This window comes from Corynebacterium coyleae (assembly GCF_030408635.1).
Lineage (GTDB): Bacteria > Actinomycetota > Actinomycetes > Mycobacteriales > Mycobacteriaceae > Corynebacterium > Corynebacterium coyleae.
In genome coordinates this window covers 792872-1017418 of sequence record NZ_CP047198.1, presented here as the reverse complement: position 1 = coordinate 1017418, position 224547 = coordinate 792872, and the positions used below count along the sequence as shown (strand labels likewise).

Here is a 224547-nt window from a genome sequence, read left to right as displayed (position 1 = left end):
GGCAAGGACGTCTTCATCGACCTCATCTGCTACCGCCTGCGCGGCCACAACGAGGCTGATGACCCGACCGTGACCCAGCCGGTCATGTACGAGCGCATCAACAACCACCCGTCGGTGCGTACCCGCTACACCCAGGACCTCATCGGCCGTGGCGACATCACCCAGGAAGACGCAGAGAAGGCCGCACAGGACTTCCACGACCAGCTCGACGCCGTCTTCACCGACGTGAAGTCCGAAAAGGGCCAGCCGAGCGAGCAGACCGGTATCACCGATTCCCAGAAGCTCACCCGCGGCCTGGACACGAACATCTCCGAAGAGCAGTTCAAGCGCCTCGCAGACGCGTACGCCAACCTGCCGGAGGACTTCACCCCGAACAAGCGTCTCAAGTCCGTCCTGTCCAAGCGCGGCGGCTCGTTCACCGACGGCGACATCGACTGGGGCTGGGGCGAACTGCTCGCCTTCGGTTCCCTGGCTGAGCAGGGCAAGTTCGTCCGCCTCGCCGGTGAGGACTGCCAGCGCGGTACCTTTACCCAGCGTCACGCAGTGCTGTACAACCCTGACAACGCCGAGCCGTTCAACCCGCTCGACCACAACGCGCAGGAAGCCGGCAACGGCGGCCAGTTCCAGGTCTACAACTCCGCACTGACCGAGTACGCAGGCATGGGCTTCGAGTACGGCTACACCCTTGGCAACAAGGACGCCGTCGTCGCTTGGGAAGCACAGTTCGGCGACTTTGCCAACGGCGCCCAGACGATTATCGACGAATACCTGTCCTCCTCCGAGACCAAGTGGGGCGAAGTGTCCTCCCTGATCTCCCTGCTGCCGCACGGCTACGAGGGCCAGGGTCCGGACCACTCCTCCGCACGCATCGAGCGCTACCTGCAGCTCGTCGCCGAAGGCTCCATGACCATCGCCCAGCCGTCCACTCCGGCTAACCACTTCCACCTGCTGCGTCGCCAGGCTCTCGGCGAGATGAAGCGTCCGCTGGTCGTCTTCACCCCGAAGTCCATGCTGCGCAACAAGGCAGCAGTGTCCCAGCCGTCTGACTTCATCGAGGTCAACCGCTTCCAGTCCGTCATCGACGACCCGAACTTCGTCGAGCGTGGCAACAAGAAGATCGCCGACACTGACAAGGTGAAGACCATCATGCTGTGCTCCGGCAAGATCTACTGGGAGCTGGACAAGAAGCGTCAGAAGGACGGCCGCGACGACATTGCGATCGTCCGCGTGGAGATGCTCCACCCGATCCCGTTCAACCGCCTGTCGGATGCGTTCAAGAACTACCCGAACGCCAAGGAGATCCGCTGGGTTCAGGACGAGCCGGCAAACCAGGGCGCATGGCCGTTCTACAACGAGCACCTGCGCACCCTGATCCCGGACATGCCGGAAATGGTCCGCGTGTCCCGCCGTGCACAGTCCACCACCGCAACCGGTGTGGCCAAGGTGCACCAGCAGGAAGAAAAGCAGCTGCTTGAGGAAGCATTCGCTGACTAACCTGCACACCTAAAAACTCCGGCCCGGCTTGTGAAAAGCCGGGCCGGAGTTTTTGCTATGTGGTTATTTGGACGCAGAGTCCGGGTCGATCACATCCTCCGGGTCTGCCGGGGTGTCCTGGTGGACGTCGATTTGGGCGTATTCGATCATCCACTCCGCAATCGCATCCTCCACCGTGGCACCCTTGTCCACTTCTTCCGCCATCTCCTCGAGACGGTCAGTGGACAGCACGCGGGTGATGAAGTTCAGGCGGTTGATCTCACCGCGGTCGAAGGTGCCTTTATGGAACACCGGGATGACGTTTTGCGACAGTTCGCTCTCTCCGCACGCTTGGGCGGGTGACGGGTCGACGGTGCGCATATCCCCCGGCATGGCGGCGACAGCGGCCCCATAGACCTCGTCGGTATATGCGCCATCGGTAACATCGCCGCCCGCTAGCTCCTTGGCGGCCTTCGGGTCCGACTCTTCGAGCAGACGCCCAGTGCACGTGACGACGAAGTCAATCGGCTGCTCACGCAACACCTCAAGCGTCGGCGCGTCATCCAGCCCCGTCACTGAGGTCACGCTCGTCGGCCGACCTTGTCCTTTGAGGACGCGGCTGTAAATCTCCCCCAGCACGATCTGTTCGTTGGAGGCGCCGTCGATAGCAATGGCGATGTCAGCCTTCTCCGGGCGCGCCTGGGTGTAAATGTTGTCCTCTGACGCGCAGCTAGAAAGCGCAACCGCGGCTGTGCACATGGCTGCGGCTGCAACGAACTGGTGGTGTGTCTTCATGGTCTGCTACTCACCGATGACGTTGTCAGAGCCGGGAGTGCGACCGCCGGCTTGTGCGATCATGTCGCGGGCCTGCGGCGCAGCATCCGGCTCACACAGCACGTCGTAGCGGCCAGCCACGATGGTGGTTGCAGACGCGAAGTCGCGCTTGCCACCGGTAAATGCGTACGCCACTGCGGAGGCCACAGCACCGAAGATCGCACCGATGACAATGGCCCACACGAACATGCTCAGGCCAGCGCCCGGAACAGAGATCAACGAGAGCAGCAGGCCGAAGAACAGGCCCATCCACAGACCAGACAGCGCACCGGTGCCCAGTACCTTCGGCCAGGTGAGTCGGCCAGTGATTTTCTCTACCTGCATCAGGTCTACGCCGACGATGGAAAGTTTCTCTACAGGGAATTCTCTGTCGGACAAGTTGTCCACTGCGCGTTGAGCCTCGGCGTAGGTGGTGAAGCTGCCAACTGGCCAGCCGGTAGGCACTTCTGTTGCGCCGAGAGCCTTGTTCAACGACGGGTTCATGGGTTGAGTCATGTTGCGTAGTGTATCGGGATTCCAAAATCACCCAGGAACGGCCGTATAATTCGGTGGCAATGGCTACTGAACATCAGATTTTGGAAAGCGATGTCCACGAGGCGCTTTCGCGCGTTGAGGATCCGGAGATCGGCAAACCGATCACGGAGCTCGACATGGTGGAATCGGTCACCATCGACGGCAACGATGTTGCGGTCGGTATTTATCTCACGATCGCGGGCTGCCCCATGCGCGACACCATCGAGTCGAATGTACGCGCCGTGGTCGAGGAGCTCGACGGGGTTGGCAACGTGAGCGTCACGCTGCACACCATGAGCGACGAGCAGCGCCGAGCGCTTGCCCAGAAACTTCGTGGCGAGCAGACCGGCCCGGCTATCCCGTTCGCAGATCCGGATACGCGCACGCGCGTTATCGCGGTGGCTTCCGGCAAGGGTGGCGTGGGTAAGTCGTCGATGACGGTCAACCTGGCTACCGCGATGGCAGCCCAGGGCCTGACGGTGGGCATTGTGGATGCTGATATCTACGGCCACTCCGTGCCAGGCTTGATGGGTTCTGAGGAGCAGGGCCCCACGCTTGTCGACGAAATGATCATGCCCCCTATCGCCCACGGCGTCCGTCACATCTCGGTGGGACAGTTCGTAGAAGGCAACGCCCCTATCGTGTGGCGTGGTCCGATGCTCACCCGTGCGATCCAGCAGTTCTTGGGTGACGTGTACTGGGGCGACCTGGACGTGCTGTTTATGGATTTGCCGCCGGGAACGGGTGATGTTGCGATCACCGTCGCACAGTTGGTGCCAAACGCGGAGCTGCTGATCATCACCACCCCTCAGGCTGCGGCAGCCGAAGTCGCGGAGCGCGCCGGCACGATTGCCCAGCAGACTGATCAGAAGATCGCCGGCGTGATCGAAAACATGTCGGGCATGACCATGCCGGACGGCACGGTACTCAACATCTTCGGCGAGGGCGGCGGCGAGCACGTCGCCGAGCGCCTGACCCAGCTGACCGATTCCGATGTGAAACTACTCGGCTCCGTGCCACTGGACCCGAAGCTGCGTGAACACGGCGATACTGGCACCCCGGTTGTCATCTCCGATCCGGAGTCGCCGGCGGCCAAGGCGGTGCTTGAGATCGTCGACAAGCTAAAGGTGCGCCCGAACTCACTGGCAGGCAAGAGCCTGAACCCGCAGGTTAAATAACGTCCTCCCAGGAGAACCCTTTGCGCTCCGGCTGCGTACCGCGCGGCTCGGGGCGCATTTGTTGTTGCGGCGGCGCCTGTGGTGGTGTCTTCGGCGCTGGAGGCTCGCTGGGGTCGTCGTCTTCGAACAACACCTTCGCCATCGCACGCTTCGGCCCCATCGCCGCATAGCGCGAGACAGTATCGATCGGCTTCTTAAACTCCTCGAACTCCCCCAGTTCACCATTGAGTTCCGCCTTGGCGTTGTTGATCGCTTTCTTGGCCGCATAGATCGCGGCGCGCACATCCTCGACGACAGAAGGCAGGCGTTCGGGCCCGATCACGATCAACCCGATGATCAGGATGAAGAAAATCTCGCCCCAACCGATGCTAGAAAACACCTAACTCACCTTACTCACGGTGCGTCAGCGAGCGAATCACAGACTCCACTCGGCTCCGGATCCCCTTGGGGGTTTCGGGGGTGTCGGTCACGTCTTCGTCGCAAAGCATCGCCAGTCGCTCCACAAGCGACGCCGGGGCGTGCATGTCGGAGGAATTACACACCTGCAGACGCTGCGACGTCCCCCGCTGCGCCTGAACTTCCTCACAACACTCCCCACACAACCGCAGGTGCCGCTCGGCGCGCACGGTGGCAGCCTTGGACAACTCGCCGTCCACATAGGCGGCAATCGCCTCCGGATTGAGATGATCGGTGGAGTTAAACCTGGTCACGGCGCCGACTCCTTCCCTGCTACCGGGCGCGGATAAGTTCCTTCGCGGCGGCGCTGTGGAGGGCTTGCTTCTCCAACGACTCGCGCATCTGCGCGCGACCACGGTGGATACGCGATCGTACAGTACCCATCTTCACTCCGAGGGTTTCAGCGATCTCCTCGTAGCTCATCCCCACCACATCACACAGGACCACGGCCACGCGGAACTCCGGCTTCAGATCGTCCAACGCCTTCTGCAACGCAGGGTCCAGGTTGGTCACGGAGTACGCATCTTCCGGGGTCATGTCGGTGCCGGGCACGCGCTCGTAATCCTCGGGCAGGGCCTCCATGCGGATCTTGGCGCGACGACGAACCATATCCAAAAACAGGTTCGTGGTGATGCGGTGCAGCCACCCCTCGAATGTTCCAGGCTGGTACTGCTTCACGTTGCGGAACACACGCATGAACGTCTCTTGCGTAAGATCTTCCGCGTCGTGCTGATTACCGGAGAGGCGAAACGCCAGGCGGTAGACACTGTCGGCATGTTCTTTCACCAGTTCAGACCAGGTCGGCATTGCTGCCTGGCCTGCGTCAAACGCTGCGGTACCGGTGAGTGGAACGTCAGTGCTCATGCGCAACAGTTTCGCAGACTCACTGCCCCAAAGCCAGCCAACCAGTTAACAGAATCCTGTGAACGCAACACGGCTATGATGTGGCGTGTGAGTGAGACCGCATTTACCCAGATGAACTCGTACCTCGCCGCCCGTTCCACCGAAGGCGGCCACCTTTCCAACCAGGTTGCGGAAGCTTTGCGCGCAGCGCGCGAGGACGCTGCCGAAAACGGCACCCCGGCACCCAGCCCGGTGGTCGGCGACCTGTTGACGGTGCTCGCGGCGGCAACCCCGAACGCATCCCAGGGTGCGGTTGCGGTGACCCCGGCCGCCGGTGTTGTGGGCTTGCACCTGCTCGCAGGCCTGCCGGAGAAGGCCACCATGACCTGCATCGAGCCGGAAGCCGCACTGCAGGCCGGCGCGAAGGAAGCGGTGCGCAACGCAGGGTTTAGCCCGTCGCGTGTGCGTTTCCTCACCGCACGTCCCCTCGAAGTGATGGGGCGCTTGGCTAACGACGCCTACCAGATCGTCTACGCAGACGTCTCCCCCGTCGAACTGCGCCCGCTCATCGAGGCCGCCTGGCCGTTGCTGGCCCCGGGCGGCACGTTGGTGCTTGCAGGTTCGCTTCTCGACGGCACCGTGGCCGACCCCACCCGCCGCGACCGCGAAACAGAGGCCGCCCGTGAGGCGGATGAGTTCGTCGATACGCTGACTGCCGAGCGAGGCGCCGCGGTGGCGCGTCTGCCGCTTGACGGCGGCCTGACGCTGATCACCAAAATCGGCTAAACAACTTCGCTCTTACCGACGACCACAACACCCCCGTCGGACACCGTGAACCGCTCGCGGTCGCGCTCCGTGTTCACACCGACCGTCTCCCCATCGGAGACGTAAACGTTCTTGTCCAGGATGCAGTGGCGCACCACCGCGCCCTTGCCCACGCGCACACCCGGCATGAGCACAGAGCCCTCCACCGTCGCGCCTTCTTCGATGCGCACGTCGGTGGACAGCACCGAGTTACGCACCGTCGCACCGGAAATGATCGAGCCGGACGCCACAATGGACTCCTGCGCAATACCACCGAGGACGAACTTTGCCGGGGGCAGGTTGTCGTCGTCAGTCGCGTGGATCGGCCACGCCTTGTTGTACAGGTTGAACACCGGGTGCGAGGAAATCAGATCCATGTGGGCCTCGTAGAACGAATCAATCGTGCCCACATCGCGCCAGTAGCCGCGGTCACGATCGGTTGCGCCCGGCACGCCGTTGATGGAGAAGTCGTACACATTCGCCTCGCCCTGCGCGACGAAGTACGGGATGATGTCGCCGCCCATGTCGTGGCTGGAATCCTCGTTCTGCTCGTCCTCCAGCAGCGCCTGGATTAGCGCCTCGGTAGAGAAGCAATAGTTGCCCATCGATGCGAACGTCATCTCCGGATCGTCCGGGGTACCCGGTGGGTCGGCCGGCTTTTCCAAAAACTCGGTGATCGTGCCGTCATCGTCGGCCTGGATGCAACCGAACGCGCTCGCCTCCGCACGCGGCACGCGAATGCCTGCCACGGTGGCAGCCTTACCCGAAGCGATGTGATCTTCAACCATCTGCGACGGATCCATCCGGTAGACGTGGTCCGCGCCAAAGACCAAGACGTAGTCAGGCATGTCGTCGTAAATGAGATTCAGCGACTGCACAATCGCATCCGCCGACCCGTTGTACCAACGCTTCCCGCGACGCTGCTGCGCCGGCACCGACGCAATGTACTGCTGCGTTGGCCCAGAAATGTTCCACGCCGTAGCCACATGGCGGTCCAGAGAGTGCGACTTGTACTGCGTCAACACCGCAATGCGCATATAGCCGGCGTTGACCAAATTCGACAACACAAAATCGATCAAACGGTAGTTGCCGCCGAACGGAACGGCGGGTTTGGCACGGTCAGCCGTCAGGGGAAACAGGCGCTTGCCTTCCCCGCCGGCCAGGACAATGGCGAGAACTCGAGGCTGGCTTTTCATAACCGCAAGGCTAATGCCAATTCCAGGCTCGTGCAGGGATTCCGCAACGTCAGTAGGCTCGGCGGACATGAAGGTAGGAATGCTCACGCGCGAATACCCGCCGGAGGTCTACGGCGGCGCCGGGGTGCACGTCACAGAACTCACGCGGTTCATGCGCGAATTCGCCGACGTCGACGTCCACTGCATGGGCGCCCCACGCGACGCCGCAGGTGTATACGTCCACGGCGTCGACCCCGCACTCGAAGGGGCCAATAGCGCGATCAAAACCCTGTCCACAGGCCTGCGCATGGCCGATGCCGCAGCCGGGCTCGACGTGGTGCACTCGCACACGTGGTACGCAGGCCTCGGCGGCCACCTCGCCGGGCTGCTCCACGAGATCCCCCACGTGGTCACCGCCCACTCGCTGGAGCCGGACCGCCCGTGGAAGCGCGAGCAGCTCGGCGGCGGCTACAACGTGTCGTCCTGGTCGGAGAAAAACGCGATGGAAAACGCCGACGCGGTCATCGCCGTATCTGCCGGAATGAAAGATGCCATTTTGCGCGCCTACCCGCGTATCGACGACTCCCGCGTCCACGTCGTCCTCAACGGCATCGACCCCGCCAACTGGTACCCGGACACCGGCACCATCGCCGACGAACTCGGCATCGACACCACACGCCCAGTCGTCGCGTTTGTCGGGCGCATCACCCGCCAAAAAGGTGTCGCCCACCTGCTCAAAGCAGCGCAGCTTTTCGACGACGACGTCCAGCTCATCCTCTGCGCCGGCGCCCCCGACACCGAGGAGATTGCTGCTGAGACGCGTGGGCTCGTCGAAAAGCTACAAGCGCAGCGTGACGGCGTGTTCTGGGTTCAAGACATGCTGCCCGCCGAAAAAGTACGCCAGGTCTACACCATCGCCGACGTCTTCGTCTGCCCATCCGTCTACGAACCGCTGGGCATCGTGAACCTGGAGGCCATGGCGTGCGGCACCGCAGTGGTAGCCTCGCGCGTCGGCGGCATCCCCGAAGTCGTCGTCGACGGCGAAACCGGCGTGCTTGTGGACTACACGCCCGACGACACCACCGACTTCGAACAACTCCTCGCCGAGGCGGTCAACGCTGTCGCCGGCGACAAAGCACGCGCCGCCGCCATGGGCAGCGCCGGACTCACCCGAGCCAAAGAATCCTTCTCCTGGCGCACAATCGCGAAACAAACCGTAGACATCTACAAGGGGTTGATCTGATGACGGTCTACCGTCCCGAACTACACGTCACCGCAGAACGCGGCATTCTCGAAGGCCCAGCCGGCGTATTCCGCATCGGCAGCCGCGAGAACCGCCTGTGGCACATGTTCTACCAGTACCGCCCAACCCCCGACGCCCCGAGCCGCTGGGGCCACGAAGTCAGCGAAGACGACGCATTCAACTGGCTCGACTGCAACGACGTCATCGTCCCCACCGGCGACGAAACCAACATCCGTGCAGGGTCCGTCACCTCCGCGGGCGACGGCGTCAACCTGTACTTCTCCTCCGAAACCCCGGCAGGAAACACCATCCAGATCGCCCACGTTGCGCACGTGGACAGGCTTTACGACGACCTCGACGCCGACGACGCTGACGCTGACGACACTGACGTCTCCGATGCCGCCGAGCGCACCGGCACCGCCGTCGACGACACCGCCGGCGACACCAATTTCCGCTCGCCTTGCGTCGTACCCGCCTGGGACACGGAAGCCGACCGCGACCAAGGCCACGACGGCTGGCTCATGCTCGCCGTGACCGGGCCTGTCACCGACCCCAAGCCGGTCGTCCTCACCTCCCCCGACGGCCGAGACTGGGAGCTGCAAGGCCCGCTCGAGTTCAATGGCGAGACGGGCATCACCCTCGATGCCTCCCTCGTTGCCCCACGCATCGTGCGCCTGCGCGACGAAGTCGACGGCGAAATCCGCGACGTCCTGTTCATCACCCTCGAACGCGACGGCAAAGACACCGCCGTCTACGCCGTGGGCCGGCTGCGGGGCAACGTCTTCGACATCACCACGCCGTTTACGCTTCTCGACTACGGCCACGACTTCACTCGCCCACGCAACACCAACTACCCGCTGGACGAAACCACTGCGGAAAACCGCTACGAGCGCGCCTACCTGCTCGGGTTCATGACCAACACCGACCGCGCCGGCGACCCCACCCTCGAACCCAACTGGGCCACCGAAGGCTGGGCCAACGCCCTCACCCTCCCGCGCCGCGCCACCCTGCAAGGTGGGCGCCTCTTCCAGGTGCCCGCACCAGGCCTGCCAGACGCCGTCAGCGCCACCGACCGCGCCCGCATGTGGGCCGGCCTGTGCGAAATCCCGGCCGGATCCCAGGTCACCCTCGAGGTGCTCGACGGCAACAACGAACCGGCTGCGGTGATCACTCATAACGGCGAGCAGCTCACACTCGACCGCCGCGACGGCTCCCCCGCAACCGCACCGCTTCACGACGACGACGAAGACAACGTCACCGTCATCGTCGACGGCTGCACCCTCGAGGTCTACGCCGGCGGCGGCAGCGTTGTCATGTCGTCGCGCATCTGGCCCGAAGGCGGCTGCAACGGCATCCGCAGCCGCGCCACCGGCGAAGCATCCATCAGCGGCGAGTGGCGCCGCGGATACCCCGCACGTTTCTAAGCCAGCCGGCACGTGAGTCGGCGCATGAGCCGGCACATGAGCTAGGCACAGCAAGAAGGCCCGCATCACGCGGGCCTTCTCCGTTTCTTTAGCGCAGCGTGAGCGAAGCGCCGGCGCGCTACTTCTTGCGCAGGCGGATCAGCTGGGCGCGGGCGGTGACCTCCATCTGCTCCGGGAGGTCCTCGAGTCGCGCGTGCAGCACGTCCTTATCCAGGTGACGCGCCGACGGGCTCATACCCACCTGCGCGGCGATCGCGTCACGGCCCAGATTCATCGGGAACGAAATCAACTCCGGATCGGCCACCGGGGTCAGCCACTGCGCCGACTGCTCGATCAGTCGCGCCACCTTGCCGTCCTCCACCCCGAGGATGCCGAGCGGCTCGCGCAGCTCATCGAGGTGGCCTTGGTCGGCGACGAGGATGACGGCCTCGCCGTCGTCGCTAAGCACACGCGCAAACTCCGCAGGATTCCGCGGCGCGAACACCACGGTCACCACATCAACCGCTCCCGTGCGGATAGGCAGCTGCTCCCACACATCCGCCACAATCGCACCCAAACGCGGATGCGCCTTAGCCAAATGCTTCGCAGCAGGCACCGAAATATCCAACCCCACGCCACGCGCGCCATCAATTAGGTCCAGCGTGTGCGCGAGGTAGTAGCCGGTTCCGGCACCGGCCTCCAGAATCACCGGATCCCGATCGCCCGCGGAATGCTCCACAACATCCGCCACACGATCCGACACCGCCTCCACAAACGGCGCGAAATGGCCATTCGACAGGAACGTTTCGCGGGAGTTAATCATCTCCAGCGAATCGCCCTCATGATTCAGCCCGCGCCCCGACGCGAGCGTGACATAACCCTGCTTGGCTACGTCATAAGAATGCCCCGATTCGGAGACGAGACGACCAAAATCGTCCTCGCCCCGAAGCGGGGTCAGGTCTACCGGGTCCGCGAGTACATCCACGATCTCGTTGAGCATGTGGTGATACTACCGCGTTTGACCGGAACTACTCTCCAGCAGCCTCCGTGAGCAAGCGGCCAAGTTCGCCAGCCTCTTCCTTGCTCAGTTCAATGACGAGGCGTCCGCCACCGTCAGACGGGATACGCATGACGATCTTGCGCGACTCCTCCACCGCTTCCATCGGGCCACTACCGGTACGCGGCTTCATTGCTGCCATCGTCAACACTCCTTATTGCTTTGTTTCCGAAACGTGTTCTTCCGGAGATTCTACCCGTGTTTCCGGCGCAAGGTTGCCGCCCGCCAACTGTTCGATGAGCGCATCGACCTGATCCATGCGGTAACCGCGGTGCACAACCTCGAGCTGAATGTCGCCGAAGTTGCCTTCTTCCACCGCGCGGCGGTTGGCTTCCTTCACCTCTTCTGTTGGTGGCATGGGCGGCAGGGCCTCGCCGCGGCCGAAGACGGTGGCGAACAGTTTCAGGCCAATGATGCTCAGCAGTGCGAGCACCAGGATGAGGATGATCCAGGAAAGCATGCGGGTTAGTTTAGCTGTCGGCCCAGGCGGGGCGCTCGCTGACCTCGACGGGGAATTTTCCCGCGCGCGCGAGAATCGTCTTTGCGACGACATCAGCCATCCCGGCAAGTTCATACAGCGGCCTATTGCGGTGGGTGCGGGGGCTCAGTTGCGCTTGCTGGATGGCTTTTGGGCCGTGGGCGCGGGCGACGTCGATGAGCAAGCCCGCTTCCACGCCGTAGCCTGCGACGAATGGCAGCGAAAGCGCGGTTGAGCGCCGGATGGCGTATTCGCCGGCGAGCGGCTGGTCCACGGCGATCTCCGGGAAGAGGGCGCGCAGGAGGGGTTTCGCGGTCAGTTCGGTCACGCGACCGCCGGCGCCTTCGCGGGTGTAGGAGGCTTTGACGAGGTGGACGGTGTCGTCGATAAATCGCTCGGCGAGCGCGTCGACCCACCAGGGTTCGAGTGAGGTCACGTCGGCGTCGACGAAGACCACCACGTCGCCGCATGCGGCTTTCACGCCGCGCCACAGCGCCTCGCCCTTGCCGGGCCAGGGTGTGCGTGGGTCGACGTCGCGCCAGTTCACCACGGTTGCCCCGGCTGCGGCGGCGCGCTCGGCGGTGCGATCGGTGGAGTCTGAGTCGATGACGATGACTTCGTCCGCTGACGAAGCCACACACTTTTCGACGACCCCACCCACCGTCGCCTCCTCATCCAGCGCAGGAATCACCACACTGATTCGTACATCGGTGCGCATGCCGGCGAGCGTGTCGGCACTCACGCGAGCCCCCGCACAGTGGCAAGCGGTGCCGCGGTGCCCTGGATCGCCTCGATCATGCGGATGACGTCGATGGTCGCCTCGACCTCATGGACGCGAAACGCCGCCACCCCGCGCGCGGCCGCCCACGCGGTTGCTGCGAGGGTGCCGGGCACGCGCTGGGTGATGTCGGCACCGTTGAGGCCACGCCCGACGGTCTCGCCTACGAAATCCTTGTTGGACAGGGCCATGAGGACGGGCCAGCCGGTGGCGACGATTTCGTCGATACGCCGCAGGATCTCCAGCCCGTGGTAGGTGTTCTTGCCAAAGTCGTGCGTGGGGTCAATGAAGATCGCCTCCTCCGGCACGCCGAGGGAGACGGCGCGCTCGGCCAGCGCGGTGGTTTCGGCGATCACGTCGGCGACCACATCGTCGTAATGCACGCGGTGCGGACGGGTGCGCGGCGTGACCCCACCGGTGTGCGAGCAGACGTAACCCACGCGGTGCGCGCCGGCGACCTCAACCAGCTCAGGGTCGAAACCGGCCCACGTGTCGTTGATCAGGTCCGCACCGGCGGCAATCGCCTCTTCGGCCACCGCGGCGCGCCAGGTGTCCACGCTCACCGTCACGTCCGGGTGGCGTTCACGCACTCCGGCGATAAGCGGCACGACGCGATCGATCTCCTCGGCAACAGACACGTCGTCGCCCGGCCCCGCCTTCACACCACCGATATCGATGATGCTGGCGCCGGCGGCAACGGCGTCGTCGGCACGCAATAATGCTTTCTCAATCGCGAACGTCGCACCCTTGTCGTAGAACGAGTCGGGCGTGCGATTCACGATCGCCATGACCTCACTCATCACGCAGACGCTGATCCGTCATCACCTTGTGGGCCTCCACAATGTGCGCCACGGCCTCCTCCACGGAATCAGTCACCAGATACAACTTCTCATCCCCCGGCGAGATCAACCCACGGCCAAGCAACTGCTGCTCGATCCACTCAACCAGCCCAGACCAAAACTCCGTGCCCATGAGCACGATCGGGAAGTTGGTCACCTTGCCGGTCTGCACCATGCACAGCACCTCAAAGACCTCGTCCATCGTGCCGAAACCGCCGGGCAGCGAAATAAACGCCTGCGAGTACTTCAAAAACATCGTCTTGCGGGCGAAGAAGTACCGGAAGTTCAGCCCCAGATCCACCCAGTCGTTCAGGCCCTGCTCAAACGGCAACTCGATGCCCAAACCGACCGACAAACCATCCGCGTTGTGAGCACCCCGGTTCGGCCCCTCCATCAAACCCGGACCGCCACCGGTGATCACGGCGTAGCCCGCCTCCACGAGCGCGCGACCAACCTCGTAGGACAACTGGTACTCAGGCGTGCCCTCGCCAAGACGTGCGGAGCCAAACACCGTCACAGCCTTCGGCAACTCCGACAACGCATCAAACCCAGCCACAAACTCCGACTGGATCCGCATCACACGCCACGGATCCTGGTGCTTCCAGTACCCATCAGACTGCCCCATGGACTCCAACAAACGCTGATCATAGGTCGTGGCCTGCTCAGCCTCATTGCGCAGCGCCATCGGCCCACGCAGCTTCCGGTCGCGGTCCGGGCGGGGGAAATTCAACGGAGCCATATCTCTTACTCGCTTTCAGCACTCAGGTAATCGAGCAACTGCGCCGCCACCTGACGAATCTCATCGACCGGGCACTGCTCGTCCTTCTTATGGGCAAACCCCGGATCGCCAGGCCCAAAGTTCACCGCAGGAACACCCAGGCTAGAAAAGCGCGCCACATCCGTCCACCCAAACTTGGCGCGGAAGTTCCCGCCCACCGCCTTGACCAACCCGGCCGCGACCGGGTCCCCCAGGCCAGGCAACGCCCCCGGCGCGACGTCGTCGTAAATAAGCTCGAGGCCCTCCTCCAGCGCGAGTGTCTCTTCCAAGTGCGCCTTCGCGTCCTCGACGCTGCGATCCGGCGCGTAGCGGAAATTCACGATCAGTCGCGCGTGATCCGGGATCGTATTCGTCGCCACGAAGCCCTCCAGCCCGACGACGTTTAAGCCCTCGCGGTACTCGCAGTCGTCGATAAGCACAGTGCGCGGCTCATACGCCGCGATCCGAGTGAGCACACCCGCAAGATCATGCGCCGCATTATGGCCAAGCCAAGAGCGCGCCGAATGCGCACGCGTGCCATGCGCATCCACAAACACGCGGATCGTGCCCTGACAACCAGCCTCAATGATCGCACCCGACGGCTCACCCAACAACGCAATATCGCCCTGCAGCAACTCCGGATGATCACGCTCAAGGTGATACAGGCCGTTGTATTCCTGCGCCACCTCCTCGCCCTCATAAGCGATCAGCGTCAAATCATGCGCCGCCTTCCCCGGCTGCGCCAACGTGGCAAACGCATGCAAATAACACGCCAAACCCGACTTCATATCCACCGAGCCACAGCCGTGCAAAATACCGTCCGCGAGCCGATGCGGCGTGTTATCAGCCAACGGCACCGTATCAATATGGCCCGCCAACACGACCCGCGAATCCAACCCGAAACTCGTACGCGCCACCACGGTATTACCGAAGCGCTGCACCTCTGCATGCTCAAGGCCACGCAACGCAGCCTCAATGGCGTCCGCGATCGCCTCCTCATGGTGCGACGGCGACTCAATATCCACCAACGCAGCCGACAAAACAACAGGGTCCGCAAAAAGATCTAAGGAAGTCACACCGCGATCCTACGTTTACAATGACGGCCATGTCTTTGGGAGCACACGGCCTCGGAATCGCCAACATCGCCATAGACGGCACAGTGCTCGACACCTGGTACCCCACCCCCAAGCTCACACTTAACGACGACCACCCCACCACCACCCAACGCACCTCCGCCCACAACCTCTCCCCGGAGTTCCTGCGCCTCATCGGCGCCGACCGCGACCGACTCGTCGAAACCGTGCCCGTACGCACCACCATCGCCGACCTCGACGCCCCACCCATCGACGCCCACGACGTCTACCTCCGCCTCCACCTGCTGTCCCACCGCCTCGTCGAACCACTCACCATCAACCTCGACGGCGCCCTCGACCACCTCACCCCCGTCGCCTGGACCAACAAAGGCCCCTGCCTCCCCAACAACTTCGAAACCGTACGCACCAACCTCCGCGCCCGCGGCCCCATCCACGTCTACGGCATCGACCGTCTCCCCCGCATGGTCGACTACGTCGTCCCCACCGGCGTCACCATCACCGAAGCCGAACGCGTCCGCCTCGGCGCCCACCTCGCCGAAGGCACCACCGTCGTCCGCGAAGGCTACATCTCCTACAACGCCGGCACCCTCGGCCCCGCACGCATCGAAGGCACCATCTCCTCCGCAGTCGCCGTCGGCGCCAACACCACCCTCGCCCGCAGCACCGCCCTCATCGCCACCCCCACCAACAACAACGCCCTCGCCCGCCAACCCATGCGCATCGGCGCCAACTGCCACCTCCACCCCACCGCCAGCATCAACGGCATCACCCTCGGCAACAACTGCGACATCGGCGCCGGCATCACCCTCGAACCCCACACCCGAATCTTCGACCCCGCCACCGGAGAAGATTTTCCCGCGGGAAAACTCACCGGCCGCGACAACCTGCGCATCCAACACGAGCCCTACACCACCGCCCCCGTGCTGCGCCCGGCAGAAACCACGCGCACGTAACACACGCATATAAACCGGAAAAGAATGCACTTCACTGCATGTCGAGGTTTAAGGTGTTCGACATGTCAACCCCCGTTTCCCCCGTCGCCGATTCCACCGCGCTCGCACGCGGCCTGAAAACGCGCCACCTCACCATGATGGGCCTCGGCTCAGCCATCGGTGCCGGACTCTTCCTTGGCACCGGCGTTGGCATCGCAGCCGCAGGCCCCGCCGTCATCCTCGCCTACGTCGTCGCAGGCTTCATCACCGTGTGCTTCATGCAGATGCTCGCGGAAATGGTCGCCGCACGCCCGTCGTCGGGCACGTTCTCCACCTACGCCGAGCAAGCCTTCGGCCGCTGGGCCGGCTTCGCCATCGGCTGGCTGTACTGGTTCATGATGATCATGATCATGGCCGTCGAAATCACCGGCGCGTCCGCGATCGTCGCCCAATGGTTCGCCATCTCCCCGTGGATCCCCGCGCTGATCGCCATTGGGTTTTTCACCGTAATCAATTTCGCCGCGGTGAAAAACTTCGGCGAGTTCGAATTCTGGTTCGCCCTGATCAAGGTCGTTGTGATCGTGGCGTTCCTGTGCATCGGTGTGGCCCTGTGGCTCGGTGTGCTGCCCACCGGCGGGTTCGTAGGCCTGTCGAATATCAGCGAGGTCGGCTTCATGCCCAACGGCTGGGCTGGTGTGGCCACCGCGTTGCTCGCGGTCGCCTTCGCGTTCGGCGGCATTGAACTGGTCACCGTCGCCGCCGCCGAATCCGAAAACCCCGAAGCCGGCGTCCACTCCGCGATCCGCTCCATCATCTGGCGCATCTCCATCTTCTACATCGGCTCCGTGCTCCTGATCGTGCTGCTGTTGCCTTTCGACGAAATCGGCGGCGCGGACTCCGCAGCCGACTCCCCGTTCACTGCAGTGCTCGAAATGGCAAACATCCCGGGCGCCGTCGGCATCATGGAGGCCGTCATCGTCGTCGCCCTGCTGTCCGCCTGCAACACGCAGATCTACGGTTCGTCGCGCTTCATGCAAAACCTTGCAGTGCGTGGCGACGCCCCCGAGATCTTCGCTAAAACCGACCCCCGCGGCGTGCCCGTCCGTGCCGTGATCGTGTCCGTGTTCTTCGGCTTCGTCGCCGTTGCCCTGCAGTACTGGAACCCGCCCGGGCTGCTCGCCTTCCTCCTCAACGCAGTCGGTGGCTGCCTGATCGTGCTGTGGATCGTCGTCGCCCTGTCGTTCGTCCGCCTGCACCCGAAGCTCGAAGCAAGCGGCGAAATCACCGACGTACGTATGTGGGCCCCCAACGTCCTGCCCTGGGTCATGATCGCGCTCGCCGGCGGAGTCATCCTGCTCATGCTCGCCGACCCCGACGGGCGATTCCAAATGTTCGCCGTCGCCGTCGTTGTCGGTGTCGTTTCCCTCGCGGGAATTTTGTGGACCCGCACCGCAGGAAAGACCGCTGCAGGACAGAACGTGAAGAAGGAAGAGGTGCGGTAATGGGGTCGTCGACAAGCAATAGCGAGCTCGGCACCGGGCTGAAGTCCCGCCACCTGACACTCATGGGGCTCGGCACTGCCGTGGGTGCGGGCCTGTTCCTCGGCGTCGGCGTCGGCATTCGTGCCGCCGGCCCCGCGATTCTGGTCGCATACGCCATCGCCGGACTCATCGTCATCGCCGTGATGCGCATGCTCGGCGAAATGGCCGCCGCCCACCCATCATCGGGCTCATTCGCCACCTACGGACGCATGGCGTACGGCCACTGGGCAGGATTCCTCCTCGGCTGGCTGTATTACTTCCTGCTGATCATGGCGTGTGGTGCCGAACTCACCGGCGCCTCCGCAATGATGGCCTCCTGGTTCGACGTACCCCAATGGGTGCCCGGGCTCATCGTCGTCGTCGTACTCACCGCCGTAAACCTCGCACAGGTCAAAGGCTTCGGCGAGTTCGAGTACTGGTTCGCCATGATCAAAATCGCCGTCATCGTCGGCTTCCTCATCATCGGCGTTCTCCTCTGGCTGGGCGTGCTGCCCGCCAGCGACTTCGTCGGCTTCGACAACGTGCGCGAATCCGGCTTCGCCCCCAACGGTGTCGCCGGCATCGCCGCAGGCCTCCTCGCCGTGGCATTCGCATTCGGCGGCATCGAAGTAGTCACCATCGCAGCCGCCGAATCCGAAGACCCCGCCGACAACGTCAAACGCGCCGTCAACTCCATCATCTGGCGCATCGCGATCTTCTACCTCGGCTCCGTCGCCGTGATCACCCTGCTGCTGCCATACGCAACCATCGACGGCGCCGACTCCGCCGCAGACTCCCCCTTCACCGCCGTGCTCGAAATGGCAAACATCCCAGGCGCCGCAGCCTTCATGGAAGTCGTCATCGTGCTCGCACTACTCTCCGCATTCAACGCGCAGCTCTACGGCACCTCCCGCCTCGGCTACCAACAAGCGCTCGAAGGCGACGCTCCGAAATGGATGGCGAAAACCAACGCCAACAACGTGCCCATGAACTCCGTGCTCGTCTCCGTGGTGTTCGCGTTTCTCGCCGTCGGCCTGCAATGGTGGAACCCGCCAGGAATGATCGACTTCATCATGTCCGCAACCGGCGGCTGCCTCATCGTCACCTGGATCATGATCACCTTAAGCTTCATCAAACTCCACCCACGCATCAGCGAATCCGCCGTCCGCGTCCACGGCGCCACCTGGGTGCCATGGGTCACGCTCACCGCCCTCGTCGGTTTGACGGTGCTCATGCTTTTCGACGACGCCGCCCGCTCCCAAGTCATCTCCGTCACCATCCTCTCCCTCGCCCTGGTCGGCTTGTCGCTACTGACCAAGAAACGCGGTGTCGTAAGGTAGTCGCCATGACTACCCCCACGACTGCAATTGCACGCGGAATCGCGACCATCACCCACGACGGCACCGTTCTCGACGTCTGGTACCCCGCCCCCAAGGTTGACGAGGCGGTGACGGAAACAGGCACTCGTCGATTAGAAGAGCCCGACGCCCGCTTCACCAACCTCGTCGGCCCCGACGAGGCCCGCGGCGTCGCCCGCGTCGCAGTCGAAACCACCATCGCCGACCTCAGCGCACCGGCCATCGACGCATACGACGTCTACCTGCGCCTCCACCTACTGTCCCACCGCCTCATCCGCCCACACGGCGCCAACATGGACGGCGTGTTCGGCCTCCTGTCCAACGTCGTCTGGACCAACTACGGCCCCTGCGCCGTCGCCGACTTCCAAATGACCCGCGCACGCCTCGCCGAAAACGGCCCCGTCGTCGTTTTCTCCGTGGACAAATTCCCACGCATGGTCGACTACGTTGTGCCGAGCGGCGTGCGCATCGGCGACGCCGACCGCATCCGCCTCGGCGCCCACCTCGCGGAAGGTACCACCGTGATGCACGAAGGCTTTGTGAACTTCAACGCCGGCACCCTCGGCGCATCCATGGTCGAAGGCCGCATCTCCGCAGGCGTCGTCGTTGGCGACGGAACCGACATCGGCGGCGGCGCCTCCATCATGGGCACCCTGTCCGGCGGCGGCAAAGAAATCATCTCGCTTGGCGAACGCTGCCTCCTCGGCGCCAACGCCGGCGTGGGCATCTCGCTTGGCGACGACTGCATCGTCGAAGCCGGCCTCTACGTCACCGCCGGCACAAAGGTCGTCCTCACCGCACCCGTCGCCGAAGCCCTGGGCAAGGAAGCCGGCGCCGAAGTGAAGGCTCTCGAACTCTCCGGCGCGAACGGCCTGCAATTCCGTCGCAACTCCGTCACCGGCTCCGTCGAAGCCGTCCCTGCAAAGGGCATCGAACTCAACGAGGCCCTCCATGCCAACTAACCCCTGGTTCCCACCCGCCAACGACACTCTCACCGACGGCGAGTTGACGCTCCTGCCGTGGTCGCGCGTGAAAACCGTTCCGGGCGTGCGCGACGACCTGTTCGCTGCGTCGGTTGACCCACGGATGGTTGAGTGGACCACGGTGCCGTCGCCGTACACCGTCGAGATGGCCGAGGCGTTCCTCGGCGACTCAGGTGACGGGTGTGCACGGTGGGCGCTTGTCGTCGATGACCGGTACTGCGGCAGCATCGAGCTGCGCCTCGACGATTCCGGTGGTGCCGATTTTGGTTACAACACTGCCCCGTGGGCGCGCGGGCGTGGCCTGATGACTCGTGCCGTGCGCCTGGTGACCGATCACGCTTTCGCCGAGGGGGCTCCCCTGCTTATTATTCGGGCGCTGCCGGGCAATGCTGCTTCGCGCCATGTCGCGGAAGTTAACGGTTTCGCCTTTTCCGGCGAGCGCGACGGCCACGTGGAGTATGTCAAGCATGCCGAATAGCCCGCTCGCTGGCGGGTTATTGGCTAGTTAAAGAGTTGTTGCATGGCTCCGGGCGGATGCTTTTCGACAACCGACCCTCCCGGCGATACCCACACCGGTATCCCATCGCGTATCTGTATCCGCCCGTAGCGGTTTTCACGCGGGTCATCGTCGTTGCGCCCGTTATGGAACCGGCATAACGGCACTAAGTTGGCAAGGTTGGTCTCCCCGCCGTGCCGCCAGGCCTGGATGTGGTGCATGTCGCAGTTGTCAGCTCCATGCCGGCAATCCGGCACCGGACACGTTGGCGACATCATGGATGCCAACGCGCGTTGCTTCCCATTGGCAAACCGCTGGGTGCGATACAAGTTGACTGCACCCTCGGTCGGGTGAAACGCCGCGACTTCCAGCTCGTCGCCGACATGCTGCGCGAGAAACTCCGCACCCGTCATCGTGGTGCCATCCGTCAAGGTCAAGGTGACCTCGTCACCGGCACCGGATTGGATCCGCGTCCATTCGGGAAGCGGCACCATAACAATCGGCCGTGGCACTGCATGCGGCACCCCACCGCCCTCGCCACGCAAGATACCCATAAGCGCATCAGCCATCTGGCCGGCTGGTGGCAGTTCCGTATCGATCAACCCACGCAGCGTGTGCTCAATATCAGCAATATTGCGCGCCGAATGCGTCAAGTGCAGCGTGGCCATACCCTCACGCGCCTTAGAAAAACGCACTTGCTTTTCAGGTGCGGGTTTCTTCGCATCAATAACCCGATCGGCATAGCGCGACAGCGCATCAAAGCGGCCCTCGAACTGCAACAAGGTAAAACGCAACCGCCAACGCTTCGCCGCATCTTCAACCACGGCAAGTTTGCGTTCAATCAAGCACAACTGATCCAAGGGAGTATCGGCTGCCATCAGGCGGGCGTCGGATTGTTTCCGCGTGAATTTTGTTGCCCCGTAGTAGACGTCGTGTACGCGTGACCATTCTCGGATGCGCGACGGGTTCAGCCCGGCAGCGAGGGCTGTGTCGCGGTCGAAGTCGGCGATGTCCGTAAGCCGGAAGCCGAGAAGGTCTACAAATGCCATGCATCACACGCTACGAAGCGATAAACCACCGCACAAGACCCACCACGAAAATGTGGATAACTCCAACACCAAATTCCACAAACCGCTGGTTAGGTCGTTTTTGGTGTTTTCGGTTTTCCGAAGGTCCAGACCTTGTTGATGACAAAGTTCACCGGCATCGCGATCAGTGTGGAGATGGCTTGGGCCCAGTAGGATTTGGTGCGCAGGCCGGTGGAGTCGTCGAAGATGTGGTCCGGCAGGCCAACTGGCGTGGTGGGGTTCATCAAAAGCGTCATGCATGTCAGTGACACCGCGAACGCGAGCGCGCCGGTGGCCAAGAAGGGGAAGAACCCGCGCAGCCAGGAGCGCGCGTGCACCCCACGGAATGTCCAGGAGCGGTTGAGCTGGTAGTTCCACGTGTTGGCCAGGAGGAACGCCAGGGTGGACATGAGGTGGTACCAGCGGATGTTCCAACGGGTGGAGCCGAGTTGCATGAACACGTCGTTGGCGTGCAGATCAAAGCCGTTCTCTAGGGCTTTGTTGGCCAGGTAGAACACGACGAAGTTGACGAGCACGCCGGAGCCACCGACGATGCCGAAGCGCAAAAATTGGCGCAGCCCGGCAACGAGGCGTACGGCAGTGCTGCCGCTTTCGGGCGCGGCAGCGTGTTGGTCGCCGGCGGCCGGCGACGGATGAGTGGGGTTAGTCAACGGTGTTTCCTAGGCGGGCGACTGCCGCTTCGATGCGCTCGTCGGGTGCGGTGAGCGAGATGCGCACGTGTTGGGCGCCGGCGGGGCCGTAGAAGTCGCCGGGGGCGCCGAGGATGCCGTGGTCGGCGAACCAGTTGAGGAGTTCGCGGGAATCCATGCCGTCGTGGTGGACCCAGAGGTAGAGGCCGGCATCGGAGTCGTCGATAGTAAGACCTGCGTTTTGGAGGGCCTTCATGAGTACAAGCCGTCGCGCGGCGTAGGTGGAGCGCTGCATTTGTTCGTGCAGGTCGTCGCCGAGGGCGGCCACCATGGCGGCTTGGATTGGGCCGGGCACGATGAGACCCGAGTGCTTGCGGATAAGCAGAAGTTCTTGCACTAGGGCCTCGTCGCCGGAGATGGTGCCGGCGCGATACGACGCCAGGTTGGACGTCTTGGACAGCGAATGCAGGGCGAGCAGGCCAGTGTTGTCGCCGTCGGTGACGGACGGGTGCAGGATGGATACCGGTTCGGCGGACCAGCCGAGGTAGAGGTAGCACTCGTCGGAGGCGATGATTGCGCCGGTTTCGCGGGAGAATTCCACCCAGGCGCGCATCTGCTCGACGCCAAGGACTGCGCCGGTTGGGTTCGACGGCGAGTTGATGAAGACGAAGGCGGCGTCGCGGGGTGCGGTGGCGGGGTCGTCGCAACGAATAACTTCGCAGCCTGCCATCAGCGCGCCGACTTCGTAGGTGGGGTACGCGACCTCGGGGATCACAACTTTCTCGCCGCGCAGGCCCAACAATGTGGGCAGCCACGCGACGGCTTCTTTGAGCCCGATCACGGGCAGCACGGAGCGTTCGGTCAACCCTGCGATGCCGAAGCGGCGGGCGTGGGAGGCCACGATCGTTTCGCGCAGTTCCGGCGTACCCGCGGTTTGCGGGTAGCCGGGCGTTGCGGCAGCTTCGGACAGCGCGAGTTGGATGGATGGGGCGACTGGGTCGACGGGGCCGCCGACGGAAAGGTCGATCAGGCCGTCCTCATGGGATGCGGCGTGCTTGCGCACGTCGGCGATGGTGTCCCATGGGAAGTCGGGCAGCTGTGATCCGAGTGGGGTGCGTGCCACGGTTTAGTCCTGGTTCTGCGGCGGCAGTGCTGCGACGAAGGGGTGGTCGAAGTCCTGTGGGCCGGTCTTGGCGGCGCCGCCTGGCGAGCCGAGTTCGTCGAAGAAGCCGACGTTGGCGTCGTAGTATTCGCTCCACTCGTCGGGGGTGTCGTCTTCGTAGAAGATGGCTTCGACGGGGCAGGCAGGTTCGCAGGCGCCACAGTCGACGCATTCGTCGGGGTGGATGTAGAGCATGCGCTTGCCCTCGTAGATGCAGTCAACGGGGCATTCTTCGACGCAGCCGCGGTCCATGACGTCGACGCACGGTTGAGCAATCACGTAAGTCATGGGAAACAGTATGTCACTTCGCCTTGAGTAGTGGCCAAACGCCTCCCGCTAGCCCCGCGATAAGGAGTGCGAGGGTCCACCCGGTTGGCGGGAGGATGACCATGGAGGCGAACAGTGCTGCTGCCCAGACGGCAAGCGGAACAATCATGCTTTTCGACGACCACAGCCGCGCCGTCTTCGCCAACACCGCATTAAACACCGCTGCGATGATGACCCAGAACCAGTTCAGGTACGCCACTTCCAGGATGAGCGAGCCGAGGGCGCCGACGCTCAGCCAGGTGATGCCGGCGATGGCTTCCCCGCGTGAAAATTCGGTTCGGATGACGGGGTGGCTCATTTGGGGATTCCGGATAGGACGTGGGTGGCGTCGTCGTGAAGTGGCGTGCCTGCGCCGAGTTGGAAGTGTTCGACGCGTTGGATGGGCTGGGTGATGAGGTTGGACAGGGCGTAGTAGACGACGGGACCTTGGGCGATGGCGGCGTGGGGGTTGACGTCGGTGGTGCGGCCGTCGGCGATCCAGAGTTGGGTGGCGTGGGCACGCATGGCGGCGATTTTGGCGCTGTAGGCGTGGTCGTCAAGGGAGACGGCGATGTCGGAGGTGGCGACTCCGTCGAGTTCGCCGGGTTGGGCAAGGCGCCAGCCGTCGGGGGCGGTCTCGGGCGTAAGCGCTGCGGTTTCTTCGGCGAGGCGCACGGCCCACAGGATGCGCGAGATAGCGACGCGTTCGGCGGCGGTGTGGGTGATTTCGTGGGCGCGGATGTGGTCCGGGTGGCCGTAGCCGCCGTCGGGGCCGTAGGTGATGACAAGGTGGGGGCGCTCCGCTTCGAAGATTGCGGCAAGTTCGGCTACTGCGGCGTCGCCGGAGTTGACAAAGGCGCGCGGGTTGCGGCTTGCGGGCGAGCCGGCCATGCCGGAGTCGCGGAAGCGGCCGGCTCCGCCGAGGAAGGTGCCGCGCGCGCCGATGGCGGCCAACGACTCGCGTAGTTCGCCGATGCGGAATCCGCCTAGCTGGTCGGCTTCGTCGACGACGAGGTGCTGGTACGGCTCGCCGATAACTTCGCCTTCTTCGCCGAGTGTGCAGGTGACGACGAGGACGTCGGCGCCACGTCGGGTCAGATCGGCGATGACGCCTGCGGTGGTGATGGCTTCGTCGTCAGGGTGGGCGTGGACGGCCACTACTCGGTAGCCGGTGAGGTCGCGCGTTGTCATGGTTTCTCCTTCGGTGTCGGGCCTACTGTATCGGCCAGTTGCCAGCGGGCGGCGTCGCTGATACCCCCGGGCCAGGTGGAGACGCCTGGGATGGCGACGCCACCGGAGGATGCTGCGATGCGTGTTTCGTTGAGGATGGGCACCCATACGGCGTCGCGCTCTTCGGCTTCGGCCACGGCTGCTCGGGCCTCGGTCGCACTCATGGTCCCGTCCAGGATTCGCCCGGCGAGCGCTTCGTTGCCCACGGAGCACAGGCCGGAGAGGTTGCCAGCACGCGAAGTTTTGGACGGACACGCCATACGGCTGGCGAGCGTCGTCATGGATGCGGAGTTGCGCTGCCACACCACTGCCAGGTCAACTTCCGACGACGGCAGGCTGCGCCCGGCGAGCGTCGTCGCGTCGGTAGAGGTGAGTTTTGCAGGGATGCCGGCGCCGTTGAGGATGTCGACAAGGGTGCGCGCCACCGCGGCCGCCGCCGGGTCCATCGCATCCGCCCCGACGCGGATGGGCACGGTGCGCGCTCGTAGCGCTGCGGTGTCCTTCTCCCCCGGCGTGAACGCATGCTCTGCTACGGCCAGGTTGGTGCTGCGGCCGGCGGCGATGTGGGCGAGCAGGGGGACGTCGATAAGCGATCGCACTTGCTCGCGCATTGCTTGGTCGAGCCCGCTTGTCGCGGAGATGACGACGCCAAGCACGCGTGACGACGACCCCTCGCGCACCTCTACTCCAGGCACCCGGCGAAAGACCTCTTGCGTGGTTTCCTGCGGCGTGACGTCGACGAACGCGAGCTGGCCGGAGCGCAACTGGTCGGCGGTTTGTGTTGTATCGCGCGCGGCGGTCAGCGTCAAAATGTCCACGCTTGCTGGCTCAGTACCCCAAAACCTGTCGTTTCTATTCAGCACTACCGTGCCGCGGGCCCGGCCGACATCTGCCATGAGGAAACGCCCGGCAGACGCAGGGACCATGTTGCGCAGTGCGAACGGGAAATCGCTGGCGTCAGCGGCGAACAGGTGCGACGGCAGCAGGTAGGCAAAGAGCTCCTCGCGGTTAGCCACGGGGCGCTCAAAGTCCACATCGACGACCTTGCCGCCTTGACCAGAAATGCGGATCGCCTGAATTGCCCGGTAGGCCGCAGGGTTGACGGTGCCGGCGGTGGTCACCATCCCGCGCCACAGGTAGGCAAAGTCGGATCCGGTAATCGGGGTGCCGTCAGACCACTGCGCCTCCGGTGCGATGACGTAGCGCACGGTTTGGGCCGCGGGCGAGGTCGGCAGTGTTGAAACCCCCACCAGCAGGTCCCTGTTCGGGCTCGTGCCCACATATGCGCTAGGCAGGGTGAGGTCTGCGATGGCACGCACCGTCGCGGAATCGTCCGCAATGAGGTGCGGGTTGAAGCCTCCTCGTACAGGGTCGACACCCACTTGCACCTGGGTGCGGTCGCTGCGGCGCGGGTTGTCGTCGGAAGGTGTCGTCGATACGCCAGATGTTTCGCTTTGGGCGGACTCCGGCTCGACGAGCGGCGGCGGGCCCGGGTTCGCCGAGCACGACGCGACGAGGCAAAGCGCGGAAAGCGCCGCCGCAGCACGGGTGGCTGGGCGGCGCGATCGAGGAGGCTGCATGAAGAACAGGCTAGCTGTTCTTCTGCTTCGCACGGGAGCGGGCACGGCCACGCTCGGTAGCGTTCAGGATGAGCTTGCGCACACGCATCGCCTCAGGGGCAACCTCAACACATTCGTCCTCGTCACAGAACTCGATGGCCTCATCCAGGGAGAGGGTGCGGGCCTTCTGCAGCGTGACAGTCGCATCCGCGGTGGCGGAGCGCATATTGGTCAGCTTCTTTTCCTTGGTGATGTTGACGTCCATGTCCTCGTCGCGCGAGTTCGCACCAACGACCATGCCTTCGTAGGTCTCGGCACCCGGCTCGACGAAGAAATCGCCGCGGTCTGCAAGCTGCTGCAGGGCGTACGCGGTGACCTGGCCGGAACGGTCGGCGACGAGCGAACCGGTTGGGCGGCCCTTGATCTCGCCGGCCCACGGACGGTGCTCGATCGAGTAGGAGTTGGCAATACCGGCACCACGGGTCTCAGTCAGGAAGGTCGTACGGAAGCCGATCAGGCCACGGGACGGGACGTCGAACTCCATGCGGACCCAATCGCCGGAACCCGCGTTGGACATTGCGGTCATCTGACCCTTGCGGTTTGCCATGAGCTGGGTGACGGCACCCTGGTGCTCCGACGGGACGTCGATGATCATGTGGTCGTACGGCTCGTAGGTCTTGCCGTCGATCTCCTTGGTCACTACCTGCGGCTTGCCAACGGTGAGCTCGAAGCCTTCGCGACGCATCGTCTCAATCAGCACGGTCAGCGCCATCTCGCCACGGCCCTGAACCTCCCACGCGTCCGGACGCTCGGTCGGCAGCACCTTGATGGAGACGTTACCGATGAGCTCCTGATCCAGACGAGCCTTGACCATGCGGGCGGTGAGCTTGTCGCCACCGTTACGGCCAGCCATCGGCGAGGTGTTCACGCCGATGGTCATGGAAATTGCCGGATCGTCGATGGCGATGCGCGGCAGCGGCTCGACGTGCTCCGGATCGCACAGCGTGTCACCGATCATGATGTTCTCCACACCGGAGACAGCGGCAATGTCACCTGCGACAACGTCGCCTTCAGCCGGAACACGGTCGAGGCCCTCGGTGACGAGCAGCTCAGCGATCTTGACGTTCTTAACCTGCTGGTTGCCGTCCTCGTCGTAGTGGACCCATGCGACCTGCTGGCCCTTCTTTACCGAGCCCTTGAACACACGGATCAAGCCGATGCGGCCCAGGAAGGAGGAGGAGTCCAGGTTGGTCACCTGTGCCTGGAACGGAGCGTCGATCTCAGCGGACGGCTCCGGCAGGACGTCGTAAATGACGTCGAACAGCGGCTGTAGGTCCTCGTTGTCCGGCAGGTTGCCGTTGCCCGGGTTTTCCAGGGACGCGCGGCCTGCACGGCCTGAGGTGTACAGCACCGGCAGCTCGAGGAGGTTCTCAGCAGCCTCTGCAGCCTCCGGGTCCTCCAGGCCAGCGCCGAGTTCGAGCAGGAGGTCCTGTGCTTCCTCCACGACTTCGTCGATACGTGCATCCGGACGGTCGGTCTTGTTCACGCAGATGATGACCGGCTTCTTCGCTTCGAGGGCCTTGCCCAGGACGAATCGGGTTTGCGGAAGCGGGCCTTCGGAAGCATCGATCAGCAGCACGACACCATCAACCATGGACAGGCCGCGCTCGACCTCGCCGCCGAAGTCGGCGTGGCCCGGGGTATCGATGACGTTGATGACCAAGTCCGCACCGTCTTTACCCTTGCCGGCGCGACGGATGGCGGTGTTCTTGGCCAAAATGGTGATGCCACGCTCGGACTCGAGCTCGCCGGAGTCCATCACGCGGTCGCCATGCTCGCCGTGGTCGCCGAAGACGCCGGACTGCTCCAGCATGGCGTTGACCAGGGTGGTTTTGCCGTGGTCAACGTGGGCGACGATAGCTACGTTGCGAAATTCAGGGTGCGACACTCAACAGATCCTTTTACATTGTCGGAAATAACGGTTACACGATACTCCCCAGCTAAGTTGAGCGCACCTCTCCGCTACCCCTCCAACGTGGCGCGGAGCTCTGCAAACGCGTCATTAAAAAACTGTTCGGCCGTTCCAGTAGTAATGACAGCACCTTCAGTCCCTCGCGCGGAGAGCTCGACGGTGGTGGTGCCATCGCCGTTATCTGCGGCATCGATAGCCAGCGGCGCCTGGTAGTCCTTATTCAAATACACACCGATAAGACGGAACTTCAGTGCACTGCCGACGTTGACAGCCAGTTCGCTGGCGGTTTTGTCCTTGACGTTGAACTTGTCCAGTCCGGACAGCCGCTGCTCAATCTCCTCAAGGGACAGGTTGGTGGTGAACGTCTGGGCATCCATTGTGATCAGTCCTTTCAGTGTTGGGGACAACGGATCTCACGTTCTCACGGGTCTTAAATGTGCCCGTGCTCACAAGGGTAAACAGATAAAACTGGGAGAACACCGAAAGTTTCTGGACAATTCCCCCTACAAAATCAACGGTTTCCACTTGACGCTGTTACTTATGTGACTAATGTTGCTTGAGTTAATGTCCGTGGCCCCTATGTAATAAAGGACAGCCGTGCGCACTCCCCGATCTTTTGCACGCTCCGCCGTCGCGGCGGTTTGCGCTGCCGGCATGCTGGTAGCCGGTGTCGTCGATACGCAAATGGCTCATGCCAAATCATCGAACCCGCTCGATAGCCTTGGCCGCCCCACCCCCGAGACCGCCGCCCGAGTCCACGCGTTCGCGGACCAACCACAGGTGCCGGAACAGGTAGGCAACGCACTTCGCACCGCAGTGAACTTCTTCGCTGGCACCGGCGAGCTCGGCGGCCCTCCACTGCCAGAGGACGCCCCGGCCTTCACGCAGTTCGCCTGGCCGACGGCCTCCGGGCACTGCATGGGCAAGGGGCTGCACTCGACCGCGTCCGCAATTGCGGTACCGGGACCGACCAAAACACCAGCGCCAGGCGCAGGCGCGGGGCAAACCACGTTTGTGTTCACCGCACTGGGCACCCCGGCCGCCGCCAAGGACCAGGGGCTCATGAAGGTGTACTGGGTTAACCTCAACACTTTTCGCACCGGCGTAACGCCTTTAGATAACAACGGGATAAACCCAACAGGACCGTCCACCCTGTCCGCCACCGCAAACACAGGCAAGGGCCGCGTCCTCGCAGTCGTCGACGGTGCAGTACGCACCACCGACAAGACCTGCGCATTTGCCCCGACCGCCGCTTCGATCAACGTGAGGTAACCGATGACCGTCGACCTACACCCGGTAAAGCAAGAGACCTTTGACACGTCCGCGAACATCAACACAGACCCAAAGGGATTCCTGCGCGAGGTAGACACGTACCAGGTCACCGACTTTGGCCTCTACATGGCACGCGGGGCGAATCACCCCGAGTTCGGCTACCTAGAAAGCTGGCTGCTGCCGGAACTCGGCCTGCGGGTAAACATCTTCCACTACCGCGAGGGCGCAGAGCGCGATCAGGACTTCTACTTCGACATCGCCGACATTGACGTTGATGGCGATATCTGGCGCACACGCGACCTGTACGTCGACATTGTGTCGCTGACAGGCAACCCGATCGACGTGCTTGATATCGACGAACTCGCAGCCGCGACGTCTGCAGGCTTGATCACTGCCGAGGAGGCAGAGAAGGCCATGGACGTCACCCTCAACGCCGTTGAGGGCATTACTCGGCACGGCGACGATGCCATGGAGTGGCTGCGCGCCCTGGGTATTGAACTGACGTGGGCGGACGAAGTCGAGTTAACTCCTGTGGCATAACACCCCAATTCCCGTACTGCACCCCACCTGCACCCCGCAGGTGGGGTCGTTTTATGCGAATAACATTCACGATCCGTGAAGAAGCTGAGAAAGCGTTGCGATGGCTACAGATGCCTATCAGCGTGCAGAAACACCCATTCCTGCCATAGCCCTGTGAGGCAGCGTGCATTTCGCCGTAAATTACTTTTCACAAACACTGTGAACTGCCTAACACTTCATGTAAGTTTTTGTGCAACCTGATTACGTCGTGTTCACCTGAGCTTCAAGTTTTGGTGGGCCCAATCGTGGTGCAGGGGTCGTCGAAATACCCATTTCGTCGTACCGCCCAAACACGGGCAACCGTCGCAAAGTTCTCTGCGTACGGACGATCACTGAAAGGACCCAGACCATGAGCAAACGCCTCCGTGTCGCCGCTCTCGCCGGACTCTCCTCCCTGTCCCTCGTCCTCGCCTCCTGCTCCTCGGATGGCGGAACCGAAGAGACCACCGCAAACCAGGCCGGACAGGACTCCGCGAACTCCAAGGAAGCTGACAACTCGGGCGAGCAGCTCGAAGTCAACGCTGCCGGTGACTACAACCCGCTCGAGCGCGACCAGATCCAGGATGGCGGCGAGCTCACTCTCGCGATTACCGAAATTGCTGAGCAGCAGAACGTGTTCCACGCGAACATGACGTCCTACACGGACACCATCTGGAGCAAGTACAACCCGCAGCTCACGCTTTTCGACGGCGACGGCACCTATCACCCGAACCCGGCTTATCTGACCGACGTGAAGGATGAGACCGTCGACGGCAAGACCGTGGTCACCTACACCATCAACCCGGACGCCGTGTACAACGACGGCACCCCGCTTGACTGGACCGCCTTCGAGAACACCTTCAAGTTCAACAACGGCTCCAACCCGGATGTCCAGGTCAACTCCACCGACGGCTACGAGCTCATCGAGTCCGTCGAGCGCGGCGAGGACGACAAGCAGGCCGTTGTCACCTTCAAGCAGGCATACCCGTGGTGGGAGGGCCTCTTCGGCACCCTCGTGCCGCCGCAGGTCAAGGACGCGGACACGTTCATGAACGCTTACCTGAAGAAGGTCAACCCGGAGTGGGGCGCTGGCCCGTTCAAGGTTGAGAACGTTGACTTCGAAGGCGGCACCGCCTCCTTCGTCCCGAACGAGAACTGGTGGGGCGAGAAGCCGAAGCTGGACAAGATCACCTACCGCCAGATGGAAGACCAGGCATCCCTGAACGCCTTCCGCGCAGGCGAGATCGACGCAACCGGCGTTTCTTCCCGTGACCGTCTGGCAACGGCGAAGGAGATGGGCGACTCCATCGAGATCCGCACCGCCCTGAACCCGGCGAACTACCTGATGACGATCAACTCCACCGCCCCGGGCCTGGACGACATCAAGGTCCGCGAGGCCATCATGCGCGGTGTTGACCGCGAGCAGCTCGCCGCGATCCGCTTCCAGGGCCTCGGCTACACCGAGGATCTGCCAGGTTCGTTCAACCTGTACCAGACCCAGCCGGGCTACGAGGACAACTTCGGCGAGGTCATCCAGTACGACCCGGAGAAGGCCAAGGAGCTGCTCAAGGACGCAGGCTACGACGAGTCCAACCCGCTGTCCGTGCGCTACGTCACCCTGGGTGACTCCCCGATGATCCAGGCGACCACCACTGCCCTGCAGGCAATGCTGCGCAACATTGGCATCGACGTCCAGGTTGAGGAGCGTCCGAGCTCCGACTTCTCCAAGGTCGTCTCCGAGCGCGACTTCGACCTGTTCATGTCCGGCTTCCGCTCCTCCGACCCGTTCGGTGTGGCGTACTTCGGCCAGATCTACAAGTCCGATTCCGAGCTGAACAAGTCCGGCACCGGCACCCCGGAGATGGACAAGAAGATTGAGGAACTGCAGCAGCTCCCGGATGCTGACGAGCAGATCAAGCGCGCAAACGAGCTTGAGAAGGAAGCCCTGGCTCAGTACGGCATCATGCCGTACGCCAACGGCCCGGCCATCGTCGCCGTGAAGAAGGGCCTGGCAAACTTCGGTGCTAACTCCTTTGCGATCCTCCCGATCGAGAACGTGGGCTGGGCGAAGTAACCGTAACGGTTCGACGCACGTGAAATCCACGAACTGAGTGCGAGCCCGCCCAGCATTCCCACGCTGGGCGGGCTTCCAATCTTTCTCAATAACTCCCCCGTCCGCCCACCACGGAACTGAGAGACACTATGTTTCGATACCTGATCCGGAAGACGCTGAGCTGGGGCTTGATTGTTTTTCTTGCCACCAACCTCACGTTTTTTCTCGCCAGCTTTTTCCTCGATCCCCGCGCCAACTACTTTGGCCGCCGACCACCTCTGCCAGAAGAGCAGATCGATGCACTGCTCGATCCGTTGAACTTGAACCCAAACACACCAATCTTCGAGCGTTGGTGGACGTGGCTTACTGGCGTCCTGACGCGTTGGGACTGGGGTAAATCCCCGATCGGCGACTCCGTCAATGAACAAGTCTCCTACCGCATCTGGGTCTCCGCGCAGCTGACCCTGTTTGCCACCCTGCTGTCGATCCTCCTCGGTGTCGCCCTCGGTGTGTACACTGCGTCGCGCCAGTACAAGCGCGCCGACCGCATGTGGCAGGGCATCTCGATCATCACGATGAACATTCACGTGGTCGTCGCCTCGATCGCCGTGGTGTGGTTCGGTCTGAAGGTCAACGAGTGGACCGGCAAGCGCGTCTTCTACGTCACCGGTGCTTCCAACCCGGGCGTTGAAGGGTTCTTCCCGAAGATGGTCGACTACGCCCAACACCTCGTGCTCCCCACCTTGTCACTGTTGATCATTTCGTATGCGGGCTATCACTTCATGCAGAGAACACTGCTGTTGGATAACTTGAACGCCGATTACGTCCGCACCGCCCGCGCGAAGGGCCTAACCAAGGCGCAAGCAGTGCGCAAACACGCGCTGCGAACCTCGCTAATTCCGGTTGCTACCTCGGTGGCGTTCTCGGTGCCCGGCATCTTCACCGGTGCCGTGATGACGGAGCGCATCTTCGCGTGGCAAGGCATGGGCCAGTACTTCATCCAAACGATTGCGCGTAACGACGTCCACGGTGTCGTCGTTGTGGCCGCATTCGGTGCCGCAATGACCGCAGTGTCCGCTATCTTGGCCGACCTCATCGTTGTTGCCCTCGACCCGCGCGTGCGCGTGAGCTAAGGAGATCACAGCCATGACAAACAAGCCACCACGCGGTACGTCCCGCAAGCTCAGTGACCCCCGCGCCCACGCCACCTCGAGCGAGCTGGCGCTGCACGCCGCAATGCCGGTCAACGACATGACCGCCATCTCTGAGACCGGCCGCCAGGCCGACGGCGTGATGAGTAAAGACAAGAACACGCGCCCGATCCAGCCGAAGCAGGGCGACAGCGTCGAAGATCAGCAGACGATGCGCGCGACTCGTAAGTCGAAGATTTATCTGCGCCGCTTCATGCGTAACAAGGCCGCGGTTGTCGGCCTGGTGATTTTCTTCCTGATGGTACTGCTCGCGCTCTTTGGCAAGTTCATGACGCCGTGGAGCTACGACGACCCGGACTTCATGAACCTGTCCGTCGCGCCCTCCGCTGAACACTGGTTTGGCACTACTGACTCCGGCAACGACCTGTTTGCACAGGTGGTGCACGGCCTCGGTCGCTCGTTGTCTATTGCGGTACCGGCATCGATTGCCACCACGGTGATCTCCGCGATTGTCGGTGCAGGTGCTGCCCTGTTTGGCGGAAGCTTGGAGAAGATTGTGCTGGCAGTGATCCACTTCCTGCTGGCTGTGCCGACGTTCCTCATCATCGCCCTGCTGGTATCCGGCTCGGGCGGCGACTGGAAGGTGCTCACCGTCGTGCTCATCGCGTTTGGCTGGATGTACTCAGCACGTGTGATTTGGTCCTTGTCGTTGTCCATCCGCGAAAACGACTATGTGCGTGCCGCCAAGTTCATGGGCGTGTCCAACTCCAAGACAATCGTGCGCCACATCATCCCGAACGTCGCGTCGCTGCTGATTATCCAGCTGATGTTGGGCATCGTGTCCACGATCATGTCTGAGACCGCCCTGTCGTTCTTGGGCCTCGGTGTGAAGCTGCCGGACGTGTCCCTGGGTACGTTGTTGCAGTCTGGTACCGCAACCCTGGTGACCGCTCCGTGGCAGTTCTACTTCCCTGCCCTCGTCCTGACCTTGCTCACCGTGTCCATGGCGTTCATCGCCGATGGTCTGCGTGACGCACTCGACCCGAACTCGAACTCTGGAGGTTCTGCAGCATGACAACCAGCATCAACAACTCGGGTTCCCCGGTGCTTTCGGTACGCGACCTCAACGTGTCGTTCCCGTCGGAGGCCGGCGTGGTCCGCGCGGTGCGAGGCGTGGATTTCGATCTCCTCCCAGGCCGTACCCTCGGCATCGTGGGCGAATCAGGTTCCGGCAAGTCCGTCACCTCTCTCGCTGTCATGGGCCTGTTGCCGGATTACGCCAAGGTCACCGGTTCTGTGATGTTTGAGGGCGAGGAGCTCCTGGGCAAGTCGGATGCCGCCATGTCGAAGATTCGTGGCAACGGCATCGGCATGATCTTCCAGGATCCGCTGTCCGCTCTGACTCCGGTGTACGACATCGGCACGCAGTTGGTGGAAGCCATCCAGGCGCACACGAACATCTCTAAGTCGAAGGCGATGGACCGTGCTGCAGAGTTGCTCGATCTGGTGGGTATCCCCGAGCCGAAGAAGCGGCTGCGTTCCTTCCCGCACGAGTTCTCGGGCGGCATGCGTCAGCGTGTGGTGATCGCAATTGCGATTGCGAACAACCCGAAGGTGCTTATTGCCGACGAGCCCACCACAGCCCTCGACGTGACCATCCAGGCTCAGATTCTGGACGTGATCAAGACGGCGCAGCGTGAGACCGGCGCTGCCTGCATCATGATTACCCACGACATGGGTGTGGTGGCAGGCACCGCCGATGACGTGCTGGTGATGTACGGCGGACGTCCGGTCGAGCGCGCCGAAGTCCACCAACTGTTCGGCAACCCGAAGATGCCGTACTCGGTGGGCTTGCTGGGCTCTACCCCGCGCGTGGATCAGCCGTCTAGCGAGCCACTGACGTTTATCGACGGCAACCCACCGATGCTCATCGACGTCGCCGACCGCTGCCAGTTCGCACCCCGCTGCCCCATCGCCACCGAGGCCTGCCTGACGCAGGAGCCGCCGCTGGTGCCGAACAAGGGCGACGAGAACCACATGGTTGCGTGCGTGCGCCACGATGAGATTGAAAACGGCACTCTCGACGGTAAGCCGTTGTTCCCCGCACCTGTCCTGCCGGAGAACAAGTTCGCGGGCATCCCGCGCGAGGAGCGCGAAGTCACCCTCGAGGTAGAGAACCTTTACCGTGCGTTCCCACTGACCAAGGGCGCGCTGGTGAAGCGCCGCATCGGCACCGTGGAGGCTGTGAAGAACATCTCCTTCGATGTTCGCGCCGGTGAGTGCATGGCCATTGTGGGTGAGTCCGGTTCCGGTAAGACCACGACCCTGCTGGAGATCATGGGCCTGGATCCACAGGGTGATTCCCGCATCGTGATCTGTGGCAAGGACGCGGCGAAGATGAGTGCGTCGGATCGTCGTCAGGCACGCCGCAATATTCAGATGGTGTTCCAGGATCCGATGAGCTCGCTGAACCCGCGTATGACGGTCAAGGAGATCATCCAAGAGCCGTTGGATGCGTTGGGCTACGAGGGCGACAAGGATGCCCGTATCTCCGAGCTCATGCGCACGGTGGGTCTGGATGAGAAGCAGTTGGACCGCTTCCCTGGCCACTTCTCTGGTGGTCAGCGTCAGCGCATCGGCTTGGCTCGTGCGTTGGCGACGAACCCTGCGGTGATTGTGCTCGACGAGCCAGTGTCAGCCCTCGACGTGTCCATCCAAGCCGGCGTGATTAACCTGCTGGATTCGCTCAAGCGCAAGCTTGGCCTGTCCTACCTGTTCGTCGCACACGATCTGTCGGTGGTGCGCCACCTGTCGGATCGTGTGGCCGTGATGTACAAGGGCGACTTTGTGGAGTTCGGCGAGACCGACGACGTCTTCGACAACCCGCAGCACCCGTACACGAAGGCGCTGCTGTCGGCGATTCCGATCCCTGATCCGGATGCGGAGCGCTCCCGCGTGCGTACGGTGTACAAGCCGGCGGAGGAGGCTATCTCCTAACCGTCACATCGACGGGCAGCGTCGGAAGTCGTGCTTCCTGCGCTGCCCACATCCCCCACCAGGGGGCGTAGCCCGGGTCCCTGCGCAGGGCCCGGGTTTTTCGCATCTTTAGGTCGGCGGTCACGCGGATGGTGTTGACGGTTCCACGCGCCCGGGCGGCGCGTATCGACGACTCCGTGACCGCCCCAACACCTTCCACCACAAGATCCTCTGCGGGGTCGAGCGGCACCCACTCGGCGCGCTCGTGGTTGATCCAGTCCCAGCGCCAAAACCCTGGCCTGGCAGGGTGCAGCACATCGCGGGCGACCATCGCGGCACCTTCTTCGAGGCCGTACCAACCGGGGTAAAAATCGTCGAGGTGCACCACCCGGATACCGAGCGCGTCGCCGATCTGGTTGGCCAGGGTGGTCTTGCCGGAGCCAGATGGGCCATCGATGAGCAGGGTGTATGTCATCGCACTGACCACACTGGACGCAGGTCGCCTGTGAGCCACGCGATGCCAAGTGCGACAAGTGCCACCCCAAGGCACACAACCATGACGCCCCAGTCGCGGCTGCGCAGTTTGGATTCTCGGGCCCAGGAACGCTTCGTCGGTCCGCCAAAACCGCGCGCCTCCATTGCGGTGGCGAGTTTTCCGGCACGGCGCAGCGACATCACCAACAGCCCGAATGACAAGGTGAACCAGTATTTGATCTTGCCTTGGTCCGCGATACCGCGGGCGCGACGCGATCGGCGCATGGCGTCGAGGTCGTCGCGAAGCAGTGTGAGCATGCGAAGGGCCGCGACAGTACCGATGACAAAGCGTTCGGGGAGGCGCAGGACCTGGGAGAGGCCGTCGCCAAGGTCAGTCGGGTCGACATCGGCGGACAACAGCACCACCGGCAGCGCGATGGCAAGCACGCGCAACACCATCGCACCGGCAAGAGAGACGGAGAGTTCCGTGACGTGAATCAAACCCCAGTTCAGGTAAGTCTCCCCGCCCGCCTGTCCGTAGAGCGCCATCGGGATACCGGCCAGGGGCGCGACGATGAGGATCGGCAATGCGCGTTTGAAAAAGCGTCCGTAGCCAAGCCCGCATAGCGGCACCATGAGCAGCGTAAACGCGAGCACCACGGTTGCGGAAACCCAGTCCACGGTGAACATCAACGGGGTTGTCAGTAGCGCCAGGCCAAGGATCCGGGTCACGGGGTTGATGTTTGCCAGCAGGTTCATGGCTGACCCTCCCCTGCCGTGATGTGTTCGGTGTGGTCTCCAAGCGATGCGATAAACGCTTCGTCGTGGGTAATCGAGATGACCGTGACGCCCTTGCCCGTGAGTTCGCGGATCAGGCCGACGAGTTCGACGAAGGTGCGATCGTCCTGGCCGAAGGTCGGCTCGTCCAAAATAAGCAACTTCGGAGCGTTGACCAGCGCGGTTGCCACCGAAAGTCGGCGTTTCTCCCCGCCAGAGAGTGTGAACGGGTTGGCGTCGACGAGGTGGGTCAGGCGCAAACGCTGCAGCAGATCATCGATGCGTTCCTGCGGCGCACCAGACAGCGCCATTTCCTCGCGCACGGTGGCAGTGACAAATTGGTGTTCCGGTTCCTGGAAGACGTACCCGATGCGTTGCGCCAGATCTGCCGAGGACCAGTCAATCGACGGCTTGGCTAGCCCCTGGCGGATAGTTTCCGAGTACTCCACCCGCCCTTGCTTCGGCGGTGTTAGCCCGGCAAGTACCTGCACGAGCGTAGTTTTTCCCGAGCCGTTTTCACCGGTGACCACAGTGGAGAACCCCTCAGGCGCAAGCACCGTGCGCGGCGGGCCGAAGCGGGTGAGCAAGTTCTGCGTCGCAACCGCAGCCGGCGTGCCAGCGGGAACCTGCTTCGCCGGCGGCAACGAAGGCACCTGCGGTAGCTCTTCTTCGGTAATGCGGCGAAAACCGTCCGCATCCAAGCGGTAGTAGGTGTCCACCACGTGCGACCAGTGCTTCGGGCGGTGCTCCACCACGATCAGGGTCGCGCCGGTGCGTGTGCAGACACGGTCGACGGCGTTGATGACCTCGTCGCGGCCACGCGGGTCGAGGTTCGCCGTCGGCTCGTCGAGCACCAAAATATCGGCCCCCATCGCCAACACCCCGGCCAGTGCAAGGCGTTGCTTCTGTCCACCGGACAGGCGTGATGTGGGGTGATCGAGCGGCAGGTCCAGGCCCACGGCCTCCAGGGAGGCCTCCACGCGGCGCCATATCTCGTCGCGCGGCATCCCGAGGTTCTCCGCGCCGAAAGCGACATCGTCACCGACACGCGACAAAATCGTTTGCGATTCTGGATCCTGCAGCACCATGCCTACCGTGCCGTTGACCTCAAGGGAGCCGGTGCGGCTGCCGTCCTCGGAGTCGTCGATAAGTTTCGCGATGACCGCGAGCAACGTGGACTTGCCGGAACCAGAGTCGCCGGAGATGAGGATGCGCTCGCCGCGCTCGACGTCGAGATCAACGCCAGTAAACGCAGGTTGGGGACGCGTGGCGTGCTGGTACGTCAACCCTCGAGCACGAATCGCCAGCGTCATTTACGCAGCCTGGTTGAAACGCTCACGGCCTGCGCCGAAGCGGTCCAGCGCACCGGTCTTCGCGAGTGCCTTGACCAGGTAGTGGCACAGCACGCCGCCAAGGATCGCGCCGGAGATGACCATGCAGGTCAGGTAGATGATGTTGAACTGCAGGCTCATCGCCAGGTTCGCCGACAGGAACAGCTCGAGGATGAACGCGCCGACAGCGGAGCCGATACCGGCCAAGATTGCCACCGTCAGATCGAAGCGACGGTACGCGAAGAGCAGGAAGATCAGCCCTGCGCCAAGACCCTGTGCAAGGCCCGAGTAGAGCGTCTCAATGCCCCACTGGCTGCCGATCAACGCTGAAACCGACGCCGCGATGACCTCGACGAACACGGCTGCGCCAGGCTTGCGGATGATCAGCCCGCCAAGCACTCCGCCGGTGAACCAGATACCGGTGACCAGGCCACCAAGGCCCGGCGTCAACGTATCCAGCGCCTTAAACCCTGCGTAGCCAACGCTGTTCCACACCCAAAACAGCAGACCACACGCCACACCGAGGACGGCGGCGGTGACAATATCGATTACACGCCAAGAATTGTTTTTAACAGGCACAGTCATGTGCTTTCCTTCCTATCGCCGGCATTACCCGGATCAGGTTCAACGGTCCGCCCGAAGGCATCTCAGCTGCGAATGCAGCACCCGTGTGTGTTCAGTTCTCGGAGGCGATGCTACAACACGCCCCAGACATGCTTATCGACGACGTCCCGCATCGGCGCGGTGGCGTCGTCGATAAGCAATTATGCTCCTAGCCGCGCCCCAACTCGATGTGGAGACCCGGCACGGAATCGATCAGGTTGCGGGTGTAATCCGCCTGCGGGTCGGCGAAGATCGCATCCGCCGGCCCCTGCTCCACAACCTTGCCCTGGCGCATCACCACAATGTCGTCTGCGGTCTCGCGGACCACAGCCAAGTCATGGGTGATGAACAGGTAGGACAGGTTCATATCGGCCTGCAGGCCCTTGAGCAACTGCAGAATCTGGTCTTGCACGAGCACGTCGAGGGCCGAGACCGCCTCGTCGAGGACGATGACCTCTGGGCCCAACGCCATCGCACGTGCAATCGCGATGCGCTGACGCTGACCGCCAGAGAGCTCGTTCGGGTAGCGACGCATCGCGGACCTCGGCATCTGCACCATGTCCAGCAGCTCCGCCACGCGAGCGTCGCGCTCCTTACGCGAGCCCACCTTGTGCAGGCGCAACGGCTCCTCGATGCAGCGGTAGATCGAGTACATCGGGTCGAGCGAACCGTACGGGTTCTGGAACACCACCTGCATCTTGCGACGCAGTTTGAACAGTTCCTTGCGGTTTAACTCCGAGATGTCGCGGCCCTCGAAGTACACGGTGCCGCTGGTCGGCTCAAGCAGGCTTAGCGCCATGTTGGCCACAGTGGACTTGCCGGAGCCAGACTCACCCACCAGCGCAAGCGTGGTGCCGCGGCGAAGATCGAAGGACACCTCATCGACCGCGCGCAGTGTCTTCTTCGCACCCTTTTGGCCACGGACGTCGAACTCCTTGACCAGGTTATCCACCCGGATGACCACGTCCTCCGGCTTGGTCTCGGCCACCGTGACGTCTTCATCCTTCAGCGCAGCGTGCGTACGCGCGGCTGCCAGCGACGGAGCCGCGTTAACCAGCCTGCGGGTGTACGGGTGCTTCGGGTTGCGCAAAATATCCAGGCTCGGTCCGCGCTCAACCACACGACCGCGGTGCATAACCAGCAGGTGGTCAGCGCGCTCTGCTGCAAGCCCCAGATCGTGGGTGATAAACAGCAGCGCGGTCTGGGATTCCTGGGTGAGCATCTCAAGGTGGTCCAGGATGCGCTTCTGCACGGTCACATCGAGGGCAGACGTGGGCTCGTCGGCAATGAGCAGCTCCGGGTTCGCAGCCAAGCCCATCGCGATGAGTGCGCGCTGGCGCATGCCACCGGAAAACTCGTGCGGGAACTGGCCCGCACGACGCTCCGCGTCCGGCAGGCCTGCATGCTCAAGCAACTCGATGACGCGCTGGTGGCGCTCGGAGCCTTCGACGATGTTGTTCGCCTTCAGCGACTCCTCCACCTGGGTACCGATACGCCACACCGGGTTCAGGTTAGACATCGGATCCTGCGGAACCAGACCAATCCTGTTGCCGCGAATCTTCTGCCAGCCCTTCTCATCGAGATTGGTCAGTTCCTCGCCGCGCAGCTTGATCGAGCCGCCAGTGACCTTGCCGGTGCCAGGCAGCAGGCCGAGCACCGCCATGGCAGAGGTGGACTTGCCCGAACCGGACTCGCCCACGATCGCGACCTTCTGGCCCGGGTAGATCGTCATATCGAAGTCACGCACAGCCTCAACCACACCCGTGGAGGACTCGAACGTGATGCGGAGGTCGGTCACCTCAAGCAGCGGCTCGGGCGCGCCAGTCTTGTTGTCTTTACCGATTGCGGTGGTCATCGCTTCCTCGCCTTCGGATCAAGGGCGTCGCGCACAACGTCGCCCATCATGATGAAGCTCAGCACCGTCAGTGCGAGCGCAATTGCCGGGTAGAACAGCACCATCGGCTGAGTGCGTAGCGACGCCTGCGCAGCCGAAATATCGCCACCCCACGACACCACCGTGGACGGCAGACCGATGCCCAGGAAGGACAGGGTCGCTTCGGCCACGATGAACTGGCCGAGCGCAACCGTGGCGTACACGATCACGGGCGCCGCGGCGTTCGGCAGGATGTGGGAGGTGATGATCTTCCAGTCGCTCGCCCCCACCGCGCGGGCGGCGGTGACGAACTCGTCGTTCTTAATCCCCATCACTGCACCGCGGGTGATGCGGGCGATCTGAGTCCAGCCGAACATGGACAGCGCGAATACCACCATCCAGATCGAGCGCTTGTTCTGGAACATGGACATGACGACGATCGCGGCCAGCACGAGCGGCACCGCGAAGAAGATGTCAGTCAGACGCGATAGCAGTGTGTCCCAGATGCCGCCGAAGTAACCGGCGATCGCACCGATGAGGCCACCAAGCACGGTCACGATCAGTGTGGTCAGCACGCCGACCGTAACCGATGCGCGAGCACCGTACATCATGCGCGAGTAAATATCGCAGCCTTGACGGTCAAAGCCGAAGATGTGCCCGTCCGTCGGCCCGTTCAGCGAGCGCGACAGCATGCACTCGCGCGGATCGACGCTGGTGAACAGACCAGGGAACACAGCGACGGTGACGGCAAGCAGGATCAATACTGCAGAGAACCAGAACAGCGGCCTGCGACGCAGGTAGTTCCAAGCTTCAGCCCACTGGCTGGTGGGTGTACCGGCATCCGGCACAGCATCAACTGCGCCGAGGCCAGTCTCATCGGTCTCTGCGACGTAGTATTCCTGACCGCGCAGCACCCCAGCATTGGCCATCGTGCGATCAGCCGACATTTCAGGTTGTGGAATGGAATTAGTCATAGCGGATCCTTGGGTCGAGTACTGCGTAAAGCAGGTCAACGATGAGGTTGGCAACGATGTAGATAATCACCAGCACAGTGGTGATCGACACGACGGTCGCGGGCTCGCCCTTAATGATCGACTGGTAGATCGTGCCACCGATACCGTTAATGCCGAAGATACCTTCGGTCACAATCGCGCCACCCATCAGCGCACCAAGGTCAGCGCCAAGGAAAGTCACGACCGGGATCATGGAATTGCGAAGCACGTGGCGAGTCATCACGGTACCGTCGCTCAGACCCTTAGCTCGCGCGGTACGGACGTAGTCTGCGCGAAGGTTTTCGCTCACGGACTGACGCGTCAGCCTGATCACATACGCGCACGACAGCGCACCAAGCACGATCGCAGGCATGAGCAACGCTTCAAATGACTCATTGCGCCCCACCGTTGCAGGCAACAGTCCCCACTTCACGCCGAAGAGGTACTGCATGACAAAGCCGATCACGAACGACGGGACGGCGATGACGATCAGCGATGCGACGAGAATCGTGGAGTCGAAGACACCGCCGCGGCGCACACCGGCGATCACGCCGAAGATGATGCCGAACACAGCCTCAAACGCCAGCGCCATCAAACCGAGCTTGATGGTCACCGGGAACGCGTTAGCCATCACCGACGCGACGGGCTGGCCGGAGAAGGTCTTGCCAAAATCGCCCATGAAAATGCCCTTGATGTAGAGCAGGTATTGGACGATAAATGGTTTATCAAGGTTGTATTCCGCTTCGATGCGGGCGCGGGCGGCCTCGGACAGGCCGCGGTCTCCGCCAAGCGCCTGTACGGGGTCGCCCGGCATGAGGAACACGAGGGCGTAAAGCAACAGAGTGGCCCCGAAGAAGACGGGGATCATTTGGAGCAGCCGCCGCCCGATATAACGCAGCATGGTTCCGGGCTCTCCTTTTCCATGTGAGTCGGGACGAAAACCAATTTTGAGTGTGAAACGAGTAATGACCCGCCGCAAAATGCGAACGGGCCACTTTGCGTGGTTGCTTAGGTTACCACCTAGTTTTTGGTGATCTGATGCAGCACCGGAAGTGAGCGCCAGGAGAACGCGACGTTCTCTACGTTTTCGGAGTAGCCACCTGCAACGTTGGAGTACCACAGCGGGATCGCTGGCAGATCCTCAAACAGAACCTTCTGCACCTCGTTGTACTTTTCAGCAGCAGCTTCCGGAGAAGCTGCGGTTGCTGCTTCTTCCAGCAGTGCGTCGACTGCCGGGTTGGAGTAACGCGCATAGTTCGAGGAAGCGCCCGTGCCGTACAGCGGGATCAGGAAGTTACCCAGCGACGGGTAGTCAGCGCTCCAGCCGGTACGGAATGCGCCCTTGACGGCGTCGTTGTCCATATCGTCGAGCATGGACTTGAAGTCCGGGTAGGCGTTGCCCACTGCCTCGATGCCGATGGCGTTGCGGATGGAGTTCGCAACAGCATCGACCCATGCCTGGTGGCCACCATCGGAGTTGTAGGAGATCTCCAGGTCACCGGTGTACGGGTTGATCTTGTCGGCTTCCTCCCACAGGCGCTTTGCCTCCTCCGGGTCGTACTTGAGCACGTCGACGCCCTCAAGGTTGTCGGAGTGGCCCGGGATCACCGGTGCAGCAAAGTCGGTCGCCGGGGTGCGGGTGCCGTCGAAAATGGTCTTGGTGATCTGCTCGCGGTCGATCGCCTTAGAGATTGCCTGGCGACGAAGCTTGCCTTCCTCGCCGCCGAAGTGCTCTTCGTTCTCGTTGATGGTGATCGACTGGAATGCAGCTGCTGGCTGGTTCACAGCGCGCTCGCCAAGCTCGTCTTCGAAGTTGGCCAGTGCAGAATCCGGCACAGCATCGAGCACGTCGAGATTTCCGGAGAGCAGGTCGGCATAGGCCGCGTCCTGCTGGGCGTAGAAGATGAAGTTCACGCCGTCGTTCTGCGCCTTGCGATCACCCTGGTACTCCTCGTTCGGCACCACGATGGCGTCCTGGTTGTGGTTCCACTCCAGCAGCTTGTAAGGGCCGTTCGAGATCGGGTTTTCGCCGTACGCTTCCATGTCGTCGAACGCAGACGGGTGAAGCGGCGAGAATGCCGTGTAGCCGAGGCGCTGCGGGAAGTCAGCCTCCGGCTGCTCGAGCTCGATGGTGAAGGTCTTGTCGTCGATAACCTCCAGGCCCTCGAGCGGCTTTCCGTCCTCGTAGCCCTTGATCGGCTCGAAGAAGTACGCGTTCATCTGGGAGTTCTCGACTGCGTAGTTCCACGCGTCGACGAAGTCCTTCGCCGTCACCGGGGTACCATCGGCCCACTTCGTGTCCTTCAGCGTGACACGGTAGGTCTTCTCACCCTCGAGATCGATGGACTCTGCGAGCTCGTTGTGGCTTTCGCCGTCCTTGTCGTAGTAGGTCAAACCTGCGTACAGGACATCGACGATGCGGCCGCCGCCAGTCTCATTCGTATCTGCGGGCAGCAACGGACGCTGTGGCTCGGAACCGTTGGTCAGAACGTAGTTTCCAGCTCCGTCGGCAGAATTGTCGGCGGAGCCACCACATGCGGCAAGGCCGAGCGCCAGTGCGCCGGCGCCGAGGGCGGCAACTGCTTTCTTGATATGCACCTTGACTCCTTGTGTCTTTTCATGTTTTCGCATGTTGTGCTGTCAAACACTCAGCGTGCTCTAAGGAGTCCACCACAATAAACGTAACCTCCCATAATCCGGCCGCCCCGCGCGTGCGGTCCAAGGGACCGAAAAATAGAAACTGCGCCGCCACAACCCAGGGGGGATGTGGACGGCGCGGTCGTTGCCGTTGTCGCGAATCTAATTCGCCAACAGCGGGGTGTTACTTCTTGGTGATCTGGTAGTAGAGCGGCACCTGGTTCCAGCCGAAGACAACGTTGTCAACGTCCTCGGAGTAGCCACCGGTCAGGTTCGAGTACCACAGCGGGATTGCTGGCAGATCCTTCAGCAGGATCTCCTGCGCCGCGTTGAGGTCCTTCACGGCTGCTTCCTGGTCTGCTGCACCGTTGGCCTTCTTCAGCAGGTCGTCGAACTCAGCGTTGGAGTAGTCGCCGTCGTTCGAGCCTGCGCCGGTGCCGTACAACGGGCCAAGGAAGTTGCTCAGCAGCGGGTAGTCTGCCTGCCAGCCGGTACGGAATGCGCCTTCGATGGTGCGGTTGGTCACGTCATCGCGCAGGGACTTGAAGTCCGGGTACGCGTTGCCCACTGCCTCGATGCCGAGGGTGTTGCGGATGGAGTTCGCAACAGCATCGACCCATGCCTGGTGGCCACCGTCAGCGTTGTAGGAGATGGTGAACTCGCCGGTGAACGGTGCGATTGCGTCGGCTTCAGCCCACAGACGCTTCGCCTCCTCCGGGTCGTACTTCAGTACCTCAACACCGTTGAGGCTGTCGGAGTGGCCCGGCAGCACCGGGGAGGTGAAGTCCGTGGCCGGGGTGCGGGTGCCGTCGAAAATCGTTGCCGTGATCTCCTCGCGGTTGATCGCACGCGAGATTGCTTGACGACGAAGCGCACCCTCCTCACCGCTGAAGTGGTCGGCCTTCTCACCGATCGTCATGGACTGGAAGATCGCTGCTGGCTGGTTCACTGCACGGTCGCCGAGCTCGTCTTCGAAGGTGGCGAATGCAGAGTCCGGGATGGCGTCGAGGACGTCCAGGTTGCCGGAGAGCAGGTCGGCGTAGGCGGCGTCCTGCTGCGCGTAGAAGACGTAGTCCAGGCCGTCGTTCTGGGCCTTGCGCGGGCCGTCGTACTCAGCGTTCGGGACAACAACTGCGTTCTGGTTGTGGTTCCACTCGGACAGCGTGTACGGGCCATTGGAGATCGGCTTCTCACCGTACGCCTCGATGTCGTCGTATGCGGACGGGTGCATCGGGAAGAACGCCGTGTAGCCAAGGCGGCTCGGGAAGTCAGACTCCGGCTGGGCCAGCTCGATAGTGAAGGTCTTGTCGTCGACAACTTCGAGGCCCTCGAGCTTCTTGCCCTCCTCGAAGCCCTTGATCGGTTCGAGGTGGTACGCGCCGAGCAGCGAGTTTTCTACCGTGTAGTTCCATGCGTCGACGAAGTCCTTGGCGGTCACTGTGGTGCCGTCGGACCACTTCGCGTCCTTCAGGGTGACGCGGTAGCCTGCGTCGCCTTCCGGCTCGATGGACTCGGCGATATCGTTTTGCACTTCGCCGTCGCCGTCGTAATAGACCAGGCCTGCGAAGATCTGGTCGATGATGCGGCCGCCACCGGTCTCGTTGATGTTGCCCGGTACGAGCGGGTTCTGCGGCTCCGAGCCGTTGACAAGAACGTAGTTGTCGCCACCGCTGGTGGTGCCTTCAGCGCCACCATCTGCAGAATCGTTTGAGTCACCGCAGGCGACCAGACCGAACGTCAGGGCACCGGCGCCAAGAATCGCCGCTGTCTTCTTCAGTTGCATGTGTTCTCCTTCGACCAAGTATGGAGCCAAGGAATGTCCTGTGGCTCACAATTTGGATGTCCATGTATTTCACCACACTTGACGGTCGCCCGTGGGGAGTTTCACAAATATCTTTTGAAACGCTGTGAGCATCGTGTGTCAGGAGGTACGTGCAATACACTCGAGGCCCGTGGCGTTTGCGTCGCAAAGCAGTTGCACCTGTATGAAAGGACCCTCATGGCCGGTGGCCTCCTCGCACTTCTCGACGATGTCGCACTGATCGCACGACAAGCCGCGGCAAGTGTCGACGATGTCGCCACCTTGACCGCAAAAACATCCACGAAAGCAGCCGGGGTTGTAATCGACGATGCCGCGGTCACCCCGCAATACGTCTCCGGTGTTACTCCGGCGCGTGAGCTTCCGATGATCTGGCGCATCACCAAAGGATCCCTGCGCAACAAGCTGCTGTTTATTCTGCCGGTCGCACTGCTGCTCAACGCGATTGCACCGTGGGCGTTGGTCCCGATCCTCATGCTTGGCGGCGCATACCTGTGCTTTGAGGGCGCGGAGAAGATCGCCCATAAGCTTTCCTCCGACGCCGAGGAGCAGCAAGAACAAGCGGTCAATAGAACAGAGCAGGACGAGGATTCTCTGGTCAACAGCGCGATCCGCACGGACTTGATCCTTTCCGCGGAGATCATGATCATCGCGTTGGACGAGGTCAAGGACCAGTCAATTTGGATGGAGGCCGCAGTACTGCTCGCGGTTGGCATTTTCATCACGTTTGCCGTCTACGGCGCTGTGGCACTACTGGTGAAGATCGATGACATCGGCCACGGCATGATCAAGCGTGGCAACGCACCGAAAACCGGTCACGCACTGGTGAAAGGCATGCCGTACGTGCTTAGCACCATCGGCGTTATCGGCACTGTTGCGATGCTCTGGGTCGGCGGTCACCTCATTGTTCGTGGCCTCGATGAGGTCTTCGGCATTGACTGGCCACACCACATCATCGAAAAGGGTCAGGAACTCGTCGGTGGCGGTGTGCTTGGCTGGTTCGTGGACACCGGCGTCTCGCTCGTCGTTGGCCTGATCGTCGGCTTCATCATCGTCGGCATCGTCACTGCTGTGGGCAAACTGCGCGGTGGTGACGCATCCGAGCGCTCCCAAGAGACTGCCCCGACGGACGCTGCGTAGGCTGCGCCTACAATGCGCCCATGGCACAAAAGCTTTACCCACTGGCTCCATCCACATGGGGTGCGGCCGTTGAAATCCCCGTAGATCACGTCTCCCAAGCGGCGTTGTTCTCGGATTTCGCTGGTAAGCGGGGCACCTCCTACGTGCCCGTCGTGCTTGAGGCGAACCCCCTCAACGCGTCGTGGCGTTTGCGGCTACACAATGCAGCATCGCAAAACAGCATGCTGGCTGGACCAGTGCTCGGGGAAGTTTCGCCACAGTGGCGTTCGCTTTTCGACGAGGTGGAGCGCGTCCACTCCTCAATCCTGAAACCCGTTGCCCTGGCGGCAGTGAAGTTGGAACGCGACATCGGCCAATTCGAGGTCAACTTGTTGCTGCCCGAGCCCCAGTTGGCGGTTCCGCGCAACAACGCACCTGAGACCGCCACTGTCCTGCGTGCCGGCGACATGTTGGTCATCGACACCACCGAAGGGGAATTTAACGCGGCAGATCTAGCACACCGCTCCCCTGGCCAATGGTTCGTCGGATTGCAAGCGCTCGGAGACACCGCCGTCGCGACCCTGGATGGCAAGGTGCTCGGCTCGCTTGCGGAGCCCGAGGTCGTCGAATGGGTTCGCTCCTACGAGCACGGCAACCTTTGGGCACGCGCAATCCTGCTCGACGGCATGGCGGCACTGGATGCCGCAAGCCCGGACGAAGGCACCGACACCGTCCCGCCGCTATCGGCGGCGCCGGCACGCCAGATCACGCCGTGGCAAGTGATCGACTTTCCAGACGGCAGCTGGGCCATCACCGTGGAGCGCGACGCAGCGATCGACCCCCAAGACACGGTGCACCCGAAGCACACCGCACGCTATGTCTCGCTTGAGGGCAAAGGCCGCCCAGACGAGCTCGACGCACCGACGGAGATGTTCGCGCGTCTCGACGAGACCGAAACACCCGACAAGCCCGCAGCGCCTGCAGCGCCCGCGAAGCGCCCGGACGCAACACGAGTTGCGCAGAACGACCGCCCAGAGGGCTACCTCACCGAGGTGGAGAAGGTCCAGCTCAGGAGGCGGAACCGGAAGCGTCGTCGTGGCGGAAGGCATCGTCGATAAGCAAAAGCTCCTATGGTGGGAACCGTAACGAACCCGAAGTTTAAGGAGCAATCATGGCTGACCATGGACCGAATCCGTACGTCGTTGACATTGAAAAGGCGACGCTTGATAACGAGGCGTTCCGCGACACCCTGTGGACCGGCAAGTTCCTGCAGCTGACCGTCATGACCATCCCGCCGGGCGGCGAGATCGGCGCTGAGATCCACGACGGTCATGACCAGTTCCTGCGCCTCGAAGAAGGCGAGCTGCGCGCAATGATCGGCGCATCCGAGGACGACCTCGAAGTCGACGAAGTGATCAAGGATGATTGGGCAGCATTCGTCCCGGGCGGCAAGTGGCACAACTTTGTCAACGAGTCCGACAAGCCGGCAAAGCTGTACTCCATTTACGCACCGCCAGAGCACAAGCCGGGCACCCGTCACGAGACCAAGGCGGACGCCGATAACGACCCGGATGAACACGACGCTGTCTAATCCAAACACAGGCAACGTACAGCAATAACGTCACGGCCCCGAGCACCTGCCGGGGCCGTTTTCGTCTGCTACATTCTAAGGGCTTATTCACACGCAATTCGACATCTTTGTTTAAGAAGGCCCTCCCATGCGTTTCCCCTCTCGTCGCAACGCTTTGCTGTGTGCTACCACCGCAGGCAGCTTGCTTCTCGCCGGTTCCGTATGCGCCCCCGCGCACGCTCAGTCCAGCCTGAGCTTTTCTAGCTCGTCTGGTTCGTCCGGCTCGTCGCGACCCTCATCACCGTCAAACGAGTCCTACACGTTCCCGAAACCACCTGAGAAGCGTGCGTCCGACCCTGTGACCATGCCCGACGGCACAATCGTGCAGGTGATGGACGATGTGCTGGGCAAGTATTCGAAGCACGTCGGGTTTAAGGACGGCGACCTGGGTGCGATGGCGCCACTGAACAACAGCAAGGAGTTCGCCATGATCTTCGGCGACTCCTTCCGCGAATCCATCAAGGGCCCCAAGAACGAATGGTTGAGCCCGGTTGGTGTTGTGGCGAAGATGAACGACGACGGGTTCATTGAGATTGTCCGCCCCCTGAACAACGGACGCCGTGTGGAAAGCCTGGTGTCGTACCACCACACCGACAACCTGACGCTTATCCCGTCGGATGTGATCAACCTCGACGGCACCTTGTACATGCAGGGCATGTGGAACAAGGGCATCGGTAACGTGCTCTACACGGAGATCTGGAAGTCCACCGACAACGGCCAGACCTGGAAGTCGATTTCCAAAACCCCAACGAATTACATTCCGGGAGGCCTCGGCGACCTGATCACCTGGGAGAAGGGCCCGGACGGCTACGTGTACGTGATGTCGAGTGCCTTCACCCGCAAGGAAAAGGTTTTCCTTTCGCGCTTTAAGCCGCAGGACATTGCGGATCGCAGCAAGTGGGAGCTCTACGACTACTCCGAACCCGACGCCGACAAGAAGTGGAGCAACGTCGCTGCCCCAATTCTGTCGGACGGTGTCAAGGCCGGCGAGATGAACCTGCGCTACATCAACGGTCACTGGGTGCTCGTGATGTTCAACGAGGAGAAGCTGGCCATCGAGGTACGCATCTCCGACACGCTTGAGCAAAACTGGGACAACGTGCCCGTGGCGACGATTGCCAAGCACGGCTCCTGGCTCAGGCCGCAAAATCCCAAGAACTGGTCGCAGCCTTACGGCGGCTACATCGTGCCTGGGTCCACGATTGACAACATGGACATCGTCGTCTCCCAGTGGAACACCGGCACGAACGACCGCTACATGTCCACCCAGTTCAACGTGAAGGGCCTGGACACCTTCTTCGGCATCAACATGGATGAGGCTATCGAGGACGACAAGGTCCTGGAGGTCGAAGAGCACGCCGCCACCGACACTCCGGACATGCAATCCGAGGAAAACCTGGTCCAGAGCAAGCCGGAAACGCTCCTGTCCTCCGAGGACAACGACGCTCTGCGCACCACAGGCATCGTGTTGGGCGTCGTCGCCGCACTTGGCGCGGCTGGCATGCTGGTGTTCCCGTATGTGAAGGACCAGATCCCGCAGCAGGTCGTCGATATGCTTCCGCCTCAGATTCGACAGATGCTCGGCCTCTAGCCACCCCTGGGAAAGCCCAGTATCATCTCGGCAGTGACTGTCCCTGTAAAGCGCTCGCCGTGGCCTGCTCTGTGGAGCATGATGCTGGGCTTTTTCATGATTTTGGTGGATTCCACCATCGTCTCCGTAGCCATCCCGGCGATCTCTGACGGGTTGGAGGCGTCCTATAACGAGGTGTTGTGGGTCAACAGTGCTTACCTGCTCGCCTACGCGGTGCCGCTGCTGATCACGGGGCGTCTCGGGGACCGCTTCGGGCCGCGCACGATCTATCTGATCGGCCTGACGATCTTTACTGTTTCTTCGCTGGCGTGCGGGTTGGCGGAAAGTTCGGCTGCGCTCATCGCCGCCCGCGCTTTCCAAGGTTTGGGTGGCGCGCTGGTGACGCCGCAGACGATGTCGGTGATGATCCGCACATTCGCGCCGAAAGAGCGCGGCGGCGCTATGGGTGTGTGGGGTGCGACTGCCGGCCTTGCCACGGTGACCGGACCTCTGCTGGGCGGTGTGCTTGTCGACGCCGCCGGGTGGCCCTGGATCTTCTACGTCAACGTCCCAATCGGCATCATCGGACTCATCCTGGCCTGGGTATTTGTGCCGAAGCTGGAGCAGAATAACCGCCACTTTGACTTGCTTGGCGTGGTGCTCAGTGCGCTTGGCATGTTCTGCCTCGTCTTCGGCGTGCAGGAAGCCCAGCAGTTCGGCTGGGACTGGCGCGTGTGGACCCTGCTCGTCGTTGGCGTTGTTGCGATGGTGTTCTTCTTCCGCTGGCAGTCACGCCAATCCACGAACGCATTGGTGCCGCTTGCACTTTTCGACGACCGCAACTTCTCCCTCGCCGCCTTCACCATCTCCACCGTCGGCTTCGCGGTATCCACTTATGTCATTCCGTGGATGATCTACATCCAAACCGTCGGCGAGCTCTCCCCCACCCACGCCGCATTGCTGATCTTGCCGTCTGGCTTGGTCTCCGGGGTGTTGTCGCCGTACATCGGCAGACTCACCAACACGCACGACCCGAAGCCGTTCGCCATAGCGGGAATGACGCTGGCGGCGCTAAGCATCGGCGCAACCGCACTGATCACAACACCTGGGGTTGACCCGAACTGGATGTATGCCATTTCGGTGGTGTACGGCGTGGCCAACTCGATGATGTGGGGGCCACTTTCCATGATTGCCACCCGCAACCTGAACCCGAAGTTGGCGGGTGCCGGTTCGAGTGTGTACAACACCACCCGCCAGATTGGTGCAGTGATCGGATCGGCGGCGATTGCCGCGATGATGTCCGCGCAGCTCGATTCGCGGTTGGGTACACACGCGGGTGCGAACGGCGGCGCCGCGGAGACACCGCCAGCATCGCCAACTGCATCGCCAACGCAGGTTTCCGGCCCCCTGCCGGAGTTTTTGCACGAGCCGTTTGCGGCTGCGATGGCAACGTCGATTTGGTTGCCGTGCCTCGTTATCGCCGCCGGCGCTCTGACTGCCTGCTTCTTTGCAAAAACCAAGTCCTGGGGCAGCGCCTAGAGAGGTAGGACCGTAGCGGAACAGCGCCTAGGTTGGTGCGCTTAAGGGCGCGGCATGATGCGGACGCGATCCCAGTCACCGTGGTCATTGAGCACGTAGGCCACGCGGTCCGAGTTTGAGCGGTCGTCCCAAAGGTTGAAAAATTCGAAGTGGTTCGGCTCGACGCGCCAGAGGTTGAAGCGGTCACCATCGACAACGCGCGACGCAGCGCCGCGGATGCGCACTGCCCGGCGCATGGGCTGCCACCAGAAATTCAGCGCAGCGGCCCAGCTCTTTTCAAGCTGGTCTACCTTCGCCGTTCCTGTCGCGGTTCCGAAGTGGAAGCCGTCGGAGTTGAGGTACAACAGGTCAACAACTCGCGCATCGGGCTGACCGTTGTCGTCCACCGTGGCCACGGTTACCGCAGTAGGGTCGCCGACTTCGTTCTCAACGGCTTCTTTAAACCACGTGGCAAACAGTTCGTTCGGGTCCGCAGGAATATTGTCGGGATCAAACTTTCCCAGCGAGATATGTTGCTTGGGTAGCTCACCGATATAATCCTGCGACAAGTAGATCATGCAGCGATCGTAACAACTGGTCCGACCCTGTGCTGGTATTTCCCTTATGAACTCCCCACGGCGTAAACCTCGTGCGCCAAAGCGACGCATCACGGGCACCTACCCCATTGCTTCAGGCCACGCGGCCATCATCGCGGATCCGGACCGCGACGGTGGCTACACGTTAGAGGTGAATAACGTCCCGTCGTCGTATGTGGTGCCCGGCGCGCCCGAGGTGTTGGAGTATGACTACATGCGGTGGATCGCGGGGTTTATCCAGGGGTTTGTGGAGGACCGGCCCCTCGCGCCGTTTGCTGCGTTGCATCTGGGTGCTGCGGGGTGTGCGTTGCCGAGTTATGTGCAGCATCGGTGGCCGAGCAGCAACGTTGCGGTGGAGCTGGATGGTCAGTTGGCGCGGTTGGTGCGCGATGCGTTTGATCCGCCGGTGGCGATCAAGGTGGCGGAGGCGCGCGCGTTTACGCATGCGTTGCTGGAAGGTTCGGTGGATGTGATTGTGCGCGATGTGTTCGCTGGCCCGGACACGCCCCGCCCACTAACCACGGTGGAGTTTTATCGGGCAGTACATCGAGCGTTGTGTCCAGGTGGGTTGTTTGTGGCGAACATTGGAGATGCCGCTGGTCTTGCACGCACGCGTGCGGAATTAGCGGGTTTGAGCGAGGTGTTTCGCCACACCATGGTCGCGGCAAGTGCGCCGGTGCTCGCCGGCGGCGCGTACGGCAACGTGGTGGTCGCGGCGTCTGATCAGCCGTTGCGGTGTTGTGCTGACGTGCCGTCGAAGTTGGGGCAATTGCTTATCGACGACACCCCGCCCCACCACGACTAACCCACCGCAAGGGACTTCAGAGCCGTAACTCAGTGCCCAGCGACGGCTGGTAGAGCGCGGCGTATTCCGCGGTGAGTTCTTTGAAGTGCGGGGATGTGACCTCGGCTAACGCTGCGATGTAGTCCGGCACCATGGCCTTGGGAATACGCAGTCCCATGGTCAGGTGCGGGATCCAGCGAGCGCCGCGACCGTCCGGGTTGGCGGCGCTGACGCGCTGGGCTGCCGTGTCGAGGGATTCGGGGCCTTCAAGCAGCCAGGCCACGGTTTGTTTGGATTTGGTGCCGAAGACGACGACCCCGGTTCGTCGTAAAGCAGCTGGCAATTCTGGCGGCAGGATGACTGCCGCCTCCCCGATAGCGTTGCGGTGCATTGTCGGTGCGAAGGTAACCGAGATGTGCGGCCGTTGGTGCTGCTGCGGGAAGCCCCGCTCCGCGAGCTCCGCGTAGATCTGCCGAACTGCGCGTTCTTCCTCCTCCGGGATGCGCAACAAAATATTCTCGGGTGACACGCCAGTAGCGTACCTATTTACATGCGTATTGTGGCTGCATGAATCCTTTCGAGCGCGCGCTGGCCGCCGCACCCGATTACGTTCCGTCGTATTTATCCAAGGTTTCACCGGGGGACTTTTCGCTTATAGGCGACACCTGGCAGATCCACGCCCGCACCTACACCGGCGGCGACGCCGTGTACGGTTTACGCCTCGGCGAGGACGACACTGTGGAATCCGTGACCATCAACGGTGTTCTCACCCGTGATATCCCCGAGTTGCCGCAGCGACCGGTGACGCTTCTGGACTGGTACGACGCCATCGTCTACCTCGACGGCTGCGGGCGCGAAGCCGACCGACAGGATCCGCGCTGGCACGGCGACGATCTGGATTCCGAACTTCAGCGCGCCGAGCACAACGTGGTCGAGGTGTCCTACACCCCAGTGCGCCTGGAAGCGTTCGCGGACCCGAAGGCCTGCGAGGACTATCTCAACCGTGTCCTGTGCTCCAGCCCAGTGCGCGTCGAGGTGCGCGAACTGTTCTGGCCGGGCAATGCGACACGAACCGGGCTTGGGGATGCCAGCCTGATCGCCGACACCGGCCACCCCGACGCATACTCCCCAGGCCCCTACACCACCTCGATCGAGCCAAACCAGTGGTACGAGATCCTCCAGGACATGGGCTACGCCTCCTACGTCTACGCCCAGTACATGGACGCCGCCGCAAGCACCCAGCCAACCCAGTGCGGTGCGGCGACCGCGTACCGGATCTCCGACCTGCCCGAATACGTCACCTTCGAACCGTCGGCTGAGTACAACTGGTGGGCACTGTGCTTTCCCGACCTGAACTTCATGCTCAAGGTCTCCCCTGACGCCACGCTGCTGTACATCACGGTGGATAACAACGGCGGAAGTGTGGTCGTCGAAAATAAGCACCAAGTGCCGTACGCCAAACGCCACGAACTCCAGGAACGATTCCAGCGCAGGTGGGGGCATCTTGCCGACGACTCCATCCCGCACACCGACGCCGAAATCGACACCGCAATCGCAACCGCGCTCAAAGCCATTGGGGGTAAATAATGAGCACACGCTTCACAACCGACACCGTCGATTCGCTGCCACCGATGGACACCAACGACGGCTGGTCCCACAAGGGCTGCAACTGGACCAACGCTCCGTGTGGCGACACCGCACAGTACTTCGTGTCCTACCCCTGCCCCGAGCACGGCTCAGCGCACGCGGGTGAAACGCTGTTGTTCTGCCCGCGCCACTACGCACTCAGCCTGCTGTACGTGGCCGAGGTCGCCATGCCCGACGGCGACCAGGACTTCGCAGACCTCGTGCTGGAGCACGGGGCGCTCTAGGCGATTCCCCAGCGTCCCCCTAACTCACCCCCAGACACTTGACGCCAAGCCAGGCGTGCCTTACCTTACCTCCGAGGCTTGTAAGGTAAGCCTAATCAATATTTAGAAAGGTACTGGGTTGAAGCTCATCCAGCGCGCAGGGGTAGCCATTGTCTCCGCTGCAACAGTTCTCGGCCTCGTCGCATGCTCCGGCGAGACCCAACCACAAGACACCACCGCAACGTCGGCGACATCCGCCACGGCGTCCTCGACACGCAAGGCGGACGGTAGCGTCCACGTCACAGACGCTGCGGGACGCACTCTCGAATTCGACGAGCACCCCGACCGCATCGTCCTCGCCGAAGGACGCGCGGTCTTTGCTACCTCTGCTCTGCAAGATGACCCATTCGACAACATCGTCGCCTACGGCCAAGACCTGTTTAAAGCCGCACCCGCATTCCGCGAGAAGCTTTTCCAGCAGTTCCCGGAAGCCATCGACATGCCCATGATCGGCTCGATTCAAAAGGGTGACGTCACGGTGGAAAACCTGCTCGCTCAGGATCCGGACGTAGTCATCATGACGCTCGACCAGAAGAAGGCCACCGAAGAAAGCGGCTTCCTGGCGGACATGGACGCCGCCGGCATCACGTACGCCTTCATCGACTTCCGCCAAAAGCCACTGGAAAATACTACCGTTTCCATGTCCCTGCTCGGCGCCCTGCTGGACAAAGAAGATCGGGCAGCGAAGTTCAACGACTTCTACGACACTAAGGTCCGCACTGTGACAGACCGTGTCGCAACCATCAAGGACCGCCCCGACACCTTGGTGTGGACTGCAGCCGGGTTCACCGACTGCTGCAGCGTCGCAGGCGATGTCCACCTGGGCACCCTGGTCACCGCTGCAGGCGGGCATAACCTCGGACCTGATGTCATCAGCGTTGACTCTCCAAAGCTCACCGCAGAGAAGCTGGTAGAGATCAACCCGGAGAAGCTCATCGTCACTGGTGGTGAGTGGGCCCGCGACCCGAACAAGACCGAGCAGTTCCAGCATGTCGAACTCGGTTACCAGGCCGACGCCAACACAGCACTTAAAACCTGCTCTGGTCCGTTGGAGATCCCCGGCATCGAGCTGCTCGACGCCCCGAAGAACGGCAACTATTACGCCATCTACCACCAGTTCTACGACAACCCGTTCAACGTGTTCGCCCTCGAAGCGATTGCGAAGTGGCTGCACCCCGAGGAGTTCAAGGACCTCGATCCGGCAAAGGAGTTCGAAGAGTTCCACGACGAATGGCTGCCGTACGACTACAGCGGCACCTTCTTCGTCAACGCGTCGGATGCTAACTCCTAATGGCTACAGCGGTAACACCTCCAGTCATGTATGACGAGGCAGAGGCAATGGAGGCGATTGCGACGTACCGGCAACGGGGTCGTCGCAAAGCAATCGCGATTGCGGGGCTCACCCTCGCCGCGGTTGTGAGCTTCCTCATCGCAGTCATCGTCGGTCCGTTGGACATTTCGCTCGGCCAGGTTTGGAATGCGGTTTTCCGCCCTGAACTTGTCGACGAGCAAACGCGCACCGTCATCCGCACCCTACGCCTTCCGGCTGCGATCATGGCAGTCCTCGTCGGCGTAGCACTGTCACTCGCAGGCGCGCAGATGCAGACAATCCTGGACAACCCGCTAGCGGAACCGTTCACCCTCGGTATCTCCGCAGCGGCAGCCTTCGGCGCGGCAATGTCCATCGTCATCGGTTGGGTGGTGTTGCCGAACGCTCAACTCAACTTGGCGTTCACCGCAGCATTGTCGGCACTTGTCGCAGTCGCCATCGTTGCTGCGGCCGCAGTGTGGAAAGGTGCGAACGCCGAGTCGATGATCCTGCTCGGCATCGCCCTATCGTTCCTCTTCCAGGCGCTACTTTCGCTGTTGCAATACGGCGCGAACACCGAAGCGCTCCAACAGATTGTGTTCTGGACAATGGGCTCGCTGCAACGCGCGAACTGGACCACCACGTCCATTCTTGCCGTGGTTATTGCAGTCGCCATCCCGTTTTGCGTTGCCAATTCATGGCGACTTACAGCGCTTCGGCTTGGCGACGACCGAGCCGCCGCCCTCGGTATCAATGTCGCCCGGCTCCGCATCACCACCCTGCTTGTCGCTTCAGTGCTCGCAGCAGCCTCGGTGGCGTTCACCGGCATCATCGGTTTTATCGGTCTCGTCGGCCCGCACGTGGCCAGGATGCTGGTCGGCGAAGACCAGAAGTTCTTCCTACCCGCCTCAGCTGCAGCTGGGGCAATGCTGCTCAGCGTCGCTTACGCCGTATCCCTTTCCATTATCCCGGGCGTGGCGATCCCGATCGGCATCATCACGGCGCTCGTCGGCGTGCCATTCTTCATCTTCCTCATTTTCACCCGCAACCGGCGGAAAGGCTGAAACCATGGCAGTCCAAGTAGACGACCTGACAGTGAAATACGGGCGCAGCACCATCCTCGACTCCATGTCGTTCGGCCCGCTAACTGAAGGCAACGTAATCGGCCTGCTCGGCCCAAACGCCGCCGGAAAATCAACGCTGATCAAGACCCTGGCAGGCATTAAAACGCCAACGTCCGGCACCTGCACAATCACTCTCGACGGTGCGAATGTCTCCGACGCTAACCGCCCTCACGTCGTCGGTTATGTACCACAGGATCTGCTCACTGGAGCCTCGCTCACCGCGTTCGAGTCCATCGTGATCGCAGCCCGGCGCGGCGGTGGCTCCACCGAAAATCCCGTCGAAGCCACAGCGCGCATCATGAGCCGGCTCGGAATCACAGCGCTTGCAGACCGCATGATGTCCGCCATGTCAGGCGGCCAGCGACAACTCGTCGGCATCGCACAGATGTTGGTACGCGAGCCTCGCATCTTGCTTCTCGACGAGCCCACCTCCGCCCTCGACCTCCGCCACCAAGTCGACGTCCTCCAGCTGGTCCGTGAGGTCATCGCAGGCACCGACAAGCTGGCAATCGTCGCCATCCATGACCTCAACCTCGCTGCCCGCTACTGCGACGAGCTACTCGTCATGAAAGGCGGCAAAACGATCACCCACGACTCACCCAACGATGCCTTCACGCCGGAACTGTTGGAGCAGGTCTACGGCATCCGCGCCAAAGTGCTCCACGACGGCAACGTTCCTGTCATTTGCCCGGTGTAGGTGCCGGCACAGATCCAGGGCAGGTCCGGGGCAATCATGGGAGTTGAAGAGTTGGGCTAGCCCCACTGTGGGTTGTCCACATCCACGCCTGCGTTCTTCGCGTGCGCGGTGATCAGTTCGAGCAGGTAATCCTGCGCTCCGTCGTAGGCGGCGTGGAAGCGGTCGTCGCCAACGTACATGCGGGCCAGGATGAGCTGGCGCGCCGGGGTGACGTCGTACCACTGACCGATGCTCGCGCGGTGACGCTCCACCAGCGCTTCGGCTTCCTCGGAGCCCGGCGCGACACCGGCATCGCGGGCCACGACTAGGTCCTTAGCCAGCGCGTCCTGCTCTTCCTGGAGGCGCTTGAAGTCGCCGTCACCCATCTGCGCCAGCTTCTCCTGGGACTGTGCCCACTCCGGCGTTTCGCCCCAGCGCTGCTGTGCTTCCTCCTGGTAGGCGGGCATGTTCTCGCCGAGGTACTTCTTCATTGCGTCCATGTTGATCGCTCCTTGTGTTGATTCGTTGATGAGTTGTTCGACAGAGGCGAGTTGTTCCTCGAGGGCGTCTCGTCGAGAAGCAAGTGCCCGCTTGTGGTGTTTGAGGGCGCTTGCGAGGGTGTGCGGGGAGGCGTCGAGAAGCGATGCGATCTCCGCGAGTGGCACGCCCACGCCGCGGTAGAGTGCGATAGCTGCACCTCGCTCGAGGTCCGCCTCGGTGTAGATGCGGTGGTCCGCCCACGTGCGCTCCGGTTCGATGAGCCCGAGGGTTTCCCAGTGGCGTAGGGCTTTCGCAGATACGCCAAGTGCCTGTGCTGCTTCGCCGATCGTGTACTCGTTATCCTCTGTCATGAATGTGATTGAACAGGTTGCCGCAGGGGCAAGCACAAACTGGAGGCTTCATGGACGAGATTCGCGTAGGCGACGCTGAGCGCTCGGAAGCACTCGACCGCCTAGGCACGCTGTTTGCGGACGGCTACCTGGAGGTCAGCGAGTTCGATGAACGCACAGCTCAAGCCGCAGTCGCCCGCACACGCGGCGAGCTTGCAACGCTTTTCGACGACCTCCCCGACCAACCCGCAGCCCCCGCAAAGCCGTCCGTTTCTGAGATCGAACTGGAGCAAAAACTCGCGGCGAAAAAGAAGATGGATGCCGCCATGGTCGCAACCGGTGTCCTCGGCGCCCTCACATACTTCATCCTCCAACTCGGCTTCGACCTGGATTACGCCTGGGCGGTCTGGCCAATAACGGGCGTTCTGATGATCACCTGGTTCCCCGTATTCAACATCTCCGAAGAGGAAGATGAAGTCCTCGAAGAGCTGCTACAAAAGGACAAGAAGGAACGCGCGAAGCGCCTCAAGCTCGCGTACGAGCGCCGCAAAGAACTTGGGAAATAGCCGGATATTTCCTGTGCACGGCGGTTAGAGTTGGCGCATGATGTTGCGTCGCGCCCTCGCGCTTGTTGCTGCCAGTTCCGTTGCGTTCGTCTCCGCCTGCGCGGGCGGGGATTCAAGAGAGACCGTGGTGGTCACCTCTGTGAAGTGGGTCAACCCCGATGGCTCGGAGATTGAAGGGGAGGATGGCCCGGATGGTGAGAAGGGGTCGTCGACAAGCAATTGGCGCGAACTGTACGCGAAAGTCCTTGACGCGCCAGGCGAGCAAATTTTCGATGTTCCGCTGGCCACGGATGGCGAATTAGACTTCACGCTGAACGGTAATTACAACTATGCGCTCGTTGAAGCCAACGGTGGCGGAAACCCGGAGCTGCTGCTCAGCCAGTGGGGCGACAACATGCACTCGGACCGTTATGCCAGTGTCTTGGTGTTCACCACGGACGGTGGGTCGCTGGAAGTTGCTGATCAATCACTCGTTTATGGCGCTGCTGGCGCCGGCGGCTTCCGGGCTGGTCTCTTTGCTTCCCAGCTTGGGCGTGGCCTGTACCAGACCACGCATTCTTCGGGCACGGGCGAGGGTCAAAGTACCTGGGTGGATCTGGAGGGGTCCTCGTTGGTTGCATCGCAGGAATCCTCTGGTTTCAGCGCTATGAATTCGTCTCCGCTACACCTGGTCATTGACTGGATGACTCCGGAGGATCGCGCGCCCCTTGACGCCGGCGAACTCACCGTCCACCTGGAGGAAAGCACTGTCGAGCGCGTTGGCGGCGAGGACGTTGTTATCGAGGGCACTGTGGTGATGAAAACTGGTGCCGAGCTGCAACCCGAAGGCATGCCAAACGGCGAGGACCCCTCGAGCGAATACTTCCTGCTTGAGCTGGATTCTCCCCAGGAGTTCACGGATTACCAGCACGCCGGATCCGTGTACACAAAGTCCACGGATTCCGTGAGCCTGGGGCGTCGGGAAATCGGCGCCCGTGGCCACCAGTACCTCCAAAACGTCGAGTGGGAGAAGGTCGTTGGACAACGCGTGCGGTTGACCGTTGCGCCGCAGTACATGCACTTCCAGACCGACGCTGGAATGCCAGTGGGTGCGCTTCGCGTTGGGCGCTACGAGAGTGTGGAGATTCTTTAAATGTTCGAATCTTTGTTCGAATGAGTCGGGTTGATGTCGTGAGGGGCTGATAGGTTTATGGCAACTCAAGAAAGGAGGGGCCATGACCAGTACCATCACGCAATGCGTCAACGAGATTTCCGCTGCGCTTCGCACATTGAGCTCGCTTTTCGACGACCCCTCCACCCTCGCATTCAACGACATCCGCCGCGACATGGAACGCCTGGAAGAACAATTTAAAAAGAAGGCAACCATCGACGCCGCATTCGCTTTTATTGCCGAACGCGACGACGCCGGCCGCATCGTTGGCGCCAACTACCCCAACGCATACCTCCAGCAGTACCTCGACCTGTCGAAGGGCGAAGCCTACAACCGCCTCGAGCGCGGACGCCTGCTGTTCGGCCCACCGCCGGAACCTGCCGCTCCCCCGGTTGAGGAAGACCAGGATGACGACCTCTTTGGTGCCGCAGACGAGGACCACCAGGACCAACAGGAGCAGGAGCAGCAGGACCGTCAGAAGCAGCAGCAAGACGACGCCCGCAAGAACTCCTCCCAAGTCAGCGCCGAAAAGCAAGACATCATCCGGCGCGAACTGGACAAGCTGCTCAAGGCCGCCGCCGGTGAGCGCACCCGCATCTACGCCGACGCCATGGCCGAAGCGCTCCTGCGCAGCCCGGAAGACCTCCGCCAGTTCGTCCGCCGCGCCGTGGCTGAAGCGAACCGGAAGCACGCTCCCCACTCCAATCCGAATGCGGGGTATGAGAACCGTGGTTTGTCGTTTGGTCGTCGTAAAGCAGATGGCACCGTTGATATCCACATCACCGCCACGGCCGGCGCCGCCGCGTTGATCAAGGCGCACGCTGATAGAGGCCTCGCACCGAACTCGAACCTGCCTGCAGAATTCCAGGACGAGAAGGACACCCGATCGCCTGGGCAGCGACGCTTCGACCAGTTCTTCGCCATCTTCCAGCAGTACGAACAGGACTGCCAGAAGAAAAACGGTGGGGCGGCTTCGGTAGTGATCTCGATGACGCTCGACGACCTTGCCGACGGCGACGCCTCCATGCTCTACGACACCAACACCGGCATCGAAGTCGACTGCTTCGACCTCATCCGCCTCGGCATGGACGGAACCACCGACTTCCTCCTCCAAGTCGACGGCGTCACCTCAGTGCCACTGTGGATGGGCCGGACCACACGACTCGCCTCAGTCGAACAGCGCATCGCAATGTTCGCCATCCAAGGCGTGTGCTCCTGGCTGGGCTGCACCACCCCAATGACGGAGTGCGAAGCCCACCACATCCTTGCCTGGATCAAGGGCGGCAACACGGACATCGAAAACCTCACCGGACTGTGCCGCGAACACCACAGGTGCAACAACGACAACAGAGACGGCTCCTTGAACAAGGGGTACATGGATTACGACCCCCAAACAGGCAAAGCCGGGTACCGAAAACACCCCTTTGACCCGCTGAAATACAACCAATCAGTACCCGCGAAACACTCCGCAGTCAGCAGAATTTACGCAGCCAAAGGAAGATGCGACTGCGCCCGGACCGGGACACTCGACCCTGCCTTTTACCCACCGGGTCCCCCACCTGGTAGCCCACCGATGCCCAAAGGTGCCTAACGGTGCCTACCCTCGAAGGCATGCGTATTTTCACCGTCGGCCATTCCAACCTCGAGTTTGACCAGTTCACTGGCATGCTCGAGGCTTCCGGCGTGCGCGCCATTGTGGACGTGCGCAAACTCCCCGGCTCCAGGAAGTACCCCTGGTTCAACGACGACCACCTCGCCACACACCTACCCGAGCACGGCATCGCCTACTCCCGAAGCGAAGGCCTTACCGGGCGGCGCAACGTCTCCAAGACCATCCCCTTTGAGGTCAACGGAAACTGGCGCAACCGCAGCTTCCACAATTACGCGGACCACGCGCTTGGTAGCGAGTTCGTGCAAGCCCTCGCAGAACTCAGAGACCAGGCCGCGGAAACCCCAACGGCGATCATGTGCTCGGAAGCAGTGTGGTGGCGCTGCCATCGCCGCATCATCGCCGACCACCTCCTCGCCCACGGCGACGACGTGCAGCACATCATGGGCATGACCCAGCACGGCCCCACCCTGACCCCCGCAAAGCTCAACGACGGCGCCACCGTCGGCGACGACAAAAAGGTGCGCTACCCGGCGAAAGAAACCGAGTAGCACACCTCGAGTTTTAACCCTGTGCTCTAGCGAGAGTGGCTAGCGGGTGCGATTAGTTAGAACGGCGACGCAGCAGCACCAGGAAGCCAGCAACCACGAGGGCCAAAACGCCCAGGCCGATGGCAACGTTACGCCAGGACGCCGATGGCTCAGCCTGCGATTTCGGAGAGGCGGTCGCGGAAGAATCTGCCGCCTCACCACCAACAACGCTGCGGATCCACTCGGCCTGCTCAGCGACCGGCGCCACCGCGACGGCGGCGTTGGAGGTCATTTCCTCCTCGGTCGGGTTCTCGGGATCCTCGAACAGACCGGCCGACATGACGCCAGCAACCTTGCCGTCGGCGAAGATGGCGCCGCCGGAGTCGCCCGGCTGGATGCGGGCGCCGTTCTTGAGGGCGACCTCGAGGGCGGTTGGGGCGTCGAAAAGGGCGAGCGGGGAATCGCCACGCACCTCGGCCTCGGCGGAGGGCAGCTTGGTGGAGCCGCCCGAGCCGTCGGAGGACCAGCCGTAGATGTTGACTGCGCCAGCGGGGATCTCGTCGGCAACCTCTGCAAACGTGTCTAGCTGCATTTCCTCTTCGGTGTGGAGCAGGGCGATGTCGCCACGCGGGGCAATCTCGTGGCGGTCGACCTTGTAGACGCGCTGGTCGTCGCCCTGGCCGGTGCGCACCGAGCCGCCCGGCTTGGCGGCAGCCTCGACGCAGTGGCGGGCGGTGATTACCCAGTGGGGGTCGATGGCGGTGCCGGTGCAGACGCCGTCGTCGGGGTCGGAGTCGTCGACACGCACGGAGACCACGGGCTTGGCCTCGTCGGCATCACCGGCGAAGGTGGTGCTTTCCATCGCCCATGCGGGTTGGGCGACGAGGGCGCCTGCGACGGCGAGGCTAGCTACGTACTTTTTCACGATTGTTCTCCTTCACTACCGCGGTGATGCGGCGAATTACAGTTTCAAGCGGCCCGCGCTTAAATATCGCGAGCCAGGCGTAAGCGATCACGATGGCGCCGCCCACGCTCACCCAGACATTGAGCCATTCGGAGGTGAGCACGTGGATGCAGTACAGGGTCAGCGGCATCCGCCCCAGCGGCGCGAGCCATCCGAGCCACCGTTGCGCCAGGCAGCACAGGGAGCAGATGCTTATCGACGCCCCCACGCTGCCCACAACGTCTATGAGCCCGCCGGTGTGTCCGGTGGCGTCGAGAAGCGGTGGCAACGGTGTGGTCCAGCGCAGCGCCACATCCAGGGCGAACAGCGCCCCGCCGACCACGAGGCCGGGCCACAACGGCATGTAGCGTTTGAACAGGATGCCGGCGATCATGAGCGTGGCCCACATCATGGGCGGGTACGGCCAGGACGACGGCGCGAGCACCGCCGAGCCAAAAGTGAGGGCGCACGCGAGCCACAGCAACAGTGGTGTGTCCCAGCGTGGCGCCCAGGCGAGCAGCGCCATGCAGACCCCGATGGTGCCGAGCACCACCACGATCGACCCCGAAAATGGGGCGAGCGCGAAGTGCAGGGCGATCAGAAGGATGCCGCGCACGATGAACTCGGCGGGCTGGGCGCGCATGTACCCCATTGAGACACCGGCGATGAAGGCGAACAGTGCGGCCGGGAAGCCGAACAGCACCTGTGCGGTGATGCCGTCTTGGACGGTGAGGTGCGCGACCATCATGGCGACGAGTGCCACCGCGCGGGCGGCGTCGATTCCTACGTTTCGGGTCTGCATGGCTGTGGAAGTTACGCAACCAGATGTTGCGGTGACGTTAACGTGGACGCAACACCCCCGCCGATACGATCGGGGCCATGACAATTCGGGTACTTGTGGTCGACGACGAAGCCTATCTCGCCGACGCCATCGCCACCGCACTCAACAACGCGAATATGCAGGCCACCGCCGTGTATGACGGTGTAGAGGCGCGTTCGCGTATCGACGACACCCGCCCCGACGTCGTCGTCCTCGACCGGGACCTGCCGGGGTTGCATGGTGATGAGGTGTGCAGGTGGGTCGTCGATACGCATCCCGCGACCCGGGTGATCATGCTGACCGCATCCGGGTCCCTGGACGACAGGCTGGAAGGCTTCGGGCTCGGCGCGGACGACTATCTGCCCAAGCCGTTCGAGGTCCCGGAGCTGATCGCGCGGGTTAATGCGTTGGCGAAGCGCAACGCCCCGGCGCGCGGCGAGGTGTATCGGTGCGGGGATGTGCGCCTAGACACCTTTCGGCGCGAGGTCACCCGTGGTGGCGAGACTGTGCCGCTGAGCCCGAAGGAGTTCGCGGTGCTCGAGGTGCTCATGGAGGCCGACGGCGGGGTGATCTCTGCCGAGGACCTGCTCGCGGAGGCGTGGGACGAAAACGCGGACCCGTTCACCAACTCCCCGCGCGTGACGGTGTCGCACCTGCGCAAGAAGCTAGGTGAGCCGCGCATCGTGCACACCGTGGCCGGCGCCGGCTACTACGTGGCGGAGGAGGAACGATGAGGCTGAGTTTGCGGGCCCGCATCACGGTGATGTTCGTGGCCACGGTGCTTGGGATGGGGTTGGCTCTGATCGGGCTAGTGTATGCCTACCTGAAGCTCACCCCGGTGCCGGTAACGGCCACCTTCCCCACGGTGGAGGACGGTGTCATCATCGACGGTGCCGTGCCGATCACCAGCGAGATCCTGCGCCGCGTCCTCCTCGCCTCCCTGTCGGTACTTGCCCTGTTGACCCTGCTTGCGGGTGTGATCGGCTGGTTCGTGGCAGGCCTGGTGATCAAACCTCTTCGCGACATTGCCGACGACGCCGCCACCGTCACCCGCGGCGACCTCTCAGCCCGCATCACCCACCATGGTCCCGACGACGAGGTCGGCGAACTCGCAGACGCGCTCAACGTCATGCTCGACGAGCTGGCTGGCGCAGTGGAGCGCCAGCGCCGGTTCGCCTCCAACGCCTCCCATGAGTTGAAGACTCCGATCGCAACCATCCAGACCATGGCAGACGTGGCCCTGACCGGCGACGACGGCGGGCTGCGTCCCACGCTAACCCGCGTGCGCGAGGTCAACGCCCGCAGCGCCGACACCGTCGCCGCCTTGCTGCAACTGGCCAACGTGGACGTGCGCGACCGGCAGCGCCTCGACCTGGCAGAACTGTGCCGCGAGGTGTGCGCCGACCGCAACGTCCCCGCCGACGCCGTGCCCGTGACCGTGGACGCCTCCCCCACCCTGACCCGCCAGGCGGTGGACAACCTGGTGCGCAACGCACTCACCCACGGCAACAACCCCGCGCTCACCCTGCGCAAGGTGGGCAACTTCGCTGAGGTCACCGTGGAATCCGGCGGCGAGACCTACTCCGCGGCCGAGGTTGCAACCTGGACCGAACCATTCGCGCGCGCCGAACGCACCGCAGGCGCCGGCCACGGGCTCGGGCTGGCACTCGTCGATGCGATCGCAAACGCCCACGGCGGATCCCTGGTGCTTGCGCCGCGGGCCGGTGGTGGGCTCGTCGCAAAGCTATCGCTTCCCGCCTAAAGCTCACGGATGTAGAGCAGCATGCGGGAGCCGTACTCGATGTTGGTCAGGCCGTGGCGCTCGTAAAAGCGGCGGGCGTCGGTGTCTACCTCGTCGACGTTGATTTGTAATTCGCCGGCGTTGCGCTTGCGGATCTCCTCGAAGACCCGTTGCAGCAGTGCCGTGCCGACCCCGCGATTTCGGTGAGCGGGGGCGACGTAGAGCTCGTCGAGCATCGCCACCGGACCGTCGTAATACGGGCTCGGGCGCAGGGTGAGGTAGGCGAAACCAATGTCGCCAGCGAGGAGAACGAAGGCGTCGTCGCGCGCGATGATCTGCGCAAACCGCTCCTCAAGGCCTTCGGGAACCGGAGTATCAAACTCTGTGTTGAAATCGCGCAATAGCTTTGCGACGACCCCCGCGTCCGCTACCTCCGCGACCCTGATCTCGTTGGTTGTAGTCATATGCGCACACCTTAACGGCCCTCTTCTGAAACATTTTGAAGTGACCATTAGAGTATTTCGAGTGCCTTAGCAGGGCAGCATGAACAAGTTCGATATTGAGGAGGCCCCGGTTGCGTCATTTCAGCCCACTATTCACGATGGGACCTGCACGACGCGACCATATCCCCGCCTTCCGCACCGCGCTCGGCGTGGCCATCCCCATGTTTACCCTGCTGGCGCTCGGGCGGCTCGACCTTGCCATCTACGCAAACTTCGGCGCTTTTACCGGCGTGTACGGCCGCCATGCCACCCGCGAGGTCCGTCTGAAGCACCACATGCTTGCCGGCACCGCACTGACCTTGATGGTCACCCTCGGCGCCACCATCGCGTGGTTTGATGTCAGCCCCTGGATCCTGCTGATTGTCACCTCCATCGCTTCATCAGTATGGGCGACGATCGCCTTGGCCACCGATATGAAACCGACCGGCTCCGTGTTCGTCATCTTTGCTGTCGCCGCCGTCGGTTCATTGAGCAACCCGGTGCATCCGTTGCTCGCCTTCGCCATCGCAGGAGGAGCCGCGCTGGTATGCCTCATCTTGGGCCAGTTTTCCCACCTCATCGGCGAAGGCCCTGGCGGCGATGCGAAGGAAAGCGAGATCCCCGCCCGAGCCCCCGACGCAGGCCGGGTGCCAAGCCGCCGCCTTGCGGTCGAGGCAAACCGGTTCTTCTTCGCCCCGCTGCTCGCTGGAACCTTAGGCCTGATTTCGGTGACGCTTTTCGACCCCCTCTCCCACTCCTACTGGGCCATGGTCGCCGCGGCCGCTCCCCTAGTGAACTCCCGGTTTAAGGTGCAGTACTTCCGTGCCATCGAGCGCGTCCTTGGCACCCTGACCGGTATCGCTGTGACCGGCTTCCTGCTGTCGCATCACCCGCAGGGCTGGCAGATTGTGGTGTGGATCGTCATCCTGCAGTACCTGACCGAGATGTACGTGACCCGCAACTACACCATCGCCGCCAGCTTCATCACCCCGACCGCGCTTTTGATGGTGCAAGTTGTCGACGCCGCCCCAGTCGTCCCAATGCTGCTCGCCCGCACCGCAGAAACCATGCTCGGCGCGGTGGCTGCTTTGGCGATCATCGCGGTGGGATACGTGCGCAAGTACCCCACCGTGGTGCTGCCGCGGAAGGTGAGTTAGCGAGGACCGTCTCCGGTGCTGATGTTCCATGCGAGCCCGAACTTATCCTCGAGCACCCCGAAATGCGCACCCCATGGCGCCTGCGGTAAGGCGTTCGATGAGACGCTCGCCTTCTTTCACCGACTCAACGTCGACGGTGAATCCAAACACGCCACGGTCGAGAGTGCCTTTCTGATTTTGCAGGTCGTCGCCGCCAAACACGCCGTGATAAAACTCGAGCGCCTCTCAGGCATTGCCGGGGATCGAAACGTAAAGCGATGTCTTCATGCGCGCCATTGTAAGCGGAAGTCGTCGAGCCCTCGATTGACCATTGCACGCCAGTCACCCGCTGAATACACTGTATTCAGTTTGATGAAAGGGGTACCCATGGCAACGATGACAATCCGGATGGATGACAATGATGCCGAGCTAGTGCGCAAGTACGCGCGCTTCGAGGGCGTAACTATTTCCGACTTCGCCCGCGATGCGATCTTGGAGAAAATTGAGGATGCGCACGATTTACAGGAGCTTCGCGACGCAATCGCTCACGACACCGGCGAGCGCTACAGTCTCGACGAAATTCTGGCCGACCTCGATCAGTAGCAACTTTCAATGAACGCAGCGGCAGGAGAGTACAAGGTCGAATTCACAGCCCGCGCCCGCAAACAGTTGAAGAAGATGGACCGCTTCGACGCGCGGATCATCGCCACCTGGATCAAAGACAACTTGGAAGGTTGCACCAACCCACGAGCATTTGGGAAAGGGCTCATCGCGAATCGGTCCGGCGAGTGGCGCTACCGCGTCGGCACATACCGAATCCTCGCTCTCATCAACGAAGGCACAATCACAATCGAAGTGCTTTCAATCGGTCATCGCCGCGAGATCTATCGCGATTTTTAGCTCGGACGTAGGGTGGGCGGCATGAACGACCTGACCATCGCGCCCGGCCCGGGGATCCCCGGCGGCGTGGTCATCGCGGCCGCCGACCTGACGGAGCGGTTCGCAAAGTCGTCGGGGCCGGGCGGCCAGGGCGTCAATACCACCGACAGCAAGGTACAGCTTTCCCTCGACATCGCCGCATGCGCATCGCTTACCGACGCCCAACGTCGCCGCATCTTGCGCAACCTCGAGCATCGCCTAGACGGCACCGTCCTCACCGTGGCAGCGTCGTCCCAGCGGTCACAGGTCCGCAACCGTGCCGAGGCGCGCGAGCGGTTGGCCGCCCTGCTGCGCGAGGCGCTCGCCCCGCCGCCTCCCCCGCGGCGCAAGACGAAGCCGACCAGGGGCTCGGTGCGGCGCCGTCGAGAAGCGAAGATGCGTCGCTCGGAGCTGAAGTCCATGAGGAAGCGGCCCCAGATTCCTTAGAGCTGTCACCATCGACCACAAGCGCCCTGGGCCAGTAGGCTTCAGCGCATGGAACGGACTTACACATGGCAGCATGTAGACAACCCCTTAATCCAGAACGAAGCAAGGGTGCAGTTCCACCAAACTGGCTTGACGGCTAGCGGTACCCAGGTCGGGGAAGGTTACAAAGCCGCCTGGGATCTGAGGGCTGTAGAAAACTGGGTAACTCAAAACGTGGTGGCCAACGTCGTGGGCGAAGGTTGGGAGCGTCACCTTAAGCTCACACGGTCCGAAGAAGGCGAGTGGAAATCGACTACTAAAGAATCAGGCACCCAGCCGGACCACCTCCCGTCACCGGGTCTTGTACAACCAGCTGATCTGGAAACTGCAGTGGACTGTGACCTGGGTCTATGCCCCTTGACAAACACGATGCCCATTCGGCGCCTCGGGTTGCTCGAAGAGAATGTCCCCAAGACTCCGCTCATCATGGCCTGGATCGATATGCCCTCTCTCCAGGTAATCGCCTCGGATCAGTACTACAGTTCAATCGACTCACACAAAGTTCGCTACGCAAGCGGAACACGAGGAGTCGATGTAGAGCTCGAAGTCGACGAAGATGGGGTTGTCGTCTACTACCCCGACATGGCGCGACGCATTTAAAGTCGCTGACCTGCTACGCCGAGGCAGCCTGGAGCGGCTGAATCCGTTCGATTTCCGCCAGGATTTTGTCTTCTGCCACATCCAGGTCGTACTGGGCCTGTAACCCAAGCCAGAACTGGGGGCTCATCCCGAAAAACTTCGCCAAACGAAGGGCAGTGTCAGCGGTTACAGCGCGCTTACCGTGAACAATTTCGTTGATCCGGCGGGGCGGAACGCCGATGGAGACGGCCAGCTTGTGCTGGGTGATCTCCATTTCCTTGAGAAAGTCCTCCATAAGGATCTCACCCGGGTGAACCGGAGGGAGCTTGTCAGTGGTAGTCAACGATCTCAACCTCCTCTGGCCCCGCGGCGGACCACCGAAAACAGATCCGCCACTGGTCGTTGATTCGAATGCTGAACTGACCCCGCCGGTCGCCTTTCAAGGCCTCGAGCCGGCTTCCCGGAGGAATCCGTAACTCATCGAGAGTCTGCGCGTACCCAAGCTGGCGAAGCTTGCGCAGCGCTACTGAGTGAATGCGGGAATCGATCGAGCGGACCCGCTCTCGATTCCACAGACGCTCAGTGTCCTTGTCAGCGAATGACTGGATCATGTCTCACCCTATCCCCCATAACGCGAAGCGTCAATAACGCACAACGTTAAGTTTGTGCTCGCCCGAATACAAATGCACACCCACTTTACGCAACCACACCGTCGCAAGCTCCGCATTACGGTGGCTACCGTGAAGACAATAAAACGGGAAGCCGATCAGTGAAGATCAGGTTGATGCTTGGGTCGCCGAAGCCGAAAAAGGCTACGACATCGAGTTCTTGCGCTCTCGCGGGAGTGACCCTCGCGATTCAATACGCTCCACTACGCCGGAAGGCTGAGTCCCCGCCCGGACACCATGCTGCGCTTTCTTAGCCCCGCCCCCATAATGATGCCCATGAGCGACCCCAACTTCACGATCCGCCAGATCACTTTCGACTGCCTCGAACCGTCCCAGCTCGCCGAGTTTTGGTCCGCCGCCACAGGTTGCGAAATCGCCGCGGATTACGGCGATTTCGTGATGGTTGATTCCACCCCAGCGCTAGGGTTTCAGCGCGTTGACGATCCCACGCCTGGCAAGAACCGCATGCACATCGACGCTGGCGGGGCGGAGCGCGAATCCTTAGTAGAGCGCCTCAAAGGCTTGGGCGCAACCGAACTCGGCACCCACAAAGCACCGGGATTGGTGTGGACCGTCATGCAGGATCCAGAGGGCAACGAGTTCTGTGTGGGCAGCCCCGAGGCCTAGCTACACGTTGAACTTGAACTCCACGGTATGTCGTTGCAAAGTTACCCCCTCTCGTTAACACCATCAAAAGGAGTGTTATCCAATGAAAGCGTTCGGCTTCTTAAGCTTCGGGCATTACGCCTTCGGCAGCTAGTGCGGGCCATCTGCGGAAAAGATCGCCAAGACTCGTCTGGAGATCACCCAGGCTGCGGACGAAATCGGCGTGAACAACGCGTCCTTCCGAGTCCACCACTTCGCACTGCAGGCCTCCGCCCCGATGCCGCTGCTGTGTGCTATCGCGGCCACCACCAAAATCATCGAGGTGGGCACCGGCGGCATCGACATGCGCTAGCGCATATCGGGGTTGTAGCGTTTGAGTCATTGACTCCCGCCGTCTACAAGTATCTACACACTTGATCGGTGCTGCACGTTTCAGGATCCGGGTGCGCGGCGTCCTGGCTAAGGTCCGCGATAGTGTCGCGCAGCACGGAGAGCTGCGCGATCTGCTGCTCGATCTCAGCGAGGCGCACGTCAAGCAGGTCGCGCACGTGCTCGCAGGGCGCATGGCCGCCGTCGCGGATGTCGAGGATCTGGCGGATCTGGGCGAGAGTGAGACCCGCGGCCTGGCCGCGGTGGATGAAGTCGATCCGAGCGACCGTCTCGGGCGCGTAGTCGCGGTATCCGGACGGCGTGCGCTCGGTCGGGGGCAGAAGGCCCTGTTCCTCGTAGAAGCGAAGGGTCTTCGCGGTAGTGCCCGCCCTCTCGGCGAGTTCTCCGATCCACATTGCTGTCTCCCTCCGTGGCCGCGCTTGACCTTCCCCTGCACTGGAAGGTCCAGTATGGCTGAGACAGAGCAGAAAGCCAAGAGTTGACAGGAGTAGCGATGCCTACGAAGTACGATCTCGCCATCATCGGATCGGGAGGCGGCGCGTTCGCCGCTGCGATCCGCGCCAGCACGCTCGGGAAGTCGGTGGTGATGATCGAGCGCGGGACGCTCGGCGGCACCTGCGTGAACACGGGCTGCGTCCCGTCGAAGGCGCTCATTGCCGCGGCCGGCGCGCGGCACGTCGCGGTCGACGCCGCAACCCGGTTCCCCGGGATCGCGACGACGGCGGATCCCGTCGACATGCCCGCGCTGATCGCTGGGAAGCAAGCGTTGGTGGAGTCGCTGCGCGGCGAGAAGTACGCCGACGTCGCCGACTCCTACGGCTGGCAGGTCCTCCGCGGCGACGCCTCGTTCGTGGGCACCCCTGATGCGCCGGTTCTCGATGTTGCCGGATCCGACGGAAGCGTCGAGTCCATCGAGGCCCACCACTACCTGGTCGCGACTGGTTCTCGCCCGTGGGCACCGCCGATCGACGGCCTGAAGGAGACCGGATACCTGACCTCGACCACGGCGATGGAGCTGACGGAGGTCCCCGAGTCGCTGCTGGTGCTCGGCGGCGGCTACGTCGCCCTGGAGCAGGCGCAGCTGTTCGCCCGCCTCGGCTCGCAGGTCACGCTGCTCGTGCGGTCCCGGCTCGCCTCGAAGGAGGAGCCGGAGGTGTCGAAGGCGCTCCAGGAGGTGTTCGCCGACGGGGGCATCCGCGTCGTCAGCCGCGCAGTGCCCACCCGGGTCTCCCGCGGCACGGGAGGCGAGGCCGTCGTGACCGCCGCCTTGTCCGGCGGCTCGCAGGAGTTCCGCGCCGACCAGGTCCTGGTCGCCCTCGGACGCCGTCCCGTCACCGATGGCCTGAACCTCGATGCGGTCGGGGTGAATACCGGAGACTCCGGCGAGGTGGTCGTCTCCGACCGGCTGCAGTCCTCGAACCCGCGGGTCTGGGCCGCGGGCGACGTGACCGGGCACCCCGAGTTCGTCTACGTCGCCGCCCACCACGGCACCCTCGTCGCCGAGAACGCGTTCGCCGACGCCGACCGGTCCGTCGACTACGCCCGCCTGCCGCGGGTGACGTTCACCGGGCCCGCGATCGGCGCGGTCGGGATGACCGAGAAGGACGTCCTCGCCGCAGGGATCCACTGCGACTGCCGCGTCCTGCCCCTGCACCACGTGCCCCGCGCCTTGGTCAACCGCGACACCCGCGGGTTCATCAAGATCGTCGTGAACGCCGAGACGAAAGAGATCCTCGGCCTGACCGCCGTCGCCAAGGACGCCGGGGAGCTCGCCGCCGCAGGCGTCCACGTGCTCGGCAGGACCGTCGCCGAGGTCGCCAACGCCTGGGCCCCCTACCTGACCATGGCCGAGGGCATCCGGATCGCCGCGAAGGCCTTCACCACCGACCCGTCGCTGCTGTCGTGCTGCGCATGAACGGCAACGCAGGCAATCGGGGAGATCTCATCCTGAAGCAGACGATGAGCGCCGATCAGGACCGCGACGAATGGCGCGCCGGTCCCGTCGTCGCTGCAGTGACCGGGCTGCTCTTGCTGGCATGCTGCGCGCTTCCGTCGCTGCTCTGCTGCGGCCTGCCGTTCATCGCGGCGGGCGGAGCACTCGCAGGCGTCGGTGGGCTCCTCGGTAATCCCTGGATCATCGGTGCCGGGACCGCCGTCGTGATGGCCGTCATGGCGGGGATGCTCGTCAGGCTACGGCGGCGGCACCGGCGCCGCAGGTCCGGCTGCTGCGAAAATCTTTCGACCGCTGATCGGAACCGGTAGTTCGAGCGGATCCAGCGATCACTGCCACCTGCGGAGGCCGCTGAAATCGAAGCCCGACGGGAGAAGGAGGAGCAAAAAGCGTTCGAATCAACCGGTGACGAGGATAATCCTGAGGCTGGATCCCGGCCGTCGCGACGCGGTCTCCGCTTCCGCCGAGACGAGAAAGGGTTGTGGGCACCTAGGCTGGGCGGCATGAACGACATGACCATAGCACCCGGCCCGGGGATCCCCGACGGTGCGGTCATCGCCGCCGATCTCGCGGAGCGTTTCGCGAAATCGTCGACTCCGGGCGGCCAGGGCGTCAACACGACGGACGGCAAAGTCCAGCTTTCCATCGATGTCGCGGAATGCGCATCGCTTACCGACGCCCAGCGTCACCGTATCTCGCGCAACCTCGAGCACCGCCTAGACGGCTCCGTCTTTACCGTGACTGCGTCGACTCAGCGGTCTGTGTTTCGCTAGTGGTCCTCTCGCCTGCACCTGCGACACAGCCTCGTGCCCCCGGGCCGTAGCGTTCGGGGGAGCACAATAGCCCCAGTCCTCATCACGTCCCGGGATCAAAGAGTTCATCGCAGAGGTTAAGCACTACACGTTGAACTTGAACTCGACGGAGTGGCGAAAGAAGGCTACCTCACTCAGTTGCAAGCGATTCGAGAAACCTGAAAAGTGTGCCGCAAGGAGTTTTCTGCTCGGAAAGGCAACCTCCGAAGGCCAGATCGCTCCCCGTGATGAAGAGCTAGCACCGCAGAAGTTGCCCTCAAGTCCGATTCGGACTCATTCTCACAGTCAGCCGCGGAACGAATACCAACTCAGCGCGGTCCCGACTGCAACTAAAACTGTTCCTACCGAAACTAAATACCATCTTCTAACCGCTGGCGAAGCACGACTTCCTCTTCATCGCTGAGCCCAGCGAGTCTTTCACCCTGCTGTTCTTCTTCGAATCGCAGCGCATCCGCCAATGTTTCCTTCAACGGTCGAATCCGCAGGCCAGCTTCGTAGGCTGTGGCGCAATCGAGTAGCGCGATGTTGCGAAACTGTTCACCTGGTACCCACAACGGCAACGATTTTGGGCCCATCCACGGGGTTACATCATTAGCGAGAAGCAGTTCATCAGAGCAAGGTCGCTCCGTAGCCTCCGATGCGGTTAACTCACGCGAAATCTTGAACACATCGGATAAGGAAGTAGCAAACCCCGTGGCGTTAAAGGTTCCGAAAGTTCCAACTTCTGCAGACTCAACTATCCAGTCTGCAAGGTCTTTCACATCAATCATAGCGACGGGAAACGCCGGGTCTGGGACGATCACGTTCTCACCCGTGGGATGCGCGAAGCGCCACGGATAGTAACCACTGCGCCCTGTTTCGTCGCCGTAGCCAGCGATCAGACCGGGTCGAACTACCATTACCGACCGATTTGTGCTGCGATAAATCGTTTCGCAAGCAGACTTTGCGGCTGGGTACTGCCCCATGTCCTCCATGTAGTCAATTTCAAGCGGAGTGACTACGGAATCAGACTCGGAAGAAATACTTCCCTGATCCTCATATACGCTGCTCGAAGACACAAATATACGATGCTTGGCCTGGAGTTTCGCCGCCGCATCCCGCGCATGCTTCGGCTGACTCGTCAGATCCACAATGGTATCCCAAGTTTTCCCCGCAACCTCATCGTACGCACCGTCACGGTCACGGTCCGCACTCACAAACTCAGCTCCGTTGGGAGCCTTCCCGTTACCTCGTGCAAGGCAAGTAACTTGATGGCCTCGGTCGACTGCTGCAGCCGCAATGTGTCCTCCAAGGAAACCGGTACCACCGAGCAATAAAAAGTTCATGTCACTAGTTGTACACGAAAACTTCTCACACGTGACCAGTCCTAATCCCAGCGCACCCAAGCTAGATTAAGATGTCAGAGCAGGATTGCCCCACCATCTGCCAGAGCTTCTTATTCGGCTAACCTACACATTGAACTTAAACTCGACCACGTCGCCGTCGACCATGACGTAGTCCTTGCCTTCCTGGCGGACCTTGCCGGCGGCGCGGGCCTCGGCCATGGAGCCGAGCGCGTCCAGGTCTTCGAAGCCGACGATTTCGGCCTTGATGAAGCCCTTTTCAAAGTCGGAGTGGATCACGCCTGCGGCCTTCGGGGCGGTGTCCCCCTTGTGGATGGTCCAGGCGCGAGCCTCCTTCGGGCCCGCGGTGAGGTAGGTCTGCAGGCCGAGGGTGTCAAAGCCGGCCTTGGCCAGGGTCTTCAAACCTGGTTCGTTTTGGCCGACGGCGGCGAGGAGCTCGGCTGCGTCTTCGTCGTCAAGTTCGAGCAGCTCGGTTTCGGTCTGGGCGTCGAGGAACACAGCCTCGGCAGGGGCGACGAGTTCGCGCAGTTCCTGTTTCTTCGCCTCGTCGGTCAGCACGGCTTCGTCGGAGTTGAAGACGTAGAGGAACGGCTTGGCGGTCATCAGGTGCAGGTGGTGCAGCAGTGCCAGGTCGATATCGCCGGTCTTGGAGGCGGCGAAGAGGGTGCGGCCGTCTTCGAGAATGGCCTGGGCCTTCTTAGCCTCCTCGGCCTGGTCGGCGACGTCCTTGTCCTTGCGGCCTTCCTTCTCCAGGCGTGGCAGGGCCTTTTCGATGGTCTGCAGGTCCGCGAGGATCAGCTCGGTGTTAATCACGTCGATGTCCGAGGACGGGTTGACCTGGCCGTCGACGTGGATGACGTTGTCGTCGGAAAACGCACGCACCACCTGGCAGATCGCGTCCGCCTCACGGATGTTGGCCAAGAAGGCGTTACCCATGCCCTCGCCCTCGGACGCGCCCTTGACGATGCCGGCGATGTCCACGAAGGACACGGTTGCTGGCAGCACGCGCTCCGAGTCGAAGATCTCCGCCAGCCGATCCAGGCGCGGATCCGGCAGCTCCACCAGGCCGATGTTCGGCTCGATGGTGGCGAACGGGTAGTTAGCGGCAAGCACCTCGTTGCGCGTCAGCGCATTAAACAAGGTGGATTTACCGACGTTGGGCAGACCGACAATTCCAAGAGTAAGGCTCACGGCGCTCCATCCTATCCCACGTTGTGGCGCTGGTTGTGAGGGGTTCGTCGCAAAGCAATGTGCAGTGGGGCACAATAGTTCGCGTGACCGCTCCGAATCAGACTGCAGATAAGCGCGACGACCGCGTCGATCGCATCGTGGTGTTTAACGCCTGGGTCTCGTCCGGGGCGAAGTTTACGCTGCGCCTGCTGGTCATCGCGCTGTTTTTCTTCGCAATCGGCAAGCTCATCGGCGCCTTTTGGGTCGGCGTGTTGCCTGCGGTGCTCGCGCTGATTGTGTGCACGGTGCTTGCCCCGGTTGCGAGCTGGCTGCGCAACCATAAGTTCACCGACGGCATCGCGGCCATGGTGACCATGTTGCTGTTCTTCGGCGTGCTGGCAGCCCTCGGCATGATCGTCGCCCCCGATATTGTGGGCCAATCGCGGCTGCTGTACATCCAGGCGCTCGAGGGTGTGCAGCGCCTGCAGTTGTGGGCGCAGGGTCCACCGCTGAACGTGAATCCGGAGAACCTGAACGAGGGTGTCGACGAAATCACGCGGTGGGTCCAGAACCAGGCCGGCGCCATCGCCGGTGGCGTGTTCTCCGGCATCAACACCGCGGCAGGCCTGTCGGTGACGCTGATGGTGCTGTTCGTGCTGACCTTCTTCTTCCTGAAGGACGGCCACCGCTTCCTGCCGTGGCTGCGCGGCGCGACGGGCGGACGCACGGGACTCCACTTCACGGAACTGTTGACCCGCGCTTGGAACACCCTGTCGGGCTTCATCAGGGCGCAGGCGGTGTGTTCCCTCATCGATGCGCTGGTGATCGGCATCGGCATTGCCATCGTCGGCGTTCCCATGGCGTTCACGCTTGCGATTATTACGTTCGTTGCGGGCTTCATCCCCATCGTCGGCGCCGTCGTCGCAGGCGCGCTTGCAGTCCTGATCGCGCTGGTCACCCTCGGGTTCACCAAGGCCCTGATCGTGCTCGGCATTGTGCTGGCCACCCAGCAGCTTGAGGGCAACGTGCTCTCTCCCCTGCTGCAGTCCAAGGCGATGAACCTGCACCCGGTGATCGTGCTGATCTCCGTGACCGTCGGCGGCGGCCTCTTCGGCCTGATGGGCGGCTTCCTCGCGGTACCAGCGGCGGCGATGATTGCTGTGGTGTACCGCTACGTGCTGGATATCCTGCGCATCAACGCCGGCGAGGTCCGCGCCGAGGACCTCACCTTCGCCACTCCGGAAGGCAAGCTCATTGCGGAAATCGACGAGGCCGAGTCCGTGCACAAGCGCGAGGCGTGGCGTGGCGAGCGTGACTGGGTGAACGCTCCGCAGACCCCCGAAGAGGACGTGCAAGAAGGTGATGAGGACAAGGAGTCGCCCCACTTCGCGTCGAACAGCTTGAAGAAGTTGCGCGAGGTAGGCAATCGCACCATCTTGCGCCGCAGGGAGTTCGAACATAAAAGCGAACCCGACGAGTAGTGTGTCGTGCCGGGGTGGTTAGATCTCCGGCATGCAAACCTCCACGGTCTTTCTCATCCTTGCAACGGGTCTCCTCACCGGGTTTATCGTCGGGGTGTTCACCGGCGTGGCGTGGTTTCGCCGCTCTGCGCCACAGCCGGCGCCGCCGCAGGATCTTCGCCCCGTCGCTCGCGCGTTGAAGGACATGCGTGAGCAGATTGATGCGATGGATAAGCAGCAGGCGGTGGCGTCGTCGGCAATCGCAGGGCAGGTGCAGGCGATCGGGCGCACCTCCGCGCGCCTCGGTGACCGCACCGATCAACTCATCACTGCGCTGCGCTCCCCGCAGACGCGCGGGCGTTGGGGCGAGATGCAGCTGGAGCGCGTCGTGGAGCTCGGAGGCATGCTCGAACATGTCGACTTTGATACGCAGGCGCACATGCGTATCGACGACACCCGGGTCCGCCCCGACATGATCATCCGCCTCACCCAGGGCCGAAACATCGTGGTGGACGCGAAAGTTCCGTTCGGCTCTTACCTCGACGCGCTGAACACGGACGATCCTGAGGAGCACGAGGCCCACCTGCGTCGCCATGCGCATTTGTTGCGTTCGCATGTGGATACGTTGTCGGGCAAGGCCTACATTGAGGCGTTTCAACCCACCCCGGAGTTTGTTGTGTTGTTCGTTCCGGCGGACCCGTTTTTGGATGCCGCGCTCGGGCTCGATCCGGAACTGCTTGACTATGCGTTTTCGCGCGACGTGGTCATCGCCACCCCGACCACACTGTTTGCGCTGCTACGCACAGTGGCACTGGGGTGGCGGCAGGAAGCTATCAACGCGTCCGCGAAGGAGGTGCAGCGCCTCGGTGCGGAACTGCATCAGCGTTTATCGACGATGGCCCGCCACTACAACAAAGTCGGCGCCTCATTAGAAAAGGCGGTGGAGGCCTATAACTCCACGTTGGCGTCGATAGATTCCCGCGTGATGGTGACGGCCCGCAAGCTTGAGGAGGCCCATGTTCCCGTACGGCGGGAGCAGGCGCCCGAGCTGAATCCGGTTTCAACGCGTGCCCGGCACATGGCGGAGGACAATGACAGGTAAGCTGCGTCAGCGTGTCACATCTTTCGAGCCGGAGCCATTCCCCTACGTCCGCCACCTTTGTTGGGTTGCCGACGGGGTCTGGCCTCGGCATCGTGTTCGCCGCCCTGTTCACCGGCGTGCTGCTGTCGCTGTCCGCAGGTGTAATTTCGTGGCCCTTTCTTGCGCTGTATGCCCTCGCGGTCATCGTGGTGACCACGTTGGTGAACCCGAAGGGGCTTTCCCTGACGGTGACGAGCGCACCATTAATGTTTGTCGCCGCGCTGGTGGCTACGGGGTATGTCATGTCGCGCGAGAGCCTGTCGGCTGGCGGCGCGAGCGCTAAGACTGCACTGCTCGGTATCGCGTACCCGGTGGCGGAGTACTTCCCGGTACTGTTTTTCACCACCGCGGGCTCGCTGCTTATCGCTGCGGTGCGGCTGCGACTGATCCGTCGGCAAAACGATGCGATTCGCCGACGCGAAACCGCCCAGCGGACCTCGCAGAACCGCAGCAACCGTCGCACAAATTCTCAAGGGCGGAGGGCTCGCGAGCAGGCTCGGTCGGTTCCTGTGCAGGAGTTGTTGGAGCGGGCGAAGTCGGAGGGGGCGCGTCGTCGCAAGGCAAATGCGGGTGGCTCGCGTAGATCCGGTGAAACCGGTGGTTCTTCACGTGCGGTTCACCGTCTCGGCGAGGACTTGTACAAAGGCTAAAGGCCTTGCTCCGATATCAACGGGGCAAGGCCTTTGGTCGTTCTCGGCGGGGTTTATGCCTCGAGCGGTGCCTCGCGGCGCGGCAGGCGCAGTTCGCGCGGCAGCGAGAAGGTGATGGTCTCCACGGTGGTGGTGATCTCTTCCACGTCGCCGTAGCCCTTCTCCCCCAGATAGTCGAGCAGTTCACGCACGAGGATGTCCGGCACCGAGGCGCCAGAGGTCACGCCAACGGTGTTGACACCCTCGAACCAGGCATCGTCGACTTGGTGGGCGTAATCGACCAGGTGGGACTCCTGCGCGCCGGCCTCGAGCGCGACCTCGACGAGGCGCTTCGAGTTGGACGAGTTCTGGGAGCCGACCACGATGACCAGGTCACTTTGCGGCGCGATCTTCTTCACTGCGGCCTGGCGGTTTTGGGTGGCGTAACAAATGTCGTCGCTCGGCGGGTTCTCCAAGTTCGGGTAACGCTCGTGCAGTTTGTTGACGATCTCCATGGTCTCGTCGACAGACAGCGTCGTCTGGGACAGCCACACCAGCTTCTGCCCCTCCGGGAAGTCCGGCAGGCGGTCGACGCCGTCGACGCCGTCGACGAGGTGGGTGATGTCCGGAGCCTCACCTGCGGTGCCTTCGACCTCTTCGTGGCCTTCGTGGCCGACGAGCAGGATGTGGTAGCCGTCGCGGGCGAAGCGCTTCGCCTCGTTGTGCACCTTGGTCACCAGCGGGCAGGATGCGTCGAGGGTGTGCAGGCTGCGCTCCTTGGCGGATTCGCGCACTGCGGGCGACACACCGTGGGCGGAGAACACGAGGTGGGATCCTTCGGGGACCTCGTCGGTTTCGTCGACAAAGATCACGCCGCGGTCCTGCAGCGTCTCCACCACGTACTTGTTGTGCACGATCTCCTTGCGCACGTAGACGGGGGCGCCGTACTTCTCCAGCGCCTTTTCTACGGTCTCCACGGCGCGGTCCACGCCTGCACAGTATCCGCGTGGGGACGCGAGTAGCACTTTCTTACCCTGATCAGTCATGGAACCAACCCTAACGAATCTGCGTCAAAAACAGTAGGCGGGTAAATCGTGCCCGCCGGGTACTGTTTACCTGGCAGAAGAACTGGGGAGAAAGGAGCATCGCGTGACAGAAACACAAGGTGTGCAAGGTGCGCAGAGTGCGCCGCCGAAGAGCACGCCGGAAACGCCGTGGTCTGTGGCCAAGCTCAATAACTCCGTGAAGAGTTGGATCGACCGGCTGGGTTGGTTGTGGATTGAGGGTCAGCTCACGCAGATTAATACGAAGCCGTCGTGGCGGTTGTCGTATATGACGTTGCGGGATACGCAGGAGCAGGTGTCGGTGCAGTTGACGGCGGAGACGTCGTTACTGACCGGCATGGCTGTGCCGTTGAAGGACGGCGACCGCGTGGTCGCATACGGTAAGCCGACGTTTTATCAAGGCCGCGGCTCGTTTTCGATGAAGGTGGCGGAGATCCGCCACGTTGGCGCGGGCGAGTTGCTGGCGCGCATTGAGGCGTTGCGCAAGCAGTTGGCGGCCGAGGGCCTGTTCGATCCGGCACGCAAGCGCCCGCTGCCCTACCTTCCGAAAAAGGTTGGCCTGATCACGGGGCGTGGTTCGGCTGCTGAGCGTGACGTGGTCACGGTGGCGCAGGGACGTTGGCCACAGGTGAACTTCGAGATCATCAACACGCCGGTACAGGGGCCGACGACCGTGCCTGCGGTGATCGAGGCACTGCAGGTGCTGGATCGCGATCCGGACGTGGAGGTGATCATCATCGCCCGCGGCGGCGGTTCGGTTGAGGACTTGTTGCCGTTTTCGGAGGAGGCCCTGCAACGCGCGGTGGCGGCCGCTGGCACACCTGTCATTTCGGCGATTGGCCACGAGCCGGATAACCCGGTGCTGGACAATGTGGCTGATGTTCGCGCCGCCACCCCGACCGATGCTGCGAAGCGTGCCGTGCCGGATGTTGTGCAGGAGCGTGCGCTTATCGACGAAGCACGTGCCCGCATGTCCGCCGCCCTGCGCGGATGGGTGCAGCGGGAACGAAACGGCCTCGCGTCGATTCGCACCCGTCCTGCCCTAGCGGATCCGATGATGGCGATCACGCGCCGCCGCGAGGAAGTGGAGCGCGCCCAGGCGTTGATCCGCCGCGACATTTCCCATGTGCTGCAGCGTGAGAACCAGCAGGTCTCGGCGTTGCGCGCGCAGGTGTCGGCGCTCGGCCCCTCTGCAACCTTGGCCCGTGGTTACGCCGTGGTGCAGGTGGTTCCGCGCGACCACTCTGGCCCTGAGGTTGTGACCTCTATTGATCAGGCTCAGCCCGGCGCGCAGCTGCGTATCCGTGTCGGCGATGGCTCGATTACCGCTGCATCGATGTCCACCACTCCCGCTGATTAATGCAACCAGCTGAAGTCAACTAAGAACGTTTAAGGAACACTCATGACAGACAACACGTTTGGATCCGGCCAGGCGAACGACAATGCTTTCCCGGACCCGGAGACGCTGACCTACGAGCAGGCTCGCGATGAGCTTGTGGAGACGGTGAAGATTTTGGAGCTCGGCCAGATGAGTTTGGACGAGTCGTTGAAGTATTGGGAGCGCGGTGAGGCGCTGGCGAAGCGGTGCGAGGTGCTTCTCGACGGCGCCTCGAAGCGCGTCGAAGAAGCCATCAGCACCCGTCAGGTCAGCGGGCAGGCTCCTGAGCAGTAAGTACTAGAAGCTACTGGGGTGTGATCGGAGTAGCCTTCAGCGCTGCGCTGATGAGCTCTTCGAACTCGTCCGTGCTGCCTGCGCCGGTGACGACGAAGCGTGCGTCGCCGGCGTCCACAATCCACAGGTCGCGGACCTCGCGTTCGTCGCTGGTGTAGACCTCGACGTCGGTGTCGTCGATACGCACTGTGCGATCGAGCATGCGGTTGTCGGCGTTGGAGGCCTGGAGCGCCGCATCCTTATCGACGCCAGTCTGGGTGAGTTGCAGGTAGCCACGGTTCGGGGTGACCCACCCGACGACGGGTGCCGAGTTGCCGGCAAGCATGCTGCGGCGCGCCGAGTTGGTGGTCCAGCCTTCCGGCATCTCCGGGTAGCGCACCGGGTAGTTCACCGCACGCGCCTCGAGGTCGAGGAACGCTTCTGCGTCGACCTCCTGCACGGGGCCGGATTCTGGGGCGCCGGGGTTGAAGGAGCACAGCCCGGTCGCGCCGACAGCGACGAGCATGAGCACCACAATGAGCACGGCGTTGATTGCCATGTCTCGGCCGTTTTGGAAGATGCGGGGTTTCTTGTCGTTTGCCACGCGTTTCAGTATGTCATGAGCCACCTGCGCCCCAGAACGGGCGGGCTTCTCCCCCGTAAAGGTGGGCGATACCAACACTTCGGCGTGTGGAAGTGCCAGAATAGAGGGGTCGATTTTTGTCCTCTGGAGGAAGGCCCCCGCGATGACTGAACAGTCTGATCTTGTCCCTGACCGCAACCTAGCAATGGAGCTCGTCCGTGTGACGGAGGCAGCAGCGCTCGCCTCCGGCCGTTGGGTGGGTCGCGGACAGAAGAACGAGGGCGACGGCGCTGCCGTGAACGCGATGCGCAAGATGATCAACTCCGTGGAGATGGACGGCGTGATCGTGATCGGCGAAGGCGAGAAGGACGAGGCCCCGATGCTGTTCAACGGCGAGCAGGTTGGCACCGGCCGTGGTGCTGCGGTGGATATCGCCGTTGACCCGGTAGATGGCACCCGCTTGATGGCAGAGGGTCGCCCGAACGCGATTTCTGTTATTGCTGCCGCGGATCGTGGCTCCATGTTCAACCCGCAGGACGCGTTCTACATGAACAAGATTGCTGTCGGCCCGGAGGCGGTCGGAGCGATTGATATCACCGCTTCCGTAGAGGACAACATCAAGTCGGTTGCAAAGGCGAAGGGTGTTCGTCCGGCTGACATCACGGTTGTTGTGCTGGATCGTCCGCGCCACGACAAGCTTGTCGAGGAAATCCGTGCCGCCGGCGCCAAGGTTCGCTTCATCATGGACGGCGACGTCGCCGGCGCAATTGCTGCCGCTCAGGACAACAGCTCCATCGACATCGCCATGGGCATCGGCGGCACCCCGGAAGGTGTTGTCACCGCATGTGCGCTGAAGTGCCTCGGGGGCGACATCCAGGGCATGCTGGCCCCGCAGTCCGACGAGGAGCGCGAGAAGGTACTCGCCGCTGGCCACGACCTGGATCGTGTCCTTGGCATCAACGACCTGGTCACCTCTGATAACTGCTACTTCGCCGCTACCGGCGTGACCAACGGTGACATGCTGCGTGGCGTGACCTACCGCAAGTCTGGCGCCACCACCCGTTCGCTGGTGATGCGTTCGAAGTCCGGCACCGTGCGCTACGTCGAATCCCAGCACCAGCTGGCCAAGCTGCAGGACTACTCGGTGGTCGATTACTCCGAGCCAACCAAGTAGAACCTGACTTTTGCCCCGCGCCTTCTCAGCGAAGAGCGCGGGGCTTTGTCGTTCTAGAACAAGGCTCCAATGACTGCTGCGCTAGCCGCGAAGTTGTTGGCTACGTGCACGATGAAACTCGCAGTGATGCCGCCGTGGAACCGTGCGACCAGTGCGAGGCCGATGCCGCAGAAGAATGTGTAGACGATCACGGGTGGCGCGATATGGGCTGCAGCAAAGATGACGGAGGTGAGCAGCACGCTCGCTGCTGCCGGCATGAGCGTGTCAAAGTACCCCATGAGCACACGGCGGAACACAATCTCTTCAATCACTGGCCCGAGTAGCAGATAACCGGCAAGCAAGATGAGCACCGGCGCCACACTTCCGGCATCTTTGGCTAAGTCATCTGCGGTTGAGCCTCCGCCTGGTTCCATCCCGATCAGCGAGCCGACGATAGCGCTCGACGCAGCCGCCCCGACGATCACTGCCGGAACTTGCCACAGCACATGCCAGCCTCGACTCCCTAGCCGCGTAAACCCCAGCTCGAGTCCGCGACTTTTCATGTAGCGGATAAGCAGCACCAAGGGCACAACGATGGCAATGAGAACCGCGAGAGGCAGCATGCTGATCGCGACGGTGCGGGACACGTTCGCGTGCACCAACAGCAGACCTTGTCCCGCCAAAAGGGCGTACATAATGGCCATTGCCGCCAACGCCACCAGCGCATCCCTCAATGCGGGGGCCTTTTGTGTCCGGTTTTCAGACATTACAGCTCCTCATTTTTGTTATCTGGGGCATAATCGATCTTTGGAAAGGCACGAGCGCACTTTAGCGTGCGTGGCGTGCATGGGATAGAAGTAAAGGACAATCATGGCTGATCAGGAATACCGCATCGAACATGACACGATGGGCGAGGTCAAGGTGCCCGTCGACGCTCTCTGGCGCGCCCAGACGCAGCGTGCTGTGGAGAACTTCCCAATCTCCGGCCGCGGCCTTGAGGCCCAGCAGATTCGCGCACTTGGTCTGCTGAAGGCTGCGTGTGCTCAGGTGAACAAGGACCTGGGCAAGCTGGACGCTGAGAAGGCGGACGCGATCATCGCTGCTGCGAAGGAGATTGCGGACGGCAAGCACGACGACCAGTTCCCGATCGATGTGTTCCAGACCGGTTCCGGCACCTCGTCGAACATGAACACCAATGAGGTTATCGCGTCCATCGCGAAGGCGAACGGTGTTGAGGTTCACCCGAACGACCATGTGAACATGGGCCAGTCCTCTAACGACACCTTCCCGACCGCTACTCACGTTGCTGCCACCGAGGCTGCCGCAAACGATCTCATCCCGGCGCTGAAGGTGCTCCAGGAGTCCCTGGAGAAGAAGGCGAAGGAGTGGCACGAGGTTGTGAAGTCGGGCCGCACCCACTTGATGGATGCCACCCCGGTCACCTTGGGTCAGGAGTTCTCCGGCTACGCACGCCAGATCGAGCTGGGTGTCGAGCGCGTCGAGGCGACCCTGCACCGTCTGGGCGAGCTGGCCATTGGCGGCACCGCTGTGGGCACCGGCATCAACACTCCGGCTGAGTTCGGCGGCAAGGTTACCGAGGAGCTCAAGAAGCTCACCGGCCTGGATGAGCTCTCCGAGGCAAAGAACCACTTTGAGGCGCAGGCGAACCGCGACAGCCTGGTGGAGTTCTCCGGCGCGATGCGTTCCGTGGCGGTTTCCCTGTACAAGATTGCTAACGATATCCGCTTGATGGGCTCGGGCCCGCTGGCTGGTTTCGCTGAGATCCACCTGCCGGATCTGCAGCCGGGTTCCTCGATCATGCCGGGCAAGGTCAACCCGGTGCTGTGCGAGACCGCTACGCAGGTGTCCGCGCAGGTCATTGGTAATGACGCTGCTGTTGCGTTCGGCGGCACCCAGGGCCAGTTCGAGCTCAACGTGTTCATCCCGATGATGGCACGCAACGTGCTCGAGTCCTCCCGCCTGCTGGCGAACACTTCCCGTCAGTTCGCCACCAGGCTTGTCGACGGCATCGAGCCGAACGTCGAGCACATGCGCGAGCTTGCCGAGTCTTCCCCGTCGATCGTGACCCCGCTGAACTCTGCAATTGGTTACGAGAACGCAGCCAAGATTGCTAAGCATGCGATCAAGGAGGGCATCACCATCCGTCAGGCCACCATCGACCTTGGTTTCGTCGATGGTGAGAAGCTCACCGAGGAGGAGCTGGACAAGCGCCTCGATGTGCTGTCCATGGCCAACACCGACCGAAACTAGGCCGTAGTTCGCACCTAGCTAGAATCTGCCCCCAGCACTTCACTTCAACATGCTGGGGGCTTTTTCATGCCTGATTCTTTCTCCGAGCTTCGCACTGCCGGTGGCCCGAACAAGCCGTGGGTCGTCGGTGGTGTGCTTGCGCTGATTGTCGCCGTGATCGGCGTCGCGCTCGCGGCGGCCTATTGGTACGCCAACCCGAAGCCGGAGCCGACCAACGAGGTGCCCGAAACCGTCACGGTGACGGCACAACCGCAGTTGCGTGACGACGACTCCACCTCCCCCACCGGCACCTACACCGGCACCCTGAACAGCCTGGAGGACAACGCGAAAGTGAAGGCCTGGCCAGCGGTGGCAACCTTCGGTGGTGGGACCGCGTCGGTGACGTATCCGTTGACCGGATGCACCGCACTGATCGGTGAGGACGGTGCGTCGGTGCCGTTGACGAAGCCGTGTGGGGATGGTTCGGGGCGGTGGGTCGTCGAAAAGCAAGAGCCCGGGATTGTGAAACTGACGTACTTTGAAGGCGAAAAAGCGCTGGTAGAAGGGGAACTCTCCGCCGGTTTGCCTTAACATGCACCGGGTGTAATATTGCACCCCGTGCAAAATGAAGGAATTCGGGAACAGAAGCGCCGCGAGACGCTAAAGCGCATCCGCAACGAGGCGGCGGCGCTTGTCGACAAGCGTGGCTACGACAACGTCACCGTCGACGACATCTGCCGCGAGGCAGGCATCTCCCGGCGAACCTTCTTCAACTATGTGGAATCTAAGGACGAGGCGATCTTGGGATCGTTTCCGTTCACCCTCGACGAGGACGCGCTGGACGCGATCCGCACGACCCAGAGCGACAACGTGCTGGAGCTTGTCATTCGCTCCGTCGTGGTTGAGCCGGGCACGTTTGATGGTCCGGCGGCGAAGTGTCGTCGTCAATTGTTGGAGAACAACCCGGGCTTGATGCACGCCGAAGCCGCCCGAAAGCGCGGATTCCTCACCGAAATTGGTCGCGCCCTCCGCGCCCACTTTGAAACCTTCCCGCAGGACCGCAAGCATTCGGGATCGCTGGAGGCGGAAGCACTATTCATCGTCGTGCTATTTCAAGGGGTCGTGACCAGGTACCTCTGGGCACCGCCCGATGAAGGAGACCCAATCGAGCTGCTCATCGAATACGCCAAAGACATCACGAATTACGCAAAGGACATGACATGGTAGACAACCGCGCGGGACGCCACCCACTTCAAGCCACTCCCCCGAACGGCGGCGTCGTGTTCGCCGCCCTGCTGCTGACCATGCTGATGAGTTCGCTGGGCCAGATGATCTTCGCCACGGCCCTGCCGACCATTGTTGGTGACCTCGGCGGCGTGGACCACATGAGCTGGGTCATCTCCTCGTTCTTGGTCACGATGACCATCGCGATGCCCATCAACGGCAAACTTGGCGACGTATTGGGCCGCAAGTGGCTCTACATCACCGGCATCGGCCTGTTCGTGATCGGCTCCGCCATCGGCGGCTTTGCTAACACGATGGAGCTGCTCATCATCGGCCGCGCCATCCAAGGCCTCGGCGCGGGCGGCATGATGGTGAACTCGCAGTCCATCATCGCGGAAGTCGTTCCTGCTCGCGAGCGCGGCAAGTACATGGGCGTGATGGGCGCAGTATTTGGTGTGTCCTCGGTGCTCGGTCCGGTCCTCGGCGGCTGGTTTACCGACGGCCCCGGCTGGCGTTGGGCGCTCTGGATGAACATCCCGCTCGGCCTGCTCGCCATGACGGTATGCACCAAGGTGCTAAAGCTGCGCCGCGGATCCGCCAAGGGCATGAACTTTGACTACATCGGTACCACGCTGATGATCGTGGCCACCACGTCGCTGATCCTCACCACCACATGGGGTGGCACGCAGTACGACTGGACCTCCCCGACCATCATCGCCACCAGCGCTATCGCTGTGATCGCTGCCGTGCTGTTCGTGATTGTCGAGCTGCGCGCGACTAACCCGCTGATCCCCATGGGGCTGTTCCGCAACCGCAACATGGTGCTGACCACCCTGGCGGGCACGGTGCTTGGCCTCGGGATGACCAGTGCTCTCGCCTACCTCCCGACGTACTTGCAAATGGTGCACGAACTGACCCCGACCGACGCGGGCCTTATGATGCTGCCGATGGTGCTCGGCATGCTCGGCACCGGCACGGCAGTCGGCTTCATCATCTCTCGCACCGGCCGCTACAAGATGTACCCACTGTCCGGCATGCTCATTACCACCGTGGGACTGTTCCTGTTCTCTCGGCTGAGCGTGGACACGTCGCTGACCGTGCTCGGGATCTACATGTTCATCTTCGGTTTCGGCCTTGGTCTGGTCATGCAGGTTCTTGTGCTCATCGTGCAGAACTCGTTCCCACTCGCCCAAGTGGGCACCGCAACGTCGACGAACAACTTCTTCCGCCAGATCGGCTCCGCTATCGGCGCCTCCCTGTCCGGCTCGTTGTTCATTCACAACATGCGCGAAAAGCTGGAGGAGCGCCTGCCGGAAGCTCTGGCGAAACTCGGCGAAGAAGGTGCTGCGCTAGGCAAGCAATTCGGTGAGGGTGCCGCGAACTCGCTAACCCCGAGCAGCGTGGCGCAATTGCCCCAGCCGGTGAAGGAAGTCGTGCTGTCGAGCTACAACGACGGCCTTACCCCCGTGTTCCTCCTCATGGTGCCGCTGGCTATCATCGCGTTCGTGATACTCCTGCCGGTCAAGGAAGACCCACTCAAGGAAGATTTGAGCTAACCGGGAAACGAAAACGGCCCGGCCCCTCACATGGGGCCGGGCCGAACGCCGTTACATGGGCGCGGTTTACTTCTCGGTGATCACCGCGGCGAACGGCTCGCCTTCGCCAGCACGGGTCCAGTTGATAGAGCCGCGCTCGAACTCCTGGGTCCAGCCGGACTCGTCCGGGTTAGCAGCCTCCGGAGCCAGCGGGAAGCCCAGCTTCTTATCCACGTTGACGTCGGTCATCCACTCGTTGGCAATCTGACCCCAGGTCGGTGCGCCACCGGTGTTCTCATTCCAGGTGACGTAGTGCTCCTGGTCGTACGTAACGATCCAGCCTTCGTCGACCTGCTCAACCTTCATCGGCTCGCCCCAGGACGGCTCAGCAAACTTATCCATGGCAGCAACGACGCCAGCCGGAACCATTGCGGTGCCACCGTCAGCGGTTGTAATCTCCTCGGTCGCCTCGGCGCCCTCGCCCGCAGCGCCGGCGGAGTCCGCGGAATCGGTTGCGGAAGCGTCAGCGGTTTCCGTCTTCGCAGCCGCAGTCTCAGTCTCTACGTTCGTCTCAGTAGCGGTGGTCTCCACAACCTCGGTCTCTGCCGCGGTGTCGTCGTCGTTAGAGCACGCAACTAACCCGGTAGCAGCCAGGGCTACAGCAGCGGCGGAAGCAGCGATCTTACGGGAAAACATAATTTGTCATACCTTTCGTGTTGATTTAGGTGCGTCGCCCATTATGGGTGCCGCGCGAACGTCGAGTCTTCTTCCCACCCGATCGGGGGTGTGATGTGTTGCGCGACGACCTGGGAGTTCTCCCCTTCGTAATACCAACAAAGTCCTGGATAGCGTCACAATCGTCCGATTTCCGCCACACGAGCGCAACCGTCGTGGTATTAACGCCCTCCCCCGGGTCGATCGGCAGCGCCTTAATCTGCTTCTTCGCAAGCGTCTTCAGCAACGGCAACGGCCCGTAGGCGATGCCGACGTTTGCGGCGACAACGGAAAGGGCGGTACGCAGATCGTCGATAAGCGTCTGCTCTGCGTACTCGAAATTCACAATCTCTTCCGCAAGATCCCCGCGATCTACCTCCCCCACCTCCGCATAGACGGAGTCCTTTGGCACGGCCACGCCCCAGGCCTCCTCGTAGAGCCGGACCACGTGGTATTCGTCCGTGACCCGCTCGTCCGGAAGCCTGACCAGCGCCGCGTCCGCATCCTTGCCGACGAGGGGAAACGGATCATCCGACGGCAATGTCGCAGGGTCCTCGCCCGACATTTGGGCGTAGCGGCGGAACCATTTGCCGGGTTCAGTACCGGTGACGAACGCGATGGTGAGCATGGCAGGTAATGCTACCGTTTTGGGCATGACTGAACAGACCCCATCCGGCACCGCAATGAAGCCGATGACCGCGGCGAAAAAACTCGGTATCTACCTTCCCGCCACCCCACAGGAGTTCCAGGACGGCGCCATCACCCACGCCGAACTGCGCGAACTGCAGGAAAACCCGCCCGCCTGGCTGCAAGAACTGCGCCTCAACGGCCCGCACCCCCGTACCGAGGTCGCACGCAAGCTCGGCATCTCGGTGACCGCGCTGAAAGCAGCCGGCGTTGAGCAGTCGATGACCACGGAGCAAATCCGCGCGCTTCTCGACGACCAACCGGACTGGCTACAAAAAGCCCGCGCCACTCTCGCAGAGCAGCGCGGGCACAATGTCGACACCGCAAGCGCCGCCGACGGCCAGAACGACTAGAGCATCTTCCAGTCTTCAAGGCCCGGGTACAGCGGGTACTTCTCCGCCAGGGCCTCGACACGGGCGCGCAGCGCCGGGATATCAGCCTTCTCGCCCTGGATCAGGGTCTCGGCGATGATGTCGGACACCTCGCGGAAGTCCTCCTCGCCGAAGCCACGGGTAGCAAGCGCCGACGTGCCGATACGCAGGCCAGAGGTGACCTTTGGCGGGCGCGGGTCGAACGGCACCGCATTGCGGTTGACCGTGATGCCTGCGGCGTGCAGGAGGTCCTCGGCCTGCTGGCCATCCATCGGCGAGTTACGCAGGTCCACCAGCACGAGGTGGACGTCGGTGCCGCCGGAGACAACGTCGATGCCGGCAGCCTTCGCATCCTCGCTGGTAAGGCGCTCGGCCAGGATCTTTGCACCGTCGATGGTGCGCTGCTGACGGTCCTTGAATTCCTCCATGCCCGCGATCTTGAACGCGGTCGCCTTCGCAGCGATGACGTGCATGAGCGGGCCACCCTGCTGACCAGGGAAGACGGCGGAGTTGATCTTCTTGTTCAGCTCCTCATCGTTGGTCAGGATGAAGCCGGAACGGGGGCCACCCAGCGTCTTATGCACCGTGGAGGACACCACGTGCGCATGCGGGACCGGCGACGGGTGCAGGCCAGCCGCAACCAGGCCGGCGAAGTGGGCCATGTCAACCCACAGGTAGGCGCCGACCTCGTCCGCGATCGAGCGGAACTCAGCGAAGTCCTCGTGGCGCGGGTAGGCGGACCAGCCGGCGATGATCACCTTCGGCTTGACCTCGCGAGCCTGCTCACGCAGCTTGGCCATATCGATGAGGTGGGTGTCCTTCTCTACCTCGTACGCTGCCACGTTGTAGAGACGGCCGGAGAAGTTGATCTTCATGCCGTGGGTCAGGTGGCCGCCGTGAGCCAGGTTCAGGCCCAGGATGGTGTCACCCGGCTCCGCCAGTGCCATTAGCACAGCGGCGTTCGCCTGCGCACCGGAGTGTGGCTGCACGTTTGCAAACTTTGCACCGAAGACTTCCTTGGCACGCTCCTGTGCCAGGGTCTCCACAACGTCCACGTGCTCGCAGCCACCGTAGTAGCGCTTGCCCGGGTAGCCCTCGGCGTACTTGTTGGTCAGCACAGAACCCTGTGCCTCAAGTACGGCGCGCGGAACGAAGTTTTCAGACGCAATCATTTCGAGGGTGTTGCGCTGGCGCGCTAGCTCGTCGACAATCGCGGCGTGAACTTCGGGGTCAAAAGTAGCCAGATCCTGGTAACGGAAATCTTCAGACACGTCCACCGGGTCCTTTCTCGTTCAGTCGTAGTTACCGCTTCGAAGTATATGTAAGCAACCCGGGTGTTATGTCGAATTCCATGCACAGGATCCAAGGTGAAACAATAGGGCCATGCCACGTGTCGATTCTTCGCCTTACCTCGATTTTCACCGCGAGGACTGGCGCAAACGTCGTGCCACCATGCCACAGGTGCTCACCGAAGATGAGCTCACCAAACTCGCAGGCATCGGTGAGAGCCTCGATCTGCAAGAGGTCGAAGACATTTACCTACCGCTGTCGCGCCTGATCCACCTGCAGGTACGAGCGCGCCAGAAACTGACCAAAGCCACCGAAACGTTCATCGGCGGCGATCCGGGGCATGTGCCGTTCATCATCGGGCTTGCAGGCTCGGTCGCAGTAGGCAAATCAACCACCGCGCGTGTGCTGCAGGTGCTACTTCAGCGCTGGGACTCCCACCCCCGCGTCGACCTGATCACCACCGACGGGTTCCTGCACCCCTCCGCAGTTCTGAAAGAGCGCGGCTTGATGGCCCGTAAGGGCTTCCCTGAGTCTTACGACCGCCGCAACCTCATGCGATTTGTCACCGAGGTGAAATCGGGCCAGCCCCTTGTCAAGGCTCCGATCTACTCCCACGAGGCCTACGACATTCTCCCGGACGAGTACATCGAGGTACGCCAGCCAGACATCTTGATTCTGGAGGGCCTCAACGTATTGCAGACCGGCCCAACGCTGATGGTGTCGGACCTGTTCGACTTCTCCATCTATGTCGATGCCAAGACCTCCGACATCGAGCACTGGTACATCGAGCGCTTCCTCAAACTGCGCGATACCGCCTTCCAGGAGCCCGGCGCACACTTTGCTCACTACGCAGGTCTTGACGACGCACAGGCGACCTACGCCGCACGCGAAATCTGGCAGTCCATCAACCTGCCAAACCTGGTGGAAAACATTCTGCCCACGCGGGTGCGCGCATCGCTTGTGCTGCGCAAGGATTACGACCACACCGTTCAGCGCGTCCGCATGCGCAAGCTCTAATTCGCCAGGGTTTTATTTGCCAAAGCGGCGGGAGCGCTGCGAATAGTCGCGCAGTGCTCGCAGGAAGTCGATCTTGCGAAACGCCGGCCAGTACGTATCCGTGAACCAGATTTCGGAGTACGCGGCCTGCCACAGCAGGAATCCTGAAAGACGCTGCTCACCGGAGGTGCGGATCACCAGATCTGGGTCGGGCTGGCCCTTGGTGTAGAGGTGTTCAGCGATGGACTCGACCGTCACCGCCTCTTTGATTTCGGCGGGGGTTGCGCCGGCGGCTGCGGTGTCGTCGATAAGCGCACGCACCGCGTCCACGATCTCCTGGCGCCCGCCATAGCCCACCGCAATATTCACGGTCAGCCCGGCTTTCTCGGTAGTGGTAGCGGCGCTTTCTCGCATGCGTGCTGCCACATCGTCCGGCAGCAGGTCCAGTTGGCCGACCAAGCGCACGCGGCAGGTGTAATCCTCGGTGGCGAGGTCCTCGATGACTTCGGAGATGATGTCGAAGAGCAGCTCCACCTCCTCCGAGGTGCGCTGAAGGTTCTCGGTGGAAAGCAGGTAAATCGTGAGAACATCGACATCCATTTCCGCAGACCAGCGAACCAAATCGCCAATCTTCGCGCCGCCGACCCTGTGGCCGTGGGAAATGTCCTTAAACCCCGACTCGCGAGCCCAGCGACGGTTCCCGTCAGCCATCACGGCGATGTGCTTCGGGCGTTTCTTTCCACGCAGCTCACGCTTAAGTCGTGCTTCGTACAGCTGGTACAGCGGGTAGCGCAGTTTGGAGAGGACAGACACAACGTTGATTCTAGCGGGGCTTAAAAGGTGCGCTTCTTACGCTGGTCGGCAACGCCAGCCTTCGCCATGGCCTCGTCGATAGCTTTCTCGTCGAAAGGATCAATGCCATGCGCCTCAGCAAATGCTTGACGACGACGGAACCGGGAGAAACGCCGGTGAAACGCATACCCAATCGACAAGACAACGACCGCGAGGCAGACAAGCAGCAGCAGCCCAATCGGCGACGCCTTGCCAAAGTCCGGACCAGCCGGGGTCTCCCCCGGCGACTGCGCCAGGACCAGATCAACGGTTGCGGCGGCGTTGATGAAGTTGGCGAACACTACTCCTCCTCAGCACCGGCATCGATACCGGCAAACAAGTCATCTTCAGGCAAGGTGGTCTCCACCCGGGTACGTGCGAGCTCGAATTCTTCCGTCGGCCACACCTTTTGCTGGTCCGCCACCGGGCTGGCCAAAAACGCCCCTGCCGGATCGATCTGGGTGGCGTGAGCAGTCAGCGCCTGCTCACGTTGTCCAAAGTAGTCGGCGCACTCCACTTGGGTGGTCACGCGGTCAAACACATCCCCCTCGGCTTCCTCCCAGCGCTTGATCATAAGCTCGTAGGGGCTCTTCTCACCGCGTTCGAACAACGCCTCTTGCAGCAGCTTCATGCGCTGGAGGATAAAACCATGCGTGTAGTAGAGCTTCAGCGGTGTCCACGGCTCGCCGGCTTCTGGCGCAAACGAGGCGTCACCCGCCTTCTCCCACGCAATCATCGAAATCGCGTGAACCATGAGATGGTCCGGGTGCGGGTAGCCACCGTTTTCGTCGTAGGTAATGATGACGTGCGGTTTGAACTCGCGGATCTCCTCCACGATCTTCACCGCAACCTCTTCCGGGTCCTGGACCGCAAATGACCCCTCCGGCAGCGGAGGCAGCGGGTCCCCCTCGGGCAGGCCGGAGTCTTCGTAGCCCAGCCAAACGTGTTCCACACCAAGCGCCTCGACGGCACGCGCCATCTCCTCGTGGCGCACGGCCGTCATGTTTTCGAGCACCCCAGGGCGGTCCATCGCAGGGTTCAAAATGTCCCCACGTCGTCCGTCGGTACAGGTCACCACCTTCACACGGTTCCCTTCGGCAGCGTATTTCGCCATGGTCGCCGCACCCTTCGAGGACTCATCGTCCGGGTGAGCGTGGATCGCCATCAGACGCAGACCAGCCACTCGTACTCTCCAACTTTTGTAGGGGTGTTGTTAGAACTTCGGAACATCTTAGTACCATCCCAGTTAAGTCCCTATCCCCCTTGTTATTGCGAGGTTGCATCCGTGTCCACTCCAGTGCGCCGTCCGTCGCAACGCTATAGCTCCGGCAAGAGCGACGGCGTGAGCGGCAAAGTGGTCGCAGTCGCCGCTGTGCTCATCGCCATCGCGTTCATCTTCTTCGGCGCCCGAACGATCATCGACAGGATGGACCGTCCCGTCACCGCTGAATTTATTTCGCAGGAACATATCGACGACTCAACCGGACGCCTTTGGATCGACGTGACCCGCAAGGACCCGTCGGTACCGTCCTATTGTATCGTCACTGCGGTGGATTACTCCCACGCTGAGGTGGGTCGCCGCGAGGTCATCCTTCCCGCCGGCGGGGAGAAGCACCAGCGCATCCCGGTGGACCTGCCGCTGCGTGAACCGCTCGTTTCCGGCCGCATCTACGGCTGTTCCGAAAATCTGCCGTTCTACATGGACCCGGAGAGCAAATTTTACGACGCCCGCTAGCACACGGGCCACGCACTACCATGTGCTAATCTTTTGCGGTATATCTGCACAGTTTCGCCCGCAGCCTGCGGGCTCGTTTTACGTATGAGGGAAGGGTGTTACCCCTATGGCTGAACCCCAGCAGCAGTACATTACCCCGGAAATGAAGGCCAAGCTGGAGGCCGAACTCCAGCAGCTGATCGATAACCGTCCGGTGATTGCCGCGGAGATCAACGAGCGCCGCGAGGAAGGCGACCTGAAGGAAAACGCTGGTTACGACGCAGCTCGTGAGCAGCAGGATCAGGAAGAGGCTCGCATTAAGCAGATCTCTGAGATCCTCTCCAACTCCACCACCGAGCGCACCGGCATTGTCGAAGGTGTCGCTCACATCGGTTCCGTCGTTCACGTCTACTACAACGGCGACAAGGAGGACCGCGAGACGTTCCTCATCGGTACCCGCGCTGCGTCGACCGACAACGCTGATTTGGAGACCTACTCCGAGCAGTCCCCGCTGGGCGCCGCCGTCGTTGGTGCCGCTGAGGGCGAGACCCGTACCTACACGGCTCCGAATGGTCGCGAGATTTCGGTCACGATCGTCAAGGCTGAGCCGTATGATTCAGTTAAAGCTTCAACGCCTCGTGCAAAGTAGTTTTACCCGTTCTTTTTCGATAGCGAAGGATCATCCTGTGATTGCAACCTCTTCCCGCAAAGCTCTGGTTGGCGTAGCTGCCATCGCTGCTCTCGCCCTCGCCGGCTGCACCCCGCCGAACGAGAACCCGTCTGACAAGAAGGTCGACACCGCGACGAGCCAGGACGCTAGCTCCCTCAAGGGTGCTGGTGCTTCCGCCACCGCCGCGACCAATGTTGTCGAGGCCAGCGAGGCGACCGCGACGGAGACCCTCGAGGCCGCCGCGGACGAGCTGCCAACCTTCAACAACTGTGGCGAGACCGGCCTGCTGCGCCCGACTCAGCTGACGGTCGACTGCAAGAGCCAGAACGATTTCCTGCAGGACATCGTCTGGGACACTTGGACCGAGGACCTGGCCGAGGGCACCGCAACCCGTGTTGTCCTGGACCCGAATAACCGCGAGGAAGGCGTCAAGGTCGTCCTTGGCGCTCCGCAAGTTGTGAACAACGATCTGCTGTTCACCACCATCTCGGTTGATGGTGCGACCGTGAACCCGGATCGTCTCTAATCGCCTCTAATCGCCTCTCATCGGCGCAAAGAGTAGCGGCCCTGTTCCAATCGGAACAGGGCCGCTTTATTGTCGGCGGCGTTTGGTACCGCCGTTTAGCGTTGCTTAGCGCCGTCTAGCGGTCGTTGGCGAAGTAGGACAGCAGACGCAGGATCTCGGTGTAGAGCCACACGAGCGTCACAGCGAGGCCCAGTGCGACGCCCCACGCGGCGTTCGACGGTGCGCTGGTGCGCACGAGCCTGTCGGCCAGGTCGAAGTCCTGCAGGAAGGAAATAGCTGCGAGGACCACGCATACGACGCCGAAGATGATGGACATAGTGCCGCCATCACGCAGTGGGTTCTGGCCGGTGAAAAGAGCGAGCAGCAGGTTGCCCAGCGCCATGATGACAACGCCGAAGATGGCGCCGGTGATCAGGCGGTTCAGTCGCGGCGTGACGCGGATGGCGCCGGTGCGGTAAACCACGAGCATGCCAATGAACACGCCGAGGGTGCCCAGGATGGCCTGGAAAATCATCTGGCCAGCGTCAGCCCCGCCGACGGAGAACCAGCCGGAGATCAGCAGAGAGAATCCGCCTAGGAACAGGCCTTCAAAGGCTGCGTACAGAAGCGTCACCGTGCGGGAGCCGAAGGTGCGCGAGAACGCGTGGACCAGGGTGACCACGAACGCGCCGATGCCGCCAACAAGCGTCAGGATCATCCCCACGCCAGCGTTTCCGGACAGGTAAATGCCGAAGTTAATGGCGGCGAACAGGATGATGACGGCGATGGTGATGCCGGTCTTGGAGACAATGTCATCGACCGTCAGCGGGCGGTCCTGCTGGATTTCGGGCGCGTAGCCGTAGCCAGCGGTGTGTTCTTCATTGGTCAGGTTCTTCAGAACCGGGTTGGTACTTCTCACGTCGTCCAACATTCCTTTCGAGTCTTGTTGCGACCACTATTCACAGGTTGTAACGCTTGCACCTTCAAAAAGGTTCCCGAGGCGTAGAATTTGGACACATGGGTGTGTTCGATCGTTGGCGTCGCGGCCCGAGCACGGGCGGCGATCTTGTGTTGGAACGGCTCGCTGCAGCAACTGGTGGCGCGCAGTCCTACACCTTTTCTTACGCAGAGGTAGATGTGCTCGCATTTCTTGTCGACGACCCCCTCCCCCATGTCCTGTACTGCACGTTCGGGTTGTCCCAGGTGGAGTCGTCGCAACGCGTTGCGGGCACACAGACCGAGCTCACGCTCCGCATCCCGATGGACGATGAGGTGTTCCCTCCTGAGTGGCCGGCGCAGCAGCTGGCGCGCATGGCTCGCAACGTGGTCCGCAGCGGAGTCGAGATTGAGCCTGGGCATTATTTATCGTCGGCTTCTGGCTCGCTCGCGGGGTTTGTGTTCGTCGCGGATCCACTCCTCGGCTGCGCTGAAGGGCCGACCGGGCGAGTGCAGTTCACCTACGCCGCGGGGTTGGTCGGAGATGATCTGGAGCGGATGTTGCGGTGGGATCCGGTGAAGTTCGCGGGCGTGCTCGGCGAGCATGTGCCGCTTGGGTTGACGGACCCTGCACGTGCCCCGCTGTCAAGCGATCCGCAGGTGCGTGTGCTTCTCGACGACGCCTCGCACACCGACGGCTCCTCTATCGGCGCAAACACCGCCAAGTATTTAGATGTCGATGTCGCTGGGCGTGTGGACCTCGACGAACGTGCCGCCGCCGCACTCCTTCGGGCGGCGCGCTACCGATTGCTGTTTGGCAAGTCATATGCCCTCATCCGCAACGACACGTGGCTCATGTTCGACCCGAAGGCAATCGATCTCGAGTTGGCCGAGGATCACATTGTCGTGCCGGGCCGTGCCGACGTAGCGAACGAATTGCTCGCTGTATTCGACACTGCGCCGGGCACTTACGCGTTGACTACCGTGCCGTTGACGTTCCAGGTCATCGACCCGACAACGTAGGACGCTTACTTAAAGACGTTGCCCCACTCGTCACGCTTGTCCAGAAACGCCTGCGCTTCGCGCCTAGCGGCCTCGAGGTCGTGGCTTGCGCCCCAGCCGCACTGCTTCTCGTTCGCAGCCGGCACCTCGGTGGCATTGGTGATGTCGGTGAGCGTCTTTTCCACCAGATCAGCGACCTCTGCCTCTGCGACGTCGCCGGAAAGCATCAGGTAGAAACCGGTCTGGCAGCCCATCGGGCCGAAGTCGATCACGTTGTCTGCATGGCTGCGGGCGTGCTCGGCAAACATGTGCTCCAGGGAGTGCACTGCCGGCATCTCAAGGTGCTCGACGTTCGGCTGCTTAAAGCGGATGTCCCACTTCACCAGCGTGTCACCCTGGGGAAGTTCCTTTCGGTCCGCCAGGCGAATAAACGGTGCGTCAACCTTGGTGTGGTCGAGGTTGAAGGATTCAACATTCATGCGATCAGTCATGGCCTCGACTGTACTGAACGCGCTGGCCCGTTCCCATCACTGGATTCATCGTTGAGAGTCGCACTGGTCACGGCTGCCGCATCCCGAATCGGCGAGGCTGCGTAGCTTGCTGCGCGAGTGAGCTTCTTGTTTTCCGACGACACCTCGTCAACGGCTGCTATACCGCCATGTAGCCCGGTTACCGGGCAAGTAATTGTGCCCCCAGTCGGGCTCGAACCGACACTGGGCGGATTTTAAGTCCGCTGCCTCTGCCAATTGGGCTATAGGGGCGCCGAGAAATATGGTACTTCCCCGGCGCCTCAATGCTGAAACCGGCCGGAAAATCTCACCGAGCGAAAGTGCACTGCCCGCCATACACTCGCTGTGCGAAATGTAAGTTTCGCCTGAGTTTCTCGCTCAGTTCCTGGCGATTTTCGAGGTAGTGACACATGAACATTCAACTTCCACCCCCTTTAAACCAACTGATCAAAGACATCAACCTTGAGCAGCTCATCGCAGCAGTAGCAGGCGTTTTCGTCGTCGGTGGTCTTGTCGGCGGAGCAATTGGCGCGGCTGCCGGCAACGGATCCGAGCATTCTGGTTCCAGCAACAGCGACGTAGATCCAACGGCGTCCACCACGGCTCCCGAGGTCACTGGCCCAACTCTCGAGGGCCGTGCGAAGCTCTCGGCGTTATACCAGGCTCCCGGCCCGAATTCAGGCAAGGATGCTTTCGACGGTAACGGGCAAACCCACCCTTTTAAAGGGCAGGTCATCCCCGGCTTTTCTGGAATGATCGAGATTGGCGACGGCACGTTTTATGGCTTGCCAGATAACGGCTTCGGTTCGAAATCGAATTCTTCCGATTTCCTCCTGAGGATCTACACGGTCAAGCCCAATTGGGAAACGGCGGAAACAGCGAAGAATCCACAAACCACCGGTGGTGTTGATGTACTTGACTACATCTCATTAAAAGACCCCGACGGAAAGATTCCGTGGAAGATCGTCAACAACGACACCGAGGATCGTCTACTTACCGGCGCAGACTTTGACCCCGAGTCATTCGTCCAGGCCGCCGACGGATCTTTCTGGATCGGCGAGGAGTTCGGCCCCTACATCCTCCATGTGGACAAGAACGGCACCTTGCTCGAAGAGCCCTACGCATACCCAGGTGTGAAGAGCCCATCGAACCCAACACTTGGCGATAATGAGCGACCAAACCTGCGCAATTCCAAAGGCTTTGAAGCCATGGCATGGGACGGACGCTATCTTTACCCGATTTTCGAGGGGTACCTCGACAAGGCGGCCGACAAGCGTGAACGCGTCATTTCTCAGTTCGACACAACGACAGGCAAATACACCGGCAAGACTTGGACCTACCTTGCTGAAGGCGATGACGCGCTCATCGGCGACGCTTTCCTAACCAAGGATGGCCGTTTGCTCGTGCTTGAGCGCGACGACTTCCTCGGCTCCGATGCGAAGCTGAAGAAGGTATTCGAGGTTGCGAATTTCAAGGGTATCGAGCCAGGGAAAACAGTGGAAAAGGCGCTTATGGCAGACCTTCTCAACATAGCCAACCCCAATAAGATCGGCATGGTTTCCGATGCACGGGCATACGGTGTCGGCGACCCTTTCATGTTTGCGCTACTGAGCGTCGAAACGATTGTTCAGCTTGAGGACGGCCGATACTTAACTGCCTTGGACAACAACTTCCCTGGCGATGACGGCCGGTACCGCGGTAAGCCAGACGACACGGAGATGATCATCTTCTCTGTCAATTAACAACTATCTGCCCTGAGAAACTGCCCGGTAATCTGTCATTCACATCGCCAGATTATTTGGACGGAGTTTCTCTCGTGGCCAGGCAATGGTTGTTTCTTCTGCCCTGCGCTTTTGGTGCGCTCGGGCTCTTCCTCGCGCGCCAGGCTGGCGACGGCACCGCAGGTTTCTACTGGGCCACCGCTTTTACCGCCGTCGTGTACCTAGCCGCCTGGTGGGTGTGGGGCGACAAAGGCGCATTCGCTGGCCCCGGCAAACTCCGCGACGTCGTACGTGGCATCGGATTAGGCACCGCACTTGCGGTTGTCTTTTTCTTGGGTGCCCTGATCGTCACCCGCATCCCAGCACTTGCCGGCCCTGTCGCAGAGATCCTGGATACTCCTAACAAAGGCGGTTACGCGCTGACGCTGCTCGTCCTCGTGGTCAACGGCGTCGGCGAGGAGCTCATCTTCCGCGACGTCGTCCCCCGCCAGCTACAAAGCATTGGACAAACGGTGCTGCAAGCTGGTGTGTGGTCGACGGTCGCCTACGGGTTGGTCACCGTCGTGATGGGTGTGCCGCTGCTTGTGTTCGCGGCAGTGGTCCTCGGTGCGCTCGCCTACACCGAGGCAGTGCGCACCGGCAGGCTGTACTCCCCCATCGCACTCCACCTGACGTGGAGCACCGCAATGCTTCTGATCTTGCCTTCCCTTCTCTGAGGTCACCGAACTCATTGTTGTCCCTATACATAGGCATCGAGCCGGGCTCCGTCTTAATGGTGGTCTAGCCTGCTCGTGGGGTTGAACCGCCCTGTTTTCGTGTCTTGTGGGCTGTTATGGCGTGCCTGCTCGCAAGGCGGGGGTAATTTCCGGGGGTAAGCAGGTGGTGCGGATTGCTGAACAATCCGCACGTCACACCCATTTCGAGGCGTTTTCACAGTCGTTGAACAATCCTTCCGACCATTTCCGGGTCGTTTTGGAGTGTTGTTCCGGCATTTCCCCAGGTCGCGATCCGGCAGGGCGGGTGTTGGCTGAAAACACCCTTAAACCGCATACTATGCATGCATAAAGATTGTTCAACGAAGTGCACCCAAGGCAAATCAGATCGTTCAACAACCCTTCGCGTCGGTGATTCTTGTGGGTTGGATTGGTGAACAATCCGGACGTTAACCAGGGTGAAAGCGTTGAACAATCCAGAAAAAACGTTGAACAATCCCGCCAAAAACTCGTAGCACCGGCACACGTTTTACCTGCGCATACAAACTGCATAACCTTATGGATGTCAGGAAGAACAGGTCCTGATCAGCGAAACAAGAAATCACCAAGGAGCACCACCAATGCGCAACGCAATCCGCAACACCATCGCAGCAGCACTGACTGCCACCATGGCCATTGCCGGTATCACCCCCGCCAATGCGTGCGACGCTTGCGATGAGCAAGCATTGATCGCCCCGGTTGATTTCGGCGCTGGGCTCGACCTGGTTGACTCTGACGGTGACGGCCTTCCCGACGTATGGGAACAACACGGTGTCATCTTGTCTGACGGCACTGCAGTACCGCTTCCCGGTTATGGGGCTGATGTGAATCGTCCGGATCTGTTTTTGCAACTGAACTGGATGGCGTCCGAATACCGCAGCCTTGGCTGCGACGACAATTACGTTGACGCTTGTGATTTCGCTGACAAGCGCAACCTTGGCCCGTCGGCACAGATGCTGCAGGAGATGGTCGACCTGTTTAACGACCACGGCATTAACCTGCACATCGACGCAGGCGAGTTGTTTACCAACATCCCCAACTACACCCCACAAGGTGGGGAAACCGTCGACTACAACCGCTACTACTTCAAGGATGAAATCCAGGCCTACAAACTGCTCGACAACATCGACGAGTTCTTAGGCGAGCGTGACAACATCTTCCGTATCGGGGTTATCGGTGATCAGATTGATCAAGGTAACTACGCCTCGGGTATTTCCTTGGTTGGTGATAACTCGTTTTTCATCGCGAATAACCGCCTGATGGGATCAGATGCAAAACTGCGCAACACCATCCTGCACGAATTAGGCCACACTCTAGATCTTCGCCACTGGGGTGCTAACGACACCGTCGGCGAGTTGATCAAGGGTGTATCGCTTCCGATGGCGCCTGGGTATGACTCGGTGATGAACTACCTGTACCAGTTTGGCAAGTTCAACTACTCGGAAAAGCCATACCTGCTTGAAACCCCCAACGGCAACGCAGTTGTCCCCGCCGACTGGGACGTACTAAAGATCAATACTGCGCGTATTGCTGCTGACAACCTTGAAATCGGCGACTTCAGTGCCATGGCAGGTGCCATCATCGACAACAAACCAGAAGCACCCGCCAAGGTTGACGAGAAGGTAGAAGCACCCGCCGCCGACAAGGCAGACGACAAGGCAGACGACAAGGTAGAAGCACCAGCACAGGTCGAAGCCGAAGCAGAAGCCCCGGCCAAGGCTAATGACAAGGCTGACGAGAAGGCCGAGGAGCAGGTACAAGACCAGGCTGAAGCTGAGCAGGACGCACCGGCCAAGGTGGACAACGCCAAGAAGCAGGCAGACAACAACAAGCCTGCAGGAGCAGACGTCAACATCGTCGCCATCGTCGCCCCGATCGTCGCCCTGCTAGCCATCGTCGGAATCGGCATCGGCTTCGCCAACATGATGCTCTAAAACCAAACTACAAAGAGTGTGCCCACCCGCAACACCGGGTGGGCACACTCTCTTTTCGTTGCTGCCACTGATCGTCTAGCACCCCCGCACATACAGCTAGACGGTCTCGAAACCGCCTTCACAAACCCCCAGGTGATAACGACCACCATGGTCAACACGGAGCTCATCGTCTGGTTCCACAAACACAGAGCTAGACGATCGGTCCGAGCGTCCTTCTTCGTCTGAAGGGGGATCACTGACGCGGTAGCGCCTACTCGCTGACCGAGAACACCTTCTTCTTCGGTGCCTCCTCCGCACCCGGTCCCGCCACGGCGATCTTGGGAGCGTCGAGGACGTCGGTCATGAAGTCGGCGACCCACTGCAGCAATTCCATATCGCGCAGGTTTGGAGCGTTGAGTGCCCGCTTTGCCCCGCCTTCCTTGGGCATCGGCACCTGCAGCGCCTTTGCCGCAGCCCGGAAGTTCGCCCCCGGGTACAAGCGCTTCAGGCGCACCTGCTTAGAGTCAGGCAACTCGACTGGGTGGAGTTTGATGCGCGTTCCCTGGGTCAAGATCTCGGAAACGCCAACTGCACGGGCCTGGTTGCGCAATCGGGCTACGGCCATGAGCCGCTCGACCTCAATTGGCAAGGTGCCGAAGCGGTCGATCATGTCGTCGGCTGCTGCGGTCAGGGCGTCGTCGTCACGCGCTTCTGCGAGCTTGCGGTACACCTCGAGGCGCAAGCGCTCGGAGTTGATGTAGGTCTCCGGAATGTGTGCATCCACGGGCAGATCGACGCGGATTTCCTTCGGGCCTTTGTCGGTGGCGTCGATGGGTTTGCCGCTCATGAGGCCCTTGAAGGTTTCCACGGCCTCGCTGACCAAGCGGACGTACATATCGAAGCCCACGCCGGCGATGTGGCCGGACTGTTCCGCGCCGAGCACGTTGCCGGCGCCGCGCATCTCCAGGTCCTTCTGCGCCACGGCCATGCCGGCGCCCAGGTCGTTGTTTTGGGCGATGGTGGCCAGGCGGTCGTAGGAGGTCTCGGTGAGTGTCTTGTCCTTCGGGTACAGGAAGTACGCGTAGGCACGCTCGCGGGAACGGCCCACACGTCCGCGCAGCTGGTGCAACTGGCTCAGGCCCATGTTCTGGGCGTTTTCCACGATCAGGGTGTTGGCGTTGGCGATGTCCAGGCCGGTCTCCACGATCGTGGTGCACACCATGACGTCGTATTCGCGGTTCCAAAAACCCTGCACGGTCTGCTCGAGCACCTGCTCGCTCATCTGGCCGTGGGCGACAACGACGCGGGCCTCGGGAACGAGTTCGCGCAGTTGGCGGGCAGTTTTTTCGATGTCGGAGACTTTGTTGTGGATGTAGAAGACTTGGCCGTCGCGAAGCAATTCTCGACGAATCGCCGCCGCCACCTGCTTATCCTCTTGCGGACCGACATACGTGAGCACCGGGTGCCGGTCTTCCGGCGCGGTGGTAATCGATGTCATTTCGCGGATGCCGGTCAGCGACATCTCAAGCGTGCGCGGAATCGGCGTTGCCGTCATGGTGAGCACGTCAACGTGCGACTTCAGCGCCTTGATGTGTTCCTTGTGCTCGACGCCGAAGCGCTGCTCCTCGTCCACGATGATCAGACCGAGGTTCTTCCACTGCACGCCAGTCTGCAGCAGTCGGTGGGTACCAATGACGATGTCTACGGAACCATCCGCAAGACCTGCGAGGATCTTCTTCGAATCCGCGGTAGAGGTGAAACGCGACAGCTCGCGAACCTCCACCCCAAAACCATCCATGCGCTGCGTGAAGGTGGAGTAATGCTGCTGGGCAAGCAGCGTCGTCGGCACCAGCACCGCGACCTGTTTACCGTCCTGCACTGCCTTAAACGCGGCACGCACGGCCACCTCGGTTTTGCCGAAGCCCACATCGCCCACGATCACGCGGTCCATCGGCGTGGGCTTTTCCATGTCTTCCTTGACCGCTTCGATGGCGTTGAGCTGGTCTTCCGTCTCTACGAACGGGAAGGCATCTTCCATCTCGAGCTGCCAGGGGGTATCCGGCGCGAACGCGTGGCCCGGCGCGGCTTGGCGCTTGGCGTAGAGCTCCACCAACTCGCCGGCGATCTCGCGCACGGCGGCGCGCGCCTTGCGCTTGGTGGACTTCCAGTCCGAGCCGCCCATCTTGCTTAGCGACGGCTTCTCGCCACCGGTGTACTTACTCAGCAGGTCCAGCGACTCCATGGGCACCCAGAGTTGGTCGCCGGGCTGTCCGCGCTTGGCGGGCTGGTACTCGAGCACGATGTATTCGCGTCGCGACGCCTCATCGCCGGCCTTGATAGTGCGCTCCGCCATCTTTACAAACTTGCCGATGCCGTGGGTGTCATGCACCACGAAATCACCCGGCTGCAAAGCCAACGGGTCGACGCGGTTGCGGCGGCGCGGGGCGCGTCGCTTAGCGCCGGCGATGTCGCCGACGCGGTTGCCGGTCAGGTCCGTTTCAGTAACAACGACCAAGTTCGGCCCGCCGAAAACGAGGCCTGCGTGCGATAACGCCTGGTAGAGCGTAACTGCGCCATCGACGGGCTCGAGCCCCGGTGTGGCCACTCGTGCGGACACGCCGTGCTCGCGCAGGCGCTCAGCCATGCGGTCGATCGCACCCTTGGCCGGGGCGACATAGGCAGCCTTGCCGTGATTTTGCGTCACGTGCAGTTTCAGCGTGGCGTAGAGCTGCTCAATCTCCTTCGGATCACCCTTCGGCGCGGGTGCTGCCTCGAACTCGAGCGGCAGCGTCTCTGCATCATCCGCAGCAAACATTCCGGGAGGAGCAAATGTCCACCAGGCGTTTCCAGCCTTCGACGCGGAGACCTCCAGGGACTCGAACGAGCGATACGACGAAGCAGAAACGTCCAGGCCTTCCACCGCCACCGGGCCTTCGGCGCCCATCGCGGCGGCCTCCCAGCCGGCCTCGAGGAACTCGCGGTCGGTCGCTTCCAAGTCGGCAATGCGAGTGCGAACCTTCTCCGGGTTGGTCACCAACACCACCGAACCGGCCGGCATCAATTCCGGCAGCACCGAATACGTCTTATCGGTCAGCGCCGGGATGATCGCTTCCATGCCGTCCGCCGGCTGCTTTTCGGAAATGCGTGCAAGCAGCGACGACAAGGTGGGGTTCGACGGGAATTTGCGGGCCAGGTCGTCGGCTTTGGCGGCCACGGTGTCGTCGATAAGCAACTGCCTTGCTGGAAACAGTTCGACGGCACCAACCTCTTCGATGGTGCGCTGATCCGCAACCGCAAAGGAGCGGATGTCGGTGACTTCGTCGCCCCAGAACTCGATACGCACAGGGTTCTGGGCAGTAGTCGGGAAAACGTCAATGATGCCGCCGCGGGTAGCAAACTCGCCACGGCCCGCAACCATATCCACGTGGTTGTAGGCGAAATGCACCAACTGCTGCGTCAGGTCCTCAAAGTCGGCTTCCTGGTCCACCGCCACCCGAATCGGCTCAATCGCAGGCAAAACCGGCTGGCACACGGCGCGCGCCGCAGCCACGATCACCCGCGGCATATCCCACAGCACCTTCGCACGGCGGCCAACAATGTCCGCAGCTGGCGACAAGCGCTCATGGGGCAACGTCTCGTAGGCGGGGAATTGGGCGACCTTGTCGTCGCCAAGCATTGCCTTGAGCTCCGCCGCGAGGTCTTCCGCCTCGTGCCCCGTCGCCGTCACCAACAGCACCGGGGTCTCACGCGCGATCGCACCAGCAGTCCAGGAACGTGCCTGGTCAATGCCGGTAATATGCAGCGAATCTTCCCCCACATGCGTCACCAAACCCTTCAACTTCGGGTCCGTCAACGCCTGGGTGAGCAGCCCACCAAGCACGGGCGGGGTGTTATCAGTCATGCAATGCTTCCTCTTCGTTCGCTTCGCGATCCACAGCGCGCTCATCTCCAGCGACATCTTCACCAGCAATATGCGGCTTGGCCTCCATCCCCCGCAACCCATTCCAACACAGGTTAGAGATATGCGCCGCCACAATATGCTTGTCTGGCTCCCGCTGATCCAGCCACCACAGCGCAGAATTAGACACCGTGCCAACCAGCGCCTGACCGTACAACCCGGCCATCGCCTCATCTAATCCACGGTGCTTAAACGCCTCCGCCAGCAGGTGGGAAACCTCAGCGGTCACACGGTTAAGAATCGTCGAATACGTCCGCCCCTCCCCCGGCAACTGACCATGCGCAAGGATGACAAACCCGTCGGTGTCATCCTCCACGTACGTCAGCAACGCCAACACACCACGCTCAATGCGATCGCGCCAGCGCCCCTCCTGGATCGACCCCATAATCGTCTCCTCCAGGCGGACCATCTCCCGACGAATAACCGCCTGGTACAAGCCCTCTTTACCCCCAAAGTGCTCATACACCACCGGTTTGGTCACCCCGGCGCGAGCCGCAATCTCCTCCATGGAGATCCCGTCGTATCCGCGCTCAGCAAAAGCAGCGCGCCCAACGCCTAATAATTGTTCCCTACGCTGGGGTGCAGTCATTCGCCTACGAGCCATATGTTCCACTCTAGATCCCTCTCCGACACACCCCATCTTTGGTTGCCACGGGATGTGGTCTACAATCAGCGATGCTATTCCCCATGGTGTAATCGGCAACACTACGGTTTTTGGTACCGTCATTCTAGGTTCGAGTCCTGGTGGGGAAGCTTTTTCATATGGGGAGGGGAAATGAAACGATCCGCAATACTTTCTACAGCTCTATGCGTGATGCTCTCGGGGTGCACTACAGAGCAACCGCTTAACGACGACACCACGCCCAACATCGAATCCGGCACACCACCCGAATCTGCGGCGGATAAGCCTCAAGCACAGGCATTCGTGTTCAAAAGCGGCGTGCTAGAAATCGGCGACTTCGACCCTTACACAATCGGCGACGACATCTTCGATCCCTGCACGGAAATCACGCAGGAGGAGTTCACCGCAGCGGGGTTCGAGGATGTGGAGCCACTTCCGAAGGAATATTCAGACATTTCGGGTGGACTGAAGATGTGCAGTTTGCGCTCTAACAATGGCGCAGATTCTGTAACTATCTCCAACAACAACTCCAGTCGTTCTGTAATCGAAGATGCGTATGGGACAGAGGAAGAACGTCAGTCAATGATTCTTCCAGAGATGTATATTTTCAGCCCCCGTCTCGGAGTAAGTACAGGCTGTTTCGCACAGGTAGACACTGTTCGAGGAGCACTGACGATAATCGCGGCCGGAATCGAGCTGTCGGGTTCGCGTGAATCCAATTGTGAAAAAGCCCAAAAGGCTTTGGAAAATCTCTTTGCAGCTCACTCATCAGGAAACTGATGTCCACTTTATTGGACATCCTCTTCCATAGCGACGGATGATCGGCTAACCTTTAGCAAAATCGGAATATTTGGGGGTATTTATGGGGATCCTTATTGATGTTGACCAAATCGAATCAGCGGTACAACAGCTTCGAGCTATCGGAGACAGCCTGTCGGTTCAATTCCATGCAGGTATGACCAGTCCACTAACTTCATTTTCACAGGTCAGTGGCCTCGCAGATGCAGGGCGTACTCTGAGCCCAATCGGGGATGTAAACGCACCAGAAGCAAATCAAGCGGTCGCAACCTACCTTCTGGGTACGGCGAACATTCTTGAAACCGCACTGAACAACACGTTGCGGACGGATGACTCTCTGTCCGGTGCGTTGGCGTCGCTCGGTCCGGTGTTTGAGGGGCGCGTTAACCAGGTGCAGCCACAACTGATTGAGCTCCTGCAGAAGTCGCGTTCGGTCGATCCGAAAACCAACACGTTTGCAAACCCGGCGGCAGTCGCGACTGGTGATTCGTCGCTGCACGCCTTGCACGCCAAGTTGTTGGAGACCGACACTTCTCGTGCGATGTCTGCTTCCGAGTTCTGGAACTCAAATGCAGAACTGATCGCCGATGCGATGGAGGAGCTCAACGAAGTCCAGCACGCGTTGAGTTCGTCGGCAGAGACATCCTGGATTCGCAATGCGATGCGCACCATCACACAGGTCCAGAACGCGGGTATGGAATACGTGGCTAACTCGCGCTCCCTCGCAGCGCACACCGCAATGCTTGCCGACGCCGCAGACGCCGAAAAGCTCATCGCATCCAGCACCGTGATGGCATATGACGCTGCACCGTCGCCGGAGGAAAAGCTTGCGATCGAGCAGGCGTACCTGCTCAACTTTCCGGCGCGAATGACATCAAACTTGGTCGCTGCGATCCCGACGTTTAACCGTCTACTTCCGGAGTTGAAGGAGATGTCTGGGGACTCCTACAGCGTCGATAGCATTCCCTCGCCAGCAGCGCCCGCATTTGAACCAGCAGAGTTGCCGGAACCAATCCAGAATGCGCTGATCAACCGTGGCTACGGGGATATCGCAAACGCGAAAACACCGTCAGAGGTTCTGCAGAACATGGGGCGGCCCTCGCCAAACGTGCTTGACTCCATTCCGGCAGGTGCTACGCCTACGCAGGCTGCGTCGGCAGTGCTGACACCGCCAAGCACAAATGCGATGGCTCCGACCCCAGGTGCGATCTCTGCTGGCGCGCACCCAGGTGCGCACAGCCCAACGTTCACCGGTGCTATCACCCCTGCAACCACACGTGGGACGAACTCGGGCGGGGCATCCGCCGGCACCAATAGCGGTACGGGTGGATTCGCTCCAATAGCTGGTGGGCCCAGCAACGCTGCAGGCACTGGAAGGCACGCTGCTCGTGGAAACCAGATGGGCGTAGGCACCGGGGTTGGAGTGCCTGGCGGTTCCCGCGGGGGCTCCCCTGCTTCCCAGGCTGTTAGCGGCCGTGGAGCTGGAAATGGCATCGGCACTGGCCGAAGCGCCGGAGCAGGTGCTGGCACTTACTCAGGTGGCGGCATGCACGCCGGTCGTCCGGGTTTCGGCACGGGCGGCGGCGTGAGCGCCGGTGCTGGTGTCGGTCCAAGTACCGGTTTCGGCGCCGGTTCGCCGGGTGCTCACGGTGCTACCCCGCACGGCTCGACGGGGCACGCGCCAACAGGCTCCGGCACAGCTAACGGTGCACACGGCGCACACGGCGCACACGGTGCCCACGCCACAAACGGCGCGCACTCCGCGAACAATGCGGCAGGCGCACACCGCGGCGGTGGTGTCATTGCCGGGCAACCGATGATGGCCGGGCGCAACCAAAACGGTCGCGCATCCGACAAGGCCGCCGCCAAGGTCAAGACAGTCACCAGCGCGGTCGAGCGCGACGGCAACCTCAAGGCACTGCTCGGCGACGCCCCACTATTGCTGCCGGAGGTCATCGGCTACAACGTGCGCCGATAGCCACCGCGAGCGGCAACGCTCGAAACAGAAACCCGAAACGAAAACACGCCCCGGTGGGATTCGCGCCGGGGCGTGGGGTCGTCGAGAAGCAATCTAATGCTCGTGGCCGTGCGGGAGTGCAAGGTCCGGTTCTTGGCCAGGCTCAACGATGACAAATTGGCCCATCATGCCCTGGTCTTCGTGGTTGAGCATGTGGCAGTGATACATGTAGGCCAAGGTGGGGTCGGGGTGATACGCGATCTCCACAAGCAACGTCACCGTAGACAGCGGAGGCACGTCGATGGTGTCGTGCCAGCCCGCGGTGAACTCCACTTCCCCACCCTCAACACCTTGTACGGCGAAGCGTGCGTTGTGGATGTGGAAGTTGTGCAGCATATCCTCGTTTTCGTTGGTCACGCGCCAGATCTCAGGCCCGTCGTGGTCGACGACAAAGTCGACGCGCGACATGTCCATCGTTTGGCCATTGATCTCAATGCCATTGAGTCGGAACTCGCGCTCCACACTTGCCGACGACGGCACGTCCAACGGCACCAACGTTTCCGACAACGCAGGCGACGCCGGTGCGTCTTCAGACGGGGCGGCGATCTCAAGCAGGTCGAAAGTATCGCGCGCACCGTACAAGTCGGCGGTTTCTTTATCTGGCAAGCCGCCGAGGTCCGGGAGTCCGTCGCTACGCAACATCAGGTCCTTGCCCGGCTCCAGGTCCACCACGATTTCCACGCGCTCGCCCGGGGTAAGCAGCACGCCGTCGACCTCCACCGGGGAATCGAGGAACCCCTGGTCAGTGGCGACGATCTTGAACGGCACACCCAGCGTCAGGTGGTGGAAGCGCAACACGGAACCGTTGAGCACGCGGAGACGCACGCGGCGGGTTGTGGCCTCGAAACGCGGTTTGGTGATGCCGTTGACCACCACGGTGTCGCCGACCCAACCGTGGTCCTCGTCGAGCTGGCCGTCTTCGGTGAACTGGGCGTTAGTCAGGATCACAGGGATGTCGTCGACGCCGTAGTCGGCGGGCAGGCCGGGGATGGCGGTGGTGTCGTCGTCGACAATCAGCCCGCCGGCAAGGCCGCGGTAGGCGTGCACCGCGGACATCTCGTGCGGGTGCGGGTGATACCAGCAGGTCGCGGCGGGCTGATCGACGGTCCACGACGGCGACCAGGACTCACCCGGGTCAAACATCAGCGCCGGTCCCCCGTCCGCAGCGGCCGGCAGGTGCAGGCCGTGCCAGTGCACAACGGTCGGCTCCGGCACGTTGTTGTGCACGGTCATTTCAATGCGCTCGCCGCGTCGCATGTACAACGTCGGGCCCAAGAACGGCCCGTTGAATCCCCAAGTCTTGGTCATGACACCAGGGATGATTTCGGATTCGCCTTCCTGGGCGGTTAGTTCGAAGCGGCGCACGTTGCCGTCGAGTGTGCCTTCGTACAGCGGCGGGATAGGCAGCGGGCGTGCTTCGGCGTCGGCACCACGCGGGGTGGGCTGGTTTGATGTCGAGCACCCAGCCAATGCAGCACCCGTGGCTGCGACTGCAACGGCGAAAACGGTCCCTTTAAAAAATGTGCGTCGAGAAAAAGCCATTACGTCCTCCAAAAACTCGCCGAAAACCATGAATGATCCTACTATCCCGATATATGCGTAACGAGGAAGCGAATGCCCGCCGGTTCATCTGGTCGAACGGCTTACAAAACATTGGCGATCAGGTAGTCGCCCCGAAAACGGTGCTGCCGTGGCTGTTCAATGCTGCTGGGGTGCCGGCGGCGTTCACGTCGTTTCTCGTGCCAATTCGCGAGTCAGGCTCGATGCTGCCGCAGGCGTTTTTGAGCCCGTGGGTGACGTCGCAAAGCTCGCGCAAACGAGTCTGGTTGATCGGCTCGTGGGGCCAAGCGCTGGCCTCTGCCGGCATTGCGCTTAGCGCGCTGTTGCTCGAGGGAAGTGCGCTCGGCATCGCAGTCATTGTCCTGCTTGCGGTGCACGCGGTGTTTCGCTCCATCTGCTCCATCGCAGGCAAAGATGTCCAGGGCCGCACGATTTCCAAAGGCCACCGCGGCGACATCACCGGTCGCGCCACCGCGCTCGCCGGCGGTTTCACTCTCGCGATCGGTCTCGCACTGTCGTTTATCCCCAACGAACTTCCGCAGTGGTCACTCGCCGCGCTGCTCGCCGGCGGTGCGTCGATGTGGGCGCTCGCTTCGCTCGTGTTCATGCGTATCGACGAGCCCACTCCCGACACCGACACCTCCAACGGCCAAGGCTTCCACGACATGTGGAAGCTGGTCACCTCCGACCGCGACCTGCAACGATTCCTCATCGTGCGCTCGCTCATGCTGGTCACCGCGCTTTCCACCCCGTTTATCGTCGTGTTGGGCAGCCGCGAAGGCGCCGACCTCACAGGCCTCGGTGCGTTCATCGTCGCCTCCGGCGGCGCGTCACTGCTTGGCGGGCGGGTTTCGGGCCGGTTGTCGGACAGGTCGTCGAAACGCATGATGGCGTGGGCTGCAGGTTTCGCGTCCACTGTGCTCATCCTGCTCGTTGCCAGCGCACAGCTTGTCGACGACACCATCAACGCCTGGGTCATGCCCCTAGGCTTCTTCCTGGTCAACCTCGCCCACACCGCAGTGCGGGTCAGCCGCAAGACCTACCTGGTAGACATGGCCGACGGCGATAGGCGCACCATGATCACGGGTGCCGCCAACACCGTCATGGGCATCGTCCTGCTCGTTGTCGGCGCAATCTCCTCGGCGGTTGTGCTGCTCGGCCCGCAGGCAGCGCTGATCTTCCTGGCTGTTGTTGGTTACGCCGGTGTGTTTGGTGCCGCGAACCTGAAGGAAGTCTCGGCAAACAAGTAGGCCAGAGCCCATAGGCGTTATGCTTGGGGCCGATCTCAAAACGTCCACCCCCAAGGAGTAATCGAGTGCCTAACCACTCCGATCGCGCCGTTGTCGTGCTCGCGGCCGGCGCGGGAACCCGCATGAAGTCCGACCGCCAAAAGACGCTGCACGAAATCGGCGGGCGCAGCCTGCTCTCCCATTCGCTGCACGCCGCAGCCGGTGTGGAACCGACCTACCTCGTTGCTGTGGTCGGCCACCAGCGCGACCAGGTCGCCCCAGCCGTGGAGCACATCGCCGAGCAGATGCACGTGGAGATCCGCCAGGCGATCCAGGAGGAGCAAAACGGCACCGGCCACGCAGTGCAGGTCGGCCTGTCGGCAATTCCGGATTTCGACGGCACCGTCGTGGTCACCAACGGTGACGTGCCGTTGCTGACGCCGGAGACGTTGCAGGCGCTCGTCGAAAAGCATGAGTCCGAGCATGCCGCCGTGACCGTGCTCTCCCTCGAATTCGACAACCCCACTGGCTACGGCCGCATCATCCGCGGCGAAGCTGGCGACGTGCTCGAAATCGTCGAAGAAAAAGACGCCACCGACGAACAACGCAAGGTCCACGAAGTCAACTCCGGTGTCTTCGCCTTCGACGCCACCGTGCTTCGCGACGCCCTCGCGCGCGTCACCCCCGACAACGCCCAAGGCGAGTTCTACATCACCGACGTCCTCGGCATCGCCCGCAACGACGGCCGCAAAGTCTCCGCCTTCATCGCACCTGATGCCCGCGAACTCGCCGGTGTCAACGACCGCGTCCAACTCGCCGAAGCAGGCAAAGAACTCAACCGCCGCCTCGTCGAGCGCGCCATGCGCAACGGCGCAACCGTCATCGACCCGGCCACCACCTGGATCGGCGTCGAGGTAGAAATCGGCCGCGACGTCATCATCCACCCCAACACCCAACTGTGGGGCTCCACCGTCATCGGCGACGGCGCCGAAATCGGCCCCGACACCACCCTGACCGACATGGAAGTCGGCGCCCGCGCCACCGTCGTACGCACCCAAGGCGAACTCGGCGTCATCGGTGAAGAAGCCACCGTCGGCCCCTTCACCTATATCCGCCCCGGCACCGAACTCGGCGCCCGCGGCAAACTCGGCGGCTTCGTCGAATCCAAAAACGCCAAGATCGGCGAAGGCTCCAAGGTGCCCCACCTGACCTACATCGGCGACGCCACCGTAGGCAAGCACTCCAACATCGGCGCCTCCAGCGTTTTCGCTAACTACGACGGAGTGAACAAGCACCACACCACCATCGGCGACTACTGCCGTACCGGCTCAGACACCATGTTTGTCGCACCGGTCAATATCGGTGATGGCGCGTATACCGGCGCGGGTACAGTAGTCACGGAAGATGTTCCAGCCGGCGCGCTCGCCATCAAGGAGGGCCACCAGCGCAACATCGAGGGCTGGGTAGAAAAGCGCCGCCCCGGATCCGACGCGGCAGAAGCTGCAAAGAAAGCACGCGAGAAGTAAAGGTTCAAACATGACTGGTTACTCCACAGAAAGCCACAAAAACCTCAAGGTCTTCACCGGGCGTGCGCACCCGGAACTGGCAGAGGCCGTAGCAGACGAACTCGGCATCGAGCTCGTGCCCACCACCGCCCGTGACTTCGCCAACGGCGAAATCTTCATCCGCTTCGAAGAGTCCGTCCGTGGCTCCGACTGCTTTGTCATGCAGTCCCACGCACAGCCGCTGAACAAGTGGCTCATGGAGCAGTTGATCATGATCGACGCGCTCAAGCGTGGCTCCGCGAAGCGCATCACCGCGATCCTGCCGTTCTACCCGTACGCACGCCAGGACAAGAAGCACCGCGGCCGCGAGCCGATCTCCGCCCGCCTCATCGCAGACCTGCTCTCCGCAGCAGGCGCGGACCGCATCGTCTCCGTCGACCTGCACACCGACCAGATCCAGGGCTTCTTCGACGGCCCGGTCGACCACATGCACGCCCAGCCGATCCTGGTGGACTACATCAAGTCCAAGTACTCGCTGGACAACCTCGTGGTGGTCTCCCCGGATGCCGGCCGAGTGAAGTCCGCTGAGAAGTGGGCCAACATGCTTGGCGACGCCCCCATGGCCTTCGTCCACAAAACCCGCGACATCGACGCCGCAAACAAGGTTGTCTCCAACCGTGTCGTCGGCGACGTCGAGGGCAAAGACTGCATCCTCATGGACGACATGATCGACACCGGCGGCACCATCGCTGGCGCCGTCGGCGTGCTCAAGGAAGCCGGCGCGAAGTCCGTCGTCATCGCCTGCACCCACGGTGTCTTCTCCGACCCGGCCCGCGAACGCCTCAGCGACTGCGGCGCAGAGGAAGTCATCACCACCGACACCCTGCCGCAAAACACCGAAGGTTGGAAGAACCTCACCGTGCTGTCGATCGCACCACTGCTGGCAAAGACCATCCGCGAAATCTTCGAAAACGGTTCCGTGACCACCCTCTTCGAGGGCCAGGCCTAAACCACTCTTGACCGCGACAGCCGGGGCAGCTTCACCGCTGCCCCGGCTTCACGCTTAGGGAAAGGACACATTCTCATGTACAACCGCTACGCCGAATCCGTAGAAATCACCCCAGAGCTTGAGCACGCCAAAGCCATGTACGACGGCGACGCCACCCTCGAGTATCTGGGCGCCATCATCACACGGTTAGAGCCAGGCGTGGCGGAAGGTGAGTTTGTCGTCGATAAGCGGCATGCAAACGGATTCGGTGTCTGCCAAGGCGGCGTACTGTTCACCTTCGCCGACGCCCTCTTCGGTGGCGCCTGCAACTCGCGCCGCACTGACCCCACCGTCAGCGCACAATCCGAAATGATCTACCTCGCACCCGCGAAAATGGGCCGCACCATCCGCGGCGTCGCCCGTGAACACCACCAATGGGGCCGCAACGGACTGTCCGACGTCACCCTTTACGACGGCGACACCGTCATCGCAGAATTCCGCGGACTCTCCCGCACCACCTCACGTCCCCCGACAGGAAACTAACCCATGAGCCTCCAAGAACAAGGACTCAAACGCAGCGTCAAAAGCCGCCAACTGATGATGATCGCCTTCGGATCATCCATCGGCACCGGACTTTTCCTCGGCTCCGCCAGCTCCATCCAATACGCCGGCCCCGCCGTCTTGATCTCCTTCGCCATCGTCGGCGTCATCGTTTACTTCCTCATGCGCATGCTCGGCGAAATGGCCGTCGAACACCCCGTCTCCGGCTCGTTTGCCGCATACTCTCGCGAATTCATCGGCCGCGGAGCCGGATTTATCACCGGCTGGAACTGGTGGTTCACCACCGTGGTCGTCGGCATGCTGGAACTGACCGCCATGGGTACCTTCCTGGACTACTGGTTCCCCCACATCCCCCACTGGGTCACCGCGCTAGTCTCGCTGCTGCTCGTCGTCGTCCTCAACGTGCTCAACGTGCGCGTGTTCGCCACCACCGAATACTGGCTTTCCCTGATCAAAGTGGCAGCACTCGTCCTCATGATCGTGCTCGGCCTCGCGCTTGTCTTCGGCGTCGGATCCGAACCCGCCATCGGCCTGCAACACATCACCGACCACGGCGGATTCATGCCAAACGGCATCTCCGGTGTCCTGTTCGCACTCGTCGCAGTGACCTTCACCTTCGGCGGCATCATGTCCATCGGCACTGCCGCCGGCGAAGCTGACGACCCAGACAAGGCAATTCCCCGCGCGGTCAACTCCGTAGTGTGGCGCATCCTCGTGTTCTACCTCGGCGGCATCGGCACCATCCTGCTGCTCGCACCGTGGAACGAGCAGGACACCAACGAAAGCCCGTTCATCCGCGTACTCACCGGCGTCGGGTTCTCCGGCGCAGCGACCGCCTTGAACGTCGTCATCGTCGTCGCCGTGTTCTCCGTGCTCAACACCATGACCTACTCCGGCGCCCGCATGCTTCGCGACCTCGCCCGCAACGGCCAAGCCCCCAAAGCCCTCGCCGAAACCAACCGCAAAGGTCTGCCCACCAAAGCATTGCTTTTCGACGCCACCCTCATGGGCGTCGTCGTCATCCTCAACTACTTCTTCGAAGGCAAAATCTTCGCCATCCTGCTCGCCATCATCGTCGGCACGGAATTGATCACCTGGGCCGGCATCTGCCTATCCCACCTGAACTTCCGCAAACACGCCGGCAACACAAAATTCCCCGCCCCGTTCTACCCAGTTGCGAACTGGATCTGCATCGCATTTTTCGCCCTCGTACTCGTACTAATGGGTATTCTTCCCGATTACCGCATGGGTCTAGCCACACTCTTCGGCTGGATCCTCGCCCTCGGCCTCATTTGGTTGACAACCCAACGCAGGAGCAACGCATGACCCGCAACATGATCCGCCCAGACCTCGACACCATCCCCGCCTACGTGCCGGGAGCCCGCAACGACCAGGCCATCAAACTCTCCTCCAACGAATGCGCCGAAGGCCCACTGCCCTCCGTACTCGAGGCGATGCGCGACACCCTCGGCTCCATGAACCGCTACCCCGACATGGGCGCCACCGACATCCGCACCGCCCTTGCCGAACACCTCGGCGTGACCATCGACCAGGTCGCCGTCGGCACCGGCTCCTCCGCCCTGTGCCAACAACTCGCGACAATCACCGCACAGCCCGGCGACGAAATCATCTTCCCCTGGCGCAGTTTCGAGGCCTACCCCATCTTCGCCCGCATCGTCGGCGCAACCCCCGTCGCCATCCCACTCGACGCCGAGCACCGCCTCGACCTGCCCGCCATGGCCGCAGCGATTACCGAACGTACGAAACTCATCTTCGTGTGCAACCCCAACAACCCAACCGGCACCACCATCACCAACGCCGAGTTCGAAACCTTCATGGACGCCGTCCCATCCGACATCCTCGTCGCACTCGACGAGGCCTACTTCGAATACAACCGCGCCACCGACACCCCCGTCGCCACCGACGTCATCACCCGCTACCCCAACGTCGTCGGCCTGCGCACCTTCTCCAAAGCCTACGGCCTCGCCGGCGCCCGCATCGGCTACGCCTTCGGCCCCGCCGACATCATCAGCGCCCTCAACAAAGTCGCCGTCCCCTTCTCCGTCAACGCCGTCGCCCAAACCGCAGCCCTCGCCTCCCTCAAAGCCACCTCCGAGCTGCAAACGCGTATCGACGACACCATCACCCAACGCCAACACCTCACCACCGCACTCAACCTCCCCGAATCCCAAGCCAACTTCATCTGGCTGCCGGATTTCCCGCGTGAAAAAGCTGACCGGCTAGCGGCAGAGGGCGTGCTGGTGCGTTCTTTCCCGGAAGGTATCCGCGTCACCGTCACCAACTCAGCCGAAACCGACGCCTTCCTGAAAGCATGGGACCGTGCGTAGTGAGCGCCGCCGCGTGATCGCGGCGACCACCATCGGCACAGCCATCGAGTGGTACGACTACTTCCTCTACGCCGCCGTCGCCGGTTTGGTGTTTAACCAGACCATGTTCGGTCCCCTCGGACCTGCTGCGGCGACGATCGTGAGCTTCCTCACCGTCGGCTTGTCCTTCCTGTTCCGCCCGCTCGGTGCGGTGCTGGCTGGCCACTACGCCGACCGATTCGGGCGCCGCGGCGTGCTCATGATCACCCTGTTCACGATGGGCACCGCCACCACGCTTATCGGCCTGTTGCCCACCTACGACACCATCGGTTGGCTTGCCCCCGCCGCACTGATTCTCCTGCGCATCCTGCAGGGCACATCGGCCGGCGGCGAATGGGGCTCCGCAGTCCTCCTCGCCGTCGAGCACGCCCCTGTGAACAAACGCGGCCTTTACGGCGCCGGCCCCCAGGTCGGTGTTCCCGCTGGCCTGCTCATGTCCTCCGGCATGCTCGCCCTGATGACCGCCGTCGCCCCCGGTGACGCCTTCGTCGAATGGGGCTGGCGCATTCCCTTCCTGCTGTCCATCGCGCTGACGTTCCTCGGCTGGTGGATCCGCACCGGCGTCGAAGAATCGCCCGTCGTCGAGGAGATGCGCGAGACCGGCACCCGCAGCCCCATCAGCGGCCTGTTCAAATCTCACGCGGGAGTTGTCCTCGCAGCCGCCCTGATCTTCGCCGCAAACGGAACGGTCGGCTACATGACAACCGGCGGTTACATCCAAAATTACGTCACTGACCCTGCCGGTATCGGGCTTTCACGCGGGGACATTCTGTGGGCTGTCACTGCATCGGCTGCGGTGTGGTTGTTCACTACCGCGTTCGCCGGGTGGGTCTCGGACTACATCGGGCGTAAGCGCACGCTTGCGATCGGGTTTGTGGTTCAGGCGGCGGGTGTTGCGGTGTTGTTCCCGCTCGTCGATACGGGTTCGATTGCAAAGATCACCGCGGCGTTGATTTTCCTCACCGTTGGCCTGGGCCTGACGTACGGCGAGATTGGCGCTTTCTACGCGGAGCTTTTCCCGGCTTCGGTCCGGGCGTCCGGGGCGTCGATTTCGTACGCGTTGGGTGCAATTCTTGGTGGTGCGTTTGCTCCAACGATTGCGGCTGCGTTGCGTGAGGCTACTGGTGGTACGGTGGCGATTACGGTGTATTTGATGGCGGCGACGTTGACGGGGTTCGTCGTTACGCTGCTTGTGCGTGATCGCACCGGCATCCCGCTTGGACATGATCATGAGGACGCCCAGGCGGCGGGGCATTTTGTGTGGGAAAAGTCGGCTGGTAGCCTGTAGCAGTCTCGGCGAGGGCTTTCGGGCCGTTATCGACGCGATGAAGATCCACTATGCGATCACTCGACGAGCACAATCCGTTAAGTGGTCGCAGGCAAAGCCTGTGGCCCTTCCAACCGAAGGAGTACAACATGGCTATTACCCCAACCGTTATCAAGGGTGAGCGTCGCGAGGAGTTCGGCAAGGGCTCCGCACGTCGTCTGCGTCGCGATGGCAAGATCCCGGGTGTCCTGTACGAAAAGGGCATTGAGAACATCCACTTCGCTGTTGATCGTATTGAGATGACTGCGATTGTGCGTAACGACGGCACCAACGCCATCGTCGAGCTTGAGCTCGATGGTGAGAAGCTGCTCGCCATGGTCAAGCACGTCGACCAGAACGTTCTGACTCTCGAGATCGACCACATTGACTTGTTCGGCATTAAGCGTGGCGAGAAGGTTACCGTCGAGGTTCCGGTTGTCACCGAGGGCGAGGCTGCTCCGGGCGCTGTTGTGTTCCAGGAAGCCGACGTTGTCGAGATCGAGATCGACGCTCTGTCTATCCCGGACGAGATCACCGTTTCCATCGAGGGCAAGGAGATCGGCGACCAGATCACCGCTGGCGATCTCGAGCTGCCGGCGGGTGCGGAGCTGATCACCGATCCGGAGAACTTGCTTGTCAACATCACCTTCGAGCAGGTTGATGAGGATCTCGAGGCTGAGGCTGAGGCTGCTGAGGAGGGCGGCGCTGAGGCTGGCGCTGAGTCTTCTGAGGCTGGTGAGGAAGCTTCCGAGTAATTTCGGCACGACGATTGGCCCGCTTTTTTGGCGGGCTTTTTCGTTATGTGAAGAGTTGTTGCATGGCTCCGGGCGGATGCTTCTCGACGACCGACCCTCCCGGCGATACCCACACCGGTATCCCATCTCGGATCTGTATTCGCCCGTAGCGGTTTTCACGCGGGTCATCGTCGTTGCGCCCGTTATGGAACCGACATAACGGCACGAGGTTGGCAAGGTTGGTTTCCCCACCGTGGCGCCAGGCCTGGATGTGGTGCATGTCGCAGTTGTCAGCCCCATGCCGGCAATCGGGCACCGGACACGTTGGCGACATCATGGATGCCAACGCACGCTGCTTGCCATTGGCAAACCGCTGCGTGCGATACAGGTTGACTGCACCCTCGGTCGGGTGAAACGCTGCGACTTCCAGCTCGTCGCCGAATTGCTGCGCGAGAAATTCCGCACCCGTCATGGTGGTGCCATCCGTCAAGGTCAAGGTGACCTCGTCACCGGCACCGGATTGGATCCGCGTCCATTCGGGAAGCGGGACCATAACAATCGGCCGTGGTACTGCATGCGGCACCCCACCGCCGTCGCCCTCACCGCGCAAGATACCCATGAGTGCATCAGCCATCTGGCCGGCTGGCGGCAGTTCCGTGTCGATCATTTCACGCAGCGTGTGCTCAATATCAGCAATATTGCGTGCCGAATGCGTCAAGTGCAGCGTGGCCATCCCTTCGCGAGCACGAGAAAACCGTACTTGCTTTTCAGGCGCGGGTTTCTTCGCGTCAATAACCTGATCGGCATAGCGCGAGAGCGCGTCGAAGCGGCCCTCGAACTGCAACAAGGTAAAGCGCAACCGCCAACGCTTCGCCGCATCTTCAACCACCGCGAGTTTGCGTTCAATCAAACACAACTGATCCAAGGGTGTATCTGCTGCCATGTGGCGTGCGTCGGATTGTTTCCGCGTGAATTTTGTTGCCCCGAAGTAGACGTCGTGTACGCGTGACCATTCTCGGATGCGCGACGGGTTCAGCCCGGCAGCAAGGGCTGTGTCGCGGTCGAAATCGGCGATGTCCGTAAGCCGGAAGCCGAGAAGGTCTACAAATGCCATGGCATAAACGCTACGAAGCGAGAAACCACCGCACAAGACCCACCACAAAAATGTGGATAACTCCAACACCAAATTCCACAAACCGCTGGTGAGAAGTACTATGTGCGTCGTGACTGTTCTGATCGTTGGTCTTGGAAATCCTGGCCCTCAGTATGAAAATACGCGGCATAACGCGGGTGTGGTCGTCGTCAATGAGCTTTTGGAGCGCGCCACCCCGATGCCCGCAACCTTGTCGGCACACAAGCGCACTAACACCGAGGTGGCGGAGTTGGCGGCGGGACGCCTGGCCAAGGACCGTGTGATCGTTGCGCGCACGCGCAGTTTCATGAATGTTTCGGGCGGGCCGGTGAAGGCGCTCGCAGATTATTTCGGCGTGAAGCCGGAAGACGTGTATGTGATTCACGACGAGCTCGATCTGGACCTCGGCGAGGTGAAGATCCGTCTCGGCGGTGGCGATCACGGCCATAACGGGCTGAAGTCGGTGACCAAGGCGCTGAACAAGCCGTACAACAAGGTCGCCGTCGGCATCGGTCGCCCGCCCGGACGGATGGCGCCGGCGGATTATGTGCTGAAACCATTCAGTACAAAAGAGCAGGTAGATCTCGCAATTGCGGCTGCGGACGCGGCGGATGAGATTCTGCGCGCGTTAGGCTAGCGGCATGAGACTTGCAACGATCAGGACTGGAAACACCACCACCGCGGCACGGCTTATCGACGACACCCGCGCCGTCACACTCAACGCCCCCGACGTCGGCGCACTTTTGCACGCGGGAAAATTCGAGGAGGGCGAGGAGTTTACCTTCTCCCCCGCTGATTTGGCGCCGGTGATTCCGCGCCCCGGCAAGATCATTTGCGTGGGGCTAAATTACGCGAAGCATATCGCGGAGATGGGGCATGAGCAGCCGGATGTGCCGACGCTGTTCATTAAGTTCCCGGAGGCGCTCGTTGGGCCGTATGACGACGCTGAGGTGCCGGAGTTCAATGCGGAGTCGTTGGATTTTGAGGGTGAGTTGGCGGTGGTCGTCGGTAAGCGGGCGCGCCATGTGTCCAACGGTGCGGATTACATTGCTGGCTACAGCGTGATCAACGACTACACGCAGCGCACGTATCAGAAGCGCACGCAGCAGTGGCACCAGGGCAAGTCGTTGGAGAAGACGGCGGGGTTCGGCCCGTGGCTGGATACGCAGTGGCAGCCGGGTCCCGCGATTACGACGACGGTTAATGGTGAGGTGATGCAGCATTCGCGTACCGACGACCTCGTGTTCACCCCCGCGAAACTCATCGAGTTCATCTCGCATCTGTATCCGCTGGAACCGGGTGATGTGATCGCCACCGGCACCCCGGACGGTGTTGGCCACGCGCGTGATCCGAAGCGCTACCTGAAAAATGGCGACACGGTGCGTGTTGAGATCGAGGGCCTTGGTGCGATCGAGAACACGACCCGCGTGATTTCTTGCTAGCCTCGTGCCCATGAGCCAGCACGCGATGTTGACCAGCAAGTATCCGCCGTCAGATAACCTCTACGAATCGCAGTCATGCGAGGGCGACATCTCGCTCATGCTGTGCCATGGGTGGAGTACCGGCGAGATCGAGGCGTTTTTTGAGGACGATAACGGCGGCGATCCGGTCCCTGGGCTCGATGTGCTTATCGACGACATCCGCGCCGAGTACGCCAACCTCATCCCCAAAGCTTCCGAGGACGCGCAGCGCCTTGATACGCTCCGCGACTCTCTGGCTGAGCGCAACCTCGCGTTCTCGTTCGACGAGGGGCTTACTCAAAGCGACTGCGCCGAGGAAGCCGCCGAACAGGCAGAAAATGATGGCCGCAGCGGCTATGTGTACTGCACGAACCAGGACGTGGATCGGGTCATCCACACCGGCGAGCTTTACTTCGGGTTTAGCTCCGTTGAGGCGGCCGAATCGCTCGTGGAAGCGCTTCGCGGTGTTGGCCTGACCCCGATGTGGGGCGGCAAACCTACCGAGCGTGTGGCGTGTGAGGGGCTCGTCGTCGAGCTCCCGCTCGCGGATTAGAAGCCGAGCTGATCGAGCAGGCGAACTTCTGCTTCTGCGATTAACTGCAGCGGGAACAGCAGAAGGAGAAACGGTGCGGAGCTCAGCATCACCCCAGGAGCTTTCTCCGTCCCGCTCTTGTTCGCGCCACCGTTGAGTTGCTCGGCGCCGTTGATGATGTTGGTGACAAGGAAGTTGTAAAGCCCCCAGGCGCTGCCGCTGTAGGCGCCGTCATGGTTAGCAGGAGCGGCCGGAGCCGCCGGTGCCGCGCTGGCTGCCGGGGCGAGCGCGCCCAGTGCGAGCGCGCCGGTCGTTGCGGTGGCAATTGCGATTTTGGAAAGCTTCATACCTTTCTCATCGCAACAGCTGTCTAGGGCGTTAGCATCCGCTCGATCTCGGCAGCCGGTGCAGCCATCAATGCTCCCCGGTCGGCGCCGACGAGGCAGTAGTCGTTATCCCTGGTCATCGGCCGTAAATACGGGTAGGTCGGCGGCAGGTCAGGATTTTCCCGCGTGAAATCTGTTTCCACACCGCTCGCCCACCGTCCGGAGAAGGCGCGGGAGACCACGGCGGGTGTGTCGGTGCGCAGGAGTTCCCGGTTGCGTTGGCTGGTGCCGGCTTCGTCGGCGAGGAGGAATGCGGTGCCGCAGGCGACGGGCACGTCGATCGCGGCCACGTTTTCGGCGTTGCGGATGCCACCGGCGGCGATTACGGGAACGGTGGCGAGGGGCCGCAGATCCGCGAGCAACTCCGGCAATGAGCGCTGGTCAGGGTCGTCGTGTTGGCTCCAGGTGCCGCGGTGGCCACCGGCGCGTGGGCCCTGGATGATCACGCCATCGACTCCTCTCGCTTGGGCTTGGTGCAGTTCGGCCTCGTTGGTTACTGTCGCCCAGGCTTCCGAGCCGACCGCATGCAGTTGTGCGATCTCGGTTTCGGTGAAGCAGCCGAACGTCGAGGACACAACGGCGGGTGCGGCCTCCAGCACGGCGGCGAACTTTTCGGCGTAGTCGGATTCGAGTGCCGGAACTGCCTGTTGGAGGTGGTGGGCGGTGCGGTGGACGTCGTCAGGCAATGGCTCGGGTTGTGGCACGAAGAGGTTCGCGCCGAACGGTGCTTCGCACGCCACTAGCCATGAACGTGCCTGGGATACGCTGCAGGTGCCGAGCGCGATGAAGCCGAACGACACCGCGTTGACGAGTTCGGGTGTGGATGGTCCGCCGGCCATGGGTGCTGCGATCACGCGTGGAAATTCCATGGGTACAGTGTGGCACGTGTTTGGTTTTTTCAGACGTCCCAAGGCTGATTGGCTGGTTGTGGGGTTGGGTAACCCGGGTGCGGAGTATGCACGCACGAAGCACAATGTGGGCTTTTTGGCGCTCGATGAGTTGCCGAAGATCGACGGTGTGGCGCGTTGCAAGCCGCAGACGTATATGAATCTGTCGGGTGAGGCGGTCGCTCCCCTTGTCCGGAAGTTCAACATCCCGCCGGAGCGGATCATTGTGCTTCACGACGAGCTCGATCTCCCAGCCGGCAAAGTCCGCGTGAAGTTGGGCGGGAACGAAAACGGCCATAACGGTCTGAAGTCGATTACGGAGCACCTGGGGACGCGCGATTACGTCCGCGTGCGCATTGGTATTGGCCGCCCGCCAGCGGGTACGGCGGTGCCTGATTGGGTGCTCAGTGAGGTTTCCGGCGACGAGGACATCGCAACCGCGGCGGAGGCCGCCCGCCTGATCGTCGCCGAGGGGTTAGCGAAGGCGCAGAACGTTATCCACGCGCGCTAATTGCCTGCTCTAGGTCGGCAAGCACGGTGCCCAGCGCGTCGGTGTTGGCGGCCTTTTCTTCCTCGAGGTCGGTGCCGAAGATGTTGATGCCCACCTGGTTGCGGATGTCAAACATGGAGAAATTCGCGACGATCTGACGCCAGTGCTCGATCGCGCGAATCGCGCCGGTGCCGCTGTAGCCGACGAACGCGACCGGCTTGCCTGCCCACTCGGAGGCGAGTGAGTCGAAGGCGTTTTTCATGGTGCCGGGGATGGAGTGGTTGTACTCGGGGGTGACGAAGACGAAGCCGTCGCAGGCGTCGATGGCGTTTGACCAGGCGGTGACGGCTTCGTCGTCGTACTGTTTGTTGGCGGCGCCCGGCACGGTGGCGGCGGTGAGCGCCGGGACGTTGAACTCTGCGAGGTCGAGGAGTCGGTACTCGACGCTGTCGCGGGCGTTGCCGGTGTCGCGTACCCAGTGGGCGACACCTTCGCCGACGCGGCCTTGACGGATGGATCCTAGAATTACGCCAATTGTTGTCATGTACGCGACTGTACTCGGTGGGTGGGTCGTCGATAAGCTAGCGCCCCATGAGCACTGTTTCCGAGGCCGCCCGCCGCCGCACGTTCGCTGTTATCGCCCACCCGGATGCGGGTAAGTCCACGTTGACGGAGGCGCTGGCGCTGCACGCGCATGTGATTTCGGAAGCCGGTGCGGTGCACGGTAAGGGCAACCGCAAGTCGACGGTGTCGGACTGGATGGAGATGGAAAAGGAGCGCGGCATTTCCGTCGCGTCGTCCGCCTTGCAGTTCGAGTACGCGCCGGAGGGGCACGAGCGTGAGCCGTATGTGGTCAACCTCGTCGATACTCCGGGCCACGCGGACTTTTCCGAGGACACCTACCGTGTGCTTTCTGCGGTCGACGCTGCGGTGATGCTGATCGACGCGGCGAAGGGCCTCGAGCCGCAGACCTTGAAACTGTTTCGTGTGTGCAAGGCGCGCGGGCTTCCGATTGTCACGGTGATTAACAAGTGGGACCGCGTGGGGCGTGAGCCGCTTGAACTTGTCGACGAGATCGTCACCGAAATCGACCTCCAACCCACGCCTTTGTACTGGCCGGTGGGCGAAGCGGGCGACTTCCGGGGGCTGGCGCATGTCTCCCGCGACGGCGACATCGACGGGTACGTGCACTTCACCCGCACCGCCGGCGGCTCCACCATCGCACCGGAGGAGCACTACTCCACCGACGAGGCCGCCGCGAAGGAAGGCGACGTATGGGAGACCGCTGTCGAGGAAGCGGAGCTTTTGCTTGCCGACGGCGCCGTCCACGACCAGCAGCTCTTCGAACAGTGCATCACTTCCCCGATCATTTTCGCCTCCGCGATGCTGAACTTCGGCGTGCACCAGATCCTGGACACGCTGTGTGCAATCGCACCGGCACCCGAGGGCCGCGCCTCTGACCCGAAGGCGGTGGAAGCCTCCACGACCGCGATGGATACTGAGCGCGAAGTCGGCGATGATTTCTCCGGCGTGGTGTTCAAGGTCCAGGCCGGCATGGATAAGAACCACCGCGATACGTTGGCGTTTATGCGTGTGGTCTCCGGCGAGTTCGACCGTGGCATGCAAGTCACGCACGCCCAGTCCGGCCGCAGCTTCTCCACGAAGTACGCCCTGACCGTCTTCGGCCGCAACCGCGACACCGTGGAAACGGCGTTCCCGGGCGACATCATTGGCCTGGTCAACGCGGGCGCGCTGGCGCCGGGTGACACGATCTACGCCGGTAAGAAGGTCCAGTTCCCGCCGATGCCGCAGTTCGCCCCGGAGCACTTCCGGACGCTGCGCGCGAAGTCGCTGGGTAAGTACAAGCAGTTCCGCAAGGCGCTCGAGCAGTTGGATGCCGAGGGCGTGGTGCAGATCCTGCGCAACGACACGCGCGGCGACGCCGCCCCGGTCATGGCCGCCGTCGGCCCCATGCAGTTCGAGGTCATGCAGGCTCGCATGGAAAACGAGTACAACGTGGAAACGGTCACCGAGCCGATCCCCTACTCCGTGGCCCGGCGCACCGACGCCGATTCCGCCCCCGAGCTGGGCCGCCAACGCGGGGTGGAAATTTTCACGCGTACAGACGGCGAGATCATCGCGCTGTTCGGCGACAAGTGGAAGCTGGCTTTCGTCGAGAAGGAGCACCCGGAGCTCACCATCGAGCCGCTCATCGCCGACTAGCTACTGCGCCGACTCCTCGCGTTGCTGCAGGATGTCGTCGGCGATGCGGTCGGTCCACCGGCGAGTCTGCAGCCGCCACGCCGCCCCGACGTTGGATCGTGGCGGCGCTTGAATGTGGCGGCGTGAGTCCATGCCGCGTTGGAGTTCTTTGGCGCGCAGGACTTCGGCGTCGATTTTCACGCCCTCGAGCAGCACGATGTTCATCAGCCAGATCAACGCCAGCACCGCCAAAACGGTGCCGAACGCACCGTAGGTGCTGCGCACGCCGACGAGTTTGAGGTACCAGGAAAACCCGACCCACAGCGCGCCAACGACCAGCAGTGCGCTCGCCGAGCCGAGGGTGAGCAGGCGGAACCTGCCGGGTTTAACGTTGGGCGCGAAGTAGTACAGCACGGAGACGAGCGCCACCGAGACCACCGCGATGACAGGGCCGCGCAGGTAGTCCCAGACGGGCAGGAAGATTGCGGTGAGGTAGTGCAGCTCCTCCTCCAGTTGCAGCGGCCGGGCGATCGGCCCGAACACGGCGTTGACGATGGAGTCCGTCAGCAACGCGCCCAAAATGATCACCACCGCACCGACGACCATGACTACTGTGACCAGCCACATGGTTACCCAGGTCACCGCCATAGGGCGGCCTTCGGTGCGGCCGTAGATGAGGTTGGCGTTGCGGGAAAACGACCGCACGTAGGCCGAGGCGGATAGCAGCGAGATGATCACGGACACCGCAAGTGCGATGGTGCTTTCCGCCGGCGTGGCCACGATGGCGGAGATGAGCTGGAACGCTTCTTCCTGCAGTTGCGCCGGTACGTATTGGGCGACGAGGTCGGCGATGATCGAGTCGGCCATGTCGTCGCCACGCGGCATGAGCAGGCTGAAGATGGAGTATGCGGCGAGCAGCATCGGCGCGACCGACAGCAGGGTGTAGTAGGTCAGGGTGGCGGCACGGTCCACCATGGCGTCGTTGGAAAAGTCTGTGACCACGCGGCGGAAGATGGATTTCCATCCGGCGCGTGTGAGGCGGTTGCCGCGGCGCAGTGGTGTTTCGTAGTCGTGGGGTGTGACGACGAGGTCGCCGGTGCCGTACGACATCACCATGTCGACGCGGTGCGATTCAGACATACTGGTCACCTTATACACTCCCTTGTCATGGGAATCATCGACCGCGCGCGTGAACTTTTCGGGTTGAACCAGCCTCGGCTGGTGGAGTTGCCGGGGCGGGTGGTGCCGGTGGTCGTCGATACGCTGCAGGTGCACACGGCGCGGCTTGCGCCCGATACCAACGAGAAGATCATCATCGTGACCACCTCAGCGAGGGCACTCGAGGAGCTTTCGCGTATCGACGACGCCGTGCAACTCACCTCCCCCAACGAACGCTCCGTCACGTTTGTGCCGGTGGACCGCAGGTCCGAGCCTGTGCTGGATCCGAAGTACGGCTGGATCATCCCCGTCACACGTGAGACCGCCGCCGAGTTTGCGGGGTTAGCAAAAGGCCCAGGCGAGCACGAACTTTCAACGCTGCACCTGGGCCTTATCCTGGAGTAATACGGCGTGACTAAACCAGTCCGATCCAGTTCCAGTAGGTGGCGGACAGCAGCAGGATGAGCAGGTAGGCCACGATGGTCAGTGGGATACCGGTGCGCAGGAACTGCTTGGAGGTAAACGCTCCGGTGCCGTAGGCCAGCATGTTTTGCGGTGCGGAGACCGGCAGCAGGAAGCCAAAGCAGATGACGAACTGCTGGATGATTACGAATCCGATGCCGCCGTTGGGCACGTCCAGGGTGGCTGCAAGGGCGATGAACACAGGGATCAGCGCGGAGGCAAGCGAGGTTGCGGAGGCGAAGCCCAGGTGGATCAGGATGTTAAACAGCGACACCAGGGCGATCGCGGCGAGGATCGGCATCGAGGACAGGCCGATAGCGCCGAAGGTTGCCTCAGACAGCCAGGTTGCAGCGCCAGTGTCCAGCAGGAACTTGCCCAGGGAGATGCCGGCGGCGAACACGACGAGGGTGCCCCAGTTGATCTGTTCCTGGGCGTATTTCCAGTCCATCACGCCAATGACCGGCATAAGCATGAAGCCGACGGCGACGATGGTGATGGTTGCGGAGGAAATCGGGTGCAGCACGCCTTCGGTGGCCCAGAAGAACAGCAGCAACATTGCGATGGCGGTGAGGCGCTTCTCCGCGCCGGTCATGGGTCCCATTTCCGCGAGCTGCTTTTCGACGAGCTCACGTCCCCCGTCGATCGACTCCACCTCAGGCTTAATGGCGGCACGCATGATGAAGTACAGGGCGATGGACATCAGGATCGACCACGGTGCGGCCCAGATGAACCACTGGCCCCAGGAGATGGTCTGGCCCATTTGGTCTTCGATGAAGCCGACAGCCACGAGGTTTTGCGCGGCAGCGGTCTTGATGCCGACGTTCCAGATGGACACCGCCTGGGTTGCCGTAATCACGAGCAGCGCGGCGAGCTTGGATTCCTTGGCCAGACCGAAGGCGGCCACCATGCCCATGAGAATCGGCACGACGGCGCCGGCGCGTGCGGTTGCGGACGGGACAAAGAACGCCAGGATGATCGAGATAACAATCGCTCCGATGACAATGTTGGAAACTTTCTCGCCGGCGAACTTCAGCACATACAGCGCCAGGCGACGGTGCAGGCCGGTTGCCTGCATGGCGGTCGCCAGCGCGAGTGCCGCAGCAACAAGCGCCACCGCCGAGGACGAGAAGCCGCTCATGGCGATGCTCAGGCCCTTGGAGGCACCGATCGCTTCGCCTGTTTCGGGGTCCACGGCGAACGTGAGCATGATTGCGATCAGCCCGACGATCATGACCGCACTGACCGGGTAGGACACGGCCTCGGAGACCCACATGATCACGGCAAACGCAAGCATGCCGAGTGCGATCTTCGCTGGCATGGCAAGCCCTGCGATGGGGGTCAGGATCACAGCGGCCAGTGCGATAAATGAGAGGAAAAACGCGATCGTTTTTCCGGTGTTGAGTTTGTGTGAGGCTTGCTGTTCGGGGCTGTCTGCGGGGGCGACTGCCGTTGTCACGGTCTTCCTCCTTGAAGTGGTTGTTCCTGCATAAACATTAGTCTCACCAAATCGGCCTTCAAAATGTGACGCGTGTACTGTTTACCCTGCATACGGGCGCGTAGCATGGCCATCATGGGCTTGAGTTCACTGTTGACGTACAACATCCATCATGGTGCACAAGATTTCCGCAATGCGCTCGGCAACGGCGCCGCTGACGCCTGGTTGCCTGCATCGTGGCAAGCGTCGCTAAACGATCTGAGCCATTCTGTCGTGGCGTTATGGGATTCGGTCATCAACGCAATCTCCATCATCGTTTAAACGGCACACCCGGTTCGCAGGACCGAGCTTTCTGGTACAAACGTAGATGATGTTCACAACACTTTGTTGCTAAAAGGAGTTTTTCCCATGAAGGCCCTCTACAGAGCCGCAATCTTCTACCTCGCCTTCGGCCTGATCTCGGGCGTGTTCTACCGCGAGTTCACCCGCGCCAACAGCTTCCCAGAAGGCCAGTTCACCCAGCTCAGCGTTACCCACACCCACCTTTTGGCCCTGGGCTTCATGATGTTCCTCATCTTCCTCGCCCTAGAAAAGGTCTTCACCTTCTCGCGCAATAAGAAGCTTTTCAATATCTTCTTCTGGCTCTACAACGCGGGTTTGCTCACCACCGTGTCCATGCTGATCCTGCACGGCTCGCTGACGGTGCTGGGCAAGGAGTCGGGTGCGGCGATCTCTGGCATCGCAGGTTTGGGCCACATCATGCTCACCATCGCGTTGGTCATCTTCGTGGTGCTGCTGGGTCGCGCCATCGATAGCCCTACCCGAACCTCTGAGGCAGCGCTGGCAAACTAACGCGCTACCCTCGCGGCATGAATACTCTCACGCCGATTCAGCAAGGCGTCACCGACCGTTTCTTCCGCTACGTCCGCACGGAAAGCCAATCCGACGCTCGCGCCACTACAGTCCCGTCCACCGAAAGCCAATGGACGTTTGCGCGTTTGCTTGTCGACGAGCTCACCACCGCCGGGGCCACCGACGTCCACCTGTCCGACACGTGCGTGGTTACAGCCAAGATCCCCGGCACCGGCGAGGGCCCCGCGATCGGCTTCTGCTCCCACCTGGACACGGTGGATGTAAACCTCTCCCCCACGGTCAATCCGCAGCTAACCCATTACGAAGGCGGGGATATTTGCCTCAACGCCGAGCGCGACCTCTGGCTGCGCGCCGCCGACCACCCGGAACTTGCAGCGTACGAGGGCCAGCCGATCGTCCACACGGACGGCACGAGCGTGCTTGGCGCCGATGACAAGGCCGGCGTGACCGCGATCATGGAGGCGGTCACCGAGCTCGGCGGTCAGACCCCACACGGCGACATTTACATCGCGTTCGTGCCGGACGAGGAGATCGGCCTGCGCGGTGTACGCACGATCGATTTTGACCGCTTCCCTGTCGATTACGCCTACACCGTCGACGGCGGCGAGCTCGGCGAGGTTGTAGAGACCACGTTCAACGCCGCCACCGCCACCATTACCATCGCCGGCGTCAGCGCCCACCCGATGAACGCGAAGGGCAACCTGGTCAACCCGATCACACTGGCAATGGAGTTTGCCAACCAGCTCGACGCGCAGGAAACGCCCGAGCACACCGAGGGGCGTGAGGGCTTTATCTGGCTCAACGGTATCGACGGCAACCAGTCCACCTGCACCATGCAGTTGAGCATCCGCGATCATGACCGCGAAGGCTACGAGGAAAAGAAGCAGCGTCTACGCACCCTTGCCGACGATCTTGCCGCAGCAAACCCGCGCGCCACCATCACCTGCGACATCGTAGATGTCTACGCGAACATCTCCGACGCGAAGACCCCCGAAAATTCCGTCGGCTCCGAGCGACTGCACGCTACGATGCGCCGCCTCGGCATCGAGATTAAGGAGATCGATATGCGTGGCGGCACCGATGGGTCATGGCTGTCCAACCAGGGTGTCTACACCCCGAACTATTTCACCGGCGCGCACAACTTCCACTCGATCTACGAGTTTCTGCCGGTGCCTTCCCTCGAGCGCTGCTATGAACTCACCCTCGCCCTGATGCGTGGCGAGTAACCGGCTCACTAAGCACGCTTGATGCTGGTGCTCGTCTTGTGCATGAGCTCAGTGTCAAGTTCCTCGCGCGTGTGGCGTTTTCGGCCACAATTACTGCTGCGTTGCTCGGTTCCCTACGAGATGCACAATATATTGTGCATCCCGGCTCTGGTGTTGGGGCCGGTTGTGGTTTAGGCTCGTCGATACGCGGAAGCAAAATGGGGGCTTCCGCCCGACACCCAGGGGGGATAATTATGGCTTTTCGTGCCTACGAGCTTTACTACCTCGATTCTTACGACGAGGAAGTCGATGACCTTGTCACCATGTACGACTACGACGAGGACGACTACAGTTTCGACGACGACATCCGCTGGCACATTGACGACGACTACATCATCGAAAACGGCCTCCGCGTCGCAATACTCATCCACGACCCGGACACCCACGAAATCGACTGCGCGTTGCTCCAACCGGACAATCCTCGCGCGCCCGATTGGTATGGCGTGGAGGAGATGGCCAACGTCATGGCCGAAGTCCAGCGCATCATGGTCGCTCACGACGACTACACGGTCAGTATCGTGCCACCGCAGGATCCCGCGTTCGCGCTCACGGCGCCTCGCGTCTTCCCTGCGGAAGATCTCACGGCTGCGACGGTGATGATGCTCGGCGACTCGCAAGACAACGCGTGGTACAGCGCCTTTTGTATCGAGTTCACACCGAACCTGAAGTCCGACGAGTCGTTCCCAGTCGCCGTTTTTGTGTACGACCCGCGCGATAACTGCCTTGTCAGCAAGAGCTTCACCGGCATCAACCCGTTCGCACCGGAGACGTTTAACCGGAGGCAACGCAGGATCGTCGAGCGCAAACTCGACGAGATCTTTGCGGCAATCGACTCCTCAAAAACCGCAACCCAACCCGTGAGCCCGTTTGCCAACCTCGGCCCGCAATTCCGTGCATCGAGGCTGCCCTCCGTCGAGGCGGTCGGCCCCGACCACGCGCTCCTCCAAACACTTGAGAGGCTTCTGGCCTGGTGGCAGGAGCAGGCAGCCTAGGCGTTAGATCATGCGCTAAATCATGCCCTGGCTCATCGCCCAGCCAGCTAGCGCAGCACCAAGGCCGCCGATAGCGAGCAGCACGCCGATGATGATCGCCACTGGCGAGACCGCACCGTCGCCGTTGGCCGGCGGCTGCTGCGTCTTCGGTTTCTGCGCCGCCGGCGCGTTGCTCGTCCCTTCGGTCTTGCCCTTCGGCTGCAGCTTCCTGCGGGCCATGTCCTTGACGTACTCCGGGGCGTCGGAGGCAAGCACCTCGGCAAGCACCTTCGCCATCTCTTCGCGGGTGTAGTTCAGCGCGGAGACGTTGTAGGACTGGCTAAACACTTCCGTTCCGCGCGAGTTTGTAACCACTACGCTCAGCGGAACGACCGGCTTGTCCAAAAACGCCGCGCGGTCGAGCTTGATGTCTACCTGCTTCTCGTCGCCGACTTTGCCGGCAGGCTTCAGGTCGTAGCTTTGTTGGAACACTCCCGAGCCGTAGTTGACGCTGACCTTAAACCGCTCGTCCACGTCTCCCAGGTTGGAGATGGTGCCGCGCAGGACGTTGTCGTCGCCAAGCTGTGCGACGACGCCATTGTCACCGTTCGCGGTTTCGTTGAGACGAAAGCCTGCCTTGTACTTGTTGTTGCTTGCCGCGTTGATGACCAGTTCCTTGACGTCACCTTCGGTCAGCACCGGCATGCTTTCCTCGCCGTGCGAGTGGTCGTGATCGTGGTCGTCTTTGTCGTTTTCCTTGTCTGTCTCGTCGTTCACTCCGATGTGGCCTTGGCCAACGTTCGCGCCTGGAAGGTTCAGGTTCGCCCAGTCCGCCGGGATCTGAAACTCCCTGCCGGTCTCGTCGTGGCCGTGCGTTTCCTTTTCGGCAAAGTTGAACTGGTTGAACTGGTGCGCGTAACTCATCACCGAGTTGTACTCTTCGAGGTCATCGCGCGCCGGTGCCGTGTTTGACTCCACGTGCGCGCCGTAGTGCAGCAGGTTCAGGGTGTGGCCGAACTCGTGCAGGATCGTGTTGCGCAGCTGCTCCTGCGTGGTCATCTCAGGATGGTTCGCCACGAAGAATACGGAGTCGTTGACCAAAGCGAGGCCTGTCGAGGAGTCGCCGCGAGAAATCGTGTCGCCGATGACGCCAACGCGGAAGACCGCCTTGCGTTCTCCCAGCAACCGTTCGCGTGCCGAGATGAATTGGTTTTGCGCATACAGCGCGTAAGCCCATTCGTCTTTGGCCAACTTCGGATCGGCCAACCCTGGCATGAATTCTTTGGCGTAGTCCTCGGTCTTGCCGCCCTCGCGGTCTGCCTCCTTCATGCTGGACATCGAGGAACTGACGTACTCCGGCCCCGCAACGATGTGGAGATTGATGCCTTGTTTGGCGAAGCGCTCCTCCAACTGCTTGAGGATCTCCGGCGACGGCGCATAGTCCTTCGTGTTTGCACGCGCACAGTCGGCGAACTGGGTAAAGCCCTCCACGGATGCCGCGAAGGATTCCTTCCGATCGCACTTGAGTTGTTCCCACTCGGATCGCATCCAGTGCAGCTGCAGGAACAGGTCGGGTTTGTTTTCGTCGGCGCCCCACTGGTGGATTGGCAACGATTTGCCTGAGGAGAGTTTCATGCCGACGCGTTCCCACGAGTTGCGCAGCCCGTCGCCGTCGGAGTCGAACGCGGCTGGCTGCGGGATGAAACGCGCCTGGGTTTCGGCCTCGAGTTTCTCACCCGCTGCGAGGCTCTTGCTCCAGCGTCCGGCCTGGTAGCGCGCGTCGTTGTCGTTGCGGCTCTCCTTGGCTTTCTCAGCGGTCGGTCCTACGCCGAACCGGTCGGCGTTCGCAAACTTCACGCGTGCGGTGTGGCCGGGCTTTTCCGGGGAGACGCGAATTTCGCCGTCGAAGTATTGCTGCGCGCGGAGTTGGCCGTGGTTGCCCATGATGTCGCTTACGGCTTCGACGCGGACATTGACCGGGGCGCCCGAGACGTTGGTGGCGGTGACGGTGTACTGGATGATGTTGTCGAAAATGTTGATGGTGCGTTTGACCTCAACACCGTTGAACGTCTGGGTGTAGACAACCGTGTCGGTTCCGTCGTCTCTGCTGAGGGTTTCGGGCGTCGCGTTCCAGTCGACGGGCATTTTCGCCTCGTTGACGTACACGTCGGTGCTGAGGCCGTACTTGAGCACCTCGGCGGCGGCTTCGGGGTGGTCGAAGTCGAAGAGGCCCTGTCCGTCGGGGCGCACGGTCGCGTTGATGTACGGCGACCATGTGCTCTTCTGCTGCCCCTCAACGACAACCTGCCTGCCTTGCTGTGTGACCTTGGCCTGCGCGGGCATAACGCAGACGGGGGCGAGGGCGGCGCACAGGCCGACTGCCATTACTTTTGTGGAAAATCGCATGTTGTTGCCTACCTACCCAGTACCTGCATGATCTTGTCTTGGTTCAAAAATGCGGCGAATCCTACGCCGGCAAGCAGCGCCAGCGCGCCCACGAGGACCGCGATCCAGCCAACGCTTGTCGACGACCCCTTATCCTCAACCACCACTTCCTCCGGCGCCCTCGCCGTCAGGGGGACGTTGACCAGTTCGGAGGATCCGTCCGGGTAGGTCACCCGCACCTTGACGGAGGTGGTTTTGCCGTTGGGCACACTGCCGTTGGACCGGGCGGTGATGCGGCCGGTTTTTTCGTCGATAGTTGCTGTCCAGCCCTGCTCGTTGAAGCCGTCGATGCTAAACCGCGTGCCCTCTGGCAGTTTCGACGAAGGTTCCGGACGAGCCTCACCGCCGATGGGTACGTTCGCTCCAACGTATCCGGCGTCAAACGTCGCCGCATCCGAAGGCACCGTGACCGTGGCGGTGATTTCGCGTGCGCTGCCGTCTGGGTAGCGCACCTGGATCAGCGGCTTGTAGGTTTCGTCGATCTCGGCGTTCTTCGGCGCCGTGATGCGCAGCGCGCCGGTGGATCTGTTCACGCCGACGTCAAGGCCAGCGTTGTCGATCACGTCGAAGACCGCGCCCTTGACCGCATCGCCAACAGCGGCGACTGCAACTGTGTTGCCCACCCGCACCGTGGTAGACGGGTAGGAGATGGAGTTTTTCACGGCGTGTGCAGAAGCTGTGGCCAAGCGAGCGCGCGCTTCAAGTTCTTTGGTGGAACCATCCTGGAAGTAGGCGATGACCTTGACCGTGAGCGGACGCGCGTTCACCTTCGGTGCGTTGACTCGCACGTCGCCGGTGTTCGCGTCCACCGTCGCGGACCAGCCGCCCAGGCTCGACCCGGATTTCATCTTGAAGGTCGTCCCCTCGGGCAACGCAGCGTCGCCGGTGCGCAGCACGGTTGCGCTCAGTCCCGGGACCACCATGATCTCGTCTTCGTAGCCGAGGTTTGCCAGGTCGGCCAGCATGGGCTCGCCGACCTCGAAGACGGCGTTGACCGTCTTGGAACTGCCGTCCGGGAAAGTGATCGTGACCGGGGCCGTGTGGGTGCCCCGTTTTGCGTTGGCCTCCGGCTTGAACGTGATGCTGCCCTTGGCGTCGATGGTCACGCCCTTGGCGTTCGGCTTAAACGTTGTTCCTGCGGGCAGCACGCGGTCGTCGTATGTGAAGCCGCGCTCCACCACCTGCGCACGCGGCGAGCTCGAGGAGCGCTCCACACCAGCAGGCACCGGGGTTTTCGCCCATTCGACCGTGTAGCGATCGGCCATGGGTTTTTCTTCAGCCACGACAACCTCGACGACCTCGCGCTGGCCCGTCGGTGTGTTGACCTCTACGCGGTAAGTTCCGGGCGCGGCATCGCGCGGTGGCGTGGCGACGACCGTGCCGTCCTGCTCCACACGAATCCAGGAATCCTTCGGCGCAACCTGTTCCGTCTTGTTGCCGGAGATGACCTTTTCCACGCCGTTGGTGGTGAACCCAGACGGCACCGGGTCACTGCTCCCCTTACGCGTCGGCGTGCCAATGCCTACCTCGCCGGCGTGCACCACCACAGGTGCCCACACGAACGGATCCGGCTGCGGGGCCGGATTCGACGTCGCCGGCTCCTTTTTCACCGTAATGCCCAGGTTGGACTGCTCGGTTGGCTTGACCGTGACCTTGCCGTCGTTTTCACGTGTGACGGTGTGGTTGCTCGGTGCCTTTGCGGTCACGGTGTAATCACCTGGGTAGAGGCCATCGATGACGTACTTGCCGTCAACCTTTTCTACCTTGCGGGTTTCGTTTTTCGGTCCACCCGTGATCGTGATCGACTCTGGCTCCGCGTCACCCGTGACCGAGATGTTGACGGACCCCTTGACCAGCGCCACCGTGAGCTCCAGATCGCGCGGCTTGTTCGGCTCGACACTGAAACGCTGGGTTGTTCCTCCGTGGTTGTCGCTGGATTCAACCTGCACGGTGTATTCGCCGGCGTGCAGGTTGCCCGCGTTAAACCTGCCGTGTGCGTCGGTCGTATCCTCGGCGACTTCCCCACCGTTCTGGGTGATGCGAATGGGTGCGTTGGCGACGGGTGCGGAGAGGTCGTCGAGAAGCGTGCCGGTCACCGCGTTGAGCGTCTTCACCAGGATTTCGCCGCTGCCGTGCCTACCGGGCTGCAGCGTGACTTCCCGGCTGCCTTCGCTGTGGGACTCGCTTTCGGCGGCTTTGGCCGTATAGGTTCCGGGCAGGATGTCCTCGACCGTAGCCATGCCTTCCGCGTTGGTATTCACCGTGCGCCCGGCGACATCAAGTTTGGCGTTGGCGACGGGGTGGCCGGTGTCGTCGACAACCTGCAAGACGAGGTCCACCTTGTCCAGCGCGAGCGCAAAGTCGTGCGTTTCGGTGCTGTCCTTTTTCACCTTCGCAGCCTGCGACGGCGCCGAATACCCCTGCGGGCCAACAATCTCGACGGTGTAGGTGCCCGTTGGTAGACCAGCAATCGAATACGTCCCATTGACCACGGGCGCAGTCTTCTTCACGCCAGCGGTGTTCTGGTCTGCACCACGTACCTGGATCTCGGCGGGTTGTCCGCTCGGCAGGCCAGTGACGCTACCTGCGATATTGCCCAGGTTGCGCACAACGTTGAGTGTCTTTTCCGACGTCTCATTTGGGTTGATGGTGACAGCACCGCCGCCTTCGATCGTGTACCCCTCCGGCGCGCGCCCACCAAGGGTGTACTCGCCCGGGTACAGGTCATTCAAGACGTAGTCGCCGCCGGCTTCCTCAATCGGCAGGTACTCGTTGTTCGGGCCGCCGTTGAGGAACACCCCCGTCGGAGCCAACGGCCCCGAGGTGCCAACCTTGATGGATCCGCGGTGCAGCGCGACCTTGAGCATCACTGACTCGGTGTCTCCGCCGGGTTCGACTGTGAAGTTTGCACTCGCCGCGTCGTACGTGTTGTTACGGGCCACCTCTGCGGTGTAGTTGCCTGCAGCCAGCGCGCCGGCGTTGAAGTTGCCTTCCGGGGTGGTCGGGAAAGTGCCGATGACACGGGAGCCTTGCTTGACGACGACCTGCGCACCCGCCACAGCCTGACCAAGGTCGTCGACAACAATGCCACCGGTTTGGTTCAGTGAACCAACCTTCACCGTCACCGGATCATTATCGCCCGGGTACAGCACGAACCCCTGGGATGCGCCGCTGTACTTGCCCCTGGCAGCAGACACTGCGGCGGTGTAGGCACCCGGCGCGAGATCCCCAAACGTTGCAAGGCCTTCCGCATTGGTGGTTTCGGTCCGTCCGTCAACGGTGACTGATGCATTGGCAACTGGCCTGTTGGCGTCGTCGACCACCTTGATCACACCCGTGACGTTGTCCGCAATCACCGCGAACCCAACAGTCCTGTTTTCGTACTTTTCCACCTTGGCGTTCTGCGGGCCCGTGACGGAGTATCCGCGTGGCACGGAGTCTTTGATCACTTCGACGCGGTAGTCCCCGGTGGGCAGGTCCGGGAAGCTGTAGTGGCCGCCTGAGACGGTCTGTTCCAAAATCTCGGGACCCGTGACGCGGATCTTGACCTGTTTGTCGGCCGGCACGCCGGAGATCACACCAGAGATGCTGCCTTTATCGCGCGTGGCGGTGAAGTTTGCGTTCGCGGTGGTTGCGCGTTTGACGTCCACGTCTGCCGTTTGGGTCACCGAATACCCCTTCGGCAGCGACTCTGGGACGACCTCGAGCACGTGCTTGCCTACTGCCAGGTTCGGGATGGTGAACTCCGCGTTCTCATCGGTGTCTACGACAGTGTTCGTACCGACGACACGCACCTTCACCTTGGTGCGTTCCGGCAGCCCGTTGACCTTTCCGCTGACTTTGCCGTACTGCTGCTTGCGCTGCACAACGATCGGGTCCGCGATGCGGTTGACGCGCTGATCCTTAACGACGACACCATCGACCTCTGTCCCCTGACGGTCCTCAGTTTCGCCCACGACCAGCGTGTACTCCGTTCCCACCGGAACCTTGGGCACGGTGAAGTTACCGCTTTGATCAGTCTGGGCCGACTTACCGCCGACGGTCACACGTGCACCGGAGATGCCGACTCCCTTGTCGTCGATCACCCGGCCGGTGACGGTGATCGGGTACAGATCAAAATCCGGGGCGGTGGCCTCGTCCTTCCACGGCTTGGTCGCCGGGCTGACAAAGCCCGCTGGAGGTCGCACGCCAATCTGGTACGTCGTTCTCGGGTTGTTGGAGGTCAGCCAGTAGGAGCCGTTATCGGCAACCGCTTCTTCGCCCTGGAGGACGATTTCCTTGCCCTGGCGGTTGGTCCACTTCCTGTTCACCAACACCTTCGGGCGGCCGACCGGCTCCTCATCCGGATTGTGTACGCGCACCTTGCCTGGCGCAGACAGGTTGACGTACGGCATGGTGTAGCGCGCGCCACCACCAGCCATCGGAGTCGGATAACCGGTCTTGCCTCTCGCCCAGAGGATAAGACGGTCACCATTCTTCACTTGAAGATCTGGCAAGTTGTAGCGCAAGCGGATCGCATAGTTTCCCGAGGGCGTTGTTGCGATACTGCGGTGAACGGTGACTTCGTAGGTTTCCACCAGCCTCTCTCGCCGATTTGGCATGAGCTCCCTGTACTCAAGCGTGAACTGCGAGGTCTCCGGAATCATGTCAAACACCGGATCGCCTTTTGGTGCGGGTTGGACCTTTTCACCAAAGACCCGTGGCTTCTCCGGCACGAACTCGAGCGCCACCGTGTTGACTCGCATGGAATCGCTAAAGAAGACCGCGCCCCGCCAGTCTCGCCCGTTCTCAAAACGGACCTCACCGTGACTGATACCCGCCTGCGGCTGAGGCGCCCTCTGTGCGTGCGCGACCGGCGTGAAGGTACCCAGCGGAACTTCGGCGACCGTGCCGGCAAGCGCGAGCACCGTGGCAACTGCGGTGATGCGCATGCCCCGTGGGCGGTGTACGCGACGGGGGTCATCGGAATAGCGAGACATGGGCGTCATTCAACTTTCTCGAAGCAAAGGCACGGGAAACGAACGGTGAAACACAGGAATGATACCACTTAGTTATATGCCTTATCTAAATCTTTCATGGAACTGCCAGCTATTCCAAGCCCTTACTTAACGACGAAACGCCCCGGCCGAATGTGGCCGGGGCGGTGGAGTCGTCGCTAAGTAAACGCGCTACTGGATCTCAGACGGCTCCTTGCGTGCCGGGTACACGGTCGGGCGCACACCCGCAATGTCCTCAACAACGCGAACCACCTGGTGGGAGTAGCCGTACTCGTTGTCGTACCAGACGTAGAGCACGAGGTGGTTGCCGGAAGCAATCGTGGCCAGACCATCAACCACGGATGCGTGGGAGGTACCAAGCAGGTCCGTGGACACAACCTCCGGCGAGTTGATGTAGTCGAGCTGCTGACGCAGGTTGGAGTGGGTGGACACGCGACGCAGGAAGGTGTTCACCTCGTCCTTTTCAACGTCCTTCTCCAAGTCCAGGTTCAGCACAGCCATGGACACGTCCGGGGTTGGCACGCGGATGGCGTTGCCGGTGAGCTTGCCCTCAAACTCCGGCAGTGCCTTAGACACGGCCTTCGCCGCACCGGTCTCAGTGAGCACCATGTTCAGGCCCGCTGCGCGGCCGCGACGGTTGCCCTTGTGGAAGTTGTCGGCCAGGTTCTGGTCGTTGGTGTACGCGTGAACCGTCTCAACGTGACCGTGCTTGACGCCGTAGCGGTCGTTGATCACCTTCAGCACCGGGGTGATGCCGTTGGTGGTGCAGGACGCTGCGGACAGGATGCGCTCGTCGCCGATCATGTCCTGGTTGATGCCGTAGACAATGTTCGGGATGTCGCCCTTGCCCGGCGCGGTAAGCAGCACGCGGTCCACACCCTTGGACTGCAGGTGCTGGGACAGGCCCTCGCGGTCGCGCCACACGCCAGTGTTATCGACGACGATGGCGTTATTGATGCCGTACGCCGTGTAGTCGATCTCGGCCGGGTCGTTGGCGTAGATCATCTGGATCGGGGTGCCGTTGGCCCAGATGATTTCCTTCTCCTCATCCACGGTGATCGTGCCGTTGAACGGGCCGTGGATGGAGTCGCGGCGCAGCAGGGATGCGCGCTTAATGATGTCGATGTCACCCTTCTTACGCACCACCACCGCACGCAGGCGCACGCCACCGTACATTGCCTCACGCGCGATCAGGATGCGGGCGAGCAGACGGCCAATTCGGCCGAAGCCGTAGAGCACAACGTCGCGTGCATCGAGCTCGGAGGAGGTACCGATGACGTCAGCGAGCTGCGCATCCAGGAAGGTACGCAGATCCTTCTCTTCGGAGTACTTGAACTCCTTTGCCAGGCGGCCGAGGTCGATCGAAGCGGTGCCGAGATCCATCTCCACGAGCTCGCGCAGGATCGGGAGCGTCTCGTCGAGGGCGAGCTCCTTTTCGTCGATACGACGCGCGTAGCGGTGTGCCTTGATGATCTCGATGTCGGTCACACCCACCAGCAGGCGGCCGTAAACCGAGGTGACCGCGTTATGTTCGCGGTGCAGGCGGCTGATCAGCGGCAGCATCTCCTGGGCAAGGGTGAGCTTGTGGTTCCAGTCGTCGCGGGGGTTTGTGGTTTCGGTCAACGTTGCTCCTTCAGCGTGTTGGATTCGGGGGCAATTTCAGCCCCACACCGCCATTTACTTTAGCGCAGGACAGCGCGATACTTGGAGGGGTCCGCCTCGGGGGCAAACTTGGGGGCCTGATCCTTATCGACGAGCACCGCACGCACCCCTTCCGCAAAGTCCGGCTCACGCACCATCACCGCGCCCAGGCGGCGCTCGTTGTCCAGCGCGCCGGCCAGATCCTGCGATGCGTTGGCTGCGATGAGTTCCGCCGCCGCCACGAGCGACGACGGGGACGCCTGCTTGGTCAATTCCTGCACCTTCTCGCCGAACTCGCCGTCAAGGCGCTCGCGGATCTCGGCCCAGGAGCCGGTGAAGGTGGCCTCGATATCGCTGTAAAGCGCCGCGAGCTGCGATTCACCCTGCTCCAGCGCAACCTCGTCGAGGTAGCCGGGCCCGTGCTCCACGATCCCGTCGAGCACCCCGTCAAGCGAGGCAACCTTATGCGTGGCCAGGCCGGTAGCCAGCATGTCGTCCGGGCTCAAGCGGTAGCCCGTCAGCGCCAAAAACGCGCCGAGCGCTTGCGAGGGGCGCTTTGGCAGGTTCTGCAACAGCCACGACATGCCCACATCCGTGATGTAGCCGATGTTCATCTCCGGCATGGACGCAAACGCATCCTCGGTGACCACCATGTGCGAGCCGTGCGCCGACACACCCATGCCACCGCCCATGATCACGCCGTTGCACAGCGCGATGTACGGCTTGGGGTAGTTCGCAATGTCCAAGTTCATGGCGTACTCGTCTGCGAAAAACGTATCGACCTCATCCAGGCGTCCCTCGAGGACACCGTCGCGCGCGGCACGGACGTCGCCGCCGGAGCAAAAGTGTTTGCCAGAGGACTGGATGACAACTTGGGTGACGGTGTCGTCGTCACGCCACTGCTTCAGGATCTCGTCGATGGCGCGTGCCATCTCCGGGTTCAGAGAATTCAGGGCCTTGGGGCGGTCGAGGGTGATCACCCCGGTCGTGCCGCGTACTTCGGTCTTCACAAACTCAGTCATGTCGCCCAGTGTTCCACATCACACCGGTATGGTGTGGGCAATGCAGACGCCACGACTGATCGCACTCGACATGGACGGCACCCTCCTCACCCCGGAAGGCCAGGTACCTGAGCGCTTTTGGCAGCTTTACGACGACGCCACCGCCCAGTCCGTCACCATCACCCCCGCCTCCGGCCGCCAACTGGCAACACTGCAACGCATGTTCCCCGCATGCGAGACGTTCATCGCCGAAAACGGCGCGGTGGTGTGGCACGCCGGCGAAGTTGTCTCCACCACGGCCCTGTCCGCGGACGCCGCGCGCAACTTGATCGCAGCGCTTCCCGACGCTCCTTTTCCCACCCACGCCGTCATCTGCGCCCCGGAGGTAGCCGCCACCCTCCCGCTGCCGCCGGCGATCGACGCGGAGGTGGACAAGTACTACGCCTCGCGCACAACGCTGTCGGCGCTCGGCGACCACCCCAGCCCCGTGGTTAAGATCGCCCTCTACGTTGAAACCGACGCCGAACGCGACGCCCTGCCCTGGGTCCGCGAACACGCCCCCGACCTGCGCGCAGTGGTCAGCGGCAAGCACTGGCTGGACATCATGAACCCCGATGCCGACAAGGGCCACGCGTTCGAAGCGCTCGCCGGCACGCTGGACATCCCCCTTGCACAGACGGCGGCATTCGGCGACTTCCTCAACGACCTCGGCATGCTCCGCGCCGCCGGCCACGCGGTAGCGATGGACAACGCGCACCCCGACCTCAAAGCGATCGCGGATGAGGTGATTGGGACGAATGGGGACGAGGCGGTCGTCGATAAGCTTGCGCAATGGCTGCAATGATCGACTTCACCCAACCCGCCGACGTCGTCGCACCGCAGTTGCTAGGGTGCCTGATCACCCACAACGGGGTAACCGTGCGCCTGACCGAAATCGAGGCATACCTCGGCGCTGAAGACCCCGCCGCCCACACGCACAGGGGCAAAACCGCCCGCAACGCCGCCATGTTCGGCCCACCCGGCAGGCTGTACGTCTACCTCTCCTACGGCATCCACCACAACGGCAACATCGTCTGCGCGCCCGAAGGCATCGGCCAAGGCTGCCTCATGCGTGGCGGCGAAATCGTCGCCGGCGAAGCACTCGCCCGCCAGCGACGCCAACGCCCCGACCGCGCGTTGATCCCGTTTGAAAACCTCGCCCGCGGGCCAGGCAACCTCGGCCAAACACTCGCACTGGGGTTAGGCGACAACGGCACCCCCATTCACCTCACCCCGCGCGATGCGGAACCCGAATGGGTCGCAGGACCCCGCATCGGGATCAGCAAAAACAAAGACGCCCCGTGGCGGTTCTGGATCCCCGGCGACAAGACCGTATCCACACCACGCGGGCGCCCGAAGCGGATCAACCTTTTGGGTGATTGATTGAAGGTTAGGCTTACCTATATTCTCAATCTGCAACTAAGGGTAACCTACCCTTCATTCCTAGATTGGAGAAGCAGATGACCATGGCCGCCCCCACTGACCAGCGACTGTCGGCCGCGCTCAAAGACCAGACTGCCACTGCGCACTCCAGCGCCGAGAATTCCCCCTTCATGTCGAGCCTTGGAAAAGGCGAGCTGGACCGGGCAGCCGTAGCAGAGCTGACAGTGCAGTACTTCCACATCTATTCGGCACTCGAAGATGCGGTGCGCCGCGCCGCTTCCCACCCCGCGGTGGCGCAGATCGCCGACGAGCGCCTCGAGCGCGTGCCCGCCCTCGAAGCCGATCTCACCGCCATGCTCGGTGCCGGCTGGAAGGAAACCACCGCCCCACTCGATGCCACGAGGCGCTACGTTGCCGAACTCGAGGCGCTCACCCCAGACTCCGGCCCGGAAGTCATCGCCCACCACTACGTGCGCTACCTCGGCGACATTGCCGGCGGACAGGTGCTCGCACGCGTGTTCCAGAATGCGTACGCGCTGCCCGACGAGGCATTGCACTTCTACAACTTCTCCGCGGTAGGCAAGATCCCACACTACCGCGCGCACTACAAGGAGGCGCTCGACGCGATGCAGCTTAACGACGAAGAGCGCGCACGAATCATCTCCACCGCCCAGCACGTTTTCGCCCTGAACCAGGCAGTGTTCCAGGACCTTTCGACCCACGCCGGCTAGGCCGAGGCTCACTAACGCCTGTCAACGTAAGCGATCGCACCCCAGATCGCCCCAGCCGCCACGAACGCAGTGAGCACTCCGCCGGTGAGCGTGAACTGCGCAGGCACCAGAAACAGCACTAGCACTGCCAAGCAAACAATCAACCCCCAAGCCACCGCGAGGACGATCCCCGCGCGTTTGCCCAGTCGAGCACCGGCATCGCGGCCCTTATGCGAGGGCAGTGACGAAAGCCCGAGAACCGCAGCCACCAACGCTACGCTCGCAGGGAACGCCACCCAGATGCTTCCGGTACCCGCCCCAAACGCGATCACACCTGTGATCAAGGCGATCAGGGCGCGCTCCCAGGTGACGAAGTGCACAGCGCCGCCTTCATATGTGCGCGGCAATCGCACACCGACAGGTCGAATGAGTTTGGTAGCAGGTCCCGTCTGTTGCGCCATCACGACAACCCCTTTCAACATTATGCAAACCTAACCTTACTTAGGTAAGGTTAGCCTACCTACTTTTTGCTATTTCGCACCTCGAGGCAACCATGAATGTTCGCACCCACCTCGGCGCAGTCGCTTGCGCGAGTCTGATCGGCTTTACCGCCACCATGTTCGGCGCCGCGCCTGCGCTTCTTCCTCTCGCGGCGGCCGAAGAGTCTGCCAGCACACACCGCAGTGTCTCAGCGGGAACCATGCAATGGGGGGTGCGCGAATCGTTCAGAAAATACATCGAAGGTCCCATAGCCCACGGCAGCATTTCGGTCGGTGGCGGCGCACAGCGCTCAGGCGACGGTTTCACGTTCGACGCCAAATCCTCGGCACTGACTTCAGCCTCGGCCGGCGAAATCAGCTTCCAGGGTGAGGTCCATTTCACCGGGCACAACGGCGCGCTTGATATGACGCTGCGCAACCCCACAGTGGTGGTCAATGGCGCTCAAGCCGAACTGCGGGTGGATTACGCTTCACGGAAGTACGAGGGCATGAACTCGACCGGCCCGGTGCGCGAAGGCACCCAAGAGCTGCTCGCCACCATCGCGCTCAACGCCGCCCCGGATTTCTCCGCACAAACAACGACCATCGCAGGCCCCACCTCCCTCACCACAACCGGTGCGGAGATCTTCGGTGGCTTCTACGAGGTGGGCGCTCCACTCGACCCGGTCACAATTGAGCTATCGCTTAACGACGCCTCCGGCCCCGCCCCACAGCCCAAAGAGGGCGGCGGCACCTCCGGCGCAAAGAGATCGGGCGCCACCTCCGGCCCGGCCCGCCTCCTCGGCGAGATCAACGACACCCTGGAAGAACTCAACGCGATGTTCGCCAACACTGAGACACTGCTGCGCAGCGGTGAGTCACTGCATCGCCGGGTACTTCCGACGCAGGAAGGCACGAGCCCTGCACCAGCGGCCAACAGCGGCGCCCCCACGTCCAATGCCCCCCGAACGGGAGGAACCTCCAACGCAACGAACAGTCCAGCGAACGTCAACCCTGGCTCCGTCCCCGCGACACCAGCCGGCGCGCCGAAGGCGAGTGGCGGCACGAACACCGGTAATGCAGCAAAACCCACTGGTGCGGCACCTGCGGGTGGCGCCAGCGACAGCGGGATCTGTGACTCGAGCGCGTCTCGCGGGATTGTCAGTTCCGAGGCCCAGTGGGGCATTCGCCAATCTTTCCGCACGTACATCCGCGGCAACATCGCGAAAGGACGCTGGGAACTCAAAGGCGTCGGCGACGACGGCAACGCGTTCACGTTCTCCGGCAATTCCGGTGCGGTGGACACTGCCGCACGCTCCGGTTCCATCCTCTACCCCGGCACCATCCACTTCACCGGCCACGAAGGGGTGTTAGACACCCGCTTTTCCAATATGGAGATCCAGTTCAGTGGCGATTCGGGCCAAATCGTCATCAATGTTTCGTCGAATAGCACTGATGGCAAGGCGAATGATTTCGGCCGCATCGCGATCGCCAACTTATCCTTCAGCGAGCTGAGCGTTTCCGATTCCGCGGTGTCCGGCTCCGCGCAGGCGACGCTCACCCAAGTCGGCGCGGAGGCGTTCGGCCAGTTCTACCCCGCTGGGGCCCCACTCGACCCAGTGAGTTTCAGCGCTCGCCTCGGCAACACGGCGAACTGCCGCGAGGGGCAGGGTGGGGCCTCCTCGGAGTCGTCGACAGGCAAAGGCGGAACCGCAGGTGACGCTGCGGCGCTGAAGCGCGGCGGCACGGCAGGAGCCCAAGCGAAGCTGAACTCAGGGACGACCCCCGAAAACGCAAAAGGCAGCGTGTTCGACGAGGTAGAAGGTACAGATGCCGTGGAATCCGCCAAACAGCCCGAAGGCGGAAAGTTCCAGATCAAAAACTCCGCGGCAGGCGACGGCGCCGGCAGCGGAGGCTGGGACGACTCAACGGTGGCCAAACTCCTGCTTCTGGTGGCCTCGTTGCTCGGCGCCGGTGGCGCGCTGACCAGGTTTATTGCGACCGGATAAAACCGGATAGAAAAGGAAACTCTCAATGAAGCTTTGGAAAACACCCCTCGTCTGCGCGGTCGCGGCGGCCGTGGGTCTGTCGCTTGGAGGTTGCGCCAGCTGGGACAACCCCGTGCAAACCGAACAAAAGGCGCTTTCGCAGTCGCTCGCAACCGGAGCCGACCCGCACCAGGCTGAGGGCGTCGCGATGGTATCGGAGATTTCCGAGGTAGAACCCGTCGAAGCGGAGCGCGAAACTGCGCTGCCCGTCGAACTTACTGACGCCGACGGCCACGACGTCACGGTTACCGACACCTCCCGCATCCTCGCGCTCGACCTCTACGGCACCTACACAAAGACGCTCCGCGGTATCGGGTTGGCGGACAACATTGTCGGTCGCACGGTCAGCTCCGCGGAACCCTCGCTTTCTGACCTTCCCGTGGTCACCGAAAACGGTCACTCACTAAACGTGGAGGCAATACTGAACTTGCGCCCGACGTTGGTCATCGTGGATCACTCCGTCGGTCCGAGCGAGGCCATCGACCAAATCCGCGCGGCGGGCGTGACCACCGTCGTCATGGAGCCGAAACGGACCATGGCATCAATGGGAGAGGACATCATGAACGTGGCCTCCGTCGTCGGGGAGCCAGAAGCGGGCAAACTCCTCGCGGAACGAAGTGAAAAAGAGGTGCAGCAAGCTCTCGAAGCGATCAAGCAGGTCGTCCCGAAACAGCCGCTGCGCATGTCATTCCTGTACGCGCGCGGGACCGGCGGCGTGTTCTACCTGCTCGGCGGCGAAGACGGCACCAAGGACCTCATCGAGGCGCTCGGCGGCGTCGACGTGAACACTGAAAACGGCATCGGCAACGCTTCCCCCGCCAGCCCCGAAGCGCTCGCCCAGGTCAATCCAGAGGTGTTCGTCATGATGAACGGCGGGCTGCAATCCACCGGCGATATCGAGGGCCTGCTTCAACGACCCGGTGTCGCACAGACGACCGCCGGCCAGCACAAGCGCGTGCTTTCACTTCCCGACGGCGACTCGCTTGCGTTCGGCCCCCAAACCGGGGAACTTCTGCTGCGCGCAGCCCACGCCCTGTACGGGGAGGGGCAGTGACATCTTCCGCCGAGGTGTTTCACGCCCGCCGCCGCAGCCGTGTGGCGCTGTTCACGACCGTCAGTGTGCTGCTGGTGGCGACAGCCATCGGCTCGATCATGGTTGGACAGTTCGAGCTTTCGGTCCGTGAGCTGTGGCCGATTCTCCAGGCCGGCCCGCTGTCTGCAACCTCTCTGGAAGCGTCCGTGATCTGGCAGATCCGACTCCCCCGCCTGGTGCTCGGTCTGTTCGTCGGTGCCGCGCTGGGCGTCAGCGGGGCGCTCATGCAGGCAGTCTTCGCCAACCCGCTCGCGGAGCCGAGCGTGATCGGCGTGAGCACCGGCGCGGGCGTCGGGGCCGCCGTCGCGCTCGTCTTCGGGCTCACCACTTTCGGCACGATGACGGTGCCCGTCCTTGCCTTTATATCTGGGACCCTTGCAACCGCGGTGGTGTACTTCCTCTCACGAGTCGGCGGCAAGGTTCGCGTGCTCAACCTGATCTTGGTGGGTATCGCGGCCAACGCTATCTGCGGTGCCATTATTTCAGTGCTCACTTTTATGGCCCCCACGACCGCGCGAGAGCAAATCATCTTTTGGCAGATGGGCACTCTCTCGGGCGCGAACTGGGCGCAAACGGGCGCAGTGACAGGCGTGGTCATCGTGTCACTGACGCTGGCGATGCTGTTAGGCAGCAAGTTCGACCTTCTCGCACTCGGCGACCAGGCCGCCTACCACGTCGGGCTCAATGTCACACGCCTGCGAATGGCGGCGATCGTGCTGTCGACGCTGCTCACCGCTGCCGCTGTCTCGTTTGCGGGACTGATCGGGTTTGTGGGTCTTGTGGTGCCGCACATCGTGCGCACTGCGGTAGGCCCTTCCAATAAGGTGCTGCTCCCCGCTTCAGCTCTCGGTGGGGCACTTTTGATCGGTGCCGGCGACATTCTCGCCCGCACAATCATCCCCTTTGCAGACCTACCGATTGGCATATTTACCGCGCTGATCGGTGGGCCAACATTCTTCTTGCTGTTGCGGCAAATGATACGAAAGAACCACCAGATATGAGTGTTACCGCACGTGGCGTCACTGTGCAGAAGCAAAACCGCACTATTCTTAACCAAGTCGACCTGCACGCAACCGCCGGCCAGGTCACCGGGCTTATCGGACCCAACGGAGCCGGAAAGTCGACCCTGCTGTCGGCCTTGGCGGGTGACATTCAGCTCGCGCACGGAGTGGTCGAAGTGGCGGGCAAGGATGCGTCGGAAAGCACAGCCTCCGAACTCGCGCGCACGCGCGCTGTCATGCTCCAAGACGTCAGCGTGGCGTTTTCCTTCCTCGTGCGCGATGTCGTCGAAATGGGCCGCCACCCCTGGGGCCGTGGGCCGGACGATGCGGCGATCGTGGATGCGGCGCTCGACGCGACGGGGATCACCCACCTACAGGACCGCGAGATTGTGACGCTGTCCGGCGGAGAGCGAGCCCGCGCAGCCTTCGCGCGGGTGCTCACGCAGCAAACGCAGGTCGTGCTTCTCGACGAACCAACGGCAGCCATGGACGTTCACTTCCAAGAACAAACGATGGGAGCCGTTCGCGCGCTTGCGCGTCGCGGTGTGACAGTCATCGTCGTGTTGCACGACCTACAGCTCGCGGCGCGATATTGCGACCGCGTCGTGTGCCTTAAGGCGGGCGAGATTACAGCGGCAGGCACCGTTGACGAAGTGTACAACGACGCGATTCTCAGCTCCGTCTACGACTGGCCCATCACCGTGTTGCGAAGCAGTGGGCGGATCCTAGTGGCCCCCGACGAGGCGGGTGAACCCGTCTCCGGACTCTGGTGTCCAGCCCCAGCTCCCCCCACCCCTTGAAGAAGTTAGGGATACCTTGCTAAGGTTAGCCTACCCTATCCCATCGGTGCGATGTTACATCCACCACACCAACTCACCGAAAGGCTTCATCAATGTCCCGCACCACCACCCTCGCGGCCATCACCGCCACGGCCATGATCTCGACTGCATTCGCCACCCCCGCTGCCTTCGCGGATGCGCCAACCATCGAGTCGGGAAATGCGCACTGGAACATCAAGGAATCGTTCCTGCGCTACGTGCAATCCCCGTTCGTCGCCAGCACCATCACAACCACGGAAGGCGCGGAGAAGGTGCTTCGCGACGGCAAGCTTGCTGACTTCGCACTTCCGGTCAATGCCGCCGACTCCGCCCTCGATGCCAACGGCAACGGCACCATTGACCTCGACGGCGCCATTTCGATCGAGGGCCACCACGGCGCTATGGACATCAAGATGTCCGACTTCAAGATTGTGGTCAACGGCACGAAGGGCGTCCTGCAGGCGGATTACGTGCGCAAGGGCGCAATGCCGGGCTCTGAGCCCACCACCGCCACCGGAGACGACAAGCCGATCGCAGAGTTCGAGGTCACAGATGCGCTGAAGCCCGGCAAGGACAACAAGTTGTCTGCGACGTTCACCCCGACCAAGCTGACCGAGTTCGGCGTCGACATCTTCGGCTCGAGCTACGAAGTCGGCAAGCCATTGGATGACTCGAAAGTCGCCGTCAACCTCGCATTCAAGGCCCCGAAGAAGGAGCCGAAGCCGACCGACCCGAAGCCGACTGACCCGAAGCCGACTGACCCGAAGCCGACTGACCCGAAGCCGACTGACCCGAAGCCGACTGACCCGAAGCCGACTGACCCGAAGCCGACCGATGAGGACGGCTCGAGCACCGGCGCAATCGTCGGCATTGTCATGGCGGTTATCGCAGTGCTGGGCGGCCTGGGCTTTGCGGCGACTCAGCCTTCGGTCCAGAAGCTGATTAACCAGTTCATGGGCAAGTAGCGTCCATGTGCAAGGCGCGATTGTCCACCGCGGTGGCGGTGGCGCTATTGCTTTGCTCCCCCGCCGTCGCCGAAGGCCAAACTGCGGAGGAAGACACTTTCACGGAGATTTCCTCGACAGACGACGGCTCGCCGGCTACGCAAGCCACGCGGGCAATCGCACTGGCGATGGCTTTCACCGGTTTAGGGTTCGCGCTCAGCGCCCTCATACAGGGGGCCGCGTCAATCCTCGGCATCAAGCCTCCACAACTGCCCCAACTGGTGCGTTAAACACTACCTCAAGAGCCCCGTCGTCCGGCGGGGCCCTCATTTGATTCGAAAAGGATTCGCCTCAATGCTCATCTCCCGAAACGCCGCTGCGGCGGGGTTCTCCGCGCTTATATTCGCCACTGCGCTGGCAATTCCTGCCGCCGCCGAAAGCTCCTCTGCTGAGCCCGCCGAGGTTGGCGGCGAATTTGTGTGGCCCATTTCCACCGGTTTTCTGAATCAGGCCGTCATTAAAGGTCAAGGTCGCGTGCTCACAGGCGGGGGCGCGACGTGGAACCAGGAAGCGCTTGAATTCTCCTTCCCGGTCACCTCCGCGACGCGGACCGGAAAGACGTGGACATTCGCGCTCGACGGCTCAGCGCAGGTACAGGGATACAAGAATGCGGGTGGCTACGACGGCTGGGCCGTAGATGTAAAATACTCGGACCTCAAGCTGAAGGTGGAGGGAAAAAACGCCACTTTGTACGGCGATTACCTCCTCGCCGGGGTCGCGAACAAGACGTACAAGCCAGTCGGTGCCAAGGGGGACGACGAGCCGCTGGTCACCTTCACACTCGGCAGCGAGATCACCCCGCCGAAACGAGTGACAGAGCACAACCGGACAACGGTGTCGGATACCGGCATGGAGAAGTCCCTCAGGCACTACCCGAAGGGCACGTTGCTAAAAGACTCTGAAGTGGATCTCAACGTGACATTCGGGGCGACTGCTCTCAGCCCTGGGGCGATCGCGGGCATCGCCGTGGGCGTGCTCGCCGTACTTGGCGGTCTCGCCTACGCATCAACCCTTACCCCGGTCCGGGCGCTCCTTGCGCAGTGGCTGCCCCGGTAACTACTTTCTCTTTTTCTTCTTACTGCCCTTGCCCACTTTGCGCTTCTCCAACTTGGCGGCGACATCGGGCACGTAGCGGAACTCGTCGCGAGGCGGACGCTCATAGTCCGTGATCGCCGGACGCTCGGGAATCTCTGGGAGGTCAGGCTCAATATGCTCATACGGAATCGTCGACAGCAAGTGCGAAATGACATTGATGCGAGACCGCTTCTTGTCCTCGCTCTCCACCGTGTACCACGGCGCCGCCGGAATATCGGTGTGGACAAACATCTCGTCCTTCGCGCGGGAGTACTCCTCCCACTTCGTAATGGACTCCAGATCCATCGGCGAAAGCTTCCACTGACGCAACGGATCCTCACGACGGGACTGGAAACGCTTGTACTGCTCCTCATCCGAAACGGAGAACCAGTACTTGCGCAGCATGATGCCGTCCTCAACCAGCAGGCGCTCAAAGATCGGCACCTGGTGCAGGAAGCGGCGGTACTCCTCAGAGGTGGCAAAGCCCATCACGCGCTCGACGCCGGCACGGTTGTACCAGGAACGGTCAAAGATGACGATCTCGCCTGCCGTCGGCAGCTTCTCCACATAGCGCTGGAAGTACCACTGACCCGCCTCGCGGTCCGTCGGCTTCGGCAGCGCCTCCACACGGCACTGACGCGGGTTGAGGTACTGGGTGATGCGCTTAATTGCGGAGCCCTTGCCCGCAGCGTCACGCCCCTCCATAATGATCACAACACGCTCGCCGTTTTCGACGACCCACTGCTGCATCGCAACCAACTCAGCCTGGAGGCGCAGCAACTCCTGCTCATAGGCATCACGGGACAACTTCGGCGGCTTTTTAGCTTGGCTCATAGGTATAACCGTACTCACAGACAAAAACGACACAACAATTATCTCGCGAGGGAAGACATTGTTGAACAATCTATGGGCTATACTTCTCCCGAAACCTTTTCAATACCGTACCGGGTCACTCAAAAAGTCCCGGTAACGCTGACCTAAACGGATGCCATGCTTGCACATAACGTTTCCGCCGAAGTTCGCAGAGCGATTTCGCGCGGTGAGTTTATCCCCGGACAGAAGCTCAACGAGGTGGCCCTCGCTGACCGCTTCGGGGTATCTCGCAATACGCTGCGCGAAGCCTTCGCAATGTTGACCGCTGAAGGCCTGGTCGAGCGCATCCCCAACCGCGGTGTGTTCCTCGCGACCCCAACAGCGGAATTCATCACCGACACCTTCCGCGCACGTGCAGCAATCGAACCTGCTGCACTGCTATGGGGCACCGACCTGGACGTCGACCGCCTCGAGGAGCTCAACGCCGAAGGCCGCACCGCAATTGAGGAACAGGACGACGACCTGTTCATCGCTGTGAACCAGGCATTCCACCACGTCGTACTGTCCTCGATGGGTTCAAAGACCCTCGGCGACACCATGGACCAGCTCGACGCCTTCCTCCGCCTGGCCACCCTCCCGATTCTGGAGAAGGATCCCTCATTCAACCGCCGTTTCATCGGCATTAATGAGCACATCGTGGAGCTGCTGCGTGCCGACGATCGCCAGGGCGCATCCGACTACCTCCAGCACCAACTGATTGAGCTAAGCACCGAAATCATCGAGATGATCGAGAAGATCAACAGCGGGCAGCTCATCTAGCCCCGCACCCCCCTTATGTTCGGGGTCACACTCGAACAGCGGTATAACTGAGGTCATGCATATCGACCTCAACGCCGACCTCGGTGAAACGACTGCGGGCAACCCGGTCGCAGACGATGCGGCGATGCTGCAGATGGTCTCCAGCGCAAACGTTGCGACCGGCTTCCACGCTGGAGACCCCCACTCCATAGCCGGAACACTCAAAGACGCCGCAGCACATAACGTCACACTCGGCGCACACGTGGCATACAACGACCCCGTCGGTTTCGGCCGCCGATTCATGGACTACACGCCCGGCGAACTCGCCGACGAAACCCTCTACCAAATCGGCGCCCTCGACGCGCTTGCCCGCGTTCACGGCATGCACGTGCGCTACGTCAAACCACACGGCGCGCTGTACAACACCATCGTCCACCACGAGGCCCATGCCAAAGCCGTCATCGACGGCATCAAAGCGTTCAGCCCCGACCTGGCCGTCATGCTGCTGCCAGGCGGTGTTGCCGTCGACATCGCAGAAAAAGCCGGCATGCGCGTCATCCGCGAAGCGTTCGCCGACCGCGGCTACAACCCCGACGGCACGCTGGTATCGCGCCGCGAACCCAACGCCGTCCTGCACGACCCAGCCGCCGTCGCCGAACGCGTCCTCCAGGTCGCCTCCACCGGCTCCGTCACAGCCATCGACGGCACCGAAGTCAAAGTGCAGGCCGAATCCGTCTGCGTACACGGCGACTCCCCAGGCTCGGTCGAGCTGACACGCAGTGTCGTCGCTAAGCTTCGCGACGAAAACATCACGATCGCGAGCGTCCTATGACCCTCAGCATCAAACGGGTCGGCACCCGCGGCCTCATCGTCGATCTGCCCGACCTGGCCACGGTGATGAACTACTACGCCGCACTCACGGCAAGCCCGCTCGACCACCAAACCGACGTCGTTGCAGCCGCACGCACCGTACTGCTTACCTTCGACTCGCCCACCGCGACCACCAAGGCAATCGACACGCTGCAGACCTACAGTCCCGCAGCCGCAGAACACACCGAACCACGCGACATCGCCATCGACGTGCTCTACAACGGCGAAGACCTCGCCCCGCTGGCCGAATCGCTTGGCATGGCTACCCACGAACTCATCGACTGGCACACCTCCACCACCTGGGTCGCAGCCTTCGGCGGATTCGCCCCAGGCTTCACCTACTGCGTGCCCGAAGACGCCACCCGCGCCCTGAGCATCCCACGCCGCGACACCCCACGCACCGCCGTGCCCGCAGGCGCCGTAGCCCTGGCCGGAGAATTCTCCGCCGTCTACCCACGCACCTCCCCCGGCGGCTGGCAACTCATCGGCACCACCAACACCCCAATGTGGGACTCAACCGCCACCCCGCCCGCCCTCGTCGCCCCCGGCGACCGTGTGCACTACAGAGCAGTCGACACACTTAACGACGACACCACCCTCGCCCGCCACCACCTCGCCACCCCACCACGCCGCCCCGTCTTCACACTCGACGACGCCGGACTCCAAACCCTCTACCAAGACCTCGGCCGCCAAGGCAACGGCAACCTCGGCGTGACCACCTCCGGCTCCGCCGACCGCGCCTCCGCACGCACCGCCAACGCAGCCGTAGGCAACAAACGCAACGCCACCCTGCTCGAAAACATCGGCGGGCTCACCATGACCGCACTGACCGAAACCGTCATCTGCGTCACCGGTGCCGACACGGACGTCACCGTCGGCGGAAGGCCCGTACTGCTGGCAACGCCGACGATTGTCCCGGCGGGTGCGGAGGTCGTCGTCAAGCAAGCGCGCCTCGGGTTCCGCACCTACATCGCCGTACGTGGCGGACTCATCGCCGACACCGAACTCAACTCCGCCGCAACCGACATGCTCTCCGGCCTCGGACCCAAACCACTCCACAGCGGCGACACCATCGCCATGTCCCTAGCCAAACCACAATCCGCCAACTCACTACTCACCAACCCCCTGCGTGTCGAACGCGACGGAGCAGACGTCGTCGGGACCGTACGCTGCGTCCTCGGCCCCCGCGACGACTGGTTCAGCAACGACGCCGTCGAACGCTTCTTCAACACCACATTCACCGTCACCGCCGACTCCAACCGCGTCGGCCTCCGACTCGAATCCGACGTCCCCCTCACACGCGAACGCGAAGGCGAACTCCCCAGCGAAGGCATGGTCGCAGGCTCCATCCAAATCCCACCCTCTGGCCAACCCGTCCTGTTCCTCCGCGACCACGCCGTCACCGGCGGATACCCCGTCATGGCAACCGTGATCAACGAAGACGTCGACATCGCCGCCCAACTCCCACCCGGCGCCAAACTCCGCTTCGAACGCTTTTCCCTCTAACGCACTTACGCCCCAGTTAGGACCCTGTAATGACTCTAAACGCAGTACTCATCGCCAACCGCGGCGAAATCGCCGTACGCATCGCACGCACCGCACGCGACCTCGGCATCCGCTCCATCGCCGTCTACTCCGAACCCGACACCGGGGCACTCCACACCCAAGTCGCCGACGAGGCCTACCTCCTACCCGGCAAAACCTCCGCCGAGACTTACATGAACATCCCGGCACTCATCGAAATCGCCCACCGCGCCGGCGCCGACTGCCTCCACCCCGGCTACGGATTCCTCTCCGAAAACGCCGACTTCGCCCGCACCGTCGAACAAGCCGGCCTCACCTGGATCGGCCCATCGCCCGACGCCATCGAACTGCTCGGCGACAAACTCTCCGCCCGCGCCCTCGCCGTCGAAGCCAACGCCCCACTCGCACCCGGCACCGGCGAACCGCTCGAAACCTGGGAACAAGCGCGTGACTTCGCCGAAGAACACGGCATGCCAATCGCCATCAAGGCTGCATTCGGCGGCGGCGGTCGCGGCTTGAAAGTTGTCTTCGACGAAGCCGACATCGAAGAGGGCTTCGCATCCGCCGGACGTGAGGCACGCGAAGCGTTCGGCCGCGGCGAATGCTATGTGGAAAAGTTCCTCACCCACCCACGCCACGTCGAAGCGCAAGTGCTTGCCGACGCCCACGGCAACGTCGCCGTACTTGGCACCCGCGACTGCTCCACCCAGCGCCGCTTCCAAAAACTCATCGAAGAAGCCCCCGCGCCATTCCTGACCGACGAGCAACGCAACGCCATCGAAGAAGGCGCACGCGAGATCATCCGCAAGGCCAACTACCAGTCCGCCGGCACCGTCGAATACATCGTCTCCGAGGACGGCACCGTGTCGTTTTTGGAGGTCAACACGCGCGTGCAGGTCGAGCACCCCGTCACCGAGGCCGTCACGGGCGTGGACATCATCGCCGAGCAGTTCCGCATCGCCGACGGGCTTCCCCTCTCCTTCGTCGACGGTGACTCGGTCGACCCAGCGATCAACGGCCACGCCTTCGAATTCCGCATCAACGCCGAGGACGTGACCAACGGCTTCGCGCCGTCGCCCGGGACCGTGACGCGTTTCGACGTCCCCACCGGCCCCGGCGTACGCGTCGACACCGGCGTACTCACCGGTGGGCAGATCCCGCCCTACTACGACTCACTCATGGGCAAACTCATCGTCTGGGGCCCCAACCGCGACACCGCCCTGCGCCGCGCCGAACAATCCCTGTCCGAGTTCACCATCGAAGGCGTGCGCACCGTCATCCCGTTCCACCGCGACATGGTCGTCGCCCCGGAACTGACCGGCGACACCCTCGACGTCTACACCGACTGGGTGGACCACAACTACTCGCCGTCGCAGCGCCACAACAACGTGGACATCGAGCACATTTACGACGAACGCCGCAACGTCGTCGTCGAAATCGACGGCAAACTCCACACCATCGGCTTCCCCGTCGCCCTCCTCGGCACCGGCGGAGGAAACGCAGCCCCGGCCGAGGCTTCCACTCCGGCTTCTGATGCCGCGGGCGCCGTGACCACCAAGTACGAAGCCACCATCGTGGAGTGGCTCGTGGCTGACGGCGACGTTGTTGCCAAGGGCGACCCAATTGCCACGATCGAGGCCATGAAGATGGAATCCCAGATCAAGGCAACCCGCGACGGCCAGATCTCGCTGGCGGCTCAGCAGGGTGAGCGAGTCAAGGCGAACGCCACGATCGCGACGATCTCCTAGCCGAAGAGTTGGTCCATTGCCCCGCGGTTGGTGTTTTTCACCGGGTAGCCGCGGGGTGAGATCCATACCGGGGCACCCCGCACCATGACGATCCGGCCCCGTTTCTTACGCCACGGGTCATCATCATTCACCCGATTGTGATAGCGACACAACGGCGCCAGGTTGCCAATGTTGGTCTCCCCGCCATGCCGCCACGCTTCCACGTGGTGCAGCTCGCACACGTCAGCTCCGTGACGGCAGCCAGGAAACGCACACACCGGGGAGACCAGCTTGGCCAAATCGCGCTGTTTCTGATTCGCCAAACGCTGCGTGCGATACAGATTCACCGCACCGGCCTGCGGATGAAACGCCGCCACCTCTAACGCATCACCGAACTGGGAGGCCAAAAACTCCGCACCCGTCATGGTGGTGCCATCAGTCATGGCCAACAGCACATCATCACCATTGCCATCCAAGATGCGCAGGTAATCCGGCAACGGTACTAACACCGTCGGACGAGGCGCTGCGGTTGCGACCTTGCCCTCGCCGAAGAAGATCCCAATCAAATTCTCGGCAATCTGAGCAGCTGCAGGACGATCCTGATCAATCCCTAACCGCCCAGCGTGCTCCATATCGGAGATCTCCCGCTCGTCATAGGTTAAGTGCAGGGTGCGCTTGCCGTTTCGCGACGGGCCGAACTTCGCCGCATCCACCGCCGGTGTCTTATCCGCCGGCACCAACGTACGGGCTGCAGCCTCAATCGCCCGATAACCGCCTTCAACCTCAAGCAAAGCCAGGCGCAGCGCCCACCGCTGGGACGCATCCTTGACCGGTGCAATGCGCCGCTCGATCAGCGCTAACTCGTCCATGGAAAACGCCCGAGCACGCGTGCGGGCTACTGCCTGCTTGCGCGTGAACTTGGTGCGCCCGAAATACACATCCCGCAGCCGCGACCAGGCACGCGCTCGATCCGGTGCAAAGCCCGAGGCGAGTGCAACCTCAAGGTCGAAGTCAGCCAGCGTCTCTAACGCTGCGGCCGACATCGCCTGCACTAACACCTCGAACGAATTCATGCCCAAGACGCTAGACCAAACCCGCAACCCACCTCTGCGAGCCTGTGAAATTTACAAAAACGCCCCTGTGGATAACCCCTAAGGCACCTGGTAGGCGAGGTCGCGTGCGTCGGTGACGAGCATCTTCCCCGGCGCGTGACAGATTGCCAGATCGGGCTTCGACGACATCACAATCGACTGCGGCGTGACCCCACACGCCCAGAACACCGGCACGGTGCCCGCGGGGATGTCCACGGCGGAGCCGAAGTCGGGCGAACCAAGATCAGCGATACCGATCGCGGAAGGATCCCCCACGTGCACGGGCGCACCATGCACGGCTGGGTAGCGCGACGTGATCCGTACGGCGTCAGACACCTGAGAGGCCGGAATCGGCCGCATGGAGACGACCATCTTGCCGGAAAACACCCCGGCGGGTTCGCAGTCGATGTTGGTCATATACATCGGCACGTTGCGCCCCTGCTCGATGTGCGCGACGGGCACCCCGTTGTCCAGCAGCGCTGCCTCGAAGGTGAATGAGCAGCCGATGAGAAACGCGACGGTGTTGTCGGTCCAGTATTCGGTGGCGTTGAGGGGTTCGTCGATAAGCGAGCCGTCCTTGAACACGCGGTAGGCGGGAATGTCGGTGCGAATATCGCCACCCGCGAGTAGCGACGACGCCACCTGCCCCGGCTCCAACACCCCCAAGATCGGGCACGGCTTCGGGTTACGCTGCGCGAACAACAAGAAGTCGAACGCGTACTTCTTATCCAGCGCGATCAGGTTGGCTTGGGCGTAACCAGCGGAAAAGCCCGCCGTTGTCGGCACCTCGGTGGTGCGGAACAACGCGCGGGCTTGCGCTGGGGTCATAGAGGCGGGGTGCATGCCCTTCAGACTACGCCCACAACTTCGGCAGGGTGCTGATCGAGCTCCAGCCCATCCAGGCGCAACCAACCAGCGTGATCGCACCGACGATGAGCATCCACATCGGCGGCTTGTAGCCACGCAGCAGGTCCTTGCGGAAGAAGCCGACGTAGAGGACGACGGCGAAGCCGATCGGCAGGATCAGGCCGTTGAAGGCGCCTGCGAAGATCAGCAGTTTCTGCGGGGCGGAACCGACGAACAGGAAGATAACGGTGGAGATGACGATGAAGCCGACGGTGAGCCAGCCGCGCTTCTTCGGGTCGAAGCCCTGCTTGGTCAAAAACGAGATCGAGGTAAACGATGCGCCGATGACCGAGGACAGGCCCGCGGCCCACAGGACGAGGCCGAACATGCGGCGTCCCATGTCGCCTGCGGCTTGGTAGAAGACGTCTGCCGCGGTGTTGTCTTTGGACAGAGCAACGCCCGTAGCGACGACACCCAGCACCGCGAGGAACAACAGCACGCGCATGATGCCGGTGACGATGATGCCGGTGACCGAGGAGCGGGAGATGTAGTCGAGGTTTTCGGGGCCGGTGTGGCCGGCGTCGATAATCCTGTGCACGCCGGCGAACACGATGTAGCCGCCGACGGAACCGCCGATGAGTGTGGTGATGACCTTGAAGTCCACGGCGTCCGGGGCGACGGATTGGCGCATCGCCTCAGCCACTGGCGGGTTTGAGGAGATGGCGACGTAGAGCATGAGCAGGATCATCAGTGCGCCGAGGATGCCGACGAGGACGTCGAGGGCGGCGCCGGCGCGCTTCCAGAGGAACACGCAGATGGCGATGATGGCGGAGATGGCGCCGCCGATCTTCGGGTCGACGGTGTCGCCGGTAAGCGCTTGGACGCCGAGGCCGGTGCCGGCGATGTTGCCGATGTTAAAGACGAGTCCGCCGATGCCGACAAGGATGGCCAAAAACCAGCCGAGGCCCGGCAGCACCTCATTGGCGAGCTCGCTGGCGCGCAGGCCGGAGACACCGAGGATGCGCCAGACGTTCAACTGGATGACGATGTCCACGATGATGGACAGCAGGATGGCAAACGCGAACGCCGCGCCCATCTGCACCGTGAATACGGAGGTTTGGGTGAGGAAGCCCGGCCCGATGGCGGAGGTGGCCATCAGGAAGATGGCGCCGACCATGGGGCCGATGCCTCGTGCCGCTGCGGGCGGCTTAGTGGGAGCGTCGGCTGCGGTGGAGCCGGCGGTGTTGGGGTCGGGAGCGGTCACGAGGAGCACCCCTTTCAGCGTTGGGAAATGTGACGTGGGAGATATTAGGACATAAAAGCGTCCTGGGAGACATCCGTCACACCCGTGTTACCCCTAGTCGACTTTGAATTCCGCCATCTTGTCCCATTCGGTTTTGCCTTCGATGAGGGTGTTAATGATGGTCGGGGTTTCCGCCAAGATGGTCGGGAAGAATTCCTGCGCTGCCTTGAAGTGGTCGGAGTTGACGTGGGCTTCGGCGGCGTCCTCGTGGAATGCTTCGATGAGCAGGTATTCGTTGGGGTTGTCTTCGTTGCGGTACCAGTCGAAGAAGATGTTGCCTTCTTCGGCGCGGGATGCGTCGGTGAAGTCTTTGACCAGTTCGCGGAAGTTGTCGACGTGTTCGGGCAGGGGCTTGAATCGTACGTTGATCAAAATCATGCGCCCCACCCTAGCCTTCAAGCGTTTCGCCCAACTCGAGCCACTCCATCTCGAGTTCCTCGCGGGTGTCTTTCGCTGCGGTGAGCTCTTTGGTTTTGGTGGCGATGGCGTCGAAGTCGCCGGCCTCGGATAGGGCGGTGATTTCGGCTTCGAGTGTGTCTGCTCGCTCGCTTTCCTTGGCGATTTTGCGTTCCAGCGCTTTCATTTGTTTGCGGATTTCGCGTTGTTCTTGCGAGCTCAAGCCTTCTTGCTTGTCGACGACGCCCTCGCCCCGGTCCCCCAAATCGAGCGGGCCTGTGTCTGTGGCTTCGGCGGCGCGGCGGTCCAGGTACTGCTGGATGCCGCCGGGCAGGTTGGTTAAGGTGCCGTCGCCGAACAGTGCGTAGGTGGTGTCCGCGATGCGTTCGATGAGGTAGCGGTCGTGGGAGATCACCACGAGTGTGCCTGGCCAGGAGTCGAGGAGGTTTTCTAACTCTTGGAGGGTGTCGATGTCGAGGTCGTTGGTGGGCTCGTCGAGAAGCAAGATGTTCGGCTCGGCCATGAGTACGCGCGTGAGTTGGAGGCGACGGCGTTCGCCGCCGGAGAGGTCGCGCACGGGGGTGCGTTGGCGTTTCGGGGAGAAGCCGAGGCGTTCGGCGAGTTGGGAGGCGGACATTTCGCGTTTGCCGAATTGGATGTAGGTGGCGACGTCTTCGACGGCATCGATGACTCGGCGTTCCGGGTCGAGGTCGTCGAGTTCTTGGCGCAGCCAGCCGATGCGTGCGGTTTGGCCTTCGATGCGTTTGCCGGCGGCGAGTGGGTATTCGCCGGCGAGGGTGCGCAGGAGGGTGGTTTTGCCGGAGCCGTTCACGCCGACAAGGCCGATGCGCTCTCCGGGTGCGAGGCGCCAGGTGAGGTGGTCGACGAGTGTGCGGCCGTCGGGGGCGTCGATGCGTGCGTCTTCGAGTTCGATGACGACGCGGCCTTGGCGTTGCTTGGAAAACGCCATGAGTTCGACGGTGTCGCGCGGCGGCGGGACGTCTTTGATCAGGGCTTCTGCGGCTTCGATGCGGTAGCGCGGCTTCGAGGTACGGGCAGGTGCGCCGCGGCGCAGCCACGCGAGTTCCTTCCGCGCGAGGTTTTGGCGGCGCTGCTCGATGGCGTCGGCCTGGCGGGCACGTTCGGCGCGCGCGAAGGTCCAGTCGTTGTAGCCACCTTCGTAGACATCGACGGTGCCGTCGTGGACTTCCCAGGTCAGGGTGGCCACGGTGTCGAGGAACCAGCGATCGTGCGTGACGACGACCACCGCCACCTTGCGCGACAACAAATGGTCAGCGAGCCACTGCACGCCTTCGACGTCAAGGTGGTTGGTCGGCTCGTCGAGCACGACCAGGTCGAGGTCCTGCACGAGTGCCGCGGCGAGGTTCACGCGGCGACGCTCGCCACCAGAGAGGTTGCCTACCGGGGTGTCCAGGCCGAGCTCGGCCACACCGGTGCCCTGGAGGACCTCGCGCACCTTGGCGTTAGAAGCCCACTCGTAGGTCTGCAGCCCGAGTGGTTCGACGACAGCTTGGCCGACGGTGAGGGTTTCGTCGAGGTCGAAACGCTGGGTGACCACTGCCATGCGCAGGCCCGAGTTGTGGGAGACGCGGCCCGCGTCGGGCGCTTCGATGCCGGTGAGCACTTCAAGCAGGGTGGTTTTGCCGCCGCCGTTGACGCCGACGATGCCGATGCGGTCGTTGGTTTGCACGCCGAGGGAGACACCGTCGAGCAGGGTTTTCAGCCCCCACGTTTTGGAGACGTTTTCAAGGTTGATCAGGTTAGCCATATCGGGTGCATAGTCTACGCACCCTGCCTAATCGGCGGTCTCGAGCACCGCGCCGTGGTCGGGTCCTTCGGCGACGAAGATCTCGTAGCCCTCGAATCGCTCCGCCAAGTGTTCGGCGACCCATTGGGCGTGCTCGAGGCTTTCGCACAGCACCGCGACCGTGGGCCCGGAGCCGGACACGATGGCGCGCAGGCCTGCCTCGTTGGCAGCGTCGATAAGCCGCTTGAGTTGCGGGCGCATCGACAGCGCTGCCGCGTCGAGGTCGTTGTGCAGCGCCTCTGCCACCCGCGCCGCGTCGCCCGAGGTCAACGCCTGGGACAGGCCTGCGGTGTTGAGGTGTGGGACGAGGGCTGGGTTGCCGTGACGCAGGTCGTCGAGAAGCGAAAATGCTCCGCCGGTGGAAATACCCACCTTGGGGTTGACGAACACCCAGTTCAAACGGCCGCGCGACAGCATTTCGACGAGTTCATCTCCCCGGCCGGTGCCGAGTGCTGTGCCGCCCATGAGCGAAAATGGCACGTCAGCGCCGAGCGACGCTGCCAACTCGTGCAACGTCTCAGCCGTAAGCGGCTCGCCGTGATCAGCCACGAGCGCGTTCGCGGCGACCAGTGCAGCGGCAGCGTCGGCGGAACCGCCCGCCATCCCGCCAGCGACGAAGACGTGCTTGGCCACCTCGATGTGGACCTCCGGAAGGGCGATCCCGGCACGCTCAGCAACTGCGTTGACCGCGCGCCACGCCAGGTTGGTTGGCCCGTCGATGCTCTCTTCCGGCTCGTCGACGTAAAACGTGGTCTGCATGGAGCGCACGATGGGGCCCTCGGTGAGCGTGTCGGAGGCGACGAGCGTGACCACTTCGCGGCGGTCCACGGCGTGGAAGACGCTGACCAGGTCGTGGTAGCCGTCGGCGCGGGCCTCCCCTACTCCGAGGTGGAGGTTGACCTTGCCTGGTGCGGAGGCGACGTACTTACGCATGGCCTAACTGTACAAAGTCGGCCACGGTAAGTTTTTCACCACGCAGGCCTGGGTCGATTCCCGCTGCGCGAAGGGCCGCTTCGGCGTTTGCGGGCGAGCCGTAGATGCCCGCAAGTGTGGAGCGAAGCGTCTTGCGACGTTGCGCGAAGGCGGCGTCCACGATCGGGAAGACGCGCTCGCGGAGTTCGCGCGGGTTGTCGTCGTTGACGTCAATGCGCACGAGCCCCGATTCGATGTTCGGCGCGGGCCAGAAGACGTGCTTGCCAATCGTGCCGGCGCGCGAGACGTCCCCATAGAACGCGGCCTTCACACTCGGCACGCCGTAGATCTTGGAGCCGGGCACCGCGGCGAGGCGGTCGGCGACTTCTTTTTGCACCATGACCAGCACGCGCCTGATCGTGGGGAACTCCTCCAGCAGGTGCAACAGCACTGGCACGGAGACGTTGTACGGCAGGTTGGCCACCAGCGCGGTCGGTTCGACGTCGAGGTCGTCGCGGCGCACCTTCAGCGCGTCGGTGGTGATCACGGTGAGGCGTTCGGCGTACTCGGGCGCACGCGCCTGAACGGTTGCAGGCAGGCGCCCGGCGAGACGTGGGTCGATCTCAAGCGCGACCACCCGCGAGACCGTATCGACGAGCCCAAGCGTTAGCGACCCCAACCCCGGGCCAACCTCCACAACGACGTCGTCAGGCGAAAGCTCTGCGGCACCGACGATCATGCGCACGGTGTTCGGGTCGTGCAGAAAGTTCTGCCCCAGTTTCTTGGTAGGCGTGACGTCGAGTTCTGCCGCGAGTTCGCGGATCTCGGCCGGGCCGAGCAGCTGCGCGCCCGCCATTTAGCGCAGGCCCAGACGGGCGGTGCAGGCAGGCCACGCGCCCCAGCCTTGGGCGGCTTGGGTGCGCTCGGCGATGGCGATCTGCTGTTCGCGGGTGGCCAGGTCGGCGGTCGGCGCAAAGGCGGTGCCGCCGTAGGCTGCCCAGGTGCCCGGGTTGAACTGCAGGCCACCGTGGTAGCCGTTGCCGGTGTTGATGGACCAGTTGCCGCCGGATTCGCAGGCTGCGATCGCGTCCCAGACGGAACCGTTAGCCACGGCAGGGGCTGCCGCGCCGGTGTTGCCCGTCTGCTTGGTGCCACGCGCGATGACGGCGGGCTTGCCCTTCTTGGTTTCCTTCTCCTCGGCAACGCCTTCGGATTCGACAACACCGTTGACGGTCACGGTGCGGTGGATGATCTGCTTTTCGCCCTGCACGCCTTCTTCGCGGACTTCTTCGGTGCCTTCGTCGAGGGTGTCGTCGTCAATGTATTCGGCGGGCTCTTCCACCGCGACGGTCTCTGGGCGGTCGATGGTGTTGACGCGGTCGAGGACGATTTCCATGCCCGGCACGATCGCGTCGGCGAGCGCATGGTTCAAACGGTCGTCGCTATCGAAGGTGACGCCACGCGCGGAGAGCAGGTCGCCGACGGTTTTGGCTGCGGCGGAAACGTAGGTGAGGTTGCCGCCGTCGCGAAGTGCCACGATCTTCGGGGTGGTCACGTCCACGTTGAGGCCTTCGGTGACCGTCTCGTCGCGGTCGATGTCCACGCCCGCGGCGGAGGTAACGCCGGCTTCCTCGAGCAGTTCGCCGACGGTGCTGGCGGTCGAGGTGATCTGCTGGGCAACACCGTCGACGACAACGGCGACCGGCTTGGCGGTGCGCACGGTGACGGTATCGCCACGCGAGATCTTCTCCCCCGGCGCTGGGTAGACGAGGTCCTGCGGGTCAACGTCAACGCCCGCGGACTGCAGTACGCCTGCGACGTCGGCGGCGTAGGTGCGGACGTTGGTTTCCTCACCGTTGACATCCACGGTGATTTGCTTCTGGGAAGCCAGCGCGGTGCCCGCGCCACCGACGAGCACGGCGCCGGCGACAGTGCCAACCGCGACGCGTTTTGCGGCGGAGTTCTTCGGGTTGATCCGCTTGATCTGACGAGACATGCGCGCTTCCTCCGAGGGGTTAACGTAAAGCAACTTCGGTAACAATACGGTAACGCCCGCCGGGACACAAGGACCGACGCGCACTAATGTTCCAGGTCACACCCCGTAGACGCGTGAAAACGTCTCACTGATATCACGTGCCACATCGGCCACATCCATGTTGCGGACTTCGGCCAACACCTTCGCGGTGTGGCCGATAAGCGATGGCTCGTTGCGCGCGCCGCGGAACGGCTCCGGCGTCATGTACGGCGCGTCGGTCTCCACCAACAACTGGCCGGCAGGCGCCAGGCGGGCGGCCTCGCGCAGTTCCTCGTTGCGCTTGAACGTGACGTTTCCCGCGAAGCTCAGTACGTAGCCACGCTCGATCGCCTCGCGTGCCACGTCCAGTGGCGAGGAGAAGCAGTGCAAGATGACGTGTTCGGGGCGTGGGGCGTCGTCGAGAATCCGCATGATCTCCGCATCACCCTCACGGTTGTGGATCATCAGCGCCTTGCCGGACTCGCAGGCCAGGTCGATGTGGAAGCGAAACGCCTCCTCCTGCACGTCCAGCGGCGCGGTGCGCTCCGCGTCGTGTTTGAGCCAGTACGTATCGATGCCGGTCTCCCCCACCGCGACGCAACGCGGGTCGGCGGCCATGGTCTGTAGGCGGGCACGCGCGTCGTCGTCAAGTTCATGCGCCCTGGTCGGATGGATCGCGCACGCGGCAAACACGCGCTCGTTGAGATGTGCGGCCTGAAGCGCAAGCTCCGCTTCGTCGAGGCCATCGCCGACAGTGCAGATGCGCTCGACCCCGGCGGCTACGGCACGCTGGACAAACGCGTCGATCTCTTCCGCGGTACGTGCGCCGCAGGACGCGAGGTGCGTGTGTGCATCGACGAGACCTGCGATCGGCTCGGCGGGCACGGGAGTGGGACGTGGCTTCTTTTTGCTCATACGATGCACCCTATGGCATTCAACGACATTGACTCAGCCACCCGCACCCAAATTGAGGCCGACCTGGCCGAAGCCGCCGGGCGTGGCATCAACGGTTCCCCGGCGGATATCGTCGCCTCGTTCGAGGAGGAACTTGCCGACTACCTGGCGCTTCCCCGCGATGTGCAGCGCGCGTTTCCCCGCGGCGAAACCGCCCGCATCTACGGCACCGCCCTCGGCGAGGCGCTCGTGCGGGAGGGCTTTTCGTGGCAATTGCTTATCGACGACTACGGCACCGATCTTGTCGTCGTTAAGAATCCCGGCGGCGCGGACGAGAAATACACCGCCCCGCTCGTGGTTGTGGATCAGCGTTTTGAAGACGAAGAACCCGGCAAACTTACCGGGTTCCTCGATCAATTCCTCTAGGCGTGCGCAGCGGGCCTACTTCTGCACCGGCGCCCATTCGGGGCCGGTCTCGCCGAGTTCCGGATCGAGCTTGGCGATCAGCGGCTTCGGCTTAGCCAACTCGGTGCCCGGGGTAACCTCCACGCGCTGCCACACGGCCTGCTGCTGGGTGTAGTCACCGGTGATGGTCAGGTATGTCTGCCCCTTCTCTGGCAGGCCGGCACCGACGAGGTTGAAGTCGGCGTCGTCGACAATCTCCTCGATGCGCGGCTCAGCAGCCCACACACCCTTGCGACCCAAGGTCTCGTGGACCTGCTGCGCGGTGTGTGGCAGGAACGGGGTGAGCATGGCGTTGCAGTCGGACACCACCTGCAGTGCGGTCCACAGGACGGTGGCCAGGCGTTCGCGCTGGGTCTCGTCCTTGGCCAACTTCCACGGCTCCTGCTCGGCGATGTAGGCGTTCGCTTCACCAACGACGTGCATGGTCTTGGTGATCGCGTTCTTGAACCGAGCCTCGCTCAGGTCCGCACCGGCGGTAGCAAAGGTTTCTTCCGCAAGGTTCAGGATGCGCTCATCGGACGCTTCCAGCGGGCCCGGCGCGGGCACCTGGCCGAAGTTCTTGTGCGCCATGGACACGGTGCGGTTGACCAGGTTGCCCCAGCCGTTGGCCAGCTCGTTGTTCACGCGACGGACGAACTCGTCCCAGGTGAAGTCGGTGTCATTGTTCTCCGGGCCTGCGACTGCGATGAAGTAGCGCAGCGGATCCGGGCCGAACTCCTTGAGGAAGTCCTTAACGTAAATGACCACGCCCTTCGACGAGGAGAACTTCGAGCCCGACATGGTGAGGAACTCAGAAGAGACAACCTCGGTGGGCAGGTTGAGCTCGCCAAGACTGTGTACCTCGCCGCCCTTGGAGCCCTTGCCCGCGTAGCCAAGCAGCTCCGCCGGCCAGATCTGGGAGTGGAAGGTGATGTTGTCCTTGCCCATGAAGTAGTAGCCCTCGGTGGCTGGGTCCTGCCAGAAGTCCTTCCAGGCCTCCGGCTTGCCAATGTTGTGGGCCCACTCGATGGAGGCAGACAAGTAACCGACGACGGCGTCGAACCAGACGTAGAGCTTCTTCGACGGGTTGTCCTGCCAGCCCTCTACTGGGATCGGGATGCCCCAGTCGATGTCGCGGGTCATGGCGCGCGGACGCATGTCCTCGAGCAGGTTCAGGGAGAATTTCAGCACGTTCGGGCGCCAGTCCTCGCGGGTGGACAGCCACGCCTCGAGTGCGTCGTGGAGCGCCGGCAGGTCGAGCATGTAGTGCTCAGTCTCGACGAACTCCGGGGTCTCGCCGTTAATCTTGGATACCGGGTTGATCAGGTCTGCCGGGTCCAGCTGGTTGCCGCAGGTGTCGCATTGGTCACCGCGGGCATCGGTCGCGCCACAAATCGGGCAGGTGCCCTCGATGTAGCGGTCCGGCAGTGTGCGGCCCGTCGACGGGGAGATCGCACCCTTGGTGGTTTCCTTCACCATGTAGCCGTTAGCGTCCAACCCGCGGAACAGTTCTTGGACCACCGCGTAGTGGTTGCGGGTGGTGGTGCGGGTAAACAGGTCGTAGGACAGGCCAAGGCCTGCGAGGTCTTCCACGATCTGCTTGTTGTAGCGGTCCGCCAATTCCTTGACGCTGACGCCTTCCTTATCCGCCTGGACCAACAGCGGGGTGCCGTGCTCGTCGGTGCCGGAGACCATGAGCACGTTCTTGCCGGCCATTCGCTGGTAGCGGGCGAAGACATCGGACGGGACGCCGAAGCCGGCGACGTGTCCGATGTGGCGCGGGCCGTTTGCGTACGGCCAGGCCACACACACAAGAACGTTCTGGGTGGAATCAGCAGCAGTCATGGCTCCCAGCATAAGTTATGGCCCCGCTAAGCAATGAAACTGCTCCGCGGGGCCAGCAACGAAGGTGCGAAACGCTACGCGTTAGTTCTTCGCGCGCGGCTTCAGCATCTTCTTCATTTGCTCGCGACGTGCGTCGAGTTGCGCTTGGTCGCGGTGCATGCGGCGCTCGATAGCCAGCTGGCGGGCGAAGCGCTCGTGTTCCTTCTTATCCAGGTAAATGGTGTCGTTGGACATGTCCTTCACAATCGCGAACATGAGCGCGATAAGGATGAACAGGAACGGTGTTGCGGCCACGATGGTGACGGACTGCAGAGAGTTCAGCGCGTCAGCACCACCGGAGATCAGCAGGGTCAGACCGACGAATGCGGTAGCCACGCCCCACATAGCGGCCAGCCACGGCTTGGCTTCGGTCTTGCCGGACTGGGTCATGGACGCCATCACGGTCGAGGCCGAGTCTGCGGAGGTAATAAAGAAGGTACCCAGCAGCAACAGGGCGAACACGCCGACAACGTAGCCGCCCGGCAGGGCGTGCAGCAGGTTGAACAGCTGTTCCTCGTTGGAGCCGCCGCCGACGATGGACTGGCCATCCTGCTCCATCTTGATAGCGGTGCCGCCGAAGATGGCGAACCATACGGTGGACAGGCCAGCCGGGACGAGCAGGACGCCGAGGCAGAACTCGCGCACGGTGCGGCCGCGGGAGATGCGAGCCAGGAACGTACCGACGAACGGCGACCAGGAGATCCACCACGCCCAGTAGAAGATGGTCCAGCCGGAGAGGAAGTCACCAGCCTGGCCGTCGGAGCTCTCTGCGGTGCGGGCTGCCATTTCGAAGAAGTTCTGCAGGTAGTTACCAAATGCGGTCGGCAGCATGTTCAGCTGCGCAACGGTCGGGCCGAAGACAAAGACGAAGATCGCCAGGATCGCGGCGATGACCATGTTGGCGTTAGACAGCCACTGGATGCCCTTGGACACGCCCGACATTGCGGACAGCAGGAACGCCAGGGTCAACACGGAGACAATACCGATAGTCAGCTTGGTGGATGGGTTGTCCACGAAGCCGGACGCCTCCAGGCCGGAGCTGATCTGCAGCGCGCCAAGGCCCAGGGAGCAGGCGGTGCCGAAGATGGTGGCGAACACAGCGAACGCATCAATGAGACGACCGAGCCAGCCGTCAGCACCCTTCTGTCCGATCAGCGGGATGAAAGCGCTCGACAGCAGCTGCTTGCGGCCAAGGCGGAACGTCGAATACGCAATGGCCAGGCCGAGAATGGCGTACACAGCCCACGGGTGCAGCGTCCAGTGGAACATGGTCTGTGCCATGGCAGCGCCTACTTCACGTTCGTTGTGGCCGGGTACGCCGTCGAGGTACATCGCCAGTGGTTCTGCGGCGCCGTAGAACATCAGGCCGATGCCCATGCCGGCGGCGAACATCATGGCGATCCATGACGTGGTCTTAAATTCTGGTCGCTCGTCTGCGGTGCCGAGGCGAATGGTGCCGAAGTTCGACGCCGCAATCACGATGACAAAAATGACAAAAATGGTGCCGCCGAGGACGAATGCCCAGCCCAGGTTGTCAATCACCCAGGTGAAGGCGGCATCGGCGAAGTTGGAAAAGCTGTCGGGGGCAGCCAGGCCCCAGCCGACAATTGCCGCGACAATAATGGCCAACGGAATGACAATGCCCCAGTTCACTGGGGCATCTTCTGCATCCGCGGCACGCTCCATGCGCTCTTCCGGGTCGACGTAGTCCGTCGCAACGCCGTCGCGGTCGGCGTCGAGCAGCGCAGCAAGTTCGCTGGCTGCAGAAGTTTCTTGGGGTGCGTATTGATCAGTGCTCTGCGTCTCCGCATCGGGATCGTGTGGATCCCTTTGTGAGTCTCGCTGAGACATACGGTTACTCCTTTGAAGTTTTCAGGTGTTTAAAAGTGCCCAAGCAGGCTAACGTAAATAACACCTTTGTGCTAACCGAGTTGTCGCGAGAACTTACTCAACCGCGCGCAGCGAGCGCGGCATCATACAGGTCCCCTACTTTCACGCCGTGCGCTTTGGCGACCTGTTTCGCAGCGTCCTTCATACGCTCGCCCTTTTCGACGAGCTCAAGCACCTTCCCCACCAAATCTTCCGCTTCCGGCTGCTTCGGCTCCCCACCTTCAATCACAAGCGTGATCTCGCCGCGTACGCCGTCTGCTGCCCATTCGGCAAGTTCTGCAAGAGTGCCGCGCTTGACCTCTTCATAGGTTTTGGTCAGTTCCCGGCACACCGCGGCGCGGCGTGTACCGCCGAGGACGTCGGCGGCGTCGTCAAGCAACTGCGCGATGCGGTGCGGGGATTCGAAACAGCAGACGGCGCGGCGCTCGTCGACAAGAGTTTCCAGCCAGGCCCGGCGCGCACCAGCTTTGCGGGGCACGAAGCCGTCGAAGATGAAGTGGCCGACGTTGAGCCCGGACAGCGCAAGTGCCGTGGTTACCGCAGACGGGCCCGGGATACAGGTCACGGGGATGCCGGCGTCGTGGGCGGCGGCGACGATCGAATGCCCTGGGTCGGAAACAATCGGCATGCCGGCATCCGTGACGACGAGGACGGTGCCGGTGCGGGCGGCGTCGAGAAGCTCACGCGAACGCGCGTCCTCGTTGTGGTCGAAGTTGGACACCACACGCCCGGTGATCTCCACACCGAGTGCCGCAGCCAGCGCGCGGGTGCGACGCGTGTCCTCCGCAGCGACGATATCGGCCCGACCAAGGGCCTGCACGAGCCGTGGAGAGGCGTCCCCGATGTTGCCCAGCGGTGTGGCGGCGAGCACCACTCCGGTAGCTGGGAACTGGGTTTCACGATCATGCTCGGCGGACATAAGCCTGAAGCATACGCGTCAGGCGCTAGTATCTTCGTCCGTGACCACTATCGCGAGCACTTCCAACGCCACCCCGGCGTCAGACGAACCAGGCGCGGCGCGCAAAGTCCGCCCGAGCCGACCGGCCCCCACGGCACCCGTATCTGTGCCGTGGACACGCCGCGACACCATCGCCGCCAGCGTGATCGGTGTCCTCGCGCTGTTTACCAGGTTCCTGGGGCTGACCCAGCCGACCAGTTCCGGCACCCCGGTCTTCGACGAGAAGCACTACGTACCGCAGGGTTGGGACATGGTGCGCAGCTCCTTCAACCCGGTGCTCGGCGGCATTGAGTCGAACCCGGGCTACGGCCTGGTCGTGCACCCGCCGCTGGGCAAACAATTGCTAGCGATGGGCGAAACCATCTTCGGCTACACGCCTTTGGGTTGGCGCATCATCACCGCACTGTTTGGCACCGCGGTGATCGTGTTCGTGTTCCTCATCGCGCGCCGCGTGAGCCAGTCCACCTCTATCGGTGTGGTCGCGGGCATCATCGCGCTTTTCGACGGCGTCCTGCTCGTCGCAGCCAAATTCGGCATGCTGGATATCTTCCAGGTCCTGTTTATCGTCATTGCCGCCTGGACGCTCGCCGGCGACATGCGCGAGGTGCACCACCGCTGGCACGATGCCTGGCTGGCCGGCAAGTTGGACGGCACCGGCCCGTTCGGCCCACGGATGGGCTTCCGCTGGTGGCGCTTCGCCACCGGTGTCGCCCTTGGTCTTGCGCTGTCGGTGAAGTGGTCAGGCCTGTATTACATCATGTTCTTCGGCCTGCTGTCGTCGTTCTGGGACCTCTACCTGCGCCGCCGCTACGGCGTGGAAAAGCCGGTCGCTGGCACCTTGCTTCGCGACGTCCCAGCTGCACTCGCCTCGATCGTGCTCATCCCAGCACTGCTTTACATCTGGTCCTGGCGCGCCTGGTTCGCCTCTGAAACCTCTGTGTACCGCCACTCGCTTGCAGACGGCACCATCGCCGGCTCCGACTGGCCCTGGCTGACAAACCTGCCCGATTCCGTCGCAGGTTGGCTGTACTACCACTTCTCCGTCCTGAACTTCCACGCATCCCTGACCTCCTCGAGTGGGCACTCTCACCCGTGGGATTCCAAGCCGTGGGCATGGCTCGTCTCTGCGCGCCCGATCCTCTACTACTCCGCCACTGACTTGGAGTGCAAGGTCGCCCCGGGCGATGGCACCTGCCGCGAGATGATTTACATGTTCGGCACCCCTGCCATCTGGTGGCTCACCGTGCCAGTCCTGCTCTGGGCGTGCTGGGTCTGGCTGACCCGCAAGGACTTCCGTGTCATCGTTCCGGTGATCGCCTTCGCCGCCGGTTTCCTCCCGTGGCTGGCTGCATTCGACCGCCAGATGTACTTCTTCTACGCCACTGCTCTCGTGCCGTTTACGGCGGTGCTGCTTGCACTGGCGGTGGGCAACCTTGCGAAGAAGGGCGGACCCGTGACGTGGAGTTGGGTCAACAAGGTCGCAGGCTTTGAGATGCGCTGGGGCCAACTCGCTGCCGTGGTCTACATCGCCTTGGTCGCGGCAAGCTTCTTCTACTGGTCCCCGATCTTCTACGGCATGCGCATCCCGGATTCCTACTACGAATCCCTCATGTGGCTGCCGAGCTGGAAATAACCAGCTGGAAATAACTACAACGGGTTGGCGCCGAGAATGCGCCACGCCCGGCGCACTTCCCCGCCGCGATCCGCGAACGACGTCCACACCAGCGCGATCACGCTGACAAACGGGATGAATACCGCGGCAGGTTCAAACTCACCCGCGCCAAGGACCGCGTCGCGCACCGCGAAGCCGACCGTGAAGGTGAACATCGACCCCACGATCAACAGCACGCCCGGGATCTGACGCGGCTTCCACGCCGTAAACGCCAGCGCGAGCGCCACACCGAGGCGTACAGACGCGCTAGACGCCACCACCGGTTCTTCCCCACCGGCAACGATAAGGCTGATGGCCCACAGCACCCACGCCACCGCCATAGCGAAAAGCAGGGTGCGCCCGATGGCAAGGCCGAAAGCGCGCCGTTGCGAGAGCTTGCGCCATTCGTCGTCCACGCTTGCCAGGATCACCTCTGACAGATCCTGCGGCGGGGCCATCGCGGGACGCTCCTGCGGCACGAACTCATGGGAGAGCACCAGGGCCTGGTCGAGGAAGGCCTGGCACTCATCACAGCTCGCCAGGTGTGCGTCGACGACGGCGTCGTCGAGACCGGCCGGTTCGCCGTCGATACGCGCAGACAGCGCTGCCTGAACTTCCTCGTGGCTAAGCACGCGTTAACACCCCATCCAAACTCGCACGACCGGTGCCGAACACGATGATGATAAACAACGCCGCAGCTAGCACCAGCGGGTACTCGATCCCGGCGTTTTCCACGAAGAACCCGTTATCCAGGTGCACGAAATACCCCGCGGCGAGCACGAGCAGCGTCAGCACCGACGCGACGATCGTAGTGAGCAGCCCCACTGCCAAAAACGCCCCACCGATAAGTTCAGCGGTACCAGTCAGGTATGCGGACAGTTGTGGCTGCGGCACCCCGAGTGCCGCGAAATCGCGCCCGGTTTGCGCCATGCCGGTGTCAAACCAGTGTTGAAACCCGCGGGCGACAAATACGGTGCCGAGGACAAGACGCAAAAGGAGCAGCGCAAAGTCACGTACGGCAGGCCTATTCATGCCAACGAGCGTACCCGTGGAACCGAACGGGGTAGAAACGAGTCCAATAGTTATGAGTGAAAACAAGATGAACGAAACTGACCAACTTCCAGACACCGCAGGATGGCCCGTCGTCGGCGAAGACGGCCGTGCGCGCCCGCCATGGGCCGCAACCGATCCCCTGCTGCGCGACTACTACGACGCAGAGTGGGGCGACCCCGTACGCGACGAGCGGGGCATGTTTGAACGCGTCTGCCTCGAGGGCTTCCAGGTGGGTTTGTCGTGGCGGTTGATCCTGCAAAAGCGCGATGCGTTCCGCGACGCCTTCGCAAACTTCGACCCGGAGGTGGTCGCGGGCATGAGCATTGAGCATTTGCTTGACGACGACACCTTGATCCGCAACCGCCGCAAACTCCAAGCCGCCGTGACCAACGCCAAGGCAACACTTGCCCTGCGCGAGGAGGGCACGCACTTGGGCGAGTTCATCTGGTCCTACAAGCCGGAGACAACCCCTGCCCCGCGCACGATGGCGGAAGTCCCGACACAATCCGACGAGTCTGCGCAGTTAGCCAAGGATTTGAAGAAGCGGGGGTTCACCTTCGTGGGACCGGTGACCATGTACGCGCTGATGGAGTCCACCGGCATTTTGGACACGAACCTCATCGGCACGTGGAAGCGTGGCAGATCCGGAGTGTGGGACTAGTCGTCGTCCATTTCGGCGAAGGCGTCCTCGACCGAGTCGTACTCCTCACGGGAGGCCTCCCACACTTCCTTCGCCGCCGAAAAGTTCACCGCGGCGATGATCGCGCCGACGATGATGTCGAACCATGCGGTGTGCCACACGAAGGTCAGCAATCCCGCGACGATGATGAGCACGTTGGCCAACGCGTCGTTGCGTGCCGCGAGCCACGCGCCGGTGGCAAGCGACGAGCCTTCGTCGCGCAGCCGCAGCAGGATCACGGCACAGATCAGGTTGACCGCCAGCGCGCCGAGCGCAACACCGGTCAGCCCTTCCGGTGAGGGTGGCTCTGGGTTCAAAATCTTGACCACCACAGTCACCACGGCTGCCACCGCCGGGATCAAGATCAGGGCGGCGAGGACACTGCCGGCAGCGCGTCGCCTCGAAGCAGGCCATGCAACCGCAACAAACACGAGCAGGTTGATAGCGGTGTCTTCGAGGAAGTCGGCCGAGTCCGCAAACAATGATGCGGAACCAATCGATATCGCAGCGACGAACTCAACGAAGAAGTACGCGAGGTTTAGCAGCGCAACGATGAGCACTGCGCGGACACTGTGACCAATCCTTTCCATAGCGAAAGCCCCGCACGATCGTTCTATCGTGCGGGGCGGAAAGTGGAGCTAAGGGGAATCGAACCCCTGACCTTCGCATTGCGAACGCGACGCTCTACCAACTGAGCTATAGCCCCTCAAGGGCGCCTCTTGAAGGCGATTGCCACGTTACTCCTGCAACCCGATGTGGTTAAATCGCCTGGTTATAAGCACTAGCTGGCGCGTGCAGCGAAGCGGTCGCGGATATCGCGGTAGTCGGCCCGGTCGTGGTCGTCTTCTGGCGGAGTGAAGCGAGAAACGGGCAGTGCGTCGAAGTCGGGGCTGTCGTCGTCAAGATCCAGGATCACCGAGCCCGAGTAGCGACGAGCAACGCGCTCGCGCGAGTTGGCCTCATCACCCAGAGCGACACCCAGGCGCGCGCGACGCAGCTGGCGGAGACGACGCTGGTGCAGTGCGCGCTCCTGCAGCACGGTGTGGCGCAGTGCGATCATGTACCACGCGGTCAGGCCAAGCGCGACGATGTTGAGCGCCCACACCCAGCCACCGGCGACGAACGCGGCCACAAACGTGATCACACACGCTGCAAGCAGACCGAGCAGCGTGCGCTGGCGGCGCTGCTGGCGCGTGGCCTTGGCTGCCTGCTCGCGCTGTGGGTCGTAGCCACCGCGGCCACGACGCGACGCCGCAAATGCGATGTCTGCCTCGTCGACGACATCGTTTTCGGCCGCGTCTTCAGCGTCTGTGTCTGCGTCTGCGTCTGCGTCCACAGCATCCTCAGCGTCGACGGCCTCGACAGCGTCCGCGTTGTCCTCTGCGTCCTCCGCACCATCAGCGTCAGCGACCTCAGCCTCAGCGCCTGTGTCCGTGTCTGCGTCTGTGACGGTGTCTGCGGTGGCGTAGCCCAGGTCCGCCGGCGAGGTGTACGTCTCGTCGAACTCGTAGCGATCTTCCTCGACAGCTTCTTCAGCGGTGTCTTCAGCGCCCTCTTCGTTCTGGACGAGCACGGAGATTGCGGTCGAGCCGCCAGCCTCTGCGGCGACAACACTGGCGGTCTCAGCAGATTCAGCGGTCTCGTCAGATTCCTCAGACTCGGCGGGTGCAGCCTCGTCCTGGGATTCAGCGTCAGCCTCGTCGGCGACGTGCTCGATAACTTCGCCATCGACGGTGTTGTCGTCCTGAGCTGCGTCTTCGGCCTGTGCGGATTTGAAGAGGCGCAGGTTCGGGGCGTCGTCGATAAGCACCTGCTCCTCCTCGGCGACAGCCTCGACAACCTCGTAATCGTCATCTGCGTCGTCGTGGCGGTGGATGTCAGCCTGGGTCAGCTTCGGGCGCCGGCGGGTTGCCATGGGGGCGTCGCCACCTTTGTGCAGCACGCGCGTCTCTTCGTAGCCCTCACCGGAGCGGCGAATCGGCTTGTTATTCCCCACCGCCAACGGCGCGAGCACGATCACCCACACGATGAGGATCAAAACGATCAATAAGCTCGAGCTGCCCATCACAGACCTTTCCGCAACTACATGCACCCAATAGACACTTCACGCCACGGTATCGGCACAACCGACACTCGGCGGGTTGGCGCGCCGTGGTCACAGAAAGGAATTCAAAAACCAGACAACCTAGACAAGCCGACCCGCGCGGCGGAGCCGTTGCACCGCGGTCGTGGGATAGTCGTCGATATTGATGGCGACGAAGTGATGGTCACGCCACTGCCCGTCGATGTGCAGGTTGCGTCGCAAATAGCCTTCCTCCACAAAGCCGTTGGTGCGCAGCACCTTGCCAGAGGCAGGATTGCCCGGCAGATACGTCGCCGTCACACGGTGCAGACCCACGCGCCCGAAGGCGTGATCCACGCCGAGTGCACACGCCGCCGACGCGACCCCGCGACCCATATACGGCGAATGCACCCAGTAGCCGATCCAACATTCGGAGACGATCCCGTGCTGGATGTTGCCCAACGTCACTTGGCCGGCAAACGCGCCGTCGACCTCGATGACCATCGGCACCACCGTGCCCTGCTGCGCCATGCGTTTGAGGTTGAGCCACGAGTTGCGCCACGCTGCATGCGAGTGGGCGTCCTCCCAGGTGCCGTCCACTGTGGGCTCGACAGGCGCGAGCCATTGCCTATCGACGACGCGCGTCTCACACCAATCCGCCCCATCACTACCGCGCAGCGGACGCAACTGCACACGCGCACCGTCCGGCAGCCCGACGGCAGGGGTCAGTTCTGGCCAGCCCGGTGTGGGCGGGCGAAACATGGCAAACACGCTAGCTGCGCTGCCGGATGAACTCGACGTCCACCTCGTCGCCCGGGCGCACGTGGGTGGCACCCTCTGGCAAGTGGATCATGGCGTTGGCCTCCGCAAAACCAGCCAGCAAGTGAGTCGGGCCAGCGTCGAGCACGCTCAGCGGCTCCACGAGGTACTCGCCGGTCTCGCTGTCGCGCATGAGGCGGGCGCGAATGTAGCCCCGACGACCGTCGATGGACTCCATCGGACGCAACGAACGCGCACGCACCGTCTGACGCGTGATCGTCGGCGCGCCGAGGGCACGGCGGATGAGTGGCCGAACGATGGTCTCCGTAATCACCAGAGCGCTCACCGGATTCGAGGGCAAGAGGAACACCGGGATCCTCTCCTCCCCCAGCACGCCGAAGCCCTGAACGGAGCCAGGGTGCATGGCAACGCGGGTGGTGTCGATCTGCCCCATCTCGCGCAGGATCTCCTGGATCGCCGCAGCACCGGAGCCACCGACGGCGCCGGTGATGATGATGCACTCGCTCTTATCCACGTAACCGGCGATGGTCTCGCGCATGCGGCGCGGCTCCGCGTTGATGATGCCCGCGCGTTGCACCTCAGCGCCAGCCTCTTCAGCAGCGGCAGCCACAGCGTAGGAAGCGATGTCGAAGACTTGACCCAAACCAGGATCGCGCTCCAAATCGACGAGTTCCAGACCGTAGCTCATCACCGTCACTCGCGGGCGCGGGTAAACGAGCACCTTGTCGCGACCGGCCGCAGCAGCCAGCCCCACCTGCGCGGGACCGAAGATGGTGCCCTGGCGCACGGCAACGTCGCCGGGCTGGATATCGTCGCCGGCCTTGCGCACAAAGTCACCGGTGCGCACGGGGCGCAGCGGAGTCACGCGCTTGCGGCCGCGGTCGGTCCACTCCAGCGGCAACACAGCATCAGCCAGGGTGGGCAGTGGTGCGCCCGTGGCCACACGCACCGCCTGGCGCGGTTGGAGGCGCAGCGGCTTCTGAGATCCGGCGGGCACCTCACCGACGACCGGCAGCGCACGATCGGGCGCCGGGCGCGGGGCCTTCTGCTCTTCGGCGTCCGCTTCGGACTCATCCTCGGCGCCAGCTGCTGGTCGCCTGCGCAGACCTGCGGTACCGCCGACGTCGACAGCGCGAACCGCAAACCCGTCGATGGCAGCCTGAGCAAAACCGGGAACCTGGCGGGTGGCGGCGATTTCCTCCGCGCACCGCAGCCCGAGGGCATCAGTGAGTGCGACGCGGATGGGCTCCGGCGCAACGGCAGCATCAATCACCGCTGCAAGCTGCTCCTCAACGCTGCGCATGGATGTACCCGCCTTACTTTCGCCTTAGTTTGTCAGTTCGGGGTGTTCTGCTTCGTATTCGGTGATGATCTTCTTCAACGCCGTGTACAACGCCGGCCCGTACTTTTCGTCGTGCAGACCAAAGTCCACATTCGCCGGAATATAACCACCCGGATTGCCCAAATCATGGCGCTTCCCCTCATGAACCACCACATGCACCGGATGGCCTTCAGAGATCATCAACTCAATCGCATCAGTTAACTGCAGCTCGCCACCCTTACCCGGGGTAATACGACGCAGCGCATCAAAAATGCCACGATCCAACAAGTACCGGCCAGTAGCCACAAGCGTCGACGGCGCATCCTCCACGGCAGGCTTTTCCACCATGCCACGCACCTTCAACACCTCGATGCCATCAAAGGACTCCCCCGCATCCTCAACATCAAACACGCCGTAGTTAAACACCTCTTCACGCGAGACGTTAAACGCGCACAGCACAGACCCACCGAGGCGATTGCGCACTTCGACCATCTTGTCCATCACCCCCATCGGCAGCACAAGATCATCCGGCAACATGACGGCCACGGCATCTTCGTCGTCGTCAAGCGCCTGCTCCGCACACCCCACAGCATGACCCAGGCCGAGGGGCTGATCCTGCTCAACCGCAACAGCCTGAATCAGCTCGCCAGCACGAGCAACCTTTTCAGCCTGCTCTTCCTTGCCGCGCGCGACCATGAGATCCTGCAACTCGGCAAAGTCACCGAAGTGGCGCATGATCTCTTCCTTATTCGGCGCCACCACCACCGCCAAACGCTGCGCACCACAGGCCGCAGCCTCCTGGGCGATCAACTCAATGCCCGGAGTGTCCACCACCGGCAGCAACTCCTTCGGCACAGTCTTCGTCGCCGGCAAAAAACGCGTCCCCATACCAGCAGCAGGAACAACAACCGTCTTCAACGAAAACGCGTTGCCGTCCGTGGCAGCCTGGGCCGCAGCAGTGTGGTCAGTAGAATTCCGCATAAGTCATGAGCTTAACCTGACGCCCCTGTAAACCCGGTGAGCGACCCAAGGAGTTCCGTGTCCCAATCCACACCAGCCGTCAATGCAAAAGATGCTTTGCGACGAGCCCACCTCTCCACCCGGCGCGAATTAGCCGCAGACACTGCACGTAAGCGATCGCTCGACGAGGCGATTGTGTCGCACACATTGGCGTGTTTGCGCGAGACGAATGCGGTGGGGACCAACATCGCGGCCTACAACCCGTTGGCCACTGAGCCGGGCCCAGCCGATTTCGCGACTCGTCTTACCGGGCCCGCCCGCACGGTGTTCTTGCCAATCTCGCTCAGCAGCGGCGAGCTGGCGTGGTCCCCAGCCGCAGCCGACGACGCCGGTGCAGCCGGTGCACTCGGAGTCGTCGAGCCAACCGGCGCACGATTCACCTCCCAGGTGTTGCGCTCGTGCGGGTTGATCGTCGCGCCGGCACTCGCGGTGGACCGAGGCGGGATGCGCCTGGGTAAAGGCAAAGGCTATTACGACCGTGCGCTTGCAGGACTCGACGTACCGGTGGCGGCGGTGGTCTACGACGAGGACATCGTGGACGCCGTGCCTTGCGACGACCACGACCAACCCGTGGACTACATCATCACCCCAAGCGGATTTTTTAGGGTCTGAGGGAACCGGGGTAGTGCAGGGTCCGTCAGATACCTATGGACCTTCACGCACAGTTCGCGCAGTTGCGCACGCCCGGATACCGCCGGTCTGTCATCATTCGTCGCATCGTTGCGGTGGTTCTTGTCATCGCCGCGACGTTGCACGTCATCGTCGGTGTGTCCCGCGATGATCCAGCGGTGGTTGTCTTTGCCCGTGAGGTTGCGCCCGGCACGACGCTTACCGGCGAGGACGTGGCCCTGCGGCGACTTCCAGCTGACGCAGTACCGCAGGGGGCACTGTCTGATCTCGCGCTGGCGGAGGGCCAACTTCTTGCCGCGGCGGCATCAGCTGGTGAGGTGGTGACCTCCACACGCCTTGTCGGACCGGATCTCACCGCAACCTTGGTTGCGGAGGAACCACCCGGCGAAGAGTTCTCTCTGGTGCCGGTTCCGGTCGCGGAATCAGACATCATTCCGCTGCTGCATCACGGTGCACGGGTGGACGTGATCGCACAGGGGCCACGCACTGTCGCGACTGGCGGGCGCGTGGTTACTTCAGGTGAGAAAGGTACAGTTCTTGTGCTATTTCGGCAGTCTCAAGCAGAAGCCGTTGCCGCAGCCTCGTTGGATGGCCCATTGACCTTACTTTTGAGTCGTCATATACAACCGCCTAGTATTCCCTAACATGCTTCAAGGTTTTAAAGATTTCATCATGCGCGGCAACGTCATTGACCTTGCCGTTGGCGTTGTGATTGGTGCAGCTTTCACCGCTGTCGTCACCGCATTTTCCGATTCCATTATCAACCCGTTCCTCGCAGCCCTCGGCGGCGTGGACTACTCCGGCCTCGGCTTCTTCGTCCGTGAGGGCAACGAGGCTACCTTCGTTGACTTCGGTGCACTGATCACCGCAATCATCAACTTCCTGCTCATCGCTGCAGTGATCTACTTCCTGCTGGTCATGCCGATGAACAAGCTCGACGAGACACAGAAGCGTCGCAAGGGCGTCGACCCAGAGGAGCCGGCTCCGACCGAGACCGAGCTGCTCGCGGAAATCCGCGACCTGCTGTCCAACCAGAACCCGAACTCCACCCAGAAGCCGCTGAACTAATCCCCGTGATGCGGCGGCCGCTGCTCTTCGTAGAAGGCGCGGCCAGTCAAGCCCGGCTCTTCGTCATCGAGTAGCACTTCGCGCTCGCCGTCGAACGCCGGGCTTTTGCGTTGTTGCGACGGCGCCTTATCCGCCGTGCGGTCGTATTCCACATCCGCACGACGCACGACTCTTCTTCTCTTGCGTTCCATCTGCACTGTCACCGCGCGCTATCTACACCGAGTACTGGTTGAGTTCGCCGATGAGGTGGGTGACCAGCGGGGCAATCGTCGATACGCCATCGCGAATCGCCTGACGGCTCGACGCCAGGTTCACCACCACCGTAGAGCCGGATACACCGCAAATGCCGCGGGAGGTGCACGCATCAACCGCGCCACACGCCTGCCCCGACGCCCGAATCGCCTGGCTCACCCCCGGCACCACCTTATCGATGATGCCGCGCGTCGCCTCCGGCGTCTTATCGCGCGGGCCAACACCCGTACCGCCGAGCGTGAGCACCAAGTCCACACCACCGACGACACCGGTCTCAATCGCCTTGCGGATATCGGACTTCTTCGACTTCACCCGCACCACACCGTCAACCCGGTAATTGAACTCGCTAAGGAGCTCCACCACCATCTTGTCGGTGTTATCGCCGGGGGCGTCGTATCGACGATCCCCCACCAACACAACAATGGCACGCGGCGATTCCGGCGCAGCCTGCTCCAGCTCAGAGGCACGAAGGGTTGCATCGTCCGGCTCGTTCATGTCCAGATCAGCAAGATCAACCGAGTCATACAGTTCAGTCATCGTAAAACGGGCTCCCGTCCGTCAGCGCGGTGAGAAAATATTGCAAGTCTCTAAAGAACTTACTCTGTGCTGAGGGTCACCTCTACCGGAATCGGCTCACCTTCTCCTTGACGCTCCACTTGCAGCGTCACTGTCTGGCCAAAGTCCTGTGAACGGGTAGCGGCAATCAACGCGTCGGCTGAATCTATAAGTCGGTCATTCAACCGCGTGATCACATCTCCCCGTTTCAGGCCCGCCTGCTCCGCGGGGCTGTCCGGCTCCACCGCAGCAACCACAGCGCCGCCAGTGATCGCCTGGGCGATGCTGACCTGCACACCCAGCATCGGTTGTGTCGCCTCACCATTACGGATCAGCTGATCTGCCACTCGCTTGGCAAAGTTCGACGGAATGGAGAACCCAAGACCGATCGAACCGCCGGAGCTCTCTCCGCCAAAGCTGCTCTGGGACAGCGACGCAATCGCCGAGTTCATACCGATCAGGTTGCCGTTCATATCCACCAACGGGCCGCCCGAGTTACCGGGGTTGATCGCCGCATCCGTCTGGATGCCGTCCATCAGCGAGCTCTCGCCGCCACCCTGGCTCGCGCGCACCGGCCGGTTGAGCGCAGAGACAATACCTGAGGTCACCGTCGCAGACAGACCCAACGGCGAGCCGACCGCCACGACCTGCTGGCCCACACGCAGGTCATTAGAATTGCCGAACTGCACCACCGGCAAGTTGTCTACGCCCTCGATCTTGAGCACGCCAATGTCGGTGTTCACATCGGAGGCAACATACTGCGCGCGGTGGCGAGAACCATCGTTGAGCGTGACTTGAATTTCGGTCCCCGGCTGCGCACCTGCGGCAATCACATGGTGGTTGGTCAGCACATACCCATCAGAGGAAATGATGGAGCCGGATCCCTCCGCCCCACCAGAGCGCGTGGCCACCTCAATGGACACCACCGACGGCAGCACCTGCGCCGCCACCTTCTCTACCGATCCATCTGGTGCCTCCGCGGCATTCGACACAGAGGGATTCTCCAGGGCGTTTTCTTGCGCCTGCTCTCCACTCGGAGCATCTACGCTTTGCGACGATCCCGCCGACCCCGCAACGTAACCCGCACCACCACCGGCTGCAAGGCCTGTCACCAACGCAACCGCAAAGGCGGTTCCTACGCCTGCGCGACGCTTCGGAGCCTGGGATTGCGGCGGAACCGTGTACACGCCACCGCTTGGCACATACGGTGCCTGGTCGTAGTTTTCAGTTGTCTGGTGCGGAAAGCTCGAGGTTTCATCGTTGGGTTGCTCTCCGAAATCGCGCGTATTGCTCATGGATTGCGAGTATGCCCTACCGCGCTGTGGCGGCGCTTGCGACCTCACCAAACGAAACGTAGTGTTTTCTGTACATTTTCTGTACGGGTTTAGCTGTAGCTTTTCTTCGGGATGACGCGGGTCTCGTTCTCGTCTTCGACTATAAGATCCTCAGCCGTCTCGTCCTCCGGAGGACGTCCCGGGAACACCACCCGGAAACGGGCGCCACCGTCATCCGACTCTTCCGCCACGATTGTCGCACCGTGGCGGTCCATCACCTGTTTCACAATCGCCAATCCCAGGCCAGAACCCGGCATAGCGCGCGACTCCGGGGAACGGTAGAACCGTTCAAAGACTTTCTCGCGCTCCTCGGGTGGGATGCCGGGGCCCGAGTCGTCGACAATAAGCACCGCGTTGCGCTTCGCCGCCTTAAGCGACACACGCACTGCACCACCCTCCGGCGACCACTTCGCAGCATTATCGATCAAGTTGATCGGAGCACGTCCCATGGCAAAACGATCACCACGAATGACCCACGGGTCGGCGTGGAACAAGAACGTCACATCGGGGCGACGACGACGCACACGGTCCAGCGCCTCTTCGAGCACCTCGTCGAGGCGGAAATCCTCCGGCTCGGTCTCATGCGACTCGTCGCGGGAAAGGTCGACCAGGTCGCCGATCAGGATCGACATCTCCTCCATTTGGGCAAGCACATCACGTTCCAAATCGGCCCGGTCCTCAGCCGAAATCTGGTCCTGACGGCCGGAGTTATGCAACATCATCAACAACTCAATGTTGGTGCGCATCGATGTCAACGGCGTCTTGAGCTCATGGCCCGCATCCGCCACCAATTGCGCCTGACGCTTCTTGGACTCCTCCAACGACCTCACCAAGGCGTTGATCGAAGAGGTCACCTCCGCAAATTCGTCGTCGCCCTCCACCGGAAGTTCGCGTGGCCCGCTCGACTCATTGGCGTTGTCTAGCTCGCGGTGCAGCCTGCGCACCGGAGTCAGACCCACCGCCGATATGAGCGCACCAGAAATCCACGCCACCAGGCTGCCTACGCCGATAACGACCAGCCCAGCCGCCGCTCGGCTCCCAGAGATGCGGTTGTATGGGTCCTCTGTCCGGGACGCGGCAACCACCATCCCATCAGGTGTTTGACGCACGACAACGCGCTTACCGTTGACTGAACGCACGGACACCGCATCGCCGCTTTCCGTACGCAAATACGGCCCCGAAATGGAGATGGGATCGCCCCAAAACAGGTTAGAGTCTGCCGCCGAGACCGCAACGCTTGTCAACGGGTTCGAACGCCGAAACGCCGCAATCTCAGAACGGATCTGATCTTCCGAGGCCCCGTCGAGCTGGCGAGCCATCCCCAACGTCTTGCTCCGCAGCTCAGTATCCAACACGCCTTCGTGGGTTTTGGTAGACAGCCACATGCCAAGCATCGTCGTGAGCCCAATCGCAGCCGCGACAATGAAGCCGGACAACACCGCCAATTTCAGGCGCAAGGAATGACCCGCCCCGAGGCGGGTCTCATAGGCATCGCCAGACGCGACGCGCAACATCACGGAGCAGTCTCCCGAAGCACGTAACCCACACCACGCACAGTATGGATAAGGCGAGATTCACCGCCAGCCTCAGTCTTACGACGCAAGTAACCGATGTAAACCTCCAGGGCGTTGCCTGAGGTTGGGAAGTCGTAGCCCCACACTTCCTCAAGAATGGTCTGACGGGCCAATACGTGGCGCGGGTTCTGCATCAGCAGGTGCAGCAACGCAAACTCCGTACGAGTCAGCGAGATCGGTCGGCCATCGCGGAACACGTCACGCGTCGAGGTGTCCATGGTCAGGTCCTCGAACTTCAGCGTGGTCGAATCCTTCTGCTCACTGTGGCGCGACTCCGCACGGGAGCGACGCAGTAGCGAACCGACACGGGCCAGCAGCTCCTCAAGCGCAAACGGCTTAGGCAGGTAGTCGTCCGCACCAGCGTCGAGGCCAGCCACACGGTCCGCGACACCATCGCGCGCCGTCAGCATAAGAATCGGGCCATCGTAGCCCGAAGAACGCAGCGTGCGGCAGACACCGAGGCCGTCAAGCTTTGGCATCATAAGGTCCAAAATGGTCAGATCCGGCTGTTCTAACCGGATCTGGTCGAGCGCATCCTCACCATCTACGGCGAGAACAACGTCGTATCCGTTGAAACGAAGCGACCTACGCAGTGACTCGCGCACAGCCTGTTCGTCATCGGCAACGAGAATTTTCATGCGGATATTATGACTTATTTTCCTCTAAGAGTGAAAACGACATCAAAAAACCGGGCCCCACCTGTGGGAACCCGGTATTTTTGCGCGAGTTTTACCTTGCGGAAGCTTAGAACTGCTCGACGTCGATCAGGCCAGCCTGAGCCGCCTTAACGAGACGACGCGGGATCTGCACCTCGCGGCCGTCGATCTTGACGTTGACCAAGTCAGGGTTGTTGGCCTTCCACTGGGAACGGCGCATGCGCGTGTTAGCGCGGGACATCTTGAACTTAGGGGTTGCCATGATTGTGCTCCTTTACGCCCTTTAGTTAGCGGACTTCTTCTTGCGGCGTGCCATGCCACCGAAACGCTGGTTGAACTTCTCAACACGGCCAGCGGTGTCCATGAGACGCTGAGCGCCAGTCCAGAACGGGTGAGACTCTGCGGTCACGTCAACCACGATGAGCGGGTACTCGTTGCCGTCCTCCCACTGCTCGGTGCGTGCGGAAGTCAGGGTGGAGCGCGTCAGGAACTTGTGGCCCGTGTTCGCGTCCTGGAAAATCACCGGGTGGTAATCCGGGTGAATGTCTTTCCTCATTAGTATTCGTCTCCCTCAGGATTGAACTACGGGTCGGTTCCTTACATTAAGGATCGTGCCCGAGTTGGGTGCGAAATGGTCTTTTCATCCGACGGTTGCCGGACAACTCGAAATAGCATACAGCTCACTTACGCTGCGACCTAATCATTGCAACTCGCTTATCGACGACCTCCGCCCTGCTCATCCACCACTTACCCTCAACCCCGCCATGAATCTTTCCTCGTTTTCTTTGCCGCTGGCAGCAATCGCCAGTCTCGCCGTGCTCGCCGCAGTGTCCCTGAACGACGCCACTGAAGTTGCCCTTCGGCTTGTTCCAGTACTCGGTTTCGCGGCCGGCATGTCTGTCGTCGTCAATCTCGCTGCTCGTGTGCACACCTTCGAGTGGCTGGTTGGCGCGTTGCAGCGCACGACGTCACGCAGAGAGATCGTTCTGGCGGGGTTTCTCGCACTGTGTGTCGCCGCAACGGCGTTCCTCTCACTCGACACCACTGCGATCATGCTGACCCCGCTGGCGGTGCAACTCGCCTCCCGCTTCCGCCTCCCGGTGCCGGCGGTGGCGCTTTCCGTGGTGTGGATTGCCAACTTTGCGTCCATGCCTTTGCCGGTTTCCAACTTGACGAATTTGCTGGCGGTGGGCGGCGACGCGTTTTCCACCACCGGTGAATACGTGAAACTCGCCGCCGCCCCTGCAGCCGTGGCAGTGGCAGTGGCAGTGGCAGCGTCCTACGCGGCCCGGGCGATATACCGCAGCGCAGCCGGCGAGCCTATGCCCGAAGCGTCATCGATCCTCCCCCGCCCAACGGACGCCCTTGCGGTGCTGGGCGTCACCGTCGTTGCACTCCTCAGCCCGATCCCCTACTGGCTGACGAGCACCGTCGCCGCCATCGCAATGTGGTGTGCGGTGGGCCCGACCGGACGGCGCGACGGCATTACTCCACTCATCCCGTGGTCGGCGCTCAGCCTTGCCACTGCCTTCTCCGCGGTGGCGACACTGGCCCTGCAGATCAGCGATATTTCGTCCGCCGTGCAGCAACTCGCCGGCACACACCCCTTAGCAATTGCAGCTGCTGGCGCGACCACAGCGAACGCGATCAACAACATCCCTGCTTTTTTAATGCTCGAACCTGCAGTCAGCGATCCGGCCAGCGTGCTGGCGCTCCTGATCGGCGTCAATGTCGGCCCGGTGATCACCCCATGGGCATCGCTCGCCACACTGCTGTGGGCAGATCAACTCCGCCGCGCAAAGGCCCCAGTACCGTGGCGCGGGTTCATCCTGTGGGGCCTACTCCTGGCACCAGTTACCGTCATTGCCGCTACCGCTGCACTGCTGGCCGTTGCTTAGCCGCAACCATGTCGACAGCCCGGTGCATGACAATTTCAAACGGTCCCCGCTGGAAGCGCTTCAGCCACAACATGCTGAAGGCAACAAGCAGCGCACACAACGCGAGATAAACCCCACACACGAGCAAGGTGCCGGCAGGCCCCTCTACGTACCGGGCTAGACCAAACCCGAAGTCGTAGAACACCACAGAGGCGAGCACATTCTGCAGGATGTAGCACGTCAGCGCGGTGCGACCGACTGCAGCCAAACCGGTTCCCACCACACCAAGCGTGTTGTCGCGGCGGATGTAGAAGGCCGCGATGAGCGCGAGGACGCCAAACGCCACTACCGTCGAGGTGATGTAGCGAGTCAACGAAGCAGATGCGCCGGTGGCAAACAAGCGCAGCCCCCAGTCCAGCGGGATACCAACACCAAGGCCGACGAGCATTACTTTGCGACGCAACCCCGCCCCGGCGGGTTGGAACAATCCAGCGCGGTACAACCTGGCCGCGAGGAGAAACACACCGATGCCCATCACGAACATGATTGGGATTTCGAACCTGCCGCCGAAGAAGTCGTCGATACGCGCCTGCACCATCGCCGGATAGCTGTCGGTTGCGGTGTAGAGCGCAAACGACTGGTCAAACGTGGGGATATCCTCGCCACCCTCGATCTCGTCGAGCGGAATACTGTTAAGCAGATAGGTGCCCACGGAGAACAGCAACATGACAAGGACATGTGCGCTCAGCGCCAGCCACATCCATACCTTTTGCACGCGCTCGCTGCGCGCAATAATCGGCGCCACCGCAAGGGCGGTCAGGCCGTAGCCCATCAACACATCAAACTCAAAGATGAAGATGTAGTTCAGTAGCCCTTCGGCCACAAGCAAGATTGCGCGCCAGTAGTACAGCCCGGGCCAGCGCTGGTTTCGTTTCGCTGCAGATTGGCGCTGGATCTCCATGCCGATGCCGAACATGATGGTGAGCAGTCCCAGGAACTTGCCGTCCGTGACCAACGCGCTTGCGGCATTGAACAACGCGTCGGCGGCCTCTGCTGCAGTTCCATTCGTGGAAGCGGCGCGAACCTCATCCCAGAGCGTGAAGTTCGGATCGAAATACTGCTCCATGACGCTGTCCATCTGGTGCCAGGTGGCAAAGATCCAGATATTCGTTGCCAAGGTGCCCAGAATTGCGATACCTCGAGCGACGTCGAGAGCGACGATTCTCCGATAGGTGGGTTCATTCACGGGTGTCATACTACGCAAAACGCGATTATGAGAAATGGCGCAAAGACGGTAGGGTTGTCTCTCGCTGTTGTCGAAGTACACATATACGCCTACGTCAACCGATTGCATTTGCGCCGGTAGCGGACCCTCACACCGCTTCTCACCTGGCGCTTTCCTCACATCGTGATCGAGTCGTGGGCGGTAAGAAGAGTAAGGAAGAAACCCATGTCGGCACATTGCCAGGTCACGGGACGTCAGCCGTCGTTCGGCAAGACCGTCTCGCACTCGCACCGCCGCCACTCGCGCCGTTGGAACCCCAACGTGCAGAAGCGGAAGTTTTACCTGCCCTCCGAGGGCCGTACCATCACCCTGAACGTTTCCACGAAGGGTCTGAAGATCATTGACCGCGACGGCATCGAGTCCGTCGTAGCCCAGATCCGTGCACGAGGTGAGAAGATCTAATGGCACGTAACGATATCCGCCCGATCATCAAGCTGAAGTCCACCGCGGGCACCGGCTTCACCTACGTCACCCGCAAGAACAAGCGCAACAACCCGGACCGCATCACGCTGAAGAAGTACGATCCGGTAGTTCGCAAGCACGTCGAATTCCGCGAGGAGCGATAATCCATGGCGAAGAAGTCTAAGATCGCTAAGAACGAGCAGCGTAAAGAGATCGTCGCCCGCTACGCGGAGCGTCGTAACGAGCTCAAGGCAATCATCAAGAACCCGGAGACCTCTGACGAGGATCGTCTGGACGCTCAGTTTGAGCTCAACCGTCAGCCGCGCGACGCATCCCCAGTGCGCGTGCGCAACCGTGACTCGCGTGACGGCCGCCCCCGCGGCTACCTCCGCAAGTTCGGTGTTTCCCGTGTCCGTATGCGCGAGATGGCTCACCGCGGTGAGCTGCCTGGCGTCCGTAAGTCTTCGTGGTAAGGAGGACTCAAATTATGAAGCGCAACAATTCGCGTAAGCCGCGCATTGAGCAGTCCCGTCGCCCGAAGAAGAACCCGCTGAAGGCAAAGGGCATCGAGACCGTCGACTACAAGGATATTGAGACCCTGCGTCTGTTTATCTCCGACCGTCACAAGATTCGTTCCCGCCGCGTCACGGGCCTGACCCCGCAGCAGCAGCGCCAGGTCGCTACCGCTGTGAAGAACGCGCGCGAGATGGCTCTTCTGCCGTTCACCACCCGCTAATTAGCCGGTTGACGATGACAGCGTAAGAGTCTTCGGCTCTAAGCACCCGCACTCCCCTCCCCGCGAGGGTTGAGAGCGGGTGTTTTTCTTCTAAAGTAGTGGCGTATCCCAGAAAGGTAGGCAGGGTATGGCGAACTCGGTCGGACGACCACGCAAGCAAAGCCCACGGCGCAAAGGCGCAACCGCCCGCGAAGAAATCCTCGATGCCGCATCCGAACTTTTCACACGCAAAGGCTTCGCAACTACCTCCACTCACGACATTGCTGACGCCGTAGGCATCCGTCAGGCGTCGCTGTACTACCACTTCCCCTCCAAGCGCGACATCTTCCTCACGCTGCTCATGGGGACACTGCAGCCTTCGCTGGATCTCGCATCAGACTTGGCCAAGACCGACGAAACCGCAGCCGTGAAGCTCTGGGCACTCGTCGCCGCCGAGACCCGTATCTTGTTGTCCTCGAATTGGAACGTCGGCCGGCTCTACCAGTTGCCTGTGCTGGAGTCGGAGGAGTTTGACGAGTACCACGAGGCACGCCAACGCCTGGAGGGTATCTTCCGCGACTTGGCAGCGCAGATCGTTGGCGACGATGACCCCCGCGTAGACCTGCCGTTCCACATGACGCTCGCCGCCATCGAGATGCGCGACAACACCGGCGTGGCGCCCTATCCGCTTGTCGACGACGCCCTGCCCGCCCCCTCCGTCACCATCGCCGATGCCGTTTTGGACGTGCTGCATACGGATCTGCCGGATCGCCGCGCCGAGCGCATGCTCAGCCTCGTCGCGCAAGTATCGCGCGACGAGGACGCGTAGTTTAGAACTTGTCGAGATCCTCGACCGCGACGCGGGCCTCGAACCAATCCCCGTCGTCTCGCTTCACACCCCAAATCCGAGCCCCTGAAGGCGAATCAATCGGGAACACATCCGCATCAGCGGTGATAAGTTCCTTAGTCTTCACATCGCTTTGAGCAACGCGCGGGGAAGTTCGATTGCCGTCGTAGGTAAAGATCGACTCCCCGTCCGAAATCGCGTCGACGAAGTCCAACTTCTTGAGTTCATCCTTACCCAATTCGAGCAGGACTTCTCCAGACTCGGGCTTCAGAACGAGAAGTTTTACTATGCCCTCGGCTCGCGAGGTGAAGATGGCCGTAATGACGTCACCGCTGCGCCGCACCACAGGTACAGAACTGTAGGTTCTGGTTTCCACACTCATTGCCTCGTCTGCCTTGCCACCGCTGACATAAAGGAATTTCGCTTCACAAGGCTTCGTTGGCTCATCGGTACAGCGCTCCTGTTCCGCAGTATCCTTGCCGTACACAAGGGCATCGTCGCCGATACGCCACACGGCTTCGGGTGCGAAACCTTTACGTATCTCAACGTCCTCGCCCGACTCTAGGTTTCGGCGCCTCAAATCCCCATCGTTGCTTGCGTAATACAGCACGGGCTCCCCGCTCTGCGCGAGCACGCGGAAGAAATTATTGGTCTCGATGTGCTCATGCCTTGTTTCTTGGCCAGAGGCGATATCCACCGCAACGACATCGATTTGTTTCTTCGAGCCGGCCTCCGGAATGTTCGCGAGATAGATCTTCTCCGCACTCGCCGCGATAATTTCGGCGGACTTAGCGTCGAGGTTCTTCGAATCCACTTCCGCGAGGGTTGGCTCGTCGAAGGATGCAAAATCGTCAAGGAACGTCGACAGGCTTACCTTCTCGGTTTGTAGGCCTTGGGTACTCTCCACAGTCTTCACAAGGCTGGCACCTTTGGTCTTCCCGTCGTCGGCAACCAGCATCATCGTCGTGGTCATACGTTTGTCCTCAGAGCCATCGAACTTCTTCGGGGAGACGTCGTACAACGCTCCCGTGTCCAGATCGAGCGCACGGGTTTCTTTGTCCCAGGATGTGACAGCGAGTTTTGCAGGGACCGCCTGATTGAATGTCGGATTGAACACGTCGAGGTTGTCGATCCCAAGTGACCTTGTTTCTGGCAAGTCACGTGCTGCTTCAGGCGCCGCCTCTAACGGATCGACGGCCATGCGTGCGTTGTTGTTCCACTGTGGCTTAAGGGATTCCGCAGCCGTAGTTGCGTGCTTAGTTGGGTCAAGCACTTCCGTTTCGGTTTCATCCGCGCCGCCACAGGCACTCAGCGAAACTGTCAACAGCCCTGCTCCAAGAAGTGCGATTGCTTTCGTCTTATTCATGTTCAATCTCCTCGTTCTCTCGCCGTGTTAGTCAAAGATGTCGTAGAGCTTCCAGTCGCCGCCATCTCGAGCGAACAGAAACAGTTGGGTATTGACCGATGTCGCATGGACGTCCTTGTTTTTCACCTCCGTGTTGATCCCAACGAGTCGCGCCTCCTTGATCCCACTCAACCCGTAAAGACGGTCGAGGTAGTCGGTATTCTCCGACGCATCGTCACCTTGTTTCTTTGCGACGAGGTCCTTCAGGTCGTAGCTCTCCCCCGCGGCGTACTCGGCATCGTCGGATGATCCGATGCTCGTGTTCTCAAGCTTGTTTTCAAGCAACGCTGCACGGCCAGCAGCGGCATGCTGATTCATCCAGTCGGCCCTATCGTCCTCATCAAGCTGGGCGATTTCGTTGGCGAGCTTCTCAGGTCCGCTCGAGCCCAGCCCAGCGCCAACAAGCTGAGGAACTACCAGCGCAATGACGAGCACACCCGCAACAACAGCAGCAATAGGCCACCAACGCTTCACATCGAACGACTTCTCCGGTGTGTTGTCCCCTTCGCCAGAGCCGGGAACAACGGCTGGTTCGGAAACTTCGGGGGCTTCTGGTGCTTCGGGTGCGGTCGGTGCAGCCGTTGCAGCCGGTGACGCCATGGCGGCCAGCGACCGAAGGCTTTGCACGTTCATGGGCATGCCACTGTCGGCCTTCAAGCGGGAGTCGTACATCTGGCGCTTAGTCGGATCTCCCAGAATCTCCCGAGCCAGACGCAATTCCTCCTCGCCACCAGGGTTGGAGGTGAGGCCGCTGTCGAGGCGTTGCGTGAGCTCGTCGACAAGCAGCTCGCTCGAAGCCGACGGATCAAGTTCGAGCGTCTTGTACAGGTTGTAATGCTGCATCCCGGTTTCCTTCTACTGCTCGCTGATGAAGACGGAGGCGTTGTTGCCGCCGGTGCAGCGGAAACCGCCCTGCGCTGGCGAGCAGGACATCATGTAGTACTGGCCGGTCTTCGGGCTCAGGCTACGCAGCGAGGTCGGCGTCTTTCCGTGCTCCGCGTAGTACGCGCGGAAATCATCACCTACGGCACGCGCGAAGCCCTCAGTTGTGACGGACGTTTCCGGCACACCGACCCCGAAGGTACGGTCCTTCCGGTCAGCGTCCGGCTTTGCCGACGACGGTGCCGCCGATGGCTTTGCGCCGTCAGTCGCGACCCCACCTGGAGCACGCGTCGACGTTTCCACAACAGTGGAGGTCACCGGCTCCTTGGAGCCACTGGACGATCCGCCAAAGCTCCACGCGGCGAACGCGCCAAGGACCGCCAGGAGGGCAACGGCGAGCACGCCAATGATGATGTAGAGCACCCGGTTCGATGACTTCGGCTCTTGTGGGCCGGGCGCCGGCGCGTACGCAGGTTGGCTCCACTGCTGCTGTTCCCAACTTTGCGCCGGGAACTGCTGGGTGGGCATATGCTGCTGTGGTTGTCCCCACTCGTCGTATTCGGATGGTTTCGGGGTGTATGCCGCCCACTCATCGTTGGGGTTGGCATTTGGGTTCGACATCGTGGAATCTCCAAGCTACGGGGGTGTTTGTCCCCGCAGTCTATCGTCCAGCCTCCGAACAGTCAGGATTTGGCGAGCCCAATTGCAGCTCGAGCACAGCGTTTGTGAGATCAGTTGCCATCAATTGGGCCGTCGCATAGGTGCCGTCGGCGGGCGAAACTGTCAGCGCGATGCCGTAGCCGTTGTACAGGCCGAGCTGGCGCACGGTGTACTTCCCGTCGTCCCCCGGACCCCAGCCACCTTTGAAGGCAACATCCGGCAAAACCCCCAGACCGTAGCGCTGCTCCGGCACTACCTTGCGCATCATGTCGAGTACCTCGTCGGCCCCCGCCACACAGCGCAGGTTGGAGGCGAACACTGCCTGCTCACGAGTGCCCCATCGCGTTTGACCGAAAGCCGTGAATCCAGGCCTGAGCACAACGGTGTTCATCGGGAGATCTACTCCTGCTTCACGCAGCACTGCTTCTACCTCCGCAGGCTCAACCGTCGCCCACAGTGTTTCTGCTGCGAAGTTGTCTGAGGCGGTAATCGCAGACTCCGCAACCGGAAGTAGCGAAGGGTCTTTGCGAAGCGCAGCGACCGCGATCGGAACCTTCGAAGTTGACCACGCTACCTGCGGATCTTGTTCCGGCGATCCTACTGCGTCCCGGCCGTCAGACACCGCGAGCTCTGCCGTTCCCCCGTATTGAGCAACCACGGTATCGACTGCTGCTTGGAGCTGCGGTTGCAACTGCTCCAGAACAGGCGCGGGGACGGGCGAGGGTGCGAGTGAACTCGGCGTAATTACGTGGGTTGCCGTCACAGTTTCCGTCGCTGGTTCTGAGGCCCGCTCCCCTGCCCCGCACGCGCTGAGCGCAAGCCCAGCGGCGACCAGCGCTGCAGCAAACCTCAGTCGCGGCGTCATGTTTAGCAGCGGGCCGTCGGCAGATCGCCGCGCATTGCTGCGATGCCGTCCGCCAGCTCGTTGAGCATGGCGAAACTACCCTCGTGCCCCTTCGGGCTGTGCACGGTGATCGCCACTGCGATATCCCCGTTCGGCCCAGGGATGAGGCCAAACTGGCGGGCGAGGTGCCCGTTCTCGTAGTAGTTCCAGCCGCCCTTGAAGCGTGCACCAGGGATGCGCCCTACACCCCAGCGCTGATAATCGACGACGCGCCCCATCATGTCCAGCACCGGCTCATGCCCCTTCACGCAGCGCAGGCCCGATGCAAACGCCGCCTGGTCGCTGGTGGTCCACAGCGTGCCCATCTGGTATCCCGCGGAGTTGGTGGTCCGCGATCCTGCCTCGGCGATGATGCCGTCGAGTTCCGCGCCCGATACCTGGCCAAACATACGGTGCGCGGCAGGGTTATCGGAGCGGGTCACGGCGACCTCAGCATCCGGGTAGGCTGCCGGGCTCTTGCGCAGCGCACCAATAGCCACCGGGACCTTCATAGTGGAAAATGCCGGCTCCGGGCGGTTATCCCCTGCGGTAATGCCACCGACAGATGCTGTCGCGCGGCCACCATGTCGCGCAACAACGTCGCGCACAAGCTGATCAAGCTGCGCTTGAACCTCCGTGGCACTCTTGCCCGTCGGCTGTCTCTTCGCGGCGGCCGGTGCCGTCAGCGGCAACGGCAGGTGGATGGCTCGCTGCACTTGCGGCGGCAGTTGCTTGTAGGTCTGCACAATGGCCGGGCCTACAACCGGGATCTGATCAATCGCGGAGTAGGTGGGAATGGCCGGCAGGCCCGGAAGCGAAATACCTGCGGTGAGCGCAAGCGCGGCGAGCTTGGAGGACACGGAGGTACTCTCCTTCAGAGGGTTAGTGGGCGAAGTGGCGGGTGCCGGTGAGATACATGGTCACGCCGGCTTCCTTGGCTGCAGCGATGACTTCCTCGTCACGGATGGATCCGCCGGGCTGGACAACGGCCTTCACACCGGCGTCTGCAAGCAACTGGAATCCGTCGGCAAACGGGAAGAACGCGTCGGAGGCTGCCACGGCACCGTTGGTGCGGTTGCGGCCCTCGTCCAGTGTGTTCGCGCGGTCAACAGCCAGCTTGGCCGAATCGACGCGGTTGACCTGGCCCATGCCGATGCCCACCGATGCGCCGTCGTTGGCAATCAGGATGGCGTTGGACTTCACGCAACGCACCGAGCGCCACGCGAACTCAAGATCGGCGAGGGTCTGCTCGTCGGCAGCGTCGCCGGCAACCAGCTTCCAGTTGGCGGCTGCGTCGCCGTCGGCCTGGAACTGGTCGCGCTCCTGGACCAGCCAACCACCGGTGATCTGCTTGCGTTCCTCGGTGAGTTGCTCCGGGGTGACCTCCAGCAGGCGCAGGTTCTCCTTCGTGCGCAGCAGCTCGAGTGCTTCCGGCGCGAAAGACGGGGCGATGACCACCTCGGTGAAGATCGGGTGGATCTGCTCTGCAAGCTCAAGGGTAACCTCGCGGTTCGCAGCGATCACGCCGCCGTAAGCAGAGACAGGGTCGCAGGCGTGTGCCTTCTTGTGTGCATCCGCGATGGACTCGTCGGAAACTGCGAGACCACACGGATTGGCGTGCTTGATAATCGCGACGCACGGACGGTTGTGATCCCAAGCCGCACGCCATGCGGCGTCAGCGTCCTGGTAGTTGTTGTAGCTCATTGCCTTGCCGCCGTGCTGCTTCGCAGCGGCAATGCCCCAACCGTCGCTTTCCAGGCGGGCTGCCTGGTGCGGGTTCTCGCCGTAGCGCAGTTCCGTGGTCTGCGCACCAGACTCGGTCTGGCTCTCGAGCTGGGAGGCGAGCCAGGAGGACACGGCGGCGTCGTAACGCGCAGTGTGCGTGAACGCCTCGAGGGCGAGCTCGCGGCGCTCGTCGAGCGTAAAGCCACCGTTCTTCACGGCCTCCACAACGTCGGCGTAGCGCTTCGGGGAGGTCACAACCGCGACAGACGGGTGGTTCTTGGCTGCCGCGCGCACCATCGACGGACCACCGATATCGATCTGCTCGACGCACTCGTCAAAGTTGGCACCAGAGGCGACGGTTTCCTCGAACGGGTACAGGTTGACCACGACGAGCGAGAACGGCTCGATGCCCAGCTCCTCAAGCTGCGCCTTGTGGTCATCCTTACGCAGGTCTGCCAGGATGCCCGAGTGCACGCGCGGGTGCAGCGTCTTCACACGGCCGTCGAGCACCTCCGGGAAACCGGTGACCTCTGCGACCTCGGTCACCGGCACGCCTGCGTCTGCAATGCGCTTCGCGGTGGAACCGGTGGAGACGATTTCTATGCCGGCTTCGCCCAACGCGCGAGCCAGATCCTCCAGCCCCGTCTTGTCGTAGACGCTGATTAGCGCGCGCTTGATTTCCCGCTTCGCGGCATTCGTCATGAGAAAAGGACCTTTCCGTTTACTACTTGGGCGTTATGGAGCAGTTCCACGATCTGCTCGCGCTCGACCTTCTTGATGCGCTCGTGCAGCGTGGAGGTGGTGTCGTCCGGCAGCACCTCAACGGCACGCTGGGCGATGATCTCGCCGCTATCCAGTCCGGAATCGACGTAGTGGACGGTGCAGCCGGTGACCTTCACACCGTATTCCAGAGCATCCCGGACAGCGTGTGCGCCCGGGAATGATGGCAGCAACGACGGGTGCGCGTTGATGGTTCGACCTTCATACTTCTCAAGGAAGGGCTTGCCCAGGATGCGCATGAAGCCTGCCGAAACGACAAGGTCTGGCTTCACGGACGCAAGCGTGGCGGCAAGTTTTTCGTTCCACGCGTTGCGGTTGGTTTCCATTGGCACCACTGCGGTGCGGATACCCGCGTTCTTCGCACGTTGGATCGCTGGGCAAATTTGATCCGCCACCACAATGTCGATGCGGTAGCGACCTTGCGCATTGTCGATCATGGACCGCAGCAACGTACCCGTTCCAGAGACGAGCACAGCAATTGATTTCACTGAATCACTCACGCGAAGCAGTCTAGCTGTCAGTGTTCGCAGGTGTGCGTTGCCTTAGCGCAGCTACCCCCAACACGGTTGCACCGGTGACGGCAACCCATACAAATAGCAGTAGCGCCAGCACCCAAGGGTCCACGCCGATGACCCCATAAGCGCCTGCTTGCCCTGAGGAGAAGACGCCTGCGGCCGCGCCGAATAGGGCGCACCACGTGGCAGTTGCTGCAATAGCAGTCAGAGACACTTGCTTTGCGACGAAGTAATGCACCAGCACCGCCGCCGGCACCACCAACAGCACCGGCGCCCACGCGGGCACCTCCGCCGGGATCGCACCAAACAGGGGCAGGGGTGGGTACGGGATCTGGACTGCGTCGAAGAGGTTTATCGAACCGGCACCGTAGGTAAAGGACCCGCCGAGCATGACCGACAGCGCCCCGATAGCCGCATTTGGCAGGTACGCCACACAGAGCACGAACAGGCCGATACCGCCGCCCCACCCGAGGGATGGGTACTGGCCGAGCAGTTCGCGAACCTCACCAAAACCTGCAACGAGGAACGCAAGGTAGATCACTGCGGCTGCACTCAGCAGGCGTACAACGATCTTGCCTGCAGCCTCACCTGCATCAACGGTTTCCGCGGGAACCCCCGCACGCTTTGCGAGCGCATGCCACACCACGTTGCGGATTCCGATGCAGTAACCAATGAGGTGCAAGATGACCGGGCAAAGCAGCGCGGCCACGGGGTGTGGTGCGGCCACCGGATAGACGGCCGACGCGTCAGCGACCATGAACAACGCGATGCCGCTGAACACCAGCGCAAAGCCGATGACAAGACCAAGCAGCACGAGGAGGTCCAGGATGCTCACTCGTCCCGCCGTAGCCGCACGGATGCGGCGCGCCACGAGTGCGACAACACCGATGGCTGGCAAAAGGGGTACGGCGGCGAGCTCGATGTCGTCGATACGCACTGGCACTCCATGGAAGACGAACCAGCTCTCCCCCACCGCGGCAGGCAGGTAGGTCAGGCGCCAACCTGCGATGAGGATGACGGCAAAGCACACCACAAGCAGCCCGAGCCCGACGACAGCATTCGGCACAGCGACATACGGCAGGTAGTGCTTGATCCGCTCTTCGGTCGTCTCCGGGACCTTTGCGGGGGCAGACCGCTTCTTAATACCGGTGATCTTGCGCTTGGACATGCTGGCGTTGCGCGCGCGGCGCCCGCTTGTCGACGACGCCGGGCGTGGTTTCGGTGTGGTGCTCATCCCCGCCAACTCTGCCACTCCTCACCCCCACTTCTGGGGAAGGACACCCGATCTTCCAATTTGCCCCACCCGTCCGGAGAGTCACACCATTCACATACGACTACACATGACGTGGATGCAACCGGGATGTAACACTGCGAAGACAGCGAACGATTAAGACAATTTTCAGATTCATCTTGCCCCGATGAAACCAATTCGTTACAGTAACCACTCGTAGATAACAGGAAGGTTACGATTCCCCTGCCGGAAACACTGCCAGCAGGGAAGATTCGGGGCCAACGGGAAATCTCAAAGAGGGCACATGTTCATTTCGAAGAAGCAGGGCGGCAAGCACCGTAAGCAGACGCCGAACACGGGTCGCGCAGCTGTCGTCGCCGCCGCCACTGGCGCGGTTTCCACCGCCGGCTTCTCCGGCCTCGCCGCAGGCGCTCTCACCTCGGACAAGAGCCAGGACGCGGATTACTCCATCCAGCTCGCAGCCGATACCGACGAAATTGCCGGCACCCCAGACAGCGACGCCGCAACCCCGCAGATCCTGGCGATCGCGGAGTACAAGCCGGTTGAGAACCTTACCGACCAGCTCAACAAGGCAGTCCAGCACTCCGACGAGGTCGCTCGCCAAGACGAAGCAGCACGTGCCCCGCTGGTCGTCCGCCCGGCCGACGGCGCTTACACCTCCGGCTTCGGCATGCGCTGGGGTTCGATGCACTCCGGCATCGATATCGCCAACGTGGAAGGCACCCCGATCCGCGCAGTTGCCGATGGCACTGTGATCGACTCCGGCCCGGCCCAGGGCTACGGCCAGTGGATCCGCATCCGCCACGAGGACGGCTCCATTTCCGTCTACGGCCACATGCAGTCTCTGTACGTAGGCGTCGGCGAGCAGGTCCATGCCGGCCAGGACATCGCCGGCATGGGTTCGCTGGGCTTCTCCACCGGCTCGCACCTGCACTTTGAAATCTGGCCGGACGGCGCAACCGCTGTCGACCCGGAGCCTTGGTTGGCCGCACGCGGCATCCAGCTCTAAGCCACACAGACTTCTGCCCCGCTTCGGCGGGGCTTTTTCATTGTTGGGTGTCCAACTTTTCGGAGCATGCGGGGGTACACCATCCACCCCCACAGGCAATTAACATCCGTAACAAATTTCACTTCAGTAACATCGCGCCTGCCTGCAGCGATACCACATAGCTACGCCCAATTAGAACAAACGTGCAGGTCACGCCATTGCTTCGCGGGTGGACACACGTTAAATTGACCTGCTGTGCGCGTAGCCAAAGCTGCGCCGAACCAGACCTGCGTAGAGAAGGTAAAACTGTGAAAACCAGTCGTATGTTCCCCGGTGCCTCCGTGGCAGCCGCTGCAGCATTGGCGCTGACGCTTGTAGCGTCGCCAGCGCACGCACTGACCCTCACTGTCGGTGGCGCACCTATCGGCAACCAGGGCGACGCCTTGGGCGCCCTTGCAAAGGCTGCAGACGCCATCCTGGACAACGGTGCAACCGTGACCGCCGGCGGCTACAAGATCGTGTACGACCCGCGCGCCCTCGATGCGCCGCTGTCGGCCGCGTTCGCTCCCGCTGATGGCACGGACTGGGTCGCACCGCAGCGCGGCCGCACCGCAGATGGCCGCACCGTGGTTATGCCGGCGTCCGGCCGCTACACCTCCGGTTACGGTCCGCGCTGGGGCACGTTCCACCGTGGCATCGACATTGCCAACACGGAAGGCACCCCGATCTACGCGGCAATGGACGGCACCGTCACCGCAGCAGGTCCGGCGCAGGGCTTTGGCAACTGGGTCGTGATCAAGCACGACGGTGGCGAAGAGACCGTCTACGGCCACATGCGTTACTACGACGTGCAGGTCGGCCAGCGCGTCAAGGCGGGCCAGAAGATCGCCTCCATCGGCAACGAGGGCTACTCCACGGGCCCGCACCTCCACTTCGAGGTCAAGCCGGACGGTGTGAACCACGCCGACCCCGAGGTCTGGCTGGCCCAGCAGGGTATCCGGATCTAAAGCTTTTCCATCGGCACCCCGCCGATGGTCATCAGCCTGACGGTGCCAGACGACCCGAAATCGATTGTTACCGTCTCCCTCACGCCGGAACCTTCCACGGTGAGGACCGTGCCCAACCCGTACTTCGCGTGGTTGACGCGGTCTCCGGCCACTAAGTTCAAATTCTTGTGCACCGTCTGTTTCGGTGCACGGCGCGCAGAGCGCATCTGCGTGCGTGGACGCGAGGGCGAGCCCCACGCATCCGCGTTGAAGGAGCGCTCCGGTTCCAACCTGCGCCAGTCGATGAGGTCCTCCGGGACCTCTGCGAGGAAGCGACTGGCCGGGTTGGTTACCGGAGCGCCCCACGATGAGCGCAGCATCGCACGCGTCAGATATAGCCGCTCGCGGGCGCGCGTAATCCCCACATACGCCAGGCGACGTTCCTCGGCGAGCTCCGCTGGATCCCCCAACGCACGCAGGTGTGGGAACTGTCCGTCCTCCCAGCCGGTAACAAACACCACCGGGAACTCCAGGCCCTTTGCAGTGTGCAACGTCATCAACGTGACCACGCCCTGCTCGTTGTCCGGCAACTGATCCGCATCAGCGACGAGCGAAACCTTCTCCAAAAACGCCTGCAGTGATCCCGGCGCGGGTTCGCCTTCCTGCATAACCTCGTCGATTTCTTCATCGGTCATGTACGCCATCTGGTTCGCAGCGTCCGAGGAGAACTCACGGGCGACAGAGACCAACTCGTTGAGGTTGTCCAGGCGCGCCCCGTCCTGCGGGTCGTTGGAGGCTTCAAGCTCTGCCTTGTAGCCGGTGGCATCAAGCACCTGGGCGACCAGTTGCCCGAGGTCTGGCATGCCGGTGACCTCATTGACCATGTTCGGCATGTCCTGGCGGAGCCCCCTCATCATGTCCACGAAGCGGGTAATGGAGTTCGTGGCGGCCTTGGCCAGCATGTCCACGTTGCCCTCAGTGGCGTCGATAAGCGAACGCCCAAAGCTTTGATTGTTTTGCTCCGAGTGCAGCGCCACCATGGCTTGCGCCTTGTCGCCAATGCCGCGTTTTGGCACGTTGACAATGCGCCGCATGCTCACCGTGTCGTCCGGGTTTTCTAGCACCTTCAGGTAAGCAACGATGTCGCGGATCTCGCGGCGCTCGTAGAAGCGGGTCCCGCCGACTACCTTGTACGGAATACCCGAGCGGATGAAAATGTCTTCCAACGCGCGCGAGGCGTTGTTGGTGCGATACATCACTGCGATATCCGAGTACGGCACGCCGCGATCCGACAGGGCATCGATTTCCGTGGCGATGAAGCGGGCCTCGTCGTGCTCGTTGTCCGCGACATAGCCGACGATCTTCTCCCCCGTGCCGTGGTCAGTCCACAGCTTCTTCGGGCGGCGGCCCTCGTTCTGCGCGATGACAGCGTTCGCGGCACTCAAGATGTTCTGCGTGGAGCGGTAGTTCTGCTCCAGCATGATCGTCTCCGCATCGGGGTAGTCGCGCTCGAACTCCTCGATGTTGCGGATCGTCGCGCCACGGAAGGCGTAAATGGACTGGTCAGAATCGCCCACCACCGCCAGCTCGGGCGCGTCGGGGCCGTCGCCCACCAGGGTGTGGATGAGTTCGTATTGAGCGTGGTTGGTGTCCTGGTATTCGTCGACAAGCACATGCCTGAAGCGACGCCGGTAGTACTCCGTGACCTGCGGATGCGTCTTGAAGATGCGGACTACCTCGCCGATCAGATCGTCGAAATCGAGCGCGTTGGATTGACGCAGGCGGCGCTGATATTCCGCGAACACGTTCGCCACCGTGGTCTCGAACGGGTTGTGGGTGCGTTGCGCCTGTGCTTGCGCCTGGTCCGGATCCACCAACTCGTTTTTCAGATTCGAAATCGCGTTGGCCAGCACGCGCGGCGAGAACTTCTTCAGATCCAAGTTCATGTCTTTGCCGATCATGCCGAGCAGTCGACGTGAATCGTCCGAATCATAAATAGTGAAGTTGGTATTCAACCCCGGCACCAACTGCGCCTGCTGGCGCAAAATACGCACGCACACCGAGTGGAACGTGGCCACCCACATGCGTTCCGCCTCAGGTCCGACGAGTTGGCCGACGCGCTCCTTCATCTCCGCTGCGGCCTTATTAGTAAAGGTGATGGCAAGGATCTGCCACGGCGCTACCCCACGGTTTTGCAGCAAATAGGCAATACGGCGGGTCAGCACCGCAGTTTTGCCGGAACCAGCGCCGGCGACGATAAGCAGCGGGCTACCTTCGTGCACGACGGCCGCCTGTTGCTGCGGGTTCAGGCCAAGGGTCACATCAGTCATGGCAGTCACTGTACTAACGCCGCCGACACGACCCTGACCGTGTGTTCGAACTGGCATAATCTACTGCCATGAGTGAGCTTGAAATCCGCATGCCATCCGGCACCGACGATCCCCTTTCGGACGCGGAGATCCAGGAATACCGCAAGGAAATCGACCGACTTGACCGCGTCATCCTCGACGCAGTGAAGCGCCGCAGCCAGATTTCCGCCGCGATTGGTAAGACACGCATGGGCTCGGGCGGCACGCGTCTTGTCCACACTCGCGAGGTGGCCATCATTAACCAGTTCCAGGACGAGTTGGGCGAGGAAGGCCCCGGCCTGGCACAGATCCTGCTGCGGCTCGGCCGGGGCAAGTTGGGTTAACGCACTTGGGGCTAGCGCTCCGGACGGCTAGTCCTGCTCGGTGGAATCGAGCACGACCTCAAATTCCAGCAGTTCAGCAGACTGTGACACCGGCTTGCGCGGAGCCTCACCGTTATCGCCGCCCTTGTCGCTTTCAGCGTGCCCGGCGCGGCCTGCGCCTTCCCACCAGGCGTTGTAGGACTCCTCGTCGGCCCAGCGGGTGACCACGAAGTAGCGCTCCTCCCCCTTGACTGGGCGCAGAAGCTGGAAGCCTTCGAAGCCGGGCTGGGAGTCGATGGCGTGCTTGCGGGCAGCGAAGCGGCGCTCGAGTTCCTCGCCGGCGCCTTCGGGGACAGTAATCGCGTTGATCTTGACGATGCTCATGGGCGCCATTATCCAGATTTGCCGGGTGGTGGGGTGTTACCCGGAAGGCACGACAGGTTTTGACTACCGTAGTTTGCATTGAACGCTGGAGATGATCACCGCCGCCTGGGAGGCTGCAATGCACGACATTACGTCCGCACCGAGCTGGAAAAAGCTCGAAAAACTCCATGCTGAAACGTCTCGCACGACGCTGCGTGATCTGTTTCGGGCCGACGCGCAGCGCGCCGAGCGCTTCACTTTCGACGCCGCCGGTTTGCACGTGGATCTGTCGAAGAACCTGTTCAACGGGCGTGTCATGGAGGCGCTGATTGCACTTGCCGACGACGCCGACCTGACCGAACGCATCACCGCAATGTTTGCGGGCGAGCACCTCAACACCACCGAGGACCGGGCTGTGCTGCACACCGCGCTGCGCGCCCCGGCGGATCGGGCGCTGATCGTCGACGGCCAGGATGTCACCGCTGACGTGCACGATGTGCTGGAGCGCATGAGTGCGTTTGCGGAGTCGGTGCGCTCTGGCGATTGGCTCGGCCACACGGGCAAGCCGATTACCAAGGTGGTCAACATCGGCATCGGCGGCTCCGACCTGGGGCCAGCCATGGCTGCTCAGGCGTTGCGTACCTACGCGGATGCTGGGGTGAGCGCGGAGTTCGTCTCCAATGTGGATCCGGCCGATATGACCCGGGTGCTCGCTGATGCTGACCCGGAGCAGACGCTGTTTATCGTCGCCTCCAAAACGTTTACTACGCAGGAAACCCTGTCTAACGCGCATGCGGCGAAGCGCTGGCTGCTCGAGACTTTCGATGGCGACGACACCGCGATTGCGAAGCACTTCGTAGCCGTCTCTACCAATGTGGAGAAGGTCTCCGAGTTCGGTATTAATACGAACAACATGTTCGGCTTCTGGGACTGGGTTGGCGGCCGCTACTCGGTGGATTCCGCAATCGGCCTGTCGCTGATGGTGGTCATCGGCCCGGAGCGTTTCCGCGAGTTCCTCGCCGGGTTCCACGCGATGGATGAGCACTTCCGCACCACCGATTTCGAGCGCAACGTGCCTGTACTCATGGGGCTGCTCAACGTGTGGTACCGCAACTTCTACCAGGCCCAGACCCATGCGGTGTTGCCGTACGCGCAGGACCTCGCCCGCTTCCCGGCGTATCTGCAGCAGTTGACCATGGAGTCCAACGGCAAGCGCACGCGTATCGACGGCACCCCGGTCACCTATGACACCGGCGAAATCTTCTTCGGCGAGCCCGGCACCAACGGCCAACACGCCTTTTTCCAATTGATCCACCAGGGCACCACACTGATTCCGGCGGACTTCATCGGCTTTGCCAAACCACGCGCTGATCTGCCCACCGCCACCGGCGAAGGCTCCATGCACGACCTGCTCATGGGTAATTTCTTCGCGCAGACGAAGGTGCTGGCGTTTGGCAAAACCCAGCAGGAAATCGAAGCAGAAGGTGTCCCGCATGCACTTGCGCCGCACAAGGTTATGCCTGGCAACCGCCCCACCACCACGATCCTGGCGGAGGAACTCTCCCCGCACTCCCTCGGCGCGTTGATTGCGTTGTACGAGCACATCGTGTTCGTGGAGGCCGCGATCTGGGGCATCAATGCCTTCGACCAGTGGGGCGTGGAGTTGGGCAAAGCTCAGGCCAATGACCTCGCCGCTGCCGTTGCGGGCGAGGAAGAGCCCGCCTCCGGCGACCAATCCACCGACAACCTCATCACCTGGTACAGGGAGCACCGATAATGGGCGACGCCATCTCATCCGAGTCCTACACCCCACGTCAGCGCACCACGTACCGCCGTCGGCTCGAGGATGAGCTGGAGCGCTTCGACCGGCACCTCCAGGGCGCCGAGTTCGTCGATCACGGCACGATCGGGCTGGAGTTGGAGCTCAATCTTGTCGACGACTCCATGCTCCCCCACCCCAACAACCAAGCCGTGCTCGCGCTGCTTGATAGCGAGTACCAGGCCGAAATCGGCGCTTACAACGTGGAGATGAACCACCCACCCTTGGATATTCAAGGCCAGGGGCTAGCGGAGTTGGCTGGTGGCGTCGAGAAGCGACTTGCCCGCGTGCGCGAGGCAGCGCAGCAAGCTGGGTCGCACCTTGCGATGATCGGCACACTGCCCACGATGACCTCGCAGTTTCTCGACAGCGACGAGTGGATGACGCAGGAAAACCGCTACGCCGGACTGAACAACTCGATCCTGGAATCGCGCGGTGAACTGGTCAAAATCGACCTGCGGGGCGAGGAGAAATACACCCACTACTTTGAGACCATCGCCCCCGAATCCACCTGCACATCCATGCAGCTACACCTCCAGGTGGCACCAGACCGGTTCGCGGAAGCGTGGAACGCCTCCCAGGCGATTGCTGGTATTCAGGTGGCACTCTCGGCGAACTCGCCGCTGTTTCTGGGCCACAAGGTGTGGCACGAGTCGCGCATCCCGGTGTTCAAACAGTCCATCGATACGCGCACCAAAGAACTGATCAACCAAGGCGTGCGCCCGCGTGTGTGGTTCGGCGAACGCTGGATCACCAGCGTCTTCGACCTGTTCGAAGAAAACGTGCGCTACTTCTCTCCCCTGCTGCCCGAGGGCCGCGCCGACGCGGGCACCCCGTTCATGAACGGCGACAACCCCGGCCTGCACTACCTCAACCTGCACAACGGCACGATCTGGCGCTGGAACCGGCCCATTTATGATCCGGCGGGCGAACTCAGCCACATCCGCGTGGAAAACCGCCTGCTTCCCGCAGGCCCGACCGTCAAAGACATCGTTGCCGACGCTGCGCTCTACTACGGCTTGGTCAAAGCCCTGAGCAACCAGACCCGACCCGTATGGTCGCGCCTGACCTTCGACGCCGCGAACCGCAACTTCCTCGCCGGCGCCAAGCACGGCATCAACGCCGAGATGGAATGGCCGACGTTGAGTTCGGTTCCGGTGCGTGAGCTCGTCGATAAGCATCTGCTCGACCTCGCCTACGAAGGCCTGCGAGCCCTTGACGTGGACCAATCCTGCGCCGACGAATACCTCGGTGTCATCGAAGGCCGCGTACGCACCGGCCAAAACGGTGCCACCTGGCAACTCGACGCCCTGAGCCGCGTCGCCGCCGGATCCAAACCCGCCACAAGCGAACGCGCCGAAGGCCTCGCCCGGGTTTTACGGCAGTACATCAAAAACTCCCAGGCAGACGCGCCGGTGCACACTTGGAACCTTGAGGTCGAATAAGGCAAGATAGGCCCAATGCAGAGCATCATCGACTGGATCGTCGGCCTAATGGAAACCCTTGGCGCCCCCGGTGTCGGCATCGCGATCCTCTTGGAGAACCTCTTCCCACCCATTCCGTCCGAGGTCGTACTGCCGCTGGCAGGCTTCACCGTCGCGCAGGGATCCCTGAACATGGTCAGCGTGTTCATCTGGTCCGTGCTTGGCTCCGTCATCGGCGCATACATCCTCTACGGCGTCGGCGCCTGGCTCGGCCTGGAGCGCCTGCGCAAGATCGCCGATTGGATGTGGCTCGTGCGCGCCTCCGACGTGGACGCATCGATGGATTTCTTCAACAAATACGGCAAGCCCAGCGTGTTCATCGGTCGCCTCATCCCGGGTGTGCGGTCGCTGATCTCCATCCCGGCGGGCCTGGGCAACATGAACCTTCTCACCTTCGGCCTGTGGACCACGCTTGGCTCCGGCATCTGGAACGCCATCCTGATCTACCTGGGCTACATCCTCGGCGACAACTGGGAAAAAGCCACCGAGTACGCCGACACCTACTCCAACGTCATCTACGTCGTGCTCATCCTGATCATCCTCGGATTCCTGGTGTTCTTCATCCGCCGCGCGCTCAGCGACTGGGAGGCGAAAAAGGCTGACACTGCGGACACCACCAAATAACCCGCTCGAGGGCGACCGATCACGAAAGTGACGGTCGCCCTCTCCCCTTTAAGAAACCTTCTCGCCTTGCGCCCAATACGAAGCAACATCGGGAAGTTCATCGACCGCGAAGTATCGGGAGTGCGTAACCTTCAAGTCTTCTAAGGACGGCGCCCCGATCACAACAATCTCGACATCTGGATTGTCGTTGGCCTGTTCTTCCTCAAGCCGCTGCAGGATCGCATCACGTACATCCGCATACTCTTTCATCCGAAGCGCGCCGGTCTTGCGGTTGAACACCATAAGGAAGTGCTTCATCGTCTCCCCCTCACTCTTCTACCTCGTACGAACTGAGACGTTGCGATAGGGCTCGCAAAGATTCAATGAGGCTCAGAATACTCGAGGCATGCTGACTCGTAGCAGTCTCCGAGTACGACAATGCTCGAAAAGCTTCCGCCCGCAATTCATGCAGCCTCGAGTTCAATGGCAGACCCATCGGGATATTCGCTAACTGCTTCATCGAGTTCGAACTACTCCGACGCGTCGCTGCTCGTTGCCGTTCCATATGGTGAATATCACGCGCAATCGCAACTAGCGCATCAAAAACCCTGGCTAGCTCTTTATTCCCTGGCCGCGCATCGCTTTCGTATCGGATCTTTCGCCCAGTTTTGTCCGCTAACTTTTCAAAGGTGTTCGCCCACTCCGACTGGAGCAAGGTTCGCATTTGGAGTTCGACATTACCCGCAGCCGACTGAACCACCAGATGAATAGCCCGGTAACCCCCGGGCTGCGCACGGGCGATATAGTCACGCTCAATCACACGATGCCCCTCTGCCCGCAGCACCTGCTGCAGCTCCCATGAGAGATGGCGCAAATCGTCGTGCAACACGTTGGCCGTAATTCAAGCCCCGGCGAAATCCCACATCCGGCCGAGTTGAACCTTCTTCGTTTTGTCCTCATTCGACCGTCTGATTTTGTCACCAATAGTCGCCTGCGATTTCACTCGATAAGCACTGACAATGTCCGGACTTTGGTTTTCCTGGCCAAAAAGTTCCTGCGCAAAACCTGCACAGGCAGCAGCAGTCCGTCGAGCTAACTCGTCGTGCCAGATAATCATCTCCGCGGCTTCCGCAGGAACACTGGCACTACCAGCGAAATATTCTCCGAGCCGGTCGATTTCTCGCTTCCCCCACGGACGTTTTTCTCTCAAAAATTCAAAGTCCATATCTCGCCCCCCCTTTTCCAGAAATGGAATATATCAGGGCTCCGGCTGACACCGCGGACACCACCAAATAACCCGCTCGAGGTCGCCGTCGCCGCCGAGAAATCCCTTCTCAATGAGCGTGCCGCAGCGCCTACACGGCTTGTTGTTGCGGCCGAACACGTAACTCGTCTCCCCCGCCCGCTTGATCCCAGTGGTCACGCGGACGGGGGCGTCTTTATTCGCCCACATCAGCCGTCGCGCAAGACGCACATGCTTTTCGACGTCCACCTCCCCCACCCGTTCCCTCGGGTGCGTACCCGCGAGGAAGTTGATCTCCGCGCGGTACTCGTTCCCAATGCCTGCAAGGTTGCGCTGATCCAGCAGCGCACGTCCAATCTCTAGGTTCGGGGTGGCCTCGATGCGCCTGACTGCCTCAGCCAGGTCGAAATCCGGATCGAGTAAATCCGGGCCGAGATACCCCATCTCCTGCTCGTATTGGCGTGCTGGGAACACCCGGACGAGGCCTAGCCAAAATCCGACGAGCTCGATGTCGGGCTGGGGGTCGTCGCTAAGCGAAAGCACCACGCGAGCCGCATGACCAGGCTTCTTCCAGCGTGTGCCGGCGCGGTGCATCGACCACGTGCCCTCCATTTTGAGATGCGTGTGCAGGATCTGCGCCTGGTGACCGTCTTTGGCGAACTGCATGAAGAGGTGCTTGCCGCGCGGCCACACTCGCTCGCAGATCATGCCCGTGAAATCGACGGTGGCATAGCGCGGGACGCGGATGCTCGTGGATGTTACTTCGCGGTTTTGCATCCACTGCAGGCGCTTAGACAGCTGATAGACCGAATCACCTTCAGGCATAGTGGAGCCCATGTTCCGCTTTCTGGGAAACTTTTTCAATTCTGGGCCGAGCCCGGAGGAGTCGCTTGTGGGCCAGGCGAATCCGCGGCTCGGCCTTGCGGCGGCAGCGCACCTGGTCAGACAGTTACAGTAGAACGCGTGTTCGAACGTTCGGTTTTGACGTCGGGCGCGTTGATACATTGACCCTCAACTACGTAAAGGAGGGGACATGAACGACGTATCACGCCTCGTTGACCAGGTCGTCGACAGTCTGACGCAGCTGCGTCTGCTTTTCGACGACCCCACGTCCCTCCCCTTCCCCACCATCGCCCGCGACATCGCACGCCTCGAACAAGCTATGGATAAGAAGGCCTACGTCGACGCCTCCTTTGCACACGCCTGTGTGCTCGCCGATGCCGGCAAACTCGTCGGCGCGAACTACCCGGACGCCTACCTCATGGAAAAGTTGGGCATCTCCAAGGGCGAGGCCTACAACCGGCTCGCCCGAGCCAAAGCCATGTTCGCGCCATCCCCGCCACCCGAGCCCGACCTGGACGATTTCCTCGGGGACCTGTTTGGCGCCGGCGATGAACCGACCGACGAGGAGCGCGCCGCCGCCGAAGAAGCCGCCCGCAAGGCCGCCGACGAGGAAGCCGAGCGTCGCCGCAAAGACCAGGAGGACGCCCGCCGTCGCGCCGGCGAGGTCCCCGCCGCCAAGCAGGACATCATCCGGCGAGAACTCGACAAACTGCTCAAGGCCGCCGAGGGCGAACGCATGAGCATCTACGCCCGCGCCATGGAGGAAGCGAAGACACGCAGCGAAAAGGACCTGCGGCTGTTTGTGAAGCGCCTCGTGGACAAGGCGAACAAGCCACACGCAAAGAAGAACCCCAACGCTGGCTTTGAAAAGCGCGAGGCTACCCTGGGCAAGGAAAACTCCGACGGCACCTACGACGTGCGCCTTCACATGACCGCAGGCGACTACGCCCTCTACAAAGCACTCACCGACAAGGGGCTCGCACCAAACTCCAACATCCCGGCTGAACACCAGCAGGACCGCGACCCCCGCACCCGCGGCCAGCGCCGATACGACCAGTTCATGGACATCATGCGCCAATACGAACACGGCGAGCAGGCCGCCAACGGCGCCGCCTCCGTGGTGGTCTCGGTGACGCTGGACGATCTTGCCGACGCCGACGCCACCACCCTGTTCCAAACCAACGTCGGCGTGGAGCTCAACGCCTTCGACCTCGTGCGCCTCGGCATGGACGGCACCTCCGACTTCTTACTCACCGTCGACGGCCTCACCGGAGTGCCGCTGCACCTGGGCAGGTCGAAACGGCTCGCGTCTGTTGCGCAACGCATCGCCATGTTCGCCATCCAAGGCGTGTGCTCATGGGCCGGCTGCACCACCGCCATGAGCGAGTGCGAAGCCCACCACATCATCTCCTGGCTGCGGTACGGCGGCACCGACATCACCAACCTCACCGGCCTGTGCCCCACCCATCACCGGTGCAACAATGACCACCGGGACGGCTCCTTTAACAAGGGCTACATGGATTACGACCCCACAACCGGCACCGCCGTGCTGGTCAAGGCCGACGGCACCCGTCACGTAAACACCACAGACCCCGCCATGCACTCGGCGGTCAACCGAATCCGGGCGAAACGGACCCGGATGGCGGGGCAACCGCCGGGGACCACCCACCGGCCGGTACCGCGCGTGCCGCTACGGCCCTAAAGCCTGGACCCTAGTCGTCAAAGGTGAGCCCATCCGCTGGGCCACCCAAATCAGGCCTGCCGTCGGCCTCCCCTGCACCGTCTAGCTCTCCCAGCGCCTCCGTTATGCTGCGCCCGCGCCGCTTCGGGGGTGCCGAGGCACGCCCTCCGATCTTCGCCCCCTTGTGGGTCACCGTCGCCCCGAAGTCTTTCAGAGAAAAGGCAGGACCGCCGTTAAGCTTTTCCACGCTCAACGGCTGCATGCGGCCGGCCCGGACCGCTTGAGTCAGGGCATCGACGACCAACGGCATCGGGTCCCCTACCCCGTCGGGGAAGAAATCGAAGAAGGTGGTCATGGTTCTCCCGCCGCGGGTGATGTGGGCGGCTAAGAGGCCGTCGACAAGCACCACCATGGCACCGGCCGCACGGGTCGGCCCCTGCGCCGGCCACGGCAGCGCCGCCCCGTAGGGGTTCGACGGGTCGGTGGCGGCCAGCACGTGCACCTGCGGATCGCGCGCACCGGAGGGCCAGCCCACCACGTCGTCGGTGTCCTGGTGCCCGCGCAGCCGATCGATGGTGGCCGGGGTGGAAAACTGCGAGGCCCCAAGCCCCTCCACGAGGTAGCCGCGCATCGCCTTGCCTGATTCCTCAAAACCAGACAAGGTTTTGTAGGCCAGCGCGAACCCGCCCAGGATGTCCTCGGCTACCACCGAACCGCGGGTGACCACCCCGTAGCGGTCCAGCAGCGACTCCCCTAAAGCCACCGAGCGACGCGTGGGGTCGCTATCAGGCGTGGGCGTGAGCGACCAACGGCCCACCATGTCGGGCGGGACCGTCGACGCGAACGAGGTCCGCCCCGAGCGCACCCTGCTTCGCTGCGGCCGCCGGCGCGCCCGGTGCGCGGTCTTCCCGCCCGCCAACCGGGCCCGGATCGGAGCAAACGAATCCGGCGCGAGGAAGCCGGCCTCCACCAGATCCCACATGGCCTCGCGCAGCTCCTCGGTGGTGGTCGAGGGTTCAAGCAGATCGCCGAACAGGAACCCGCCGCCGCGGCGCACCTTTTCCATCACCTGGGATTGGGTCAGCGACAGCAGTGGCTCCTCGACCTGCGGCATGAGTTGGGCCGCGTAGTCGGCGGGCAGCAGCATGATCCACGGGTCACGCGCCCCTGCCTTGCCGGCGCCGACGATGGCGACCTCGCCGTTGGCGGTGAGCTCGTCGAGCATCACCGGCGAGTAGTCGCCCACGCGCGACGGGAAAATATGTGATTCCCAAGCACTTGCGGGCAGGCGCACCCCGGCGAGCTGCTCGATCACTGAGTAGACCCCGTCGGCGCCCCGCAGCGCGGGCGTGACTCCCACCGGAGCGACGTTTGACCACGAAGGCAGAAAACGCCCATAGGCCGACTGCGACACCGGCCGGGTCTGGGCGCGCGCCGCCGCCAGCGAGCGCGACCGGATGATGCGTAAGACCTCGGCGGCGACGTACTCCTGTTCCTCGACGCCCTGCCGGTAGCGGCCCTCGATGACCTTTTCTTTGTCCACCAGCGGCATCAGCGCTGCATGCGCCGCACCGACGGCCAGCCCGAACGCGTCCGCAAGGTCGCGCAACACAAAGGGCCCGCGGGTGCGCACCCAACGCCCCACCAGTTGCGCCAACGCATCCGGGATGGTCTGCACCTGGGCGGGGACGCCGGGCGGGACGGGCACGCCGAGGCCGTCGCGAAGCAAGGGCGCGTCCAGCACCTGGGCGACGTGCTCGCGCCCGCCGATGCGCACCAGCATCATGCGTGCCCCCAGGGACTGCTCCAGGGAGGTCAGGGGAACCGAGGTGTAGGTGGGCAGGTCGTCGATAGGCACGGGCCCCACGATGCGCAGGGTGTCGGCGAACTGCTCGGAAGTTTCCGCGCGGCCCACCCGGCGCAGCGAGGCGTCGACCTCCGCGATGATGTCCGCGTCGAGCAGTTCGCGCAGCTCGACGGTGCCCAGCAATTTGGCCAGCAGGGACGGGTCCAAGGACAGCGCCGCGGCCCGCTTCTCGGCCAGCGGGGTGTCGCCCTCGTACATGAACGCGCCGGTGTAGTTGAACAGCAGCGAGGAGGCGAACGGGCTCGGCTGGTCGGTGGTCACCTCGGCGATGCGCACCCGGCGGGTATTGATGTCGCGCATCACCTCCTGCAGGGCGGGTAGGTCGTAGACGTCCTGGAGGCACTCGCGCACCGTTTCCAGGATGATCGGAAACGACGGGTAATTCCGGGCCACATCCAACAGCTGCTCGGCGCGCTGGCGCTGCTGCCACAGGGGTGCACGCTTGCCGGGGTTGCGGCGCGGCAGCAGCAGGGCGCGGGCGGCGCACTCGCGGAACCGGGAGGCGAACAGGGCGGAGTTACCCACTTGTTCGGTGACGATGTCCGCGATCTCGTCGGCGTCGAATTGGAAGATCGCCCCGTCGGGCTCCCCCTCCCCTTGCGGCAGGCGCAGCACGATGCCGTCGTCGCCCGCCACCGCCTGGGCGTCCATCCCGGTTTCCTGGGCGACCCGCCAGCCGGTGGCCAGCGCCCACGCCGCGTTCACGCCCTTGCCGAAGGGGGTGTGCAGCACCACGCGCCAGTCGCCTAACTCGTCGGTGAAGCGCTCCAGCACGAGTGTTTTCTCGTCGGGCAGGATGCCGGTGGCTTCCTCCTGCTCGTCAAGGTATTGCAGCAGATTGGTACGCGCGCGCTCGTCCAAGCTTTCGTCCAAAGCACTTTTTGCTTCTCGACGAAACGCCCCCACCGCCTTACCTAGCTCGTAGGGCCTGCCCAGCCCGTCGCCAGTCCAGAACGGCAGGCGTCCGGTGTGTCCGGGCGCCGGGCTGACCTGCACCTGGTCGCGGGTGATGTTTTCGATGCGCCACGACGACGCGCCGAGGGTAAACACGTCGCCGACGCGGGACTCGTAGACCATCTCCTCGTCCAACTCGCCGACGCGGCGGGGTGCTTTGTCCCCTTCTTGCGAGCCTGCGAGCAAGAACACGCCGAACATGCCGCGATCGGGGATGGTGCCCGCGTTGGTCACCGCGACCCGCTGGGCGCCGGGGCGTGCCTTCAAGACAGTGCCCTCGAGGATGGCGCGGGGCCGCAGCTCGGCGAAGTCGGTGGACGGGTAGACGCCGATGACCAGGTCGATCACTGAGTCGAACACCTCGCGTGCGAGGTCACGGTACGGCCAGGCGCGGCGCACGGTGTCGTACCACTCGTCCACATCCAGGTCCTCCACCGCGACCGCCGCCACGGTCTGCTGCGCGAGCACGTCCAAGGGGCTTCGCGGGGTGTGCAGCTCCTCGATGAGGCCCTGGCGCATCCTAGGCACCGTCACCGCGGTTTGCACCAGGTCGGAGCGGTGCTTCGGGTAGAACGTGCCCTCGGAGACCGCCCCCACGGTGTGCCCGGCGCGGCCCACGCGCTGCAGGCCGGAGGCCACCGACGGCGGGGATTCCACCTGGATGACCAGGTCGACCGCACCCATGTCGATGCCCAGCTCCAGCGAGGAGGTGGACACCACCGCGCGCAGGGTGCCCTCTTTCAGCATGGTTTCGGTCTGGGCGCGCTCGTCCTTGGACACGCTGCCGTGGTGGGCGCGCGCGATCACGGTCGCGGCGTGGCCGGCGGTATCCACCGACTTCATCAGCTGCGCCGGCGGGCGGCGGGTCTGCGGGGACAGCGCCTCCGGGTCGTGTTCCTTCGCCCAGAGTTCGTTTAACTGGCTGGTCAGGCGTTCCGCGGTGCGGCGGGAGTTGACGAAGACGATGGTGGACCGGTGGGCCATGACTTCGTCGTAAATCGCGCGCTCGATGTGGGGCCAGATGGAGTTGGTGGCCCCAGGCGGCGGGGCGTCTAGGGCGTCGTCCAGGGCATTGTCGAAAACAGCATCGCCGATGGTGGAGGCGTCCTCGGGAACGGGCAGGTCGCTCATGTCATCGACAGGCACACGCACGTCTAACTGCCAGCGCTTCTCCCCCGGCGGGTTGATAATCGTCGTCTTGGGGCCCAAAAAGTTGGCCACCGCCTCGATCGGGCGCACCGTGGCGGACAAACCGATGCGCTGGAAGTCCCCGGCGAGGCGGCGCAGGCGCTCCAGCGAGAGCGCGAGGTGCACGCCGCGTTTGGTGCCGGCGAGGGCGTGGATCTCGTCGACAATGACCGTATCCACCGTCTTCAACATGCCCGCCGCCTTGGACGTGAGCATGAGATACAGCGACTCCGGCGTGGTGATCAAAATGTCCGGCGGCTTTCGCACCTGCCGGTTGCGCTCCGCCTGCGGGGTGTCACCCGAGCGCACCCCCACCGAAATGTCCGGCATGTCGCGGCCCAAACGCTGCGCCACCCGCGCAATGCCAGCCAGGGGTGCGCGGAGGTTGTTCTCCACATCCACGCCGAGGGCCTTCAGCGGCGAAATATAAAGGACGCGCACGCCGCCGTGGGTGGAGGTGTTCGCCCCATCGATGGGCAGCGCCTGCTGGCCGGCCCGCTCCACCAGGGAGTTCAGCGCCCACAAGAATGCCGCCAGCGTCTTGCCGGAGCCGGTCGGTGCGACGACGAGGGCGTTCTCGTCGTCGGAAATCGCGCGCCACGCCTGCTCCTGCACCGCGGTGGGTGCTGCGAAGACGTCCTGGAACCACCCCGCCACCTGCGGGTGAAAGCGGTCCAAGATCGAGGCAGTCATTTCGCCAACCTTAGCGGTAGAGTCGGGCACATGACTGCTGAGTACTCCGACTCCCGGCTGACCAACCTGATTGCGGAAGGCACGGGTGAAATCCTCAAAGGCATCCGCGGGGTGGGCCTGCTGCGTGGCCGCGAACTCGGCGAGACTGGCGACGATCTCGCCCAGGCCTGGATCGAGCGAGTCTTAAGCCAACACCGCCCCAACGACGGGTTCCTCTCCGAGGAAGCGTCCGACAACCCGGCGCGCCTGAGCAAGGACCGGGTGTGGATCGTCGACCCGCTCGACGGCACCAAGGAGTTCGCGACCGGCCGGCAGGACTGGGCGGTGCATGTGGCGCTCGTCGAAAATGGCGTGCCCACCCACGCCGCCGTCGGGCTGCCCGACCTTGGTGTGGTGTTCAAGTCCTCCGACGTGCGCCACGTCTCCGGGCCGTTCGCTGGCAAGGTGGCCATGTCGCGCAACCGCCCGCCCGCCGTCGCCCGCTACGTCGCGGACGCCATCGGCTTCGAAACCGAACAGATCGGCTCCGCCGGCGCCAAAGCCATGCACGTGCTGCTCGGCGACTACGACGCCTACGTCCACGCCGGCGGCCAATACGAATGGGACCAGGCCGCACCCGTAGGGGTCTCGCTTGCGGCGGGCCTGCACACATCGCGACTCGACGGCTCCCCGCTTCGCTATAACAACGAAGACACCTATATTCCAGACATGCTTATTTGTCGCCCGGAGATTGCCGACGACATTTTGGAAGCCGCCGCCCGCTACCACGACGAACACGGCTCGTTCGAAGGAGTACTGAAGTAACCAATGGTCAAGACCCCATACGAGGACCTGCTGCGCGACGTGCTGGAAAACGGCACCGAGAAAGGTGACCGCACCGGCACCGGCACCCGCAGCGTGTTTGGCCGCCAGATCCGCTACGACCTCTCCGAGTCGTTTCCCCTGCTGACTACCAAGAAGGTCTTCTTCAAGGGTGTCGTCGGCGAACTGCTGTGGTTCCTTCGCGGCGATTCCAACGTGCGCTGGCTGCAGGACAATGGCATCCGCATCTGGAACGAGTGGGCCGACGCCGACGGCGAGTTGGGCCCGGTCTACGGCGTGCAGTGGCGCTCCTGGCCCACCCCGGACGGCGGCCACGTCGACCAGATCGCCGAAGCGCTGGAGACGCTGAAGCAGAACCCGGATTCGCGCCGCAACCTGGTGTCCGCCTGGAACGTGTCCGAACTGGACAAGATGGCCCTCATGCCGTGCCACCTGATGTTCCAGCTCTACGTCGCCGACGGCAAGTTGAGCATGCAGGTCTACCAGCGCTCCGCCGACATGTTCCTGGGCGTGCCGTTCAACATCGCCTCCTACGCGCTGCTTACCCACATGTTCGCCCAGCAGGCGGGCCTTGAGGTCGGCGAGCTGATCTGGACGGGCGGCGACTGCCACATCTACAACAACCACGTCGACCAGGTGCGCGAGCAGCTCTCCCGCGACGCCCGCGAGTATCCACAGCTCAAACTGCGCAAGGCTGCATCCCTGTTCGACTACGACTTCGACGACATCGAGGTCGTCGGCTACGACCCGCACCCCACCATCAAGGCGGAGGTGTCGGTCTAATGCAGGGCGCGATGTTGGGTGCGATCTGGGCGCAAAGCGTCGACGGCATCATCGGCGACGGCGAGGACATGCCCTGGCACCTGCCCGAAGACCTCAAGCATTTCAAGGACACCACCAGCGGGCACCCGATCATCATGGGGCGGCGCACCTGGGAGTCGCTGCCGTTCAAGCCGCTGCCGAACCGCAAGAACATCGTGTTGTCCTCGCGCGAGGCGGGCGCCTGGTCCCGCGGGGCGTCGGTCGTCGCCGACATCCCGGACCTCGAGGGCGATGCCTGGATCATCGGCGGCGCCCAAATCTACGCCGCCACCCTCGACGAGGTCGACGTCATCGAACGCACGCTTATCGACGTCCACCCCGACGTCCCCGATGCCAAAGCCGTCTACGCCCCGCGTATCGACGACACCTTTGCCCTCGTTTCCGAAACGGAGTGGCTCACCTCGTCGACAGGCTTGCGCTACAAATTCCAACGCTTCGAAAGGATCTAACATGACCGTCACCGCACCCGAAACCAACGCCCACGTGACCATCTTCGCCGCCGACTGGTGCCCGTTCTGCCAGAAGCTGCGCCAGCGCCTCGACCGCACCGAAACCCCCTACGACATCGTCGACGTCGAGGCCGACGGCATGGACGAGGTTAACGAGTGGATCAAGTCCGTCAACGACGGCAACCGCATCGTGCCCACCGTGCTCTTCTCCGACGGCACCCACGCCACCAACCCGGAGGCCTCGGCAGTGCGCGCCAAGCTGCGCGAACTCACCGGCGAGGAGTAGGCCCGGAGAATCCTTCGGGGCCCTTCTACTCTCTCCGGTCCCAGCGGACTTCGCCGTCGACGACCTGCCCCGTGGGGACCAACCCTACGGTGGCGGCGACTCGCTGCGAGGCGATGTGGTCGGGGTGGATATGAGCGATGAGGTGCGTAATGCCTCGCTCCGCAAGATAGGTGGAAAGCAGTTTCACGGCTTCTTTGGCGTAGCCGTGCCCCTGCCACTGCGTCCCGATCACCCACGCGATCTCCGTCGCACCGCCGTTGCGGGGCACGGTCGCTTGGACGTATCCGATCGGCTGCTTGCACGCACCGAGCGTGACGACGAAATTGATCCACTCCTCGGCACCATCGCTGGATTCGCCTCGAGTCTGGATCGCGTACCGCCGCGCAAGCTCATCCTCAGAGGGCGGCCCACCGCCTGTGAATGTGTAAAGGGTTCGATCCGAAAGCACATCAGCCATCTCGGTAGCGTCCTCGACGCGAAGTGGCCGTAATTCGATAGTCATCTTCACCACCCGCCATCTGACCTCGACGCCACACCAAACCCCTATTTGCGCCCCAGAGAGTGTCTGGTTCGGTGACATCGTTCCGCATGTCTCATGAGATCGTTCCGGTTTGTCCTGCGGGTATGTCTCGCCACATCGTTCCGGTGGAAAACGAGCCCACTGAAAATGCCCCACCGGGCCGAAAACCGATGTCTCGAGTCATCGTTCCGCCCATGCTTATCGGATGGAGAAACCAGGCAAGCCCACACCGAAAATCATCATCCAGACCATGCTCGCCACAGGCATGAGCCAAGCCGAGGCGGCTGAGCACTTCGGCGTTTCGACCCGGTGGATCAGAACACTGCAAAAGCGCTACCGAGAAGGCGGCATGGACGCGCTTACACCTCGATCAAAACGGCCAAGAACAAACCCAAGGGCGCTCGACAAAACAGTTGTCGACCGCATTCTTCAACTGCGCGACGAACTCACCCACCGCGGCACCGACGCCGGCGCTCACACCATCCGTTGGCACCTACAACAAGACGGAATAGACCCTCCACCAGCAGTATCAACCATCCACCGAGTGCTTGCCAACAACGGACGCATCACACCACAGCCCCAAAAACGCCCACGCAGCTCTTGGCGTCGCTTCCAG

229 protein-coding genes, 2 tRNA genes, 2 pseudogenes and 1 riboswitch (2 of these 234 only partly in view) are annotated in these 224547 nt (G+C 62.3%); of the genes and pseudogenes, 120 read left to right on the top strand and 113 right to left on the bottom strand.

Translation table 11 applies throughout. The annotated features are described in order from the left end of the window. Positions 1 to 1494, top strand: the end of a protein-coding gene (locus tag CCOY_RS05055; protein ID WP_092102179.1) for a multifunctional oxoglutarate decarboxylase/oxoglutarate dehydrogenase thiamine pyrophosphate-binding subunit/dihydrolipoyllysine-residue succinyltransferase subunit. It extends 2241 nt beyond the left edge of the window; only the last 1494 of its 3735 coding nucleotides appear in the window; its start codon lies beyond the left edge, outside the window; it ends in the stop codon at positions 1492 to 1494. Positions 1495 to 1557: 63 nt separating this feature from the next. Here CCOY_RS05055 and CCOY_RS05050 read toward each other — a convergent pair whose 3' ends face one another. Both CCOY_RS05050 and CCOY_RS05045 read right to left on the bottom strand, forming a co-directional pair. Further along, positions 1558 to 2268 carry a type 2 periplasmic-binding domain-containing protein gene (locus tag CCOY_RS05050; protein WP_092102176.1) on the bottom strand — a complete coding sequence of 237 codons (711 nt, stop codon included), beginning with the start codon at positions 2266 to 2268 and terminating at the stop codon, positions 1558 to 1560. A 6-nt stretch (positions 2269 to 2274) separates the two neighbouring features. Beyond that, positions 2275 to 2802 (bottom strand): YflT domain-containing protein, encoded by a 528-nt coding sequence (locus CCOY_RS05045; RefSeq protein WP_244268714.1) that lies wholly within the window; start codon positions 2800 to 2802, stop codon positions 2275 to 2277. Positions 2803 to 2861: 59 nt separating this feature from the next. Between CCOY_RS05045 and CCOY_RS05040 the strand changes: the two genes are divergently transcribed. Then, positions 2862 to 3998 carry an Mrp/NBP35 family ATP-binding protein gene (locus tag CCOY_RS05040; RefSeq protein ID WP_092102170.1) on the top strand — a complete coding sequence of 379 codons (1137 nt, stop codon included), beginning with the start codon at positions 2862 to 2864 and terminating at the stop codon, positions 3996 to 3998. On the opposite strand, the gene tatB is transcribed toward CCOY_RS05040, so the two are convergent. Genes tatB through sigE form a run of 3 tightly spaced genes read right to left on the bottom strand, consistent with a single transcriptional unit; the run spans position 3991 to position 5318 of the window. Beyond that, on the bottom strand, positions 3991 to 4377 hold the full coding sequence (tatB, locus tag CCOY_RS05035; protein ID WP_070829518.1) for a Sec-independent protein translocase protein TatB: 387 nt from the start codon (positions 4375 to 4377) through the stop codon (positions 3991 to 3993). The genes CCOY_RS05040 and tatB overlap by 8 nt on opposite strands. Before the next feature lie 10 nt (positions 4378 to 4387). Further along, complete coding sequence (locus CCOY_RS05030) at positions 4388 to 4708, bottom strand: anti-sigma factor family protein (RefSeq protein WP_280137900.1); 321 nt, start codon at positions 4706 to 4708, stop codon at positions 4388 to 4390. 19 nt (positions 4709 to 4727) lie between these two features. Then, positions 4728 to 5318: an RNA polymerase sigma factor SigE gene (sigE, locus tag CCOY_RS05025; RefSeq protein WP_070569810.1), complete on the bottom strand. Its 591-nt coding sequence runs from the start codon at positions 5316 to 5318 to the stop codon at positions 4728 to 4730. A 111-nt stretch (positions 5319 to 5429) separates the two neighbouring features. On the opposite strand from sigE, the gene CCOY_RS05020 reads away from it, so the two are divergent. Further along, positions 5430 to 6083, top strand: coding sequence for an O-methyltransferase (locus tag CCOY_RS05020; RefSeq protein ID WP_070421859.1), 654 nt, complete (start codon positions 5430 to 5432; stop codon positions 6081 to 6083). Here the strand turns inward: CCOY_RS05020 and glgC are convergent. Beyond that, positions 6080 to 7297 carry a glucose-1-phosphate adenylyltransferase gene (glgC, locus tag CCOY_RS05015; protein ID WP_070829517.1) on the bottom strand — a complete coding sequence of 406 codons (1218 nt, stop codon included), beginning with the start codon at positions 7295 to 7297 and terminating at the stop codon, positions 6080 to 6082. The two genes, CCOY_RS05020 and glgC, sit on opposite strands and share 4 nt — an antisense overlap. Before the next feature lie 67 nt (positions 7298 to 7364). On the opposite strand from glgC, the gene glgA reads away from it, so the two are divergent. Together glgA and CCOY_RS05005 are read left to right on the top strand one after the other, a co-directional pair. Next, entirely contained in the window at positions 7365 to 8519 is a 1155-nt protein-coding gene (glgA, locus tag CCOY_RS05010; RefSeq protein ID WP_167594515.1) for a glycogen synthase, read from the top strand. Next, the gene (locus tag CCOY_RS05005) at positions 8519 to 9943 is read left to right on the top strand and encodes a GH32 C-terminal domain-containing protein (protein ID WP_092102160.1); all 1425 of its coding nucleotides are present in this window, start codon (positions 8519 to 8521) and stop codon (positions 9941 to 9943) included. The genes glgA and CCOY_RS05005 overlap by 1 nt, the downstream gene beginning before the upstream one ends. A gap of 118 nt (positions 9944 to 10061) precedes the next feature. Here CCOY_RS05005 and CCOY_RS05000 read toward each other — a convergent pair whose 3' ends face one another. From CCOY_RS05000 to dapE, 7 genes are read right to left on the bottom strand one after another with little or no spacing between them, the layout of a single operon-like run. Next, positions 10062 to 10922, bottom strand: a complete 861-nt coding sequence (locus tag CCOY_RS05000; protein WP_070820552.1) for a methyltransferase domain-containing protein — start codon at positions 10920 to 10922, stop codon at positions 10062 to 10064. A gap of 28 nt (positions 10923 to 10950) precedes the next feature. Next, positions 10951 to 11121 carry a DUF3117 domain-containing protein gene (locus CCOY_RS04995; protein WP_070421785.1) on the bottom strand — a complete coding sequence of 57 codons (171 nt, stop codon included), beginning with the start codon at positions 11119 to 11121 and terminating at the stop codon, positions 10951 to 10953. A 12-nt stretch (positions 11122 to 11133) separates the two neighbouring features. Then, positions 11134 to 11439 (bottom strand): hypothetical protein, encoded by a 306-nt coding sequence (locus CCOY_RS04990; RefSeq protein WP_070421784.1) that lies wholly within the window; start codon positions 11437 to 11439, stop codon positions 11134 to 11136. Positions 11440 to 11449: 10 nt separating this feature from the next. Next, on the bottom strand, positions 11450 to 12175 hold the full coding sequence (locus CCOY_RS04985) for a glucosyl-3-phosphoglycerate synthase (protein WP_070569804.1): 726 nt from the start codon (positions 12173 to 12175) through the stop codon (positions 11450 to 11452). Between the two features lie 20 nt (positions 12176 to 12195). Further along, a complete protein-coding gene (folP, locus tag CCOY_RS04980; protein WP_180952373.1) occupies positions 12196 to 13035 on the bottom strand; it encodes a dihydropteroate synthase in 840 nt (279 codons plus the stop codon). Next, complete coding sequence (locus tag CCOY_RS04975; RefSeq protein ID WP_070421783.1) at positions 13028 to 13813, bottom strand: LOG family protein; 786 nt, start codon at positions 13811 to 13813, stop codon at positions 13028 to 13030. Before CCOY_RS04975 ends, folP begins: the two co-directional genes overlap by 8 nt. Before the next feature lie 5 nt (positions 13814 to 13818). Then, the gene (gene dapE, locus CCOY_RS04970) at positions 13819 to 14907 is read right to left on the bottom strand and encodes a succinyl-diaminopimelate desuccinylase (protein ID WP_092102157.1); all 1089 of its coding nucleotides are present in this window, start codon (positions 14905 to 14907) and stop codon (positions 13819 to 13821) included. A gap of 29 nt (positions 14908 to 14936) precedes the next feature. Here dapE and CCOY_RS04965 point away from each other — a divergent pair, with 29 nt between their 5' ends. From CCOY_RS04965 to CCOY_RS04945, 5 genes are all read left to right on the top strand, one after another. Continuing rightward, on the top strand, positions 14937 to 15878 hold the full coding sequence (locus tag CCOY_RS04965; RefSeq protein WP_244268713.1) for a 2,3,4,5-tetrahydropyridine-2,6-dicarboxylate N-succinyltransferase: 942 nt from the start codon (positions 14937 to 14939) through the stop codon (positions 15876 to 15878). A 62-nt stretch (positions 15879 to 15940) separates the two neighbouring features. Continuing rightward, the gene (locus CCOY_RS04960) at positions 15941 to 17359 is read left to right on the top strand and encodes an amino acid permease (protein WP_092103050.1); all 1419 of its coding nucleotides are present in this window, start codon (positions 15941 to 15943) and stop codon (positions 17357 to 17359) included. Next, positions 17359 to 18717 (top strand): amino acid permease, encoded by a 1359-nt coding sequence (locus CCOY_RS04955; protein WP_092102151.1) that lies wholly within the window; start codon positions 17359 to 17361, stop codon positions 18715 to 18717. Before CCOY_RS04960 ends, CCOY_RS04955 begins: the two co-directional genes overlap by 1 nt. Before the next feature lie 5 nt (positions 18718 to 18722). Then, complete coding sequence (dapD, locus tag CCOY_RS04950) at positions 18723 to 19697, top strand: 2,3,4,5-tetrahydropyridine-2,6-dicarboxylate N-succinyltransferase (protein WP_070820557.1); 975 nt, start codon at positions 18723 to 18725, stop codon at positions 19695 to 19697. Continuing rightward, positions 19687 to 20196 carry a GNAT family N-acetyltransferase gene (locus CCOY_RS04945; RefSeq protein WP_092102148.1) on the top strand — a complete coding sequence of 170 codons (510 nt, stop codon included), beginning with the start codon at positions 19687 to 19689 and terminating at the stop codon, positions 20194 to 20196. The genes dapD and CCOY_RS04945 overlap by 11 nt, the downstream gene beginning before the upstream one ends. 23 nt (positions 20197 to 20219) lie before the next feature. On the opposite strand, the gene CCOY_RS04940 is transcribed toward CCOY_RS04945, so the two are convergent. The 9 genes from CCOY_RS04940 to CCOY_RS04900 all read right to left on the bottom strand — a co-directional run bounded on the left by CCOY_RS04940 (position 20220) and on the right by CCOY_RS04900 (position 28537). Further along, positions 20220 to 21263 carry an HNH endonuclease signature motif containing protein gene (locus CCOY_RS04940; protein ID WP_092102145.1) on the bottom strand — a complete coding sequence of 348 codons (1044 nt, stop codon included), beginning with the start codon at positions 21261 to 21263 and terminating at the stop codon, positions 20220 to 20222. An 89-nt stretch (positions 21264 to 21352) separates the two neighbouring features. Continuing rightward, positions 21353 to 21859 (bottom strand): GtrA family protein, encoded by a 507-nt coding sequence (locus tag CCOY_RS04935; protein ID WP_092103048.1) that lies wholly within the window; start codon positions 21857 to 21859, stop codon positions 21353 to 21355. A gap of 85 nt (positions 21860 to 21944) precedes the next feature. Further along, the gene (gene dapC, locus CCOY_RS04930) at positions 21945 to 23054 is read right to left on the bottom strand and encodes a succinyldiaminopimelate transaminase (RefSeq protein ID WP_092102142.1); all 1110 of its coding nucleotides are present in this window, start codon (positions 23052 to 23054) and stop codon (positions 21945 to 21947) included. Positions 23055 to 23057: 3 nt separating this feature from the next. Next, a complete protein-coding gene (fdxA, locus tag CCOY_RS04925; protein WP_070421608.1) occupies positions 23058 to 23381 on the bottom strand; it encodes a ferredoxin in 324 nt (107 codons plus the stop codon). A gap of 13 nt (positions 23382 to 23394) precedes the next feature. Further along, the gene (locus CCOY_RS04920; RefSeq protein WP_070829509.1) at positions 23395 to 23718 is read right to left on the bottom strand and encodes a hypothetical protein; all 324 of its coding nucleotides are present in this window, start codon (positions 23716 to 23718) and stop codon (positions 23395 to 23397) included. Continuing rightward, a complete protein-coding gene (gene mshB, locus CCOY_RS04915; RefSeq protein WP_092102139.1) occupies positions 23715 to 24590 on the bottom strand; it encodes an N-acetyl-1-D-myo-inositol-2-amino-2-deoxy-alpha-D-glucopyranoside deacetylase in 876 nt (291 codons plus the stop codon). The genes CCOY_RS04920 and mshB overlap by 4 nt, the downstream gene beginning before the upstream one ends. Further along, a complete protein-coding gene (locus tag CCOY_RS04910) occupies positions 24587 to 26209 on the bottom strand; it encodes an ABC transporter family substrate-binding protein (protein WP_092102136.1) in 1623 nt (540 codons plus the stop codon). The genes mshB and CCOY_RS04910 overlap by 4 nt, the downstream gene beginning before the upstream one ends. Before the next feature lie 10 nt (positions 26210 to 26219). Continuing rightward, positions 26220 to 28136 (bottom strand): translational GTPase TypA, encoded by a 1917-nt coding sequence (gene typA, locus CCOY_RS04905; RefSeq protein WP_070484497.1) that lies wholly within the window; start codon positions 28134 to 28136, stop codon positions 26220 to 26222. Between the two features lie 74 nt (positions 28137 to 28210). After that, on the bottom strand, positions 28211 to 28537 hold the full coding sequence (locus CCOY_RS04900) for a hypothetical protein (RefSeq protein ID WP_070484494.1): 327 nt from the start codon (positions 28535 to 28537) through the stop codon (positions 28211 to 28213). A 277-nt stretch (positions 28538 to 28814) separates the two neighbouring features. On the opposite strand from CCOY_RS04900, the gene CCOY_RS04895 reads away from it, so the two are divergent. The 6 genes from CCOY_RS04895 to CCOY_RS04870 all read left to right on the top strand — a co-directional run bounded on the left by CCOY_RS04895 (position 28815) and on the right by CCOY_RS04870 (position 36191). Further along, positions 28815 to 29432, top strand: a complete 618-nt coding sequence (locus CCOY_RS04895; RefSeq protein ID WP_244268771.1) for an Rv1157c family protein — start codon at positions 28815 to 28817, stop codon at positions 29430 to 29432. A 3-nt stretch (positions 29433 to 29435) separates the two neighbouring features. Beyond that, complete coding sequence (locus CCOY_RS04890) at positions 29436 to 29972, top strand: ribonuclease FAU-1 family protein (RefSeq protein WP_070614087.1); 537 nt, start codon at positions 29436 to 29438, stop codon at positions 29970 to 29972. Positions 29973 to 30360: 388 nt separating this feature from the next. Further along, positions 30361 to 32064 carry an ABC transporter family substrate-binding protein gene (locus CCOY_RS04885; RefSeq protein ID WP_092102130.1) on the top strand — a complete coding sequence of 568 codons (1704 nt, stop codon included), beginning with the start codon at positions 30361 to 30363 and terminating at the stop codon, positions 32062 to 32064. A 128-nt stretch (positions 32065 to 32192) separates the two neighbouring features. Beyond that, positions 32193 to 33176 (top strand): ABC transporter permease, encoded by a 984-nt coding sequence (locus CCOY_RS04880; protein WP_070421616.1) that lies wholly within the window; start codon positions 32193 to 32195, stop codon positions 33174 to 33176. 103 nt (positions 33177 to 33279) lie between these two features. Continuing rightward, the gene (locus CCOY_RS04875; RefSeq protein ID WP_092103045.1) at positions 33280 to 34269 is read left to right on the top strand and encodes an ABC transporter permease; all 990 of its coding nucleotides are present in this window, start codon (positions 33280 to 33282) and stop codon (positions 34267 to 34269) included. After that, positions 34266 to 36191, top strand: coding sequence for an ABC transporter ATP-binding protein (locus CCOY_RS04870; protein ID WP_070819856.1), 1926 nt, complete (start codon positions 34266 to 34268; stop codon positions 36189 to 36191). The genes CCOY_RS04875 and CCOY_RS04870 overlap by 4 nt, the downstream gene beginning before the upstream one ends. Here CCOY_RS04870 and CCOY_RS04865 read toward each other — a convergent pair. The 9 genes from CCOY_RS04865 to CCOY_RS04825 all read right to left on the bottom strand — a co-directional run bounded on the left by CCOY_RS04865 (position 36181) and on the right by CCOY_RS04825 (position 46640). Next, the gene (locus CCOY_RS04865) at positions 36181 to 36645 is read right to left on the bottom strand and encodes a nucleoside/nucleotide kinase family protein (RefSeq protein ID WP_070568601.1); all 465 of its coding nucleotides are present in this window, start codon (positions 36643 to 36645) and stop codon (positions 36181 to 36183) included. The genes CCOY_RS04870 and CCOY_RS04865 overlap by 11 nt on opposite strands. Beyond that, the gene (locus CCOY_RS04860) at positions 36642 to 37403 is read right to left on the bottom strand and encodes an energy-coupling factor transporter transmembrane component T family protein (protein ID WP_070819858.1); all 762 of its coding nucleotides are present in this window, start codon (positions 37401 to 37403) and stop codon (positions 36642 to 36644) included. Before CCOY_RS04860 ends, CCOY_RS04865 begins: the two co-directional genes overlap by 4 nt. After that, complete coding sequence (locus tag CCOY_RS04855; RefSeq protein WP_092102126.1) at positions 37400 to 38734, bottom strand: ABC transporter ATP-binding protein; 1335 nt, start codon at positions 38732 to 38734, stop codon at positions 37400 to 37402. The genes CCOY_RS04860 and CCOY_RS04855 overlap by 4 nt, the downstream gene beginning before the upstream one ends. Then, positions 38735 to 39337 carry an ECF transporter S component gene (locus tag CCOY_RS04850; protein ID WP_070421621.1) on the bottom strand — a complete coding sequence of 201 codons (603 nt, stop codon included), beginning with the start codon at positions 39335 to 39337 and terminating at the stop codon, positions 38735 to 38737. Beyond that, positions 39329 to 39432: riboswitch (TPP riboswitch) on the bottom strand. Its footprint overlaps the gene before it by 9 nt. Before the next feature lie 92 nt (positions 39433 to 39524). Next, positions 39525 to 41210: an ABC transporter ATP-binding protein gene (locus CCOY_RS04845; RefSeq protein ID WP_092102123.1), complete on the bottom strand. Its 1686-nt coding sequence runs from the start codon at positions 41208 to 41210 to the stop codon at positions 39525 to 39527. Beyond that, complete coding sequence (locus CCOY_RS04840; protein ID WP_070421663.1) at positions 41207 to 42157, bottom strand: ABC transporter permease; 951 nt, start codon at positions 42155 to 42157, stop codon at positions 41207 to 41209. The genes CCOY_RS04845 and CCOY_RS04840 overlap by 4 nt, the downstream gene beginning before the upstream one ends. 37 nt (positions 42158 to 42194) lie before the next feature. Then, entirely contained in the window at positions 42195 to 43121 is a 927-nt protein-coding gene (locus CCOY_RS04835) for an ABC transporter permease (RefSeq protein ID WP_070421623.1), read from the bottom strand. Between the two features lie 119 nt (positions 43122 to 43240). Continuing rightward, positions 43241 to 44818, bottom strand: coding sequence for a peptide ABC transporter substrate-binding protein (locus CCOY_RS04830; RefSeq protein WP_070614097.1), 1578 nt, complete (start codon positions 44816 to 44818; stop codon positions 43241 to 43243). Between the two features lie 223 nt (positions 44819 to 45041). After that, complete coding sequence (locus tag CCOY_RS04825) at positions 45042 to 46640, bottom strand: peptide ABC transporter substrate-binding protein (protein ID WP_092102120.1); 1599 nt, start codon at positions 46638 to 46640, stop codon at positions 45042 to 45044. 216 nt (positions 46641 to 46856) lie between these two features. Between CCOY_RS04825 and CCOY_RS04820 the strand changes: the two genes are divergently transcribed. The 5 genes from CCOY_RS04820 (at position 46857) to CCOY_RS04800 (ending at position 52534) form a co-directional block, all read left to right on the top strand. After that, entirely contained in the window at positions 46857 to 47816 is a 960-nt protein-coding gene (locus tag CCOY_RS04820) for a DUF808 domain-containing protein (protein ID WP_092102117.1), read from the top strand. A 20-nt stretch (positions 47817 to 47836) separates the two neighbouring features. After that, positions 47837 to 48913 (top strand): hypothetical protein, encoded by a 1077-nt coding sequence (locus CCOY_RS04815; RefSeq protein WP_070816866.1) that lies wholly within the window; start codon positions 47837 to 47839, stop codon positions 48911 to 48913. A gap of 53 nt (positions 48914 to 48966) precedes the next feature. Then, entirely contained in the window at positions 48967 to 49386 is a 420-nt protein-coding gene (locus CCOY_RS04810; protein WP_070421628.1) for a cupin domain-containing protein, read from the top strand. A gap of 127 nt (positions 49387 to 49513) precedes the next feature. After that, positions 49514 to 51016 (top strand): DUF4185 domain-containing protein, encoded by a 1503-nt coding sequence (locus tag CCOY_RS04805; protein ID WP_092102114.1) that lies wholly within the window; start codon positions 49514 to 49516, stop codon positions 51014 to 51016. Between the two features lie 33 nt (positions 51017 to 51049). Then, complete coding sequence (locus CCOY_RS04800; protein ID WP_244268711.1) at positions 51050 to 52534, top strand: DHA2 family efflux MFS transporter permease subunit; 1485 nt, start codon at positions 51050 to 51052, stop codon at positions 52532 to 52534. Between the two features lie 41 nt (positions 52535 to 52575). Here the strand turns inward: CCOY_RS04800 and CCOY_RS04795 are convergent, their stop codons facing one another. Further along, positions 52576 to 53091 (bottom strand): pyridoxamine 5'-phosphate oxidase family protein, encoded by a 516-nt coding sequence (locus CCOY_RS04795; RefSeq protein WP_070452676.1) that lies wholly within the window; start codon positions 53089 to 53091, stop codon positions 52576 to 52578. 46 nt (positions 53092 to 53137) lie between these two features. Between CCOY_RS04795 and CCOY_RS04790 the strand changes: the two genes are divergently transcribed. Then, positions 53138 to 53914, top strand: coding sequence for a spermidine synthase (locus CCOY_RS04790; protein WP_143028467.1), 777 nt, complete (start codon positions 53138 to 53140; stop codon positions 53912 to 53914). Positions 53915 to 53930: 16 nt separating this feature from the next. Here CCOY_RS04790 and CCOY_RS04785 read toward each other — a convergent pair whose 3' ends face one another. Beyond that, positions 53931 to 54422 carry a 2'-5' RNA ligase gene (locus CCOY_RS04785; RefSeq protein WP_092102102.1) on the bottom strand — a complete coding sequence of 164 codons (492 nt, stop codon included), beginning with the start codon at positions 54420 to 54422 and terminating at the stop codon, positions 53931 to 53933. A 38-nt stretch (positions 54423 to 54460) separates the two neighbouring features. Between CCOY_RS04785 and CCOY_RS04780 the strand changes: the two genes are divergently transcribed. The 5 genes from CCOY_RS04780 (at position 54461) to CCOY_RS04760 (ending at position 58933) form a co-directional block, all read left to right on the top strand. Continuing rightward, the gene (locus tag CCOY_RS04780) at positions 54461 to 55480 is read left to right on the top strand and encodes a hypothetical protein (RefSeq protein WP_092102099.1); all 1020 of its coding nucleotides are present in this window, start codon (positions 54461 to 54463) and stop codon (positions 55478 to 55480) included. After that, positions 55480 to 55764 carry a hypothetical protein gene (locus CCOY_RS04775; protein ID WP_092102095.1) on the top strand — a complete coding sequence of 95 codons (285 nt, stop codon included), beginning with the start codon at positions 55480 to 55482 and terminating at the stop codon, positions 55762 to 55764. Before CCOY_RS04780 ends, CCOY_RS04775 begins: the two co-directional genes overlap by 1 nt. A gap of 118 nt (positions 55765 to 55882) precedes the next feature. Then, entirely contained in the window at positions 55883 to 57094 is a 1212-nt protein-coding gene (locus CCOY_RS04770; RefSeq protein WP_070484437.1) for an ABC transporter substrate-binding protein, read from the top strand. Beyond that, positions 57094 to 58176, top strand: coding sequence for a FecCD family ABC transporter permease (locus CCOY_RS04765; RefSeq protein WP_092102091.1), 1083 nt, complete (start codon positions 57094 to 57096; stop codon positions 58174 to 58176). Before CCOY_RS04770 ends, CCOY_RS04765 begins: the two co-directional genes overlap by 1 nt. Before the next feature lie 4 nt (positions 58177 to 58180). Beyond that, the gene (locus CCOY_RS04760) at positions 58181 to 58933 is read left to right on the top strand and encodes an ABC transporter ATP-binding protein (RefSeq protein ID WP_070840040.1); all 753 of its coding nucleotides are present in this window, start codon (positions 58181 to 58183) and stop codon (positions 58931 to 58933) included. A 56-nt stretch (positions 58934 to 58989) separates the two neighbouring features. Here CCOY_RS04760 and CCOY_RS04755 read toward each other — a convergent pair whose 3' ends face one another. After that, a complete protein-coding gene (locus tag CCOY_RS04755; protein WP_092102088.1) occupies positions 58990 to 59763 on the bottom strand; it encodes a MerR family transcriptional regulator in 774 nt (257 codons plus the stop codon). Positions 59764 to 59813: 50 nt separating this feature from the next. Here CCOY_RS04755 and CCOY_RS04750 point away from each other — a divergent pair, with 50 nt between their 5' ends. The 4 genes from CCOY_RS04750 (at position 59814) to CCOY_RS04735 (ending at position 63618) form a co-directional block, all read left to right on the top strand. After that, positions 59814 to 60308 (top strand): DUF1707 SHOCT-like domain-containing protein, encoded by a 495-nt coding sequence (locus CCOY_RS04750; protein ID WP_092102084.1) that lies wholly within the window; start codon positions 59814 to 59816, stop codon positions 60306 to 60308. A 37-nt stretch (positions 60309 to 60345) separates the two neighbouring features. Then, on the top strand, positions 60346 to 61440 hold the full coding sequence (locus tag CCOY_RS04745; protein WP_092102081.1) for a hypothetical protein: 1095 nt from the start codon (positions 60346 to 60348) through the stop codon (positions 61438 to 61440). Between the two features lie 82 nt (positions 61441 to 61522). Beyond that, the gene (locus CCOY_RS04740) at positions 61523 to 63049 is read left to right on the top strand and encodes an HNH endonuclease signature motif containing protein (RefSeq protein ID WP_092102078.1); all 1527 of its coding nucleotides are present in this window, start codon (positions 61523 to 61525) and stop codon (positions 63047 to 63049) included. A gap of 20 nt (positions 63050 to 63069) precedes the next feature. Further along, a complete protein-coding gene (locus CCOY_RS04735) occupies positions 63070 to 63618 on the top strand; it encodes a DUF488 domain-containing protein (protein WP_070816903.1) in 549 nt (182 codons plus the stop codon). Between the two features lie 52 nt (positions 63619 to 63670). Here the strand turns inward: CCOY_RS04735 and CCOY_RS04730 are convergent, their stop codons facing one another. Together CCOY_RS04730 and CCOY_RS04725 are read right to left on the bottom strand one after the other, a co-directional pair. Further along, positions 63671 to 64522 carry a trypsin-like serine protease gene (locus tag CCOY_RS04730; protein ID WP_092102076.1) on the bottom strand — a complete coding sequence of 284 codons (852 nt, stop codon included), beginning with the start codon at positions 64520 to 64522 and terminating at the stop codon, positions 63671 to 63673. Beyond that, positions 64503 to 65342 carry a DUF418 domain-containing protein gene (locus tag CCOY_RS04725; protein WP_092102073.1) on the bottom strand — a complete coding sequence of 280 codons (840 nt, stop codon included), beginning with the start codon at positions 65340 to 65342 and terminating at the stop codon, positions 64503 to 64505. The genes CCOY_RS04730 and CCOY_RS04725 overlap by 20 nt, the downstream gene beginning before the upstream one ends. A gap of 77 nt (positions 65343 to 65419) precedes the next feature. On the opposite strand from CCOY_RS04725, the gene CCOY_RS04720 reads away from it, so the two are divergent. Together CCOY_RS04720 and CCOY_RS04715 are read left to right on the top strand one after the other, a co-directional pair. After that, a complete protein-coding gene (locus CCOY_RS04720) occupies positions 65420 to 66094 on the top strand; it encodes a response regulator transcription factor (RefSeq protein WP_070452638.1) in 675 nt (224 codons plus the stop codon). Next, positions 66091 to 67122, top strand: coding sequence for a sensor histidine kinase (locus CCOY_RS04715; protein WP_070568648.1), 1032 nt, complete (start codon positions 66091 to 66093; stop codon positions 67120 to 67122). Before CCOY_RS04720 ends, CCOY_RS04715 begins: the two co-directional genes overlap by 4 nt. On the opposite strand, the gene aac(3)-XI is transcribed toward CCOY_RS04715, so the two are convergent. Further along, positions 67119 to 67565 carry an aminoglycoside N-acetyltransferase AAC(3)-XI gene (gene aac(3)-XI / locus CCOY_RS04710; RefSeq protein ID WP_092102070.1) on the bottom strand — a complete coding sequence of 149 codons (447 nt, stop codon included), beginning with the start codon at positions 67563 to 67565 and terminating at the stop codon, positions 67119 to 67121. The two genes, CCOY_RS04715 and aac(3)-XI, sit on opposite strands and share 4 nt — an antisense overlap. A gap of 137 nt (positions 67566 to 67702) precedes the next feature. Here aac(3)-XI and CCOY_RS04705 point away from each other — a divergent pair, with 137 nt between their 5' ends. The 5 genes from CCOY_RS04705 to CCOY_RS04685 all read left to right on the top strand — a co-directional run bounded on the left by CCOY_RS04705 (position 67703) and on the right by CCOY_RS04685 (position 70723). Next, a complete protein-coding gene (locus CCOY_RS04705; protein ID WP_092102067.1) occupies positions 67703 to 68740 on the top strand; it encodes an FUSC family protein in 1038 nt (345 codons plus the stop codon). A 366-nt stretch (positions 68741 to 69106) separates the two neighbouring features. Next, positions 69107 to 69322 carry a type II toxin-antitoxin system RelB family antitoxin gene (gene relB / locus CCOY_RS04700; RefSeq protein ID WP_070452628.1) on the top strand — a complete coding sequence of 72 codons (216 nt, stop codon included), beginning with the start codon at positions 69107 to 69109 and terminating at the stop codon, positions 69320 to 69322. A 9-nt stretch (positions 69323 to 69331) separates the two neighbouring features. Beyond that, complete coding sequence (locus tag CCOY_RS04695) at positions 69332 to 69619, top strand: type II toxin-antitoxin system RelE family toxin (protein ID WP_070452625.1); 288 nt, start codon at positions 69332 to 69334, stop codon at positions 69617 to 69619. 21 nt (positions 69620 to 69640) lie between these two features. Beyond that, positions 69641 to 70084 carry an alternative ribosome rescue aminoacyl-tRNA hydrolase ArfB gene (gene arfB, locus CCOY_RS04690; protein ID WP_070452622.1) on the top strand — a complete coding sequence of 148 codons (444 nt, stop codon included), beginning with the start codon at positions 69641 to 69643 and terminating at the stop codon, positions 70082 to 70084. A 48-nt stretch (positions 70085 to 70132) separates the two neighbouring features. Beyond that, positions 70133 to 70723 (top strand): putative glycolipid-binding domain-containing protein, encoded by a 591-nt coding sequence (locus tag CCOY_RS04685; RefSeq protein ID WP_083284865.1) that lies wholly within the window; start codon positions 70133 to 70135, stop codon positions 70721 to 70723. A 13-nt stretch (positions 70724 to 70736) separates the two neighbouring features. Here CCOY_RS04685 and CCOY_RS04680 read toward each other — a convergent pair whose 3' ends face one another. After that, a complete protein-coding gene (locus CCOY_RS04680; protein ID WP_070452758.1) occupies positions 70737 to 70997 on the bottom strand; it encodes a HigA family addiction module antitoxin in 261 nt (86 codons plus the stop codon). Positions 70998 to 71031: 34 nt separating this feature from the next. Then, complete coding sequence (locus CCOY_RS04675; protein ID WP_092102065.1) at positions 71032 to 71313, bottom strand: type II toxin-antitoxin system RelE/ParE family toxin; 282 nt, start codon at positions 71311 to 71313, stop codon at positions 71032 to 71034. Between the two features lie 333 nt (positions 71314 to 71646). Here CCOY_RS04675 and CCOY_RS04670 point away from each other — a divergent pair, with 333 nt between their 5' ends. Further along, the gene (locus CCOY_RS04670; RefSeq protein ID WP_070452620.1) at positions 71647 to 71997 is read left to right on the top strand and encodes a VOC family protein; all 351 of its coding nucleotides are present in this window, start codon (positions 71647 to 71649) and stop codon (positions 71995 to 71997) included. 82 nt (positions 71998 to 72079) lie between these two features. After that, positions 72080 to 72325: pseudogene (locus tag CCOY_RS12150) on the top strand (LLM class flavin-dependent oxidoreductase); the annotation flags it as partial. 46 nt (positions 72326 to 72371) lie between these two features. On the opposite strand, the gene CCOY_RS04660 reads toward CCOY_RS12150, so the two are convergent. Continuing rightward, positions 72372 to 72761: a heavy metal-responsive transcriptional regulator gene (locus CCOY_RS04660; protein ID WP_005290994.1), complete on the bottom strand. Its 390-nt coding sequence runs from the start codon at positions 72759 to 72761 to the stop codon at positions 72372 to 72374. Between the two features lie 98 nt (positions 72762 to 72859). Between CCOY_RS04660 and merA the strand changes: the two genes are divergently transcribed. The 3 genes and pseudogenes from merA to CCOY_RS04645 all read left to right on the top strand — a co-directional run bounded on the left by merA (position 72860) and on the right by CCOY_RS04645 (position 75210). Beyond that, positions 72860 to 74281, top strand: a complete 1422-nt coding sequence (merA, locus tag CCOY_RS04655; protein WP_070484394.1) for a mercury(II) reductase — start codon at positions 72860 to 72862, stop codon at positions 74279 to 74281. Continuing rightward, the gene (merT, locus tag CCOY_RS04650) at positions 74278 to 74628 is read left to right on the top strand and encodes a mercuric ion transporter MerT (RefSeq protein ID WP_038593990.1); all 351 of its coding nucleotides are present in this window, start codon (positions 74278 to 74280) and stop codon (positions 74626 to 74628) included. Before merA ends, merT begins: the two co-directional genes overlap by 4 nt. Before the next feature lie 192 nt (positions 74629 to 74820). Next, a pseudogene (locus CCOY_RS04645) lies at positions 74821 to 75210 on the top strand (peptide chain release factor I). 269 nt (positions 75211 to 75479) lie between these two features. Here CCOY_RS04645 and CCOY_RS04640 read toward each other — a convergent pair. Together CCOY_RS04640 and ychF are read right to left on the bottom strand one after the other, a co-directional pair. After that, the gene (locus tag CCOY_RS04640; RefSeq protein ID WP_092102062.1) at positions 75480 to 76454 is read right to left on the bottom strand and encodes an NAD-dependent epimerase/dehydratase family protein; all 975 of its coding nucleotides are present in this window, start codon (positions 76452 to 76454) and stop codon (positions 75480 to 75482) included. Positions 76455 to 76577: 123 nt separating this feature from the next. Continuing rightward, positions 76578 to 77663 carry a redox-regulated ATPase YchF gene (gene ychF, locus CCOY_RS04635; RefSeq protein WP_092102060.1) on the bottom strand — a complete coding sequence of 362 codons (1086 nt, stop codon included), beginning with the start codon at positions 77661 to 77663 and terminating at the stop codon, positions 76578 to 76580. A gap of 83 nt (positions 77664 to 77746) precedes the next feature. On the opposite strand from ychF, the gene CCOY_RS04630 reads away from it, so the two are divergent. The 3 genes from CCOY_RS04630 to CCOY_RS04620 are packed head-to-tail and all read left to right on the top strand — an operon-like array spanning position 77747 to position 80893. After that, on the top strand, positions 77747 to 79123 hold the full coding sequence (locus CCOY_RS04630; RefSeq protein ID WP_070614133.1) for an AI-2E family transporter: 1377 nt from the start codon (positions 77747 to 77749) through the stop codon (positions 79121 to 79123). 31 nt (positions 79124 to 79154) lie between these two features. Next, the gene (locus tag CCOY_RS04625; protein WP_092102057.1) at positions 79155 to 80204 is read left to right on the top strand and encodes a DNA recombination protein RmuC; all 1050 of its coding nucleotides are present in this window, start codon (positions 79155 to 79157) and stop codon (positions 80202 to 80204) included. Positions 80205 to 80215: 11 nt separating this feature from the next. Then, positions 80216 to 80893, top strand: coding sequence for a DUF6542 domain-containing protein (locus CCOY_RS04620; protein WP_208856590.1), 678 nt, complete (start codon positions 80216 to 80218; stop codon positions 80891 to 80893). Between the two features lie 53 nt (positions 80894 to 80946). Here the strand turns inward: CCOY_RS04620 and CCOY_RS04615 are convergent, their stop codons facing one another. After that, positions 80947 to 81918, bottom strand: coding sequence for a 4-hydroxy-3-methylbut-2-enyl diphosphate reductase (locus tag CCOY_RS04615; RefSeq protein ID WP_070421675.1), 972 nt, complete (start codon positions 81916 to 81918; stop codon positions 80947 to 80949). Between the two features lie 103 nt (positions 81919 to 82021). On the opposite strand from CCOY_RS04615, the gene xseA reads away from it, so the two are divergent. Beyond that, on the top strand, positions 82022 to 83296 hold the full coding sequence (xseA, locus tag CCOY_RS04610) for an exodeoxyribonuclease VII large subunit (RefSeq protein ID WP_244268710.1): 1275 nt from the start codon (positions 82022 to 82024) through the stop codon (positions 83294 to 83296). 42 nt (positions 83297 to 83338) lie between these two features. Next, entirely contained in the window at positions 83339 to 83608 is a 270-nt protein-coding gene (locus CCOY_RS04605; protein WP_070421676.1) for an exodeoxyribonuclease VII small subunit, read from the top strand. 10 nt (positions 83609 to 83618) lie between these two features. On the opposite strand, the gene CCOY_RS04600 is transcribed toward CCOY_RS04605, so the two are convergent. Beyond that, positions 83619 to 84191: a DUF4245 domain-containing protein gene (locus CCOY_RS04600; protein WP_092102054.1), complete on the bottom strand. Its 573-nt coding sequence runs from the start codon at positions 84189 to 84191 to the stop codon at positions 83619 to 83621. A gap of 142 nt (positions 84192 to 84333) precedes the next feature. On the opposite strand from CCOY_RS04600, the gene glpX reads away from it, so the two are divergent. Next, on the top strand, positions 84334 to 85344 hold the full coding sequence (glpX, locus tag CCOY_RS04595) for a class II fructose-bisphosphatase (RefSeq protein WP_070452585.1): 1011 nt from the start codon (positions 84334 to 84336) through the stop codon (positions 85342 to 85344). Positions 85345 to 85397: 53 nt separating this feature from the next. Here the strand turns inward: glpX and CCOY_RS04590 are convergent, their stop codons facing one another. Continuing rightward, positions 85398 to 86090: a CPBP family intramembrane glutamic endopeptidase gene (locus CCOY_RS04590; protein WP_070569115.1), complete on the bottom strand. Its 693-nt coding sequence runs from the start codon at positions 86088 to 86090 to the stop codon at positions 85398 to 85400. A 103-nt stretch (positions 86091 to 86193) separates the two neighbouring features. On the opposite strand from CCOY_RS04590, the gene CCOY_RS04585 reads away from it, so the two are divergent. From CCOY_RS04585 to CCOY_RS04570, 4 genes are all read left to right on the top strand, one after another. Continuing rightward, on the top strand, positions 86194 to 87594 hold the full coding sequence (locus CCOY_RS04585) for a class II fumarate hydratase (protein ID WP_070452579.1): 1401 nt from the start codon (positions 86194 to 86196) through the stop codon (positions 87592 to 87594). 66 nt (positions 87595 to 87660) lie between these two features. Continuing rightward, positions 87661 to 88164, top strand: coding sequence for a hypothetical protein (locus CCOY_RS04580; protein ID WP_070482585.1), 504 nt, complete (start codon positions 87661 to 87663; stop codon positions 88162 to 88164). Positions 88165 to 88191: 27 nt separating this feature from the next. Then, complete coding sequence (locus tag CCOY_RS04575) at positions 88192 to 88800, top strand: TetR/AcrR family transcriptional regulator (protein WP_244268709.1); 609 nt, start codon at positions 88192 to 88194, stop codon at positions 88798 to 88800. Then, complete coding sequence (locus CCOY_RS04570; protein WP_092102048.1) at positions 88794 to 90353, top strand: MDR family MFS transporter; 1560 nt, start codon at positions 88794 to 88796, stop codon at positions 90351 to 90353. Before CCOY_RS04575 ends, CCOY_RS04570 begins: the two co-directional genes overlap by 7 nt. 66 nt (positions 90354 to 90419) lie before the next feature. Here the strand turns inward: CCOY_RS04570 and CCOY_RS04565 are convergent, their stop codons facing one another. Together CCOY_RS04565 and CCOY_RS04560 are read right to left on the bottom strand one after the other, a co-directional pair. Next, positions 90420 to 91028, bottom strand: a complete 609-nt coding sequence (locus CCOY_RS04565; protein ID WP_092102045.1) for a hypothetical protein — start codon at positions 91026 to 91028, stop codon at positions 90420 to 90422. 25 nt (positions 91029 to 91053) lie between these two features. Further along, a complete protein-coding gene (locus tag CCOY_RS04560; RefSeq protein ID WP_092102042.1) occupies positions 91054 to 91674 on the bottom strand; it encodes a LysR family transcriptional regulator substrate-binding protein in 621 nt (206 codons plus the stop codon). On the opposite strand from CCOY_RS04560, the gene CCOY_RS04555 reads away from it, so the two are divergent. Continuing rightward, positions 91673 to 92086 (top strand): DUF5997 family protein, encoded by a 414-nt coding sequence (locus CCOY_RS04555; protein ID WP_425284113.1) that lies wholly within the window; start codon positions 91673 to 91675, stop codon positions 92084 to 92086. The two genes, CCOY_RS04560 and CCOY_RS04555, sit on opposite strands and share 2 nt — an antisense overlap. On the opposite strand, the gene glyA is transcribed toward CCOY_RS04555, so the two are convergent. Continuing rightward, on the bottom strand, positions 92083 to 93375 hold the full coding sequence (gene glyA, locus CCOY_RS04550; protein ID WP_070421697.1) for a serine hydroxymethyltransferase: 1293 nt from the start codon (positions 93373 to 93375) through the stop codon (positions 92083 to 92085). The two genes, CCOY_RS04555 and glyA, sit on opposite strands and share 4 nt — an antisense overlap. 112 nt (positions 93376 to 93487) lie before the next feature. Between glyA and coaA the strand changes: the two genes are divergently transcribed. After that, positions 93488 to 94411, top strand: coding sequence for a type I pantothenate kinase (coaA, locus tag CCOY_RS04545; RefSeq protein ID WP_070421685.1), 924 nt, complete (start codon positions 93488 to 93490; stop codon positions 94409 to 94411). 12 nt (positions 94412 to 94423) lie between these two features. On the opposite strand, the gene CCOY_RS04540 is transcribed toward coaA, so the two are convergent. Genes CCOY_RS04540 through mca form a run of 3 tightly spaced genes read right to left on the bottom strand, consistent with a single transcriptional unit; the run spans position 94424 to position 96404 of the window. Then, on the bottom strand, positions 94424 to 95203 hold the full coding sequence (locus CCOY_RS04540; protein ID WP_070482580.1) for an isoprenyl transferase: 780 nt from the start codon (positions 95201 to 95203) through the stop codon (positions 94424 to 94426). Between the two features lie 20 nt (positions 95204 to 95223). Further along, positions 95224 to 95523 carry a hypothetical protein gene (locus CCOY_RS04535; RefSeq protein ID WP_070452565.1) on the bottom strand — a complete coding sequence of 100 codons (300 nt, stop codon included), beginning with the start codon at positions 95521 to 95523 and terminating at the stop codon, positions 95224 to 95226. After that, positions 95523 to 96404 (bottom strand): mycothiol conjugate amidase Mca, encoded by an 882-nt coding sequence (gene mca, locus CCOY_RS04530; protein ID WP_070421688.1) that lies wholly within the window; start codon positions 96402 to 96404, stop codon positions 95523 to 95525. The genes CCOY_RS04535 and mca overlap by 1 nt, the downstream gene beginning before the upstream one ends. A gap of 102 nt (positions 96405 to 96506) precedes the next feature. Here mca and CCOY_RS04525 point away from each other — a divergent pair, with 102 nt between their 5' ends. The 3 genes from CCOY_RS04525 (at position 96507) to CCOY_RS04515 (ending at position 98131) form a co-directional block, all read left to right on the top strand. After that, positions 96507 to 96956: a DUF4307 domain-containing protein gene (locus CCOY_RS04525; protein WP_224212882.1), complete on the top strand. Its 450-nt coding sequence runs from the start codon at positions 96507 to 96509 to the stop codon at positions 96954 to 96956. Positions 96957 to 97062: 106 nt separating this feature from the next. Continuing rightward, complete coding sequence (greA, locus tag CCOY_RS04520; RefSeq protein ID WP_070421690.1) at positions 97063 to 97584, top strand: transcription elongation factor GreA; 522 nt, start codon at positions 97063 to 97065, stop codon at positions 97582 to 97584. A 37-nt stretch (positions 97585 to 97621) separates the two neighbouring features. Next, complete coding sequence (locus CCOY_RS04515; protein WP_092102039.1) at positions 97622 to 98131, top strand: hypothetical protein; 510 nt, start codon at positions 97622 to 97624, stop codon at positions 98129 to 98131. Positions 98132 to 98246: 115 nt separating this feature from the next. Here CCOY_RS04515 and CCOY_RS04510 read toward each other — a convergent pair whose 3' ends face one another. Then, positions 98247 to 99029 carry a Bax inhibitor-1/YccA family protein gene (locus tag CCOY_RS04510; RefSeq protein WP_070421698.1) on the bottom strand — a complete coding sequence of 261 codons (783 nt, stop codon included), beginning with the start codon at positions 99027 to 99029 and terminating at the stop codon, positions 98247 to 98249. Positions 99030 to 99127: 98 nt separating this feature from the next. On the opposite strand from CCOY_RS04510, the gene CCOY_RS04505 reads away from it, so the two are divergent. Further along, positions 99128 to 100069, top strand: a complete 942-nt coding sequence (locus CCOY_RS04505) for a suppressor of fused domain protein (RefSeq protein WP_092102036.1) — start codon at positions 99128 to 99130, stop codon at positions 100067 to 100069. Between the two features lie 5 nt (positions 100070 to 100074). Here the strand turns inward: CCOY_RS04505 and CCOY_RS04500 are convergent, their stop codons facing one another. Then, entirely contained in the window at positions 100075 to 100539 is a 465-nt protein-coding gene (locus CCOY_RS04500) for an S-ribosylhomocysteine lyase (protein WP_070614141.1), read from the bottom strand. A gap of 196 nt (positions 100540 to 100735) precedes the next feature. Continuing rightward, a tRNA-Leu gene (locus CCOY_RS04495) sits at positions 100736 to 100809 on the bottom strand. Between the two features lie 158 nt (positions 100810 to 100967). Here CCOY_RS04495 and CCOY_RS04490 point away from each other — a divergent pair. From CCOY_RS04490 to CCOY_RS04480, 3 genes are all read left to right on the top strand, one after another. After that, on the top strand, positions 100968 to 102299 hold the full coding sequence (locus tag CCOY_RS04490) for an esterase-like activity of phytase family protein (RefSeq protein WP_070569128.1): 1332 nt from the start codon (positions 100968 to 100970) through the stop codon (positions 102297 to 102299). A gap of 74 nt (positions 102300 to 102373) precedes the next feature. Further along, on the top strand, positions 102374 to 102994 hold the full coding sequence (locus CCOY_RS04485) for a CPBP family intramembrane glutamic endopeptidase (RefSeq protein ID WP_244268708.1): 621 nt from the start codon (positions 102374 to 102376) through the stop codon (positions 102992 to 102994). A gap of 617 nt (positions 102995 to 103611) precedes the next feature. Next, positions 103612 to 104964 carry a hypothetical protein gene (locus tag CCOY_RS04480; RefSeq protein ID WP_092102030.1) on the top strand — a complete coding sequence of 451 codons (1353 nt, stop codon included), beginning with the start codon at positions 103612 to 103614 and terminating at the stop codon, positions 104962 to 104964. A gap of 250 nt (positions 104965 to 105214) precedes the next feature. Here CCOY_RS04480 and mfd read toward each other — a convergent pair whose 3' ends face one another. After that, entirely contained in the window at positions 105215 to 108844 is a 3630-nt protein-coding gene (gene mfd / locus CCOY_RS04475; protein WP_092102027.1) for a transcription-repair coupling factor, read from the bottom strand. Further along, entirely contained in the window at positions 108837 to 109505 is a 669-nt protein-coding gene (locus tag CCOY_RS04470) for a TetR/AcrR family transcriptional regulator (protein ID WP_070422629.1), read from the bottom strand. The genes mfd and CCOY_RS04470 overlap by 8 nt, the downstream gene beginning before the upstream one ends. A 171-nt stretch (positions 109506 to 109676) precedes the next feature. On the opposite strand from CCOY_RS04470, the gene CCOY_RS04465 reads away from it, so the two are divergent. Both CCOY_RS04465 and CCOY_RS04460 read left to right on the top strand, forming a co-directional pair. Further along, complete coding sequence (locus CCOY_RS04465; protein ID WP_167594514.1) at positions 109677 to 110303, top strand: DUF3558 family protein; 627 nt, start codon at positions 109677 to 109679, stop codon at positions 110301 to 110303. Between the two features lie 175 nt (positions 110304 to 110478). After that, the gene (locus CCOY_RS04460) at positions 110479 to 112299 is read left to right on the top strand and encodes a hypothetical protein (RefSeq protein WP_143028466.1); all 1821 of its coding nucleotides are present in this window, start codon (positions 110479 to 110481) and stop codon (positions 112297 to 112299) included. A gap of 93 nt (positions 112300 to 112392) precedes the next feature. Here CCOY_RS04460 and CCOY_RS04455 read toward each other — a convergent pair whose 3' ends face one another. After that, positions 112393 to 113880, bottom strand: a complete 1488-nt coding sequence (locus CCOY_RS04455; RefSeq protein ID WP_244268707.1) for a multicopper oxidase family protein — start codon at positions 113878 to 113880, stop codon at positions 112393 to 112395. Between the two features lie 53 nt (positions 113881 to 113933). On the opposite strand from CCOY_RS04455, the gene CCOY_RS04450 reads away from it, so the two are divergent. The 8 genes from CCOY_RS04450 to CCOY_RS04415 all read left to right on the top strand — a co-directional run bounded on the left by CCOY_RS04450 (position 113934) and on the right by CCOY_RS04415 (position 122629). Continuing rightward, positions 113934 to 115148, top strand: coding sequence for an MFS transporter (locus CCOY_RS04450; protein ID WP_092102018.1), 1215 nt, complete (start codon positions 113934 to 113936; stop codon positions 115146 to 115148). A 65-nt stretch (positions 115149 to 115213) separates the two neighbouring features. Continuing rightward, positions 115214 to 116653, top strand: coding sequence for a bifunctional UDP-N-acetylglucosamine diphosphorylase/glucosamine-1-phosphate N-acetyltransferase GlmU (glmU, locus tag CCOY_RS04445; protein ID WP_083279453.1), 1440 nt, complete (start codon positions 115214 to 115216; stop codon positions 116651 to 116653). 10 nt (positions 116654 to 116663) lie between these two features. Beyond that, the gene (locus CCOY_RS04440) at positions 116664 to 117641 is read left to right on the top strand and encodes a ribose-phosphate diphosphokinase (RefSeq protein ID WP_070422625.1); all 978 of its coding nucleotides are present in this window, start codon (positions 116664 to 116666) and stop codon (positions 117639 to 117641) included. Between the two features lie 75 nt (positions 117642 to 117716). Continuing rightward, positions 117717 to 118163 carry a hotdog fold thioesterase gene (locus CCOY_RS04435; RefSeq protein ID WP_092102015.1) on the top strand — a complete coding sequence of 149 codons (447 nt, stop codon included), beginning with the start codon at positions 117717 to 117719 and terminating at the stop codon, positions 118161 to 118163. 3 nt (positions 118164 to 118166) lie between these two features. Then, positions 118167 to 119507, top strand: coding sequence for an amino acid permease (locus CCOY_RS04430; protein WP_070451137.1), 1341 nt, complete (start codon positions 118167 to 118169; stop codon positions 119505 to 119507). Between the two features lie 8 nt (positions 119508 to 119515). Next, positions 119516 to 120529, top strand: coding sequence for a histidinol-phosphate transaminase (gene hisC, locus CCOY_RS04425; protein ID WP_092103033.1), 1014 nt, complete (start codon positions 119516 to 119518; stop codon positions 120527 to 120529). After that, positions 120522 to 121856 (top strand): MFS transporter, encoded by a 1335-nt coding sequence (locus CCOY_RS04420; protein WP_092102012.1) that lies wholly within the window; start codon positions 120522 to 120524, stop codon positions 121854 to 121856. The genes hisC and CCOY_RS04420 overlap by 8 nt, the downstream gene beginning before the upstream one ends. A 128-nt stretch (positions 121857 to 121984) precedes the next feature. Then, positions 121985 to 122629, top strand: a complete 645-nt coding sequence (locus CCOY_RS04415) for a 50S ribosomal protein L25/general stress protein Ctc (RefSeq protein ID WP_070422621.1) — start codon at positions 121985 to 121987, stop codon at positions 122627 to 122629. Positions 122630 to 122672: 43 nt separating this feature from the next. Here CCOY_RS04415 and CCOY_RS04410 read toward each other — a convergent pair whose 3' ends face one another. Continuing rightward, entirely contained in the window at positions 122673 to 123722 is a 1050-nt protein-coding gene (locus CCOY_RS04410) for an HNH endonuclease signature motif containing protein (RefSeq protein ID WP_092102009.1), read from the bottom strand. Between the two features lie 109 nt (positions 123723 to 123831). Between CCOY_RS04410 and pth (CCOY_RS04405) the strand changes: the two genes are divergently transcribed. From pth (CCOY_RS04405) to CCOY_RS04395, 3 genes are read left to right on the top strand one after another with little or no spacing between them, the layout of a single operon-like run. Next, entirely contained in the window at positions 123832 to 124377 is a 546-nt protein-coding gene (gene pth, locus CCOY_RS04405) for an aminoacyl-tRNA hydrolase (protein WP_244268706.1), read from the top strand. Between the two features lie 4 nt (positions 124378 to 124381). Continuing rightward, a complete protein-coding gene (locus CCOY_RS04400; protein WP_070819989.1) occupies positions 124382 to 125182 on the top strand; it encodes a fumarylacetoacetate hydrolase family protein in 801 nt (266 codons plus the stop codon). A 10-nt stretch (positions 125183 to 125192) separates the two neighbouring features. After that, entirely contained in the window at positions 125193 to 125753 is a 561-nt protein-coding gene (locus tag CCOY_RS04395) for a DUF6891 domain-containing protein (protein ID WP_244268705.1), read from the top strand. Here CCOY_RS04395 and CCOY_RS04390 read toward each other — a convergent pair. Then, on the bottom strand, positions 125750 to 126079 hold the full coding sequence (locus CCOY_RS04390; protein ID WP_070614923.1) for a hypothetical protein: 330 nt from the start codon (positions 126077 to 126079) through the stop codon (positions 125750 to 125752). The two genes, CCOY_RS04395 and CCOY_RS04390, sit on opposite strands and share 4 nt — an antisense overlap. A 23-nt stretch (positions 126080 to 126102) precedes the next feature. Beyond that, positions 126103 to 126987, bottom strand: a complete 885-nt coding sequence (locus tag CCOY_RS04385; RefSeq protein ID WP_092103030.1) for an NAD(P)H-dependent flavin oxidoreductase — start codon at positions 126985 to 126987, stop codon at positions 126103 to 126105. Positions 126988 to 127003: 16 nt separating this feature from the next. Between CCOY_RS04385 and pth (CCOY_RS04380) the strand changes: the two genes are divergently transcribed. Beyond that, the gene (pth, locus tag CCOY_RS04380) at positions 127004 to 127516 is read left to right on the top strand and encodes an aminoacyl-tRNA hydrolase (protein WP_371325997.1); all 513 of its coding nucleotides are present in this window, start codon (positions 127004 to 127006) and stop codon (positions 127514 to 127516) included. On the opposite strand, the gene CCOY_RS04375 is transcribed toward pth (CCOY_RS04380), so the two are convergent. Further along, positions 127500 to 128039 (bottom strand): NADPH-dependent FMN reductase, encoded by a 540-nt coding sequence (locus CCOY_RS04375; protein ID WP_092102003.1) that lies wholly within the window; start codon positions 128037 to 128039, stop codon positions 127500 to 127502. The genes pth (CCOY_RS04380) and CCOY_RS04375 overlap by 17 nt on opposite strands. A 47-nt stretch (positions 128040 to 128086) precedes the next feature. On the opposite strand from CCOY_RS04375, the gene CCOY_RS04370 reads away from it, so the two are divergent. After that, the gene (locus CCOY_RS04370) at positions 128087 to 129718 is read left to right on the top strand and encodes a peptide chain release factor 3 (RefSeq protein ID WP_092102000.1); all 1632 of its coding nucleotides are present in this window, start codon (positions 128087 to 128089) and stop codon (positions 129716 to 129718) included. On the opposite strand, the gene CCOY_RS04365 is transcribed toward CCOY_RS04370, so the two are convergent. Then, positions 129719 to 130837 (bottom strand): YihY/virulence factor BrkB family protein, encoded by a 1119-nt coding sequence (locus CCOY_RS04365; protein ID WP_092101997.1) that lies wholly within the window; start codon positions 130835 to 130837, stop codon positions 129719 to 129721. A 27-nt stretch (positions 130838 to 130864) separates the two neighbouring features. On the opposite strand from CCOY_RS04365, the gene CCOY_RS04360 reads away from it, so the two are divergent. Beyond that, positions 130865 to 131260, top strand: a complete 396-nt coding sequence (locus CCOY_RS04360; protein WP_070819982.1) for a hypothetical protein — start codon at positions 130865 to 130867, stop codon at positions 131258 to 131260. A 10-nt stretch (positions 131261 to 131270) separates the two neighbouring features. Here the strand turns inward: CCOY_RS04360 and CCOY_RS04355 are convergent, their stop codons facing one another. Beyond that, positions 131271 to 132773 carry an SLC13 family permease gene (locus tag CCOY_RS04355; protein WP_092101995.1) on the bottom strand — a complete coding sequence of 501 codons (1503 nt, stop codon included), beginning with the start codon at positions 132771 to 132773 and terminating at the stop codon, positions 131271 to 131273. 114 nt (positions 132774 to 132887) lie between these two features. Between CCOY_RS04355 and CCOY_RS04350 the strand changes: the two genes are divergently transcribed. The 4 genes from CCOY_RS04350 to CCOY_RS04335 all read left to right on the top strand — a co-directional run bounded on the left by CCOY_RS04350 (position 132888) and on the right by CCOY_RS04335 (position 135882). Continuing rightward, positions 132888 to 133073 (top strand): hypothetical protein, encoded by a 186-nt coding sequence (locus CCOY_RS04350; RefSeq protein ID WP_141761168.1) that lies wholly within the window; start codon positions 132888 to 132890, stop codon positions 133071 to 133073. Between the two features lie 87 nt (positions 133074 to 133160). Continuing rightward, entirely contained in the window at positions 133161 to 133604 is a 444-nt protein-coding gene (locus CCOY_RS04345; RefSeq protein ID WP_092101992.1) for a DUF2871 domain-containing protein, read from the top strand. A 17-nt stretch (positions 133605 to 133621) separates the two neighbouring features. Continuing rightward, positions 133622 to 134851, top strand: coding sequence for a peptidase T (gene pepT, locus CCOY_RS04340; protein ID WP_092101989.1), 1230 nt, complete (start codon positions 133622 to 133624; stop codon positions 134849 to 134851). A 233-nt stretch (positions 134852 to 135084) separates the two neighbouring features. After that, on the top strand, positions 135085 to 135882 hold the full coding sequence (locus CCOY_RS04335; protein WP_070614912.1) for a hypothetical protein: 798 nt from the start codon (positions 135085 to 135087) through the stop codon (positions 135880 to 135882). Between the two features lie 15 nt (positions 135883 to 135897). Here CCOY_RS04335 and CCOY_RS04330 read toward each other — a convergent pair whose 3' ends face one another. The 4 genes from CCOY_RS04330 to CCOY_RS04315 form a co-directional block, all read right to left on the bottom strand. Further along, entirely contained in the window at positions 135898 to 138267 is a 2370-nt protein-coding gene (locus CCOY_RS04330; protein WP_143028465.1) for a zinc metalloprotease, read from the bottom strand. Between the two features lie 8 nt (positions 138268 to 138275). After that, positions 138276 to 143285, bottom strand: coding sequence for a carboxypeptidase regulatory-like domain-containing protein (locus CCOY_RS04325; RefSeq protein WP_167594512.1), 5010 nt, complete (start codon positions 143283 to 143285; stop codon positions 138276 to 138278). Positions 143286 to 143474: 189 nt separating this feature from the next. Further along, entirely contained in the window at positions 143475 to 144866 is a 1392-nt protein-coding gene (locus tag CCOY_RS04320) for a glyceraldehyde-3-phosphate dehydrogenase (RefSeq protein ID WP_092103027.1), read from the bottom strand. 119 nt (positions 144867 to 144985) lie between these two features. Continuing rightward, a complete protein-coding gene (locus CCOY_RS04315; protein ID WP_092101980.1) occupies positions 144986 to 145966 on the bottom strand; it encodes a 3-hydroxyisobutyryl-CoA hydrolase in 981 nt (326 codons plus the stop codon). A gap of 40 nt (positions 145967 to 146006) precedes the next feature. Between CCOY_RS04315 and CCOY_RS04310 the strand changes: the two genes are divergently transcribed. From CCOY_RS04310 to CCOY_RS04300, 3 genes are all read left to right on the top strand, one after another. After that, complete coding sequence (locus CCOY_RS04310; protein ID WP_092101977.1) at positions 146007 to 146789, top strand: HAD family hydrolase; 783 nt, start codon at positions 146007 to 146009, stop codon at positions 146787 to 146789. Then, positions 146786 to 147367, top strand: a complete 582-nt coding sequence (locus tag CCOY_RS04305) for a DNA-3-methyladenine glycosylase (RefSeq protein ID WP_070421276.1) — start codon at positions 146786 to 146788, stop codon at positions 147365 to 147367. The genes CCOY_RS04310 and CCOY_RS04305 overlap by 4 nt, the downstream gene beginning before the upstream one ends. Positions 147368 to 147450: 83 nt before the next feature. Beyond that, entirely contained in the window at positions 147451 to 148098 is a 648-nt protein-coding gene (locus CCOY_RS04300; RefSeq protein ID WP_070482664.1) for a biliverdin-producing heme oxygenase, read from the top strand. An 11-nt stretch (positions 148099 to 148109) separates the two neighbouring features. Here CCOY_RS04300 and CCOY_RS04295 read toward each other — a convergent pair whose 3' ends face one another. Then, entirely contained in the window at positions 148110 to 148538 is a 429-nt protein-coding gene (locus tag CCOY_RS04295) for a hypothetical protein (protein ID WP_070570903.1), read from the bottom strand. 92 nt (positions 148539 to 148630) lie between these two features. On the opposite strand from CCOY_RS04295, the gene CCOY_RS04290 reads away from it, so the two are divergent. The 7 genes from CCOY_RS04290 to CCOY_RS04260 all read left to right on the top strand — a co-directional run bounded on the left by CCOY_RS04290 (position 148631) and on the right by CCOY_RS04260 (position 155576). Next, complete coding sequence (locus CCOY_RS04290; protein WP_092101971.1) at positions 148631 to 150565, top strand: HtaA domain-containing protein; 1935 nt, start codon at positions 148631 to 148633, stop codon at positions 150563 to 150565. 25 nt (positions 150566 to 150590) lie between these two features. Continuing rightward, positions 150591 to 151658: a heme/hemin ABC transporter substrate-binding protein gene (locus tag CCOY_RS04285; protein WP_070482637.1), complete on the top strand. Its 1068-nt coding sequence runs from the start codon at positions 150591 to 150593 to the stop codon at positions 151656 to 151658. Continuing rightward, positions 151655 to 152698 (top strand): FecCD family ABC transporter permease, encoded by a 1044-nt coding sequence (locus tag CCOY_RS04280; protein ID WP_070816910.1) that lies wholly within the window; start codon positions 151655 to 151657, stop codon positions 152696 to 152698. Before CCOY_RS04285 ends, CCOY_RS04280 begins: the two co-directional genes overlap by 4 nt. After that, on the top strand, positions 152695 to 153498 hold the full coding sequence (locus CCOY_RS04275) for a heme ABC transporter ATP-binding protein (protein ID WP_070421266.1): 804 nt from the start codon (positions 152695 to 152697) through the stop codon (positions 153496 to 153498). The genes CCOY_RS04280 and CCOY_RS04275 overlap by 4 nt, the downstream gene beginning before the upstream one ends. 92 nt (positions 153499 to 153590) lie before the next feature. Continuing rightward, positions 153591 to 154481, top strand: coding sequence for an HtaA domain-containing protein (locus tag CCOY_RS12195; protein WP_092101969.1), 891 nt, complete (start codon positions 153591 to 153593; stop codon positions 154479 to 154481). Between the two features lie 5 nt (positions 154482 to 154486). Continuing rightward, positions 154487 to 154750: a hypothetical protein gene (locus CCOY_RS04265; RefSeq protein WP_070482633.1), complete on the top strand. Its 264-nt coding sequence runs from the start codon at positions 154487 to 154489 to the stop codon at positions 154748 to 154750. Between the two features lie 64 nt (positions 154751 to 154814). Continuing rightward, complete coding sequence (locus CCOY_RS04260) at positions 154815 to 155576, top strand: HtaA domain-containing protein (protein ID WP_070421269.1); 762 nt, start codon at positions 154815 to 154817, stop codon at positions 155574 to 155576. On the opposite strand, the gene ppk2 is transcribed toward CCOY_RS04260, so the two are convergent. Further along, entirely contained in the window at positions 155577 to 156428 is an 852-nt protein-coding gene (ppk2, locus tag CCOY_RS04255; protein ID WP_070421270.1) for a polyphosphate kinase 2, read from the bottom strand. Positions 156429 to 156584: 156 nt separating this feature from the next. On the opposite strand from ppk2, the gene CCOY_RS04250 reads away from it, so the two are divergent. Genes CCOY_RS04250 through CCOY_RS04235 form a run of 4 tightly spaced genes read left to right on the top strand, consistent with a single transcriptional unit; the run spans position 156585 to position 161347 of the window. Next, positions 156585 to 157226: a GntR family transcriptional regulator gene (locus CCOY_RS04250; RefSeq protein WP_070421271.1), complete on the top strand. Its 642-nt coding sequence runs from the start codon at positions 156585 to 156587 to the stop codon at positions 157224 to 157226. A gap of 55 nt (positions 157227 to 157281) precedes the next feature. After that, a complete protein-coding gene (locus CCOY_RS04245) occupies positions 157282 to 158037 on the top strand; it encodes a LamB/YcsF family protein (RefSeq protein ID WP_092101966.1) in 756 nt (251 codons plus the stop codon). Next, positions 158034 to 159581 carry a 5-oxoprolinase subunit B/C family protein gene (locus CCOY_RS04240; RefSeq protein ID WP_092101963.1) on the top strand — a complete coding sequence of 516 codons (1548 nt, stop codon included), beginning with the start codon at positions 158034 to 158036 and terminating at the stop codon, positions 159579 to 159581. The genes CCOY_RS04245 and CCOY_RS04240 overlap by 4 nt, the downstream gene beginning before the upstream one ends. A gap of 29 nt (positions 159582 to 159610) precedes the next feature. Then, positions 159611 to 161347 (top strand): acetyl/propionyl/methylcrotonyl-CoA carboxylase subunit alpha, encoded by a 1737-nt coding sequence (locus CCOY_RS04235; RefSeq protein WP_092101960.1) that lies wholly within the window; start codon positions 159611 to 159613, stop codon positions 161345 to 161347. On the opposite strand, the gene CCOY_RS04230 is transcribed toward CCOY_RS04235, so the two are convergent. The 9 genes from CCOY_RS04230 to CCOY_RS04190 form a co-directional block, all read right to left on the bottom strand. Then, positions 161344 to 162399: an HNH endonuclease signature motif containing protein gene (locus CCOY_RS04230; protein ID WP_092101957.1), complete on the bottom strand. Its 1056-nt coding sequence runs from the start codon at positions 162397 to 162399 to the stop codon at positions 161344 to 161346. The genes CCOY_RS04235 and CCOY_RS04230 overlap by 4 nt on opposite strands. A gap of 78 nt (positions 162400 to 162477) precedes the next feature. After that, positions 162478 to 163260, bottom strand: coding sequence for a putative hydro-lyase (locus CCOY_RS04225; protein ID WP_208856588.1), 783 nt, complete (start codon positions 163258 to 163260; stop codon positions 162478 to 162480). Positions 163261 to 163270: 10 nt separating this feature from the next. Beyond that, positions 163271 to 164440 (bottom strand): NRAMP family divalent metal transporter, encoded by a 1170-nt coding sequence (locus CCOY_RS04220; RefSeq protein WP_092103024.1) that lies wholly within the window; start codon positions 164438 to 164440, stop codon positions 163271 to 163273. Positions 164441 to 164620: 180 nt separating this feature from the next. Further along, positions 164621 to 164944: a putative quinol monooxygenase gene (locus tag CCOY_RS04215; RefSeq protein ID WP_208856587.1), complete on the bottom strand. Its 324-nt coding sequence runs from the start codon at positions 164942 to 164944 to the stop codon at positions 164621 to 164623. Positions 164945 to 164954: 10 nt separating this feature from the next. Further along, entirely contained in the window at positions 164955 to 166751 is a 1797-nt protein-coding gene (locus CCOY_RS04210) for an ABC-F family ATP-binding cassette domain-containing protein (protein WP_092101948.1), read from the bottom strand. A gap of 27 nt (positions 166752 to 166778) precedes the next feature. Continuing rightward, on the bottom strand, positions 166779 to 167723 hold the full coding sequence (locus CCOY_RS04205) for a 4-(cytidine 5'-diphospho)-2-C-methyl-D-erythritol kinase (RefSeq protein ID WP_092101945.1): 945 nt from the start codon (positions 167721 to 167723) through the stop codon (positions 166779 to 166781). After that, the gene (rsmA, locus tag CCOY_RS04200; RefSeq protein ID WP_070614878.1) at positions 167716 to 168558 is read right to left on the bottom strand and encodes a 16S rRNA (adenine(1518)-N(6)/adenine(1519)-N(6))-dimethyltransferase RsmA; all 843 of its coding nucleotides are present in this window, start codon (positions 168556 to 168558) and stop codon (positions 167716 to 167718) included. The genes CCOY_RS04205 and rsmA overlap by 8 nt, the downstream gene beginning before the upstream one ends. Beyond that, positions 168559 to 169698, bottom strand: a complete 1140-nt coding sequence (locus CCOY_RS04195; RefSeq protein ID WP_070421408.1) for a resuscitation-promoting factor — start codon at positions 169696 to 169698, stop codon at positions 168559 to 168561. It lies immediately after the preceding gene. Positions 169699 to 169794: 96 nt separating this feature from the next. Continuing rightward, positions 169795 to 170631, bottom strand: coding sequence for a TatD family hydrolase (locus CCOY_RS04190; protein ID WP_092101941.1), 837 nt, complete (start codon positions 170629 to 170631; stop codon positions 169795 to 169797). Positions 170632 to 170643: 12 nt separating this feature from the next. On the opposite strand from CCOY_RS04190, the gene CCOY_RS04185 reads away from it, so the two are divergent. Further along, the gene (locus tag CCOY_RS04185) at positions 170644 to 171036 is read left to right on the top strand and encodes a DUF3806 domain-containing protein (protein ID WP_092101938.1); all 393 of its coding nucleotides are present in this window, start codon (positions 170644 to 170646) and stop codon (positions 171034 to 171036) included. A gap of 15 nt (positions 171037 to 171051) precedes the next feature. Here the strand turns inward: CCOY_RS04185 and metG are convergent, their stop codons facing one another. The 3 genes from metG to rsmI all read right to left on the bottom strand — a co-directional run bounded on the left by metG (position 171052) and on the right by rsmI (position 175747). Beyond that, on the bottom strand, positions 171052 to 172899 hold the full coding sequence (gene metG, locus CCOY_RS04180) for a methionine--tRNA ligase (RefSeq protein WP_244268704.1): 1848 nt from the start codon (positions 172897 to 172899) through the stop codon (positions 171052 to 171054). 81 nt (positions 172900 to 172980) lie between these two features. Next, positions 172981 to 174789, bottom strand: a complete 1809-nt coding sequence (locus CCOY_RS04175; protein ID WP_083279308.1) for a BCCT family transporter — start codon at positions 174787 to 174789, stop codon at positions 172981 to 172983. A gap of 97 nt (positions 174790 to 174886) precedes the next feature. After that, complete coding sequence (gene rsmI / locus CCOY_RS04170) at positions 174887 to 175747, bottom strand: 16S rRNA (cytidine(1402)-2'-O)-methyltransferase (RefSeq protein ID WP_070570927.1); 861 nt, start codon at positions 175745 to 175747, stop codon at positions 174887 to 174889. A gap of 40 nt (positions 175748 to 175787) precedes the next feature. Here rsmI and pmt point away from each other — a divergent pair, with 40 nt between their 5' ends. After that, positions 175788 to 177419 carry a protein O-mannosyltransferase gene (gene pmt, locus CCOY_RS04165; RefSeq protein WP_373270704.1) on the top strand — a complete coding sequence of 544 codons (1632 nt, stop codon included), beginning with the start codon at positions 175788 to 175790 and terminating at the stop codon, positions 177417 to 177419. Positions 177420 to 177433: 14 nt separating this feature from the next. Here the strand turns inward: pmt and CCOY_RS04160 are convergent, their stop codons facing one another. Both CCOY_RS04160 and CCOY_RS04155 read right to left on the bottom strand, forming a co-directional pair. After that, entirely contained in the window at positions 177434 to 178069 is a 636-nt protein-coding gene (locus CCOY_RS04160; RefSeq protein WP_092101930.1) for a zf-HC2 domain-containing protein, read from the bottom strand. Next, positions 178062 to 178469 carry a DoxX family protein gene (locus CCOY_RS04155; protein WP_070421414.1) on the bottom strand — a complete coding sequence of 136 codons (408 nt, stop codon included), beginning with the start codon at positions 178467 to 178469 and terminating at the stop codon, positions 178062 to 178064. Before CCOY_RS04155 ends, CCOY_RS04160 begins: the two co-directional genes overlap by 8 nt. A 52-nt stretch (positions 178470 to 178521) precedes the next feature. Between CCOY_RS04155 and CCOY_RS04150 the strand changes: the two genes are divergently transcribed. Next, the gene (locus CCOY_RS04150; protein WP_244268703.1) at positions 178522 to 179151 is read left to right on the top strand and encodes a DNA-3-methyladenine glycosylase I; all 630 of its coding nucleotides are present in this window, start codon (positions 178522 to 178524) and stop codon (positions 179149 to 179151) included. Here the strand turns inward: CCOY_RS04150 and CCOY_RS04145 are convergent. The 6 genes from CCOY_RS04145 to CCOY_RS04120 all read right to left on the bottom strand — a co-directional run bounded on the left by CCOY_RS04145 (position 179148) and on the right by CCOY_RS04120 (position 184313). After that, positions 179148 to 179759 carry a cation efflux transmembrane domain-containing protein gene (locus CCOY_RS04145; RefSeq protein WP_070829946.1) on the bottom strand — a complete coding sequence of 204 codons (612 nt, stop codon included), beginning with the start codon at positions 179757 to 179759 and terminating at the stop codon, positions 179148 to 179150. The two genes, CCOY_RS04150 and CCOY_RS04145, sit on opposite strands and share 4 nt — an antisense overlap. A gap of 43 nt (positions 179760 to 179802) precedes the next feature. Further along, positions 179803 to 179875 (bottom strand) — tRNA-Ala (locus tag CCOY_RS04140). A 75-nt stretch (positions 179876 to 179950) separates the two neighbouring features. Continuing rightward, positions 179951 to 181216, bottom strand: a complete 1266-nt coding sequence (gene sepX, locus CCOY_RS04135; protein WP_143028464.1) for a divisome protein SepX/GlpR — start codon at positions 181214 to 181216, stop codon at positions 179951 to 179953. Between the two features lie 138 nt (positions 181217 to 181354). After that, positions 181355 to 181993 carry a GNAT family N-acetyltransferase gene (locus CCOY_RS04130; RefSeq protein ID WP_070421481.1) on the bottom strand — a complete coding sequence of 213 codons (639 nt, stop codon included), beginning with the start codon at positions 181991 to 181993 and terminating at the stop codon, positions 181355 to 181357. 10 nt (positions 181994 to 182003) lie between these two features. Next, positions 182004 to 183314, bottom strand: coding sequence for a molybdotransferase-like divisome protein Glp (gene glp / locus CCOY_RS04125; RefSeq protein ID WP_070421417.1), 1311 nt, complete (start codon positions 183312 to 183314; stop codon positions 182004 to 182006). 24 nt (positions 183315 to 183338) lie between these two features. After that, positions 183339 to 184313: a UTP--glucose-1-phosphate uridylyltransferase gene (locus CCOY_RS04120; protein WP_070483676.1), complete on the bottom strand. Its 975-nt coding sequence runs from the start codon at positions 184311 to 184313 to the stop codon at positions 183339 to 183341. Positions 184314 to 184370: 57 nt separating this feature from the next. Here CCOY_RS04120 and CCOY_RS04115 point away from each other — a divergent pair, with 57 nt between their 5' ends. The 3 genes from CCOY_RS04115 to mscL are packed head-to-tail and all read left to right on the top strand — an operon-like array spanning position 184371 to position 186050. After that, on the top strand, positions 184371 to 184964 hold the full coding sequence (locus CCOY_RS04115; protein WP_167594511.1) for a 5-formyltetrahydrofolate cyclo-ligase: 594 nt from the start codon (positions 184371 to 184373) through the stop codon (positions 184962 to 184964). A gap of 35 nt (positions 184965 to 184999) precedes the next feature. Then, the gene (locus CCOY_RS04110; RefSeq protein ID WP_092101921.1) at positions 185000 to 185626 is read left to right on the top strand and encodes an SAF domain-containing protein; all 627 of its coding nucleotides are present in this window, start codon (positions 185000 to 185002) and stop codon (positions 185624 to 185626) included. A gap of 1 nt (position 185627) precedes the next feature. After that, the gene (mscL, locus tag CCOY_RS04105; protein WP_092101918.1) at positions 185628 to 186050 is read left to right on the top strand and encodes a large conductance mechanosensitive channel protein MscL; all 423 of its coding nucleotides are present in this window, start codon (positions 185628 to 185630) and stop codon (positions 186048 to 186050) included. On the opposite strand, the gene CCOY_RS04100 is transcribed toward mscL, so the two are convergent. The 7 genes from CCOY_RS04100 to CCOY_RS04070 form a co-directional block, all read right to left on the bottom strand. Further along, complete coding sequence (locus CCOY_RS04100) at positions 186047 to 186253, bottom strand: hypothetical protein (RefSeq protein WP_143028463.1); 207 nt, start codon at positions 186251 to 186253, stop codon at positions 186047 to 186049. The two genes, mscL and CCOY_RS04100, sit on opposite strands and share 4 nt — an antisense overlap. Before the next feature lie 10 nt (positions 186254 to 186263). Next, complete coding sequence (locus tag CCOY_RS04095; protein WP_070421423.1) at positions 186264 to 186839, bottom strand: MogA/MoaB family molybdenum cofactor biosynthesis protein; 576 nt, start codon at positions 186837 to 186839, stop codon at positions 186264 to 186266. Positions 186840 to 186898: 59 nt separating this feature from the next. After that, the gene (locus CCOY_RS04090; RefSeq protein ID WP_092101915.1) at positions 186899 to 188152 is read right to left on the bottom strand and encodes a S1C family serine protease; all 1254 of its coding nucleotides are present in this window, start codon (positions 188150 to 188152) and stop codon (positions 186899 to 186901) included. Between the two features lie 89 nt (positions 188153 to 188241). Further along, positions 188242 to 189705 (bottom strand): sensor histidine kinase, encoded by a 1464-nt coding sequence (locus tag CCOY_RS04085; RefSeq protein ID WP_092101912.1) that lies wholly within the window; start codon positions 189703 to 189705, stop codon positions 188242 to 188244. Next, on the bottom strand, positions 189705 to 190403 hold the full coding sequence (locus CCOY_RS04080) for a response regulator transcription factor (protein ID WP_070421425.1): 699 nt from the start codon (positions 190401 to 190403) through the stop codon (positions 189705 to 189707). The genes CCOY_RS04085 and CCOY_RS04080 overlap by 1 nt, the downstream gene beginning before the upstream one ends. Positions 190404 to 190509: 106 nt before the next feature. Continuing rightward, positions 190510 to 190683, bottom strand: a complete 174-nt coding sequence (rpmF, locus tag CCOY_RS04075; RefSeq protein ID WP_070421426.1) for a 50S ribosomal protein L32 — start codon at positions 190681 to 190683, stop codon at positions 190510 to 190512. A gap of 21 nt (positions 190684 to 190704) precedes the next feature. Next, positions 190705 to 190977, bottom strand: coding sequence for a type B 50S ribosomal protein L31 (locus CCOY_RS04070; protein WP_070421427.1), 273 nt, complete (start codon positions 190975 to 190977; stop codon positions 190705 to 190707). A gap of 208 nt (positions 190978 to 191185) precedes the next feature. Between CCOY_RS04070 and CCOY_RS04065 the strand changes: the two genes are divergently transcribed. Continuing rightward, positions 191186 to 192319 (top strand): SLC13 family permease, encoded by a 1134-nt coding sequence (locus CCOY_RS04065; protein ID WP_143028461.1) that lies wholly within the window; start codon positions 191186 to 191188, stop codon positions 192317 to 192319. Here CCOY_RS04065 and CCOY_RS04060 read toward each other — a convergent pair. Then, positions 192291 to 193544 (bottom strand): DUF418 domain-containing protein, encoded by a 1254-nt coding sequence (locus CCOY_RS04060; protein WP_167594510.1) that lies wholly within the window; start codon positions 193542 to 193544, stop codon positions 192291 to 192293. The two genes, CCOY_RS04065 and CCOY_RS04060, sit on opposite strands and share 29 nt — an antisense overlap. Before the next feature lie 204 nt (positions 193545 to 193748). Between CCOY_RS04060 and rpmB the strand changes: the two genes are divergently transcribed. From rpmB to CCOY_RS04035, 5 genes are all read left to right on the top strand, one after another. Beyond that, a complete protein-coding gene (gene rpmB / locus CCOY_RS04055) occupies positions 193749 to 193985 on the top strand; it encodes a 50S ribosomal protein L28 (RefSeq protein WP_042409504.1) in 237 nt (78 codons plus the stop codon). Continuing rightward, positions 193985 to 194149 carry a 50S ribosomal protein L33 gene (gene rpmG / locus CCOY_RS04050; RefSeq protein ID WP_006841072.1) on the top strand — a complete coding sequence of 55 codons (165 nt, stop codon included), beginning with the start codon at positions 193985 to 193987 and terminating at the stop codon, positions 194147 to 194149. The genes rpmB and rpmG overlap by 1 nt, the downstream gene beginning before the upstream one ends. Positions 194150 to 194152: 3 nt before the next feature. After that, positions 194153 to 194458 carry a 30S ribosomal protein S14 gene (gene rpsN / locus CCOY_RS04045; RefSeq protein WP_034999472.1) on the top strand — a complete coding sequence of 102 codons (306 nt, stop codon included), beginning with the start codon at positions 194153 to 194155 and terminating at the stop codon, positions 194456 to 194458. A gap of 11 nt (positions 194459 to 194469) precedes the next feature. After that, a complete protein-coding gene (rpsR, locus tag CCOY_RS04040; protein WP_180950003.1) occupies positions 194470 to 194721 on the top strand; it encodes a 30S ribosomal protein S18 in 252 nt (83 codons plus the stop codon). Between the two features lie 127 nt (positions 194722 to 194848). Next, a complete protein-coding gene (locus tag CCOY_RS04035) occupies positions 194849 to 195529 on the top strand; it encodes a TetR/AcrR family transcriptional regulator (RefSeq protein WP_092101903.1) in 681 nt (226 codons plus the stop codon). Position 195530: 1 nt separating this feature from the next. Here the strand turns inward: CCOY_RS04035 and CCOY_RS04030 are convergent, their stop codons facing one another. The 8 genes from CCOY_RS04030 to CCOY_RS03995 are packed head-to-tail and all read right to left on the bottom strand — an operon-like array spanning position 195531 to position 203631. Continuing rightward, positions 195531 to 196913 carry a hypothetical protein gene (locus CCOY_RS04030; protein WP_092101900.1) on the bottom strand — a complete coding sequence of 461 codons (1383 nt, stop codon included), beginning with the start codon at positions 196911 to 196913 and terminating at the stop codon, positions 195531 to 195533. A 27-nt stretch (positions 196914 to 196940) separates the two neighbouring features. Further along, a complete protein-coding gene (locus CCOY_RS04025; protein ID WP_070483692.1) occupies positions 196941 to 197795 on the bottom strand; it encodes a J domain-containing protein in 855 nt (284 codons plus the stop codon). 12 nt (positions 197796 to 197807) lie between these two features. After that, on the bottom strand, positions 197808 to 198455 hold the full coding sequence (locus CCOY_RS04020) for a hypothetical protein (RefSeq protein ID WP_092101897.1): 648 nt from the start codon (positions 198453 to 198455) through the stop codon (positions 197808 to 197810). A 40-nt stretch (positions 198456 to 198495) separates the two neighbouring features. After that, complete coding sequence (locus CCOY_RS04015; RefSeq protein ID WP_208856586.1) at positions 198496 to 199359, bottom strand: serine hydrolase; 864 nt, start codon at positions 199357 to 199359, stop codon at positions 198496 to 198498. A gap of 2 nt (positions 199360 to 199361) precedes the next feature. Next, a complete protein-coding gene (locus CCOY_RS04010) occupies positions 199362 to 200237 on the bottom strand; it encodes a serine hydrolase (RefSeq protein WP_083284827.1) in 876 nt (291 codons plus the stop codon). A gap of 22 nt (positions 200238 to 200259) precedes the next feature. Continuing rightward, complete coding sequence (gene purH / locus CCOY_RS04005) at positions 200260 to 201804, bottom strand: bifunctional phosphoribosylaminoimidazolecarboxamide formyltransferase/IMP cyclohydrolase (protein WP_070421434.1); 1545 nt, start codon at positions 201802 to 201804, stop codon at positions 200260 to 200262. After that, entirely contained in the window at positions 201801 to 202382 is a 582-nt protein-coding gene (gene purN / locus CCOY_RS04000; RefSeq protein WP_371325687.1) for a phosphoribosylglycinamide formyltransferase, read from the bottom strand. The genes purH and purN overlap by 4 nt, the downstream gene beginning before the upstream one ends. A gap of 10 nt (positions 202383 to 202392) precedes the next feature. Further along, complete coding sequence (locus CCOY_RS03995; protein WP_092101891.1) at positions 202393 to 203631, bottom strand: cell division protein PerM; 1239 nt, start codon at positions 203629 to 203631, stop codon at positions 202393 to 202395. A 301-nt stretch (positions 203632 to 203932) separates the two neighbouring features. Here CCOY_RS03995 and CCOY_RS03990 point away from each other — a divergent pair, with 301 nt between their 5' ends. Continuing rightward, entirely contained in the window at positions 203933 to 204658 is a 726-nt protein-coding gene (locus CCOY_RS03990) for a M23 family metallopeptidase (RefSeq protein ID WP_070421437.1), read from the top strand. A gap of 287 nt (positions 204659 to 204945) precedes the next feature. Continuing rightward, on the top strand, positions 204946 to 205644 hold the full coding sequence (locus CCOY_RS03985; protein WP_224212937.1) for a M23 family metallopeptidase: 699 nt from the start codon (positions 204946 to 204948) through the stop codon (positions 205642 to 205644). On the opposite strand, the gene pcrA is transcribed toward CCOY_RS03985, so the two are convergent. Next, entirely contained in the window at positions 205641 to 207953 is a 2313-nt protein-coding gene (gene pcrA / locus CCOY_RS03980; protein ID WP_092101888.1) for a DNA helicase PcrA, read from the bottom strand. The two genes, CCOY_RS03985 and pcrA, sit on opposite strands and share 4 nt — an antisense overlap. Before the next feature lie 68 nt (positions 207954 to 208021). Here pcrA and CCOY_RS03975 point away from each other — a divergent pair, with 68 nt between their 5' ends. Then, positions 208022 to 208315, top strand: a complete 294-nt coding sequence (locus CCOY_RS03975; RefSeq protein ID WP_070483699.1) for a chorismate mutase — start codon at positions 208022 to 208024, stop codon at positions 208313 to 208315. 27 nt (positions 208316 to 208342) lie between these two features. On the opposite strand, the gene CCOY_RS03970 is transcribed toward CCOY_RS03975, so the two are convergent. Next, complete coding sequence (locus tag CCOY_RS03970; protein WP_070483701.1) at positions 208343 to 208678, bottom strand: antibiotic biosynthesis monooxygenase family protein; 336 nt, start codon at positions 208676 to 208678, stop codon at positions 208343 to 208345. A gap of 118 nt (positions 208679 to 208796) precedes the next feature. Between CCOY_RS03970 and pgi the strand changes: the two genes are divergently transcribed. The 3 genes from pgi to CCOY_RS03955 are packed head-to-tail and all read left to right on the top strand — an operon-like array spanning position 208797 to position 212584. Next, positions 208797 to 210434, top strand: a complete 1638-nt coding sequence (gene pgi, locus CCOY_RS03965; protein ID WP_092103018.1) for a glucose-6-phosphate isomerase — start codon at positions 208797 to 208799, stop codon at positions 210432 to 210434. After that, positions 210434 to 211921, top strand: coding sequence for a glutamate-cysteine ligase family protein (locus CCOY_RS03960; protein WP_092101884.1), 1488 nt, complete (start codon positions 210434 to 210436; stop codon positions 211919 to 211921). Before pgi ends, CCOY_RS03960 begins: the two co-directional genes overlap by 1 nt. Positions 211922 to 211936: 15 nt before the next feature. After that, a complete protein-coding gene (locus CCOY_RS03955) occupies positions 211937 to 212584 on the top strand; it encodes a DedA family protein (protein ID WP_070570954.1) in 648 nt (215 codons plus the stop codon). 48 nt (positions 212585 to 212632) lie between these two features. Here the strand turns inward: CCOY_RS03955 and CCOY_RS03950 are convergent, their stop codons facing one another. The 4 genes from CCOY_RS03950 to CCOY_RS03935 form a co-directional block, all read right to left on the bottom strand. Continuing rightward, positions 212633 to 212881: a hypothetical protein gene (locus CCOY_RS03950; RefSeq protein WP_070421444.1), complete on the bottom strand. Its 249-nt coding sequence runs from the start codon at positions 212879 to 212881 to the stop codon at positions 212633 to 212635. Positions 212882 to 212891: 10 nt separating this feature from the next. Then, a complete protein-coding gene (locus tag CCOY_RS03945; RefSeq protein ID WP_280137911.1) occupies positions 212892 to 213383 on the bottom strand; it encodes a RelA/SpoT-related domain-containing protein in 492 nt (163 codons plus the stop codon). An 81-nt stretch (positions 213384 to 213464) separates the two neighbouring features. Continuing rightward, positions 213465 to 213788, bottom strand: coding sequence for a hypothetical protein (locus CCOY_RS03940; RefSeq protein WP_092101878.1), 324 nt, complete (start codon positions 213786 to 213788; stop codon positions 213465 to 213467). A 33-nt stretch (positions 213789 to 213821) separates the two neighbouring features. After that, positions 213822 to 214631: a DNA-formamidopyrimidine glycosylase family protein gene (locus CCOY_RS03935; RefSeq protein ID WP_092103015.1), complete on the bottom strand. Its 810-nt coding sequence runs from the start codon at positions 214629 to 214631 to the stop codon at positions 213822 to 213824. A 208-nt stretch (positions 214632 to 214839) separates the two neighbouring features. Here CCOY_RS03935 and CCOY_RS03930 point away from each other — a divergent pair, with 208 nt between their 5' ends. Further along, entirely contained in the window at positions 214840 to 216351 is a 1512-nt protein-coding gene (locus tag CCOY_RS03930; protein ID WP_092101875.1) for an HNH endonuclease signature motif containing protein, read from the top strand. 10 nt (positions 216352 to 216361) lie between these two features. Here the strand turns inward: CCOY_RS03930 and CCOY_RS03925 are convergent, their stop codons facing one another. Continuing rightward, entirely contained in the window at positions 216362 to 221032 is a 4671-nt protein-coding gene (locus tag CCOY_RS03925) for an ATP-dependent helicase (RefSeq protein ID WP_092101873.1), read from the bottom strand. 30 nt (positions 221033 to 221062) lie between these two features. Between CCOY_RS03925 and CCOY_RS03920 the strand changes: the two genes are divergently transcribed. From CCOY_RS03920 to CCOY_RS03905, 4 genes are read left to right on the top strand one after another with little or no spacing between them, the layout of a single operon-like run. Next, positions 221063 to 221836, top strand: coding sequence for a 3'(2'),5'-bisphosphate nucleotidase CysQ (locus tag CCOY_RS03920; protein ID WP_092101871.1), 774 nt, complete (start codon positions 221063 to 221065; stop codon positions 221834 to 221836). A 3-nt stretch (positions 221837 to 221839) separates the two neighbouring features. Then, positions 221840 to 222637: a thymidylate synthase gene (locus CCOY_RS03915; protein ID WP_092101869.1), complete on the top strand. Its 798-nt coding sequence runs from the start codon at positions 221840 to 221842 to the stop codon at positions 222635 to 222637. Positions 222638 to 222648: 11 nt separating this feature from the next. Continuing rightward, the gene (locus CCOY_RS03910) at positions 222649 to 223125 is read left to right on the top strand and encodes a dihydrofolate reductase (RefSeq protein WP_070421488.1); all 477 of its coding nucleotides are present in this window, start codon (positions 222649 to 222651) and stop codon (positions 223123 to 223125) included. A gap of 1 nt (position 223126) precedes the next feature. Continuing rightward, positions 223127 to 223411, top strand: coding sequence for a mycoredoxin (locus CCOY_RS03905; RefSeq protein WP_070421450.1), 285 nt, complete (start codon positions 223127 to 223129; stop codon positions 223409 to 223411). A 25-nt stretch (positions 223412 to 223436) separates the two neighbouring features. Here the strand turns inward: CCOY_RS03905 and CCOY_RS03900 are convergent, their stop codons facing one another. Further along, complete coding sequence (locus tag CCOY_RS03900; RefSeq protein ID WP_070421451.1) at positions 223437 to 223913, bottom strand: GNAT family N-acetyltransferase; 477 nt, start codon at positions 223911 to 223913, stop codon at positions 223437 to 223439. A 223-nt stretch (positions 223914 to 224136) separates the two neighbouring features. Here CCOY_RS03900 and CCOY_RS03895 point away from each other — a divergent pair, with 223 nt between their 5' ends. After that, positions 224137 to 224547, top strand: partial view of an IS481 family transposase gene (locus CCOY_RS03895; protein ID WP_092100540.1) — the 5' end (the start) only. Its footprint extends 819 nt past the window's final position; only the first 411 of its 1230 coding nucleotides appear in the window; it begins with the start codon at positions 224137 to 224139; the stop codon falls past the right edge of the window.

What these genes read in the sequence shown, in the direction of transcription:
- CCOY_RS05050 (WP_092102176.1), bottom strand. Translation starts at nt 2,268, where the DNA reads ATGAAGACACACCACCAGTTCGTTGCAGCCGCAGCCATGTGCACAGCC.
- CCOY_RS05045 (WP_244268714.1), bottom strand. Translation starts at nt 2,802, where the DNA reads ATGACTCAACCCATGAACCCGTCGTTGAACAAGGCTCTCGGCGCAACA.
- CCOY_RS05040 (WP_092102170.1), top strand. Translation starts at nt 2,862, where the DNA reads ATGGCTACTGAACATCAGATTTTGGAAAGCGATGTCCACGAGGCGCTT.
- sigE (WP_070569810.1), bottom strand. Translation starts at nt 5,318, where the DNA reads ATGAGCACTGACGTTCCACTCACCGGTACCGCAGCGTTTGACGCAGGC.
- CCOY_RS05020 (WP_070421859.1), top strand. Translation starts at nt 5,430, where the DNA reads ATGAACTCGTACCTCGCCGCCCGTTCCACCGAAGGCGGCCACCTTTCC.
- glgC (WP_070829517.1), bottom strand. Translation starts at nt 7,297, where the DNA reads ATGAAAAGCCAGCCTCGAGTTCTCGCCATTGTCCTGGCCGGCGGGGAA.
- glgA (WP_167594515.1), top strand. Translation starts at nt 7,365, where the DNA reads ATGAAGGTAGGAATGCTCACGCGCGAATACCCGCCGGAGGTCTACGGC.
- CCOY_RS05005 (WP_092102160.1), top strand. Translation starts at nt 8,519, where the DNA reads ATGACGGTCTACCGTCCCGAACTACACGTCACCGCAGAACGCGGCATT.
- CCOY_RS05000 (WP_070820552.1), bottom strand. Translation starts at nt 10,922, where the DNA reads ATGCTCAACGAGATCGTGGATGTACTCGCGGACCCGGTAGACCTGACC.
- CCOY_RS04995 (WP_070421785.1), bottom strand. Translation starts at nt 11,121, where the DNA reads ATGGCAGCAATGAAGCCGCGTACCGGTAGTGGCCCGATGGAAGCGGTG.
- CCOY_RS04990 (WP_070421784.1), bottom strand. Translation starts at nt 11,439, where the DNA reads ATGCTTTCCTGGATCATCCTCATCCTGGTGCTCGCACTGCTGAGCATC.
- CCOY_RS04985 (WP_070569804.1), bottom strand. Translation starts at nt 12,175, where the DNA reads ATGCGCACCGATGTACGAATCAGTGTGGTGATTCCTGCGCTGGATGAG.
- folP (WP_180952373.1), bottom strand. Translation starts at nt 13,035, where the DNA reads ATGAGTGAGGTCATGGCGATCGTGAATCGCACGCCCGACTCGTTCTAC.
- CCOY_RS04975 (WP_070421783.1), bottom strand. Translation starts at nt 13,813, where the DNA reads ATGGCTCCGTTGAATTTCCCCCGCCCGGACCGCGACCGGAAGCTGCGT.
- CCOY_RS04965 (WP_244268713.1), top strand. Translation starts at nt 14,937, where the DNA reads ATGTCTTTGGGAGCACACGGCCTCGGAATCGCCAACATCGCCATAGAC.
- CCOY_RS04960 (WP_092103050.1), top strand. Translation starts at nt 15,941, where the DNA reads ATGTCAACCCCCGTTTCCCCCGTCGCCGATTCCACCGCGCTCGCACGC.
- CCOY_RS04955 (WP_092102151.1), top strand. Translation starts at nt 17,359, where the DNA reads ATGGGGTCGTCGACAAGCAATAGCGAGCTCGGCACCGGGCTGAAGTCC.
- dapD (WP_070820557.1), top strand. Translation starts at nt 18,723, where the DNA reads ATGACTACCCCCACGACTGCAATTGCACGCGGAATCGCGACCATCACC.
- CCOY_RS04945 (WP_092102148.1), top strand. Translation starts at nt 19,687, where the DNA reads ATGCCAACTAACCCCTGGTTCCCACCCGCCAACGACACTCTCACCGAC.
- CCOY_RS04940 (WP_092102145.1), bottom strand. Translation starts at nt 21,263, where the DNA reads ATGGCATTTGTAGACCTTCTCGGCTTCCGGCTTACGGACATCGCCGAC.
- fdxA (WP_070421608.1), bottom strand. Translation starts at nt 23,381, where the DNA reads ATGACTTACGTGATTGCTCAACCGTGCGTCGACGTCATGGACCGCGGC.
- CCOY_RS04920 (WP_070829509.1), bottom strand. Translation starts at nt 23,718, where the DNA reads ATGAGCCACCCCGTCATCCGAACCGAATTTTCACGCGGGGAAGCCATC.
- mshB (WP_092102139.1), bottom strand. Translation starts at nt 24,590, where the DNA reads ATGACAACGCGCGACCTCACCGGCTACCGAGTAGTGGCCGTCCACGCC.
- CCOY_RS04910 (WP_092102136.1), bottom strand. Translation starts at nt 26,209, where the DNA reads ATGCAGCCTCCTCGATCGCGCCGCCCAGCCACCCGTGCTGCGGCGGCG.
- CCOY_RS04900 (WP_070484494.1), bottom strand. Translation starts at nt 28,537, where the DNA reads ATGGATGCCCAGACGTTCACCACCAACCTGTCCCTTGAGGAGATTGAG.
- CCOY_RS04895 (WP_244268771.1), top strand. Translation starts at nt 28,815, where the DNA reads ATGCTGGTAGCCGGTGTCGTCGATACGCAAATGGCTCATGCCAAATCA.
- CCOY_RS04890 (WP_070614087.1), top strand. Translation starts at nt 29,436, where the DNA reads ATGACCGTCGACCTACACCCGGTAAAGCAAGAGACCTTTGACACGTCC.
- CCOY_RS04885 (WP_092102130.1), top strand. Translation starts at nt 30,361, where the DNA reads ATGAGCAAACGCCTCCGTGTCGCCGCTCTCGCCGGACTCTCCTCCCTG.
- CCOY_RS04880 (WP_070421616.1), top strand. Translation starts at nt 32,193, where the DNA reads ATGTTTCGATACCTGATCCGGAAGACGCTGAGCTGGGGCTTGATTGTT.
- CCOY_RS04875 (WP_092103045.1), top strand. Translation starts at nt 33,280, where the DNA reads ATGCCGGTCAACGACATGACCGCCATCTCTGAGACCGGCCGCCAGGCC.
- CCOY_RS04870 (WP_070819856.1), top strand. Translation starts at nt 34,266, where the DNA reads ATGACAACCAGCATCAACAACTCGGGTTCCCCGGTGCTTTCGGTACGC.
- CCOY_RS04865 (WP_070568601.1), bottom strand. Translation starts at nt 36,645, where the DNA reads ATGACATACACCCTGCTCATCGATGGCCCATCTGGCTCCGGCAAGACC.
- CCOY_RS04860 (WP_070819858.1), bottom strand. Translation starts at nt 37,403, where the DNA reads ATGAACCTGCTGGCAAACATCAACCCCGTGACCCGGATCCTTGGCCTG.
- CCOY_RS04855 (WP_092102126.1), bottom strand. Translation starts at nt 38,734, where the DNA reads ATGACGCTGGCGATTCGTGCTCGAGGGTTGACGTACCAGCACGCCACG.
- CCOY_RS04850 (WP_070421621.1), bottom strand. Translation starts at nt 39,337, where the DNA reads ATGACTGTGCCTGTTAAAAACAATTCTTGGCGTGTAATCGATATTGTC.
- CCOY_RS04845 (WP_092102123.1), bottom strand. Translation starts at nt 41,210, where the DNA reads ATGACCACCGCAATCGGTAAAGACAACAAGACTGGCGCGCCCGAGCCG.
- CCOY_RS04840 (WP_070421663.1), bottom strand. Translation starts at nt 42,157, where the DNA reads ATGGCCAATGCTGGGGTGCTGCGCGGTCAGGAATACTACGTCGCAGAG.
- CCOY_RS04835 (WP_070421623.1), bottom strand. Translation starts at nt 43,121, where the DNA reads ATGCTGCGTTATATCGGGCGGCGGCTGCTCCAAATGATCCCCGTCTTC.
- CCOY_RS04825 (WP_092102120.1), bottom strand. Translation starts at nt 46,640, where the DNA reads ATGCAACTGAAGAAGACAGCGGCGATTCTTGGCGCCGGTGCCCTGACG.
- CCOY_RS04820 (WP_092102117.1), top strand. Translation starts at nt 46,857, where the DNA reads ATGGCCGGTGGCCTCCTCGCACTTCTCGACGATGTCGCACTGATCGCA.
- CCOY_RS04815 (WP_070816866.1), top strand. Translation starts at nt 47,837, where the DNA reads ATGGCACAAAAGCTTTACCCACTGGCTCCATCCACATGGGGTGCGGCC.
- CCOY_RS04810 (WP_070421628.1), top strand. Translation starts at nt 48,967, where the DNA reads ATGGCTGACCATGGACCGAATCCGTACGTCGTTGACATTGAAAAGGCG.
- CCOY_RS04805 (WP_092102114.1), top strand. Translation starts at nt 49,514, where the DNA reads ATGCGTTTCCCCTCTCGTCGCAACGCTTTGCTGTGTGCTACCACCGCA.
- CCOY_RS04795 (WP_070452676.1), bottom strand. Translation starts at nt 53,091, where the DNA reads ATGATCTACTTGTCGCAGGATTATATCGGTGAGCTACCCAAGCAACAT.
- CCOY_RS04790 (WP_143028467.1), top strand. Translation starts at nt 53,138, where the DNA reads ATGAACTCCCCACGGCGTAAACCTCGTGCGCCAAAGCGACGCATCACG.
- CCOY_RS04780 (WP_092102099.1), top strand. Translation starts at nt 54,461, where the DNA reads ATGAATCCTTTCGAGCGCGCGCTGGCCGCCGCACCCGATTACGTTCCG.
- CCOY_RS04775 (WP_092102095.1), top strand. Translation starts at nt 55,480, where the DNA reads ATGAGCACACGCTTCACAACCGACACCGTCGATTCGCTGCCACCGATG.
- CCOY_RS04765 (WP_092102091.1), top strand. Translation starts at nt 57,094, where the DNA reads ATGGCTACAGCGGTAACACCTCCAGTCATGTATGACGAGGCAGAGGCA.
- CCOY_RS04760 (WP_070840040.1), top strand. Translation starts at nt 58,181, where the DNA reads ATGGCAGTCCAAGTAGACGACCTGACAGTGAAATACGGGCGCAGCACC.
- CCOY_RS04755 (WP_092102088.1), bottom strand. Translation starts at nt 59,763, where the DNA reads ATGACAGAGGATAACGAGTACACGATCGGCGAAGCAGCACAGGCACTT.
- CCOY_RS04750 (WP_092102084.1), top strand. Translation starts at nt 59,814, where the DNA reads ATGGACGAGATTCGCGTAGGCGACGCTGAGCGCTCGGAAGCACTCGAC.
- CCOY_RS04745 (WP_092102081.1), top strand. Translation starts at nt 60,346, where the DNA reads ATGATGTTGCGTCGCGCCCTCGCGCTTGTTGCTGCCAGTTCCGTTGCG.
- CCOY_RS04740 (WP_092102078.1), top strand. Translation starts at nt 61,523, where the DNA reads ATGACCAGTACCATCACGCAATGCGTCAACGAGATTTCCGCTGCGCTT.
- CCOY_RS04735 (WP_070816903.1), top strand. Translation starts at nt 63,070, where the DNA reads ATGCGTATTTTCACCGTCGGCCATTCCAACCTCGAGTTTGACCAGTTC.
- CCOY_RS04725 (WP_092102073.1), bottom strand. Translation starts at nt 65,342, where the DNA reads ATGCAGACCCGAAACGTAGGAATCGACGCCGCCCGCGCGGTGGCACTC.
- CCOY_RS04720 (WP_070452638.1), top strand. Translation starts at nt 65,420, where the DNA reads ATGACAATTCGGGTACTTGTGGTCGACGACGAAGCCTATCTCGCCGAC.
- CCOY_RS04715 (WP_070568648.1), top strand. Translation starts at nt 66,091, where the DNA reads ATGAGGCTGAGTTTGCGGGCCCGCATCACGGTGATGTTCGTGGCCACG.
- CCOY_RS04705 (WP_092102067.1), top strand. Translation starts at nt 67,703, where the DNA reads ATGGGACCTGCACGACGCGACCATATCCCCGCCTTCCGCACCGCGCTC.
- relB (WP_070452628.1), top strand. Translation starts at nt 69,107, where the DNA reads ATGGCAACGATGACAATCCGGATGGATGACAATGATGCCGAGCTAGTG.
- CCOY_RS04695 (WP_070452625.1), top strand. Translation starts at nt 69,332, where the DNA reads ATGAACGCAGCGGCAGGAGAGTACAAGGTCGAATTCACAGCCCGCGCC.
- arfB (WP_070452622.1), top strand. Translation starts at nt 69,641, where the DNA reads ATGAACGACCTGACCATCGCGCCCGGCCCGGGGATCCCCGGCGGCGTG.
- CCOY_RS04685 (WP_083284865.1), top strand. Translation starts at nt 70,133, where the DNA reads ATGGAACGGACTTACACATGGCAGCATGTAGACAACCCCTTAATCCAG.
- CCOY_RS04680 (WP_070452758.1), bottom strand. Translation starts at nt 70,997, where the DNA reads ATGGAGGACTTTCTCAAGGAAATGGAGATCACCCAGCACAAGCTGGCC.
- CCOY_RS04675 (WP_092102065.1), bottom strand. Translation starts at nt 71,313, where the DNA reads ATGATCCAGTCATTCGCTGACAAGGACACTGAGCGTCTGTGGAATCGA.
- CCOY_RS04670 (WP_070452620.1), top strand. Translation starts at nt 71,647, where the DNA reads ATGAGCGACCCCAACTTCACGATCCGCCAGATCACTTTCGACTGCCTC.
- CCOY_RS04660 (WP_005290994.1), bottom strand. Translation starts at nt 72,761, where the DNA reads ATGTGGATCGGAGAACTCGCCGAGAGGGCGGGCACTACCGCGAAGACC.
- merA (WP_070484394.1), top strand. Translation starts at nt 72,860, where the DNA reads ATGCCTACGAAGTACGATCTCGCCATCATCGGATCGGGAGGCGGCGCG.
- merT (WP_038593990.1), top strand. Translation starts at nt 74,278, where the DNA reads ATGAACGGCAACGCAGGCAATCGGGGAGATCTCATCCTGAAGCAGACG.
- CCOY_RS04640 (WP_092102062.1), bottom strand. Translation starts at nt 76,454, where the DNA reads ATGAACTTTTTATTGCTCGGTGGTACCGGTTTCCTTGGAGGACACATT.
- CCOY_RS04625 (WP_092102057.1), top strand. Translation starts at nt 79,155, where the DNA reads ATGCAAACCTCCACGGTCTTTCTCATCCTTGCAACGGGTCTCCTCACC.
- CCOY_RS04615 (WP_070421675.1), bottom strand. Translation starts at nt 81,918, where the DNA reads ATGACTGATCAGGGTAAGAAAGTGCTACTCGCGTCCCCACGCGGATAC.
- CCOY_RS04605 (WP_070421676.1), top strand. Translation starts at nt 83,339, where the DNA reads ATGACAGACAACACGTTTGGATCCGGCCAGGCGAACGACAATGCTTTC.
- glpX (WP_070452585.1), top strand. Translation starts at nt 84,334, where the DNA reads ATGACTGAACAGTCTGATCTTGTCCCTGACCGCAACCTAGCAATGGAG.
- CCOY_RS04590 (WP_070569115.1), bottom strand. Translation starts at nt 86,090, where the DNA reads ATGTCTGAAAACCGGACACAAAAGGCCCCCGCATTGAGGGATGCGCTG.
- CCOY_RS04585 (WP_070452579.1), top strand. Translation starts at nt 86,194, where the DNA reads ATGGCTGATCAGGAATACCGCATCGAACATGACACGATGGGCGAGGTC.
- CCOY_RS04580 (WP_070482585.1), top strand. Translation starts at nt 87,661, where the DNA reads ATGCCTGATTCTTTCTCCGAGCTTCGCACTGCCGGTGGCCCGAACAAG.
- CCOY_RS04570 (WP_092102048.1), top strand. Translation starts at nt 88,794, where the DNA reads ATGGTAGACAACCGCGCGGGACGCCACCCACTTCAAGCCACTCCCCCG.
- CCOY_RS04565 (WP_092102045.1), bottom strand. Translation starts at nt 91,028, where the DNA reads ATGTTTTCCCGTAAGATCGCTGCTTCCGCCGCTGCTGTAGCCCTGGCT.
- CCOY_RS04555 (WP_425284113.1), top strand. Translation starts at nt 91,673, where the DNA reads ATGGCAGGTAATGCTACCGTTTTGGGCATGACTGAACAGACCCCATCC.
- CCOY_RS04560 (WP_092102042.1), bottom strand. Translation starts at nt 91,674, where the DNA reads ATGCTCACCATCGCGTTCGTCACCGGTACTGAACCCGGCAAATGGTTC.
- coaA (WP_070421685.1), top strand. Translation starts at nt 93,488, where the DNA reads ATGCCACGTGTCGATTCTTCGCCTTACCTCGATTTTCACCGCGAGGAC.
- greA (WP_070421690.1), top strand. Translation starts at nt 97,063, where the DNA reads ATGGCTGAACCCCAGCAGCAGTACATTACCCCGGAAATGAAGGCCAAG.
- CCOY_RS04505 (WP_092102036.1), top strand. Translation starts at nt 99,128, where the DNA reads ATGGGTGTGTTCGATCGTTGGCGTCGCGGCCCGAGCACGGGCGGCGAT.
- CCOY_RS04500 (WP_070614141.1), bottom strand. Translation starts at nt 100,539, where the DNA reads ATGACTGATCGCATGAATGTTGAATCCTTCAACCTCGACCACACCAAG.
- CCOY_RS04490 (WP_070569128.1), top strand. Translation starts at nt 100,968, where the DNA reads ATGAACATTCAACTTCCACCCCCTTTAAACCAACTGATCAAAGACATC.
- CCOY_RS04480 (WP_092102030.1), top strand. Translation starts at nt 103,612, where the DNA reads ATGCGCAACGCAATCCGCAACACCATCGCAGCAGCACTGACTGCCACC.
- mfd (WP_092102027.1), bottom strand. Translation starts at nt 108,844, where the DNA reads ATGACTGATAACACCCCGCCCGTGCTTGGTGGGCTGCTCACCCAGGCG.
- CCOY_RS04470 (WP_070422629.1), bottom strand. Translation starts at nt 109,505, where the DNA reads ATGGCTCGTAGGCGAATGACTGCACCCCAGCGTAGGGAACAATTATTA.
- CCOY_RS04465 (WP_167594514.1), top strand. Translation starts at nt 109,677, where the DNA reads ATGAAACGATCCGCAATACTTTCTACAGCTCTATGCGTGATGCTCTCG.
- CCOY_RS04460 (WP_143028466.1), top strand. Translation starts at nt 110,479, where the DNA reads ATGACCAGTCCACTAACTTCATTTTCACAGGTCAGTGGCCTCGCAGAT.
- CCOY_RS04455 (WP_244268707.1), bottom strand. Translation starts at nt 113,880, where the DNA reads ATGGCTTTTTCTCGACGCACATTTTTTAAAGGGACCGTTTTCGCCGTT.
- CCOY_RS04450 (WP_092102018.1), top strand. Translation starts at nt 113,934, where the DNA reads ATGCGTAACGAGGAAGCGAATGCCCGCCGGTTCATCTGGTCGAACGGC.
- CCOY_RS04440 (WP_070422625.1), top strand. Translation starts at nt 116,664, where the DNA reads ATGACTGGTTACTCCACAGAAAGCCACAAAAACCTCAAGGTCTTCACC.
- CCOY_RS04435 (WP_092102015.1), top strand. Translation starts at nt 117,717, where the DNA reads ATGTACAACCGCTACGCCGAATCCGTAGAAATCACCCCAGAGCTTGAG.
- CCOY_RS04430 (WP_070451137.1), top strand. Translation starts at nt 118,167, where the DNA reads ATGAGCCTCCAAGAACAAGGACTCAAACGCAGCGTCAAAAGCCGCCAA.
- hisC (WP_092103033.1), top strand. Translation starts at nt 119,516, where the DNA reads ATGATCCGCCCAGACCTCGACACCATCCCCGCCTACGTGCCGGGAGCC.
- CCOY_RS04415 (WP_070422621.1), top strand. Translation starts at nt 121,985, where the DNA reads ATGGCTATTACCCCAACCGTTATCAAGGGTGAGCGTCGCGAGGAGTTC.
- CCOY_RS04410 (WP_092102009.1), bottom strand. Translation starts at nt 123,722, where the DNA reads ATGGCATTTGTAGACCTTCTCGGCTTCCGGCTTACGGACATCGCCGAT.
- CCOY_RS04400 (WP_070819989.1), top strand. Translation starts at nt 124,382, where the DNA reads ATGAGACTTGCAACGATCAGGACTGGAAACACCACCACCGCGGCACGG.
- CCOY_RS04395 (WP_244268705.1), top strand. Translation starts at nt 125,193, where the DNA reads ATGAGCCAGCACGCGATGTTGACCAGCAAGTATCCGCCGTCAGATAAC.
- CCOY_RS04390 (WP_070614923.1), bottom strand. Translation starts at nt 126,079, where the DNA reads ATGAAGCTTTCCAAAATCGCAATTGCCACCGCAACGACCGGCGCGCTC.
- CCOY_RS04385 (WP_092103030.1), bottom strand. Translation starts at nt 126,987, where the DNA reads ATGGAATTTCCACGCGTGATCGCAGCACCCATGGCCGGCGGACCATCC.
- CCOY_RS04375 (WP_092102003.1), bottom strand. Translation starts at nt 128,039, where the DNA reads ATGACAACAATTGGCGTAATTCTAGGATCCATCCGTCAAGGCCGCGTC.
- CCOY_RS04370 (WP_092102000.1), top strand. Translation starts at nt 128,087, where the DNA reads ATGAGCACTGTTTCCGAGGCCGCCCGCCGCCGCACGTTCGCTGTTATC.
- CCOY_RS04365 (WP_092101997.1), bottom strand. Translation starts at nt 130,837, where the DNA reads ATGTCTGAATCGCACCGCGTCGACATGGTGATGTCGTACGGCACCGGC.
- CCOY_RS04360 (WP_070819982.1), top strand. Translation starts at nt 130,865, where the DNA reads ATGGGAATCATCGACCGCGCGCGTGAACTTTTCGGGTTGAACCAGCCT.
- CCOY_RS04350 (WP_141761168.1), top strand. Translation starts at nt 132,888, where the DNA reads ATGGGCTTGAGTTCACTGTTGACGTACAACATCCATCATGGTGCACAA.
- CCOY_RS04345 (WP_092101992.1), top strand. Translation starts at nt 133,161, where the DNA reads ATGAAGGCCCTCTACAGAGCCGCAATCTTCTACCTCGCCTTCGGCCTG.
- pepT (WP_092101989.1), top strand. Translation starts at nt 133,622, where the DNA reads ATGAATACTCTCACGCCGATTCAGCAAGGCGTCACCGACCGTTTCTTC.
- CCOY_RS04335 (WP_070614912.1), top strand. Translation starts at nt 135,085, where the DNA reads ATGGCTTTTCGTGCCTACGAGCTTTACTACCTCGATTCTTACGACGAG.
- CCOY_RS04330 (WP_143028465.1), bottom strand. Translation starts at nt 138,267, where the DNA reads ATGCGATTTTCCACAAAAGTAATGGCAGTCGGCCTGTGCGCCGCCCTC.
- CCOY_RS04325 (WP_167594512.1), bottom strand. Translation starts at nt 143,285, where the DNA reads ATGTCTCGCTATTCCGATGACCCCCGTCGCGTACACCGCCCACGGGGC.
- CCOY_RS04320 (WP_092103027.1), bottom strand. Translation starts at nt 144,866, where the DNA reads ATGCTGCCGCTGATCAGCCGCCTGCACCGCGAACATAACGCGGTCACC.
- CCOY_RS04315 (WP_092101980.1), bottom strand. Translation starts at nt 145,966, where the DNA reads ATGACTGAGTTTGTGAAGACCGAAGTACGCGGCACGACCGGGGTGATC.
- CCOY_RS04310 (WP_092101977.1), top strand. Translation starts at nt 146,007, where the DNA reads ATGCAGACGCCACGACTGATCGCACTCGACATGGACGGCACCCTCCTC.
- CCOY_RS04305 (WP_070421276.1), top strand. Translation starts at nt 146,786, where the DNA reads ATGATCGACTTCACCCAACCCGCCGACGTCGTCGCACCGCAGTTGCTA.
- CCOY_RS04300 (WP_070482664.1), top strand. Translation starts at nt 147,451, where the DNA reads ATGGCCGCCCCCACTGACCAGCGACTGTCGGCCGCGCTCAAAGACCAG.
- CCOY_RS04295 (WP_070570903.1), bottom strand. Translation starts at nt 148,538, where the DNA reads ATGGCGCAACAGACGGGACCTGCTACCAAACTCATTCGACCTGTCGGT.
- CCOY_RS04290 (WP_092101971.1), top strand. Translation starts at nt 148,631, where the DNA reads ATGAATGTTCGCACCCACCTCGGCGCAGTCGCTTGCGCGAGTCTGATC.
- CCOY_RS04285 (WP_070482637.1), top strand. Translation starts at nt 150,591, where the DNA reads ATGAAGCTTTGGAAAACACCCCTCGTCTGCGCGGTCGCGGCGGCCGTG.
- CCOY_RS04275 (WP_070421266.1), top strand. Translation starts at nt 152,695, where the DNA reads ATGAGTGTTACCGCACGTGGCGTCACTGTGCAGAAGCAAAACCGCACT.
- CCOY_RS12195 (WP_092101969.1), top strand. Translation starts at nt 153,591, where the DNA reads ATGTCCCGCACCACCACCCTCGCGGCCATCACCGCCACGGCCATGATC.
- CCOY_RS04265 (WP_070482633.1), top strand. Translation starts at nt 154,487, where the DNA reads ATGTGCAAGGCGCGATTGTCCACCGCGGTGGCGGTGGCGCTATTGCTT.
- CCOY_RS04260 (WP_070421269.1), top strand. Translation starts at nt 154,815, where the DNA reads ATGCTCATCTCCCGAAACGCCGCTGCGGCGGGGTTCTCCGCGCTTATA.
- ppk2 (WP_070421270.1), bottom strand. Translation starts at nt 156,428, where the DNA reads ATGAGCCAAGCTAAAAAGCCGCCGAAGTTGTCCCGTGATGCCTATGAG.
- CCOY_RS04250 (WP_070421271.1), top strand. Translation starts at nt 156,585, where the DNA reads ATGCTTGCACATAACGTTTCCGCCGAAGTTCGCAGAGCGATTTCGCGC.
- CCOY_RS04245 (WP_092101966.1), top strand. Translation starts at nt 157,282, where the DNA reads ATGCATATCGACCTCAACGCCGACCTCGGTGAAACGACTGCGGGCAAC.
- CCOY_RS04240 (WP_092101963.1), top strand. Translation starts at nt 158,034, where the DNA reads ATGACCCTCAGCATCAAACGGGTCGGCACCCGCGGCCTCATCGTCGAT.
- CCOY_RS04235 (WP_092101960.1), top strand. Translation starts at nt 159,611, where the DNA reads ATGACTCTAAACGCAGTACTCATCGCCAACCGCGGCGAAATCGCCGTA.
- CCOY_RS04230 (WP_092101957.1), bottom strand. Translation starts at nt 162,399, where the DNA reads ATGAATTCGTTCGAGGTGTTAGTGCAGGCGATGTCGGCCGCAGCGTTA.
- CCOY_RS04225 (WP_208856588.1), bottom strand. Translation starts at nt 163,260, where the DNA reads ATGCACCCCGCCTCTATGACCCCAGCGCAAGCCCGCGCGTTGTTCCGC.
- CCOY_RS04220 (WP_092103024.1), bottom strand. Translation starts at nt 164,440, where the DNA reads ATGGTCGGCGCCATCTTCCTGATGGCCACCTCCGCCATCGGGCCGGGC.
- CCOY_RS04215 (WP_208856587.1), bottom strand. Translation starts at nt 164,944, where the DNA reads ATGATTTTGATCAACGTACGATTCAAGCCCCTGCCCGAACACGTCGAC.
- CCOY_RS04210 (WP_092101948.1), bottom strand. Translation starts at nt 166,751, where the DNA reads ATGGCTAACCTGATCAACCTTGAAAACGTCTCCAAAACGTGGGGGCTG.
- CCOY_RS04205 (WP_092101945.1), bottom strand. Translation starts at nt 167,723, where the DNA reads ATGCGTAAGTACGTCGCCTCCGCACCAGGCAAGGTCAACCTCCACCTC.
- rsmA (WP_070614878.1), bottom strand. Translation starts at nt 168,558, where the DNA reads ATGGCGGGCGCGCAGCTGCTCGGCCCGGCCGAGATCCGCGAACTCGCG.
- CCOY_RS04195 (WP_070421408.1), bottom strand. Translation starts at nt 169,698, where the DNA reads ATGTCTCGTCAGATCAAGCGGATCAACCCGAAGAACTCCGCCGCAAAA.
- CCOY_RS04190 (WP_092101941.1), bottom strand. Translation starts at nt 170,631, where the DNA reads ATGAGCAAAAAGAAGCCACGTCCCACTCCCGTGCCCGCCGAGCCGATC.
- CCOY_RS04185 (WP_092101938.1), top strand. Translation starts at nt 170,644, where the DNA reads ATGGCATTCAACGACATTGACTCAGCCACCCGCACCCAAATTGAGGCC.
- metG (WP_244268704.1), bottom strand. Translation starts at nt 172,899, where the DNA reads ATGACTGCTGCTGATTCCACCCAGAACGTTCTTGTGTGTGTGGCCTGG.
- CCOY_RS04175 (WP_083279308.1), bottom strand. Translation starts at nt 174,789, where the DNA reads ATGTCTCAGCGAGACTCACAAAGGGATCCACACGATCCCGATGCGGAG.
- rsmI (WP_070570927.1), bottom strand. Translation starts at nt 175,747, where the DNA reads ATGTCCGCCGAGCATGATCGTGAAACCCAGTTCCCAGCTACCGGAGTG.
- CCOY_RS04155 (WP_070421414.1), bottom strand. Translation starts at nt 178,469, where the DNA reads ATGAATAGGCCTGCCGTACGTGACTTTGCGCTGCTCCTTTTGCGTCTT.
- CCOY_RS04150 (WP_244268703.1), top strand. Translation starts at nt 178,522, where the DNA reads ATGAGTGAAAACAAGATGAACGAAACTGACCAACTTCCAGACACCGCA.
- CCOY_RS04145 (WP_070829946.1), bottom strand. Translation starts at nt 179,759, where the DNA reads ATGGAAAGGATTGGTCACAGTGTCCGCGCAGTGCTCATCGTTGCGCTG.
- CCOY_RS04130 (WP_070421481.1), bottom strand. Translation starts at nt 181,993, where the DNA reads ATGTTTCGCCCGCCCACACCGGGCTGGCCAGAACTGACCCCTGCCGTC.
- glp (WP_070421417.1), bottom strand. Translation starts at nt 183,314, where the DNA reads ATGCGCAGCGTTGAGGAGCAGCTTGCAGCGGTGATTGATGCTGCCGTT.
- CCOY_RS04120 (WP_070483676.1), bottom strand. Translation starts at nt 184,313, where the DNA reads ATGCGGAATTCTACTGACCACACTGCTGCGGCCCAGGCTGCCACGGAC.
- CCOY_RS04110 (WP_092101921.1), top strand. Translation starts at nt 185,000, where the DNA reads ATGGACCTTCACGCACAGTTCGCGCAGTTGCGCACGCCCGGATACCGC.
- mscL (WP_092101918.1), top strand. Translation starts at nt 185,628, where the DNA reads ATGCTTCAAGGTTTTAAAGATTTCATCATGCGCGGCAACGTCATTGAC.
- CCOY_RS04095 (WP_070421423.1), bottom strand. Translation starts at nt 186,839, where the DNA reads ATGACTGAACTGTATGACTCGGTTGATCTTGCTGATCTGGACATGAAC.
- CCOY_RS04090 (WP_092101915.1), bottom strand. Translation starts at nt 188,152, where the DNA reads ATGAGCAATACGCGCGATTTCGGAGAGCAACCCAACGATGAAACCTCG.
- CCOY_RS04085 (WP_092101912.1), bottom strand. Translation starts at nt 189,705, where the DNA reads ATGTTGCGCGTCGCGTCTGGCGATGCCTATGAGACCCGCCTCGGGGCG.
- CCOY_RS04080 (WP_070421425.1), bottom strand. Translation starts at nt 190,403, where the DNA reads ATGAAAATTCTCGTTGCCGATGACGAACAGGCTGTGCGCGAGTCACTG.
- rpmF (WP_070421426.1), bottom strand. Translation starts at nt 190,683, where the DNA reads ATGGCAACCCCTAAGTTCAAGATGTCCCGCGCTAACACGCGCATGCGC.
- CCOY_RS04070 (WP_070421427.1), bottom strand. Translation starts at nt 190,977, where the DNA reads ATGAGGAAAGACATTCACCCGGATTACCACCCGGTGATTTTCCAGGAC.
- CCOY_RS04065 (WP_143028461.1), top strand. Translation starts at nt 191,186, where the DNA reads ATGAATCTTTCCTCGTTTTCTTTGCCGCTGGCAGCAATCGCCAGTCTC.
- rpmB (WP_042409504.1), top strand. Translation starts at nt 193,749, where the DNA reads ATGTCGGCACATTGCCAGGTCACGGGACGTCAGCCGTCGTTCGGCAAG.
- rpmG (WP_006841072.1), top strand. Translation starts at nt 193,985, where the DNA reads ATGGCACGTAACGATATCCGCCCGATCATCAAGCTGAAGTCCACCGCG.
- rpsN (WP_034999472.1), top strand. Translation starts at nt 194,153, where the DNA reads ATGGCGAAGAAGTCTAAGATCGCTAAGAACGAGCAGCGTAAAGAGATC.
- CCOY_RS04035 (WP_092101903.1), top strand. Translation starts at nt 194,849, where the DNA reads ATGGCGAACTCGGTCGGACGACCACGCAAGCAAAGCCCACGGCGCAAA.
- CCOY_RS04030 (WP_092101900.1), bottom strand. Translation starts at nt 196,913, where the DNA reads ATGAATAAGACGAAAGCAATCGCACTTCTTGGAGCAGGGCTGTTGACA.
- CCOY_RS04025 (WP_070483692.1), bottom strand. Translation starts at nt 197,795, where the DNA reads ATGCAGCATTACAACCTGTACAAGACGCTCGAACTTGATCCGTCGGCT.
- CCOY_RS04020 (WP_092101897.1), bottom strand. Translation starts at nt 198,455, where the DNA reads ATGTCGAACCCAAATGCCAACCCCAACGATGAGTGGGCGGCATACACC.
- CCOY_RS04015 (WP_208856586.1), bottom strand. Translation starts at nt 199,359, where the DNA reads ATGACGCCGCGACTGAGGTTTGCTGCAGCGCTGGTCGCCGCTGGGCTT.
- purH (WP_070421434.1), bottom strand. Translation starts at nt 201,804, where the DNA reads ATGACGAATGCCGCGAAGCGGGAAATCAAGCGCGCGCTAATCAGCGTC.
- CCOY_RS03995 (WP_092101891.1), bottom strand. Translation starts at nt 203,631, where the DNA reads ATGAGCACCACACCGAAACCACGCCCGGCGTCGTCGACAAGCGGGCGC.
- CCOY_RS03990 (WP_070421437.1), top strand. Translation starts at nt 203,933, where the DNA reads ATGTTCATTTCGAAGAAGCAGGGCGGCAAGCACCGTAAGCAGACGCCG.
- pcrA (WP_092101888.1), bottom strand. Translation starts at nt 207,953, where the DNA reads ATGACTGATGTGACCCTTGGCCTGAACCCGCAGCAACAGGCGGCCGTC.
- CCOY_RS03975 (WP_070483699.1), top strand. Translation starts at nt 208,022, where the DNA reads ATGAGTGAGCTTGAAATCCGCATGCCATCCGGCACCGACGATCCCCTT.
- CCOY_RS03970 (WP_070483701.1), bottom strand. Translation starts at nt 208,678, where the DNA reads ATGAGCATCGTCAAGATCAACGCGATTACTGTCCCCGAAGGCGCCGGC.
- pgi (WP_092103018.1), top strand. Translation starts at nt 208,797, where the DNA reads ATGCACGACATTACGTCCGCACCGAGCTGGAAAAAGCTCGAAAAACTC.
- CCOY_RS03960 (WP_092101884.1), top strand. Translation starts at nt 210,434, where the DNA reads ATGGGCGACGCCATCTCATCCGAGTCCTACACCCCACGTCAGCGCACC.
- CCOY_RS03955 (WP_070570954.1), top strand. Translation starts at nt 211,937, where the DNA reads ATGCAGAGCATCATCGACTGGATCGTCGGCCTAATGGAAACCCTTGGC.
- CCOY_RS03950 (WP_070421444.1), bottom strand. Translation starts at nt 212,881, where the DNA reads ATGAAGCACTTCCTTATGGTGTTCAACCGCAAGACCGGCGCGCTTCGG.
- CCOY_RS03940 (WP_092101878.1), bottom strand. Translation starts at nt 213,788, where the DNA reads ATGGACTTTGAATTTTTGAGAGAAAAACGTCCGTGGGGGAAGCGAGAA.
- CCOY_RS03935 (WP_092103015.1), bottom strand. Translation starts at nt 214,631, where the DNA reads ATGCCTGAAGGTGATTCGGTCTATCAGCTGTCTAAGCGCCTGCAGTGG.
- CCOY_RS03930 (WP_092101875.1), top strand. Translation starts at nt 214,840, where the DNA reads ATGAACGACGTATCACGCCTCGTTGACCAGGTCGTCGACAGTCTGACG.
- CCOY_RS03925 (WP_092101873.1), bottom strand. Translation starts at nt 221,032, where the DNA reads ATGACTGCCTCGATCTTGGACCGCTTTCACCCGCAGGTGGCGGGGTGG.
- CCOY_RS03920 (WP_092101871.1), top strand. Translation starts at nt 221,063, where the DNA reads ATGACTGCTGAGTACTCCGACTCCCGGCTGACCAACCTGATTGCGGAA.
- CCOY_RS03915 (WP_092101869.1), top strand. Translation starts at nt 221,840, where the DNA reads ATGGTCAAGACCCCATACGAGGACCTGCTGCGCGACGTGCTGGAAAAC.
- CCOY_RS03910 (WP_070421488.1), top strand. Translation starts at nt 222,649, where the DNA reads ATGTTGGGTGCGATCTGGGCGCAAAGCGTCGACGGCATCATCGGCGAC.
- CCOY_RS03905 (WP_070421450.1), top strand. Translation starts at nt 223,127, where the DNA reads ATGACCGTCACCGCACCCGAAACCAACGCCCACGTGACCATCTTCGCC.
- CCOY_RS03900 (WP_070421451.1), bottom strand. Translation starts at nt 223,913, where the DNA reads ATGACTATCGAATTACGGCCACTTCGCGTCGAGGACGCTACCGAGATG.